204 protein-coding genes and 3 pseudogenes (1 of these 207 cut by a window edge) are annotated in these 227,754 nt (G+C 66.8%); 123 read left to right on the top strand and 84 right to left on the bottom strand.

The features are described from left to right. The 3 genes from N0B71_RS24760 to mrdA all read left to right on the top strand — a co-directional run. Positions 1–780: the 3' portion of an NAD(P)/FAD-dependent oxidoreductase gene (locus tag N0B71_RS24760; protein WP_259755546.1), read on the top strand. The gene continues 489 nt to the left of window position 1, outside the view; 780 of the gene's 1,269 nt are visible here — the last part of the coding sequence; the start codon falls outside the window, past its left edge; the stop codon is at positions 778–780. Between the two features lie 33 nt (positions 781–813). Next, positions 814–1,713, top strand: a complete 900-nt coding sequence (locus tag N0B71_RS24755) for a DMT family transporter (protein ID WP_259755545.1) — start codon at positions 814–816, stop codon at positions 1,711–1,713. 432 nt (positions 1,714–2,145) lie between these two features. Next, positions 2,146–4,038: a penicillin-binding protein 2 gene (mrdA, locus tag N0B71_RS24750; RefSeq protein WP_259755543.1), complete on the top strand. Its 1,893-nt coding sequence runs from the start codon at positions 2,146–2,148 to the stop codon at positions 4,036–4,038. Between the two features lie 47 nt (positions 4,039–4,085). Here mrdA and N0B71_RS24745 read toward each other — a convergent pair whose 3' ends face one another. The 4 genes from N0B71_RS24745 to N0B71_RS24730 are packed head-to-tail and all read right to left on the bottom strand — an operon-like array spanning position 4,086 to position 9,227. Next, entirely contained in the window at positions 4,086–4,307 is a 222-nt protein-coding gene (locus N0B71_RS24745) for a formate dehydrogenase subunit delta (protein ID WP_259755542.1), read from the bottom strand. Further along, positions 4,304–7,195: a formate dehydrogenase subunit alpha gene (gene fdhF / locus N0B71_RS24740; protein ID WP_259755541.1), complete on the bottom strand. Its 2,892-nt coding sequence runs from the start codon at positions 7,193–7,195 to the stop codon at positions 4,304–4,306. Before fdhF ends, N0B71_RS24745 begins: the two co-directional genes overlap by 4 nt. Continuing rightward, positions 7,192–8,751 carry a formate dehydrogenase beta subunit gene (locus N0B71_RS24735; protein WP_259755540.1) on the bottom strand — a complete coding sequence of 520 codons (1,560 nt, stop codon included), beginning with the start codon at positions 8,749–8,751 and terminating at the stop codon, positions 7,192–7,194. Before N0B71_RS24735 ends, fdhF begins: the two co-directional genes overlap by 4 nt. Next, positions 8,745–9,227: a formate dehydrogenase subunit gamma gene (locus N0B71_RS24730; protein ID WP_259755539.1), complete on the bottom strand. Its 483-nt coding sequence runs from the start codon at positions 9,225–9,227 to the stop codon at positions 8,745–8,747. The genes N0B71_RS24735 and N0B71_RS24730 overlap by 7 nt, the downstream gene beginning before the upstream one ends. 376 nt (positions 9,228–9,603) lie before the next feature. Between N0B71_RS24730 and N0B71_RS24725 the strand changes: the two genes are divergently transcribed. The 7 genes from N0B71_RS24725 (at position 9,604) to N0B71_RS24695 (ending at position 15,586) form a co-directional block, all read left to right on the top strand. After that, on the top strand, positions 9,604–9,960 hold the full coding sequence (locus tag N0B71_RS24725; RefSeq protein ID WP_259755538.1) for a c-type cytochrome: 357 nt from the start codon (positions 9,604–9,606) through the stop codon (positions 9,958–9,960). A gap of 14 nt (positions 9,961–9,974) precedes the next feature. Continuing rightward, positions 9,975–11,369: a D-arabinono-1,4-lactone oxidase gene (locus N0B71_RS24720; RefSeq protein WP_259755537.1), complete on the top strand. Its 1,395-nt coding sequence runs from the start codon at positions 9,975–9,977 to the stop codon at positions 11,367–11,369. 16 nt (positions 11,370–11,385) lie between these two features. Beyond that, on the top strand, positions 11,386–12,663 hold the full coding sequence (locus tag N0B71_RS24715) for a DSD1 family PLP-dependent enzyme (RefSeq protein WP_259755536.1): 1,278 nt from the start codon (positions 11,386–11,388) through the stop codon (positions 12,661–12,663). A 193-nt stretch (positions 12,664–12,856) separates the two neighbouring features. Beyond that, the gene (locus tag N0B71_RS24710) at positions 12,857–13,900 is read left to right on the top strand and encodes an AraC family transcriptional regulator (protein ID WP_259755535.1); all 1,044 of its coding nucleotides are present in this window, start codon (positions 12,857–12,859) and stop codon (positions 13,898–13,900) included. A 91-nt stretch (positions 13,901–13,991) separates the two neighbouring features. Beyond that, positions 13,992–14,444 (top strand): universal stress protein, encoded by a 453-nt coding sequence (locus tag N0B71_RS24705; RefSeq protein WP_259755533.1) that lies wholly within the window; start codon positions 13,992–13,994, stop codon positions 14,442–14,444. A 147-nt stretch (positions 14,445–14,591) separates the two neighbouring features. Continuing rightward, entirely contained in the window at positions 14,592–14,843 is a 252-nt protein-coding gene (locus N0B71_RS24700; protein ID WP_259755531.1) for a hypothetical protein, read from the top strand. A gap of 140 nt (positions 14,844–14,983) precedes the next feature. After that, complete coding sequence (locus tag N0B71_RS24695) at positions 14,984–15,586, top strand: hypothetical protein (RefSeq protein ID WP_259755529.1); 603 nt, start codon at positions 14,984–14,986, stop codon at positions 15,584–15,586. A gap of 272 nt (positions 15,587–15,858) precedes the next feature. Here the strand turns inward: N0B71_RS24695 and N0B71_RS24690 are convergent, their stop codons facing one another. Then, positions 15,859–18,654, bottom strand: coding sequence for an ATP-binding protein (locus N0B71_RS24690; RefSeq protein WP_259755527.1), 2,796 nt, complete (start codon positions 18,652–18,654; stop codon positions 15,859–15,861). Positions 18,655–19,089: 435 nt separating this feature from the next. On the opposite strand from N0B71_RS24690, the gene N0B71_RS24685 reads away from it, so the two are divergent. After that, entirely contained in the window at positions 19,090–19,500 is a 411-nt protein-coding gene (locus N0B71_RS24685) for a helix-turn-helix domain-containing protein (protein WP_259755526.1), read from the top strand. 180 nt (positions 19,501–19,680) lie between these two features. Continuing rightward, a complete protein-coding gene (ycaC, locus tag N0B71_RS24680; protein ID WP_024767455.1) occupies positions 19,681–20,310 on the top strand; it encodes an isochorismate family cysteine hydrolase YcaC in 630 nt (209 codons plus the stop codon). A gap of 181 nt (positions 20,311–20,491) precedes the next feature. Here the strand turns inward: ycaC and yghU are convergent, their stop codons facing one another. Continuing rightward, complete coding sequence (gene yghU, locus N0B71_RS24675) at positions 20,492–21,328, bottom strand: glutathione-dependent disulfide-bond oxidoreductase (protein ID WP_259755525.1); 837 nt, start codon at positions 21,326–21,328, stop codon at positions 20,492–20,494. A 251-nt stretch (positions 21,329–21,579) separates the two neighbouring features. Here yghU and N0B71_RS24670 point away from each other — a divergent pair, with 251 nt between their 5' ends. The 7 genes from N0B71_RS24670 to N0B71_RS24640 all read left to right on the top strand — a co-directional run bounded on the left by N0B71_RS24670 (position 21,580) and on the right by N0B71_RS24640 (position 30,575). Then, positions 21,580–23,112 carry a sugar ABC transporter ATP-binding protein gene (locus tag N0B71_RS24670; RefSeq protein WP_259755524.1) on the top strand — a complete coding sequence of 511 codons (1,533 nt, stop codon included), beginning with the start codon at positions 21,580–21,582 and terminating at the stop codon, positions 23,110–23,112. Positions 23,113–23,126: 14 nt separating this feature from the next. Further along, the gene (locus N0B71_RS24665; protein ID WP_259755523.1) at positions 23,127–24,149 is read left to right on the top strand and encodes an ABC transporter permease; all 1,023 of its coding nucleotides are present in this window, start codon (positions 23,127–23,129) and stop codon (positions 24,147–24,149) included. Between the two features lie 26 nt (positions 24,150–24,175). Then, positions 24,176–25,231, top strand: a complete 1,056-nt coding sequence (locus N0B71_RS24660; protein ID WP_259755522.1) for a substrate-binding domain-containing protein — start codon at positions 24,176–24,178, stop codon at positions 25,229–25,231. 10 nt (positions 25,232–25,241) lie between these two features. Continuing rightward, a complete protein-coding gene (locus tag N0B71_RS24655; RefSeq protein ID WP_259755521.1) occupies positions 25,242–25,934 on the top strand; it encodes a sulfite oxidase-like oxidoreductase in 693 nt (230 codons plus the stop codon). A 373-nt stretch (positions 25,935–26,307) separates the two neighbouring features. Then, the gene (locus N0B71_RS24650; protein ID WP_259755520.1) at positions 26,308–28,689 is read left to right on the top strand and encodes a TonB-dependent receptor plug domain-containing protein; all 2,382 of its coding nucleotides are present in this window, start codon (positions 26,308–26,310) and stop codon (positions 28,687–28,689) included. A 57-nt stretch (positions 28,690–28,746) separates the two neighbouring features. Continuing rightward, positions 28,747–30,123 (top strand): APC family permease, encoded by a 1,377-nt coding sequence (locus N0B71_RS24645; RefSeq protein WP_259755519.1) that lies wholly within the window; start codon positions 28,747–28,749, stop codon positions 30,121–30,123. Next, a complete protein-coding gene (locus N0B71_RS24640) occupies positions 30,123–30,575 on the top strand; it encodes a DUF3574 domain-containing protein (RefSeq protein WP_259755518.1) in 453 nt (150 codons plus the stop codon). The genes N0B71_RS24645 and N0B71_RS24640 overlap by 1 nt, the downstream gene beginning before the upstream one ends. Here N0B71_RS24640 and speE read toward each other — a convergent pair. Beyond that, positions 30,560–31,420, bottom strand: coding sequence for a polyamine aminopropyltransferase (gene speE / locus N0B71_RS24635; RefSeq protein ID WP_259755516.1), 861 nt, complete (start codon positions 31,418–31,420; stop codon positions 30,560–30,562). The two genes, N0B71_RS24640 and speE, sit on opposite strands and share 16 nt — an antisense overlap. Beyond that, positions 31,420–31,878, bottom strand: a complete 459-nt coding sequence (locus N0B71_RS24630; protein WP_259755515.1) for a DUF3574 domain-containing protein — start codon at positions 31,876–31,878, stop codon at positions 31,420–31,422. Before N0B71_RS24630 ends, speE begins: the two co-directional genes overlap by 1 nt. A gap of 436 nt (positions 31,879–32,314) precedes the next feature. Here N0B71_RS24630 and N0B71_RS24625 point away from each other — a divergent pair, with 436 nt between their 5' ends. Beyond that, a complete protein-coding gene (locus N0B71_RS24625) occupies positions 32,315–32,830 on the top strand; it encodes a hypothetical protein (RefSeq protein ID WP_259755514.1) in 516 nt (171 codons plus the stop codon). A gap of 80 nt (positions 32,831–32,910) precedes the next feature. Here N0B71_RS24625 and N0B71_RS24620 read toward each other — a convergent pair whose 3' ends face one another. From N0B71_RS24620 to N0B71_RS24585, 8 genes are all read right to left on the bottom strand, one after another. Next, positions 32,911–33,540, bottom strand: coding sequence for a helix-turn-helix domain-containing protein (locus tag N0B71_RS24620; protein ID WP_259755513.1), 630 nt, complete (start codon positions 33,538–33,540; stop codon positions 32,911–32,913). Positions 33,541–33,543: 3 nt separating this feature from the next. Beyond that, positions 33,544–33,705: a hypothetical protein gene (locus tag N0B71_RS24615; RefSeq protein WP_017519129.1), complete on the bottom strand. Its 162-nt coding sequence runs from the start codon at positions 33,703–33,705 to the stop codon at positions 33,544–33,546. Positions 33,706–33,819: 114 nt separating this feature from the next. Further along, a complete protein-coding gene (locus N0B71_RS24610) occupies positions 33,820–34,557 on the bottom strand; it encodes a UTRA domain-containing protein (RefSeq protein ID WP_259755512.1) in 738 nt (245 codons plus the stop codon). Between the two features lie 8 nt (positions 34,558–34,565). Further along, entirely contained in the window at positions 34,566–35,153 is a 588-nt protein-coding gene (gene pnuC / locus N0B71_RS24605) for a nicotinamide riboside transporter PnuC (RefSeq protein WP_243807697.1), read from the bottom strand. Between the two features lie 11 nt (positions 35,154–35,164). Next, positions 35,165–37,336 (bottom strand): TonB-dependent siderophore receptor, encoded by a 2,172-nt coding sequence (locus tag N0B71_RS24600; RefSeq protein ID WP_259755511.1) that lies wholly within the window; start codon positions 37,334–37,336, stop codon positions 35,165–35,167. A gap of 112 nt (positions 37,337–37,448) precedes the next feature. Beyond that, positions 37,449–38,324 carry a sulfurtransferase gene (locus tag N0B71_RS24595; RefSeq protein WP_259755510.1) on the bottom strand — a complete coding sequence of 292 codons (876 nt, stop codon included), beginning with the start codon at positions 38,322–38,324 and terminating at the stop codon, positions 37,449–37,451. A 1-nt stretch (position 38,325) separates the two neighbouring features. Beyond that, on the bottom strand, positions 38,326–39,471 hold the full coding sequence (locus N0B71_RS24590) for a phosphotransferase enzyme family protein (protein ID WP_259755509.1): 1,146 nt from the start codon (positions 39,469–39,471) through the stop codon (positions 38,326–38,328). Continuing rightward, complete coding sequence (locus N0B71_RS24585) at positions 39,468–40,388, bottom strand: ABC transporter substrate-binding protein (protein ID WP_259755508.1); 921 nt, start codon at positions 40,386–40,388, stop codon at positions 39,468–39,470. Before N0B71_RS24585 ends, N0B71_RS24590 begins: the two co-directional genes overlap by 4 nt. A gap of 235 nt (positions 40,389–40,623) precedes the next feature. Here N0B71_RS24585 and N0B71_RS24580 point away from each other — a divergent pair, with 235 nt between their 5' ends. Continuing rightward, positions 40,624–41,250, top strand: a complete 627-nt coding sequence (locus N0B71_RS24580) for a methylthioribulose 1-phosphate dehydratase (protein ID WP_259755507.1) — start codon at positions 40,624–40,626, stop codon at positions 41,248–41,250. Here N0B71_RS24580 and N0B71_RS24575 read toward each other — a convergent pair. Both N0B71_RS24575 and N0B71_RS24570 read right to left on the bottom strand, forming a co-directional pair. Further along, a complete protein-coding gene (locus tag N0B71_RS24575; RefSeq protein WP_259755506.1) occupies positions 41,247–42,716 on the bottom strand; it encodes a sensor domain-containing diguanylate cyclase in 1,470 nt (489 codons plus the stop codon). The genes N0B71_RS24580 and N0B71_RS24575 overlap by 4 nt on opposite strands. 455 nt (positions 42,717–43,171) lie before the next feature. Then, entirely contained in the window at positions 43,172–44,347 is a 1,176-nt protein-coding gene (locus N0B71_RS24570; protein WP_259755504.1) for a GGDEF domain-containing protein, read from the bottom strand. Positions 44,348–44,562: 215 nt separating this feature from the next. Between N0B71_RS24570 and N0B71_RS24565 the strand changes: the two genes are divergently transcribed. The 11 genes from N0B71_RS24565 (at position 44,563) to hemN (ending at position 59,070) form a co-directional block, all read left to right on the top strand. Continuing rightward, complete coding sequence (locus tag N0B71_RS24565; RefSeq protein WP_259755502.1) at positions 44,563–44,826, top strand: hypothetical protein; 264 nt, start codon at positions 44,563–44,565, stop codon at positions 44,824–44,826. Between the two features lie 230 nt (positions 44,827–45,056). Then, positions 45,057–47,465, top strand: coding sequence for a type VI secretion system Vgr family protein (locus N0B71_RS24560; protein WP_259755500.1), 2,409 nt, complete (start codon positions 45,057–45,059; stop codon positions 47,463–47,465). Beyond that, on the top strand, positions 47,462–48,277 hold the full coding sequence (locus N0B71_RS24555) for a DUF4123 domain-containing protein (RefSeq protein WP_259755498.1): 816 nt from the start codon (positions 47,462–47,464) through the stop codon (positions 48,275–48,277). Before N0B71_RS24560 ends, N0B71_RS24555 begins: the two co-directional genes overlap by 4 nt. Next, positions 48,261–48,794: a DUF3304 domain-containing protein gene (locus tag N0B71_RS24550; RefSeq protein WP_442964630.1), complete on the top strand. Its 534-nt coding sequence runs from the start codon at positions 48,261–48,263 to the stop codon at positions 48,792–48,794. The genes N0B71_RS24555 and N0B71_RS24550 overlap by 17 nt, the downstream gene beginning before the upstream one ends. Next, positions 48,782–51,358: a T6SS phospholipase effector Tle1-like catalytic domain-containing protein gene (locus N0B71_RS24545; RefSeq protein ID WP_259755495.1), complete on the top strand. Its 2,577-nt coding sequence runs from the start codon at positions 48,782–48,784 to the stop codon at positions 51,356–51,358. Before N0B71_RS24550 ends, N0B71_RS24545 begins: the two co-directional genes overlap by 13 nt. A gap of 31 nt (positions 51,359–51,389) precedes the next feature. Beyond that, positions 51,390–51,929, top strand: a complete 540-nt coding sequence (locus N0B71_RS24540; RefSeq protein ID WP_442964629.1) for a DUF3304 domain-containing protein — start codon at positions 51,390–51,392, stop codon at positions 51,927–51,929. Continuing rightward, entirely contained in the window at positions 51,926–52,180 is a 255-nt protein-coding gene (locus N0B71_RS24535; protein WP_259755494.1) for a PAAR domain-containing protein, read from the top strand. Before N0B71_RS24540 ends, N0B71_RS24535 begins: the two co-directional genes overlap by 4 nt. Continuing rightward, positions 52,177–53,310, top strand: a complete 1,134-nt coding sequence (locus N0B71_RS24530) for a hypothetical protein (protein ID WP_259755493.1) — start codon at positions 52,177–52,179, stop codon at positions 53,308–53,310. Before N0B71_RS24535 ends, N0B71_RS24530 begins: the two co-directional genes overlap by 4 nt. Continuing rightward, complete coding sequence (locus N0B71_RS24525) at positions 53,294–56,656, top strand: ImcF-related family protein (RefSeq protein ID WP_259755492.1); 3,363 nt, start codon at positions 53,294–53,296, stop codon at positions 56,654–56,656. The genes N0B71_RS24530 and N0B71_RS24525 overlap by 17 nt, the downstream gene beginning before the upstream one ends. 10 nt (positions 56,657–56,666) lie before the next feature. Next, positions 56,667–57,482 (top strand): zinc-ribbon domain-containing protein, encoded by an 816-nt coding sequence (locus N0B71_RS28330; RefSeq protein WP_442964628.1) that lies wholly within the window; start codon positions 56,667–56,669, stop codon positions 57,480–57,482. 202 nt (positions 57,483–57,684) lie between these two features. Next, positions 57,685–59,070, top strand: coding sequence for an oxygen-independent coproporphyrinogen III oxidase (gene hemN, locus N0B71_RS24520; RefSeq protein WP_259755490.1), 1,386 nt, complete (start codon positions 57,685–57,687; stop codon positions 59,068–59,070). Positions 59,071–59,230: 160 nt separating this feature from the next. Here the strand turns inward: hemN and N0B71_RS24515 are convergent, their stop codons facing one another. Continuing rightward, the gene (locus tag N0B71_RS24515) at positions 59,231–59,725 is read right to left on the bottom strand and encodes a winged helix-turn-helix transcriptional regulator (protein WP_259755489.1); all 495 of its coding nucleotides are present in this window, start codon (positions 59,723–59,725) and stop codon (positions 59,231–59,233) included. A gap of 111 nt (positions 59,726–59,836) precedes the next feature. Between N0B71_RS24515 and fabF the strand changes: the two genes are divergently transcribed. Further along, positions 59,837–61,108 (top strand): beta-ketoacyl-ACP synthase II, encoded by a 1,272-nt coding sequence (gene fabF, locus N0B71_RS24510; RefSeq protein ID WP_259755487.1) that lies wholly within the window; start codon positions 59,837–59,839, stop codon positions 61,106–61,108. Positions 61,109–61,172: 64 nt separating this feature from the next. On the opposite strand, the gene N0B71_RS24505 is transcribed toward fabF, so the two are convergent. From N0B71_RS24505 to N0B71_RS24495, 3 genes are all read right to left on the bottom strand, one after another. Continuing rightward, entirely contained in the window at positions 61,173–61,508 is a 336-nt protein-coding gene (locus N0B71_RS24505; RefSeq protein WP_259755485.1) for a hypothetical protein, read from the bottom strand. A gap of 5 nt (positions 61,509–61,513) precedes the next feature. Beyond that, entirely contained in the window at positions 61,514–62,113 is a 600-nt protein-coding gene (locus N0B71_RS24500) for an SDR family oxidoreductase (protein WP_259755484.1), read from the bottom strand. A gap of 80 nt (positions 62,114–62,193) precedes the next feature. Then, entirely contained in the window at positions 62,194–62,970 is a 777-nt protein-coding gene (locus N0B71_RS24495; RefSeq protein ID WP_259755482.1) for an AraC family transcriptional regulator, read from the bottom strand. 308 nt (positions 62,971–63,278) lie between these two features. Here N0B71_RS24495 and N0B71_RS24490 point away from each other — a divergent pair, with 308 nt between their 5' ends. Then, the gene (locus N0B71_RS24490) at positions 63,279–63,533 is read left to right on the top strand and encodes a hypothetical protein (protein ID WP_259755481.1); all 255 of its coding nucleotides are present in this window, start codon (positions 63,279–63,281) and stop codon (positions 63,531–63,533) included. 217 nt (positions 63,534–63,750) lie between these two features. Here the strand turns inward: N0B71_RS24490 and N0B71_RS24485 are convergent, their stop codons facing one another. The 6 genes and pseudogenes from N0B71_RS24485 to N0B71_RS24460 form a co-directional block, all read right to left on the bottom strand. Next, entirely contained in the window at positions 63,751–63,966 is a 216-nt protein-coding gene (locus N0B71_RS24485) for a hypothetical protein (protein WP_259755480.1), read from the bottom strand. A gap of 14 nt (positions 63,967–63,980) precedes the next feature. Continuing rightward, on the bottom strand, positions 63,981–66,017 hold the full coding sequence (locus tag N0B71_RS24480; protein WP_259755479.1) for a pyridoxamine 5'-phosphate oxidase family protein: 2,037 nt from the start codon (positions 66,015–66,017) through the stop codon (positions 63,981–63,983). Between the two features lie 55 nt (positions 66,018–66,072). Further along, the gene (locus N0B71_RS24475; RefSeq protein ID WP_259755478.1) at positions 66,073–66,696 is read right to left on the bottom strand and encodes a glutathione S-transferase family protein; all 624 of its coding nucleotides are present in this window, start codon (positions 66,694–66,696) and stop codon (positions 66,073–66,075) included. 295 nt (positions 66,697–66,991) lie between these two features. Continuing rightward, positions 66,992–67,111 (bottom strand): annotated as a pseudogene (locus tag N0B71_RS24470) (LysR family transcriptional regulator); the annotation flags it as partial. 166 nt (positions 67,112–67,277) lie between these two features. Then, complete coding sequence (locus tag N0B71_RS24465; protein WP_259755477.1) at positions 67,278–68,162, bottom strand: LysR family transcriptional regulator; 885 nt, start codon at positions 68,160–68,162, stop codon at positions 67,278–67,280. A 14-nt stretch (positions 68,163–68,176) separates the two neighbouring features. Next, positions 68,177–69,088 (bottom strand): LysR family transcriptional regulator, encoded by a 912-nt coding sequence (locus tag N0B71_RS24460; protein ID WP_259755476.1) that lies wholly within the window; start codon positions 69,086–69,088, stop codon positions 68,177–68,179. Positions 69,089–69,276: 188 nt separating this feature from the next. Here N0B71_RS24460 and N0B71_RS24455 point away from each other — a divergent pair, with 188 nt between their 5' ends. The 5 genes from N0B71_RS24455 (at position 69,277) to N0B71_RS24435 (ending at position 75,285) form a co-directional block, all read left to right on the top strand. Further along, entirely contained in the window at positions 69,277–70,164 is an 888-nt protein-coding gene (locus tag N0B71_RS24455) for a DMT family transporter (RefSeq protein WP_259755475.1), read from the top strand. Positions 70,165–70,518: 354 nt separating this feature from the next. Continuing rightward, positions 70,519–71,268: a creatininase family protein gene (locus N0B71_RS24450; protein WP_259755473.1), complete on the top strand. Its 750-nt coding sequence runs from the start codon at positions 70,519–70,521 to the stop codon at positions 71,266–71,268. Between the two features lie 175 nt (positions 71,269–71,443). Continuing rightward, positions 71,444–71,833: a hypothetical protein gene (locus N0B71_RS24445; protein WP_259755472.1), complete on the top strand. Its 390-nt coding sequence runs from the start codon at positions 71,444–71,446 to the stop codon at positions 71,831–71,833. A gap of 26 nt (positions 71,834–71,859) precedes the next feature. After that, positions 71,860–72,276, top strand: coding sequence for an organic hydroperoxide resistance protein (locus N0B71_RS24440; RefSeq protein ID WP_259755471.1), 417 nt, complete (start codon positions 71,860–71,862; stop codon positions 72,274–72,276). A 138-nt stretch (positions 72,277–72,414) separates the two neighbouring features. Next, positions 72,415–75,285 carry an ATP-binding protein gene (locus N0B71_RS24435; protein ID WP_259755470.1) on the top strand — a complete coding sequence of 957 codons (2,871 nt, stop codon included), beginning with the start codon at positions 72,415–72,417 and terminating at the stop codon, positions 75,283–75,285. Between the two features lie 7 nt (positions 75,286–75,292). On the opposite strand, the gene N0B71_RS24430 is transcribed toward N0B71_RS24435, so the two are convergent. The 3 genes from N0B71_RS24430 to N0B71_RS24420 all read right to left on the bottom strand — a co-directional run bounded on the left by N0B71_RS24430 (position 75,293) and on the right by N0B71_RS24420 (position 79,172). Then, entirely contained in the window at positions 75,293–75,922 is a 630-nt protein-coding gene (locus N0B71_RS24430) for a response regulator transcription factor (RefSeq protein ID WP_259755469.1), read from the bottom strand. An 89-nt stretch (positions 75,923–76,011) separates the two neighbouring features. Further along, complete coding sequence (locus tag N0B71_RS24425) at positions 76,012–76,383, bottom strand: response regulator transcription factor (protein ID WP_259755467.1); 372 nt, start codon at positions 76,381–76,383, stop codon at positions 76,012–76,014. Further along, positions 76,383–79,172, bottom strand: coding sequence for a PAS domain-containing protein (locus N0B71_RS24420; RefSeq protein WP_259755465.1), 2,790 nt, complete (start codon positions 79,170–79,172; stop codon positions 76,383–76,385). The genes N0B71_RS24425 and N0B71_RS24420 overlap by 1 nt, the downstream gene beginning before the upstream one ends. Before the next feature lie 275 nt (positions 79,173–79,447). On the opposite strand from N0B71_RS24420, the gene N0B71_RS24415 reads away from it, so the two are divergent. From N0B71_RS24415 to N0B71_RS24395, 5 genes are all read left to right on the top strand, one after another. Continuing rightward, on the top strand, positions 79,448–80,743 hold the full coding sequence (locus tag N0B71_RS24415; protein WP_259755464.1) for an epoxide hydrolase family protein: 1,296 nt from the start codon (positions 79,448–79,450) through the stop codon (positions 80,741–80,743). Between the two features lie 58 nt (positions 80,744–80,801). Beyond that, the gene (locus tag N0B71_RS24410) at positions 80,802–81,797 is read left to right on the top strand and encodes an alpha/beta fold hydrolase (RefSeq protein ID WP_259755463.1); all 996 of its coding nucleotides are present in this window, start codon (positions 80,802–80,804) and stop codon (positions 81,795–81,797) included. 14 nt (positions 81,798–81,811) lie between these two features. Then, entirely contained in the window at positions 81,812–82,312 is a 501-nt protein-coding gene (locus N0B71_RS24405; protein WP_259755462.1) for a cytochrome P460 family protein, read from the top strand. A gap of 31 nt (positions 82,313–82,343) precedes the next feature. After that, a complete protein-coding gene (locus N0B71_RS24400; RefSeq protein WP_259755461.1) occupies positions 82,344–83,183 on the top strand; it encodes an oxidoreductase in 840 nt (279 codons plus the stop codon). Positions 83,184–83,340: 157 nt separating this feature from the next. After that, positions 83,341–84,114, top strand: a complete 774-nt coding sequence (locus tag N0B71_RS24395) for an alpha/beta fold hydrolase (RefSeq protein ID WP_259755460.1) — start codon at positions 83,341–83,343, stop codon at positions 84,112–84,114. A gap of 40 nt (positions 84,115–84,154) precedes the next feature. Here the strand turns inward: N0B71_RS24395 and N0B71_RS24390 are convergent, their stop codons facing one another. Continuing rightward, complete coding sequence (locus tag N0B71_RS24390; protein ID WP_259755459.1) at positions 84,155–84,793, bottom strand: HAD family hydrolase; 639 nt, start codon at positions 84,791–84,793, stop codon at positions 84,155–84,157. A 249-nt stretch (positions 84,794–85,042) separates the two neighbouring features. Here N0B71_RS24390 and N0B71_RS24385 point away from each other — a divergent pair, with 249 nt between their 5' ends. Then, complete coding sequence (locus N0B71_RS24385) at positions 85,043–85,987, top strand: Dyp-type peroxidase (RefSeq protein WP_259755457.1); 945 nt, start codon at positions 85,043–85,045, stop codon at positions 85,985–85,987. 37 nt (positions 85,988–86,024) lie between these two features. Here the strand turns inward: N0B71_RS24385 and N0B71_RS24380 are convergent, their stop codons facing one another. Then, positions 86,025–87,065 carry a hypothetical protein gene (locus N0B71_RS24380; RefSeq protein ID WP_259755456.1) on the bottom strand — a complete coding sequence of 347 codons (1,041 nt, stop codon included), beginning with the start codon at positions 87,063–87,065 and terminating at the stop codon, positions 86,025–86,027. A 124-nt stretch (positions 87,066–87,189) separates the two neighbouring features. Between N0B71_RS24380 and N0B71_RS24375 the strand changes: the two genes are divergently transcribed. Next, on the top strand, positions 87,190–87,756 hold the full coding sequence (locus N0B71_RS24375; protein WP_259755455.1) for a hypothetical protein: 567 nt from the start codon (positions 87,190–87,192) through the stop codon (positions 87,754–87,756). 160 nt (positions 87,757–87,916) lie between these two features. Further along, positions 87,917–88,675 carry a class I SAM-dependent methyltransferase gene (locus N0B71_RS24370; RefSeq protein ID WP_259755454.1) on the top strand — a complete coding sequence of 253 codons (759 nt, stop codon included), beginning with the start codon at positions 87,917–87,919 and terminating at the stop codon, positions 88,673–88,675. Between the two features lie 41 nt (positions 88,676–88,716). On the opposite strand, the gene N0B71_RS24365 is transcribed toward N0B71_RS24370, so the two are convergent. Further along, positions 88,717–89,688, bottom strand: a complete 972-nt coding sequence (locus N0B71_RS24365) for a DMT family transporter (protein WP_259755453.1) — start codon at positions 89,686–89,688, stop codon at positions 88,717–88,719. 104 nt (positions 89,689–89,792) lie between these two features. Here N0B71_RS24365 and N0B71_RS24360 point away from each other — a divergent pair, with 104 nt between their 5' ends. Beyond that, on the top strand, positions 89,793–90,692 hold the full coding sequence (locus N0B71_RS24360; protein ID WP_259755452.1) for a LysR family transcriptional regulator: 900 nt from the start codon (positions 89,793–89,795) through the stop codon (positions 90,690–90,692). 51 nt (positions 90,693–90,743) lie between these two features. Here the strand turns inward: N0B71_RS24360 and N0B71_RS24355 are convergent, their stop codons facing one another. The 5 genes from N0B71_RS24355 to N0B71_RS24335 form a co-directional block, all read right to left on the bottom strand. Next, entirely contained in the window at positions 90,744–91,262 is a 519-nt protein-coding gene (locus tag N0B71_RS24355) for a hypothetical protein (protein ID WP_259755450.1), read from the bottom strand. A 124-nt stretch (positions 91,263–91,386) separates the two neighbouring features. Then, entirely contained in the window at positions 91,387–91,683 is a 297-nt protein-coding gene (locus N0B71_RS24350) for a hypothetical protein (RefSeq protein ID WP_259755449.1), read from the bottom strand. A gap of 32 nt (positions 91,684–91,715) precedes the next feature. Then, positions 91,716–92,111, bottom strand: coding sequence for a hypothetical protein (locus N0B71_RS24345; protein WP_259755447.1), 396 nt, complete (start codon positions 92,109–92,111; stop codon positions 91,716–91,718). Further along, a complete protein-coding gene (locus tag N0B71_RS24340) occupies positions 92,108–92,695 on the bottom strand; it encodes a hypothetical protein (protein WP_259755446.1) in 588 nt (195 codons plus the stop codon). The genes N0B71_RS24345 and N0B71_RS24340 overlap by 4 nt, the downstream gene beginning before the upstream one ends. Before the next feature lie 207 nt (positions 92,696–92,902). Beyond that, positions 92,903–93,748, bottom strand: coding sequence for a PhzF family phenazine biosynthesis protein (locus N0B71_RS24335; RefSeq protein ID WP_259755444.1), 846 nt, complete (start codon positions 93,746–93,748; stop codon positions 92,903–92,905). A gap of 310 nt (positions 93,749–94,058) precedes the next feature. Between N0B71_RS24335 and N0B71_RS24330 the strand changes: the two genes are divergently transcribed. Together N0B71_RS24330 and N0B71_RS24325 are read left to right on the top strand one after the other, a co-directional pair. Next, a complete protein-coding gene (locus N0B71_RS24330) occupies positions 94,059–94,355 on the top strand; it encodes a hypothetical protein (protein WP_259755442.1) in 297 nt (98 codons plus the stop codon). Positions 94,356–94,481: 126 nt separating this feature from the next. After that, entirely contained in the window at positions 94,482–94,607 is a 126-nt protein-coding gene (locus N0B71_RS24325; RefSeq protein ID WP_259755441.1) for a hypothetical protein, read from the top strand. A gap of 3 nt (positions 94,608–94,610) precedes the next feature. Here the strand turns inward: N0B71_RS24325 and N0B71_RS24320 are convergent, their stop codons facing one another. Then, positions 94,611–95,453 carry a LysR family transcriptional regulator gene (locus tag N0B71_RS24320; protein WP_259755440.1) on the bottom strand — a complete coding sequence of 281 codons (843 nt, stop codon included), beginning with the start codon at positions 95,451–95,453 and terminating at the stop codon, positions 94,611–94,613. Between the two features lie 114 nt (positions 95,454–95,567). Here N0B71_RS24320 and N0B71_RS24315 point away from each other — a divergent pair, with 114 nt between their 5' ends. Beyond that, entirely contained in the window at positions 95,568–96,059 is a 492-nt protein-coding gene (locus tag N0B71_RS24315) for a DinB family protein (protein ID WP_259755439.1), read from the top strand. A gap of 28 nt (positions 96,060–96,087) precedes the next feature. Here N0B71_RS24315 and N0B71_RS24310 read toward each other — a convergent pair whose 3' ends face one another. After that, positions 96,088–97,302 (bottom strand): MFS transporter, encoded by a 1,215-nt coding sequence (locus N0B71_RS24310; RefSeq protein ID WP_259755438.1) that lies wholly within the window; start codon positions 97,300–97,302, stop codon positions 96,088–96,090. A gap of 474 nt (positions 97,303–97,776) precedes the next feature. Here N0B71_RS24310 and N0B71_RS24305 point away from each other — a divergent pair, with 474 nt between their 5' ends. Both N0B71_RS24305 and N0B71_RS24300 read left to right on the top strand, forming a co-directional pair. Then, positions 97,777–98,181, top strand: coding sequence for a GFA family protein (locus tag N0B71_RS24305; protein ID WP_259755437.1), 405 nt, complete (start codon positions 97,777–97,779; stop codon positions 98,179–98,181). Positions 98,182–98,407: 226 nt separating this feature from the next. After that, on the top strand, positions 98,408–100,342 hold the full coding sequence (locus N0B71_RS24300) for a tyrosine-protein phosphatase (protein WP_259755435.1): 1,935 nt from the start codon (positions 98,408–98,410) through the stop codon (positions 100,340–100,342). 388 nt (positions 100,343–100,730) lie between these two features. Here N0B71_RS24300 and N0B71_RS24295 read toward each other — a convergent pair whose 3' ends face one another. The 13 genes from N0B71_RS24295 to N0B71_RS24235 form a co-directional block, all read right to left on the bottom strand. Beyond that, positions 100,731–101,720, bottom strand: a complete 990-nt coding sequence (locus N0B71_RS24295) for an AraC family transcriptional regulator (protein WP_259755434.1) — start codon at positions 101,718–101,720, stop codon at positions 100,731–100,733. A gap of 75 nt (positions 101,721–101,795) precedes the next feature. Continuing rightward, complete coding sequence (locus tag N0B71_RS24290; protein ID WP_259755433.1) at positions 101,796–102,110, bottom strand: AzlD domain-containing protein; 315 nt, start codon at positions 102,108–102,110, stop codon at positions 101,796–101,798. Continuing rightward, positions 102,107–102,805: an AzlC family ABC transporter permease gene (locus tag N0B71_RS24285; protein ID WP_259755432.1), complete on the bottom strand. Its 699-nt coding sequence runs from the start codon at positions 102,803–102,805 to the stop codon at positions 102,107–102,109. The genes N0B71_RS24290 and N0B71_RS24285 overlap by 4 nt, the downstream gene beginning before the upstream one ends. A gap of 72 nt (positions 102,806–102,877) precedes the next feature. Further along, on the bottom strand, positions 102,878–104,353 hold the full coding sequence (locus N0B71_RS24280) for an MFS transporter (protein ID WP_259755430.1): 1,476 nt from the start codon (positions 104,351–104,353) through the stop codon (positions 102,878–102,880). 88 nt (positions 104,354–104,441) lie between these two features. Then, positions 104,442–106,826 (bottom strand): hybrid sensor histidine kinase/response regulator, encoded by a 2,385-nt coding sequence (locus N0B71_RS24275; RefSeq protein WP_259755429.1) that lies wholly within the window; start codon positions 106,824–106,826, stop codon positions 104,442–104,444. A 10-nt stretch (positions 106,827–106,836) separates the two neighbouring features. Continuing rightward, the gene (locus N0B71_RS24270; RefSeq protein ID WP_259755428.1) at positions 106,837–107,298 is read right to left on the bottom strand and encodes a response regulator; all 462 of its coding nucleotides are present in this window, start codon (positions 107,296–107,298) and stop codon (positions 106,837–106,839) included. A 14-nt stretch (positions 107,299–107,312) separates the two neighbouring features. Beyond that, positions 107,313–109,565: an ATP-binding protein gene (locus N0B71_RS24265; protein ID WP_259755427.1), complete on the bottom strand. Its 2,253-nt coding sequence runs from the start codon at positions 109,563–109,565 to the stop codon at positions 107,313–107,315. Positions 109,566–109,742: 177 nt separating this feature from the next. Next, positions 109,743–110,759: a DNA topoisomerase IB gene (locus tag N0B71_RS24260; RefSeq protein ID WP_259755425.1), complete on the bottom strand. Its 1,017-nt coding sequence runs from the start codon at positions 110,757–110,759 to the stop codon at positions 109,743–109,745. A 295-nt stretch (positions 110,760–111,054) separates the two neighbouring features. Beyond that, the gene (locus N0B71_RS24255) at positions 111,055–113,370 is read right to left on the bottom strand and encodes an ATP-dependent DNA helicase (protein ID WP_259755424.1); all 2,316 of its coding nucleotides are present in this window, start codon (positions 113,368–113,370) and stop codon (positions 111,055–111,057) included. After that, positions 113,367–115,016, bottom strand: coding sequence for a VRR-NUC domain-containing protein (locus tag N0B71_RS24250; protein WP_259755423.1), 1,650 nt, complete (start codon positions 115,014–115,016; stop codon positions 113,367–113,369). The genes N0B71_RS24255 and N0B71_RS24250 overlap by 4 nt, the downstream gene beginning before the upstream one ends. A gap of 652 nt (positions 115,017–115,668) precedes the next feature. Next, positions 115,669–116,607: a class I SAM-dependent methyltransferase gene (locus N0B71_RS24245; protein WP_259755422.1), complete on the bottom strand. Its 939-nt coding sequence runs from the start codon at positions 116,605–116,607 to the stop codon at positions 115,669–115,671. A gap of 39 nt (positions 116,608–116,646) precedes the next feature. Then, on the bottom strand, positions 116,647–117,132 hold the full coding sequence (locus N0B71_RS24240; protein WP_259755421.1) for an AAA family ATPase: 486 nt from the start codon (positions 117,130–117,132) through the stop codon (positions 116,647–116,649). Further along, positions 117,129–117,533 (bottom strand): YybH family protein, encoded by a 405-nt coding sequence (locus tag N0B71_RS24235; protein ID WP_259755420.1) that lies wholly within the window; start codon positions 117,531–117,533, stop codon positions 117,129–117,131. Before N0B71_RS24235 ends, N0B71_RS24240 begins: the two co-directional genes overlap by 4 nt. 274 nt (positions 117,534–117,807) lie before the next feature. Between N0B71_RS24235 and N0B71_RS24230 the strand changes: the two genes are divergently transcribed. Next, positions 117,808–118,428: an eCIS core domain-containing protein gene (locus N0B71_RS24230; protein WP_259755419.1), complete on the top strand. Its 621-nt coding sequence runs from the start codon at positions 117,808–117,810 to the stop codon at positions 118,426–118,428. Here N0B71_RS24230 and N0B71_RS24225 read toward each other — a convergent pair. From N0B71_RS24225 to N0B71_RS24205, 5 genes are read right to left on the bottom strand one after another with little or no spacing between them, the layout of a single operon-like run. Beyond that, the gene (locus N0B71_RS24225; RefSeq protein WP_259755418.1) at positions 118,409–119,905 is read right to left on the bottom strand and encodes an efflux transporter outer membrane subunit; all 1,497 of its coding nucleotides are present in this window, start codon (positions 119,903–119,905) and stop codon (positions 118,409–118,411) included. The genes N0B71_RS24230 and N0B71_RS24225 overlap by 20 nt on opposite strands. Before the next feature lie 9 nt (positions 119,906–119,914). After that, positions 119,915–121,018 carry an ABC transporter permease gene (locus N0B71_RS24220; RefSeq protein WP_259755416.1) on the bottom strand — a complete coding sequence of 368 codons (1,104 nt, stop codon included), beginning with the start codon at positions 121,016–121,018 and terminating at the stop codon, positions 119,915–119,917. Between the two features lie 5 nt (positions 121,019–121,023). After that, positions 121,024–122,166 carry an ABC transporter permease gene (locus N0B71_RS24215; RefSeq protein WP_259755415.1) on the bottom strand — a complete coding sequence of 381 codons (1,143 nt, stop codon included), beginning with the start codon at positions 122,164–122,166 and terminating at the stop codon, positions 121,024–121,026. Next, positions 122,163–123,944, bottom strand: coding sequence for an ATP-binding cassette domain-containing protein (locus N0B71_RS24210; protein WP_259755414.1), 1,782 nt, complete (start codon positions 123,942–123,944; stop codon positions 122,163–122,165). The genes N0B71_RS24215 and N0B71_RS24210 overlap by 4 nt, the downstream gene beginning before the upstream one ends. Then, on the bottom strand, positions 123,944–124,945 hold the full coding sequence (locus N0B71_RS24205; RefSeq protein WP_259755413.1) for an HlyD family efflux transporter periplasmic adaptor subunit: 1,002 nt from the start codon (positions 124,943–124,945) through the stop codon (positions 123,944–123,946). Before N0B71_RS24205 ends, N0B71_RS24210 begins: the two co-directional genes overlap by 1 nt. A 653-nt stretch (positions 124,946–125,598) precedes the next feature. On the opposite strand from N0B71_RS24205, the gene N0B71_RS24200 reads away from it, so the two are divergent. From N0B71_RS24200 to N0B71_RS24155, 10 genes are all read left to right on the top strand, one after another. After that, complete coding sequence (locus N0B71_RS24200; RefSeq protein WP_259755411.1) at positions 125,599–125,967, top strand: DUF3302 domain-containing protein; 369 nt, start codon at positions 125,599–125,601, stop codon at positions 125,965–125,967. A gap of 3 nt (positions 125,968–125,970) precedes the next feature. After that, positions 125,971–126,930, top strand: a complete 960-nt coding sequence (locus N0B71_RS24195) for an HlyD family secretion protein (RefSeq protein WP_259755410.1) — start codon at positions 125,971–125,973, stop codon at positions 126,928–126,930. Between the two features lie 136 nt (positions 126,931–127,066). Next, entirely contained in the window at positions 127,067–127,738 is a 672-nt protein-coding gene (locus N0B71_RS24190) for a DUF3313 domain-containing protein (RefSeq protein ID WP_259755409.1), read from the top strand. Between the two features lie 772 nt (positions 127,739–128,510). Continuing rightward, positions 128,511–129,491 carry a quinone oxidoreductase family protein gene (locus N0B71_RS24185; RefSeq protein ID WP_259755408.1) on the top strand — a complete coding sequence of 327 codons (981 nt, stop codon included), beginning with the start codon at positions 128,511–128,513 and terminating at the stop codon, positions 129,489–129,491. A gap of 10 nt (positions 129,492–129,501) precedes the next feature. Continuing rightward, positions 129,502–130,350 (top strand): TauD/TfdA dioxygenase family protein, encoded by an 849-nt coding sequence (locus N0B71_RS24180; RefSeq protein WP_259755407.1) that lies wholly within the window; start codon positions 129,502–129,504, stop codon positions 130,348–130,350. A 44-nt stretch (positions 130,351–130,394) separates the two neighbouring features. Then, on the top strand, positions 130,395–131,447 hold the full coding sequence (locus N0B71_RS24175) for a 3-keto-5-aminohexanoate cleavage protein (protein WP_259755406.1): 1,053 nt from the start codon (positions 130,395–130,397) through the stop codon (positions 131,445–131,447). Positions 131,448–131,667: 220 nt separating this feature from the next. Beyond that, positions 131,668–132,957 carry an MFS transporter gene (locus N0B71_RS24170; RefSeq protein WP_259755405.1) on the top strand — a complete coding sequence of 430 codons (1,290 nt, stop codon included), beginning with the start codon at positions 131,668–131,670 and terminating at the stop codon, positions 132,955–132,957. Beyond that, a complete protein-coding gene (locus N0B71_RS24165; RefSeq protein WP_259755403.1) occupies positions 132,957–133,622 on the top strand; it encodes a DsbA family protein in 666 nt (221 codons plus the stop codon). The genes N0B71_RS24170 and N0B71_RS24165 overlap by 1 nt, the downstream gene beginning before the upstream one ends. Then, complete coding sequence (locus tag N0B71_RS24160; protein ID WP_259755402.1) at positions 133,619–133,945, top strand: Rieske (2Fe-2S) protein; 327 nt, start codon at positions 133,619–133,621, stop codon at positions 133,943–133,945. The genes N0B71_RS24165 and N0B71_RS24160 overlap by 4 nt, the downstream gene beginning before the upstream one ends. Beyond that, the gene (locus tag N0B71_RS24155) at positions 133,942–134,952 is read left to right on the top strand and encodes a YeiH family protein (protein WP_259755401.1); all 1,011 of its coding nucleotides are present in this window, start codon (positions 133,942–133,944) and stop codon (positions 134,950–134,952) included. Before N0B71_RS24160 ends, N0B71_RS24155 begins: the two co-directional genes overlap by 4 nt. A gap of 872 nt (positions 134,953–135,824) precedes the next feature. Here N0B71_RS24155 and N0B71_RS24150 read toward each other — a convergent pair. Continuing rightward, positions 135,825–136,829 carry an AraC family transcriptional regulator gene (locus tag N0B71_RS24150; protein WP_259759670.1) on the bottom strand — a complete coding sequence of 335 codons (1,005 nt, stop codon included), beginning with the start codon at positions 136,827–136,829 and terminating at the stop codon, positions 135,825–135,827. 342 nt (positions 136,830–137,171) lie between these two features. On the opposite strand from N0B71_RS24150, the gene N0B71_RS24145 reads away from it, so the two are divergent. The 5 genes from N0B71_RS24145 (at position 137,172) to N0B71_RS24125 (ending at position 144,785) form a co-directional block, all read left to right on the top strand. Continuing rightward, on the top strand, positions 137,172–137,738 hold the full coding sequence (locus N0B71_RS24145) for an RBBP9/YdeN family alpha/beta hydrolase (RefSeq protein ID WP_259755400.1): 567 nt from the start codon (positions 137,172–137,174) through the stop codon (positions 137,736–137,738). Between the two features lie 129 nt (positions 137,739–137,867). Further along, entirely contained in the window at positions 137,868–139,715 is a 1,848-nt protein-coding gene (locus tag N0B71_RS24140) for a DUF1302 domain-containing protein (RefSeq protein WP_259755399.1), read from the top strand. A gap of 41 nt (positions 139,716–139,756) precedes the next feature. Further along, positions 139,757–141,115: a DUF1329 domain-containing protein gene (locus tag N0B71_RS24135; RefSeq protein WP_259755398.1), complete on the top strand. Its 1,359-nt coding sequence runs from the start codon at positions 139,757–139,759 to the stop codon at positions 141,113–141,115. Positions 141,116–141,213: 98 nt separating this feature from the next. Next, entirely contained in the window at positions 141,214–142,290 is a 1,077-nt protein-coding gene (locus tag N0B71_RS24130) for a WD40/YVTN/BNR-like repeat-containing protein (RefSeq protein ID WP_259755396.1), read from the top strand. Positions 142,291–142,349: 59 nt separating this feature from the next. Next, a complete protein-coding gene (locus tag N0B71_RS24125; RefSeq protein WP_259755395.1) occupies positions 142,350–144,785 on the top strand; it encodes an efflux RND transporter permease subunit in 2,436 nt (811 codons plus the stop codon). An 892-nt stretch (positions 144,786–145,677) separates the two neighbouring features. Here N0B71_RS24125 and N0B71_RS24120 read toward each other — a convergent pair. Then, on the bottom strand, positions 145,678–146,571 hold the full coding sequence (locus N0B71_RS24120) for a LysR substrate-binding domain-containing protein (protein WP_259755393.1): 894 nt from the start codon (positions 146,569–146,571) through the stop codon (positions 145,678–145,680). A 131-nt stretch (positions 146,572–146,702) separates the two neighbouring features. Between N0B71_RS24120 and N0B71_RS24115 the strand changes: the two genes are divergently transcribed. The 6 genes from N0B71_RS24115 (at position 146,703) to N0B71_RS24090 (ending at position 153,122) form a co-directional block, all read left to right on the top strand. Beyond that, positions 146,703–147,782 (top strand): ABC transporter ATP-binding protein, encoded by a 1,080-nt coding sequence (locus N0B71_RS24115; protein WP_259755392.1) that lies wholly within the window; start codon positions 146,703–146,705, stop codon positions 147,780–147,782. A gap of 40 nt (positions 147,783–147,822) precedes the next feature. Then, positions 147,823–148,944: an ABC transporter substrate-binding protein gene (locus N0B71_RS24110; protein WP_259755391.1), complete on the top strand. Its 1,122-nt coding sequence runs from the start codon at positions 147,823–147,825 to the stop codon at positions 148,942–148,944. A 1-nt stretch (position 148,945) separates the two neighbouring features. Continuing rightward, a complete protein-coding gene (locus N0B71_RS24105) occupies positions 148,946–149,797 on the top strand; it encodes an ABC transporter permease (RefSeq protein WP_259755390.1) in 852 nt (283 codons plus the stop codon). After that, positions 149,794–150,636 (top strand): ABC transporter permease, encoded by an 843-nt coding sequence (locus N0B71_RS24100; RefSeq protein WP_259755388.1) that lies wholly within the window; start codon positions 149,794–149,796, stop codon positions 150,634–150,636. The genes N0B71_RS24105 and N0B71_RS24100 overlap by 4 nt, the downstream gene beginning before the upstream one ends. 75 nt (positions 150,637–150,711) lie before the next feature. Continuing rightward, positions 150,712–151,863, top strand: coding sequence for a M24 family metallopeptidase (locus tag N0B71_RS24095; RefSeq protein WP_259755386.1), 1,152 nt, complete (start codon positions 150,712–150,714; stop codon positions 151,861–151,863). A gap of 164 nt (positions 151,864–152,027) precedes the next feature. Beyond that, positions 152,028–153,122 (top strand): hypothetical protein, encoded by a 1,095-nt coding sequence (locus tag N0B71_RS24090; protein ID WP_259755385.1) that lies wholly within the window; start codon positions 152,028–152,030, stop codon positions 153,120–153,122. Between the two features lie 451 nt (positions 153,123–153,573). Here the strand turns inward: N0B71_RS24090 and N0B71_RS24085 are convergent, their stop codons facing one another. The 3 genes from N0B71_RS24085 to N0B71_RS24075 form a co-directional block, all read right to left on the bottom strand. Beyond that, a complete protein-coding gene (locus N0B71_RS24085) occupies positions 153,574–154,374 on the bottom strand; it encodes a lytic transglycosylase domain-containing protein (protein WP_259755384.1) in 801 nt (266 codons plus the stop codon). Between the two features lie 572 nt (positions 154,375–154,946). Beyond that, on the bottom strand, positions 154,947–155,306 hold the full coding sequence (locus N0B71_RS24080) for a cupin domain-containing protein (protein ID WP_259755383.1): 360 nt from the start codon (positions 155,304–155,306) through the stop codon (positions 154,947–154,949). Between the two features lie 11 nt (positions 155,307–155,317). Further along, entirely contained in the window at positions 155,318–156,703 is a 1,386-nt protein-coding gene (locus N0B71_RS24075; RefSeq protein ID WP_259755382.1) for an NAD(P)/FAD-dependent oxidoreductase, read from the bottom strand. Between the two features lie 240 nt (positions 156,704–156,943). On the opposite strand from N0B71_RS24075, the gene N0B71_RS24070 reads away from it, so the two are divergent. Further along, a complete protein-coding gene (locus N0B71_RS24070; protein WP_259759669.1) occupies positions 156,944–157,681 on the top strand; it encodes a nuclear transport factor 2 family protein in 738 nt (245 codons plus the stop codon). Positions 157,682–158,028: 347 nt separating this feature from the next. After that, positions 158,029–159,501, top strand: a complete 1,473-nt coding sequence (locus N0B71_RS24065) for an aldehyde dehydrogenase family protein (RefSeq protein WP_259755380.1) — start codon at positions 158,029–158,031, stop codon at positions 159,499–159,501. A gap of 364 nt (positions 159,502–159,865) precedes the next feature. Here N0B71_RS24065 and N0B71_RS24060 read toward each other — a convergent pair whose 3' ends face one another. After that, positions 159,866–160,780 carry a LysR family transcriptional regulator gene (locus N0B71_RS24060; protein ID WP_259755379.1) on the bottom strand — a complete coding sequence of 305 codons (915 nt, stop codon included), beginning with the start codon at positions 160,778–160,780 and terminating at the stop codon, positions 159,866–159,868. A gap of 119 nt (positions 160,781–160,899) precedes the next feature. Between N0B71_RS24060 and N0B71_RS24055 the strand changes: the two genes are divergently transcribed. From N0B71_RS24055 to N0B71_RS24045, 3 genes are all read left to right on the top strand, one after another. Then, complete coding sequence (locus tag N0B71_RS24055; protein ID WP_259755378.1) at positions 160,900–162,636, top strand: amidohydrolase; 1,737 nt, start codon at positions 160,900–160,902, stop codon at positions 162,634–162,636. 57 nt (positions 162,637–162,693) lie between these two features. After that, positions 162,694–163,773, top strand: coding sequence for a C45 family autoproteolytic acyltransferase/hydolase (locus N0B71_RS24050; RefSeq protein ID WP_259755377.1), 1,080 nt, complete (start codon positions 162,694–162,696; stop codon positions 163,771–163,773). A 321-nt stretch (positions 163,774–164,094) separates the two neighbouring features. Beyond that, on the top strand, positions 164,095–165,432 hold the full coding sequence (locus N0B71_RS24045) for an MFS transporter (RefSeq protein ID WP_259755376.1): 1,338 nt from the start codon (positions 164,095–164,097) through the stop codon (positions 165,430–165,432). Here the strand turns inward: N0B71_RS24045 and N0B71_RS24040 are convergent. Beyond that, entirely contained in the window at positions 165,425–166,309 is an 885-nt protein-coding gene (locus N0B71_RS24040) for a DMT family transporter (protein WP_259755375.1), read from the bottom strand. The genes N0B71_RS24045 and N0B71_RS24040 overlap by 8 nt on opposite strands. Before the next feature lie 255 nt (positions 166,310–166,564). Between N0B71_RS24040 and N0B71_RS24035 the strand changes: the two genes are divergently transcribed. The 3 genes from N0B71_RS24035 (at position 166,565) to N0B71_RS24025 (ending at position 169,926) form a co-directional block, all read left to right on the top strand. Further along, positions 166,565–167,227 carry a TetR/AcrR family transcriptional regulator gene (locus tag N0B71_RS24035; RefSeq protein WP_259755374.1) on the top strand — a complete coding sequence of 221 codons (663 nt, stop codon included), beginning with the start codon at positions 166,565–166,567 and terminating at the stop codon, positions 167,225–167,227. A 54-nt stretch (positions 167,228–167,281) separates the two neighbouring features. Further along, entirely contained in the window at positions 167,282–168,808 is a 1,527-nt protein-coding gene (locus N0B71_RS24030) for an MDR family MFS transporter (RefSeq protein ID WP_259755373.1), read from the top strand. Positions 168,809–168,999: 191 nt separating this feature from the next. Next, complete coding sequence (locus tag N0B71_RS24025) at positions 169,000–169,926, top strand: cation diffusion facilitator family transporter (RefSeq protein ID WP_259755372.1); 927 nt, start codon at positions 169,000–169,002, stop codon at positions 169,924–169,926. Here the strand turns inward: N0B71_RS24025 and N0B71_RS24020 are convergent. Beyond that, on the bottom strand, positions 169,923–170,840 hold the full coding sequence (locus N0B71_RS24020) for a LysR substrate-binding domain-containing protein (RefSeq protein WP_259755371.1): 918 nt from the start codon (positions 170,838–170,840) through the stop codon (positions 169,923–169,925). The genes N0B71_RS24025 and N0B71_RS24020 overlap by 4 nt on opposite strands. Positions 170,841–170,866: 26 nt before the next feature. On the opposite strand from N0B71_RS24020, the gene N0B71_RS24015 reads away from it, so the two are divergent. The 5 genes from N0B71_RS24015 to N0B71_RS23995 all read left to right on the top strand — a co-directional run bounded on the left by N0B71_RS24015 (position 170,867) and on the right by N0B71_RS23995 (position 174,902). Further along, positions 170,867–171,430: a putative quinol monooxygenase gene (locus N0B71_RS24015; protein WP_259755370.1), complete on the top strand. Its 564-nt coding sequence runs from the start codon at positions 170,867–170,869 to the stop codon at positions 171,428–171,430. A 32-nt stretch (positions 171,431–171,462) separates the two neighbouring features. Next, complete coding sequence (gene alaE / locus N0B71_RS24010) at positions 171,463–171,924, top strand: L-alanine exporter AlaE (protein ID WP_259755369.1); 462 nt, start codon at positions 171,463–171,465, stop codon at positions 171,922–171,924. A 54-nt stretch (positions 171,925–171,978) separates the two neighbouring features. Continuing rightward, positions 171,979–172,974 carry an NADPH:quinone reductase gene (locus tag N0B71_RS24005; RefSeq protein WP_259755368.1) on the top strand — a complete coding sequence of 332 codons (996 nt, stop codon included), beginning with the start codon at positions 171,979–171,981 and terminating at the stop codon, positions 172,972–172,974. Positions 172,975–173,243: 269 nt separating this feature from the next. Next, positions 173,244–174,224: a hypothetical protein gene (locus N0B71_RS24000; RefSeq protein ID WP_259755367.1), complete on the top strand. Its 981-nt coding sequence runs from the start codon at positions 173,244–173,246 to the stop codon at positions 174,222–174,224. Positions 174,225–174,296: 72 nt separating this feature from the next. Beyond that, positions 174,297–174,902, top strand: a complete 606-nt coding sequence (locus N0B71_RS23995) for a hypothetical protein (protein WP_259755365.1) — start codon at positions 174,297–174,299, stop codon at positions 174,900–174,902. A 38-nt stretch (positions 174,903–174,940) separates the two neighbouring features. On the opposite strand, the gene N0B71_RS23990 is transcribed toward N0B71_RS23995, so the two are convergent. Both N0B71_RS23990 and N0B71_RS23985 read right to left on the bottom strand, forming a co-directional pair. After that, the gene (locus tag N0B71_RS23990; protein WP_259755364.1) at positions 174,941–176,227 is read right to left on the bottom strand and encodes a glycosyltransferase; all 1,287 of its coding nucleotides are present in this window, start codon (positions 176,225–176,227) and stop codon (positions 174,941–174,943) included. 227 nt (positions 176,228–176,454) lie between these two features. Beyond that, on the bottom strand, positions 176,455–177,387 hold the full coding sequence (locus N0B71_RS23985) for a GntR family transcriptional regulator (protein WP_259755363.1): 933 nt from the start codon (positions 177,385–177,387) through the stop codon (positions 176,455–176,457). A gap of 202 nt (positions 177,388–177,589) precedes the next feature. Between N0B71_RS23985 and N0B71_RS23980 the strand changes: the two genes are divergently transcribed. The 9 genes from N0B71_RS23980 (at position 177,590) to N0B71_RS23940 (ending at position 186,241) form a co-directional block, all read left to right on the top strand. Continuing rightward, entirely contained in the window at positions 177,590–178,639 is a 1,050-nt protein-coding gene (locus N0B71_RS23980) for a polyamine ABC transporter substrate-binding protein (protein ID WP_259755362.1), read from the top strand. 172 nt (positions 178,640–178,811) lie between these two features. Then, positions 178,812–179,684 carry an ABC transporter permease gene (locus N0B71_RS23975; protein ID WP_259755361.1) on the top strand — a complete coding sequence of 291 codons (873 nt, stop codon included), beginning with the start codon at positions 178,812–178,814 and terminating at the stop codon, positions 179,682–179,684. Further along, positions 179,677–180,483: an ABC transporter permease gene (locus tag N0B71_RS23970; RefSeq protein WP_259755360.1), complete on the top strand. Its 807-nt coding sequence runs from the start codon at positions 179,677–179,679 to the stop codon at positions 180,481–180,483. The genes N0B71_RS23975 and N0B71_RS23970 overlap by 8 nt, the downstream gene beginning before the upstream one ends. Continuing rightward, positions 180,476–181,555, top strand: coding sequence for an ABC transporter ATP-binding protein (locus N0B71_RS23965; RefSeq protein WP_259755359.1), 1,080 nt, complete (start codon positions 180,476–180,478; stop codon positions 181,553–181,555). Before N0B71_RS23970 ends, N0B71_RS23965 begins: the two co-directional genes overlap by 8 nt. A gap of 33 nt (positions 181,556–181,588) precedes the next feature. Further along, positions 181,589–182,893, top strand: coding sequence for a glycosyltransferase (locus N0B71_RS23960; protein ID WP_259755357.1), 1,305 nt, complete (start codon positions 181,589–181,591; stop codon positions 182,891–182,893). Continuing rightward, on the top strand, positions 182,886–183,266 hold the full coding sequence (locus tag N0B71_RS23955; protein WP_259755356.1) for a cupin domain-containing protein: 381 nt from the start codon (positions 182,886–182,888) through the stop codon (positions 183,264–183,266). Before N0B71_RS23960 ends, N0B71_RS23955 begins: the two co-directional genes overlap by 8 nt. A 74-nt stretch (positions 183,267–183,340) precedes the next feature. Continuing rightward, complete coding sequence (locus N0B71_RS23950; protein ID WP_017519228.1) at positions 183,341–183,685, top strand: cupin domain-containing protein; 345 nt, start codon at positions 183,341–183,343, stop codon at positions 183,683–183,685. Positions 183,686–183,689: 4 nt separating this feature from the next. After that, the gene (locus N0B71_RS23945; protein WP_259755352.1) at positions 183,690–184,742 is read left to right on the top strand and encodes an aminoglycoside phosphotransferase family protein; all 1,053 of its coding nucleotides are present in this window, start codon (positions 183,690–183,692) and stop codon (positions 184,740–184,742) included. Continuing rightward, positions 184,739–186,241 (top strand): aldehyde dehydrogenase family protein, encoded by a 1,503-nt coding sequence (locus tag N0B71_RS23940; RefSeq protein ID WP_259755351.1) that lies wholly within the window; start codon positions 184,739–184,741, stop codon positions 186,239–186,241. Before N0B71_RS23945 ends, N0B71_RS23940 begins: the two co-directional genes overlap by 4 nt. A gap of 13 nt (positions 186,242–186,254) precedes the next feature. On the opposite strand, the gene N0B71_RS23935 is transcribed toward N0B71_RS23940, so the two are convergent. The 4 genes from N0B71_RS23935 to N0B71_RS23920 all read right to left on the bottom strand — a co-directional run bounded on the left by N0B71_RS23935 (position 186,255) and on the right by N0B71_RS23920 (position 189,595). Then, positions 186,255–186,644, bottom strand: coding sequence for a VOC family protein (locus tag N0B71_RS23935; protein WP_259755350.1), 390 nt, complete (start codon positions 186,642–186,644; stop codon positions 186,255–186,257). Positions 186,645–186,661: 17 nt separating this feature from the next. Beyond that, the gene (locus N0B71_RS23930) at positions 186,662–187,258 is read right to left on the bottom strand and encodes a GNAT family N-acetyltransferase (RefSeq protein WP_259755349.1); all 597 of its coding nucleotides are present in this window, start codon (positions 187,256–187,258) and stop codon (positions 186,662–186,664) included. A 111-nt stretch (positions 187,259–187,369) separates the two neighbouring features. Beyond that, positions 187,370–188,044 (bottom strand): polysaccharide lyase family 7 protein, encoded by a 675-nt coding sequence (locus N0B71_RS23925; protein ID WP_259755348.1) that lies wholly within the window; start codon positions 188,042–188,044, stop codon positions 187,370–187,372. Positions 188,045–188,272: 228 nt separating this feature from the next. Then, positions 188,273–189,595, bottom strand: a complete 1,323-nt coding sequence (locus N0B71_RS23920) for a CapA family protein (RefSeq protein ID WP_259755347.1) — start codon at positions 189,593–189,595, stop codon at positions 188,273–188,275. Positions 189,596–189,876: 281 nt separating this feature from the next. Between N0B71_RS23920 and N0B71_RS23915 the strand changes: the two genes are divergently transcribed. From N0B71_RS23915 to N0B71_RS23890, 6 genes are all read left to right on the top strand, one after another. Further along, positions 189,877–191,730, top strand: coding sequence for a DUF1302 domain-containing protein (locus tag N0B71_RS23915; RefSeq protein ID WP_259755346.1), 1,854 nt, complete (start codon positions 189,877–189,879; stop codon positions 191,728–191,730). Between the two features lie 32 nt (positions 191,731–191,762). Continuing rightward, positions 191,763–193,121, top strand: coding sequence for a DUF1329 domain-containing protein (locus tag N0B71_RS23910; protein WP_259755344.1), 1,359 nt, complete (start codon positions 191,763–191,765; stop codon positions 193,119–193,121). A gap of 934 nt (positions 193,122–194,055) precedes the next feature. Then, positions 194,056–194,961 (top strand): LysR family transcriptional regulator, encoded by a 906-nt coding sequence (locus N0B71_RS23905; RefSeq protein ID WP_259755343.1) that lies wholly within the window; start codon positions 194,056–194,058, stop codon positions 194,959–194,961. A 109-nt stretch (positions 194,962–195,070) separates the two neighbouring features. Continuing rightward, the gene (locus tag N0B71_RS23900) at positions 195,071–196,258 is read left to right on the top strand and encodes a M20 aminoacylase family protein (protein ID WP_259755341.1); all 1,188 of its coding nucleotides are present in this window, start codon (positions 195,071–195,073) and stop codon (positions 196,256–196,258) included. A gap of 2 nt (positions 196,259–196,260) precedes the next feature. Then, positions 196,261–197,535 (top strand): MFS transporter, encoded by a 1,275-nt coding sequence (locus N0B71_RS23895; RefSeq protein WP_259755340.1) that lies wholly within the window; start codon positions 196,261–196,263, stop codon positions 197,533–197,535. Between the two features lie 61 nt (positions 197,536–197,596). Beyond that, a complete protein-coding gene (locus tag N0B71_RS23890; RefSeq protein ID WP_259755339.1) occupies positions 197,597–198,706 on the top strand; it encodes a M14 family metallopeptidase in 1,110 nt (369 codons plus the stop codon). 34 nt (positions 198,707–198,740) lie between these two features. Here N0B71_RS23890 and N0B71_RS23885 read toward each other — a convergent pair whose 3' ends face one another. From N0B71_RS23885 to N0B71_RS23870, 4 genes are all read right to left on the bottom strand, one after another. Continuing rightward, entirely contained in the window at positions 198,741–198,920 is a 180-nt protein-coding gene (locus tag N0B71_RS23885) for a hypothetical protein (protein ID WP_259755338.1), read from the bottom strand. A 164-nt stretch (positions 198,921–199,084) separates the two neighbouring features. Continuing rightward, the gene (locus tag N0B71_RS23880) at positions 199,085–199,531 is read right to left on the bottom strand and encodes a hypothetical protein (protein ID WP_259755336.1); all 447 of its coding nucleotides are present in this window, start codon (positions 199,529–199,531) and stop codon (positions 199,085–199,087) included. Positions 199,532–199,872: 341 nt separating this feature from the next. Next, complete coding sequence (locus N0B71_RS23875; protein WP_259755335.1) at positions 199,873–201,234, bottom strand: OmpA family protein; 1,362 nt, start codon at positions 201,232–201,234, stop codon at positions 199,873–199,875. Positions 201,235–201,446: 212 nt separating this feature from the next. Next, positions 201,447–201,788: a hypothetical protein gene (locus N0B71_RS23870; protein ID WP_259755334.1), complete on the bottom strand. Its 342-nt coding sequence runs from the start codon at positions 201,786–201,788 to the stop codon at positions 201,447–201,449. Positions 201,789–201,929: 141 nt separating this feature from the next. Here N0B71_RS23870 and N0B71_RS23865 point away from each other — a divergent pair, with 141 nt between their 5' ends. After that, positions 201,930–202,703 carry an ABC transporter ATP-binding protein gene (locus tag N0B71_RS23865; RefSeq protein ID WP_259755332.1) on the top strand — a complete coding sequence of 258 codons (774 nt, stop codon included), beginning with the start codon at positions 201,930–201,932 and terminating at the stop codon, positions 202,701–202,703. 76 nt (positions 202,704–202,779) lie between these two features. Here N0B71_RS23865 and N0B71_RS23860 read toward each other — a convergent pair whose 3' ends face one another. Then, positions 202,780–203,976, bottom strand: a complete 1,197-nt coding sequence (locus N0B71_RS23860) for an MFS transporter (protein WP_259755331.1) — start codon at positions 203,974–203,976, stop codon at positions 202,780–202,782. A gap of 603 nt (positions 203,977–204,579) precedes the next feature. On the opposite strand from N0B71_RS23860, the gene tssB reads away from it, so the two are divergent. The 19 genes and pseudogenes from tssB to N0B71_RS23765 all read left to right on the top strand — a co-directional run bounded on the left by tssB (position 204,580) and on the right by N0B71_RS23765 (position 221,679). After that, positions 204,580–205,089 carry a type VI secretion system contractile sheath small subunit gene (gene tssB, locus N0B71_RS23855; RefSeq protein ID WP_259755330.1) on the top strand — a complete coding sequence of 170 codons (510 nt, stop codon included), beginning with the start codon at positions 204,580–204,582 and terminating at the stop codon, positions 205,087–205,089. An 11-nt stretch (positions 205,090–205,100) separates the two neighbouring features. Further along, positions 205,101–206,639 (top strand): type VI secretion system contractile sheath large subunit, encoded by a 1,539-nt coding sequence (gene tssC / locus N0B71_RS23850; protein ID WP_259755329.1) that lies wholly within the window; start codon positions 205,101–205,103, stop codon positions 206,637–206,639. A 21-nt stretch (positions 206,640–206,660) separates the two neighbouring features. Beyond that, positions 206,661–206,948: pseudogene (gene tssK / locus N0B71_RS23845) on the top strand (type VI secretion system baseplate subunit TssK); the annotation flags it as partial. A gap of 45 nt (positions 206,949–206,993) precedes the next feature. Further along, positions 206,994–208,052 carry a DUF2345 domain-containing protein gene (locus N0B71_RS23840; protein WP_259755328.1) on the top strand — a complete coding sequence of 353 codons (1,059 nt, stop codon included), beginning with the start codon at positions 206,994–206,996 and terminating at the stop codon, positions 208,050–208,052. 2 nt (positions 208,053–208,054) lie between these two features. Next, positions 208,055–208,828 carry a hypothetical protein gene (locus N0B71_RS23835; protein WP_259755327.1) on the top strand — a complete coding sequence of 258 codons (774 nt, stop codon included), beginning with the start codon at positions 208,055–208,057 and terminating at the stop codon, positions 208,826–208,828. Beyond that, positions 208,813–209,187, top strand: a complete 375-nt coding sequence (locus N0B71_RS23830) for a DUF7079 family protein (RefSeq protein ID WP_259755326.1) — start codon at positions 208,813–208,815, stop codon at positions 209,185–209,187. The genes N0B71_RS23835 and N0B71_RS23830 overlap by 16 nt, the downstream gene beginning before the upstream one ends. A 674-nt stretch (positions 209,188–209,861) precedes the next feature. After that, the gene (locus N0B71_RS23825; protein ID WP_259755325.1) at positions 209,862–212,018 is read left to right on the top strand and encodes a lipase family protein; all 2,157 of its coding nucleotides are present in this window, start codon (positions 209,862–209,864) and stop codon (positions 212,016–212,018) included. A 580-nt stretch (positions 212,019–212,598) separates the two neighbouring features. Then, complete coding sequence (locus tag N0B71_RS23820) at positions 212,599–212,895, top strand: hypothetical protein (RefSeq protein ID WP_259755324.1); 297 nt, start codon at positions 212,599–212,601, stop codon at positions 212,893–212,895. A gap of 113 nt (positions 212,896–213,008) precedes the next feature. Further along, positions 213,009–213,662 carry a hypothetical protein gene (locus N0B71_RS23815; RefSeq protein WP_259755322.1) on the top strand — a complete coding sequence of 218 codons (654 nt, stop codon included), beginning with the start codon at positions 213,009–213,011 and terminating at the stop codon, positions 213,660–213,662. Positions 213,663–213,843: 181 nt separating this feature from the next. Further along, the gene (locus tag N0B71_RS23810; protein WP_259755321.1) at positions 213,844–214,596 is read left to right on the top strand and encodes a hypothetical protein; all 753 of its coding nucleotides are present in this window, start codon (positions 213,844–213,846) and stop codon (positions 214,594–214,596) included. Continuing rightward, positions 214,589–215,239, top strand: a complete 651-nt coding sequence (locus tag N0B71_RS23805) for a hypothetical protein (RefSeq protein WP_259755319.1) — start codon at positions 214,589–214,591, stop codon at positions 215,237–215,239. The genes N0B71_RS23810 and N0B71_RS23805 overlap by 8 nt, the downstream gene beginning before the upstream one ends. A gap of 52 nt (positions 215,240–215,291) precedes the next feature. Next, positions 215,292–215,558 carry a PAAR domain-containing protein gene (locus tag N0B71_RS23800; RefSeq protein WP_259755318.1) on the top strand — a complete coding sequence of 89 codons (267 nt, stop codon included), beginning with the start codon at positions 215,292–215,294 and terminating at the stop codon, positions 215,556–215,558. 57 nt (positions 215,559–215,615) lie between these two features. Then, complete coding sequence (locus N0B71_RS23795; protein WP_259755316.1) at positions 215,616–216,299, top strand: hypothetical protein; 684 nt, start codon at positions 215,616–215,618, stop codon at positions 216,297–216,299. Beyond that, a pseudogene (locus N0B71_RS23790) lies at positions 216,293–216,544 on the top strand (type VI secretion system domain-containing protein); the annotation flags it as partial. The gene N0B71_RS23795 and the pseudogene N0B71_RS23790, both read left to right, overlap by 7 nt. Before the next feature lie 22 nt (positions 216,545–216,566). Continuing rightward, positions 216,567–218,330: a type VI secretion system baseplate subunit TssF gene (gene tssF / locus N0B71_RS23785; protein WP_259755315.1), complete on the top strand. Its 1,764-nt coding sequence runs from the start codon at positions 216,567–216,569 to the stop codon at positions 218,328–218,330. Continuing rightward, complete coding sequence (tssG, locus tag N0B71_RS23780; protein ID WP_259755313.1) at positions 218,294–219,391, top strand: type VI secretion system baseplate subunit TssG; 1,098 nt, start codon at positions 218,294–218,296, stop codon at positions 219,389–219,391. Before tssF ends, tssG begins: the two co-directional genes overlap by 37 nt. Next, positions 219,372–219,923: a type VI secretion system lipoprotein TssJ gene (tssJ, locus tag N0B71_RS23775; RefSeq protein WP_259755312.1), complete on the top strand. Its 552-nt coding sequence runs from the start codon at positions 219,372–219,374 to the stop codon at positions 219,921–219,923. Before tssG ends, tssJ begins: the two co-directional genes overlap by 20 nt. Further along, positions 219,920–220,357, top strand: a complete 438-nt coding sequence (gene tssE / locus N0B71_RS23770; RefSeq protein WP_259755310.1) for a type VI secretion system baseplate subunit TssE — start codon at positions 219,920–219,922, stop codon at positions 220,355–220,357. The genes tssJ and tssE overlap by 4 nt, the downstream gene beginning before the upstream one ends. A gap of 23 nt (positions 220,358–220,380) precedes the next feature. Further along, on the top strand, positions 220,381–221,679 hold the full coding sequence (locus tag N0B71_RS23765) for an OmpA family protein (protein WP_259755309.1): 1,299 nt from the start codon (positions 220,381–220,383) through the stop codon (positions 221,677–221,679). 69 nt (positions 221,680–221,748) lie between these two features. Here N0B71_RS23765 and N0B71_RS23760 read toward each other — a convergent pair whose 3' ends face one another. From N0B71_RS23760 to N0B71_RS23735, 6 genes are all read right to left on the bottom strand, one after another. Continuing rightward, positions 221,749–223,365: a gamma-glutamyltransferase family protein gene (locus N0B71_RS23760; protein ID WP_259755308.1), complete on the bottom strand. Its 1,617-nt coding sequence runs from the start codon at positions 223,363–223,365 to the stop codon at positions 221,749–221,751. A 17-nt stretch (positions 223,366–223,382) separates the two neighbouring features. Beyond that, positions 223,383–224,477: a polyamine ABC transporter substrate-binding protein gene (locus N0B71_RS23755; RefSeq protein WP_259755307.1), complete on the bottom strand. Its 1,095-nt coding sequence runs from the start codon at positions 224,475–224,477 to the stop codon at positions 223,383–223,385. Positions 224,478–224,492: 15 nt separating this feature from the next. Then, the gene (locus N0B71_RS23750) at positions 224,493–225,272 is read right to left on the bottom strand and encodes an amino acid ABC transporter ATP-binding protein (RefSeq protein WP_259755306.1); all 780 of its coding nucleotides are present in this window, start codon (positions 225,270–225,272) and stop codon (positions 224,493–224,495) included. A 1-nt stretch (position 225,273) separates the two neighbouring features. After that, a complete protein-coding gene (locus N0B71_RS23745) occupies positions 225,274–226,041 on the bottom strand; it encodes an amino acid ABC transporter permease (RefSeq protein WP_259755304.1) in 768 nt (255 codons plus the stop codon). An 11-nt stretch (positions 226,042–226,052) separates the two neighbouring features. Next, positions 226,053–226,859: an ABC transporter substrate-binding protein gene (locus tag N0B71_RS23740; protein ID WP_259755303.1), complete on the bottom strand. Its 807-nt coding sequence runs from the start codon at positions 226,857–226,859 to the stop codon at positions 226,053–226,055. A gap of 93 nt (positions 226,860–226,952) precedes the next feature. Continuing rightward, positions 226,953–227,618 (bottom strand): GntR family transcriptional regulator, encoded by a 666-nt coding sequence (locus N0B71_RS23735; RefSeq protein ID WP_259755302.1) that lies wholly within the window; start codon positions 227,616–227,618, stop codon positions 226,953–226,955. Between the last annotated feature and the right edge of the window lie 136 nt (positions 227,619–227,754).

The following is a 227,754-nucleotide window of genomic DNA, read 5'->3' as shown; positions in this document are numbered from 1 at the left end:
TGGCGTTTCGAGGTGCCGATCCGCTTCGTCGAAGGCGCCGAGCTGCGCGCGCTGGAACCGGCGCTCAACGCCCGCGCCAGCTGCGCCGTGGAGCTGCCCGGAGTCAGCCGCACGCTCGACCCCTATGCGCTGAGCCTGCGCCTGTTCGAGCGCTTCCTCGCCGTGGGCGGCGAGTTTCGCCGCAGCGAACTGCTGGGCCTGGAACCGGCCGGACAGGGCAGGGATGCGGTCAGCGCGCAACTGGCAAGCGGCGAGACGCTGGCCACCGACCGCGTGGCGCTGTGCACCGGCGCCTGGTCGCGCGCCCTCGTGGACCAGTTGGGCGATGCCGTGCCGCAGGACACCGAGCGCGGCTACCACGTGCTTTTCGGTCACGCCGGGCAGGTGCTCAACCGCCCGGTGTGCTGGGGCGCCGGCGGCTTCTACATGACGCCCATGGCGCAGGGCCTGCGCGTGGCCGGCACGGTGGAGTTCGCCGGGCTGGACGCATTGCCGAGCCCGGCGCGCTACCGCTACCTGACCCGTGGCGCACGGCGATTCCTGCGCCTGCAGCACGAGCCGGTCTCGCCGTGGATGGGCTTCCGCTCCTCGGTGCCCGACAGCATGCCGGTGCTCGGCCCGTCCCGGCGCCTGCCGCAGGTGTTCTACAACTTCGGCCACGGCCACGTGGGCCTGACCCTCGCGGCCATCACCGGCCGCCTGCTCGCCGAGCAGGCCAGCGGCACCGACACCTGCGTGCCGGTGACGCCGTTCCTCGCCCGCCGCTTCCGTGCGCGCTGAGCGCCCAACCACGACCGAAACAGGACCTCAAACATGCCCCAGCTGACTCTTGCCGCCCCTCGCAGCCATGCCATGCGCAGCGTCGGGCTGATGCTGCTGTCGATGTTCTGCTTCGCCGTGGTGGATGCGCTGGCCAAGGTGGTGGCGCTGAAGTACCCCGCCAACGAGGTGACCTTCTTCCGCATGGCCTTCGGCGTGCTGCCGGCGTTTCTCCTCTGCCTGCGCGGTCGCCCCCTGGCGCAGCGCTGGCGGCAGCTGGACGTGCGCGGCCAGAGCATCCGCGCGCTAACGCTGCTGGGTGCCTCGGCGCTGTTCTTCGCCGGGCTGCCCTACGTGGCGCTCAGCGAGGCGATCTCCATCGCCTATTCCGAGGCCCTGCTGGTGATCGTGCTGGCGCCGTTGTTGCTGGGCGAACGCCTGCTGCCGCGCAACGCGCTGGCGGCCGTGCTGGGGTTCGTCGGCGTGCTGATGGTGGTCAAGCCGGACAGTCCCGACGCCAGCCTGGTCGGCCCCACGCTGCTGCTGGCCAGCGCGTTCTTCGGCGCGCTGTCGATGATCCAGATTCGCCGCATCCGCGAGACCGACGATTCCACCACCACGGTGCTGTACTTCACCGTGGTCGGCACTCTGGTCACCGGTGCCACGCTGCCGTTCTCCTGGCAGACGCCGAGCCTGCCGGACCTCGGCTTCATGCTGGCCGTCGGGCTGCTCGCGACCCTCGGCCAGCTGCTGTTCACCATCGCCGTGCGCCGCGCCCATGCCGCCACGCTGGCGCCATACACCTACACCAGCATCATCTGGGCGAGCCTGTTCGGCTACGTGATCTGGGGCGAGGTGCTCGGCGTGCTGTCGCTGCTGGGCATCCTGCTGATCGTCGGCAGCGCCGTGGTGGTGGCGGTGCTGGAGCAGCCGGCAGAAGGGGCGGTGGTGTGATGGGTGAGGGCAAATCACCACGCGGGAGTTGTAGGAGTAGGTGTCTTTGTGCCGGTTCACTTCGTGCCAGCTTTTGCCCTCACCCTAACCCTCTCCCTGAGGGAGAGGGTTAGGGTGAGGGCAGGGCCGAGCGCTGGAGTATCACTGTAGGAGCGGACTTTGTCCGCGAGGCTTCCACCGTTCTGCGCACCCATCGAGGGCGGAATCGGCTCTGCAGCCAAGGCCCCGCCACGACTACCGGTCAGAATCCGGCCGGCGAGTCTGGTACCATGCCGCGCCGGTATGCCAGCTGACGCTGATCCGCCTGTCACCGGGCGACGCGCCGGCCTCTTTTTCCGTCTGCTGCAAACAGGCCGCATCGTCCGGAAAGCTCCCCTGCACGGCAGGGCAACACGCTTTCCGCAGGGGCGATGGGGACCTTCTGGAATCCCGATGCACGATCCGATCAAACTCAAGGACCACCAGCAGGAGTCGACGCTGGTCAACCGCCGCCTGATCGCCTGCGGCGCGCTGGTGGCCCTGATGAGCGTGACCCTGGTGGCGAGGATGTACTTCCTCCAGGTCACCGACTACGCGACCAACGCCACCGTCTCCGAGAACAACCGCATCCACGTGCTGCCGATCCCCCCGGAACGCGGGCTGATCTTCGACCGCAACGGCAAGGTGCTCGCCGAGAACCTGCCGAGCTTCAACCTCACCCTGACCCGCGAGCGCACCGGCAATTCCCAGGCGGTGCTCGACCAGGTCACGGAGATCCTCCACCTCAGTCCCGAGCAGCGCCTGCAGTGCGACAAGGCCCTGAAGAAGAGCCGCCATCCCTTCGAGCCGGTCACCCTGCTGCATGACCTGAGCGAAGAGCAGATCGCCCTCATCGAGGTCAACCGCTTCAAGCTGCCGGGGATCGACGTGGACGCCGAGTTCGTCCGCCACTACCCCTACGGCGAGCACTTCGCCCACTCGGTCGGTTTCGTCGGGCGGATCAACGAGCGCGAGGCCGCGCGCCTGGACAGCACCGAGTACCGCGGCACCGAGTACGTCGGCAAGACCGGCATCGAGCACTTCTACGAGCCGCAGCTGCACGGCCACGTGGGTTACGAGGAAGTCGAAACCAACGCCCAGGGCCGTGTCATGCGCGTGCTGAAGAAGGTACCGCCGGTGGCCGGCGAGAACATCGTGCTGGGCCTGGACGTGGACCTGCAGATCGCCGCCGAGAAGGCCCTGGGCGATCGCCGCGGCTCCGTGGTGGCGCTGGATCCGAACAGCGGCCAGGTGCTGGCGATGGTCAGCAACCCGAGCTTCGACCCGAACCTGTTCGTCAACGGCATCAGCTCGGCGCAGTACGCGCAGCTGCGCGACTCCATCGACCGGCCGCTGTTCAACCGGGCGCTGCGCGGGTTGTATTCGCCGGGCTCGACCATCAAGCCGGTGGTGGCCATCGCCGGGCTGGATACCGGCACCATCACGCCGTCCACGCGGGTCTTCGATCCGGGCTATTTCGAGCTGCCCAACTACGACCACAAGTACCGCAACTGGAACCACAGCGGCGACGGCTGGGTGGACCTGGACACGGCCATCAAGCGCTCCAACGACACCTACTTCTACGACGTCGCGCACAAGCTCGGCATCGACCGCATGCACGACTACCTGACGCGCTTCGGGCTGGGCAGCAAGGTCTCCATCGACATGGCCGAGGAAGCCCCCGGGCTGATGCCCTCGCGCGAATGGAAGCGCGCCACCCGGCGCCAGGCCTGGTTCCCCGGCGAGACGGTGATCCTCGGTATCGGCCAGGGCTACATGCAGGTGACGCCGCTGCAGCTCGCCGAAGCCACCTCGCTGATCGCCAGCAAGGGCGCCTGGCACCGCCCGCGCCTGGCGGAATCGGTGGGCGGCGCGGACGTCGTCGATAGCCACCCGATGCCCGACATCCGCCTGAGCAACCCCCGCGACTGGGACGCGGTGAACTACGGCATGCAACTGGTCATGCACGATCCGGGCGGCGGCGCGCGGGCCGCGGGGCAGGGCGCGCAGTACCGCATCGCCGGCAAGAGCGGCACCGCGCAGATCGTCGGCATCCGCCAGGGCGAGCGCTACGACCGCCTGAAGACCAAGGAGCGCCACCGCGACAACGCCCTGTTCGTCGGCTTCGCCCCGGCGGCCGAACCCTCCATCGTGGTTTCTGTGACCATCGAGAACGGCGAGGCCGGCGGCCGCGTCGCAGGCCCGGTGGTGCGCGAGATCATGGACGCGTGGCTGCTCGACGGGAACGGCAAGCTCAAGCCGCAGTACGCCGTGCCGGCCGACACGGCATCGGGCAAGCACGCCTGAGGCCGCCGCTCCCGGCCCGGCGTGCGGGCAGGGAGCGGTGTGGTCCGCTAGGGCTGGGCCACCGCCTCGGTGAGCGCCGCCCGCACCAGCACGTGCAACTCCCCGTCCGGATGTTCGTCGAGCCAGGCCTTCAGCTCGCGGCGCATGGCCGGGGTCCAGAAGTTATGCAGGTGCTGCTGCACGCCGTGGACCGCCAGGGCGTGGTCCGATTCGGTGGAGAAGTACTGGCCGATCTGGTTGGCCATCTTGATCAGGTTCTCGATGCTCATCGACGGACCTCGGCTTTCTCTTCGTGGCGGCGTTCCTTGAGCAGGCGCCGTTGTTCGTCGCTGAATGCCTGGTAGCGCTTCTGCCATTCCGACGGCTGGAACACGCGCACCACTTCCACCGCGGTGACCTTGTATTCCGGGCAGTTGGTGGCCCAGTCGGAATTGTCGGTGGTGATCACGTTGGCACCCGATTCGGGGAAGTGGAAGGTCGTGTAGACCACCCCCGGCGCCACGCGCTCGCTGACCTTGGCGCGCAGCACCGTCTGCCCGGCGCGGCTGCCGATGCCGACCCAGTCGCCCTCGCCGATGCCACGGCTTTCGGCGTCGCTGGGATGGATTTCCAGGCGGTCCTCTTCGTGCCAGGCGACGTTGTCGGTGCGCCGGGTCTGCGCGCCGACGTTGTACTGGCTGAGGATGCGCCCGGTGGTGAGCAGCAGCGGATAGCGCGCGTTGACCTTCTCCTCGGTGGGCACGTAGCCGGTGAGCATGAAGCGCCCCTTGCCGCGCACGAACTGCTCGATGTGCATGGTCGGCGTGCCGTCGGGCGCGGCATCGTTGCACGGCCATTGCAGGCTGCCGTGGCGGTCCAGCTCGGCGTAGCTGACGCGGGTGAAGCTCGGCGTGAGGCGGGCGATCTCGTCCATGATCTGCGACGGGTGGCTGTAGTTCATCGGGTAGCCCAGGGCGTTGGCCAGGGCCACGGTGGCCTCCCAGTCGGCCTTGCCGCCGAGGGGCTCCATCACCTTGCGCACGCGGGAGATGCGCCGCTCGGCGTTGGTGAAGGTGCCGTCCTTCTCGAGGAAGGAGCTGCCCGGCAGGAACACGTGGGCGAACTTGGCGGTTTCGTTGAGGAAGATGTCCTGCACCACCACGCACTCCATGGCGGACAGGGCGGCGGTGACGTGCTGGGTGTTGGGGTCGCTCTGGGCGATGTCCTCGCCCTGGCAGTACAGCGCCTTGAAGCTGCCGCCCAGCGCCGCTTCGAACATGTTGGGGATGCGCAGGCCGGGGTCGGGCTGCAGGGTCACGCCCCAGGCCTGTTCGAACTGGTGGCGCACGGTCTCGTTGGAGATGTGCCGGTAGCCGGGCAGTTCGTGGGGGAAGGAGCCCATGTCGCAGGAGCCCTGCACGTTGTTCTGCCCGCGCAGCGGGTTCACCCCGACACCTTCGCGGCCGACGTTGCCGGTGGCCATGGCGAGGTTGGCGATACCCATCACGGCGGTGCTGCCCTGGCTGTGTTCGGTGACACCCAGGCCGTAGTAGATCGCCGCGTTGCCGCCGGTAGCGTAGAGGCGCGCGGCGGCGCGGATCTCTTCGGCGGGCACGCCGCACACCGGGCCGAGCACTTCCGGGGCGTTCTCCGGCAGGCTGACGAAGTCGCGCCAGCGGGCGAAGTCGGCCGCTTCGCAGCGGGCGTCGACGAAGTCCTGCTTGACCAGGCCTTCGGTGACGATGACGTGGGCCAGCGCGTTGAGCATGGCGACGTTGGTGCCGGGGCGCAGTTGCAGGTGCAGCTCGGCGCGGGCGTGGGGCGAATCGACCAGGTCGATGCGCCGCGGGTCGATGACGATCAGCTGCGCGCCCTGGCGCAGGCGGCGCTTGAGCTGCGAGCCGAACACCGGGTGCGCGTCGGTGGGGTTGGCGCCGATCACCAGCACCACGTCGGACTGCATCACCGAGTCGAAGCTCTGGGTGCCGGCGGATTCGCCCAGGGTCTGCTTCAGGCCATAGCCGGTGGGCGAGTGGCAGACCCGCGCGCACGTATCGACGTTGTTGTTGCCGAACGCCGCGCGCACCAGTTTCTGCACCAGGTAGGTTTCCTCGTTGGTGCAGCGGCTGGAGGTGATGCCGCCGATGGAGTCGCGCCCGTACTGGAGCTGGATGCGGCGGAATTCGCTGGCGGCGTAGGAGACGGCCTCGTCCCAGCTGACCTCCTGCCAGGGGTCGCTGATGTGCTTGCGGATCATCGGCGTGGTGATGCGGTCCGGGTGGGTCGCATAACCCCAGGCGAAGCGGCCCTTGACGCAGGAGTGGCCGTGGTTGGCCTGGCCGTTCTTGTCCGGAACCATGCGCACCAGCTGGTTGCCCTTCATCTCCGCGCGGAAGGAGCAGCCCACGCCGCAGTAGGCGCAGGTGGTGATGACGGCGCGCTCCGGCTGGCCGATCTCGACCACGCTCTTTTCCATCAGCGTGGCGGTGGGGCAGGCCTGCACGCAGGCGCCGCAGGAGACGCATTCGGAGTCGAGGAAGTTGTCGCCGCCGGCCGCCGCCACGCGGGACTCGAAGCCGCGCCCGGCGATGGTCAGGGCGAAGGTGCCCTGGGTTTCCTCGCAGGCGCGCACGCAGCGGTTGCAGACGATGCACTTGCTCGGGTCGTAGTCGAAGTAGGGGTTGGAGACGTCCTTCGCATCGCTCAGGTGGTTGGCGCCGTCATAGCCGTAGCGCACCTCGCGCAGGCCGACCTGGCCGGCGACCGTCTGCAGCTCGCAATTGCCGTTGGCCGAGCAGGTCAGGCAGTCCAGCGGGTGGTCGGAGATGTACAGCTCCATGACGTTGCGGCGCAGGTCTGCCAGCTTCGAGGTCTGCGTGCGCACCACCATGCCTTCGCTGACCGGCGTGGTGCAGGAGGCCGGGTAGCCGCGCATGCCGTCGATTTCCACCAGGCACATGCGGCACGAACCGAAGGCCTCCAGGCTGTCGGTGGCGCAGAGTTTGGGAATGGTGGTGCCGAGCATCGCGGCGGCGCGCATCACCGAGGTACCGGCGGGCACGCTGATGGTACGGCCGTCGATGCTCAGGCTGACCTGCACGTCGCTGTCACGGGCGGGCGTGCCGAAGTCGATGTCGCTGCTGCCAGCGGACGTGGAGGGATCGAAATAGTTGATCACTGGTCGGCCTCCGAAGTCGCCAGACCGAAGTCGGCGGGGAAGTGCTTGAGGGCGCTGGCCACGGGGAAGGCGGTCATGCCGCCGAGGGCGCAGAGCGAGCCGTATTGCATCGTGTCGCAAAGGTCTGTCAGCAGCCGCGCCTGTTCTTCGCGGGCGCCGATATCGGTGGCGGCGATCAGCCGGTCCACCACCTCCACGCCGCGGGTCGAGCCGATGCGGCAGGGCGTGCACTTGCCACAGGATTCCTCGGCGCAGAACTGCAGGGCGAAACGCGCCATGCGCGCCATGTCCAGGCTGTCGTCGGCCACCACCACGCCGCCGTGGCCGAGCATGGCGCCGACGGCGGCGAAGGCTTCGTAGTCCAGCGGGGTGTCGAATTGCGACGGCGGCACCCAGGCGCCCAGCGGGCCGCCGACCTGTGCGGCCTTGAGGGGGCGGCCGCTGGCGGTGCCGCCGCCGTAGCTTTCCACCAGCTCGCGCAGGGTCAGGCCGAAGGCGCGTTCCACCAGCCCGCCATGGCGGACGTTGCCGGCCAGCTGGAAGGGCATGGTGCCCAGCGAGCGGCCCATGCCGAAGTCGCGATAGAACGGCGCACCCTTGGCCAGGATGACCGGCACCGACGCCAGGGTGAGTACGTTGTGCACCAGCGTCGGCTGGCCGAACAGGCCTTGCAGCGCCGGCAGTGGCGGCTTGGCGCGGACCACGCCGCGCTTGCCCTCCAGCGAATCCAGCAGGGCGGTTTCCTCGCCGCAGATGTAGGCACCCGCGCCGACCCGGACCTCCAGCTCGAAGGTGCGGCCGCTGCCGCAGAGGTCTTCACCGAGGTAGCCGGCGTCGCGGGCGATCTTCAGCGCCTGGTTGAGCACGGCAATGGCGTCGGGGTATTCCGAGCGCACATAGACGTAGCCCTGGGTGGCGCCGACGGCAAGGCCGGCGATGGCCATGCCTTCGATCAGCAGGAAGGGGTCGCCCTCCATCAGCATGCGGTCGGCGAAGGTGCCGGAATCGCCTTCGTCGGCATTGCACACCACGTATTTCTGCACCGCCCGGGCGTCGCGGACGGTGCGCCACTTGATGCCGGCGGGGAAGGCCGCGCCGCCGCGGCCGCGCAAGCCGGAGTCGAGCACCGCGGCAACGACCTCGGCGCCGTCCAGGCCGAGGGCGCGGGCGAGGCCGTCGAAGCCGCCATGGGCGCGGTAGTCGTCCAGCGACAGTGGCCGGGTGATGCCGGCGCGGGCGAACAGCAGGCGCTGCTGGGTCTTCAGGTAAGGGATGTCTTCCACCGGTCCCAGGGCCAGCGGATGGCTGGCGGGGTCGCCGGCAAGGGCGTCCAGCAGGGACGGCACCTCATCGACCGTCAGCGGGCCGAAGCCGAGCCGGCCGGTGTCGCTGTCCAGCTCCAGCAGCGGCTCCAGCCAATACAGGCCACGGGAACTGGTGCGGCGGATTTCCATGGGTAGCTGGCGGCGCTCGGCTTCCGCCACCAGGGCGTCGGTCACCTCGTCGGCGCCCACCGCGCAGGCGACCGAGTCGCAGGGGATGAACAGCTTCAGCATGCGGCGTCCTCCTGGCAAGCGTTCACCAGTTGGCGCAGGCGGTCGGCAGTGAGGCGGGCGTGCACGCGGCCGTCCAGTTCCAGCGCCGGCGAGCAGGCACAGGCGCCCAGGCAGTACACCGGGCGCAGGGTGATGCGGCCGTCGGCGCTGGTGCCGTGGTCGTCCAGGCCCAGTTGTTCGCGCAGTTGCGCGGCCAGGGCCTCGGCGCCACGGCTCTGGCACGACTCGGCGCGGCACAGGCGCAGCGTATGGCGGGCCGGGGGCGCGGTGCGGAAGTCGTGGTAGAAGCTGATCACCCCGCGCACCTCGGCGACGCTGAGGTTCAGGGCATGGGCGATGTCCGGCAGGGCGTCGTCGGGGATGTAGCCGACGCCGTCCTGGATGGCGTGCAGCACCGGCAGCAGGGCGCCGGGCGTGGCCTTGAGACGTTCCAGAATATCGTGGATCAGGGGCAGGTGAAGCGAATCATCAGGCATGCAGCGCACCTCGACATCGCGGGCGCCACCCTGGGCGGCGTCCCGGAATCCTTCGGCGGCGGCGTCCCGGCCACGTCACGGCTGGCGTGGCGGTTCGGAGCGCCATCGTTCTTATTGTTGCCGTCCGGCCAGGCATCTGCGCGCGCCTGGTCCTCGACAGGAGGAAAGATTGCCACCCCCACCGATTAGGGATAGCACTCGAACGACCCTTCGCGTCCTGAAACCGACAGAGGACCGCAACGGCCACCTTGGCCGCTCAAAGCCCCCTTGTTGGCCGGTAATGCCCTCAGGCGGGCGCGGCGTCCGACGTAATCTGCTGGTTACCCGTGACAACAAGACTCCGCGCCGTCGCCGCGCGGCAAGAAAAGGGGAGCCCATGCACAAACCCGCAATCGCGTTGTGGCTGCTGGCCCTGGCCGGCCTGCTCGGTGGCTGTGGCGAGGATGCCGCGCCGCCGCCGCGCAACGCCGCCGCCCTCGCGCCCAGCGACCCCGCCCTGGCGAAGATCTACGACAGCAGCTGCAAGCTGTGCCATGCCAACCCGGCCTCCGGCGCACCGCAGGCCGGCGACGTGAAGGCCTGGCAACCGCGCGTCGCCCAGGGCGCCGACAGCCTGCTGGACCACAGCATCAACGGCTTCAAGGGGATGCCGCCAATGGGGATGTGCATGCAGTGTTCGGAGGATGAATTCCTCGCGCTGATTGCCTTCATGTCCGGCCAGTCGATCCGGTAAGCGGGGTAACGTCGATGCCAATCCATCTCACCCGCCGCCAACTCCTGCACCGTGCCGCCGTGGCCGGTGCATTCACGGCCCTGTCGCGCACGGCGCTGGGGGCCGAGCTGACACGCACGCCCCGGCTGATTCCCTGGCGCAACTGGTCCGGCGGGCAAAGCTGCCTGCCGGCCGCGCGCCTGGCGCCGCAGAGCCTGGACGAACTGGTGCAGGTCATCCGCCGGGCCGAAGGCAAGGTGCGCCCGGTGGGCTCGGCGCACTCCTTCAGCGCGCTGGTGCCCACCGATGGCACGCTGGTTTCGCTGGCGTACTTCAACGGCCTGCTCGGCCATGACGCCGCCACGCTGCAGGCGGAATTCGCCGCCGGCACGCCGATGTCGCTGATGGGCGCCGCGCTGAAGGACATCGGCCAGGCGCTGCCGAACATGTCCGACATCGACTACCAGACCCTGGCCGGGGCGATCTCCACCTCGACCCATGGCACGGGCGTGGGCTTCGGCTCCTATTCCTCCCGCGTGGTCGGCCTGCAACTGGTGACCGCCAGCGGCGAGGTGCTGGACTGCGACGCCCAGCGCCATCCCGAGGTGTTCAACGCCGCGCGGGTATCGCTGGGCGCCTTCGGCGTCGCCACTCGCGTACGCCTGCAGAACCGCGCGGCGTTTCGCCTGCACGAGCGGCAGTGGGTCGCCCGCACCGAAGAGTTGCTGGAGGACGTGGAGAAGAACACCCGCGACAACCAGCACTGGGAAATGCAGGTCATGACCCACTCCGACTACGCGCTGTCCATCGCCCTGAACGAAACCCAGGACCCGGCCACGCCGCCGCTGGACCCGGCCGAGGAGGGCGGCAACCAGTTCGTCAGCATCATCGAGGGCCTGGACAAGTACGGCAGCGACTTCCCCGCCGCGCGGCGCTTTCTGCTCAACAGCCTGCGCCACGTCGCCAGCTTCGATGACCGGGTCGGGGACTCCTACGACATCTTCGCCAACGTGCGTAACGTGCGCTTCAACGAGATGGAATATTCGGTCCCGGCCGAACATGGCCCGGCCTGCCTGCGCGAGATTCTCGCGCTGATCAACGACAAGGACCTGCGCACCTGGTTCCCCATCGAGTACCGCTACGTGAAGGCCGACGACATCCCCCTGAGCATGTTCGAGGGCCGCGACAGCTGCTCGATCTCGATCCACCAGCACTACAGCATGGATCACCACAACTTCTTCGCCGCCGTCGAGCCGATCTTCTGGAAGTACGCCGGGCGCCCGCACTGGGGCAAGCTGCACACCCTCAACGCCCGCACCCTGCAACCGCTGTACCCGCGCTGGAGGGAGTTCACCGAGGTGCGCCGCGAACTGGACCCGCAGGGCAAGTTCCTCAACGCCCACCTGTCGTCGATCCTCGGCGTGGCCTGACAAGGAAGCACAGAGCATGAAACGACGCACGTTCATCGTTGGCGCGGCAGGCACGGGCGTGTTGCTCGCCGGTTTCGGCGCCTGGCTGCGCCCGGGCGACCATGGCGCCCCGTACGACGACTACTTCGCCCGGCTCAACCGCGAGCTGCGCGAGCACGGGCCGATGCGCCCGGTGATGCTGATCGACCTCGACCGCCTGGACCACAACGTCGACGTGGTGATGCAGTCGGTGGCCCGCACCGGCAAGCACCTGCGCGTGGTGGAGAAGTCCCTGCCGTCGCCGCAGTTGCTCGACTACATCGCCAGGCGTGCCGGCACCCGGCGGATGATGTCGTTCCACCAGCCGTTCCTCAACCACGATGCCGAGCGCTTCCCCGATGCCGATCTGCTGCTGGGCAAGCCGCTGCCGGTGGGCTCGGCGCAGCAGTTCTACGAGAACCTGCGCGGCCCGTTCGATCCGACCCGCCAACTGCAATGGCTGCTCGATACGCCCGAGCGCCTGCAGCAATACCTGGCGTTGGCCCAGGGGCGTAACACCCGGCTGCGGATCAATATCGAACTGGACGTCGGCCTGCACCGCGGCGGGGTGGCCGACCACGACACCCTGGACCGGATGCTCCGGATCATCGGCGCCAACCCGCAGCACCTGGAGTTCGCCGGCTTCATGGGCTACGACCCCTTCGTGGGCATGGGCGTGCCCGAGGTCCTGGCCTCCTCGGACGAGCTGTTCGCCAGGGTGATGACGCTCTACGACGGCTTCGTCGATTACGCCCGCGCCCGCCATGCGCCGCTGTGGAACCCGGGGCTGACGCTCAACACCGCTGGCAGCCCGAGCTACCGGATGCATGAGCGCGAGCGCACCAGCACCGAGGTGTCGGTGGGCTCGGCGCTGGTCAAGCCGACCCATTACGACCTGCCCTCGCTGGTGGAGCACCAGCCTGCAGCCTTCATCGCCACGCCGGTGATCAAGAGCACCGGCCCGGTGCGGATTCCGGCGCTGGACGACCGGTCGAAAATGCTTTCCTGGTGGGACCCGAACCTGCGCGAGACCTTCTTCGTCTACGGCGGCAACTGGATGGCCGAACCCGAATCGCCCCGGGGCCTGCAGTTCAACGGCCTGTACGGGCGCAGCTCGAACCAGGAGATGGTCAACGGCTCCAGCGCCGTGGGCCTGGCGGTGGACGACCAGGTGTTCCTGCGCCCCACCCAGTCCGAGTCGATCCTGCTGCAGTTCGGCGATCTGCTGGCGGTGCGCGGGGGCCGTATCGTCGAGCAGTGGCCGGTCTACAGCTGAGCGGCCCTGTGCCGGGGCACTGACGCGGGGGCCGTCGGCGGCCTGCGGGTCGCTCTGGCGCGGGGCCTGGCGTCGTGGTTGAAATATTCTGTTACGCCCGCTCTTGGCGGGCCTGCGAACGCGTTATGATGCGGCCATCGCGTGCCTGCCACATAACAACAACCGCGGGCGCCCCCGATCGAGAGCAGCCTACATGCCCAGCACAAGCATCGATGCGCCATTCGACCAGGCGCTGGTTTCGCCTTTTCTCCTGCAGACTCTCGCCGAGGTCGCCAGCGACCAGGGCGTAAGCGGCGAACGCCTGTGCCGTGGGCTGGGCTTCACCGTCGAGGAACTGCAGGACCCGGCGCAGCGCGTCTCGTACCGGCAGACGGTGGCGATGATCCAGCGTGCGCTGGCGGCGATTCCCGACCGCGGCCTGGGCCTGTGGGTCGGGCACCGCAACGTGCTCGGCACCCTCGGCCTGCTGGGGCACGTGCTCTCCCTGTGCCGGACCCTGCGCGACGCCTTCGAGGTCGGCCGGCGCTTCCAGCACACCACCGGCGGCATCGCCCTGTGCAGCCTGGTGGAGGGGCCGCAGGAAAGCTTCATCGAGGTCGAGTGCCGGCTGCCCTACGCGGACATCCAGGTGTTCGCCGTGGAGGAGTTCTTCGCCAGCCTGCTCGTCTACAACCGCAGCCTGATCGGCCCGCAGTTCCAGCCGCTGCGCTTCGAGTTCACCCATGCCGCGCCGGTCTACGAGGCCGAGTACCGGCGTCTGCTCGGGCCCGATCTGCGGTTCGGCTGCCTGCACAACCGCGTGGCCATCGCCAGCCACTGGCTGGACGTGCAACTGCCCAGCCACCACCCGGTCGCCTTGCGCCAGGCGCTCAACCTGCTGGAGATGGAAGCCGCCCAGGTGCAGCACAAGACCGACCTGCTGGATGCGGTGGAGCGCGCCATCGCCCGCGACCTGGCCCACGGCAGCCCGATCGACAAGGTCGCCGGCGAGCTGAACATGAGCAGCCGCACCCTGCGCCGTCGCCTGAGCGAGCACGGCATGACCTTCGACGCCTTGCAGGAACAGGTGCGCCGCGCCCGCGCCATGAGCCTGCTGAACAACCCGGAGATGCCCATCGAGCGCATCGCCGAGGCGCTGGGCTACAGCGACGTGCGCGGTTTCCGCCGGGCCTTCAAACGCTGGACCGGGCGAAGCCCGTCCGCCTGTCGCGAGGACGGCGCGGCCTTGGCCCAGTGAGCCGCGACGGCGCGCATCCATTGACGCGGCACAAGGGTGTTTCCCTGTTCGGCGGTTAAGGTCGTACTGCCCAATCAACGAGGAGCACATCATGTACGAGCACGTACTGGCCGCCGTGGACGGCAGCGACGTTTCCTTCCGCGCCCTGGCCGAAAGCGCGCGGCTGGTCCGCATGAGCGGCGGCGAACTGCACGTCATCACCATCGTCGACCGCCCGCTGGGGCACATGCCGTATTACGCCAAGTACTACGATGCCGAGGCGCTCTACGCCGCCGCCCTCAAGGCCGCCGACGAGATTCTGGACAAGGCGCGCAACGTGGTCGCCGAGTACGCCGTGCCCGCCACCTACCAGCGGGTCAGCCTGGAAACCACCGGGGAGGAAGTGGCCGACCGCATCGAGGCCGAGGCCGAGGCGGTCAAGGCCGACGCCATCGTCATGGGCACCCATAGCCGCCGCGGCGTTCACCGGCTGATGCTGGGCAGCGTGGCCGAAGGGGTTCTGCATTCCAGCAGGCGCCCGGTGCTGCTGGTGCGCGATCACTGACCTGCGCAGTCGGCTGCGTGGCGCCCTTGGCGCACAGCCGCAGCCGGCAGTGCCTTTCGTCGAACCACCCCGCGCGGCCGGCGGCAGGCCGGCGGGAAATCGGCTGTACTGGATAATCCCGATCCCTGCGTTGCAGGAGGTAATGCCATGCGCCGTTCCCTCTTCACTGCGATTCTGGCGGCGAGCTTCCTCGTCGCCTCGGCCGGTACCACCTGGGCGACGGAGCAGGGCAACCAGCGTCGCCAGGCGCGCGACGTGCGCCAGGAGACCCGCCAGGACGCCCGCCAGACCAAGCAGGACTGCCGCGCCGCCGACCAGCAGTACAACGCCCAGTGCCGCCAGGACAAACGCCAGACCAAGCAACAGGGGCGCGAGACCGCGCGCGACATCAAGTACTGATGCGCCAGGGCGCGACGCGCCGCACGGCGGATAGCCGGGCAACTGCTACGCTCGGAGCGACAGCGCTGCCGTGAGGTAACGGCTTTTCCTGCCGCCTGCCTGAACCCGTTTGCCAACACCCTGATGCAAGGAGTCGCCTGATGAGTGTGTCCCGTTGGATCTGCCTGTCCCTCGCCGCTGGCGTGCTGGTCGGCTGCCAAAGCCAGAAGAACGATGAGCTGAGCTACCAGTACGACAGCACCGAATCGGTCGCCAAGGGCGTGCCCGGCGGCGCGATGACCGAGACGGAGGAGATGCAGGCCAGCGTTACCGCCGTCGACCGCGACAAGCGCACCTTCACCCTCACGGATGACCACGGCAACAGCCGTACCCTCCAGGCCCCGCCGGAAATGCGCAACTTCGACCAACTCAAGGTCGGCGACAGGGTCCGCGCCATCGTCGCGCTGGAGCGCCTCGTCTACCTGCGCGAACCGGGCCAGACCGCCGGCAACGGCGCGGCCGGCCTGCTGGCTACTGCGCAGCCGGGCAACAAGCCGGGCATGCTCGCCGCCGATTCGGTGGAGATCACCGCCACGGTCAAATCCCTGGACACCGCCACGCGCACCGCGACCCTGCAGTTCGCCGACGGCAGCCAGCACACCGTCAAGGTCCGTCCGGACGTGGTGATGAAGCCCGAATACGTCGGCCGCCAATTGGTAATGCGGGTGACCTCGGCCGTGGCGGTCAACGTGCAGCCGCAGTAGCGCATCCGTCTGCGCCTGGGCCTGACCCGGCGCGCTGGCAACCTGGCGCGCTCGCCGGGTTTTTGAAGTTGTGCGGGAGTGGTTGCTGTTAGGCATGCCCTGGGATGCGCGGATAACGTCTGTCCCGGCGCAAGCGAAATGTAGGAGCGGGCCATGTCCGCGATCGCGCGCATGGCGCGCTCCTACAGGGAGAGGAGCGGGGCAGAGCGCTCGCCCCGCTACGATGTTTCCGCTCCGCTCTGTCACTCCGGTTCACGCGGCGCGCACCGACGTCAGCGGCCGCACGCCTCCAGGCAACGCCGTGCCCGCTGCTGGTCCGGCGAATCGAAGCCCTCGCTGAAGCGTCGATACACCGGCGCCAGCAACTGCCGCGCCGGGGCCAGCTTGCCTTGTGCGCTCCACAGCTGCGCCAGGCTGGTTGCCGCGCGCAGCTCCCAGGCCAGCGCGCCTTGTTCCTGCGCCAGCGCCAGCGCCCGGGTAAGCAGGGTTTCGGCGCCGAGCAGGGATTCGCGGTCGCCGCGCTCGGCCAGCGCCACGGCCTGGTTGCGCAGGATTTCCGCGGCGCACCAGCCAGCCGCGCCGGTTCGTGCGCGCATCAGCTGGGCCTGGTCCACGGGCAGCGCTCGGCCACCGAGGGTCTGCACGATGTCGCGCACCAGGCCGACGGCGGGGGCCGTGGCGCCGGCCGATTCGTCGAAGCCCATGGCCCAGGCATAGTGCCGCGCCCAGTCGGTGAACAGCGGCACGCGGTGACGCTCGGCGACGTCGATCATCTGCCCCACGCGCTGGCGCGCCTTGCCGAATTCGCCGTTGTAGAAGGCGATGACGCAGCCGGCGACCGCGAGGCTGTAGGCGATGGAGGCGCTGTGGTCCATCTCGCAGGCCAGTTCGAGGGCGTTGGCGGCCATGCGCTCGGCCTGCTCCGGCAACCCGCGCAGCCACAGCGTGCGCGCCTGGGCGGCGAGGGAGGCGACCTGCTGGTCGTACTGCACGCCCAGGCAGGGCGCGAAGCGGTTGGCCTGGCGCTGTTGGCGCAGGCGCTGCAGCACCTCGTCGCCGACGGCCTGGGCCTGCAACTGGTCGCCCGAGTAATGCAGCGCCAGTACCTTCAGGCGCAGGGCGCTGGTGTCCAACAGGTCGCCGTGGCCGCTGCTGAGCGCATCGAAATATCGGCTCTGCTCGGCCGCCTTCTGGTACTGGCCGGACCACAGCAGCACCGCCAGGCCTCCGGACAGCGCAGTGAGTTCGCCGTTGACGTCGCCGATTTGCTGCGCCAGGAAGCGGGCGTTCTGGAAGGCTTCGTCAGCCTGGCGGTTGCGCACATCGTGGTAGGTGGTGTTGCCCAGCGCCAGCTCCAGGCGCATGGCCAGTGGCAGCGACGAGGCGGACTCGGCGCTGAGCAGGCCGAGCGCGGCGCTCACATACGGGCCGTACTCGTGCAGCAGCGACAACTCCTGCCACAGCGGCGACGAGCAGGCGGCCAGGTGGATCGCCCGGGTGTGGCGAACCTCGGCGTCCAGGCCCCAGTCGAGGGCGGCGCGGACGTCCGCCAGCCAGGGCGCATGGTGCTGCAGCCAGCCCTGGGAGGCTGAGCGTTCCCACTCGTTCTGCGCAGCCTCCATGATGTTTTGGCAGAGTTGCAGATGGCGTTCGCGGGCGTCGTGCAGTTCACCGGCGGCCTCGAGCTTCTCCAGCGCGTAGAGGCGCGTCGGTTCGAGCAGGCGGTAGGTGACATCGTCGCCGCGGATCTCTGTCGTCAGCAACGATTTGGCGGCCAGGTGGTTCACCAGCACGAACGCTCCGGCGACGTCCGCCGGCTGCCCGAGCACGGCAGCGACGGAGTCGAGCGAGAAGCTGCCGCGGAACACGCTGAGTCGGCGCAGGCAGGATCGTTCCGCCGGGTGCAGCAGCGTGTAGCTCCAGTCGAGCATCGCGCGCAGGTGTTCATGGCGCTTGGGCGATGCCTCTGCCTGCAACGGCAGGTCCAGGTACCCACCCTGCAGCAGTGCATCGATGCTGCCGTCGGCCTGGCCCAGATGCCCGGCGGCCAGTTCCAGGGCCAGGGGGATGCCCTCCAGGCGGCGACAGATCTCGCCGACCCGCGGCAGGTCCTCGGGGCGGAACTCGAAATCGTCGTGGCTTTCGCGGGTGCGCTCGATGAGCAGCGCCACGGCGGGGTAGGCAAGGGCATCCTCGACGCTGCCCACCTGCGCCGGCGGGCAGCCCAGCGGCCGCAGCGGCAGGATGTGCTCGCCGGTGGCGCGCAGGCTTTCCCGGCTGGTGGCGATGATGTGGAGGTGCGGCGCGTGGCGCAGCAGGCACTCCACCAGGTGCGCGGCAGCCTCGATCAGGTGCTCGCAGTTGTCGATGACCAGCAGCATCTGCCGGTCAGCGACCTGGCGGCAGATGCGCTCCAGCGATTCGCCCGCCAGCCCCGGAATGCCCAAGGCGCCGGCGAGGGTGCTGTTCAATGGGCGCGGGTCCTGCAGTTGGGTGAGGTCGAGCAGGCGGATGCCGTGGGGGTAGCGGCCGATGGAACGCTCCGCGGCCTGCAGGGCGAGGCTGGTCTTGCCGATGCCGCCGCAGCCCACCAGGCTGATGCAGCGGCTGCGCGGCAACTCGGCCAGCAGCCGTTGCAGCTCCGCCTCGCGGCCGAGCAGGCGAGTGCGCCGGGGCGGCAGGTTGTGGTCCGCCGCCTGGCCGCCATCGGGCATCGGCGCCGACTGCGCTGAGCGGGTGATCGGCTCGACGAAGCTGTAGCCGCGCAACGCCACGGTGACGATGTAGCGCCGACCGTTCTGGCCGTCGCCCAAGGCCTTGCGCAGGGCGGTCATGTGGACGCGCAGGTTGCCCTCGTCGACGTCCTGTCCGGGCCAGGCGCGGGCCAACAACTCACGTTTGCTGACCACCTGGCCGGCGCGCTCCAGCAAGGCCAGCAGGATATCCAGCGCGCGCTGGCCAAGGCGCAGCGGGCGGCCGGCGTCATGGATCACGCGGGATGCGGGGTAGATCTGGTAGGGACCGAAGTGAAGCACGGTCTCGGCCGCCGCGATGGGCTCGGGAATCATCGTCAGGTTCGTTTTCGCACGCTGGGGGCAGGTTCCGCGCCGCCCGGGTGACAGCCCCGGTGGCATGTCCATCGACTCTCTGGTCGATTGGCTTGTCGTCATTGAACAGGAATCAGGGTAATCGACGGCACGGTGTTGGGCCACCCTGCGCCTGGCGGGGCTGCGTCGGTGGCGAGCTTAATAACGATTAACGCCCAAGGCCCTGCGGCATTGCCGACCGACGCCGCGCCTTCGCGCTGCAAGCCACGCCTGGCAAGGCGTGGCGGTTCTCCGCAAGGGGTTATCGCTTCGCCGCGTATGCCGGGGGACGTGCTGCTCGTGGTCGCCCGATCGGTGTTTTCCCCGCTGCCGGGTTAATGCGGTTTAACCAGCTTTAACTCGCCGGCACACCTGCACCCACGAAAAATGGCGGCAGACCGCAGGGGAGGGACGAGCATGCTGCACAGACTTATCGGCCAGATTCCAGGGGCGGCCCCCAAGCGCGACCTGGCTCCCTGGCAGAAGGAGCGCGCCCAGGGCCTGCTGCTCAAGCACCTGGATACGGGCATCTCGGTGAGCGAACTGGCCGCGGCCTGCGCGCTGTCGCGCAGCGACTTCACCCGAAAGTTCAAGGTCACCACCGGCCATTCGCCCCAGGCCTGGATGCGACTCCAGCGGGTGGAAAAGGCCAAGCAGCTGATGCGCGAGTCGACCTTCGCCCTGGCGGAGATCGGCCTGCAATGCGGCTTCTGCGACCAGGCGCATTTCTGCCGGATCTTCTACCGCATCGAGGGCATCACCCCCCTGGGCTGGCAGCGACGCTTCTTCGACGAGACAGGCGAATCCACCTGGCGACACGCCGGATAGTTCTTCCTGCCATACCGTGTTGTGATCGTTCTGAAAATGGAACGCTAGAGGCAATTTTTGCCGTCTGGTGGAGCAAGGGTGTCGAAATTAATCTTTGTTCCATGCAGTGACGCACTGCACGACGAGTCCAAACCTTCCGGCCCGGCCGGCACCCACTGAAAGCAAATCGAGGATTTCACCATGACCAACGCCACCTACAACCGCCTGGACAAAGACAACGCCGCCGTACTGCTGGTCGACCACCAGGCCGGCCTGCTCTCGCTGGTGCGCGACATCGATCCGGACAAGTTCAAGAACAACGTGCTGGCCCTGGGCGACCTGGCCAAGTTCTTCAACCTGCCGACCATCCTCACCACCAGCTTCGAAACCGGCCCCAACGGCCCGCTGGTGCCCGAGCTGAAAGCGCAGTTCCCGGACGCGCCGTACATTGCCCGCCCTGGCCAGATCAACGCCTGGGACAACGAAGACTTCGTCAAGGCAGTGAAGGCCACCGGCAAGAAGCAACTGATCATCGCTGGCGTGGTAACCGAGGTGTGCGTGGCGTTCCCGGCGCTGGCGGCTCTGGCCGAAGGGTTCGATGTGTTCGTGGTGGCGGATGCCTCTGGCACCTTCAACGAGATGACCCGCGACGCCGCCTGGCGCCGCATGGAAGCGGCCGGCGCGCAGCTGATGACCTGGTTCGGCGTGGCCTGTGAACTGCACCGCGACTGGCGCAACGACATCGAAGGCCTGGCCGCGCTGTGCTCCAACCACATCCCGGACTACCGCAACCTGATCACCAGCTACAACGCGCTGACCGCTGGCAAATAAGCGTCTGCCGAAATGAAAACCGGAGCCTCGAAAGGGGCTCCGGTTTTTTGCTTTTCGTAGGAGCGAGCTTGCTCGCGAACCCGTCGTGCAGCGCCTGGCCTATCGCGGACGGAGTCCGCTCCTACGCAGGCAGCGGGCCGCGCCCGCGATCCGTCGGCAGGGCCGACGTCGCGCGGGGCAATCAGCGGGTGAAATCCTCCGCGCTGTGCCGTTCCGGCAAGGCGTCGTCGCCCCAGGTACGGTTGACCCGGCGGCCACGCTGTACGGCCGGGCGAGCGCCGATTTCGTCGGTCCAGCGGCGGACATGGGTGTAGCTCTCCACGTCGAGGAACTCCGCCGCCTCATAGGCCTGGTTGTTCAGCAGTGCGCCGTACCAGGACCAGATCGCCATGTCGGCGATGCTGTATTCGTCGCCGGCGATGTAGCGGTTCTCGGCCAATTGCCGGTCGAGCACGTCGAGCTGGCGCTTGACCTCCATGGCGTAGCGGTTGATCGGGTACTCGTACTTCTCCGGCGCGTAGGCGTAGAAATGGCCGAAGCCGCCGCCCAGGAAGGGCGCGCTGCCCATCTGCCAGAACAGCCAGTTCAGCGTCTCGGTGCGCTTGGCCAGGTCCTTGGGCAGGAAGTGGCCGAACTTCTCCGCGATGTACACCAGGATCGAGCCGGATTCGAAGATGCGCAGCGCAGGCTCGACGCTGGTGTCCAGCAGGGCGGGGATCTTCGAGTTCGGATTGATCTCGACGAAGCCGCTGCCGAACTGGTCGCCGTCGCTGATCCTGATCGGCCAGGCGTCGTACTCGGCGGCGCTCACACCCAGCTCTAGCAGTTCCTCGAGCAGGATGGTGACCTTCACGCCGTTGGGCGTTGCCAGCGAATACAGTTGCAGCGGGTGCTTGCCGCGCGGCAGCTGCTTGTCGTGGGTCGGGCCGGCGATGGGGCGGTTGATGCTGGCGAAGGCGCCGCCGTTGCTCTTGTCCCATGTCCAGACGCGGGGTGGAGTGTAGGTATCGTTCGCCATCTCGTGTTCTCACCTAGTGGGTTGAATGCCATGGATGCTAACCGCCGGACCGGCGCCGCGTCAGCCGTTTTCCCAGCGGCTGTTGCTGGGCGGACAGTGGCCTGTGCCATGAGCGGACGGTTGTTAGCATATGCATAAACGATATTAAAAATAAGTTGATGCATGATTTGAGATTATAAAAGAATCGCCGCTCAGTCCAACGGCGAAGCTCTGATACGGCGCTTTCGCACCTGCCGCGTTTCGAGAGCCCCATGTCCGCCCAGTCCGCCGCCACCGCATTCTTCCGCCTCGAGGGCGTCGGCAAGTCCTTTGCCGAAAACCGCGTGCTGATTGATCTCGACCTGGAGATTCGTTCCGGCGAAGTCCTTGCCCTGCTCGGCGCCAACGGTGCGGGGAAGTCGACGCTGGTGAAGATCATCGCCGGCTCCCATGGCCACGATACCGGGCGTTTGTCCATCGATGGCGAGGAGGTCCGTTTCACCTCGCCCCAGGACGCCCGCCGCCATGGCATAGTCGCGGTGCACCAGCAGGTGGAGCAGGGCGTGGTGCCCGGGCTGAGCGTCGCGGAAAACCTCCTGCTGGACGAACTCTGCGGCGCCTCCGGTTCGCTGTTATTCCGTCCGCGAGAAGCGCTCGAGCGCGCTGCTGAAATCGCTGCCGGCCTGGAGCTGCAGTTGCCGCTGCAGGCTCCCATCGAAACCCTCGGTACCGCCGAACGGCAACTGGTGATCCTGTCCCGCGCGCTCGCACTGAATCCGCGCCTGCTGATTCTCGACGAACCCACCGCATCGTTGTCGACTGCCGAGGCGGAGCGTCTGTTCCATCTCGTTGACCGCCTGCGCGAGCGTGGCGTGGCGATCCTTTACATCTCCCATCGGCTGTCGGACCTGCAGCGCCTGGCGGACCGAGCGCTGGTGCTGCGCGATGGCCGCCTGGTGGGCGAGTTTTCCGCGCCGCTGGATCTTTCCGCCGCCGTGGAGTCCATGCTCGGCGCCGCGCTGGACGAGGTGCAGTTGCAGCCGCTGCAGCGCGGCGTGTGCGTGCTGTCCCTGCGCGACTGGCAGCTTGAAGAACACAGCGCCAGCTTCGACCTGGACCTGCACGCAGGCGAGGTGGTCGCGTTGACCGGCCTGCTTGGCGCCGGCAAGAGCGAGATCGCCGAGGTGCTGTTCGGCCTGCGCCGGCACCACGCCGGCTCGATCCGCCTCGATGGCCGCGACTGGCTGCCCCGCACGCCACGCGAAGCGATTGCCGCCGGCGTGTTCTTTGCCGCCGAGGACCGCGCGCGCAACTCGCGGGTGCCGGGCTTCTCGGTGCGCGCCAGCATGACGTTGCCGTTCCTGCGCCACTTCAGCCGCTTCGGCTTCATCGACCGCCGCCGCGAGCGAACCCAGGTTGCCGAGCAGATCGACGCGCTCGGCATCAAGGGGCCCGGCATCGAAGCCCCGCTGGAACTGCTTTCCGGCGGCAACCAGCAGAAGGTGATTCTCGCCCGCTGGCTGCTGGGGCAGGGCCGCGTGCTGATCCTCGACGAACCCTTCCAGGGCGTTGACGTGCGCGCCCGCCGCGACATCGGCCAGCGCATCCGTGCCAGTGCCGCCGGCCGCGCCACGCTGGTGATCTGCAGCGACCCGGACGAAGCCCTGGAAATCGCCGACCGCATCCTCGTCGTGCGCGATGGCGCGGTGGTTGCCGAACTGCCCCGGCACGACCTGCAACGCAGCGAGATCGTCGCCCATCTCACCCCGCCCCATCCCGCGCGCGAAGAAACTTCGCATGTCTGAAAAAGGAGCCGTGCGTGTCTAGAACTGCCGTGGGCAGCCCGGCGACCTCGCCCGTCGCCCGCTTGCTCGACTTCCTCATCCACTACGCGCTGCTGTTGCTGTTGGCCTTGCTGGTGCTGGTGTTCGCCCTGCTGGAGCCGGCCTTCCTGCGGGTCGGCAACCTGTTTCTGGTGCTGCAATCGGTGTCCATCGTCGCGCTGCTCGCCCTGGGCGTGACCCTGAGCATGGCCGTGGGCGGGCTGGACCTGTCCATCGGCGCGGTCGCCGCGCTGAGCCTGATGACCGCCAGCTACGTCATGGTGGTGCTGGACTGGGGGCCGCTGGCGGCGATCCTCATCAGCCTGGGCCTTGGCACCCTGGTCGGGTTGCTCAACGGCTGGCTGATCGTGCGCATGCGCGTGCCGGACATCCTCGCCACCCTGGGCAGCATGTTCCTGGTGGTCGGCGTGCAACTCATTCCCACCGGTGGCCGTTCCATCGCCGTCGGCATGACCCTGCCCAATGGCGACGAAGCGCCGGGGGCTTTCGCCGGCTGGTTCCTCGCCCTGGGCCGCGCCCAGCTGTGGGACCGCGTCCCGGTGCCCGTGGTCATCATGCTCGGCTGCGCGCTGCTGGTCTGGCTGTTCCTCGAGCGCACGCGGCCGGGGCGGCTGTTCTATGCCATCGGCGGCAACGAGCAGGCTGCGCGCCTGGCCGGTGCGGCGGTGGAGCGCTACAAGCTGCTGGCCTACGTGCTCTCGGCGCTGCTCGCTTCGTTGGGCGGGTTACTGCTGGCGGCGCGCCTGGGGCGCGGCGACGTGAGCTCCGGCAACGGTCTGGTGCTCGATGCCCTCGGCGCCGCGCTGATCGGCTTCGCGGTGCTCGGTGCGCAGAAGCCCAACGCCTTCGGCACCCTGGTCGGCGCGGTGCTGGTGGCGACCCTGCTCAACGGCCTGACCATGCTCAACGCGCCGTACTACGCCCAGGATTTCGTCAAGGGCGCGGTGCTGGTCTCTGCCCTGATGTTCACCTTCGGTCTGGCCCGGCGCGGGCGCTGATCACTACTTTTTCGGAGATTCAACGGATGACATTCACCCCCGCCAAATCCCTGCGCGCGCTGTTCGCCGCCGGCCTGTTGCTGTCCGGCGCCGCCAGCGCCGTAGCCGCCGGGCTGCCCGGCGCCCCCGCACCCTTCGACAAGGGCGGCGTGCAGATCGCCCTGGTCGGCTACCTGTTCTCCGGCGACTTCCCCGAGGCCTACCTGCGCGGCGTCGAGAAACAGGCCAACGCCCTGGATGTGAAGCTGCGCGTGTTCGACGCCCGGCAACAGGCGGCCACCCAGCGCGAGATGCTGGAGCAGGCCATCGACCTGGGCGTGGATGGCATCATCGTCCAGCTCGGCCTCGCCGAGACCCTCAAGGACTCCATCGACAAGGCGCTGGCCAAGGGTATCAAGGTGGTTACCTTCGACGTCGACGTGAACGACCCGCGCATCACCCGCGTCGAGCAGGATCACCGCGAGCTGGCGCGCCTGGCGCTCAAGCAGGTGCTGCAGGACAACGGCACCGCCTTCGAGGCCGGCTACGTGTACATCGACGGCTTCACGCCCATGGAGCGCCGCGATGAAATCTGGCGCCAGGTGAAGGCCGAGAACCCCGGCATCGTCGAGAAGGCGCGCTTCGGCACGCTCAATGCGCCGATCGCCAACTCGGTGGCCGACCAGGCCAGTGCCGTGCTGCGCGCCAACCCAGGCATCACCGTGTTCTTCGCGCCCTTCGACGAGTTCGCCAAGGGCGTGAAGATCGCCGTGGACGAAGCCGGGCGGGGCAAGCAGGTGAAGATCTACAGCGCCGATATTTCCACCGCCGACATCCAGATCATGAAGGAGGAGGGCAGCGCCTGGAGCGCCACCGCCGCGGTCAACCCGGAAGTGGCGGGCGCCATCAGCGTGCGCAGCCTGGCGCTGCGCATCGCCGGGGAGAATCCGGGCGAGCAGGTGCTGGTGCCGCCGACGTTGATTACCCGCCAGCAACTGCTGGACCTGGACGTGAAGAACGTCCGCGACCTGGCGCGCAAGGTGCCGGCCTTCGGCGAGGCGCAGAAGGTGGCGCAGGCACCGTGGATCCCGCTGGCCAACTGAGGACGCTGCAATGGCCGCGAACAGCACGCACGACAAAGCCCGGCGCCTGAAGAAGGCCCGCTCGCCGGCCGGCGACCCGCGTCATGGCGAGCGCCTGCCGCCGGGGCAGGTGCTGACCGAGCGCTTCCCGATCCTCCATGAAGGCGAGGTCCCGCAATACGACCGCGCGACGTGGCGCCTGCGCCTCTCCGGGCTGTTGTCGCAAGAGCCGGCGCAGGCGCTGGAGCTGAGCCTGGACGACCTGCTGGCGCTGCCGCAGCGCGAGCTGGTCTGCGATATCCATTGCGTCACGCGCTGGTCCAAGTTCGACACCGCCTGGCGCGGCGTGCACCTGGCCGACCTGTTCGCGCACTACGGCGTGGCGCCGGCCGGGCAGTTCGTCATGGCCTACGCCGACCACGACTACGAGACCAACCTGCCGCTGCCGGACCTGCTGCGCCCGGACAGCCTGCTCGCCACGCACTATGCCGGCGCGCCGCTGACCCCGGTGCATGGCTGGCCGTTGCGGCTGGTGGTGGCCGGGCGCTACTTCTGGAAGAGCGCGAAATGGCTGCGCGAGTTGCAGTTCAGCGACAGCGACCGCCCGGGATTCTGGGAGCGTAACGGCTTCCACAATGAGGCGGACCCGTTCCGCGAGGAGCGTTTTTCCGGCGAGGCGCTGGCTATCCCCGAGGACGAATGGACCCGCAAGGCGTTCGATTGAACGCCGCGCTGTTGCTGCAGAAACAGTAGCCACTGTTGCGCTGGAAACACTGGTAACCGGTTATAACCAAAGCATTTTTTATTCGTTTAAAAGCATTCTGCCACTAGCTAGGATGACGCCTTCCCCATCTGGTCAAGGATGACCGGCGATACCGAGACGCCGCGCCTTTTCGCTCATCACGAAGAGAGACCGGCCCCGACACCTGGAGCGCTTTCCCGAGCACTGTTTTCACCCGCCTGAGGGGAACAGTCGCTCGCGGTTTCCGGACTTCCGACACCAACCGCTCGAGCCCATCAGAAGAAACCATCAGCGGAGTTCCGGACTCGCCGCCAACGGCGAGTGGCGCTCTTTAAGCGAGACAGGAGTACGTCGCGTGTTATCCCGTTCCCTCATTGCCGTTGCGGTGGCCGCTGCCATCGCCCAGTCCGCCGCGCACGCCGACGACAGTTCGTCGGCCCCCGAAGCCACCACCAAGCTGGAGACCGTGCTGGTCACCGGCACCCGCGGCAACAACCGCACGCTGCTGGATTCGCCGGTGCCGGTGGACGTGCTCACCGCCGACGACCTCAAGTCCACCGGCGCCGTCGGCGGCGAACTGGGCCAGGCCCTGGCGACGCTGCTGCCGTCCTTCAACTTCCCGCGCCAGTCCAACTCCGGCGGCGCCGACCATGTGCGCGCCGCGCAGCTGCGCGGCATGAGCCCGGACCAGGTGCTGGTGCTGATCAACGGCAAGCGCCAGCACACCTCCGCGCTGGTCAACGACTCCTCGAAGATCGGCCGCGGCACCGCCCCGGTGGACTTCAACTCGATCCCCATCAGCGCCATCAAGCGCATCGAAGTGCTGCGCGACGGCGCCGGCGCGCAGTACGGCTCCGACGCCATCGCCGGGGTGATCAACATCATCCTCGACGACGCCCCGGAAGGCGGCGAAGTGACCACCAGCTACGGCGCCTACCACACCCACCAGGACGCCATCGACAAGACCACCACCGACGGGCAGAACTCCTATACTGCCGCCAAGGCCGGTACGCGCCTGGGCGAGGATGGCTTCATCCGCGGCGGCGCCGAGTTCATCAACCGCGAGCCGACCAACCGCGCCGGCTACGACGGCTTCGCCGATACCCCCGGGCAGCGCAACTACGTGATGGGCGATGGTCTGGCCCGCGACGTTAACGCCTGGTTCAACGGCGACCTCGCCCTGGGCGGCGGCAAGCTTTACTCCTTCGGCCTGTACAACGAGCGTCACACCACCGGCGCGGAGTTCTACCGCTACCCGGACGAGCACCCGGAGATCTACCCCAACGGCTACCTGCCGCAATCCCTGGGCGACAACACCGACCTCTCCGCCACCCTTGGCTACAAGGGCCTGATCGCCGACACCTGGGACTACGACGCCAGCGTCACCCACGGTCGCAACCGCTTCGAATCCTCCACCCGGCGCACCCTCAACCCGTCCCTGGGCGACGACACGCCGACCCGCTTCGACACCGGCGACTACGAGCTGCGCCAGAGCGTCGCCAACCTCGACCTCAGCCGCGAGCTGAGCCTGGCCGGGCGGCCCTTCGTCCTGGCCCTGGGGGGCGAATACCGCTACGAGAACTACATCACCACCGCCGGCGACCCGGCGTCGTACTACGGCGTCGGCGCGGATGGCGCCAGCGGCCTGCGGCCGAGCGAAGAGGTGGACATCGACCGCAACGTCTTCGGCACCTACGTGGACCTCTCGGGCGACCTCACCGACCAGTTCTTCGTCGATGCTGCCGCGCGCTGGGAGCGCTACGACGATGCCGGCAGCAAGCTCACCGGCAAGCTCAGCGGACGCTACCAGCTGACCCCGGTGCTGGCGTTGCGCGGCGCGGCGTCCACCAACTTCCGCGCGCCGTCGCTGGCCCAGGTGGGCTTCCAGAACACCACCAGCAACTTCGGCGACGGCGGCACGCTTACCGACATTCGCGTGCTCTCGGTGAACGACCCGATCGCCCGCGCGCTGGGCGCCGAGAAGCTCGACCCGGAAACCGCGAAGAACTTCAGCCTGGGCCTGACCGCGCAACTGAACGATCGCTTCGACCTGTCCTTCGACGTGTTCCGCATCGACGTCGACGACCGCATCACCCTGTCCCAGCGCATCGGCAGCGACGCCATGGAGCAGTTCATCCAGGACAACTTCGGCGTGGCCGGCGTGCATGACGTGAACTTCTTCACCAACGCCGCCGACACCCGCACCGACGGCGCCGAGCTGGTGCTCAACTACCACCAGCCCTTCGTCGGCGGGCAACTGGGCGTGACCACCGCGTACACCTACAACCACACCAAGGTGCGCAGCACCAAGGGCACTCCGCAGCAGCTCTCCGACCTGGGCATTGGCGAAGACGCGCTGGTGGGCGTGGAAGAGCGCAACACCCTAACCGACGCCGCGCCCAAGGATCGCTTCATCCTCACCACCACCTGGAGCGATGCGCAGTGGAACCTGCTCGGCCGCCTGACCCGGCAGGGCGAGACCACCCGCGTGTTCGACTTCGGCGATGGCTACCACCCGGAGCAGACCTACGGCGCGGTGTGGCAGCTGGATGCCGAGGTGGCCTACAAGTTCACCCCGCAGTTCAGCCTGGCGGTGGGCGGCAACAACCTCACCGACAACTATCCGGAACGCTCCAGCTCCGAGATCAACTACGGCGGCAACCTGCCGTACGACGTGCTCTCGCCGATCGGCTCCAACGGTGCCTACTACTACGCCCGCGCGAGCTATTCGTTCTGATCGCTGTCGTTGCAACCGGGCCGCACGGCGGCCCGGCTACCTTTGCGGAGCCGACTCATGGCTGACAACTTCGCCGCTGACAAGCCGGCCGGCCCGCGCCGGCACCTGGGCGCGGTCCACGCGCTGCTGCTGACGCTGGGCATGGTGATCACCAGTGACATCCTGAAAACCGCGCCCACCGTGGCGCTCAACGTCGGGCAGGAATACTTCTACGGGGTGTGGGTGCTTGGCGGCCTGCTGTCCATGGTCGGTGCGCTGTGCTACGTGGAGATGGCCTCGGCCTTCGCCCATCCCGGCGGCGACTACCACTTCCTCGAACGTGCCTATGGCCAGCGGGTGGGCTTCCTCTTTGCCTGGTCGCGCTTCGCCATCCTGCACACCGGCTGGATCGCCTTGATGGCCTTCCTCTTCGCCGACCATTTCAGCGCCCTGCTTGGCCTCGGCCAGCTCGGCAACGTGCTGCTGGCGGGCGCGCTGGTCGCCGCACTGGTGGCGCTCAACCTGATCGGCTGGCGGGTCAGCCTCGGCACCCAGGCCGGCCTGGTCGCCCTGGTGGCCACCGGTTTCCTCGGCATCGTCGGTGCCGGGCTGTGGCTGGAGTGGCGCGGCTTCGTGCCGCTCCCCGTGGCGCCGGTGGAGCCGGAGCAGGTGGGCGTCGCCGGTTTCTCCGCCGCGCTGATCTACGTGTTCCTCGCCTTCGGCGGCTGGAGCGATGCCGCGACCCTGTCGGCGGAGCTGCGTGACAACCGCCGGGGCATCTTCACCGCCATGCTCGGTGCGCTGACCGCCTTGCTACTGATCTACCTGGCGCTGAACTGGGCCTTCATCCGCGGCCTGGGCTTCGACGGCCTGGCCGCCAGCGGCGCGCCGGCGCTGGAGCTGCTGGGGTTGGCCTTTGGCGCACCGGGCATCGGCCTGATCATGGCGGTGGTGGTGGTGTCCGCCGTCGCCAGCATCAACTCCACGCTGATCGTCGGCAGTCGCACCACCTTTGCTGCCGCGCGCGACGTTCCCGCCCTCGGCGTGCTCGGCCGCTGGGACGTGCGCCACGGCGTGCCGCGCGCCGCGTTGCTGGCCGAAGGCGTGGTGGCGCTGCTGCTGATCGCGGTCGGCGGCTGGAGCGGCCACGGCTTCAACACCATGGTCGAATACATGACCCCGGTGTACTGGCTGTTCCTCAGCCTGAGCAGCATGGCGCTGATCGTCCTGCGCCGCCGCCACCCGGACGTGCCCCGGCCGATCCGCGTGCCGCTCTACCCATGGCTGCCGCTGGGCTTCCTCGCGGTGTGCCTGTACATGCTGTATTCCAGCGTCGCCTATGTGGGTTGGGGCGCGCTGCTGGGCGTGGCGGTGCTGGCGCTCGGCGCCGTGCTGCAGCTGATTCTGCGACCGCGGGCGGTGCCTGTCGAAGGCTGGACGGAGGAGGGCGCCTGATGCGCGCGAAAACGCTCTGGCGCAACGGCGCCGTGGCCGTGTTGCTGGCGGCCCTGGTCGCGCTGTGGCTGAACGAGGAGGCGGCCAGTGCCAGCGGTGAAGCCGGCAGCCGGCGCATGCTGCGTACCGAGTTGTACCTGGAGGCGGTGGAACTGTCGCAGTGGGAGGACTTCCTTGCCCGCGAGGTGACGCCGCGCTTCCCCGATGGCCTCAGCTGGCTCGACCTGCATGGCCAGTGGCGCGGGCCCAGCGGCGGGCCGGAGAAGCTGCCGTCGCGCCTGCTCATCCTCATCCACGCCGACAACCCCTACACCCGCCAGGCGCTGGCGCAGATCGGCGCGGACTTCAAGAAACGCTTCGGCACAGCAGTGCTGCAGGTCAGCAGCCCGGTTCGCGCCCGCGACCCGGACTGGACGCCGCAGCGCCTGGATAACCCTCAGCTGTCGCGCTGAAGCCCCGCCTCGATCAGGTCGAGCATGTAGCGCGGCAGGGCGAACGCGGCCTGGTGCACCTCGGGCGTGTAGTAACGGGTCACCAGGGCGCTTTTCGCGAAGCGCTGGCGCAGCGTATCCAGATCGGTGCGCCGCACTTTCTCGCTGTTGGAGGCCCAGCCGAAGGCCATGCTGCCACCGATGTAGGTCGGCACCGCGGCATGGAAGAAGCCCCAGTCGGCGAAGTTGTCCGCCAGCCGCCGCGCCGTGCCGCCCAGTTCCTCCGGCTGGAGGAAGGGCACGCCGTTCTGCGTGGCGAGGATACCGCCGGTGCCCAGGCGCTGTTGGCAATTGCGGTAGAAGGCGTCGCTGAACAGGCTGGCCGCCGGGCCGCCCGGGTCGGTGGAATCGCAGAGGATCAGGTCGAAGGTCTCGCGGCTCTGCGCCAGGTACTCCAGGCCATCGGCGTAGATCAGCGTGAGGCGTGGGTCGTCCAGCGCGCCGGCCGAGTGCAGCGGCAGCAGGTCGCGGCACAGCGCGACCACCTGCGGGTCGATCTCCACCGCGACGATCTCCTCGATGCCGGCATGGCGGACGATTTCCCGCAGGATGCCACCGTCGCCCACGCCGATCACCAGCACGCGGCGCACCGCGCCATGGGCGAGGATCGGCACATGGGCGAGCATCTCGTGGTAGACGAACTCGTCGGCCTCGGTGGTCTGCACCACGCCGTCCAGCGTCAGCACGCGGCCGAATCGGCGGTTGCGGAATACCTGTACTTCCTGCTGGCCGGTGTGGCCCTGGTAGATCGGCTCGTCGACGGTCAGCGCCTGCGCGTAACCGTCATGCAGCGACTCGCGGAACATCAGAACGAAACCTGCGCCGGTTGCGACAGCCGCAGCACGGAAAGGTCGCCGGTGATGCGCTTCCACGCCAGGCGGATCGCCTCGATGTCCTTGCCGCGCGCCGCGCTGTCTTCGTGCAGGATCACGATCACCTTGGTGCTCAGCCGCTCCGGCGTCGGTGCGCCGTGGTCGCGCCACTGGCCGTAGGCGTCGTAGGCGGTGAAGCCGTCCGGGAAACGCGGCGTCACTTCCTGATCGAGGAACTGCCGCCAGCGTTGCTCGCTGATCCTGTCCTTGCCGTTCTCCTGGCCCAGCGCGAAATACAGCTCGGTGCGCAGCCATTGCGCCTGCGCCGGCCGGGTGGGGTCGCCCTGGAGGGTCGAACTGCTGGGATCGGTGGTATGGACGGACGGAGCGGGCGGGGTGGCGCAGCCGAACAGCGCCAGGGCGAGGCTGGCGGCGAGCAGATGGCGGAGCATGGGACTTCCTTGCGGTGATGAGAGTTGAACCAGATCGCCACTATAGAAGGGGCTTTGTTATTTCCTTAAATATTAAAAACGCATTCTCATATGCCCGTTTCTATTCGGTGTGCGGTCGCATCCGGCCGCTCTAGGGCGTGGTTCCCGGGCGGAATGAAAGTTTTTGCGAACTGGTTAGATTCAATATTCACAACGGTTCTTTGCTAAGCATCGGATGAGATATCCATAGTGTCGTTAACGACTTTGGCGATGATCGTTTCGGCGCTGTAACGTCATTAAGGAAAGGATGGCGGACAGCGAACTCGTCATTGAGCGAAAGTTGCGAGGGGAGGCGCCAGAAGTCGCCGCTCCTCCGCCATCTTGTCCCGTCGCTGCGACTTCCTAGAATCGGCCCCATTCGCAGCACTTCATTCCAATCGATTCAGGGAGCCCCACCATGATGAACGCCATGCAGATGCCGATGAACACCAACGCCATGATGCCGATGATGGGCATGCCCATGATGATGGCGACCATGGAATGCGAGATGCTCGACGACGGCATGATGTGCAAGATGAAGCCGGCCATGGGCATGGAAATGGCCATGTTCCGCAACAGCGCCGAGATGATGGCGATGATGATGAACTGCGGCATGCCGATGATGATGCACTGCGGCAACATGATGATGATGGGCATGTCCCAGTCCGCCATGGCCATGATGCCGATGATGGGCATGATGAACCCGATGATGCAGATGCCGATGATGGGCATGAACATGGGTATGCCGACCATGAAGTGCATGATGGAATGCTCCATGCAGGGCGACATGATGATGTGCAAGATGATGCCGATGCAGGGCATGAACATGGAGATGTTCAAGAACTGCTGCATGCTGATGAACAAGATGATGGAGTGCGGCATGCCGATGATGATGAGCTGCAACGGCATGCCGATGATGTGCTGCACCTGCTGATCGCGGCGCGCTGAACACAAAAGGCCCGGTGGGTTACCCCACCGGGCCTTTTTCATGTCAGTTTTCTTGCGGCGTTCGACTCAGTCCAACCGCTCCGCGTACGTCGTCACCAGGTACGCCACCGCTTCGCTGTCCGCCGGGTTGCGGTAGCTGTGCGGCTGGTCGGCGTAGAACAGGATGGAGTCGCCGGTGCCGAGGAGGAAGCGTTCTTCGTTGACGCTGATTTCCAGCACGCCCTGGGCGACTACCAGGTTTTCCTGGGTGCCGGGCGCGTGGCCGGTGGACTGTTCGGTGGCCAGGCCCTTCAGGCGCAGTTCGTAGAATTCCACCTGGCGCGAGACGTCGAAGGGGAACAGCGCGCGGCTGACGAAGGCGCCATCGCCGCTGACCAGGCGTTTGCTGTCGCGGGCAGGCAGCACCGCCACGCCGTCGAAGGCGCGGTCGTCGAGGAAGGCGGCGACCGAGACCTTCAGGCCCTGGGCGATCTTGCAGAGCACCTTGATCGACGGCACGCTGCGGCCGGACTCGATCTGCGCGAGCATGGTGCGGCTCACGCCGCAGAGGCGGGCGAGGCCGTCGAGGGACAGGTTGCGCTTGGCGCGCAGGCGCAGCAGGTTGCTGGCCACGCGCTCGCCGATGGGGTCTTCGGGAGTGCCGGGAGTCGTGTCGAACTCCACGGCCGGCAGCTCCGTGGAAAGCGACAGGCCCATGGCTCAGGCCTCGCGGCGGCCGCTGTCGCGGCTCTGCTGGACGATCTGGAAGGCATCGTAGCCGGCGCGCTGGGCATACAGCATCCACATCAGCTCGGCCTGGCGGCGTGCCTGACGGCGCGTGCGGTGGCGGGCGAGGTCGATGATGTTGTCGGTGCGGTCCATGGCGGCTCCAGAAGGCTTGCAGACAAGCCGGTTGCGGTGAAGTTGGAGCTACCTTAGCTGCGATCCTGTTAGAACCAGAAATACTGAATTAGCATTTGGTAATTACTTATTCAGCTATAACGGCCGTGACGGGAAGTCCGCCTGCACGGCCACGGACACCGCGTCCGGCCGCCAGAATTCCTGGTCGAATTCCACCAGCAATCCATCCTCGGCGTAGTTGAGCCGTTCCAGCACGAGGTTGCTCGCGCCGGAGGCGAGTTGCAGCAGCTCGGCGTGGTCGTCGTTCACCGTGCCCAGGCGCAGGTTCAGCGTGCAGCGCGTCTGCACCTTGCCGAAGCGTTCGCGCAGCACGGTGGTCAGCGAGCGATCCAGGCGCGCATCGAGCAGGTCCGGGCACCAGCTGGCGAGCAGGGTGTTGATTTCCACCAGCACCGGGCGGCCGTCGATCAGGCGCCGGCGGTGCAGACGGAAGACCGGCTCGTCCGGGGACGGCAGGTTCATCCGCGCCGCGAGCCAGGCACCGGCCCGGCGGCGCTCGGCGCTCAGGCATTCGGTGAGCGGCTCGCGGCCCTGCAGGCGCACGTAGTCCATGAAGCTGACCAGACGCGTCGGGTCATAGTCGATACGCGGCGGGCTGAGGTACCAGCCGCGGCGGTTCTCGCGGTAGATCAGCCCCTCGGTTTCCAGCTGTTGCAGGGCCTGGCGCAGGGTGACGCGGGTGCAGTCGAAGCGCTCGGCGAGGTCGCGCTCGGGCGGCAGCTTCTGTCCGGCGAGGAAGCGCCTCTGGGCGATGTCCGCGGCCAGTTGGTCGCGGATGCGCGCGTAGTGCGGCGGGATGGCCTGGTAGAGCATGGCGACCCTCAGGAATGGCCGGCGGCGAGAGCCGGCGGTTCGTCATGCAGTTCGCGCTGCCAGGCCAGCAGGCCGTAGATCGCCAGTACCACGAAGCCGGCGTAGAGCCCGGCGGTGAGGTACAGCGCCTTGTAGAGGAACACCCCGGTGTAGACGACGTCGAGGATGATCCACAGCCACCAGCTGGCGACGTACTTGCGCGCGGCCCAGAAGCTCGCCACCAGGCTGAAGGCGGTCAGCGCCGCGTCCAGCCAGGGCAGGGCGGCGTCGGTATGGGTGTGCATCGCCCAGCCCAGGGCGAGTGCGCCGACGGCGCCGGCCAGGCAGCTGGAGAGGGCGGTGGCCAGCGGCAGGCGTTCGACGCGCACCTTGCCGTGGTCGCTGCCGCCCTGGCTCCATTGCCACCAGCCGTAGAACTGCAGCACGACGAAGACCAGTTGCAGGAGCATGTCGGAATACAGCTTCACGCTGAAGAAGATCCAGGCGTACAGCAGCACCGCCACCACGTTCACCGGCCAGCACCAGCGGATGCGCCGGGCGGTGAGCCAGACGCCGAGCACATTGACGATCACCGCGACGATTTCCAGAGCAGACATTCGCACTTACCTCAGAAGTTGACGCTCGCCGTCAGGCGAGCCGTGCGCGGCGCACCCTGGAACAGGTAGCCGTCGCCGAAATATTCACCGACATCGCGCCAGTAGCGCTTGTCGAACAGGTTGTCGACGCTCAGCCGCAGCGTGGTCGGGTAGTCCCCGAGCCGCGTGCTGAAGCGCGCGCCGGCGTCATACACGGTGTAGCCGCCGACCTCCACCGCGCCGTCGCGGTCGGCGTACTTGGCCCCGCTGTAGCGCACCGTGCCGAGCAGCGAGAGCCCCGGCACGTCGGCCAGTGCGTAGTCGGCCTGCAGGCTCGCGCGCAGGTGCGGAACGTTGATCGCCTGGTGGCCCTCGTAGTCGTCCGTGCCGCTGTTGACGACGCGCGAGCGGATGGCCGCGACGCTGCCGCTCAGTTGCAGCGCGGAGGTTACCCGGCCACTGGCGGACAACTCCAGCCCGCTGTTCTTCTGCTGGCCCTGCTGCACGTAGGTGAAGGTGCCGTCGCCGTTGGGGCGGGCGAACTGGTAGGCCTGGTGGATCTGGAACAGCGCCGCGCTCCAGTCGAAGCCGGCCAGCTCCTGCTTGATGCCGAACTCGACCTGGCGCGAGGAGGTGGGCGCCAGGGTATCGCCGGCGTTGCTGGCGAACCAGGGCGCCTCGCCGCCCAGGGACAGGCCCTTGCTGTAGCTGCCGTAGATCGAGATGTCCTCGCGCGGCTTGAAGATCAGCGCGCCGTTGGGCAGGAACTCCGAGCGGCGGGTATGGCGGGTGGTGTCGCCATCGCTGTCGAAGGTGCGTTCGTCCAGGCGCACCTGGCGGCCGCCGAGCACCAGCTGCCATTGCTCGTTCAGGCTGATGCGGTCGCTGGCGAACAGGCCGTACTGGCGGCTGTCGAGGTGGCGATAGCTGTGGCCGGGCTCGCCCTCGGCGGGCGCCACGGCGCCGATGCCGGTGTAGATGTTGCCGGTGCCGACCCACTCGTTGAGCTCCGGGCGGCTGTCCAGCACGCGGCGGAACGCCGAGGTGCCGACCGTCAGCTCGTGGCGCAGCCAGCCGGTGGCGAACTGGCCGTGCAGCGCGGCTTCCAGTTCGTCGTTGCGGCGGGTGTCATCGGGGCTGCGGAAGTCGTAGAGGTCGTAGTCGCCCTCGGGACTGAAGTAGTTCGGCACGGCCGAGTCGGCACAGCTGGCGGCGCCATAGCAGCCCCAGGGGAAGGCGCTGTAGTCGTCGATCACCACCTTGCTGCGCGAGGCGCTGAGGGTGCCGGTCCAGGCATCGTCGAAGCGGTACTCGAAGCGCGTGTTGAGGTTCAGCGATTCGATGCGCACCGGGTCGGCCCAGCTCTGGTAGCCGAGGCGGTCGTGCGGGTCGATGCCGTGGGGCAGTTCGCTGCCGCCGAGCAGCTGGTAGCCCGGCGCCGAGGGCTGGCGGCGGTTCTGGTATTCGGCGTCGAACTGCCAGAGCGCATTGGGCGAGAGGTTCCAGTCCAGGGCCAGGGAAGCGAAGTCGCGCTTGCCGTCAGTGTGGTCGATGTAGGAGCGCAGGTCCTCGTGGGCGAGGTTCACCCGCACGCCCACGGTCTGCTCGCCGTCCAGCCAGGCGCCGACGTCGGTGGCCAGGTAGCGGCCGCCCTCGTCGTCGGTGCCGAGGGTCACCGAGCGCACGTCCTGGGGGCGCTTGGTGACGTAGTTGATCACCCCGCCGGGTTCGGACACGCCGCTCTGCAGGCCGGACAGCCCCTTGAGCACCTCGACCTGTTCCTTGTTCTCCAGCGCCACGTTCTGCTCGCCGGTGATGGTGCGGCCGTTGATCTTGTAGCTGCTGGCGGCGTTGAGCGAATAACCGCGGATCTCGAAGTTCTCGTAGTAGCCCACCGGCGCATAGGCCTCGCCGGTGGAGGCGTCGTTCTTCAGCACGTCGCTGAGCAGGCGCGCCTGCTGGTCCTTGAGCAGCGCCTGGTTGAACACCGAGATGGCGGCGGGCGTGTCCAGCAGCGGCGCCTCGCCGAAGCCGCCGACCGAGGCGCGGTTGCTGGCGTAGCTCTGCGTGTCATGGCCGATCACCGTGACGGTGTCCAGGGTGGTGGCTTCCTCGGCCTGGCCGGGGCCGCTGGCCAGCAGCACGGCCAGGGTCAGCAGGCTGAGGGGAAATCGCGTGCGCGCGGGGCGCGGCAGGTACTGCATGGAACGCTCCTGAAAATCGCCGGGGCGTGCGCCGGGAATGCACGGGGCAAAGCCCCTCCCGCGCGAAACGGATGGCCGTGGATGTGAGACGTGATTGCCCGCGGGCGGGCTGTCAGGCCGGAGCTGCTCCGGTGGTCAATGGCAGGGCAGGCTCTGCGGCCCACTCCTGCAGCGAGCCGTCGTAGATCGCGACCCGCGTTTCCCCGGCCAGCGTCAGTGCCAGGGCAAGAGCGGCAGCGGAGATACCGCCGCCGCAGTACAGCAGCAAGGGCGGCTCGGCCTGACGCAGCCCGGCGAGGGCCTGGTCCAGGGCTGCACCGCGGCGGTAGCGGCCGTCGTCGTCGAACAGTGTGCGTGCCGGCAGGTTGCGGCTGCCGGGGATGTGCCCGCGGCGGGCATAACGGGTAATGGCGCTGCCATCGAAGAGGGCCGCGGACAGGGCGCAGACGAGCGTGCCGGCCGCGGCACCGGCCACGACGTTCTCGACGTGCCGGCGGTCGATCCAGAAGCCGTCGCGGTACTGTGCCGGGGTCGACAGTGCGCCGCGTCGCGCCGCGGGCAGGTCCGCGCGCTCCAGCGGGTGGCCCGCGGCGATCCAGGCGCGCAGCCCGCCGTCGAGCACCCTTGCGTCGAGGCCCAGGCTGCGCAGCATCCACCACAGGCGCGCGGCCCAGAAACCGTCGCTGCCGTCGTAGATCACGATCTGTGAGCCATCCTCGATCCCCAGCGCTTGCAGGGCATCCAGCGCCTGCTCCGCGTCCGGCAGGGCGAAGCTGAAGGTCGCCCCGCTAGCCGCCAGGTCGACCAGCAGGTCGGCATGGCGCGCACCGCGAATGTGCCCGGCGAGCCAACCGGCGTGGCCGCTGGTGACGCGGTAGTCGCCGTCGAACTCGGGCGCGGCCAGTTCGACGCTGGCGTCCAGCAGGCGCAGTCGCGGGTCGTCCAGCGTGGTGGCGAGTTCTTCGGGGCTGATCAGGATGTCGGTCATATCAAGCCACCTTCGCGGCCAACTGGCGCACATGATTCAGCAGACGCTGGCCTTCGCTGTCCAGGAACCAGCGCGTGTGGCCGATCAGGTAGTTGTCGTAGGCCAGCGAGGCGCTGTCGGCCTGGCCGAGGATGCCGTGGAAGTAGATGACCTCGGACAGGGCGAAATCCGCATGCACCAGCGGCAGCAGTGCGGCCAGTGCGAGCAGGTCGTCGCGGCCCAGCGGGCGCACGCTGGCGTAACCGGCCAGCAGCGCGTCCAGGGCATCGAGATCGGCCACGGCGCTGCGGCCCTGGTCCAGTTCCAGCCAGGGCACCAGGTTGCGTTCGATGGCGGTGGCCAGGTCGAACAGCGCGAAGCTGCGGTCGCTCAGGCCGAAGTCGAGCACCGCAGCCACCTGCGCCTGCGGGCCGTCTTCGCTCCACAGCAGGTTGGAGGCGTGCCAGTCGTTGTGGGTCCAGAGCGACGGCTGGCGCTGCAGGTAGGGCAGCAGCGTGCGTTGCAGCGGCAGGTGCAGCTCGGCCAGGGTCTGCTTCCATGGGCGCGCCTGCAGGTAGTCGGCGAGGGCGGGCGCCTGGGGGAAGGTCGCCTCGATGGCGGCCAGCGGGTCCGCCGCGCCGAACAGGTTCAGGTTGCTCAGCAGCACACCTGCGCTGCGCGAGGGGGCATCGAAGCCTTCGGCGGCGCGGTGCAGTGTGGCCAGCGCGGCGCCGGCGGCGAAGGCGTGGGCGTTGTGCTGGAACGGCGTCCAGGACAGCGCGTCGCGGTACAGGTCCAGCCCCTCGGCCTTCTCGTGTACCTCGTAGGTCCAGCCGTCGCGGGCGATGGCGCTGCGGCCGGCGCCATCGCGCAGCACGCGGGCCACCGGGGCGCCGCGGCGGGCCAGGTGATCGAGGAAGGCGTGTTCTTCCGCCAGCCAGGCCGCCGTGCGCACGCTGGGGTGGTGGCGCTTGACGAACAGCGGGCCGCTGTCGGTCGCCACCAGCGCGGCGGCGGAGAACGGGCGCGGGCTGTGCCAGAGCAGGCGTGCCTCGCCGCCCACCTGGGGGAAGCCCGCCAGCAGGGTGGCCACTTCCGCCTCGGTCAGGGCCGGCCAGTCGGGCTCCACCGGTTCCAGGCCCATGCCGTGGCTCAGGCGTTTCGTCATGCTGGGGTCTCCACTTGCCAGGCATTGCTGGTGGCGCCGCGCCAGATTTCCGGGTCGCGCAGCACACCATAGTCATGCAGCCACTGGGCGTAGGGCTGCAGCAGTTCCTCGCGCTGTTCGCCCCAGCGGCCTTCGTGCAGCCAGCTGGGCGCGATGCGCCGCAGGGATTTTGCCAGCATCTCGTGGGGGAAGTACGGAATGGTGCGTTCGTAGACGGGCAACGCGGCTTCCGGCTCCGCCGCGGCGGCGAGGAATCCCCGCGCGGTGACGGCGAGGAAGCGTCGGGCGACGTCCGCGTTGGCATCGAGCCAATCCTCGCGGGCGCCCAGCAGGTAGCTGTGATAGGGCGGTGCGCCGATCTCGTCCACCGGCAGGACCACGCGGCGTTCCTCGGCGATGGGGCTGGGCAGCAGCGCCTCCCAGGCCCAGTAGCCGCCGAAGCTGGCGTCGGCGAGGCCGGCGGCCAGGTCCTCGGGGCGCAGCTCGCGGAAGCCCGCATCGACCAGCTCGACCGCGTCGGGGTCGCCACCATCGCGGGACACCAGGTGGCGCACCATGGCCAGGCCACGCGGGGTGGGGTTGAGCGCCAGGCGTTTGCCCTGCAGATCACGGGGGCGGCGAATGCCGCTGTCGGTGAGGGTCTGGATCGACTCCAGGCCGCGATGGTTGATCGCCGCCACGCCGATCAGCGGCTGGCCCAGCTCGCGGCGCACCAGCAGGCGGTTGCTGGGGAATACGCCAAACGCAGCGGCGCCGCGTGCCAGGTGGTCCAGGGTGTCGCCGTGGTAGGGGTCGTGCACCACCAGTTCCACGTCCAGCCCCGCATCGCGGTACCAGCCGCGTTCACGGGCGAGGTAGAAACCGGCCGAATTGGGCCAGGGGTGGAAGTATTCGAGCATGACCCGCAAGGCAAACATGAAACCTTTCTCCGAAACGGCCAACGGCCGGCAACTGCGATGGAGCGTATTGAAGGGGAGAGTATTTGGTATATACCAATATGAATTTAACTGGTTTTTATAACTGGAAGGAATAGAAGGCCGGCTCCTCCCGAGGGTGAATGGGGAGCGGTTATGAGTCCATGCGATTTCGGTATTTAGCGCGCTGGATGGCGCTGGATAGAGTGGCGACCCCTTACTATCGCTTCGGTTTCCCATGACTGACACCCGTCAGCAACTCACCCGGCAGATCATCGAGGCCGGACGTTTCCTTTATGGCCGCGGCTGGTCGCCGGCTACCAGCAGCAACTACTCGGCGCGCCTGGCCGCCGACCGCGCGTTGCTCACCGTCTCCGGCAAGCACAAGGGCCAGCTCGGCGAGGACGACCTGCTGGAGACCGACCTGGCCGGCAACAGCCTGGAGCCGGGCAAGAAGCCGTCGGCGGAAACCCTGCTGCACACCCAGCTCTACGCCTGGCGTGGCGAGATCGGCGCGGTACTGCACACCCATTCGGTCAACGCCACCGTACTGTCGCGTCTGACGGTGGGCGACCGCCTGGAGCTGGAAGGCTACGAACTGCAGAAGGCCTTCGCCGGCGTCACCACCCACGAAGACCGCGTCACCGTGCCGATCTTCGACAACGACCAGGACATCGCCCGCCTGGCCGCCCAGGTGCAGCCCTGGCTGGATGCGCATCCGGATTGCCCCGGTTACCTGATCCGCGGCCACGGCCTGTACACCTGGGGCCCGCGCATGAGCGATGCGCTGCGCCAGGTGGAGGCGTTCGAATTTCTCTTCGCCTGCGAGCTTGCGCTGCTGAGCCTGGGCGGCCGGCGGGATTAGGAGGCTCCGACCGCGGCGCGGCGGAAGGCCACCACGCGGTTGCGCCCGCCGTTCTTGGCCTGGTACAGCGCACTGTCCGCCGATTGCAGCAGCTCGGCCCAGTCGCTCGGGCTGAACTGCGACGTGCTGGCCACGCCGATGCTCAGGGTCAGCACGCCCAGGGGCCCGTGTTCGTGCGGCACCCCCAGGGCCTGCAGGCCTGCGCGGATCTGCTCGGCCAGGGCCTGGGCGTCGGCTTCCCCGCTGTCGCCCAGCAGCACCACGAATTCCTCGCCGCCGAAGCGTGCCGCGCAATCGGCGGGGCGCCGCGAATGTTCAGCGATCACCCGGGCCACGGTTTTGAGCGCCGCGTCGCCGGCGGGGTGGCCGTAGTGGTCGTTGTAGGCCTTGAACTTGTCGATATCCATCAGCATCACCGCCAGCGGCGCGCCGCTGCGCTGGTAGCGCGCCCATTCGTGGCCGGCGCGCAGGTCGAAGGCGCGGCGGTTGTTCAGGCCGGTCAGCGGGTCGGTGCTGGCGGCCAGGCGCAGCTCGGCCTCCTGGCGATCGCGTTCGCGCATCTGGCGCAGGGCGATGAGCGCCAGGCCGAGCACCGCGGCGACCAGGGAGACCCCCAGCAGGCCGATCAGGCTGGCGCGCCAGTACCAGTCCTCGTAGATCTCGCGGGAGGGCAGGGCGACGCTGAATACCAGCGGGTAGCCTTCCACCGGACGGAAGTCGTGCCAGCGTTCCAGCCCGTCGTTGTTGGTATCGAAGAAGTTCTCCGCACCGTTGCCCAGGTAACGCTGGAAGGATTCGTTCAGGGTCGCGGTGGGTTCGCTCTCGGGCCAGTGGGCCAGCAGCGTACCGTCGCGCATGTGCAGGCTGACCGTGCCGCCCTCGCCCAGGTTGAGGCCGCTGAACAGTTCGCTGAAGTAGGCCAGTTCGAGGTTCGCGCCGACCACGCCGGCGAAACTCCCGTCCTCGCGTTCCAGGCGACGGCTCAGGGCGATGCTGTTGCGGGCATTGTTGGAGTAGGGGATGTACGGGTGGCTGAGATAGGGCGCGTCGCTGCGCGAGACCCGTAGCGCCTGGAAATACTCGCGGCCGGAGAGGTCGATGCGTGCGGGCACTTCCTTGCCGAAGCTGTAGGTCGCGACGCCGTCGGCATTGGTCAGGAACACCGAGCCCATGCCGCGGGTGGGCGCGGTGTAGGCCCTGAGCAGCAGGTTGCGGGTGTCCATCGACAGCCCGCGGATCTCCGGCTGGGCATGGACGTGGGCTATTGCCTGCAGGGTCATGTCGTAGAGATCGAGGTTGCGCTGGATGTCGCGCTGTACCAGCAGGGCGATGTTGTGGCCGTTGGCGCTGGCGACCTCGAAGGCGTCGTGACGCATTTCCAGAATGGCCCAGGCGGACAGCACGCCAATGGCGCCGGTCAGGCCCAGGCTGGCGAGGAGAACGGTAGTCGAACGGCGGATCGGCATGCCGGTATCCATACGAAGGCAGGTGGAGGCGGGCGCACATCGGTGCGCGCCTCAAGGCATATAGCATCTATCGGGCGGGTTGTCCGGCAGGAGCGGTTGTGCAGACGCGGAGGATGTCCGCGATAACCGTCGGTGCGATGCACACCGCGCGCCGACGGAGTCCGCTCCTGCACGAAAGGTCATGGCAGGCCTCCCCCAACCCCTTCGGAGCGGGGCGCGTAGCCAGGGTCAGGGAGAGGGACAATCGTCGGCAAGGAGTTTCAGGTAAACACCGTCGCTCCTGCGGCTTCCCCACACCGCCGGGCAAAAAAAATGCTGCCTGGAACAGGCAGCATTCATAGGTCACGCACCTTTGGTGACTGAGTCCAGCTTGCCGGCGCGAGATTAAGCTTTGATGAAGGCCCACGCCGAGGTCTGTTGCACCCGCCGGCCTTGACATCGCTCTCGGCCGGCTCTCAGCCCAGCCGGTCGCCATTGGCAACCGTGCGGTCCATCAATCGGATGCTGTCCCGGCCGCCGCGCTTGGACTCATAGAGCGTCGCATCGCCTTGCTCGATCAGCGCCGCGAGGCTGGCTGGCGGCTGGTCGAACAGGTCGGCGCCAATGCTCAGCGTCACCGCTTGCGGCGTGGCGAAGCTCTGCGCGGCCAGGGCATGGAATTGCTCGCGCAGCGTGCCGGCCAGCGCCATCACCTGTTCACTGGCGACGCCGCCCAGCAGGATGACGAACTCGTCACCGCCCAGGCGCGCCGCCACCGCCCGCTCCGGCAGCGCGGCCCGGATCATCTCGCTCAGCGCCACCAGCAGGCGGTCGCCGGCGGTGTGGCCGTGCAGGTCGTTGACCTGCTTGAAGTTGTCGATATCGATCAGCAGCAGGGCGCCGGGGCGCTCCGGGGAGACGTCCTCGAACACGCGTGGCGCGCGGACTTCCAGCGCGCGGCGGTTGTACAGGGCGGTCAGCGGGTCGCGGGCGGCAAGGCGGGCGATTCGCTTCTCGCGGCGGTAACGCTCGGTGCCGGTCATCGACAGGGCAATCAGCATGATCGCCATCGCGCCCTCGACCAGGGAGATCTGGATGATCTCGCCACGAAAGGCTGCCAGGTCGATCAGCGTACCGGGAATGATCGCTGTCGCGCCCTTGGCCAGGTAAAAGACGCCGTGCACCAGCATCACGTAGCGCAACTGCACGGCGCCTACGCTGAGGGACTTGCCGTGGGGGCGCAGCAGGAAGCTGGCGCGCAGGGAGAGCAGGGCGACCAGCCAGGAGTTGGCCAGCAGCATCAGCCTGGACCACAGCGGGCCGCCCTCGGGCAACGCCAGCAGTGCCATCCAGGTCAGCGGCAGCAGCAGCCAGCCGCGCGACAGCCGGGTGTCGGTGAACTTCGCCACGCCGTAGAGGAAGAACCAGTGGGCCAGCACCAGCAGGCCATTGGCGAACCAGACGCCTACTACCAGGTAGCCGCCCATGCGCAGCAGCGCGAGGGTCGAGCCAAGGGAAATGGTGGCGAAGCCGGCGCTCCAGAACAGCAGCGAGCGTTCGCGCACGCTGCGCCACTCGATGGCCAGGTACAGCGCTGCGGCCGCAGCAAGGGCGACCGAGATGGTCAACATGGTGGGTGGATCGAGGGCCATTTTTGAAACCGTACTGCACCAACGGCGAAAGCGCGATTGTAAGCGCCCTGGGCGGCTTTCCGGTATGCCAGGCAGCCGCTGCCGGTCGGGTAAGCCGTTGTCCCGGTGCGCCTGGGCGGCGCGTCTGCCGCTTTGGTCGGGTTGCGCGGGCCGCCAATGGCCACCAGACTGCCGGGCTCATGTGACTGTCGGAGGGGGCTGGGAGGCCCAAGACCATGGAAAAGCTGCCGCGCCGGCGCTGGAGTCCGCTCTGGTTGCTGATCGTCATCGCCAGTTACCTGATCGCCATCCTGTTCACCGTGGCCCTGGCCGGGCTCGGCTGGATCCTGTTCTCCGGCGGGCTGGACCTGACCGTGGTGAAGGAACGCCGCTACCTGCTGTTGGGGAGCGGCGGGCTGATGCTCGCCGTGGCGGCCTATATCCTGCTGATGTCGATTCCCACGAGCCTGCTCTCCACGGTGCGCCGCCAGCGGCCTTGAGCACGCTACAGGAGTGAACTTGCGCGCAATGAAAAGCGGCACGCCTTGTGTCGCGCCACATTAAATCCTAGGAAAAAACGCCCGACCTTTCCCTCAGGCATCCCGGAATCGGTTGATTCCCCCTCGATAACCAAACCTGCACGCTCGTCCAAATAAGCGTTTGCAGGCACTGGTTCGGTCTTCTGGCCCACCTCCTGCGCTCACCCATCGCACAAGGAGGTCGGGGCATCATGCAGTTCGAAACGCCGCTGTTTTTCGATCACAACCGACACAAAATCCAGATTCAGGACTTCGATGGTCTGCTGGACATCGTCTCATTCCACGGGGAAGAAGGCCTCAGCCAGCCGTACCGCTACACCATCGAGTTGACCTGTTCGCAGCACGACATTCCCGCCGACCGCTTACTGGGCAAGGAAGCCCGCTTCAGTCTTCACCCGCCTCCCACGCCGGTGCCCTACATCGGCATGCCGGTACCCGCCAGCGAACCGCTGCGCACCCTGTATGGCGTGATTACCGGCTACCGCCGCCTGGCGGCGTCCGCCGATGAAACCCGCTATGAGGTCACCTTGCAGCCTCGCCTGGCCCTGCTGGACAGGGGACGGCAATACCGGGTCTACCTGCAGAAATCCGTTCCCGAAATCGTCGAGAGCGTCTTTCGCAGCGAGCGGCATCATTGGGCTGGGCAGGATTTCTTCTTCCAGCTGACCCGCGAATACCCAACTAGGGAACAAACGCTCCAGATTGGCGAGTCGGACCTCGCCTTCGTCAACCGCCTGCTCGCCGAGGTCGGCATCTGGTATCGCTTCACAGCCAACGAGAAATTGCGCATCGACGTCGTCGAGCTGCACGACGACCAAAGGGCCTACGAACGCGGCGTCAGCCTGCCTTACCAACCCCAGTCCGGCACCAGCAGCGACGGCCACGATGCCGTCTGGCAATTGCAGTCCAGCCATGGCGTTGTCGAGCAAAACGTCCACTTCCTGTCCTACGACTATCGTGACGCCAATGCCTGGCTCCAGGGCGAAGTCGACCAGTCCCGTGGCGACCCGACCACCTATGGCGAGGCATACCATTACGGCGAAAACTATGGCGTGCTGGGAAATGCGTACGCGCAGGACGAAAACCTGCAAAGCGAGTCGGGCTTCTTCTACGGCCGCCTGCGCCATGAACGCTACCTCAACCAGCAGACCCGTCTCGGCGGCATCACCAGCAGCGCCGCCCTCGCACCCGGCCAAGTCCTCAAGGTCGACGGCGCGCCGCAGGCCTTCGCACCCGGCGCGGTCATCACCCGCGTGGTCACCCGCGCCGCGCGTGACAGCAGCTTCATCGCCAGCTTCGATGGCATACCCTATTCCGAAACCGTCTGCTTCCGCCCGCCACTTCTGCCCAAACCGATCATCGCCGGCACCATTCCCGCCCGCGTTACCAGCTCGCAACCCAACGACCTGTACAGCCACATCGACATGCAGGGCCGCTACAAGGTTCGCTTCCTCTTCGACCGCGAGGCGGCCAGTTGGGGTGACGGCCAGGAGAGCGCCTGGCTGCGCCTTGCCCGGCCCTATGGCGGAGACGCCCATGGTCTGCACCTGCCACTGATCCAGGGCACCGAAGTGGCCATCGCGTTCGAGCAAGGGGATATCGACAAGGCGTTCATCGCTTTTGCACTCCACGACAGCCGCCACACGGATGTCATTACCCTGCGCGAATACAAGCGCAACAGGTTGAGAACACCCGCCGACAACGAGCTGAGAATCGAGGATAACCGCGGGCGCGAGCACGTCCATTTGCGCAGCCCCCACAGCGGGCAAAGCCAGCTCAACCTGGGCCATCTGGTCACCGGCGAAATGCCGGCGCGACGCCGCGGCGCTGGCTTCGAACTGCGCACTGATGCCCACGGTGCTCTGCGCGCTGGCAAAGGCCTGCTCATCAGCACTGACGAGCAAACCAACGGGCTGGGCGAGCAGCTCGACATGCAGCCCGCCGAAAGCCTACTCAAAGGTGCCGTGCAGCAGATGCGCGAGCGCGCCGAGGTTGCCCAAGCGCACCACAACCTGAAACCCGATACCAAGAGCCTCGCCGCCTTCCGTGAGGCCGCCAGCCAGCTCAGCCAACCCGCCATGCTCCTCAGTGCCCCGCGCGGCATCGGCGTGCTCAGCCCGCAAAGCCTCCTGCTCGCCAGCAGCAAGGCCCTGTACCTGCAAAGCGCTGGCGAGGTGAACCTCGCCAGCAACGGGCGCATGGCCGCCCACAGCCAGCAGGCCATCTCCCTGCTGGCGCAGCAGGAAGGCATGCGACTGGTCTCCGGCAAGGGCCCGCTGGAGGTGGAATCCCACGCTGACACCCTCGCGCTCACCGCCCTGAAGGACATCACCCTGCAATCGGTAGAAGGGCACCTGCAGATCACCGCCAAAAAAGGCATCACCCTCGCCAGCGGCGGCGCCTACATCCACCTCTCGCCCGAGGGCGAAATCCAGATCCACGGCCCCACGCTGCTCAGCCTCAAGGGCCGCCACCGCTGGCAAGTGCCCACCCGGCAGAACTTCCCGCTGCCCGAGTTGCCCAGCTCCGTGTGCAAGGAGTGCTTGAAGCGCGCCCGTGAAATGCAGGAAGGCTTCGCCAACCGCGAGGCCAGCGCATGAGCCAGCCCAACATTGCCCAGTGGCTCACCCTGCTCGAAGCCGGCTGCGCCGACGTGCCCATCACCTGGCTTGACCTCATCGTGGACCAGGCCGGGGGGCGGCCGCTGCTGGCCAGCACCCGCAGCGTGGAGCCGGCCCTGGCCTGCCAGTCGCTGTTCAGCGGCCTGCCGGAGGAGGGTGCCGAAGACCTCGCCCCGCTGTTGGTTCGTATCGACCTCCAGCAGCCCATCCACCGCCAGTGGTTGCACGGCTTGCTGCAGGAGTGCGCCGGCAATGCGCAACTGCTCGTGCTGGCCTGCACCTGGCCCTTCGACGTGCTCGCCAGTTACCTCGGCCGCTGCCTGGAGGCCTGCAACGGCGGCCAGCTCGGCCTGCTGCGCTACTACGATCCGCGCGTGTTCCCGGTGCTCTTCAGCCAGGTGCTGCAGCCCGAGCAGCAACGCGAACTGCTGCGCCCAGCGGTGTTCTGGAGCTGGCTCGACCGCGACGGCCAGCCCCAGCACCTGCCCGGCCTGGGCGAGGAGGAAGAGGGCGCCGCCGACTTCCAGCGGCTCGAACTCAGCGATGCCCAGCGCGAAACCCTCGGCTGCGCCAGCGAAGCCGGCCGCTTGCTCGACACGCTGAAGGATGACCTGCCCGCCGGCGCCTTGGCCGAGCAGAGCTTCAATGCCTGCTACGCCGCGCTGCTCGCCGCCACCGAGGCGGGCGTGATTGTCGATAGCCAGCGCGAAGCCTTCGCCCGCGCAAAGCTGCCCTTTGCCACTCCCTTATTGCCTACCGCCAGTACGCAAGGAAATGGAAGCCATGCCTGAGCTGATTCCGCCTACCTCATTCGTCGCCGTGCTCGGCGGCCTGCTCGCCAGCCTGCTGGTGCCGCCCGCCCAGGCCACCAGCACCATCTATGGCATCAACCACACCCACTGGGCGATCAACCATTTCAGCGTCGATGGACGTTCGGCCATCGACATCATCGGCCCCTATCAGGGCGGGGGTGGCGGCTGCTGTTATGCGCCGCCCAAGCAATGGACACCGGGGATGACGGTGCGGGTGGATTGGGAGACGGGAGTAGGTAGTTCTGAAGGCTTCCCAGGCTTTGCTGATGAAGCTAAGTACGAAGCATGGGAGCGAAATATCGAGGCCCAAAAGCGTCAGCACAGCAAATTAGTCGCTGTTCCTGACTACACCGGCCAAAAAGTCTGCGGCATCAGCGTGCACTTCCTGCCCTGCGACCAGGTGCAGGTAACCACCTCCTGCTACCCCTACGGCACCCCGCAGTACCCGATCAAAACCCCGCTGCAATTGCCGGAGCCCAAGTCATGTCCGAAGTGAAGCCAGAGAAGGCGCCGCCGCCCGTCAAGCCGTTTTACTATCCGCCGCAGTTTCCGGTGGCTGGCTTCCTTCCCCGCAACCCGCGCCAGGTGCTGGATAACCTCGAGCGCCAGCGCAACTGGGAGCGCGACTACCACGACGCCCTGGCTGTGGCTGCCGGCAAGCCCGTGCCGCCCCCGTGCAGCAAGACCATGCATATCAGCCTGTTCTTCGATGGCACCGGCAACAACCTGAACAACGACCTGTACCTGTCGGCTATTCCGCACCCTACTAACATCGCCCGGCTGTTCCGCGCCAGCATCGGCGCCGGCTATGCCGGCGGTACCGCCCATGCCGCCAGCAAGGCCCAGGGCCTCACCGATGCCAGCGGCATAGGCCACGACCAGTACTGCAAGTACTACATGCCCGGTGTCGGCACGCCCTTCCCGGAAATCGGCGACCTGGACTACAGCACCCCGGGCCTGGCCCTGGCCCGCTATGGCGAGGAACGCATTAACTGGGGCCTGCTGATGATCATCGATGCCCTGCGCCGCATGGTCGGCCTGCCCAGCCTGGATGCGCCGGCAACCAGGGACCTTGTAAGGGGAATGACCACGAACTACCTCGCCTTGGGTTTCGGCGGCGAAGGCCAGCGCCGGCGTGTCTTCCAGGCCGAGCTGAACAAGCCCGAGCTGGCCAAGCCGCTGCTCGCCGCGCTGACCAGCACCGGCAACAGCGCCTCGCGGCTGCTGGGCATCAAGCTCTACGTCTATGGCTTCTCCCGCGGCGCGGCGGCGGCGCGGGCGTTTGTCTATTGGCTGTCCAAGCTGTTGCACCACCCCGGCAAGGACGAGGCCGGCAAGGAGCGGCCCGCCGAGCACTGCCTGATGCTCGGTGAGCAGAAGCTGCCGCTGAGCGTGGAATACCTCGGCCTGCTGGACACCGTGGCCTCGGTGGGCGTGGTGCACCTGGTGCCGATTGCCGAGGGCCATATGGGCTGGGCCAGCGGCAACCAGGAGTTGCCCAGCGAGGCCATGTACGGCGGCTGGATCAAGCGCTGCCTGCACATCGTCGCCGCCCACGAGCAGCGCCTGTGCTTCCCGCTGGATTCGATCCGCCGCACCAATGGTGAGTACCCGTCCTGTGCGGTGGAAGTGCTGCATCCGGGCGTGCACTCGGACCAGGGCGGGGGTTATCCGCCGCAAGATCAAGGGAAGGGATACAGCGAGGGAAATAGCAAAGGGGATAGCCTGCTATTGTCGCAGATCGCATTACACAGCATGTACGCTGATGCGTTTGCCCGAGGTGCTCCCTTGAAGGTGCCGAAGGATGTGTTGCCAGCTAAACTGCGCAGCGATCAATGGCGGGAGATGGAGCCTCAGGCAGTTCGAGAGTTTCGCGTGTCTCCGGAACTCATCGACCGCTTCAACGCCTGGCGCCAACTCACCCTTGGCCTGCACGCCGAGCCCCAGCCGCTACCGCCAGCGCTGGCCGATCACTATACGCCGACTGTCGCATCGACCAGCCTGGAGCGCGCCTTGCAGGACCAGATGGGCTGGATCACCGCCTGGCGCATCGACCGCTATGCCTTCATGTCCATGGAGGGCAAGCCGTTCTACGAAATGGCCACCGACACTGAAAGTGGCGAGCTGGAGAAACGGCAGGCCAAGGCTCGCCGCAAGGAGAAGCAGAAGGAGGTCGAGGCGCGCCGCCGCGAGCAACTGGATAACGAGAAGGACCCCGATCGCCCGAGCCAGCCGCTGGAACCCGGCCCCAAGGACTTCGACCCGGACATGGGCAAGACCCAGCTACGCGAAGGCGCCAAGGAGTTCGGCGAGGACTATCGAGGCACCCGCCGTACCCCCACCGGCACCTATGAAATGGTGGTCAATAGCGTGCCGTTAGAGATGTTCTACCTGATCAACAGCGACGACGAGCTGGCCGAATACCTGCGCATGAAGGAGCTGGGCCGCCAGCGCGTCAAGGAGCTGTTCCCGCCGCCGCCGGGGCGGGTCAACCACCAGAACGAAAAAGACCGTGGCCCGGTGGATGAAAGCCAGAACGAGCATCTGCTCACCGGCCAGGTGCGCGCGCTGTTCGACAACCAGGTGCACGACTCCCGCGCCTGGTTCCTCTACACCGCCCTGGACGGCCAGCGCGAACCGTGGAACGGCTACTTCCGCGAGCGCATGGTGTATTTCGGCGATGCGCAGAACAAGAAGCTCTCCCTGCTCAGCATCGCCGGCGGCATCGTCGGCGCCTCGGCGATCGTGGGTGGGGTGATCTACGTCGTCAGCCAGAAGAGCCTGAAGGACAAGCTGGACGCTCTGAGCCTGCTGAACAAGGTCGACCCGAAGTGGATGGCCGACAAGATCTCCATCCTCGACAAGGCCACCGGCCTGCCGGTGCCCATGCTGCCCGACGCCGCCGCCCTGCAGGCGCCCACCAGCCAGCTTGGCGCCCTGGCCAAGCAGCAGCGCACGGCCATTACCGCCATGCGCGTCGCCCAGGCGCAGCAGGCCATTGCCGCGCGTTGGCCGGCCTACGAGTCGACGCTGGGGGAGGTGCGCGATGCCCTGGTGTGAAGTGGCTACTTTTCCTGCAAGGAGTTCCCTGATGCGGATGCTCGTTCGGCGCCACCTTCGGCGCGCCGCCCTCGGCCTGCTGCTGACCCCGGCGGCCCAGGCCACCAGCACCATCTACGGGGTCAACCACACCCATTGGGCAATCAACCATTTCAGCGTGGATGGCCGCTCGGCGGTGGACATCATCGGCGCCTACCAGGGCGGGGGGGGGGCTTGTTGCTACGCACCGCCTAAGCAATGGACGCCGGGGTTGACGGTGCGGATTGATTGGGAAACCGGTGTCGCCGGTACGAAAGGATTTCCTGGTTTTGCAAATTGGGAAAAGTACCTTGCGTGGCAGGAAAAGATGGAAGCACAAACACGCCAACACAGCCAAGTGGTCCCTATTCCCGACTACACGGGGCAAAAAGTCTGCGGCCTCAGCGTGCACTTCCTCCCCTGCGACCAGGTACAGGTGACTACCTCCTGCTACCCCTACGGCACGCCGCAGTACCCGATCAAGCTGCCGCTGAAGCTGCCTGAGCCGAAGTCCTGTCCGGCCAGCGGCAGTGTGCAGGGGGCCAGGCGATGAAGCCGGTGATTCGCCAGGGCGACACCCTGCGTCCCCACGGCGGCCAGGTGCTGGAAGGGCACTACGATTGCCTGGGCCTGCCCATTGCCTGCCAGGGCGATGCGGTGCGCTGCAATCAGCACGGTATGACGCGCATCGCCGAAGGCAGCCAGGCCTGGGTCAACGACCGCCCTGTGGCGCTGGAGGGGCACCGCTGCGCCTGTGGCTGCGCGCTGTTGAGTTCCACGCCGGACTTCCTGGTAGACCCATGAGGCCCGAGCCGCAGTTCCGGCCCTTCCCGCTGGCCCGCGCGCCGCTCTATACGCGCTGGTGGATCGCGGGCGCGGTGCTGATGGCCCTGGTGGGCGGTGGCGGGGTGATGCTGCGGCCATTCATCGAGCCACGCCTGGCGGCGCTGCTCGGTGCCTGCCTGTTGCTGGTCTGGATGCTGCTGTTGCTAGCGCGCACGCTGTATTACCGGTTGAACCAGCACTTGGCCCAGGCATACCGCGAGGAGGTCGAGCGGCAGCAGCAGCGTTGGTGGACGTGGCATCGTCAGCCGGTGGCGCTGATCGAGGCCGTGCTGATCGGCCCCATGGGTAGCAGCTTCGCGCAATGGCGGCGGGTATTGGCCGGCAAGGAGGCGCCGCCCGTACCCAGTCAGGAGGGCGCAGGTGCAGCCTTGCGCCTGCTGCAGGTGTTCGGCGGCGAGGCCGCCGAGCGCGAACGGCAACTGGCGCAGTTGCTGGTGCAGGCCTGGCGCCAGCAACAGCCGGAGGAGGTGGTGATGCAGCCCCTGCGCTGTTACTGGCAAGGCTCGCCCAGCGCCTGGGAGGCCTTTGCCGGGCAACTGGCGCTGGACTTCCCCGACGTGCAGTTGCCGGCGCAGCCGGAACCCTGGCAGGGGCTGGCCAGCATCACGGCGATTATCGATTGCCTGCACGGCGCTGCCGAGGACGCCCGCGTGCTCTGCGCCGGTTGCCAGTCCACGGTGGCTACCGCGGGTGCCGCGCTGCCCGCGGGTGAGGCGGCGGTGCTGTGGTTGCTGGGCACATCGGGGGATGTGCGCTTTGCCCGCGGGGAATGGCTCAGCGCCGGGGCCGAAGAGCCGGCGGCGGTAGCGCGGCGGGCGCAACGGCAAAGCGGCCTGGAGGAGGCGCCGGAAGCCTGCGTGAGCTTTTCGCCGCCCGAGGAGCTGGCACTGGAGGGCCTTGAGTGGAACCTCCCACACCATCGGCAGGATGCGCACTTTGGTGAGCTGCAAGGCTTGCAGGCCATGGTGACGCAGACGCTGGCCGCCTGTTTCGCACGGCAACACGGGAAGCCCTGCGCCTGGCTGGCCAGGGACCCGCAGCATGACTTGGCGATGGGAATCGTGAGCGCTGATGAAACAACGAGCTGAAACCCCGAAAGCGTTTGCCTGGAGCACGCTTTTGTTGATGGCGGCACTGGTGGCGTTGCTGGTGCTCGGCGGCGCGGTAGCCTGGTGGTTGTGGAGCGGCGCGCGCCCGCTCGACCGCGCCGTACTGGAGGACTACCTGAAGTTGGCACTGGTGAGCTGGGTGGTGCTGTTCAGCGTGTTCGCGCTGGCGTGGCTACTGGTGCAAAAGGGTGTGCGCCGATTGGTGCAGGACGTTCCCGTGGTGCCGTCGGTTGCCCGATCGAACAAGCCGGACGCGCAACCGGCATGGGCGGAGGTGCGCCGGCATTTGCGGGACAACTACGGTTACTTCTGGCGCCGCCACGTGCGGGTGCTGCTGGTGGTGGGTGAGCCGGACGAGATCACCGCCACCGCTCCTGGCTTGGGGGAAGAACAGCGCTGGCTGGAGGGGCAGGGCACGCTGTTGCTGTGGGGCGGTAGCCTGCAAGGCGAGTGGCAATGCGACTGGCCGACGAACCTGCGCAAGCTTTGCGGACGGCAGCCACTGGATGGCGTGGTGTGGGCACTGACCGCAGAACAGCGCGACGAATGCCTTGGCCACGGGGTGGGCCGTCTGCGCACCCTGGCGCAAACGCTGCGCTGGCAGACGCCGCTGTACCTGTGGCAAGTGGCCCCGCTTGGCTGGCCGCAGGAAGCGCTCGGGCGCCAGGCGGTGGGCTGCTTGTTGGCGCGTGGGGCGTCGGCGGGGCAGATCGAGCAGTCTTTACGTGCACTGGTCACGCCGCTGCGCGAGCGTGGCCTGGAGCAGATGGCCGGGAACCGCGCGCAGGATTTCCTGCTGCGCCTGTCGCGAGACCTGCAAGCCCACGGCATTCATCAGTGGCGTGATGCGTTGGCTCTCTTGATGCCCAGCTTCGCCCGCGGTGTGCCCTTGCGCGGCCTGCTGTTCGCGGCCCCGCAGGAACCCGTCGCAGAGGCTCAGGGCAAGAACTGGTGGCCGCCGCCAGCGTGGGAGTCCATCCGCCACGATGAGCAGGGACGAGGTCGTACCCTGGGCTGGACCTGGCTGCGTGGCACCTATGCCGCCGTGCTTGGCCTGGCCGGCCTGTGCCTCCTCGCGTTGCTGCTGTCGTTCGCCAGCAACCGCGCGCAGATCGCCACGGTGCAAGCGACGCTGGCGATGGTGAGCCAGCCGGGCGACCGGGGTGCGCAACTCATCGCGCTGAACGAGCTGACCCGCGAGCTGGGACGGCTGGAGTACCAGCGGGTGCACGGTGTGCCGTGGTATCAGCGTGTGGGCCTGAGCCAGAACGACGCTTTGCTGGCATCACTCTGGCCACGCTATGCCCAGGCCAACAACGCTTTGCTGCGTGACCCGGCGGCAACCAGCCTGCGCGCGCAACTCGGCGAGCTGGTGGCTCTGCCACCGGAAAGCCCTGAACGTGCGGAGCGGGCCGGCAAGGCCTATGAGCAGCTCAAGGCCTACTTGATGATGGCCCGTCCGGAGAAGGTAGACGCCACCTTCCTGACCCGCGCGCTGGTGCAGAACGAGCCAGTGCCACTTGAGGTCTCCCCGGGGCTCTGGCAGGGATTGGCGCCGGGCTTGTGGGGCTTCTATGCGCACAATCTGGCGGCGCATCCGCAATGGCGCATCGACGTCAACATGGCGTTAGTCAACCAGACCCGGCAGCTGCTGCTGGGTCAACTGGGGCGGCGTAATGGCGAGACGGCCCTGTATAACCGGCTGATCGAAGAGGCGGACAATCACTACGCCGCGATGGGGCTCTCAGAGATGGTCGGTGAGACCGATCCGTCGGCGCTCTTCGACACCCCGCAGAGCGTGCCCGGCGTGTATACCCGCCAGGCCTGGGAGGGCCACGTGCGCGAGGCGATCAAAAGCATCGCCAAGACTCGCCGCGAGGAAATCGACTGGGTGCTCAGCGACCAGCAGACAAACGTGGCCAGCGAACTGACACCAGAGGTGCTGGAGGCTCGCCTGACCGCGCGCTATTTCCAGAACTTCGGTGATGCCTGGCTGCGCTTTCTCAACAGCATTCGCTGGCGCCGCGCGCAGAACCTGGCGGACGTGATCGATCAGTTGACCCTGATGGGCGACGTGCGTCAGTCGCCGCTGATCGCGCTGATGAATACGCTGGCCTATCAAGGGCAGACCGAGGTCAAGGGCGAAGCGCTGACCGATTCGCTGATCAAGACCGCGCAGGACCTGTTGCACCAGGAGGCGAAGCCCGCCATCGACCAGCGCAGCAACGAGCCGCGAGGACCACTCAGCGATACCTTCGAGCCCTTGCTGGCGCTGATGGGTAAAGTACCGGCCGCCAGTGGCGCCAACGGTGTCGACGCGCTGAGCCTGCAAACCTTCCTTACGCGCGTCAGCCGGGTGCGGCTGAAGTTGCAACAGATCACCAACGCCAGTGACCCGCAGGCGATGACGCAGGCATTGGCGCAGACGGTGTTCCAGGGCCGCAGCGACGAGGTGACCGGCACCCTGGACTACGGCGCGCTGATTGCTGCCAGCCTGGGATCAGCCTGGAGCGGTTTCGGCCAAAGCCTGTTCGTCGAGCCGTTGAACCGCGCCTGGGAATCCGTGCTGCAGCCTTCGGCGGCAAGTCTTAATCACCTCTGGCAGTTTGCAATCGTCGATAACTGGGATCGTGCCTTCGATGGCCGTTATCCATTCTCGGCCACCGACAGCGATGCGTCGCTGCCGATGCTCGGGCAGATGATCCGTGCCGACAGTGGGCGCATCGAGCAATTCCTCACCCGTGAGCTGGGCGGTGTGTTGCGCAAGCAAGGCAACCGCTGGCTGCCGGACAGCACTCACGCCCAGGGGTTGCGCTTCAACCCCGAGTTCCTGGCTGCGGTGAACCAGCTCAGCGAACTGGCGGACATTCTCTACACCGACGGTGGCATGGGTCTGTCGTTTGCCTTGCAGGCCAAACCGGTGCGCAAGGTGGTGCAGACCAACCTGGTGCTCGATGGTGTGACCCTTGAGTACTTCAACCAGATGGAGAGCTGGCACCAGTTCACCTGGCCGGGCGGCACCGATCACCCGGGTGCCTCGCTGAGCTGGACCAGCCTCAGGGGTGGGGCGTGGCTGTTTGGCGACTATTCCGGGGTGTGGGGGCTGTTCCGTCTCCTGGAGCAGGCCACGGTCACGCCGCTGGACGATAGCGATACGCGATTTGAGCTGGTGCTCACCACAAGGGATCACCTGCCGCTGACCTGGCACTTGCAAACCGAGCTGGGACGCGGCCCGCTGGCTGTGCTGCAGTTGCGTAACTTCAAGCTGCCGGCGGAGGTTTTCCTGATGGCCTCGACCGACCCGCCACCCTTGGCGACGGATTGATCAGGCACCAATGCTGGAGATTTCCATGCAGATGAGTAGCGCAATTCAGTACGCGTTGCAGCGGTTGCAGTTCACCTGCCTGGATGAGTGGGCGGGCAATAACCATTCACATCGCTTCCAGTGCGGCCAGGGGCATGTGTTCCGTTACACGCCCACCGGCCTGCTTAGCTGCCCAAGCTGCCCACGCTGCCGCGAGCTGGAGCGAGTTCTCCGGCTCAAGCACAAGGTGGAACAGAGCGGCAGCGAGTGGCTGGATGAACAGTGGGTCAGCAGCACGGCGCTACATCGCTTTCGCTGTCGGCAGGACCCCAGCCATGAATGGCAGCGCACTTATGCTGACGCCCTACGCAGCCCTGGCTGCAGTCGCTGCCATGTCAATACGGGGCGGTACCGGATGGCCCAGGATGGCTTGCAGCGACTGCAGGCCCATGCCCATTCCCGAGGAGGTGAGTGCTTGGCTACGGTTTACCTGGGGTCGCAGCATAAATACCCATTTCGTTGTGCCCAAGGACATACCTGGCAATCACTGGCCACGCAGGTGCTTAGAGGCAGCTGGTGCCCTAAGTGTCAAATCGAGAGCCTTCGGCTTGGGATCGAGAATGCCCGTCAGCTTGCGGAGCAGAACCACGGCCGGTTTCTTTCCGACGAGTACCGAAATAGCCGCACAATCTATGATTGGATATGCGCAAAAGGGCATAAATGGCGGGCAAGTTGCGGAAATGTCAAGCGGGGCAGTTGGTGCCCCGTTTGCGCGAACATGGCTCGCACCAAGCCCGGTTCTGCCGCCTGGATGCGGTACAGGACGCACCAGTCGCGCGACGAGTGAGGTGCCCGCCATGGGGCGCGGTTCAGCCCGTCATTGCGAGTCGCCAATGCGCCGTGTGTCGGCAACCGGTGTACGACCATGAAGATTTCTCCTGCGCAGGAGATCTTTGTTGATCCCGCTCAGGAGGGGCGTAGCGTGAGCGGAGTATCGTGCGGCGGCGACTCGCAGCGACAGACTGCCAGCGCCTCAGGAGCCCCGTGTCATGCCCGAATCGATGAGTTTCAACCGTGCGCTGGTGGAGAAGTACGACCGTCCCGGCCCGCGCTATACCTCCTATCCCACCGCGCCGCAGTTCCATGGCGCCTTCGCCGCCGACGATTACCGCGCGGCTGCCCAGCGCAGCAACCAGGGCGCGGCCAAGCCGCTCTCGGTGTACATCCATATCCCGTTCTGCAAGAGCCTCTGCTACTACTGCGCCTGCAACAAGATCATCACTCAGAAGACTCACCGCGCCGTGGAGTACCTGGACTACCTGAAACGCGAGATTGCTCTGCAGGCCGCGCTGTTCGATGGCTCGCGCATGCTCACCCAACTGCACCTGGGGGGCGGCACGCCGACCTACCTGACCAGCGAGCAACTGGGCAACGTGATGAACTGCCTGCGTGAGCATTTCAGCCTCGATGAAAGCGATGCCCACGAGTTCTCCATCGAAGTCGACCCGCGCACCATCAGCCGCGAACGCATCGCCGAGCTGCGCGCCCAGGGGTTCAACCGCCTGAGTTTCGGTGTGCAGGATTTCGACGAGCAGGTGCAGTCAGCGGTCAATCGCGTGCAGAGCGAGCAGCAGGTGTTCGACCTGGTGCAGGCCGCTCGTGACGCGCGGTTCAAGTCGGTCTCGGTCGACCTGATCTATGGCCTGCCGTTGCAGACCGTGGCGAGCTTCGACACCACCCTGGGCAAGATCATCGCCCTGCGCCCCGACCGCATCGCCGCCTACAGCTACGCCCACCTGCCCGAACGGGTGCGCGCGCAGCGGCTGATCCGCCGCGAGGACATGCCACCGCCGGAGCGCAAGCTGGAACTGCTGGAGCTGACCATCCAGCGCGTGACCGCCGCCGGCTACGTCTACATCGGCATGGACCACTTCGCCCTGCCGGGCGATGAACTCACCGTCGCCCGCAACAACGGCACCCTGCAGCGCAACTTCCAGGGTTACTCGACCCACGCCGACTGCGACCTGATCGCCCTGGGCGTGTCGTCCATCAGCAAGGTCGGCGATACCTACGGGCAGAACGTGAAGGAGCTGTCGCAGTACTACGCACGGCTCGACGAGGGCCTGCTGCCGGTGCACAAGGGCTACCGCCTGAGCGACGACGACCGCCTGCGCCGTGACGTGATCAGCGCCCTGATGTGCCACGGCCGGGTGGACTACGCCCCGCTGGAGCAGCGCCACGGGATTCGCTTTGCCGAGTACTTCGACGGCTCGCTGCGGCAGTTGCAGGAGCAGGTCGGCGACGGCCTGATCGAACTGCACGACGATGCGCTGGTGCTGCTGCCCCAGGGCCAGCTGATGATGCGCAGCGTGGCGATGGCCTTCGATGCCTACCTGGGCGGGGCGCAGCAGGAGCGGTTCTCGCGCACTATCTGAGGCTGTCTGCTCCGCTGGAACGGCCCGCCGCAGGGTGGGCTGTTCTGTTTTTCAGCCTTTGCTGAATGCACCCGCATGGTCCGCACTTGCAGAACCCGCGAAATCGACACGGACATCGCAGGCGCTGTAGCCAGCTCAGCCATTGGCTGCGGGGCGCCGGTCACTGCTGCCGGGTCTTGATCCCGGCGATCCTCTCGCGCATGTCCTCGCTGGCGCCGGGGCCCGCGGCCACCTCGCAATCCTCCCAGGGCACCACCGTTCCCGTTTCGATGTCGACCATCATCGGTTGAACGGTCCTGCCCGATGTTTTCTCGACGACCCGCACGCTGTCTTCGCGGCCGGCGAAGTGCTTATTGCCCCAGGCGATCAGGGCGAAGATGACGCCGATGAGGTCACGCCCACGTTGGGTGGGAACGTACTCGTGGCGCAACGGCTTGGTGCTGTAGGCGCGGCGTTCCAGCAACCCGGCGTCGACCAGGGCGTTGAGCCGGCGGGTCAGCATGTTGGGGGCGATGGCGAGGCTCTTGGAGAACTCGTCGAATCGGCGCAGGCCCTGCAGCGCATCGCGCATGATCAGCAGGCTCCACCATTCGCCCACGTGTTCCAGGCTCAGCGCCACGGGGCATTCGGCGTTCAACAGTGTCTTGCGCTGCATCGGGTTCGCTCGCTCCTGTCTGGGAAAAAATGAAGACGTCATGTTACTTTCATTATGATAGTAACGTCTTTCTTCCAGATCGTACCAAACCGAGAGAGGAGTGAGGTCTTCATGAGAAAGCGCATCGTCGTAACGGGTATGGGCGCGGTCACGCCGCTGGGATGCGGTGTGGATCGGGTCTGGGAGCGTTTGCTGGCCGGCCGATCGGGGATCCGGGAGCTGCCGGCAGAGTTGATTGGCGATTTGTCGGTGCGCATTGGCGGCCAGGTACCCGGTCTGGAAGAGGACCCGCACGGCGGTTTCGACCCGGATCGTGTGCTGCCGCAGAAGGAGCAGCGCAAGGTCGATCGCTTCATCCTGTTCGCCCTGGCGGCGGCGGAGGAGGCGCTGGAGCAAGCCGGCTGGCAACCGCAGTCGCCCCGGCAGCAGGAACGTACCGCCACGATCATCGCCTCGGGCATCGGCGGCTTCCCGGCTATCGCCGAAGCCGTGCGTACCACGGACAGCAAGGGCCCGCGCCGGCTCTCGCCCTTCACCATTCCTTCGTTCCTGTGCAACCTGGCTGCCGGTCAGGTATCCATCCGTCATCGTCTGAAAGGGCCGTTGGGCGCGCCGGTGACGGCCTGTGCAGCCGGCGTCCAGGCGATTGGCGATGCGGCGCGGATGATCCAGGCTGGCGAGGTCGATGTCGCGCTGTGCGGTGGAGCGGAAGCCGCCATCCACCGCGTCAGCCTCGCCGGGTTCGCCGCCGCGCGGACCCTGGCCAGCGAATTCAACGACCGCCCCGAAACCGCTTCCCGACCATTCGATGCCGCGCGGGAAGGCTTCGTCATGAGCGAGGGGGCCGGGTTGCTGGTCATCGAAGAACTCGAGCATGCCCTGGCGCGTGGGGCGACGCCGCTGGCAGAGCTGGTGGGCTATGGCACCAGTGCCGACGCCCATCACATCACCTCCGGGCCGGAGGACGGCGAGGGCGCGCAACGAGCCATGAGAGCGGCACTGCAACAGGCCGGCATCACACCGGAGCAGGTGGGGCACCTGAACGCTCACGCCACCTCCACTCCGGTGGGCGACAGGGCCGAGTTGGCGGCCATCCGGTCGGTGTTCGAGGGCGTGGCGTCGCCGGTCATCAGCGCCACCAAATCCTCTACGGGGCACCTGCTGGGGGCGGCGGGCGGGATCGAGGCGATCTTCACCGTGCTGGCATTGCGGGACCAGGTGGCGCCCGCGACGCTCAACCTGACCCAGGCGGACCCGTTGGCGGAAGGGCTCGACATCGCGGCCGGGGCACCGCGTGCGCTGGATACCGACTTTGCGCTCTCCAACGGTTTTGGCTTTGGCGGCGTCAACGCCAGCGTGCTGTTCCGGCGCTGGGCCGAATAAGCGGCAGCCCGGCGCGCGAGGCTTGCTTTCGGGCCCGGAGAACGCCGGGCCGTTCTGCGGCGCCTCAGCGGGGGCGCCTGCTCCGCTTCGCCGTGCCTCGGCTTTCGCGCATCAGCCGGCCCAGCCCATAGGCCACGCCGGCCCCGAGCAGTCCGCCGATCACGGTGGCGATGACTTGTGCCAGCAGGCCTAGGGCGCTTTCGAGGCTCATCGTCCGCAGGAAGGTGCCGAGCTCCGGCCACAACGCCAGCCATAGGCCGACGAATGCCAGCACCAGGTCGTACCAGCGCGCGCTGACCCCGGCCGGGCGATAGCTGCGCACGAAGAGGATGAAGGCGCTGAAGGCCAGCGCCAGGAGCAGGGTGCCCAGGCACTGGCTGAGCGCATCGGGGCCGGACATGGCGCTCACGCCTCGCTGCGACGCAGACGCAGGCACTGGCCGCTGTGCAGGCCCAGTTGCATCTCATCCAGCAGCGCCTCGGCATAGGAGAGGGCGAGTGCCGTGTCCTGCGTGGCGGCGTCACCGGCGCGGCTGAAGTCGTCGATGCGCAGGCCCTCGGGCAGTGGCGGTGCCTCTACCAGCGTCCAGTCCAGCCCGCTGACCTCCAGGCTGCGGGCGAGGCCGGCGCCGAGCTGTTCCTGGTCGGCGTCGCTGGGCTCCACCAGCCAGCCCCAGTGGCCTACCAGGAGCAGGCGAGGCACCTCCGCCCGCAGGCAACCATCAATCAACGCGCCACATTGCGGTGGCAGGTCGCGCGTCGGGCGCTCGGTGAGCATGGCGCACACCACGTCGAGCCCCGACACCGCTTCGCTGACCGTGATCGAGGATTCCAGGCTGCCCAGCTTGCAGCGCAGGCCGGGGCGGGCGCGCAGGCGGTTGAGGTCGTCCAGCAGCACGGTGACTTCATGCTGGCGCTGCAGGGCGCCGGCAATCAGCGCCTGGGCGAAGCTGTTCGAGGGGGCGAACAACCCCAGTTTGAGGGTGGGGGTTTCCAGGTTATGCATGGGGGCTCCTCGGGCGGATGCGACCTATGCATATCGAAGGAGCCGCGCGCCGAGGGTTCCGTCCGATTGCGCCAGCGGCGTCAGGCGCTGTCGGTGGTGGCCTGGTAGCTGCTCGGGGCCACGCCCAGGCTGCGGCGGAACATGCTGGAGAAGGCGCTCGGGCTGTCGTAGCCCAGTTCCAGCGCCACGCGCGTGACTGGTGCGCCGGCGGCGAGGCGGGTGACGGCGGCGAGCAGGCACGCCTGCTGGCGCCAGGCGCCGAAGGACAGGCCAGTCTGCTGGCGGAACAGCCGGCTGAAGGTGCGGGCGCTGCAGTGCAGTTCGGCGGCCCAGCGATCCGCCGTGACGCCGATGTTCGGCTGACGCAGGAACGCCCGGCACAGCTCGGCCAGCTTCGGCTGCGCCGGCAGCGGGGCGAACAGCGGCAGGCTCGGCGCCCGGCGCAGCTCGTGCAGCAACAGGCGGATCAGGTCGCCGTCGCGGCCGTTTTCGTCATGCAGCGCCGGTACCTCGACGCTGGCCAGCAGCAGGTGGTGCAGCAGCGGCGAGACGGTCAGCGCCTGGCAAAGGTGGGTATCGCGCACCGGCAGCTGTGGGTCGATGTACAGGCTGCGGGTGCTGACCCCGCGCATCAGCACGCGGTGCTGTTTGCCGGCGGGAATCCACACACCGCTGTAGGGCGGAATCACCCAGGCGCCGTCCTCGGTTTCCACTTCCATCAGCCCGCTCATGCCATAGAGGAACTGCGCGCGGCGGTGCGCGTGGGGCTTGAGCAGCGTACCCAGGGGGTAGTCGGTGCCGATGGCCAGCACGGCGCGGTCGACATCGTCGACGCTGGCGAGGGGGATGTTGAGCATGGTGGCGGTTCTGGCTGAGTCGCGACGATTATTCGGCAATCGGCTCGAAATGGCCAATCTTTGCCGCGCCAGGAGATTTCCCGCCGTCCCCGGCGGCCGGCGCTTCCACTTCATCGAGCTGGACGGCTACGAGCCGGCGGTGTGGTCGCGCAGCAGCAGCCGTCTGTCCGCTCGCCCGGCCGGCCGCCATGGTTGCCGGAACTGTCGCCCGCTCGCTCGGGTCAGGACAACAGTGGGGGTCGCGCCGTGCGCCCCATCCATGGTGTGCAGAGCAGAAACAGGCCATCCGCGGCCGGGGGGAAAATCGCATGCAGCAGTCAGTCGAGCCGGAGTTCATGGCGCCCAGTGAATACCTGACGTCCACGGGCATCGCCGTGTTGATGTCGCCGCGTTACATCGCGCCGGGCAAGGTGGGCGAAGTGTTGCTGTCGTTGGCGAAGGTGCCGGCCGGCGTCTCGCCGCTGGACGTGGTGATCGGCCCGTGGGAATCCCACGAGGAAGCCTTCCAGGCCTCCCACGATGCCGCCGAGCGCTGGGTCGAGCGTCTCGACGAAGGCGACTGAGCGCTTCCAGCTCCCCATTCCGGCACGTGAGAAATCGCCAGGACGCAGGCGGCGACCGGGGCCCTGGGTGGCAGTGGTGACGGCCTTCACCGCCGCTACCCGGAGCGCCTGCGACGGTGGGGTAATGCGGGATCGCGAACCGTGTTCCATCCGGATGTTCTGGGCGTGTCGAATGGGGTTCGCGAGCACGCTCGCTCCTACAGGCCGGCTTCTGGAGTTACGCGGCGCGCCTGAGCCAGCGCAGCAGTGCCGCGCCGATCTCCACGGTGCGCGAGCGCGACGGGCAACCCGGCGTCGACAGCAACTGCGGCAGCAGGAAGCCCACTTCCGCCTCGTTCGGCCCGCAGAAGGCCGGTGCCGCTGACTCGACGAATTCCTCGTCCCACTGCGGGAAGCGCTTGCTCCCGCTTTCGAATGCGTTCAGCGCATTCATCATTGATTCGCTCCCTAGAGGTCCAGCACCAGCGGTTGCACGCCGCCGTCGTCCTGCGCCGGGATGGCGCAGCAGATCAATGCGCTGCCGGCTTCGGGCAGTTCCGCCGGCGGGTTGGGGTAGTGCACCTGGCCGCTGACGATCTTCGTCCTGCAGGTGCCGCAGGAGCCGCCGCGGCAGCTGAAATCGGGCGCAAGGCCGCGGGCTTCGGCCAGTTCCAGCAGCGTGCCGCTTTCGGGCTTCCAGCGGGCTTCCTTGGCCGAGCCGGCGAAGTACACCGGCACCGGTTCGGTGGCGGGGGGCGGCTGCACCCAGGTCGGCGCGGAGCCGTCACCCCGGCGCTTGAGTGTCGAGGGGCCGAAGGTTTCGGCATGGATGCGCCCGTCGGCGACGTTCAGCCCGCGCAGGCCGTCATAGATCGCCTGGGTGAATTCACCGGGACCGCAGACGTAGAAGTCGTAGTCGTCCAGCGGCAGCCGCGTCCTGATCGCCTCGATGTCCAGGCGCCCCTGCTGTTCGAAGTCAACGCCGAGCACGGCGCTGTCCTCCGGGCGGCTGAGCGCGCGGTGGATTTGCAGGTGCGGCGCGCGCTGGCGCAGTTCGGCGATCTCCCGTTGGAACGGCAACTGGCCCAGCGTCCGGGCGGACTGGAACAGATGAACCCGCCGGGCCGGTCCCGCTGCCAGTTCGCGCAGCATCGAGAGCAGCGGCGTGATGCCCACCCCGGCGCCGATCAGTACCACCGGGCGTGCGCTGCCGCGCTTGAGGGTGAAGCTGCCCATGGGCGCGCGCACCTGCAGGTGGTCGCCCACCCGGACCTGCTCATGCAGGTGGCGCGACGCCGGGCCCTGGGCCTTGACGCTGATGCGCAGCTCGCCATCCGACGGCGCGCTGGACAGGCTGTAGGTGCGGATCAGCGGTTGCTCGCCAGTGGCCAGGCGTATGGGCAGGTGTTGCCCCGGTGCGAAGTCCACGGCAACGCCGGTTGGCGGTTGCAGGTAGAAGGACCGGATGTCCTCGCTCTCACGCTCCACACGCAGCACCTGCCAGTCCTGCCATTGCTGGCGCTGCTCGCGCTCGCGCAACGTGGCGTCGGCTTCGGCCCAGGTGCCGGTCATCAGGCTGGTGGGCGAGTATTCGCGGAAGCTCCAGCGCAGCGCCAGGGCGCTGCGGCGCAGGACGGCGTGCTGCACCTCCAGCGTCCACAGGCGCTCGGCGCCTTCGAAGGCGGTCAGCAGTGGGCTGTCGAAGAGAATCTCGGTGCGGCCATGGACCTGCAGCACGTCGCCGCTCTCGAAGTCGACGAACAACATCCCGGCCTGCGGATTGGCCTGCAGGTTGCCGAGGGTGTTGAAGTGCAGGTTGCCGGCGTAGTCGGGGATGGTCAGCCGATTGCCCTCGACCCGCACGAAACCTGGGCGGCCGCCGCGATGGGAAACGTCCACCGAGCGTTCGCCGTCCTCGTGCTGCACGTAGCTGGCGACGAAGAAGGTGTCGGCGTTGCCGATGATCGCCGCCAGTTCATCGTTCAGTGCCTTGAAGTCCTGGCGTGGGGCACGCTGGCTGTAGCGCTGCTCGTCGCGGCTCCACTCGCGCTTCTGGATGTACTGCGGGCAATTGCCGAAGGAGTGCTCGACAGCCACCGCCAGCCGGCCGCCATCCACTTCGCGGAGGATGCCGTTCATGCGGTTGCGCCGGCGGGTGTGCAGTTCGATGCCCAGCAGGCCGATGGGGTTGCCGGCTTGCAGGCCGCTGGCGGCCGGGTCCTGGCTGTCGGGCACGCTGTCCAGCAGCAGGCTTTTCGGGTCCGGCGAGGTGACGAAGCCTTCCGCGCCTTCGAGCAGGGTCGCCCAGGGCCGCCCCTGGTCATCCACGGCGCCGGCGATGATGAAGGGCAACTGGTGATAGAACTCGCGGTGCTGGTCGGGCATGTAGTCGCGGATGACCTTCTGGCCGTGGACTTCCATGCGCTCGGCGACGCCGACGCGCTCCTGGACGGCCTTCTCGCCGGCGTGCCAGGGGGAGGTGCGGTGTTTGGGCAACTGGAACATGGCGCTCACCTCGCGACGAGAGGGCTGCCGGGTCACCCCGGCAGCACGGGTTGCATCAGGCTTGCAGGCCGATGGTGGTGCGCTGCATCGGCACGAAGTGCGGCAGGGCTTCCACGCGGGCCAGCCAGGCGCGCAGGTTGGGGTAATCCTGCAGGGAAACATTGCCCTCCGGCGCATGGGAAATGTAGGAGTAGTTGGACACGTCGGCGATGGTCGCCTCCTGGCCGGCCAGGAAGGGGGTCTTCGCCAGTTCGCGTTCCATCACCTGGAACAGGGTGTGGGCGCGGGTGATGACTTCCTGCGGATTGAACGCCGCGCCGAACACGGTGATCAGCCGTGCGGCAGCGGGGCCGAAGGCGACCTGCCCGGCGGCCACCGAGAGCCAGCGTTGCACACGGGCGGCGCCGACCGGGTCCTCCGGCAGCCAGCGGCCGTTGCCGTACTTCTTCGCCAGGTACACCAGGATGGCGTTGGAGTCGGCAACGATGACGCCGTCGTCGTCGATCACCGGCACCTGGCCGAAGGGGTTCAGGGCGAGGAAGTCCGGATGTTTGTGGGCGCCCTTGGCGAGGTCGACGGAGATCAGTTCGGCGGGCAGCTGCAGCAGCGAGAGCATCAGCTCGACGCGGTGGGCGTGGCCGGACAGCGGGTGGCGGAAGAGTTTGATGGGGTGGGACATGACGGTGATTCCTTGTCGTGAGTGGGGAGGCAGCGCGAGAGGGCCGGGGTGGGTTGCTCGAGCTGATGGACGCATGCTGCGCCCGTTGGCCGGCGCGCAGAATCGCCAGGGCGGGCAATCCAGCGTTTCAGAATGCGGAAGAATGGGTTGGAGGCTGCCGGTGTGGGCCGCGAACCCTATGGGCGCCGGCTCTGCCAGCGGGTCGCGGGCGTGGCCCGCTCCTACAGGGGAATGGCGGGGTGGGGCCTGTAGGAGCTGGCCATGCCTGCGACGGCCCGGGCGGCGGGGTCCAGGTTTACCCACGCAACGCCGGGTGCGCCCGCAGGCGCGGCACGACAAAATCGAGGAAGCTGCGCACCCGCGCCGCCGCGCGACGGCCTTCGCGGTAGATCAGCTGCACGGGCGAAGTAGGAGCGAGCTTGCTCGCGAACTCATGGGCGCCGGCGTTACCGGTGGGGCGCGCGGATGGCGCCGGCTCTGCTGGCGGGTCGCGGGCGTGGCCCGCTCCTACAGGGGAATGGCGGGGTGGGGCCTGTAGGAGCTGGCCATGCCTGCGACGGCCCGAGCGGCGGGGTTCAGGTTTACCCGCGCAGCGCCGGGTGCGCCCGCAGGCGCGGCACGACAAAGTCGAGGAAGCTGCGCACCCGCGCCGCCGCGCGACGGCCTTCGCGGTAGATCAGCTGCACGGGCAAACCCGGCGCTGCATAGTCCTGCAACACCAGCTGCAGGCGCCCGCTGCTCAGTTCGCCATGGGCCTCGTGGCTCATGCAGCGGGTGAGCCCCAGCCCCAGGCTGGCGGCGCGGATCGCTCCGTGGGTGGTACTGCAGGTCAGGCGCGGCGCAAGGCGCACCGAGCGTGGCGCGCCCTGGTGGCGGAAGCGCCATTCGCTGACCGCGCCCTGGCTGCCGGCAACGATGATGCGGTGCGCCTTGAGGTCCTCCGGCGCCAGCGGCACGCCATGGCGTGCGAGGTAGCCGGGCGCTGCGCAGACCACCGGGCGCACGCTGCCCACCGGCAGGGCGAAGCCGGAGGAGTCGGGCAGCGCGCCGATCACCAGGGCGACATCGATGCCGTCCTCCAGCAGGCGCGGCAGGTCTTCCCGGTGGTGGCTGACCACGCGCACATCCGGAAAGGCGGCCAGGTAGTCCAGCGCGATGGGGGCGAAGATGCGGTCGCCCATCAGCAGCGGCAGCGTCAGGTTCAACTGCCCGGCGGGGTGCGCCTGCAGGCCGCCGAGCGAGCCTTCGACCTCCTCGATGCCGGCGAGAATCTGCCGGCAGCTGGCGGCGAAGGTCTCGCCGCTGGCGCTCAACGCCACCCCGCGTGGGCCGCGCTGCAGCAGCTCGCCGTGCAGGCGCGCCTCCAGCGCGGCGACCAGGCGCATCGCCGTTGCGGTGGACAGCCCAAGCAGCCGCGCACCCCCGGCCAGGCTACCGGCGCGGGCGACAGCGTCGAACGCTTGCATTTCCCGGTAGCGGCTCACCGGTTGGCGACCTGCAGGGCGGTATCGGCGCGCAGGCGTTCCGCGCAATGGGCGACGAAGCTGCGCACCTTGGCCGGCAGCCGGGCACCGTCCTGGTAGAGCAGGTGGATCGGCAGCGGCGCCGTGGAGAAATCAGCGAGGACGATCTCCAGCTCGCCCCGTGCCACCGCCTCGGCAGCCTGGTAGGACAGCACGCGGGTAAAGCCGCCGCCCAGGCGCGCGGCATGGAGCGCGGCGTTGTTCGAGCTGACCACGAAGCGCGACGGCGGGCGCAGCGTCAGCGGTCCTTCCGGGGTGATGAACTGCCAATGGGTCATCAGCACGCTGGTGGCGGCCATGACGATCGGCGCGTCGAGCAGCTCGTTGGGGTGCTGCGGGCGGCCGTGGCGGTCGAGGAAGTCAGGGGCGGCGCAGACCACCGGGCGGATTTCGCCGACCTTCAGCGCGGTCAGGCTGCCTTCGGGCAACTGGCCGATGCGCACGGCAACGTCGATGCCTTCGTCGAGCATGTTCACCACGCGGTCCACCAGCACCGCGTTGACCGTGACCTCGGTGTGGGCCTCCAGGTAGCTGGCGATCAGCGGGATGAGGTACAGCTCGCCGAACAGCACCGGGGCAGTCACCGTGAGGTTGCCGCGCGGGCGCAAGGCACTGCCCGAGGCCAGCTCCTCGGCGTCCTGCAGCTCCTGCAGGATGCGCCGGCAATCCTCCACGTAGCGCTGGCCGGCGTCGGTGAGCCGCACGCTGCGGGTGCTGCGCGCCAGCAACAGGGTGCCCAGGCGCTGCTCCAGCGCGGCGATGGCGCGGGTCACGCTGGGCGGCGACAGGCCCAGTTGCTTGGCGCCGGCGGCAAAGCTGCCGGCTTCGGCCACCGCCAGCAGCACCGTCATTTCCTGAAACCTGTCCATGGGTCACCGTTGTCGCCTTGAGCGGATCGCCAGACTGTAGAGGGAAGCCGCGCAGGAATGAAGTGCCGCGGCGTGCAGGCGACATCGGCGTGCTTGCCAGCGCCGTGCGGCTTGACCCCGCCCGGCCTCTGCGGCACAAGCGCAGCAGGCGCCCGCCGCGGGGCCGCCACCGCCAAGAGCCTTCCTCCATGACCCGCAAGTCCACGGCCGCCCCGCTGGCCGCTGCCCACAACCCACGGCTGGGCATCGCCCTGTGCCTGCTGTCGATGCTCATCTTCGCCTGCCAGGACGGCATCACCAAGGTGCTGGTCCGCCACCTGCCGGTAGCCGAGCTGGTGATGGTGCGCTACTGGGTATTCGTGCTCTTCGCGCTCATCGTCTGCCGCTCCCGCGGCGGCGTGCGGGCGGCCAGCCGCAGCGCCAGCCCGTGGCAACAGGTGGTCCGCGCCGTGCTGGGGGTGGGCGAGATCGCACTCTTCGGCCTGGCCCTGCGCTACCTCGGGCTGGCCGAAACCCACGCGCTCTACGCCGTCTTCCCGTTGATGACGCTGGGCCTGGCGCGTGCGTTCCTCGGCGAGCGAATGGCCGGGCGGCAGTGGCTGGCGGCCGCAGTGGGATTCGCTGGCACGTTGTTCATCCTGCGCCCCGGCCTGGGCGTGTTCCAGCCCGCGGCGCTGATCCCGCTGGCGGCGGCGCTGACTTTCGCCTTCTTCAACATCCTCTCGCGACGCATCGGCCAGACCGATTCCTTCGCCACCACCACGCTGTACATGGCCGTGGTCGGCGCCGTCGCAGCCACCGGCGCCGGGCTGCCCGCGTGGGTGATGCCCACGCCCCGCGAGGCCGTGCTGATGTCCATCGTCGCAGTCTCCGGAGTGATCGCCCAACTGCTGCTGATCCAGGCGCTGAAGTACGCCCAGGCCTCCACGCTGCAGCCGTTCAACTACTCGCTGCTGGCCTTCGCCACGTTGATTGGTGTCATCGTCTTCGGCGAGGCGCCGGGTCTCTGGAGCCTCACCGGCGCGTTGCTGATCCTGCTGGCGGGGTTGTATTCGATCAGGCCGAAGACGCTGTAAGCGCGGATGCCTGTACGTCATGCGGGGGGACGGAGCTATCGCGGACGGGGGCCGCTCCTACGCCCGCCGGGCAGCGTAGGAGCGAGCTCGTGAACGGCGACGGTGGGCAGGCATGGCCACGGAGCACGGTGCGCCTGTAGGAGCGGGCCATGCCCGCGAACGGCGGACACGGTCCGCCGTTGACCAAGGGCGCCGCAGTCCCGATAGACACCATGGTGCAATGTCCCTCAGCGCGCAGGCCGTGGTGTCATTCCCGCCACGGGCAACCCGGCCACCGCTCCGAGAGCCCCGCAGCCCGAGCGCGCGCCGCACGCTCATCCCCCAAGGCGAACCCGTCGAATCGCGAGGTCTCCCATGCTCCTTCCCCTGTGCACCTGGTCCGAAATCGAGCAGTTTCTTGGTCGCAGCCGGACCATCGTCATACCCATCGGCTCCAACGAGCAGCACGGTCCCATCGGCCTGTTGGGTACGGACTGGATGTGCCCTGAAATCATCGCCCACGAAGCGCAGAAATCGGCCGATATCCTCATCGCGCCGACGTTCAATATTGGCATGGCGCAACACCACCTGGGCTTCCCCGGCACCATTACGCTGCGCCCCTCGACCTTCATCGCCGCCATCTGCGACTGGGTGAATTCCCTGGCCGCCCATGGTTTCGAGAAGATCCTGTTCCTCAATGGCCATGGCGGCAACGTGGCGTCCATCGAGGCGGCGTTCTCCGAACTCTACGCCCAGGCCAGCTTCGCCCGGCGCCCGGCGGGGTTCGCCCTGAAGCTGTGCAACTGGTGGGACCTGGAAGGTGTCGGCGAGCTGGCCAACCGGCAGTTCCCCAAGGGCCACGGTATTCACGCCACGCCGTCGGAGATCGCCGTCACCCAGTGGGCCTACCCGCAGCACATCAAGTCGGCCGAATACTCGCCGGCGATCGCCAACTGGGGGCCGATTCGCGAGGCGGCGGATTTTCGCGCGCGCCATCCGGACGGCCGCATGGGCTCCGATCCCGGCCTCGCCACGCCGGAAAAGGGGCGCGAACTGGTGATGCTGGCCGCCCAGGGACTGGTGCAGGCGGTCGAGGCCTTCAGCGGTGAACTGTCGCCGTTCTGAGTGCTACCGCCGCAGCGTTGCCCTTCACGAAACCCGAGCCTCGCTCGGGTTTTTTGTGCGCTGCCGGTAGCCCCTGGGGGCCAGCTAACAAGAGCTAACAGCAGATAACTGGCCCGATTGCACGCTCCTTGCCACGCTGGCAGCCGGGAGTCATTGGCTAACCAGGGAGGCCTCCATGACCCAGCATGACGGCTGCATGAATCTGGCGGGGCGGCGCAGCAATGCGGAGTTCGGTGCGTTGCTCCTTGGCACCGGCGAGCCGGCGGGCATCGCCTCGCGACAGCTGTATATGGCGGTGCTGCCGCTGCTCGTCGCCTTCTTCGAGGGCCAGGTGCAGGCCGGACGCATCGGCCAACCGGCCATGGGCGATCTGGTTCGCGCCACCTTGCGCCAGGTTGAGCGGCAGCGCGCAGCCTTCGACCCGGCTGTTCCCTTCCGTGCCTGGCTGCTGGAGCTGGCCCGCCAGGAACTGGGCGCCTACCGCAGTGCGCTGCACGCCGAGGCTCCGCCTGCGAGTCCGGCGAATACGCCCGCGCGACGCAGGCGCACCGCCGCCGCGCACTGATTTCACGCTGTCAGGATGTGGTACCGATGCAGTCGATCGAGAAGGTTCTCTACACCGCCCGCGTGCGCACCCGAGGTGGCCGCGATGGCGAAGCACGCAGTAACGACGGTCGCTTGCAGCTTCGCCTGACGCCGCCCGGGGCGCCAGGGCAGGGCAGTAACCCCGAGCAGTTGTTCGCCGCGGGGTGGTCCGCCTGTTTCATCGGCGCGCTGCGCCACGCGGCCCATGCGCGCAAGCTGGATTTCCCTCCGGATGCAGCGGTGGACGCCGAGGTGGACCTGATGCATGGCGAGCACGGCTTCTTCCTGCGCGCGCATCTGGCCATCGAACTGCCTGGGCTGGAAGCGGAACTGGCGCAGTGCCTGGTGGACGCGGCGCGGCACAGCTGTCCCTATTCGAAAGCGCTGCGCGGCAACATTGCCGTTACCCTGAGCCTGCGATGAGCCCGGTCGCCGCCGATTTAGCGTGACAGCGCGCATAAAAGGCCGCGCGCAACGCTTGATCGCGCGCTCGAAACTCCTATCCTGCTAGGACTTGCGGGCCAGCCTCGCGCCCACTCCCACTTCCGGAAGAAACGCCCCGTGGAGTCTGCAGCGGACGATCTGTCCCCCTCGGCGATAGCGTCGATCGAATTCGGCCCGTTCCGGGTCATACCCGGCAAGCGCCTGCTCACCCGTGATGCCCAGCCGATGGACATCGGCGGACGCGCCTTCGACCTGCTCCTGGCCCTGCTGGAAAAGCCCGGCCGGGTGCTCTCCAAGCGCGAACTGCTCAAACGGGTGTGGCCCGACATGGTGGTGGAAGAGGGCAGCCTGCGCTTTCACATGAACGGGCTGCGCCGCGCCCTGGGCGATGGCGAGCATGGCGCGCGCTACATCGCCACCCAGGTCGGTGTTGGCTATGCCTTCGTCGCGCCGGTGAGCCGCGCGGACGATGCGGCGCCGGCGGTGTTGCCGGCGTTGCCCGTGGCCGATGGTGTCGGCAGCCTGCCGCCGCGAGTGAAGCTGATCGGCCGTGAGGCCGACGTGCAGATGATCCTGCAGCGCCTGCGCGAGCCGCGCCTGCTCACCATCGTCGGCACCGGCGGGGTGGGCAAGACCAGCCTGGTCGTCGAAGTCGGTCATCGTCTGCTTGCCGAGCGCCGGCATACCGTGCGCTTCATCGACCTGGCCCAGGTGGAGGACGAGCATCTGGTCGCCTCGGCGCTGGCCGCCGCGCTGGGGGTGCCCGTGCAGGCCGAAGACCCGCTGGCGGTGCTTCTGGCGTACCTCAAGGGCCAGGATCTGCTGCTGCTCGTCGACAACTGCGAACATGTGGTCGACGTGGTGTCCGCGCTGGCCGAGCGCATCCGCGACGTCGCTCCCGGCGTCGGCCTGCTCGCCACCAGCCGCGAACCGCTGCGAGCGCGGGACGAAGAGGCACACTGGCTTGGCCCGCTGGAGTTTCCCGAGCAGCCGCACGGCCTGCCCGTCGAGACAGTGCTGGCGTACCCTGCCGTGCGGCTGTTCGTCGAGCGCGCCGAGGCTGCCAACGCGGCGCTGCAATGGCAGGATGGCGACCCCGCCCTGATCGCCGACATGTGCCGGCGCCTGGGTGGCATGGCCTTGCCCATCGAGCTGGCGGCGGTGCGGGTGGCGCTCCACGGCGTGAAGGCCACCCATGCACTGCTGGGTGAGCGTTTTTCCCTGGGCTGGTCCGGCCGCCGCACGGCGCAGCCGCGCCACCAGACGCTGCGCGCCATGCTGGACTGGAGTTACGGGCTGCTCGCCGAGAACGAGCGTCTGGTGTTCGATCGCCTGTCGGTCTTTGTCGGGCCCTTCTCCCAGGAGGCGGCTGCGCAGGTCGTCGCGGATGGGCGTATCGATGGGTTGGAGGCTGCCGCCATCCTCGATGAACTGACGTCCAAGGGGTTGGTGGCCGTAGACCGCAGCGAGGCCGCGACGGCGTATCGCCTGCTGGAGATGACCCGCGCCTTCGCCCGTGAAAAGGCTGCTTGCCATGGCTTTGATGAGGCGCACGCCCTGGCCTTCCGTCACGCCGCCTATTACCTGTGGTTGCTGGAGCAACTGGGCAGCGTGCCGGAGGTGATCTACGAGGGCTGCGCACGGCTGGCCAACCAGCTGGGCAACGTGCGCAGCGCGCTGGAGTGGAGCTTCGGCCCCCAGGGCGACCCCGGTTTGGCGCTGCCGCTGGCGGCTGCCAGTGCGCCGTTGTTCCTGCATTATTCGCTGCAGGTGGAATGCCGCACCTGGTGCGCGCGGGCCACGCAGTTGCTGGAACTGGGCTATTTCGGCACCCCCACCGAAATGGAGCTGCAATCGGCCCTCGGGCTGGTGCTGATGTTCACCCGCGGCAACAGCGAGGCGGCCGGCAAGGCACTGCTGCGCGCCCTGGAAATCGCCGTGGCGCTCGCTGACCACTGGGCCGAATTGCGCGTGCTGGGGCGCCTGCAGATCTTCTACGAACGCATCGGTGACTTCGCCTCGTCGCTGGCCTGGGCGGAGCGCGCGGTGGTGGTCGGCGACACCCTGGGCGAACCGGAAGCGGTGGCGGTGGCCGCCTCGCTGGCAGGCATCTCCCATCACCTGCTGGGCGATCAGCAGCGGGCGCGCGAGGAGCTGGAAAAGTCCCTGCGCAACAGCTTGCCCTCGGAGCGCAGCCGCACATTGCACTATGGTTTCGACCACCACAACCGCACTGGCCTGGCCCTGGCCCGCACGCTCTGGCTGCTGGGCTGCGCGGACCAGTCGCGGCGCTGGGCGGACCAGGTGGAGGCCGAGGCGGCGGAACTCAACCATCCCGCGACCCATTGCATCGCCCTGGTGTGGACGCTGTGCATCCACATCTGGACGGGTGAGCTGGACAAGGCCGAACGCAGCCTGGCGACCTTCAGCCGCATTGCCGAGGCCAATGCCTTTGCGCCGTATCAGGCTGCCACCCCGGGGTTCCAGGCGGCCATCGCCATTCGCCGTGAGCAGCCTGGCGATGCGGTGCGCCAGTTGGAGGAGAGCCTCACGCGCCTGCACGGCATGCGCTACGAGTTGCTGACCACGTCCTTCGAGATTGCCCTCGCCGAGGGCCTCATCCTCGCTGGTGAACACCGCCGCGCGCTGGGTGTTGCGCGGCGCTGCATCGCCCATTGCCGAGGCAGTGGCGATGCCTATGCGTTGCCGGAGCTGATGCGCATCGAGGCGCAGATCATCGGCGCCTTGGGCGAGGAGGGCGATGAGGCGGTGGGGGAGCTGCTGCAGGCTTCGCTGGCGATGGCGCGCGAACAGGGCGCCAGGGCCTGGATGCTGCGTTCGAGCCTGGCCCTCGCGCGGCTGCGCACGAGACAGGGCGAGGACGTCGCGGCGCTGGCGTTGCTGGACGCCTGCCGGCTCGAGGAAGGCTTCGACACGCTGGACGTGCGTTTGCTGGAGGAACGGCGGCGCGCCCTGGGCGCCACCTGAGTCGCGCTCAGCGGCTCTCGGCGGGTGTGATCGCCAGCAGCGCGGCCATGTTCACCAGGTCCGGCAGGGTGCGCGCCTGCATCTTGCGCATGACCCGGCCGCGGTGCGCCTTTACGGTAATCTCGCTGATGCCCAGGTCGGCTGCGACCTGCTTGTTCAGGCGCCCGGCCACCACCATTTCCAGCACTTCCCGCTCGCGGCTGGTGAGCAGCGCATAGGCCTGGCGCACGGCCTCGAGCCGGCTTTGCTGGCCGAGCGCGGCGCGGCTTTGCTGCAGCGCGTCGGCAATGGCGTGCAACAGGGTGTCGCTGTCGAACGGCTTGGTGAGGAATTCCACCGCGCCGGCCTTCATTGCGCGCACGGTCAATGGCACGTCGCCGTAGCCGGTGATGAAGATGATCGGCATCGCCGGGCGCGCGCCGGCGACGCTGCGTTGCAGGTCGAGGCCGTTGAGGTCCGGCAGGTTGACGTCCAGCACCAGGCAGCTGGGCGCGGCGCCGGCCGGCTCGTCGAGGAAGGCTCTGGCAGCGTCGAACAGCACTGGCCGCCAGCCGGCCGAGCGGATCAGCAGTTCCAGTGATTCACGCACCGAGATGTCGTCGTCGACAACGTAGACGATGGGCGTCGGCTCTTGCATCGGCAGGCGTTCCGTTCGCTGGGCTGCGCCGGGATTGGCGGGAGAGTGATGCAACATGCCATGTCCTCCGAGTGGCGTCGACCGGGCTGTCAGCTGACCGGCAGGGCGGCGCTGAGTGCCTTGAGCAGTTCCGCTTCGCTGAACGGTTTGAGCAGGCAGTCCACCGCCCCCTGGGCGATCAGCCGCGGGCGGGTGCCCGCGTCGCTGTGGGCGGTGATGAAGATGATCGGCACGGCCATCGCGCGCCGTGTCAGTTCCTTTTGCAACTGCGGACCGCTCATGCCCGGCATCGACACGTCGAGGATCAGGCAGCGGGTGCGCTGCAGCGCGTCCGACGCGAGGAAGTCTTCGGCGCTGGAAAACGCGCAGACCTGGAAGCCGAACTCGCGTAGCAGGTCCGGCAGGGATTCGCGCACCGATTCGTCGTCATCGACCACCGACACGAGCAGGGGCGTGGCCATCAGCGGATCTCCGTCGGTTGGTCGGGGGTGGGCTGCGCATGGGGGAGCGCGAAGATGAAGGTGGCGCCCGGTCCGTCGTGGGTGGTGGCCCAGATGCGGCCGGCGTGGTGCTCGACGATGGAGCGGCTGACCCACAGACCGATGCCCATGCCCGACTGCTTGGTGCTGAAGAAGGCGTCGAACAGGCGGCCGGCGTCCGCTGGCGCGAAGCCCGCGCCGTTGTCGCGCACGGCGAGGAAGATGCTCGCGTCGGGATCGAGACCGCTGCTGATGCGCAACTGCCGGGGGCGGTCATGCACGTCACCCAGCGCATCGATGGCGTTGAGGATGAGGTTGAGGATCACCTGCTGCAGTTGCACGCGGTCACCGCTCACGGCGGGCAGGTCTGCCTGCAGCGTCGGCAGCACGGTCACGCCGTGGCGCTGCAGTTCGTTGTGCAGCATGGCGATCACTTCCCGCGCCGCTTCGTTGAGGTCGAGCGGTTCGCTGACCGCCTCGTGGCGGGCGAACAGGGCACGCAGGCGCTTGATCACGTCCGCCGCGCGGTTGCCGTCGCGGATGGTGCGCCGGGCGGTTTCCCGCGCGCCTTCCAGGTTGGGCGTGGGCGCACCGAGCATCCGCAGGCAGGTACTGGCGTTGGTGATGATACCGGCCAGCGGCTGGTTGACCTCGTGGGCGATGGACGCGGTCAGCGCGCCGAGACTGGCGACGCGGGCGACATGGGCGAGCTCGGCGCGGGTGCGGTGCAGGGTCTCCTCGGCGAGGCGGCGCTGGGTCACGTCCTGCGCGGTGGCGATGTACAGCAGCGCACCGTCGGTGTCGCGGGTGGCCTGGGCTACCAGGTGCACATGGCGTATGGCGCCGCCGGGAAGCACCAGCCGATGCTCGTGGGCGAAGTCGCAGCCGTCGCGGCACTGGCGCTGGAGCAGCGCTCGCACCGTGGCGCGGTCGTCCGGGTGGATACGCGAGAAGATCAGTTCGAAGCTTGGCGTCAGCCCCGGCTGCAGGTCGAGCAGCCGGTAGATCTCCTCCGACCAGGCGATCTCGTCGTTGTCCACGCGCCAGGAAAAGGTACCGGTGAGGCTGATGCGCTGGGCCTTGGCCAGGAACGCCTCGCTCTGGCGCAGGGCGGCCTCGCTGCGGGCGCGGTCGATGGCGATGCTGGCGAGATGGGTGAATTGCGCGATCAGCGCGCGCTGGCTTTCATCCGGCAGCTCCGGCCGGGCGAAGTAGACCGAGAGGATGCCGCTGACCTCGCCGGTGGTGGACACCACCGGGGTCGCCGCCAGCGCATGGACATCGCCGCCACGCACCTGCTGGCGCCAGGCGGGCCAGCGGGTTTCCGCGTTCAGGTTGGCAATCAGCACGCTGGCGTTTTCCACGGCCGCCTGAGCCTGGGGGCTGCTATGGGCATCCACCGGGAGGCCGTTGGCGCCGCCGTAGAAGGAGGCCGGCAGATGCGGCGCGGCACCAGGCTGCAGGCGCGTGGCGGCTTCCGCCACGTGCCCCTGGCGCGGAGCGACGAGGGTGATGGCGCAGCGGCAGTCTTCCAGGTTGCTCTCCACCAGGTCGCACAGGGCATCGAGCACCTGGGGCAGCGCACAGCCGCCGGCCATCAGCCCGAGCAGGCGCTTCTCGCCAGCCAGCAGCAGTTCGGCGCGCTTGCGCTCATGGATATCAGTGTTGCCGCCGTACCATTTCAGCACGCGCCCGGCCGCGTCGAGCTGCGGCACCGCGCGGATCAGGAACCAGCGGTAGCTGCCGTCGAAGCGCCGCAGGCGGGCCTCGAACTCGCCGGCGCTACCGGAGTCCAGCAGGCCCTGCCAGTAGGCACCCAGTGCCGGCGCGTCCTCGGGGTGCAGGGCGCTCATCCAGCCGACGCCGGCAGCGCTTTGCGCGCTCATGCCGGTGTAGTCGAACCAGCGCTGGTTCAGGAATTCCACGCTGCCATCCGGGGCGGTGCGCCAGACGAAGCCCGGCACGGCGTCGATCAGTGTGCGCAGGCGGTCTTCGGACGCCCGGACCTCGTCCAGTGCGCGGGCCAGCGACTCCCGTGCCTGGGCGATCAGCGCCTGGTCACGCTTCTGTTCGTCGATGTCCACCTTGAGCACGAACCAGCGCTGGATGCGTCCTGCGGCGTCGCGGTGGGGCAGGGCGCGTACATGGAACCAGCGGTAGATGCCGTCCGCGCCGCGCACCCGGTGCTGGACGTTGTACGGCTCGCCGCTGGCGACGGCGTGCTGCCACGCCTTCAGCGCCTGGGGCAGGTCGTCGGGGTGGAGCGTGCTGGAGCCGGTCCAGCCGCGCAGCTCCTCGAGGCTGGCGCCGAGGTAATCGCTGTTGTGGCGATTGACGCATTCCAGCTCGCCGTCGGGCGTCATCAGCGAGATCAGGCCGGGAATGCTGTCGATGATTTCCTGGGTGATGGCAGCCGGCGCGGCGGTTGGCAGGTCGTCGATATCGATGTTCTGGCCGCACCAGCCAACCAGGGCGCCATCGTCGTCGGTGAGTGCGCGGGCGCGCAGCAGGAAGCGCCGGTACACCCCGTCGTGCCGGCGCAGGCGCGCCTGCAGGTCGTGGGGCGTGCCGGACTGGCGGATGGCACTCCAGCCCTGCTGCACCGCGGGCAGGTCCGCAGGGTGCACCAGCGCCTGCCAGATGTCCTCTCCATGGGCATCCAGGTCCCGGCCGGCATAGCGGCGCCAGGCCTGGTTGACGCTCTCCAGGCGGCCGTCGGCGTGGGCGGTCCAGGCCATGTCGGGCAGCTTGTCGACGACTTCGTTGTGCATACCGGTCCTCTCCCGGCGCTAGCCGTGGGGCGAGCATGCGCCCAGGCGGCGGGGGTTGCCAATGATACCTAGGTGTCGGCTGCGGCACTGCACGCGTTCGCGCGCGAGCCCCGATACCAAGGTATCGACCGACACCATGGTGCAATCGCGGCACCCCGCCGGCTTTGTTGAGATCGCTGCAGGTCGCCGATCCGTCGGCCAGTGAACCAGGGAGATCGACCATGCCAGCCGCCTCATCATCGCCCCACCTCCGTCGTCGTTTCAGTCGTACGCTCATGGCCTCCGCCGTGGGGCTGTTCCTGCTCGGCGACGGCCAGCATCACCTGCTGCAACAGGCGTTCGCCGCGAGTGCCAGCAGCACCGCCAACGCCGATGACAGCGTGCGGCCGTTCCGCATCCAGGTGCCGCAGGAGCAGCTGGACGACCTGCGTCGGCGCATCGCCGCCACACGCTGGCCGGACCGCGAGACGGTCAACGACGCCTCGCAGGGCATCCAGCTGGAGAGGGTCCGTGCGCTGGTGGGTTACTGGGGCAAGGACTATGACTGGCGCCGTGCAGAAGCCAGGCTCAATGCGCTGCCGCAGTTCATCACCCGCATTGACGGCGTGGACATCCAGTTCATCCACGTACGCTCGAAAGAGCCGCACGCCATGCCGCTGATCCTCACCCATGGGTGGCCAGGCTCGCCGCTGGAGTTCCTCAAGACCATCGGCCCGCTGACCGACCCGGTCGCCTATGGCGGCCGTGCCGAAGACGCCTTCGACGTGGTGATCCCGGCGATTCCCGGCCACGGGTTCTCCGGCAAGCCCACCACTACCGGCTGGGGCCCGGACCGGGTGGCCCGCGCCTGGGATGTACTGATGAAGCGCCTGGGCTACAGCCACTACGTATCCCAGGGCGGCGACCATGGCTCGGTGATCTCCGATGCCCTCGGCCGCCTGGCGCCGCCCGGGTTGCTCGGCATCCACCTGAACATGCCGGCGACGGTGCCGCCGGAGCTGGTCGGGCCGATCAACAGTGGTGCTACGGCGCCTGCCGGGCTGGGCGCCGACGAGCGCCGCGCCTTCGACGCGCTGAGCACCTTCTTCGGCCGCAACGCCGCCTACGGCGCGATGATGGTGACCCGCCCGCAGACCATCGGCTATTCCCTGGCCGATTCACCGGCCGGCATGGCCGCCTGGATGTACGAGAAGTTCGCCGCCTGGACCGACAGCGGCGGCGAGCCCGAGCGCGTGCTGAGCCGCGACGAGATGCTCGACGACATCTCGCTCTACTGGCTGACCAATACCGGTGCGTCCTCCTCGCGCTTCTACTGGGAAAACAACAACAACAATTTCAGCGCCGCCGCGCAGAAGACCGCGCAGATCAAGGTGCCGGTGGCCATCACCGTCTTCCCCGGCGAGATCTACCGGGCGCCGAAAAGCTGGGCGCAGCGCGCCTATCCCTCGCTGGATTACTTCCACGCGGTGGACAAGGGCGGCCACTTCGCCGCCTGGGAACAGCCGCAGCTGTTCAGCGAGGAACTGCGCGAGGCGTTCCGCCCACTGCGATCGAGCCTGAACAACCACTAGAACCCGCCGCTTGCCGGCAACTACCGGGCAGGCCGCGCGTCTGCCATGGAGATTTGTGATGAACCTGTTCAAGTCCCCGCAACTCGGCGCCTCGGCGCTGGCCATCACCCTCGCGCCATTCACCTGTGGCGCCGTGGCGCAAGCGGCCACCGACCCGGTCTTCGGCGCGCTCAAGCACGTCGATGCCGGCCTGCTCAACGTCGCCTACGCCGAAGCCGGCCCGGCCGATGGCCCGGTGGTGATCCTGCTGCACGGCTGGCCGTACGACATCCACAGCTACGCCGAGGTGGCGCCGCAGTTGGCCGCCAAGGGCTACCACGTGCTGGTTCCCTACGCCCGTGGGTATGGCGAAACGCGTTTCCTCTCCGCGTCCACCCGGCGCAACGGTGAGCCCGCCGCACTGGCGGTGGACGTCATCGACTTCATGGATGCGTTGAAGATCAAGCGCGCGGTACTCGCCGGCTACGACTGGGGCGCACGCTCGGCGGACATCGTCGCGGCGCTCTGGCCCGAGCGGGTGAAGGCCCTGGTGTCCGTCAGCGGCTACCTGATCGGCAGCCAGGAGGCGGGCAAGGCGCCGCTGCCACCGGCCGCCGAGCTGCAGTGGTGGTATCAGTTCTACTTCGCCACCGAACGCGGCAAGGCTGGCTACGACCAGTATCGCCACGCGTTCGCCAAGCTCATCTGGCAACTGGCATCGCCGAAGTGGCAGTTCGACGACGCGACCTTCGAGCGTAGCGCCCAGGCGCTGGACAACCCCGACCAGGGGCCGATCGCCATCCACAACTACCGCTGGCGCCTGAACCTGGCCGACGGCGAGCCGCGCTATGCCGAGCTGGAGAAGAAGCTCGCGACCTTCCCGACCATCCAGGTGCCGACCATTACCCTCGAAGGCGATGCCAACGGCGCGCCGCACCCGCCGGCCGAGGCCTACGCCAAGCGTTTCGGCGGCAAGTACGAGTACCGCCTGGTCACTGGCGGCATTGGCCACAATCTGCCCCAGGAGGCGCCTGCCGCCTTCGTCAAGGCGGTGATCGACGCCGATCATCTGTGAGCCGGAGAGGCGCCATGACCATCGCAGCAACCGCATTGCGCCGCATCGCCCTGACCGGTTTCGCCCTGCTGGCGACGACAGGCGCCAGGGCCGACGGGGAGGCTTCGCCGATCTACGGCGTGCGCATGCCCGAGGGCTACCGCAACTGGCAATTGGTGGCGCCTGCCCAGGAGGCGGCGCCGCTGAACGAACTGCGCGCCGTGCTGGGCAACGACATCGCCATGAAGGCCTACCGCGCCGGCACCTTGCCGTTCCCCGACGGCAGCGTGCTGGCCAAGCTCGCCTGGAAGCACGTGCAGTCGCCGGAGTTCGAACCGGCGTCGATTCCCGGGGCCGCCACCACCGTGCAGTTCATGGTCAAGGACTCGAAGAAGTACGCGGCCACCGGCGGCTGGGGCTTCGCCCGCTTCATCGACGGCAAACCCGCCGACGAGGCGCAGCACCAGACCTGTTTCGCCTGCCACCAGGCGCGGGTGAAGGACCACGATCTGGTCTTCACCCGCTACGCACCCTGAGTTCCCTACCTTGAGAGCCGTGGAGGTTCCCATGAACCAACGATGGTTGATCACCGGTTGTTCCCGCGGCCTGGGGCGGGCGCTGGCCGAAGCCGTGTTGCAGGCCGGCCACCGCCTGCTGGCCACCGCTCGCGATCCGGATTCGCTGGCAGACCTCGCCCGGCTCTACCCGCAGACCCTGCGCGTGGCGCCCCTGGACGTCACCGACCCGGCCGCCGCGCAGGACGCCGTGGCACAGGTGCAGGAGGCGTTCGGCGGGCTCGACGTGCTGGTCAACAACGCCGGCTACGGCAACGTCAACTCGGTGGAAGACACGCCGCTGGAAGAGTTCCGCCGGCAGATCGAGACCAACCTGTTCGGCACCATCATCGTCACCAAGGCGGCCATCCCCCTGCTGCGTCGGCAGCGCAGCGGCCACATCATCCAGCTGTCCTCGGTGGGTGGGCGCATTGGTGCGCCAGGGCGCGCGCCCTATTCGGCAGCGAAGTGGGGTGTGGAAGGCTTCTCCGAAGTGCTGGCGCGAGAGATGGCGCAGGTTGGCGTGCGAGTGACCATCATCGAACCCGGAGGTCTGCGCACCGATTTTGCCGGCGCCTCGACGACGCTCTCCGAGGGGCGCTTCGAATACGACGCAGTGGTCGGCTCCGTGGCACGCCGCCAGCGGGCTTACGACGGCAAGCAGCCGGGCGATCCGCAGCGGGCCGCGCAGACGATTCTCGCGGTGGCCTGGATGGATCGTCCGCCGCTGCGCCTGGCCCTGGGCAGCGATGCGCTGTTGGCCATCGAGAACGCCGACAAGGCCCGGCTGGCGGAGCTGCGCCTGTGGCGCGAGCTGAGCCAGTCCAGCGATTTTCCCCGCACCTCACTGTAGGAGCGAGCTTGCTCGCGAACTCGCCTCGCGCCCGGGGCTCCGGTGACATGCGTTCGCGAGCGAGCTCGCTCCTACGAACAGCGTTGGCAAGCAGGGCTGGGCGCCCGCTCGGTTCCAGGAAAAGCACACCCGATTCCCCTCAACCAGGAGATCCACCATGAACAAGACCCTCACCGCCCTGGCACTGGCCAGCGGCCTGCTCGCCGGCAATGCCTTCGCGGCGCCGGTGAAACCGACGGTAGTACTGGTGCACGGAGCCTTCGCCGATGCCTCCAGCTGGAACGGCGTGACGCGTATCCTCGAGAAGGACGGCTACTCGGTGATCGCCGCGGCCAACCCGCTGCGCGGCGTGGCCAGCGACGGTGCCTATATCGGCAACATCGTCGGCAGCGTCAAGGGACCGGTGGTGCTGGTGGGCCACTCCTACGGCGGTAACGTGATCAGCGCGGCGGCCAGCGACCGGCCGAATGTCAAGGCGCTGGTCTACGTCGCCGCATTCGCTCCGCAACAGGGAGAGAGCGCCGCCGAGCTGGCCGGCAAGTTTCCCGGCAGCACCCTCGGCCCGACCCTGGCCGCGCCGGTGGCGCTGCCTGACGGCGGCAAGGACCTGTACATCCAGCAGGACAAGTTCCACGACCAGTTCGCCGCCGATGTACCCGCCGGCGAAGCCGCGCTGATGGCGGCGGCGCAGCGTCCGGTTACCGAGGCGGCCTTGAACGAAAAAGCCGGCGCAGCGGCCTGGACGGCGATTCCCTCGTGGTTCGTCTACGGCGACCAGGACCGCAACATCCCGCCGCAGGCGCTGGCTTTCATGGCGCATCGCGCCCAGGCGAAGGACGTCCAGGTGGTCAGCGGCGCGTCCCATGTCGTCATGGTCTCGCACCCCGAGGCGGTGGCGCGCTCCATCGAGAAGGCGGCTACCGGCTACTGAGAACGTTGAGTGAGCCGGAAGGGCGCTTCCGGCTTGCGCTTCAGGTTTTCTGCGGGGCAACCGGCAGGCCGATCGATTGCAGGTCGCGGCGCAATTGCCCGGCGTCGATGAACTGGACGGCGCGCATCCCCTGGGCCAGCGCCGCGTCGACGTTCTTCTGGACGTCATCGATGAACAGCGTGCGCGAAGGTATCAGGCTGTAGCGCTGGATCAGCAGCTGGAAAATTTCCGGCTCCGGTTTCATCAGCCCTTCGCGGCCGGAGACCAGCACCCCTTCGAACTGTTCAAGGAAGGGGAAGCGCTCCTCGGCGACATGGAAGGTTTCCGCCGACCAGTTCGTCAGTGCCAGCAGGCGCACGCCGTTGTGGTGCAACTCGTGCAGCACGTCCACGGTCGCTTCGATAGCGCCGCCAAGCATCTCCTCCCAGCGTTCGCGGTACGCACGGATGTTGGGTTCGTGGGCCGGATGCCGGGCGACGGCTTCGGCGATGGCATCGGCCCAGGGACGCCCGCGATCCTGGCGTTCGTTCCACGCGGCGTTGCAGACCTCCGTGAGGAAGGCCTCCATTGCCAGCTCGTCGTCGAAGATCTTTCGATAGAGGTGGCGCGGATTCCAATCGACCAGCACGCCGCCAAGATCGAAAACGACGGTGTCTATGCTGCTGCGTTCGTGTTGCACTGGCTGCTTCTCCCGCATCGAGGCCCTGGTGATGTTCGCTCGTCCCAGACCTTAACCAAGACAGCCTGGACGTCAACCTTCGTCTGCGCTGCGGCTGCTCCGGTTCCGCGGCACTGGAACCTGCCGGGGCACCTCACCAGGGCAAATCGACAGCCCGGGCCGTAACCTTGGCGCGCGGAGCTGTCACCGCCATCAGCCACCGGCTTTGCTACTATCATTCCCCAACTTCAACGGCAGCGAATGGACGACATGCTCAACGACTTCCCGGCACCCCAGGCAGTGGATAGCCCGATCACCCGCAGCGCGATCTTCCTGGTCGCCACCTTGACTCCCGGCAAGGACTGGAGCCCGGTCCGGGCGTTGTGCGAGGACGTCTCCGGGCTGGTGCGCTCGGTCGGCAAGCGCGTGCCAGGGGGTAACCTGTCGTGTGTGGTGGGCTTCGGCTCGGCGGCGTGGGATGCGCTGTTCGGCGCTCCGCGGCCAGCCGCCCTGCATGCCTTCCGCGCGATTGGCAGTGGCGAGCGGGTTGCCGTTTCCACGCCGGGCGACCTGCTGCTGCACATCCGCGCCGAGCAGATGGACCTCTGCTTCGAGCTGGCCACGCAACTGGTCGCGCGCCTGGGCGATGCGGTCACGGTGGTCGACGAGGTGCAGGGTTTCCGCTACTTCGACATGCGCAGCATCATCGGTTTCGTCGACGGCACGGAGAACCCGGAAGGGCGCGACATTCCGCACTTCACCCTGATCGGCGACGAGGACGTGGACTTCGCCGGCGGCAGCTACGTGCTGGTGCAGAAGTACCTGCATGACATGAACGGCTGGAACCAGCTGTCCACCGAGGCGCAGGAACGCATCATCGGCCGCACCAAGCTGGCGGACATCGAACTGGGCGACGAGGTGAAGCCCAGCTGCTCGCACAGCTCGCTGACCACCCTGGAGAAGGACGGCCAGGAAGTGAAGATCCTGCGCGACAACATGCCCTTCGGCCGCCCCGGCGCCGGCGAGTTCGGCACCTACTTCATCGGTTACGCGCGCTCGCCGGCGCCGGTGGAGGAGATGCTGGAGAACATGTTCGTCGGCCGCCCGGCCGGCAACTACGACCGCCTGCTGGACTACAGCAAGGCGGTGACCGGCAGCCTGTTCTTCGTGCCGTCTGCGGACTTGCTGGAGTCCCTGGCGGGCAAACGGCCCTGATGTCAGGTTCAGACGGCGGAGCGACCGCCTGTTTCGGTCAGTTCCGCCAGCAGCCGCGGTAGCGATCACAAACGGCGTAGCGACGGTCAAGATCGGCCAAACGCGCAAGGCTCTTGCTCACGCTTTCCTTCATCACCTGGCTTCTAACGTGGTAGTAGAACTCCAGCATCGAATTGTTGACCGCCAGTGCCCTGGACTCGTCCAGCGTCGCGCTATCGGGCAGTAGTCGGCGAAGCTCAGAAGTCTCGATGCGGCTCAGTCGCCCGTGGTACTCGTCCGTGTAGAGCTGGAACACGTGCTGCTTGAATTGCGCCGCTTCGTCTAGGGACAACGTGAGGTCCTGCCGATACTCGTCCCAGTAAGCATCCGGAAGACTGATGCCGACACGATCCTTGCGTTCCTCCACCATGCGATTGAGCGCTTTGGTACGTTCTTCCGGCGAAACGTCACTAGGGGTAGGGCGCATTTCGGGAATGATGCTTCCGGTGACGATCTGCTCGATGATTGTCGCTCGTTCGGGCGAGTTCGGTAGAGGTGCAGCCATCTGGGGAAATATCGGACTGCTGCCCGCGCATGCCGGTAATCCCTTGTTGTACAGCGGAAGCGGGGCGCGTATGGCTTTGCCGCCTTCCTGGCGCAGAAGGCTGAGCGTTGCCTGGCACCGGTTGCCGATGTAATCGAAGCTCACCTCATATTCGGAACCTGCCTGAGGAATGAAGTTGAAGTAAACGGAGCAGACGCTACCGGTGGAGACCGTGTTGGTCTGCATGAATACTTCGGTTGCAGGTTTGAGCCTGATTTCCAGATAGCCCTTGGCATTGGCAGGCGGTGCGACGCTCATCCCGACTCGGCGCTGGGTGTCGCGCGTGAATAGGTTGTTGAGCAGTCCGGTCATTTGACCGCCGCAGTGTTGGGCATCGAAGAGTGTCAAGGTGGAGTTTTCTATGCTGCTGATGAAGCGCAGCTTGGCGGCATCCGGTTCGGGCGCGTCCGGGTAGTTGCCGTTGAGGCTGCATCCACCGAGCAGGGCGAGAGTTGCCAGCAGGGAGGCAGGATGCAAAGAAAGAAAGTCGGGCATGAAAGGGAATCGTCCTTGATACAGGGAGGTCGCTGGGCGACGATGCTAATGAACGACACAGCCAGCGTCCAGAATGCATGCTTGTCGTAGAACAGTTGAACGTCTTCGATGGACCGAGGTAAGAATGCTTGATATGCACCGAATTCTTATGGGCTGCTTGATGGGATTGTTGGCCGGCTGCGCCCAGATGCCCGAAGATATGGCGCTGGACTCCAAGGTCAGCTCCGAACGGAACGCCGGCCTAGTGGTTGGCGCGCTGGTCAACCCTGATGGCGGCAACTTTGGAACCTGGCTGGAGTTTCGTGACGTCCGGACAGGTAAGCGCTATGGGTGGGCCGCCGAGGGGTATTTCTCGGCGTGGCTGCCTCCGGGTGACTATGAGGTTTCCAGCATTGGCTCACGCCGTGGTGTCATGGGGCCCTTCAGCAAGCCGCTGCAATTTACGGTCAAGCAGGGTGATATCAACTATCTGGGCGAGATCCTATATGGCTGCCCGCTCGATGCCCGGCCCGCGGCCTATTACGGAGTGATGAACTGCGGCTTCCTGGCTTTGGGGAACTGCACGGTGCCTTTGCCTACCCGGAGCTTCTGTGTCGTGGATCGGCAGGAGTCGGTAGTCAGAAGCTTCCTGTTGAAAAATCCCCGGTACGCTGGCATGCCCGCGCGCTCGGCTCTGATGTCCGCACACTGACGAAGATGCCGCCAGCGGTCTGGAAAGCGAGATCGGCCATCCCTTGCGCCGCATCCTTGAAGGCACAGCCACGGCGCTGCATGAGCAGGGCTTCGCGCAACGCCTGAGTCAGGCCAGGCAAGCCCGCAAGACCTCGATTTATCATTGGGAGCCGGAAGCCATGACCTACCCCACCCGCGACCTGCGCAACTGGTTCGACCAGGGCGGGGAGGCCTACGCGCGCTTTCGTCCCGAGTACCCGGCAGAGCTTGCCGCTTACCTCGCCTCGAGGGCGCCCGACCGCGCATTGGCAGTGGATGTTGGCTGCGGCAGCGGCCAACTGACCCGGCAACTGGGCGAGCACTTCGACGCGGTGGTCGGCGTCGACCCCAGCGCGGAGCAGATTGCCCATAGCGCGCCGCAGGCGAAGGTGAGCTACCTCCGCGCCCCGGCCGAAGACCTGCCGCTGCGCAGCCACAGCGCCAGCCTGGTCACCGCTGCCCAGGCCGCCCATTGGTTCGATCTGCCCAGGTTCTACGCGCAGGTGCGGCGCATCGCCGGGCCGAACGCCGTGCTGGCGCTGATCAGCTATGGCGTGTTGCGCCTGGAAGGTGCGCTGGGCGAGCGCTTCGAGCCGTTCTACTGGAAGGAAATCGGCCCCTACTGGCCGGCCGAGCGTGGCCTGGTGGACAGCGGCTACGCGACCCTCGACTTCCCCTTCGCCGAGTTTCCCGGGCCGGATATCGCCATCCGCCTGGAGTGGAATCTCGACGAATTCCTGGGCTACGTCTCCACCTGGTCGGCGGTCCGCAGCGCCCGCGAGGCCGGGCGCGAGGACCTGCTGCAGCGCTTCGCCGCCGACATCGCCGAGCGCTGGGGCGACCCCGTCGTGCGGCACCCGGTGAGCTGGCCGATCAATATGCGCATCGGGCGGGTGTGAACCGGTCGCTGCGGCAGGCCGATAGCCAATGACCGTCGCGCTCAGCTGGTGGCGCGGCCTTTCTCCGTTTGCGTTTCGACAGCCGCCGGAGCGGTCCTTTTCGCCCCCGACAGCCGCGACACGCCGAACAGCACCAGCGCCAGGCCGGCAATCTGGTAGACCGAGATCGCCTCGCCCAGCAGCGCCCAGGAGGCGAACACGGTGAGTACCGGCCCGAGGTTGCCGAACGCCGCGGCATGGGTGGCGCCCATGCGCTGGATGGCCAGCGCCATCCAGTAGATCGGCAGCACGGTGGAAATCAGCGCCATCAGCGCGCCGTGGAGCCAGACGGTGCCGGGCAGGCTCGCCAGTTGCTGCACGTTGCCGCTCACCGCGTAATGGATCAGCACCATCACCGAGGAGGCACCGCCGGCCAGCCCGGCCAGGCGCATCGAGCCGACGCGGCGCACCACCGCGCCGGTGCCCATGTAGTAGAGGGCATAGGTCACGGCGCTGGCGAAGACCCAGAGGGCGCCCAGCAGGATCTGCCCGTCGGCGCCTTCCACGCGGATGTCGTGCAGCAGGGCGATCCCCAGGCCGAGGTAGCACAACCCCATCGCCGCCAGGGTGCGGGAGTCGGGGCGCTCGCGGGCCACGGCCATCTGCAGGAGCAGCACGAGGGTCGGGTAGGTGAACAGGATCAGCCGCTCCAGCCCGGCGCTGATGTACTGCAGGCCGTAGAAGTCGAACAGGCTCGACAGGTAGTAGCCGAACAGCCCGAGCAGCAGGATGCGCCCGCCATCGGCCAGCGACAGGCGCGCCTGGCCGGGGCTGCGGCTAAGCCAGACCAGCCAGAGGAACAGTGGCAGCGCCAGGCCCATGCGGATGGCCAGCACGGTCACCGCGTCCACCGGGGCCGCGGCGTAGGAGAGCTTGACGAAGACCGCCTTGAGGCTGAAACCGGTGGCGGACAGCACGGCGAACAACACGCCGTTGCGCAGGCTGCGCTGGTAAAGGGCGTTCAGGCTATTCATGGGCAGGGAGCGCAGGGCAGGGGAAAGGCCTTATTCTAGGAAGAATGCCGCTCCGCTAGAATCGCAACTTGGCGAACGTGGCTTTCGTTTTTGGAGAACGCCAAATGCATTTCGATCTTGCCGACCTGCGCCTGATCGCCGCCATCGCCTGCACCGGCAGCCTGAGCAAGGCGGCTGCGTCGGTGCCGGTGGCCGTCTCGGCGGCGAGCAACCGGTTGCGCCTGTTCGAGGAGCGCTGTGGGCTTGCCCTGTTCGCCCGGCACAGCGACGGCATGACCTTGACTCCGACCGGCCGCCTGGTGCTAGAAGCCGGCCAGCGCGTGCTGAAGGAGGCGCAGCAACTCACCGACACCCTGCAGGAACTGCGCGGCGAGCAGCGCATCACCCTGCGCCTGGCGGCCTCCACCGTGGCCAACAGCACTTTTCTGCCCACCGCGCTCGGGCCCTTCCTGGCGGACTACCCGGAGGTGGACCTGCAACTGACCGAGCAGAACAGCAAGGATGTGCTGCGGGCGGTGCAGGACGGGGCGATCGACATCGGCGTCTACGACGGCAACCTGGCCACTGCGGGCCTGCTGTCGCTGCCGTTTCGCAACGACAAGCTGGTCCTGCTGGTGCCGCAGGATCACCCCCTGGCCAGCCAGCACTTGCCGAGCCTGCGCGACGCGCTGAGTTTCCCCTTCGTCTGCCTGCCCGCCGAGCGTGCCATGCAGCGCTTCGTCGAGGCGATGGCGGTGCGCAACTCGATGCCGCTCAAGGTACGGGTGCGCGCACCGAGCTTCGATGCCATCGCCCAGTTGGTGGCGCAGCGAGTGGGTGTGGCGATGCTCCCGGAGGCTGCCGCGACGCGCCTGGCGCAAGAGCTGCCGGCGACGGTGGTGGCGCTGGCGGACGCCTGGGCCACCCGTGAGCTGCGCATCTGTGTCGCCGATTGGGACTCGCTGTCGTCCCACGCGCGGCAACTGGTGACCTACCTGATGAACGAGGCCGCGGCGGCGCGCTAGCGAGCGCCGCCGCGTTGCCGCTGGCCGTGGCGCCCACGGCCAGCGGCCGCGTCAGTGCTGCTCCGCCAGGCGGGGCGTCGGTGCGTCATCGAGGGCCAGGTGGATCACTCCGGCGCGGCTGGGGAAGTTCGGCCCGTCGTCCTCGGTGTTTTCCATTACCGGGATGTCGATCAGGGTGCGCTTGCCGGACGGGTCGCTGACCAGCCTGGCGTCCAGCGTCTCGATCGAGCGCCAGCCACCGCCGCCGATCTGCAGGGCGTCGAGCAGGCTGTAATGCTCCTGGCCTTCCTCGTTGGGGGTAGAGGTGAAGACCGCGAGGTACTGGTTGTAGTTGTTGCCCATGTCGAAGCCTTCGATGGTGAACACGGCGAGCGTCAGTTCGCTGCCCTTGCCGGTCTTCAGGGTTTGCACGCGGGTGGCCTCGGGGTAGCCGGTGGCGAAGCTGTCCTTGTACAGCTCCACCAGGCGGCCGACCTGTTCTTCCAGGGCCTTGGGAACGGGCGCCGGCTCGGCGCCGTGGGCGAAGGTGCAGGCCAGCAGCAGGCTGGCGGTCAGGAGGCGCAGTGTCATGCGAAAACATCCATGGCGAAGTGGGCTGGGGTGGCAGAACGAACCGCCGCCGAGGACGTGGGATCGGCAGCGGCGCGGCCGGCCTCGGGAGGCCGGCCGCGCGGGATCGGGTGCGGGGAGTCGCTCAGCGTTGCGGGACCAGGTCGCCGACCGGCGAGCAGGAGTAGGTGTTGGAATAGTCGTAGTAGCGCTGCAGCGGTGCGCCGCTGTCGTAGGTGCTGCACTGGAAGACCGACGCGTCCTTCTGCAGGACCAGGTAATGGATCTGGCTGACCCGTCCTGGGGCCACGTACGCCGCCTTCACTTCGTAGCCGCTGCGCAGCAGGTCGGTCACCTTGGTTTCTTCGGCCGCAACCGCCGATGCCACTGTCATCAGCGTCAGCAGCGCGAGCGTGGCCTTGGCCTGTGTCGTTGTGGGCATGCTTCTTCTCCTCCTTGATCGGCCAGGTGGCGTCACGCTTCCGGCCGCAGCGGGATGCCGCCGCAGTTGCCGCGGGTCAGCAGGTAGTCCACCTGCCGGGCCCGGTTGATGGCGACACGGATTTCGCAGCTGGCCGAATGGACCACGTCGCCCCAGTACTCGGTGTGCACCAGCTGCCCGTTCTGCGGGCCGGTGTAGGTGCCGAGCGCCTCGCGGGAGGTGTAGGAGGTGTCGCGGCGGTAGATCAGCACGACCCAGTCGTTCTCCGGGGCCAGGGCGATGTCGCTGGGCGCGCCGAAATGGTCGATCGCATCGCCGGCCGGGCGACCCTTCCAGTAGCTGCGGGCCTGCGCCTCGGGCAGGGTGGGAATGGCGGAGCAGCCGCCGAGCAGGATGGCAATCATCCCCAGCGCGAAGAGTCCTTTCATTGCACGCCCTCCTTGGCGGGTGTGTTCCGTGCGGGCATCTGCTCGAAGCCCTTGTCGACCATCTGCAGGATCATGGCCTTGGCATGGTCGCGATTTCTCAGCTGGAACAGCCCCGGCGCGGCCGAGACCAGCTGCGCGGTGGGCATCTTGCCCAGCGGGTACATCTTCTGCTCCACGTGGGCGTCCGGCTTGCAGAGGAAGTCGCGGCTCTGGGCAAGCCAGGCCTCAGGCTTCTTCTGCCACTCCTTGGACACCTTCTTGGGGCGGATGTCGTTGTAGAACTTGTCGTAGTTCTGCGCGCCATTGAGGCGCACGCGGTTCTTCGCGCAGTCGACCTCCACGTCGTAGGCGGTAAAGGTCGGCTTGGCGCCTTCCTCGTAGAACTGATAGACGCCCAGCGAGCGCACGCCGTTCTTGCGGTCGTAGATGTTGGCAGGGTCGCCATCGACCACGAAGAGTTCGTTCTTGTAGAGGCTGCCCTGCTGGTGAATCAGCCAGAAATCGCCGGAAGGACCTTCCGCGTGGGCGGCGAGAGGGCTGCAAAGCAGCACGGCAGGCAGCCAGGGCCTGAGGGGCTTGAACATGACGGACATTCCTTTGCCGTAGGGATCGCCAGGGCGCAGCGCACCCTGGCGAAAGAAGCGTAGGAATCTAGTGGCGCCGGTTTGGCCGGTCAACCGGCGTGTAGGAATTCTGTGACAGACGGCAGTGAAGTTTCCGTCACGCGGAGCACTGCGAGACGACGGCTCCGGGCGGATCGAACGTCGGCTCGCGGCGTGCGTAAGGCTCCTTCAGCGCCCGGGAAAAACGGCCGTGCCCGACAGGCAATGCTGTACCTCGCCACCGACCCAGATCGCCTCGTCGGCGCGTTCGATGCGCAGTCGTCCGCGACGCTTCAGGACCGTGCCCTGGCTGACGGTATAGCGCTCGCCCAGGACGCCCGCGCCGATCAGCCACTGGGCCAGGCCTGCATTGAGGCTGCCGGTGACCGGGTCTTCGTTGCATTCCTCGCCCATGAAGGCCCGGACTTCCACGTCCGCTTCCGCCTGCGGGCCACCCCAGGGGGCGATGACGCCGACATTCAGCCCTTCCAGCGCCGCGTAGTCGGGGCGGATGGCCAGCACCTCCTCGCGACGTGCCAGCAACACTCCCGCCCAACCCGGACCGTTATCGACCCATTGGCTGGCGCGAACCTGCCCGCCAGCGAGGCCCAGCCCCTGCTCGACCCGGCGCAGCGTGGCCGCGTCCAGGGGCCCGCTGCGCAGGAGCGGTGGCGCGGAGAACGCCAGGCACGGGCCTTGCCGGCGCAGGCGAATCAGGCCTGCCGGGCATTCCTGGACGATCTCGCCCAGCTCGGGGTTGTCGTGGTGCGCCAGCCACACCTGGCAGCTGCCCAGGGTGGGGTGGCCGGCAAAGGGCAGCTCGCGCAGCGGCGTGAAGATACGCACGCGGTAATGCGCCTCGGGCGACGTGGGGCGCATCAGGAATGTGGTTTCGCTGAGCTGCGTCCAGCGGGCGAACGCCTGCATCTGCTCGGTGGTCAGTGCATCGGCATCCACCACCACCGCCAGCGCATTCCCTTCGTAGGGGCGCTCGGCGAAGACATCGACCTGTTCGAACGGCAAGGACAGCGGCATTGAATTTCCCTGGGAGACAGTGGCGGATTATCTGCAACCGGGACGAGCCTGGTCGCAGGGGGGGAATGATAAAGGACAGCAGCTCCCGGATGCGCTCGATGATGGCGCACGCGCCGTGGGCCGCTGTGTATTCCACTGTATCGACTGGCCGCTGTGACACTCGCGGAGATGGCGGCGGCCGTTTCCGACACGCTGCAGATACCCCAGGGACGCTTAATGGACCCCAACAGCTCATCGGCGCGGGCCGCACCCCGAAGCTCCCGGTGCCCGCTCCGATGAGCCGTCCCCCTGACCCCTGAGGATCGATGCCATGAAAAACCTGAAAACCGTCGTGACCGCCATTGCCTTCTCCCTGGCCGGTGTTGCCGTGCATGCCAGTGCCGCCGTCGAAGCCAGCTGCACCCCAGCCGCCGCCTGCTTCCAGCTGACGCCGCTGGCGGACCGGAACGCGGCGCCGCAGCTGGCTGAAGAGGGCTTCAGCCGCACGCCGCTGGGGATGCGGGTGAACTCGCAGGCGCCGGCACAACAGACCCTCGCCGCCGATGGCTCCGCCAGGACGCCGCTGGGCAAGCGTGTGGCCAGCTCGCAGGACGCGGGCGTGGTCTGACGACGGTTAATCGCACGGGCTGCCGAGGCGTTTCGCTTATCGCTGAAATAGCCGGCGTGCGCTGTTTGTCCTGCACGGCACTGTCGATACTGGCGGCTCCCTACCGCTGCTCAGGAAGTGCCGTTCATGGACCACGAACCGATCCAGGCCCGCGAGTTCGCCTTCGTCCACCTGGCCGCCGTCGCCCTGTGCGGCTCGCTGATCGTCGCGCTGGCGTTGTTCCTGGCGCGCGTCGGCGTGCTCCTGCACTGAGCTTCAGGCGGCGATGGCCTGCGCCAGCGTGCTGACCAGCGCGCGGGTCTGGGCGTCGCGGTGGGCGCAGTAGAGCACCACATCGCGGGGCGGCAGTTCCGGCAGGTCGAAGCGTTCGCGCACGTCCACGCAACCGGCCGGCGCCATGCGCTCGACCATGGCGCCGATGCCGATACCCGCCGACACCGCCGCGCCGATGGCGAGGATCCCCGAACCGACGAAGGCTTCGCTCCACAGGCGCTGGTGCGCCTCCAGCGCGCTGCTGACCATGCTGCGCATGCCGCAGGGCGCCGGCTGGATCGCCAGGGGCAGGGGAGCGCCGTCCTCTAGCTGGAACGTGTCGGCGGCCATCCAGCCGAAGCGTTCGCTGCCGATCACCTCGCCGTCCTGGCGGCGGTTGTCGTGGCGCAGGATCAGCGTGATATCCAGCGCACCTTCCTCGTAGCTTTCCAGCATCTTCCGCGAGGTGCCCAGGCTGAAGGCGACGAGCACCTCCGGATCGGCCTGGGCCAAACGCCTCAGCCAATGGCTGAGGTCCGCGCTGAGGATGTGGTGGCTCACGCCGATGCGCAGGGACCGGCGGGGCGTGTCGAAGCAGCGCAGCGTTTCGTCGTAGCTCGCCAGCAGGCGGCGGGCGCTGGGCAGGAATACCGCGCCGTGGGCCGACAGCGTGACGCGGCGCGGCGTGCGTTCCAGCAGCGGGCGGCCGAGGGATTCCTCCAGACGCTTGATCTTCAGGCTGATGGCGGCCTGGGTGGTGCCGGTGATGTCGGCGGCACGGGTGAAACTCTTCAGGTCGGCGACCAGCAGGAAGGCGCGGATGGCGTCGATGTCGGGCGTTTTCATGGCAGCGGTTCGTCCGTGGGGCTCGGGCCAGTCTGGCAGGTGGAGCGGCGCAACCCAAGCCCCGGATAGGCTACAGTGTGGCCTCCGCCTTCAGGCCGCTGACAAGGAGTTGCGATGCTGAGCCAGGCCTTTGCCTACAAATGCTGGTCGGACCGCCGCGCGCTGGATGCCATCGCGCAGATCGACCGTGTGCGCTTCCCCGGGGAGTTCGCCTTCGCGCTCCAGCAGCTCAATCACCTGGTCATCGTCGAGGATCTGTTTCGTGCGCGATTGAGCGGCGAGGCGGACCCGCACCCCGCCACCAATACCGACGCGGTACCCGGCCTTGATGAGCTGCGCGAGCGCCTGCTGACCTCCGGCCAGTGGTACGTCGAACAGCTCGCGGCGCTGGCGCCGGCGCAGGCCAAGGAGATCATCCGCTTTCGCTTCACCGATGGCCGCAGCGGCAGCCTGACCCGCGAGGAAATGTTCTTCCATATCCTCAACCACGCCACCTACCACCGCGGCTCCATCGCCCGCGCGCTGGACCAGGCCGGAGTGGCCCACCCGGCGGACACCTACACGGTGTTCGTGCACGCCACCCAGCCGGCGCGCCGCGAAGGCTGATGACGCGGCGCCCCGGCGACGGGAAGGCTTACGCCTTCTTCCGGGTGGACGGCAGCAGGATGGTCAGGCAGCCCAGCAGCGGCAGGTAGGAGCACAGCGTGTAGACGTACTCAATGCCGTGGATGTCCGCCAGGTGGCCGAGGAAGGCCGCGCCGATGCCGCCGAAGCCGAACATCAGGCCGAAGAACACGCCGGCGATCATGCCGACGTTGCCCGGCACCAGCTCCTGGGCGTAGACCACGATAGCGGAGAAGGCCGAGGCGAGGATGAAGCCGATCACCAGGCTGAGGATGCTGGTCCAGAACAGGTCGACGTAGGGCAGCGCCAGGGTGAAGGGCGCGACGCCGAGGATGGAGAACCAGATCACCGCCTTGCGGCCGATGCGATCGCCCACCGGACCGCCGAAGAAGGTGCCGGCCGCCACCGCGCCGAGGAAGCCGAACAGGTACAGCTGCGAGCTGGCCACCGAGAGGTCGAACTTCTCGATCAGGTAGAAGGTGTAGTAGCTGGTGAAGCTGGCCATGTAGAAGTATTTGGAGAACACCAGCAGCGCCAGCACCACGAGGGAGGCGGTCACCCGGCCCTTGGACAGCCCGTGGGTGGCCACTCCGCCCGCCTTGAGCTTGAACAGGTTGAGGTGGCTGCGGTACCAGCGGCTCAGGCCCCAGAGCACGCCGACGAGGAACACCGCGAACAGCCCGAAGTAGGCCACGTGGCCCTGCCCGTAGGGAATGATGATGGCCGCCGCCAGCAGTGGGCCGAAGGCGCTGCCGGCATTGCCGCCGACCTGGAAGGTGGACTGCGCCAGCCCGTAGCGCCCACCGGAGGCCAGGCGTGCGATGCGCGAGGTTTCCGGGTGGAAGGTCGAGGAGCCGATGCCCACCAGCGCCGAGGCCAGCAGGATGGCGTGGAAGCTGCCGACGAAGGCCAGCATGAGAATGCCGATCAGCGTGCAGACGCTGCCCAGCGGCGCCAGCCAGGGCTTGGGATGACGGTCGGTGTGATAGCCGACCCAGGGCTGCAGCAGCGAGGCGGTCAGCTGGAACGTCAGGGTGATCAGGCCGACCTGGGTGAAACTCAGGCCATAGTTGGCCTTGAGCACCGGGTAGATGGACGGCAGCACGGCCTGGATCAGGTCGTTGGTCAGGTGGGCAAGGGCGCACGCGCCGATCACGCGCATGACCAGCGGGCTGGCCTGGCTGGCCACCGTCGGCGTGGCCAGGGGGGAAGCGGTGGTAGACATGGGACTCCGGGCAGCAAGGTAAGGCGCGCGGGCAGGGCGCGCCGGGTTTCTCGTGTTGGGTTGCCTATGCTAGGCGGGGGGATGGCGGCTGTCTCACGCGATCCGGACGAGGAATATCGCGAAACGGCCAAATCGGGCGTCGCTGGCGGGTGCCGTGCGTCGGTTCGCAGGAGGGGCCGCACGATCGGCAAGGTCAAAGGCGTATCCGTTGGGGATGGGTAATCTGGCCCACCACCCTCTCCCCAGCCCTGGCTACGCGCCCCGCTCCGAAGGGAGAGGGAGCCGTTCGGCGTGAGGCACGATCTCGGAGCAGGCCGGCGAGCGCGGTGAGGTGAGATCGCCCCGGAATGTCCTGCTTTATTTCGGTGCCGGCTGATGACACGGCGTCACCTGCGCCGATCCAGTCCCCTCTCCCTTCAGGGAGAGGGTTAGGGAGAGGGAGTCCCAGCGCCATACACACGAGGAGGCACGAACATGGACAACACCGATAAGGTCACCGGCGGCTGCCTCTGCGGCAGCCTGCGCGTTGAAGCCACCGGCCGGCCCAACCGGGTCGGCATCTGCCATTGCCTGGACTGCCGCAAGCACCACGGCGCGCTGTTCCACTCGTCGGCGATCTTCCCCGCCAGCGCCGTGCGCATCGAGGGCGAATTCCAGGACTACCAGGGCCGCTGCTTCTGCCCGCGCTGCGGCTCGTCGGTGTTCGGCCGCAGCGGCGAGGAAATCGAAGTGAGCCTCGGCGCGCTGGACGCCGTGGACCAGTTCCAGCCCACCTACGAGCTGTGGATCTGCCGGCGCGAAGCCTGGTTGCCGGCGTTCCCGATGCGCCACCGCTACGAGCACGACCGCGAGTCCAGCGGCCCGCACGACGACTCGTGAACCGTAGGGCGCATAAGCCGGTACGGCTTATCCGCCGCCCTGGCGGATAACGCCTCTGGCGCTGTGCGCCCGACGAGATTGGCCGTCGCAACGGCCCGCCGCACGGACAGAAAACGCAGCCCACAGACAGATCGCGCGCCCATTTGCACAGCGGGCGCGGCTGTCACATTCGGGTCCCGAACGCCCCCGATAGTAGCCCCGCCAACACGCTCAAAGAGGCTACATCGTGTTTCATCGTGCTCTGTTTTCCGCATCCCTGGGGCTGTCCCTGCTCAGCCTGTCCATCGCCTGCGCCAACGCGGCCGAGACCTACGCCCTGGACACGCCGCGCCTGGCCGGCATCGACAACTTCCGCGACATCGCCGGCACCACCACCGCCTATACCACGTCCAACGACGGCGTGATGCGTTCCGGCGTGTTCTACCGCTCCAACGCGCTGACGCCCAAGGGCACCGACCTGGCCGTGCTCAACAGCCTGGGCATCAGCGACGTGTTCGACCTGCGCACTCCCAGCGAAATCGCCGGCACCCCGGACACCCTGCCGGCCGGGGCGACCTATCGCAACATCGACATCATCGGCAGCACCACCTCCGGCGCCAACATCACCAACCTGTCCTTCAGCAGCGCCGCCGAAGCCGTGGCCATGATGGAGGAGACCAACCGCGCCTTCGTCAATGACGCCGGCATCCGCGGCCAGTTCACCACGCTGTTCAACGAGCTGGCCGCCGCCGACGGCGCCGCACTGTTCCACTGCACCGCCGGCAAGGACCGCACCGGCTGGACCGCCGCGGTGCTGCTGAGCATCGCCGGGGTGGACAGCCAGACCATCATGGACAACTACCTGGCCACCAACGACTACACCGCCGCACGGGTCAAGGCGACCCTGGCGATGCTGCCGGCGAGCATGGCGGCCATCTACGAACCGCTGCTGGGCGTGCAGGCCAGCTTCCTGCAGGCGGGCCTGGATGAAGTCACCGCCCAGTACGGCAGCATGGACAACTACCTGAAGCAGGGCCTGGGCCTTTCCCAGGAAACCATCTACGTGCTGCGCGGCAAGATGGTCTACTACAGCACCCTGCCGGGCACCGCCGGGATGTCCGGCAACGCCGCCGCTGGCGCGCAACTGCTCACCCAACTGCAGAACAGCAACCTCTCCGGCGCCTACACCGCCTACAACTACTACCTGCAATCGGCCATCGACGCCGGCACCCTGGGCGGCGTCGAATCCACGGTCGGCGGCCAGGTGCATGCCGACGCGGCCAGCTACCTGCTGCGCCAGGACGCGCTGATCGACCGCGCCGCCGCACCCTACGCCAGCGGCGTCGACCTCAAGAGCGGGCAAACCCGCCTGTGGACCACGGCGCTCGCCGGCTACCAGGGCAATTCGGCCAGCTCCGACGCCCAGAGCAGCAACGAGCACACCCAGGGCCTGCTGGTCGGCGTGACCCAGCGCTTCTCCGAGCAGCTCAGCGGCAATGCCGGCTTCGGCTACAGCAAGGGCAGCGTGGGCGGCGCCGGCGGTGACGTGGACACCGACCTGACCTTCGTCCGGGGCGGGGCGCGCTTGGCGCTCGATAGCCTCGAGCAGGGGCTGTTCGTCGACGCGGACCTCAGCTACGGCTGGCTCGACTACGACAGCAAGCGCGACCTCGGCGGCGGCCTGGGCAAGGCCAAGGGCGACACCAACGGCAAGCTCAGCGGCGCCAGCGTCGCGCTGGGCTATCGCACGGCGGTGTCCACCGTCACCCTGGAGCCGAGCATCGGCCTGCGCTACAGCCACCTGGACCTGGACGGCTTCCAGGAGAAGGGCAGCGAACTGGCGCTGGAGGTCGACGACATCAGCGAGAACCGCCGCAGCGCCTACGCCAACCTCAAGGCCTCGTTCGCCCCGGTGGCGCTGGGTAGCGGCTGGCAGATGGTGCCGGGGCTAGAAGTGGGCTATGACCATGCGCTGGGCGATTACCAAGTCGACAGCCAGGGCCACCTGCTGGGGCTGGATGTGTCGCAGCGTGCCGCCTTCGACAACCGCGACCAGTTCAACGGCGCGTTCAGCCTGACCGCCAGCCAGGGCGACTTCAGCGTCGGCGCCGAAGTCGGCGCGCTGGGCGGCAGCGGCAGCCACGGCGCGAGCGGCAGCCTGAAGGCCAGTTACCAGTTCTGATCGGCACCGCGCTGTAGAGAGCGGCCCGCCGCAGAATTCGCGGCGGGCTGTTTTTTCACGCCTGAACATATCCGGGCCCGCCCAGCCCCTTTCCCAGAGGGAGAGGGGCTGCAATTCTGTAGGAGCGGGCCATGCCCGCGACATCCTGCGCGGCGGAATGGGAGTTACCGGCAAAATTTGTAGCGCTCATTCGGAGGAGCGCCCACCGGGCGCGATCGCGGGCATGGCCCGCTCCTACAGGTTGGCGCCGTCATTCCCGGCCAGGTAGGAGCGAACTCTGTCCGCGATTGATCCGCATCGCGCCGGACAACATCTCGGACAGAGCTGCTCCCACGCTGCCGGTTGCCTGCAGGAGCGAGCTTGCTCGCGAACCAGACCAGTCGCGCCGCTAGAGGGGCACGGAGAAACGGCGGCGCAACTCCGCCGGACTCATTCCGTAGGCGTTCTGGAAGTACTGGCAGAAGCGCCCGACATTGCTGAAGCCCAGCGCCAGGGAAATCTCGCTGACCGACCGCGCATCGTCCCGCTGCAACGCCTCATAGGCGCGCTGCAGGCGAACGTCGCGCTGGTAGCCGACGATGGAGCGGCCAACGAAGCGGCGAAAGCCATCCTGCAACGCGCGCAGGCTGACGTTGGTCAGCTCCGCCAGGGCGCTGCCGCTGACCGGCGCGTCGGGATGCTGCTGGATGTACTCCATGGCCAGCCTGACGTGGCGTGGCGCGATCTGCGGGGCAGGGCGCCGCAGCGCTTCGCTGTAGTTGTGCGGCCAGCTGTCCAGCACCGAATCCACCAGCATCTCCTGCAGTCGCTCCGGCATCAGCGCGCTGGAGCGGATCAGCACCTCGAACTCGTTGCCGGTGGCCATCGCGACGATCGCCTTGATGCCCTGGAAGGCCTCGCTGCCCAGGTCCACCCGTGGCTGGAAGCGCACCTTGTGGGTGATCGGCCGGCCCAGCAGCATCGCCAGGCGCCGGGCGAACAATGCGCGGCGCACCGACAGGCCATGATGCGCGTGGCCATCGATGAAGCCCACCGAGCGTACCTGGGCCTTCTCCATGGCCAGGCCGACGCCGGGCATGCCGACCCGGTCGCTGGACTGGTTGAAGACCACGCGCCCGGCGCTGGGGAAGATGAAAGTGATCTCGTCGTCCAGGTCCGGCATCTCGGTCAGCAGGTCGCCGCGAAAGCTCAGGCGGCGAAAGCTCACGCCCTCGTAGCGGCCGTACACGCCGCCGATGGCGACCGGCCGCTCCGGGCGTGGCATCCCCGAATAAAGGTTGCCGAACATCCGCGTGTACAGCTCGCCGAAATCGTCGGCGCTCATGTTCTCCGAGCGGATCAGGAACTGCTTGCGCGAGGTGCTCGTGTCGACCGTCATCGTCCTTCTTCTGGCTGCGCGAGGGATGGACGAGCACCTTAGCCGGCAAGGATGACAACGGCGTGTCGGCGGCCGCTACAGCCACCAGCGCAGCAGGTAGAACGCGCCCATGCTGAGGATCACGCTGAGCAGCACGTTGCGCGTCCACAGCACCAGGGCGACGGCGACCGCGGCGCCGAGCAGGTAGGGGTTGTCCACGCGCAGGTTCAACTGGTGCTCCGGGAGGAACACGATGGGCCCGCAGATGGCCGTGAGCATCCCCGGCACGGCGAAGCCGAGGAACTGCCGCACGTTGCTGCTCAGGCGGATCGGCAGGCGCGGTTCGAGGAACACGTAGCGGTTGAAGAACACGATCAGGCCCATGCCGACGATCACTGCCCAGGCCATCATGCGCGCACCCCCGAGAATTTCTGGCAGAGGAAGCCGGCGAACATGCCCGCCAGCCCCGACAGCACCAATGCCGAGCCGACCTGCCAGTAGCTCAGCAGCACCGAGCAGAACAGCGAGACGGCGACGCAGACCACGGTGGGAAGGTTCTTCACCACCGGCACGATCAGCGCGACGAAGGTGGCGGCGATGGAGAAGTCCAGCCCCAGGTGTTCGAGGTCCGGAATGCTCGAGCCCACCAGCACGCCGACGAGGGTGAAGAGGTTCCAGGCGATGTAGAACGTCAGGCCCACGCCCAGGGCATACCAGCGGTTGAAGGTCTGGCGGTCATGGCCGCTGATGAGGGCGAACAGTTCGTCGGTGAGCAGAAAGCCCAGGCCGGCGCGCCAGCGCCCCGGCAGGCCGGAAATCAGCGGGCGCATGGTCATCCCGTAGAGCAGGTGCTGCGAGGTCAGCAGCAGGGTGGTGACCATGATCGAGAAGAACCCGGCGCCGCCCTTGAGCATGCCGATGGCCACCAGCTGCGCGGCGCCGGCGAAGACGATGGCGGACAGGCCCTGGCCATGCAGCGGCGAGAGCCCGGCGTCGATGGCCAGGGAACCGGCGAGCAGGCCCCAGGGCAGCACGGCGAGGGAGAGCGGCATGATGTCGATGGCGCCCTTGAGGAAGGCGCGGGAAGCAAGCTGATCGTGGGACATGAAGGCTTCTTGCAGGCAGATAAGTGCCGCCAGCGTGGCAGAAAAGCGCAGCGCCTGGCTTGAACAATCTTGCTATTGAACGTGATTGGCTCTCACCTGGGACAGCGGCGCGGCCACCGACTCCAGCGAACGCCGCTCCGCCGCCACGCCCCAGATCGCCTGCACCACGCCGGCGACGAGCATCAGCGTGGCGCCGAGCAGATAGCCGAGGAACAGGTTCCAGCGGCTGGCGGTCTCGATCAACTGGCCGAACAGCAATGGCCCGGCGGTGCCGCCCAGGCCGGTGCCGAGGGCATAGAAAATGGCGATGGCCAGGGCGCGGATTTCCAGGGGGAAGGTCTCGGCCACGGTCAGGTAGGCGGAACTGGCCGCTGCCGAGGCGAAGAAGAAAATCACCATCCAGGCGAGCGTCTGCCCGGTGGCATCGAGCACGCCGCGTTCGAACAGCCCGGCGCTGACCAGCAGCAGAACGCCGGAGGCGAGGTAGGTCGCGCTGATCATCAGGCGTCGGCCGAGGCGGTCGAAGAGCGGGCCGAGCAGCAGCGGGCCGCAGAAGTTGCCCAGGGCGAACGGCAGCAGGTACCAGCCGACGCGGTCGGCGGGGATGCCATGGAAATCGGTCAGCACCAGGGCGTAGGTGAAGAAGATCGCGTTGTAGAAGAACGCCTGCGCGGTGAGCAGCGTCAGGCCCACCAGCGAACGCTGGCGGTGGCTGACCAGCAGCGTGGCGAACACCTCGCGCAGGGGTGTGTGATGGCGGCTGCGCAGGAGCAGCACCGCGTCCGGACCGACCGGCTCAATGCGGTGGCCCTGCTGGCGCAGGCGTTGCTCGATGCCCTCGACGATTTCCCGTGCCGCTTCCGGCTGGCCGTGGATCAGCAGCCAGCGCGGGCTTTCCGGTAGCCACAGGCGCATCGCCAGGATCACCAGGCCCAGCGCCGCGCCGATGCCGAAGCACAGCCGCCAGCCCAGCTCGGGGCCGAGCAGCGTCGGGTCCAGCAGGATCACCGACCCCACCGCGCCCAGGGCGGTGCCGACCCAGAAGGTGCCGTTGATCGCCAGGTCGACCCAGCCGCGAAAGCGTGCCGGGGTGAATTCCTGGATGGTCGAGTTGATCGCCGAGTACTCGCCGCCGATGCCCGCGCCGGTGAGGAAGCGGAACACCAGGAAGCTCGCCAGGTTCCACGACAGCGCCGTCGCCGCTGTGGCGCCGATGTATACGGCCAGGGTGATGAAGAAGAGCCGGCGGCGGCCCAGGCGGTCGGCGAGCCAGCCGAACAGCAGGGCGCCGAGCACCGCGCCGGCGATGTACGCGCCGCCGGCCAGGCCGATGTCGGCGCTGTTCAGGTGCAGCACCGGGCTCTGCCTGAGCGCACCGGCCACGGCGCCGGCCAGGGTCACTTCCAGGCCGTCGAGCAGCCAGGTGATGCCCAGGGCGATCACCAGCAGGGTATGGAAGCGCCCCCAGGGCAGGCGGTCCAGGCGCGCCGGCAGGTCGGTGCGCTGGATGTCGCCGGGGAGCTGGCTGTGCGGTCGTGCGAGGGTCATCGGACCGTCCCGGTTGCGAGCATGGCAGGACGGTAGAACGGTGCGGGCGCGGGCAAGTTCAGCCGCGCCGAGCAATGACACGCCCGCGTCAGTCGCTGCCGAGCAACTCGCCCAGCGAGCGCGCCAGTTCCTCGTGCCGCACCGGTTTCTGGATCACCACGCTGCCGGGCAGCTCCAGGCCCTGCAGCTCGGCATAGCCGGTGAGGAACACCACGGGCAGGTACGGGAAGCGTTCGCGGGCGATCCGCGCCATCTGTGCGCCGTTCAGCTCGGGCATGGCGAAGTCGGTGAGCAGCAGGTCGACATCGCTGTCGAGCATCTCCAGCGCCTGCTGGCCGCTGCTGGCCTGGCGCACGCGGTAGCCGTAGAGGCGCAGGGCATCGCCGAGCAGTTCGCGCACCAGGTCGTCGTCGTCCACCAGCAGGATGTGGCGGTCCCGGCCGCTGTCGGCCAGTGCCGCCAGCGGTTCCTGCGGGTTGTCCTCGTGGTTGGGCGAGCGCTCCACCGCCGGCAGGTAGACGTTGACCTGGGTGCCGCGCCCGGGCTCGCTGTCGATGTGCACGCCGCCGCCGGACTGCTTGGCGAAGCCGAACACCTGGGCCAGCCCCAGGCCGGAGCCCTTGCCGATGTCCTTGGTGGTGAAGAAGGGCTCGAAGACCTTGCTCAGCACATCCTCGTCCATGCCGCAGCCGGTGTCGCGGATCGACAGCACCACGTAGTCGCCGGGCTCGGGGTGTTCCGGGCGGCTGGGCGGGTGGCTGATGTGCGTGTTGTGGGTGGACAGCACCAGCTGGCCGCCGCCGGGCATGGCGTCGCGGGCGTTGATCGCCAGGTTGAGGATGATCATCTCGGTCTGGGTCGGGTCGGTCAGCGCCTGCCACAGGCCGCCGTCCAGCTCCAGGCGCACCGAGATGTTGCCGCCCAGGGAGCGGCGCAGCAGCTCCTCGAGGCCGGCGAGGGTGTCGTTGAGGTTCAGCGGCACCGGCTCCAGGCGCTGGCGGCGGGAGAAAGCGAGCATCTGCGCGGTGAGCTTGGCCCCGCGCTCGCCCGCCTCGCGGATGTGTTGCAAGCGCTTGCCGGCCTTGTCGTAGTCGCCCTTGGCCAGGTCGCGCTCGAGGAAGGTGGCGCCGCTGAGGATCACCGTCAGCAGGTTGTTGAAGTCGTGGGCGACGCCAGCGGTGAGCTGGCCGACCGCTTCCAGGCGTTGCATCTGCTGCAGCGCGGCCTCGATGCGCTCGCGCTCGGCGATCTGCTCGCGCAGCCGCGCGTTGGCCTCGGCCAGGTCCAGCGCCGCTTCGCGCTCGCTAGTGATGTCGCGGGCGACCACGTAGAGCAGCGTGTCCTCGGGCACCACCACCCAGGACAACCAGCGCTCACGCCCGTTGGCGTGGCGGATGCGGCCATCGAAACGCGCGCTGGTGCCGCCGTGGGCGAAGGTTGCCAGCTCGGTGAGGAAGGATTCCTGGTCCTGCTCGGGCAGCAGTTGCAGCAGCGACATGCGCGAGAGCATCTGGCGCTGGAAGCCCAGGGTGTTCTCCCAGGCCGGGTTGAGGGCGACCGGGGTGAGGTCGCTGTTGAGCACCGCCAGCAGGTCCTGGGAGAGGTCCCAGGAGCGGTCGCGCTCGCGGGTGCGGCGCTCGACCCGTTCGCCGAGCATCTCGTTGAGCTGCTCCAGTGCCTGGGTCGCCTTGCGCTGCTGGTGGATGTCCTGCAGCACCCCGGAGAAGCGCACGCAGCGCCCATCGACGAACTGCGCCTGGCCGTTGCTCAACAGCCAGCGCGGTTCCAGGCCGCCGGGCTGGCGGGTGCGGAATTCCACGCGGTAACGGCCGTCGCCCTGAGCGTCCATGGCGCGCAGGACGCTATGGCGCACCCGCTCCACGTCCTCCGGATGAATACCGGCGTAGAAGATGTCCATGCTCATGTCGGTATCCGCCGGCAGGCCGAACAGCGTCTTGCAGCGGTCATCCCACAGGAGCACGCCGTCTTCCGGGCGCAATTCCCAGGTGCCCATGCCGGCGGCGTCGATGGCGATGCGCGCCCGCGCCTCGACGTCCGCCAGGGCTTCCTCGGCGCGGCGCCGGCGCTGGCGTTCCTGCACTTCGGTGAGGGCACGGCGCACCGCCTTGGGCAGCAGCGAGAGGTTCTTCTTCAGCACGTAGTCGGTGGCGCCGAGGCGGATCATCTCCACCGCGTGCTCCTCGCCATAGATGCCGGAGAGGAAGATGAACGGCACGTCCGGCGCCATGCGCTGGGCGATAGCGAGTACGTGGGTGCCGGAGGATCCGGGCAACACGCAGTCGCAGAGAATCAGGTCGAAGCTGCCCTCGTGCAGGGCGTGCTCGACACCAACGTGGTCGAAGACATGCCGCGCATCCACCTTCATGCCGCTGCGCTCCAGGCGCAGCAGGGTCAGCTCGGCATCCATGGCGCTGTCTTCGACGATCAGCAGTTTCAGCGGGACTTCGGCCATCACCGCTCCGTCACGGGTTGCGTCTACGGTTCAGACGCAACGAACCGGGCGGAGGTTCATTGAGAACGGCCCAGAACACCCCGAGGTCGGAAATCGCCGTGACGAACTCCTTGAATTCCACGGGCTTGACCACGTAGGCGTTGACGCCCAGCTCATAGGCGCGCAGCAGGTCCGGCTCCTCCCGCGAGGAGGTCAGCATCACCGTGGGAATGCTGCGCAGCTCGGGGGTGTCGCGCACCACCTTGAGCACTTCCAGGCCATCGACCTTGGGCAGCTTGAGGTCGAGCAGCAGCACGGCGGGGTTGCCGTCGTCGCGCCCGGCGTGGGCGCCCCGGCGCAGCAGATAGTCCAGGGCGTCGGCGCCGTCGCGCATGACGATGACTTCGTTGGCCAGCTGGCTGCGCTCCAGGGCGACCAGGGTCAGTTCCAGGTCCCTGGGGTTGTCTTCGACCAGCAGGATGGGCTTGAGCATGTTGGGAGGGTCCCTCAGTGTTTGCGCGGGTGGCGCGGCAGGGCGAAGTGAAAGGTGGCGCCGTGGTCGATGCGGCCCTCGGCCCAGACCCGGCCGTCGTGGCGTTCGATGATGCGCCGCACGCTGGCCAGGCCAATGCCGGTGCCCTCGAATTCCTCCATGCGGTGCAGGCGCTGGAACACCCCGAAGAGCTTGCCGGCGTAGGCCATGTCGAAGCCCACGCCATTGTCGCGGATGAAGATTTCCGTCTCGCTGGCGGTCTGCCGGGCGCCGATCTCGATGCGTGCCGGGTCGCGGCCACGGGTGTACTTGATGGCGTTGGCAATCAGGTTGCGCAGCGCCAGGTTGATGAAGGCCGGGTCGCCGAGCAGCTTGGGCAGCGTGGCGACGGTCCAGACGATGTCGCGCCCGGCGTAGTCCGGCTGCAGCTCCACGCGGATGGTTTCCACCAGCGCGTTGAGGTCCACTTCGGAGAGGCGCAGGGCCGAGCGGCCCATCTGCGAGAAGCTCAGCAGGTTGTCGACCAGCGTGCCGGCGAAGCTCGCTGCGTCCTCGATGTGCTGGAGGAAGCGGCGGCCGCGCTCGGACAGCGTCTGGCTCTCGATCTCGGTCAGCAGTTCGGCGTAGCCGGCAATGTGCCGCAAGGGCGCGCGCAGGTCGTGGGACACGCTGTAGGAGAAGGCTTCCAGCTCCTTGTTCGAGCGGCGCAGCTCACCGGCCAACTGGGCCAGTTCCTCGGCCTTGCGCAGGACGATGCCCAGCACCGAGGTGCGCAGTTCCACCACGGCATCGACGATCAGCGGTTGCCAGGGCGCGCAATAGCCGCGCACTTCCTCGCGCCAGCGCTCGAAGCTGTGGCGCGGGTGCAGCTTGCCCTGTACGTCGAGCTCCTTCTCCGGGCGGCCGGCCCAGTCCACGGTGCGCGCCTGCTCGGGGCGGAACCACACGATGTAGTGCGAGTGGATCTGCGAGATGGCCACGGCCAGCACGCCGGCGGCGTGCTCGGCCAGTTCCGGCAGCTCGGCGATGTCGCGCTGCAGGTTGTCGCTATGGAACACCACCTCGTCGCCGCGCCGGGCCAGCCAGTGCACCAGGGCATTGACCTGGGCGGCGGGCGGGGTGGCGCCGACCAGGTCGCAGCGCTCGGCGGAGATGATCGCCGCCCCGCTGGCCTGGGCGAAGTCAAGGAGCACGTCGGGCAGCTCCAGCAGGCCATCGCTGATGCTGTCGTGGTCGGCCATGGCCGACAGCATCTGCACGATGCGCTGGCGCAGTTCGAGCAACTGGCGGGTGCTGGCGTGGGACTCGCGGGATTCGATCTGCAACGACAGCACGCTGCTCAGCAGCTCGCAGGCGGTGCGGGTCTGGAAGCCGACCGGGCGCGGCTCGCGGTGGTGGCAGGAAATCAGCCCCCAGAGGCGGCCGTCCACCACGATGGACAGCGACATGGACGCCAGGGTGCCCATGTTGCGCATGTACTGCAGGTGCACCGGGGAGACGCTGCGCAGGGCGGCGAAGCTCATGTCCAGCGGCCGCCCGGTGCGCGGGTTGTCCGCCGGGACCAGCGGGGACGGCTGGTAGTTGGCGTCCTCGATGACACGGATGCGGTTGGTGCGGTACAGCTCGCGAGCCTGGCGCGGAATGTCCGAAGCGGGAAAGCACAGGCCCAGGTACTGCGGATAGCCGGGGTCGGCTTCCTCGGCGATGACCAGGCCATTGCCGTCGGCGTCGAAGCGGTAGGCCTTGACCCGGCCGAAGCCGGTGATGCGCTTGATCTCGCGCACGGAGCGCTGCAGCAGCTCCTCGATGCTGCCGACGGTGTGCAGGCTGCTGACGAAGGCGCGCACCAGCGGATAGAAGTCGACATGCGGGTCGCCGGGGGCACGCTTGCGGCGTGGCTCGAATTCGGCGATCAGCACCTGGTCGTAGCGGTGCACCTGCAGCGTGGTGCGCTCGCCCGCCGACGGGCCCAGGCGCAGGCGTACGTCGCCGATATGGAAGGGGAAGATTTCCCCCTCCGGCAGTTGCTCCAGGTGCGCGCGCAGGTCGAAGTCATCGCCGATCAGCGCGCCAAGGTCGCGGCCGAGCAGCTCGCCGGCGGGCATTCCGAGCCAGCGCTGGGCGTTCTCGCTGGCCTGGAGGATGCGCAGGTCGGCTTCGTCCAGCACCAGCAGGAATCCCTGGGGCTGGATGCTCCCAGGCACTTGGATCGGCTCCTGGGCACAACGCTCGATGGCCTGGTCGAGGGCGGTGTCGGCGACGGGCAAGTCGGGCACTCCGTTTGGGACCGGCGAGTCACGCCGGCCGATGAGAATGGGCAGTTTCTGACGACCTTGTATGAAAGCACGTCAGTGTGGCTGTCTCGAACCTTTTTCGCACTGGTGGCTGAGGGCCATTCTTCCTCTCATGACGCTCTGGACCGCCATTCCTGCGCCCGGTTCCCTTCAGTGCGCGGCGAGAAAGGCCAGCAGGGTGGCTTCCTCGGCGCTCAGGTGCTTGCGCTTGCGGGCCTTGGGCAGGTTGACCAGCTCGCCGGCGAGAAAGGCTTCGATGACCCGCGGGTGCACGTAGCACTTGCGGCAGATCGCCGGGGTGTTGCCCAGCTCGCTCGCCACCTGGGCGATGATCTCCTTGAGCTGGCGGCTGGCGCTTTTCTCGTCCTGCCAGGGCGCCCGGCGGCAATACTCCAGCGCCAGGGTGCTGCCGGCCCAGGTGCGGTAGTCCTTGGCGGTGAAGCCTTCGCCGGCGTGCTCGCGCAGGTAGGCGTTGATGTCGCGCGAGTCGATCATGTGCCGCTGGCGTTCCTCGTCCAGGTACTGGAACAACTGCTGGCCGGGCAGCTCCAGGCAGCGCCGGAGGATGCGCGCCAGGCGCGGGTGTTCGATGTCCACGCTGTGTTTGACGCCGCTCTTGCCGCGAAAGGCGAAGCGGATGCGCGCGCCCTGCACCTCGACGTGGCGGCTGTCCAGGGTGGTCAGGCCGAACGAGCGGTTCTGCTTGCGGTAGCGCTGGTTGCCGATGCGGATCAGGGTGCGGTCGAGCAGTTCGACCACCGTCGCCATGACCTTTTCCGCGCCCAGGCCGGGCAGGGCCAGGTGCTGTTCTATCTGTGCGCGCAAGGCGGGCAGGTTGGCGCCGAAGCGCAGCAGGCGCTCGTATTTGACGCTGTCGCGCACCTCGGTCCAGCGCGGGTGGTAGCGGTACTGCTTGCGCCCGCGCACGTCGCGCCCGGTGGCTTGCAGATGGCCGAGCGGGTCGAGGCAGATCCACACGTCCTGGTAAGCCGGCGGGATGGCCAGGCGGTTGATCCGCTCGATTTCCGCTTCCACGCGGATCCGCTCGCCGCCGGGATCGAAGTAGGCGAAGCGCCCGCGCAGGCGGCGCCGGCTGATGCCCGGCAGGCTGTCGTCGACGTAGTGCAGGTCGGGGGGAAGCTCCAGCAGCTCCGGCGGTGTGCTCATGGCGACTCCTCGAGGACTCTTCCGTCAATGGATCGCGCAAGGGCGCTGCGAGTGCCGTTTTTTTCATCCTGCAGGAGCGGGCCATGCCCGCGATCCGCCGGCGAGGGCGGCGTTTCGGGCAGGTTCGCGAGCAAGCTCGCTCCTACAATGTGGCGGGGGCCTCGGTATTTCCGGGGTGATCGGAATACGCCGCGGTGGCTGTCGCAGGCGTGGCCCGCTCCTACAGGCAGGTTGTAGGAGCGAGCTTGCTCGCGAACCGCACGGCACGAGGTCCATCCCGCCACGGGGGGCGGGGCTACAGCAGCAGATACCCCTGCGGCGCCTTGAATCGCGGCGGGTCGGCGATGAACTTCAGCCGCTCCGGCTTCCACCATCCCGGTAGCAACTTCCGCACCCCCGGCTGGTTGAAGCGGTCGTCGAGCAGGTAGATCACCCCCGAGTCCGTCGGAGTGCGGATCACCCGGCCGGCCGCCTGGACGACCTTCTGCAGCCCGGGGAACAGGTAGGTGTAGTCGTAGCCGTCGCCGAACATTCCCTGCATGCGCTGCTTGATCTCCTCGTTGACCTCGTTCACCTGCGGCAGGCCCAGGGTGGCGATGAAGGCGCCGATCAGGCGCTCGCCCGGCAGGTCGATGCCCTCGCCGAAAGCGCCGCCGAGCACGGCGAAGCCAATGCCGCGCGAGGAGGGGGTGAAGCGGTCGAGGAAGGCCTGGCGCTCGATCTCGTTCATGCTGCGCGATTGCACCCAGCAGGGAATGTCCGGGTGCTCGGCGGTGAAGCGCTCCAGCGCCTGCTGCAGGTAGGCGTAGCTGCTGAAGAAGGCCAGGTAGTTGCCGGGACGTGCACGGAACTGCCGGGCCATCAGCGTGCTGATCGGCGTGAGGCTGGCCTCGCGATGCTGGTAGCGGGTCGACAGGTTGCTCAGTGCGTGGACTTCCAGCTGTTCGGCGCGGAACGGCGACTCCACTTCACGCCAGCCGGTGTCTTCGGGCAGGCCGAGCAGGTCGGCGTAGTAGTGCGCCGGGGTCAGCGTGGCGGAGAACAGCGTGGTGCTGTGGGCCACCTTGAAGCGTTCGGCGAGGAAGGGCGCCGGCACCACGTTGCGCAGGCACAGGGTCGAGAGCACGCGGCGCGCGCTGACGTCGTGGCGGGTGATGTCGAACAGCGAGTGCGGCCCGTAGGCCTCGGCCAGCCGGCAGAACAGCATGGCGTCGAGGTAGAAGCGCAGCAGCTCGGCCTCGTTGCCGGTGGGCTGGTCGGTCAGGTGGTCGGTGATGGCGCTGACGGCCTTCTGCAGCGCGGCGATGAACAGGTCGGGGATGGTCGGGTAGATCTGGTAGTCGACGTCCTGGTCCTGGTGCAGCTGGTTCCAGTGCCGGCCGACGCGCTCCAGCGCGCTTTTCAGCTTGGCCGGGGCGACCTTGCGCAGGGCGTTGAACTCACCCTGGTCCAGCTCGGCGCTGTACATGCCGCGGCCGCGCTCGATGAGGTTGTGCGCCTCGTCCACCAGCAGGGTGACCTTCCAGTCGTTGAGCACCGTGAGGCCGTAGAGCAGGGCGGTCATGTCGAAGTAGTAGTTGTAGTCGCCCACCACCACGTCGGCCCAGCGGCACAGTTCCTGGCTCAGGTAGTAGGGGCAGACCTGGTGCTCCAGCGCCACGTTGCGCACCGCTTCCTGGGTCAGCCAGCGCTGCTGGAGCGCAGCCTCGCGGGCGGCGGGGAGGCGGTCGTAGAAACCCTTGGCCAGCGGGCAGGATTCGCCGTGGCAGGCTTTGTCCGGATGTTCGCAGGCCTTGTCGCGGGCGACGTGCTCCAGCACCCGCAGCGGCTGGGCGGCCTCCTGCTGGCGCAGGGTCGCCAGGGCGTCCAGGGCCAGGCGCCGGCCGGGGGTCTTGGCGGTGAGGAAGAACAGCCGGTCCAGTTGCTGGCCGGGGAAGGCCTTGAGCTGCGGGAACAGCGTGCCCAGGGTCTTGCCGATGCCGGTGGTGGCCTGCGCCATCAGCGTCTGGCCGTCGCGGGCGGCGCGGTAGACGGACTCGGCAAGCATGCGCTGGCCCTGGCGGAAGTCGGCATAGGGAAAGCGCAGCGCCTCAAGGCCCAGGTCGCGCTCGACGCGGTGGGCGCTTTCCTGCTCCGCCCACTGCACGAAGCGCTGGCATTGCAGCTCGAAGAAGGCGCGCAGCTCGTCCGCGGCGAAGCGCTCGCGGAATGCGGTTTCCTTCTGGGTGATGACGTTGAAGTAGACGACGGCCAGGTCGATGGCGTCGATCTCCAGGGTCTGGCACAGCAGCCAGCCGTACACCTTCACCTGCGCCCAGTGCAGCAGCCGGTGGTTCTGCGGGATGCGCGCGACGTCGCCGCGGTGGGTCTTGATCTCTTCCAGCAGGTTTTCGTTCGGGTCGTAGCCGTCGGCGCGGCCGCTGACCACCAGCCCCGGGTACTCGCCGCGCAGTGGCAGTTCGGCGATGTAGCCCAGGCCGCGGCGGGCGACCACCGTGGCGTGCCCGGCCATGCCTTCCTGGGCGGTGGGGGCGGGGGTGAAGCGCAGGTCGAGGTCACCTTCCTTGGCGGTGAATTCGCACAGCGCGCGCACGGCAATGGCGTAGCTCACGCGCTTTCCGCCACGTCGTCCGCCCAGCGCACGTAGCAGACTTCCACCGGCATGCTGTGCTCGGCGCAGAAGGCCAGCCAGCGCTTCTGGTTGTCCTGCAGGCGGTCGCCGGGGCCCTTCACCTCGATCATCCGGTAGCGCGCCTCACCGGGCCAGAACTGGATCAGGTCGGGCATGCCGGCGCGGTTGGCCTTCGGGTCGGCCAGCAGGCGTTCGAACCACAGCTTCAGGTGCGCCGCGGGCAGGCAGTGCAGGGCTTGTTCCAGCAGGTTTTCGTCCAGCAGCTCCCAGTGCACGAACGGCGAGATGATGCCGAACTTGGCGGCATGGGTGGCCCGCATCGCCGCCCGGTACGCGTCGCTGTCCAGCAGCGCCAGGCGTGCGGCGAAGGCCTGCGCGCGGCGGCTGACGAAGTCGCTGCGGTTGAGGTCGCTGGGGCCGGCCTGGAAGGGGTGGAAAAAGGCACCGGGCAGCGGCGTGAAGATCACCTCCCAGCAGAGCAGCCCGAACAGGCTGCACACCAGTGCGTTCTCCACGTAGTGCACCGGTGCTTCGTCCTCGTGCAGCACGGCCTGCACGGCGAACTCGACGTTGACGTCCGGGCGCGGCAGCTCCAGGTCGATGCGCAGCGGTGGCGTCGGTTTGCTCGGCTTCTGCTTCGACAGACCCAACTGGCGAACCAGCCGGGTCAGCGCGCGCTCGACCAACTGCAGCTCGCTGTCGCTTTCCGGCGCGGCCAATGCGCTCCGTGCCAGCGCGTGGGCTTCCTCGATGCGTTGCAGGCGTTCCAGCACGCGGATCTGCCGCTGTCGGGAACCGCCGGCCGCGGTGCGCCGGTACAGCGCCAGGGCGGCGTCCAGCTGGCCTTCGCGTTCCAGCTGGTAGGCCATGCGGTACAGCAGGCGGCCGTGGCGCTCCTGCAGGTAGGGATTGTCGCTGCGGAAGTCGCCCAGCTCGGCCAGCAGCTCGTCGATGGGTTCCCCGCTGTCGAAGCGCACGGCGGCGTTCCACAGGTGGATATAGGCCTCCAGGTCGTCGCGGCGGCGAAAGGCGCGGGAGTCGGCGGTGAACGGGACGCTCTCGTAACGGAAGATGCCGAGGTCGGCGAGGACGAATTCGGACCAGTCCTGCTGCAGGTTGCCGAAGAACAGCAGGCGCAGGCGGTCGCACAGCGGCGTGGCCACCAGGGTGTAGAGCGGGTCGAGGCCCGGATACCAGCCGGCGAACGGCTGTACCTGGTCGTGGTAGGCGTGCAGGTGCTCGTAGAGCTCGGCCTTCTTCAGCGCGCCGCGCGGCAGGTCATCGCGAAAGCGCGCGAGCAGTTCGTCCTTGAGCAGTAGCGGCAGTAGTTCTTCCAGCGTGAGCGGGCAAGCGTCGTCCAGCCAGCCCAGTGCCAGCAGCGGCGCGGCGGCGCTGGGAATGTCGCCGATCTCCGCGTAGCTCAGCTTGCCAGCGCGAAAATGCGGCCCCTTGCGCATCACCAGCCGCACCAGCAACGCCCGCGAGGCCAGCGGCAGCGCGCGGAAATCGGCGATGAAGCGGGCTTCCTCGGCGTCGAGCAGGTCGGCGTAGCGTTCGTCGATCCAGTCGAGGGCGCGGTGGAAGTTGGTCAGGTAGTAGAGGCTGGGGTCGAGCGGCGCAAGCATCGGCGGGCACTGGTTTTACATACAGTGCCAAGGATGGCGCGATGGGGGCTTGGCCGCAAGGGTTAGCGCGGCCTTTCATCGGGATATGTCTTACGCCCCACACCGATACTCCCTGTAGGAGTGCCCCATGGGCGCAATCGCGGGCATGGCCCGCTCCTACCCTGAGCTCCTGCGCATGGATCGGCCCTCACCCTGGCCCTGGCTGCGCGCCCCGCTCAGAGGGAGAGGGGGCCGTCCGGAGCAGGATTAAGCCATGGCGTCAGCCAGCACGATCAGCCCCCTCTCCCCTGGGAGAGGGTTGGGGTGAGGGGATGCTCAGGCACCCATATTTCCAGTCCGTAGGGCGAATAACCGTTCATGGTTATCCGCCGTTCTTGCGTCATGGCGCTGGTGAAGCGGAGGCTCTGCTCCTCGTAGGAGCGAGCTTGCTCGCGAACGCATTGCACCGGTTGGCCCGGCGTGAAGGGGGGTTCGCGAGCAAGCTCGCTCCTACAAAAGGGGCCGTGCCCAGGGCGTTATCCGCCCTACGACGCTTTTGTAGGATGGGTGGAGCTTGCGATACCCATGGGGCTAGGTGCGCAGGATCGATGGGTATCGCTTCGCTCCACGCCATCCTACGGACGCTCTTCACGGCCCACGCTGTCTCGCCGGATCAATCCATCCGAAACACCAGCGCCTTCAGCCCGCTGTCTTCCTCGATATCGGCGAACTCCGGCGGGTTTTCCAGGCGCTCGACGAAGCGCAGTTGCGGCGCTTCGGCGGCCATGCCCTGGAGGAGGAAGTCCACGCCCACGGCCGGATCGTTCACGCAGGCCAGCACGGTGCCGGCGCCGTCCAGCAGTTCCGGCAGGCGGCGCAGCACGCGGGCGTAGTCCTTGTCGAGGACGAAGCTGCCTTTCTGGAAGCTCGGCGGGTCGATGATGATCAGGTCGTACGGGCCGGATTTCTTCACCTTGCCCCAGGACTTGAACAGGTCGTGGTCGAGGAAGCTCACCTTCGACAGGTCGTGGCCGTTCAGGCGGTGGTTGTCGCGCCCGCGGCTGAGCGCGGCGCGGGCCATGTCGAGGTTGACCACCTTCTGTGCTCCGCCGGCCATCGCCGCTACGGAGAAGCCACAGGTGTAGGCGAACAGGTTGAGCACGCGCAGCCCCGCGGCGTTGGCCTGCACCCACTGGCGGCCGTAGCGCATGTCGAGGAACAGGCCGTTGTTCTGCTTGCGGCCCAGGTCCAGCTGGTAACGCAGGCCGTGCTCGCTGATCTGCCAGCCGTCGAAGGCCTCGCCGGCGAGCACTTCCATGGTGCTTTCCAAGGTGTAGCGGTGCTGCAGCATCAGGCTGCGGGCGCCGCTGGCGCGCCAGGTATCGCCCTGCGCCAGTTCCAGCAGCATGGCCCGCAGAGCGGCCAGCTCATCGGCCTCCGGCTCGCGGAACAGCGACACCAGCAGCACGCCTTCCAGCCAGTCGGCGGTGACCTGCTCCAGCCCCGGCCAGCGCCGGCCACGGCCATGGAACAGGCGGCGGGTTTCCGCGGGGGCGGGGTTGAGGGCGCTGAGCAGTTGCTCGCGCAGGGTGGCGATGGCGTCGGTGTTCATCTATCGGGTCTTTCCATTGGGGGCGGCGATTCTACGCGCTCAGGCGCCATGGCGCTGCACCTGCAGCTTTTCCTCCGGGCGCGGGGCGACGAAATAGCGGTTGAGCGCCTCGTAGCCGGCCGGGTCCAGCGGCGCCGACAGCGGGGCGAGGGCGTGGCGGGCGAGCAGGCGGCTGCGGCAGGTGGCCGGGTCGACGTCGAGGAAATGCAGGCAATGCGCGGCGCCGGCCTGTTGCGCCAGGTCGATCAGCCAGCGACGGTCGGCCAAGGTGTTGGCCGGGATGTCCAGCACCACGCTGGTGCCGGCGCGCAGCAGGCCGACCACGTGCGGGCCCATGACCTTGCGCACGCGGCGGGCGTAGAGCTGGTAGTCATCGGGGTTGCTGATGCCCCAGGGGAACAACTCGGCCAGCCAGTGTTCCTCGGCCAGCATCACGGTGCCCGGCGCCTCGGCCAGTTCGCGGGCCAGGCAGGACTTGCCCGACGCTGCCTTGCCGCACAGCAGGTGCAGAGTGCCGGTACTCATGGGGTCGCCTCCAGCAGGTCGGTGCCGTAGGAGTTGTCCACGGCGCAGCGCCAGGCGCCATCGGCGTCGCGGCGGAATACGTAGGTGGCGCGGCGGCTGAGCTTGCCGTGGCTGGTGTCGAGCAGCGTCTGCGCGACCACCAGGGCGGTGTCGCCGGTCTCGAGGATTTCCAGGCGCCCCTGGCGCACCCGCAGGTTGTGCCCGAAGTGCCCGGCGATGGCGACGAAGGCCTGGCGGATCTGCGCCTTGCCGCGCGCCAGCAGGCCGGGCTTGACCACCAGCACGGCGTCGTCGGCATAGAACCCGATCAGCGCGTCGAAGTCCTCGCGGCCGATGGCCTCGTCGGCGGCCTGGATGAGCGCGTGCACGGGATGCGATACGGGTGGGTTTGCCGGGTCCATCGGTGTCTCCTCGATCGGGAGCCTCGGACGGCGGGCATTAAAAAACCCGCCGGGAGGCGGGTTTGGTTGTTCGCTGGAATGCGCTAACCCACCATCGGAGCGATGGTGGTAATAATCTGCTGGAAGGTGCGGTTGGCGGCATTCATGGGGTCAGAAACTAGCAGAAGTCTCATCCGTCGCGCCAGCACTCTTTTTTTGCTGGCGGCATGGCATGATCGCGCCGCGCCATTGTCTGAGCACCAGGTCTTTCTCCACGTTGTAGCGGAGTCTTTGCATGCCGTCCCCCTTTGCCACCCGTCTCCTGCGCGCCCTGGCGCTGCTCGCCGGGCTGGCCGCGTCCGTCGATGCCCTGGCCGCGACCTGCCCGCCAGGCCAGCGCCAGGTCTGCCTCGACACCTGCACCTGCCTGCCGGACCTGGGGGCGGTGCTCGGCCCGGTGCTGTCGGATACCCGCAAGATGGCCGCCCAGGCGCTGGGCGTGTGGCTGCAGCAGTCCCGCGAGCAGGCGGAGCAGGGCGGCACCGAGCCGATCCCGCTGGAAATCCGCGCGCAGCTGCAGCCCTATTTCTCCGACGAGGTGCTGATGGCCGCGCGCTATTCCACCGGGGCGCTGGACGAGCTGAACGCCGCCCAGGCGATCATGCAGAACCCCGACACCGAGGCGGTCACCCTGGTGGATGTGATCGTCTTCCGCAGCGAGGACGACGCGCAGAAGGACGTCGCCCTCTGGGCCCACGAGCTGTGGCACGTCAAGCAGTACCAGGAGTGGGGCGTGCAGGGCTTCGCCACGCGGTACTCCGAGGACTACGACGCCGTGGAGGCGCCCGCCTACGAGATGCAGCGGCGGGTCGCCAAGGACCTGCGCGACGGCAAGCTCAGCGCGCGGAAGAACTGACCTCGGCCCCGGACGCCGGCGTGCCGCCGCCCAGGGCCTTGCACAGGGCGATCAGCGTCAGGCGCAGCTGGGTATCGCTGTCCACCAGGTCGCGGCGCGACTGCAGGTAGGCGCGCTGGGCGTCCAGCTCCACCAGAAAGTCGGTCATGCCGCCGGCATAGCGCGCCTTGGCCATGCCGTAGGCAACGTCGCTGCTGTGCAGCTTTTCCTGCAGTCGCTGGTTGCGCTGGCGTTCGGCGCCGTAGTGGCTCAGCGCGTCGTCCACTTCCTGCCAGGCCTTGAGCACGGTCTGCTGGTAGGCAACCGCCGCTTCCTGCTGTTCCAGCTGGCGCAGGTTGATCTGCGAGCGCCGCCGGCCGTTGTCGAAGATCGGCAATGACAGGCTCGGGCCGACGCTCCAGGTGCGGCTGCCCCAGTCGCTGAACTTGCCGTCGTCGGCGGATTCATAGCCGAACTTCGCGCCCAGGCGGATCGACGGGTAGAGGTCGGCCACGGCCACGCCGACATTGGCGGTGGCGGCGTGCAGCTGGGCCTCGGCGGCGCGGATGTCCGGGCGGCGGCGGGCCACCTCCGAGGGCAGGCCGAGGCTCAGGTCCGGGGTCTGCGCCGCGGGTTGCGCCACGGGCTTCAGCTCCTCGCGCAGGCTGCCGGGTTCGGCGCCGATCAGCACGCCGATCTGGTTGATCGCCGCGCTTTCGCTGGCACGCAGTTGCGGCAGGCTGGCGCGCAGCTCGGCCAGTTGGCCGCGTTGGCGCTCGACGTCGAAGTCGTCCACCAGCCCGCCATCGGCGCGTACCTGGATCAGTTGCAGGGATTCTTCGGTAGCGCTGATGTCCTGGTTGGCCACGGCGATCTGCTGCTGCACGCCGCGCAGTTCGAAGTAAGCGCGGGCCAGCTCCGCCGAGACGCCCAGGCGGGTTTCCTCGAGCATGGCCTGCTGCGCGGCGACGCTGGCATCGGCGGCCTCCACCGAGCGGCGGATGCGGCCCCACAGGTCCGGCTCCCAGGAAGCATCGAAACCGGCCTGGTAGAGGGTGAAGGGCTGGGCCAGCACCTGGCTGATCTGGTCGCTGTCGGCGCCGGGGGCGATGCGCTGGATCATCAGTGCGTTGGCGCCGTTCTCGCTCATGCGCTGGCGCGTCACGCCGGCGGAGGCGTTGACGTCCACTCCGCGCTGGGCCGCCACCATCTGCCGCTGCGTGCGGCTCTGGGCGAAGCGCAGCACGGCCGTGCGCAGGTCGGGGCTGGCCTTGTCGGCGCGGCGTTGCAGGTTGTTCAGCACCGGGTCGTCGAACAGGGTCCACCAGTCTTCGCCGAGGCGCACATCGCCCTGGGCCGGGTGCAATTGCGTATCGCCCGAATGCGCCGCCTGCCAGCTGGCCGGCGCCTGGGGTTGCGGCGCTTCGTAGTCGGGGCCGACGGCGCAGCCTGCGAGCAGGGTCACGCAGCAGGCGAGGGGAGTGAGGGAATGCTTCATGGGGTTCTCTCACGCAAGCCGGTGGCGGAACAGCCACGCGGCGAGGGGCAGGGTGATGGCGGCCAGCACCAGCATGGGGATCAGGTTGAAGCCCACCTCGGCCAGGGTGGCGCCTTCAAGGTAGACGCGCTGGATCAGGTCGATGCCGAAGCGCAGCGGGTTGGCGTAGGTGACCGTCTGCAGGAACTCGGGCATGTTGCGCACCGGCGTGGCGAGGCCGGAGAGCAGCGTCAGCGGCATGATCAGCACGAAGGTGTAGAGCATCGCCTGCTGCATGTTCAGCGACACGGCGCTGATCGACATGCCCAGCCCGACGCAGGCCATGGTGAACACCGCCAGTCCGCCGTAGAGGTTGAGCAGCGACCCGGCCATAGGTATTCGGAACCAGAACAGCGCCATCAACAGCACCAGCGTGGCTTGCAGCATGCCGATCAGCAGGGGCGGGATGGCCTTGCCGAGCATGATTTCCAGGGGCGTGTAGGGCGTCACCAGGAGCTGGTCGAAGGTGCCCTGTTCGCGCTCGCGGGCCACCGAGAGCGCGGTGAGCATCAGCGTCTGCATCATGCTCAGGGTGGCGATCAGCGCGGGGATCAGCGGCCAGCGGGTTTCCAGGTTGAGGTTGTACCAGGCGCGGCTGACCACGCTGATGGGCGCCGCGGCCAGGCCCTGCTCCTGGTTGAACTGCTGCACCACCACCGCCAGCCCGGCGGCGGCGGAGCCGGCGGTGTTGGAGTTGCGGCCGTCGAGGATGACCTGGATCGGCGCCGGGTCGCCCTGGGCCAGGCGCGTCTGGAAGTCCGACGGGATATGGATCACCAGCAGCGCCTTCTGCTCGTCGATCACCGTCTGGATTTCCTCCACGCGGGTCAGCGTCGCCACCCGATGGAAGATGCCGCTGCCGTCCAGGCGCGAGGCGAGGCGCGTGGAGGATTCGCTGTGGCTGAGGTCGAGGATGGCGTAGGGCGCGTCGTTAAGGTCGAAGGTCACCGCGTAGCCGAACAGCACGCTCTGCATCAGCACCGGCGCCACCAGTACGATGCGGTTGGCCGGGTCCTTGAGGATCACCAGCAGTTCCTTGCGCCAGAGGTTGAGGATGCGCCAGAGAAATTCCATGCAATTCAGTCCAGCCGCTTGCGCGTCACCATCCTCGCCAGGCCCAATAGGGCGACGGCGTAGGCGGCGAGGATGGCGCAGTTCTTGAGGATCATTGGCCAGAAGTCGCCGGCCAGGAACAGGGATTTCACCAGCTCCATGAAGTAGGTCGCCGGCAGCAGGTTGCCGATGATGCGAATGGCCGTGGGCACGTTGCGCAGGTCGAAGATGAAGCCCGACAGCATCATCGCCGGCAGGAAGCTGGCGAGCAGGGCGATCTGGCTGGCGAGGAACTGGTTCTTGGTCACCGCCGAGATCAGCAGGCCGATGCCCAGTGCCACCAGCATGTAGAGCATGGAGGCGATCACCAGCACGACGAAGGAACCGTACAGCGGCACGTCGAACAGGAAGCGCGCGGCGAGCAGGCACAGGGCGAGGCCGATCATGCCGATGCCGAAGCAGGGGATGATCTTCGCCAGGAGGATTTCCACCGGCCGCACCGGCGTGACGAACAGCGCCTCCAGCGTGCCGCGTTCCCATTCGCGGGCCATCACCAGGGCGGTGAGGAAGGCGCCGACCAGGGTCATGATCAGCACGATCAACCCCGGCACCAGGTACCAGGTACTGGTGTTGGCGGCGTTGAACCACATGCGCTGGACGATGGTGACCGCGCCGCGCTGGTCCATGGATTGCGCGCTGAGGCCGCCGCCGCGGTCGGCCTGCTTCTCGGCGTAGCTGGCCAGGGCGCTGCTGACGTAGGTGGAGACGCTGGCCGCGCGGGTGGCGTCCGAACCCTGCACCAGCACCTGGATCTGCGCGTTGCCCTCGTTCAGGCGGCGGCCGAAGTCGGCGGGGAACTGCACCAGAGCGTCCACCTCGCGGGCCTTCATCAGCGCCTCGCCCTCGGCGAAGGAGCGCACGAGGTGCGGTTCCAGGTACTCGCTGCGGCTGATCGTGGCGGCTACGTCGCGGGCCACGGGGGACGGGTCGTCGAGGACGACGGCGACGATGGCGCGCTTCACGTCCAGCGACAGGCCGTAGCCGAAGATCAGGATCAGCGCGATGGGCAGGCCGATGCCGATCAGCAGGTTGCTGCGGTCGCGCACCAGCTGCCGCACTTCCTTGCGGGTCAGCGAGGCGAGGCGTCGCCAGAAGCCGCCGGCGCTCATGCGGCACCTGTCTTGGCGTGCTGGTGGCTGCTATCGAGGCGGTTGCTTTCGACGATCTGGATGAACGCCTGCTCCATGTTCAGCGTGCTGCCCTTGCCGCCGGCCTGCTCGCGGACTTCCTGCGGGGTGCCCATGGCCAGCAGCTTGCCGGCGTCCTGGATGACGATGCGGTCGCAGTATTCGGCTTCTTCCATGAAGTGGGTGGTGATGATGATGGTGGTGCCCGACGCCGCCAGCGCCGTGATGCGCTGCCAGAAGCCGCGGCGGGCCAGCGGGTCGGCGCCGCTGGTGGGTTCGTCGAGGAAGAGGATTTCCGGCTCGTGGAGCAGGCCGACCGCCATCGCCAGGCGTTGCTTGAAGCCACCGGGCAATTGGCCGCTGGGCGCGTCCTCCTGGCCGGCGAGGTCGAATTGCCGCGACACCGCGTCCATCCGCTGGCTCAGGCGTTTTCCGCCCAGGCCGTAGGCGCCGCCGAAGAAGCGCAGGTTCTCGGCCACCGAGAGGTTGCCGTAGAGGGAGAACTTCTGCGACACGTAGCCGACCTTGCGCCGCGCCTGGGCCCGCGCGTGGCGCAGGTTGACCCCGGCCACCTGCAACGTGCCGCTGGTGGCCGGCAGCAGCCCGCAGAGCATGCGGAAGGTCGTGGTCTTGCCGGCGCCGTTGGGCCCGAGCAGGCCGAAGATTTCCCCGCGGCGCACGCTGAAACTGGTGCTGGCCACGGCCGTGAAGTCGCCGAACCTGCGCACCAGGTCCTTCACTTCGATCACCGCTTCGTCGCTGTTCTCGTGGCGGTGCGTGCCGGCCTTGAGGGATTCCATGTCCACCGCTTCGGCGTCGCTGCGCTCGCGCAGCAGGAACATGAAGCCGTCTTCCAGGCGCGCGTCTACCGGGCGGACCGGGGCGCCGTCGAGCAGCTTGTCCAGCACCGCCTGGTCCGCATCCGGCTGGCGGATGAAGCGCACCTCGCCGGACTGCGGCACCGCGTCGACGACGTTGTGGTGGTCCTCCAGCAAGCGCGCCTGCAGGGTGCGGGCGGGCTCGCCGGCGGGCGGCGTGGCGATGAAACAGAGGTGGTCGGCGTGCGCGCGGATCGACGCCGGGTCGCCTTGGGCCATCAGCTGGCCCTGGTGCAGCAGGAAGACTTCGGCGCAGCGCTCGGCCTCGTCCATGTAGGAGGTGGACACCAGCACGCTGAGCTGCTCCTGCGCGATCAGTTGCTGGATGATCTCCCACAGCTCGCGGCGCGACAGCGGGTCGACGCCCACCGTGGGCTCGTCGAGTAGCAGCAGGTCCGGCGAGCGCACCAGGGTGCAGGCCAGGCCGAGCTTCTGCTTCATGCCGCCGGAGAGCTTGCCCGCGGGGCGCTCGGTGAAGCGCGCCAGGTCGGTCATCTCCAGCAGGCGCTGGTAGCGCTCCCGGCGCTGCGTGGGTGGCACGCCATGGAGATCGGCATAGAGGTCGAGGTTCTCCTGCACGCTGAGGTCCTCGTAGAGGCCAAAGCGTTGCGGCATGTAGCTGATGCGGTCCTGCACCTGCTGCGGATGGGCGTGGACGTCCACGTCCAGCACCGTGAGCGTGCCGGCATCGGCTTGCAGCAGCCCTGCCACTAGGCGCAGGAAGGTGGTCTTACCGGCGCCGTCCGGGCCGACCAGCGCGGTGAGCTGGCCGCGGGGGATGTCCAGGCGGATGTCCTTGAGGGCCTGTACCGTCTTGCCCGACTCTTTCACCAGGAAGTGCTTGGCCAGGCCTTCCGCGCGGATTACCGGAGCCTCGGCCATCAGCGCGCCTCGTCGGCGAAGCGCACCGTGGCCGGCATGCCCAGGCGCAGGCGGTTGTCCGGGTCGGCCACCCGCACGCGCACCTCGTAGACGAGGCTGGTGCGCAACTCCTCGGTCTGAACCGACTTGGGCGTGAACTCGGCCACCGAGGAAATGAAGCCGACCTGGCCGTCGATGGCCTGGTCCGAGTGGCTGTCGGTGAACACCTGGGCCTTCATGCCGGGCTTGATGCGGCCCAGGTTGGTTTCGCTGACGTAGGCGCGGATCCATTTCGGGTCGGTCAGCGCCAGGGAGTACACCGGGCGCTGTGGCGAGGCCATGTCGCCGGGCTCCAGCAGGCGCGAACGCACGGTGGCGTTCTGCGGCGCCTTGAGGTCGGCCTCGTCGAGGTTGTGCTGCAGCAGCGCCAGGTCGGCGCGGGCAGCGGCGAGCTGGGCCTCGGCCTGGGCGATGTCTTCCGCACGCGGGCCGATCTGCGCCAGGCGCAGGGATTTCTGCCGGTCTTCCAGCTCGGCCTGGGCGACCTTCTGTTGCGAGGTGGCGCTGTCGATGTCCTGCTGGCTGACGGCGCGGCCCCCGGGGCTGTTGGCGCGGATGTTCTGCAGCCGGCGCAGCTGGGTCGTGGCCAGGTCGAGCTGGGCGCGGGCGGCCTTGTCCTGCGCCTTGGCGCGATCGATGTCCTCGGGGCGCGAGCCGTTCTTCAGGCGCAGCAGGTTCTGCTCCTGAGCGGCGATCTGCGCGCGGGCCTTGTCGACCTGCAGGCGCAGGGCGCGGGTATCGAGGCTGGCCAGCACATCGCCGGCTTTCACCACGTCACCTTCCTCGACATTCATCGTCGCGATGCGCTCGCTGCCGGTGAAGGCCAGCGACACCTGGCGGATGTCCACGTTGCCGTAGAGCACCAGGCGTTTGTCGCCACTCTCGCGGGACTGCAGGTACCACCACAGCCCGCCCCCCAGCAGCAGCGCGACGAGCGCCACCAGCACCAGCTTCTTCGGCATTGCCCCATCCCTGTTCCATGACAGCCCGGTGAAGGATAGACAGTGATTCGCCGCCAGACCTTGATGCAGGCCGCTACCCCGCGTCGCAGAGCCTGCCCTTTGTCGGCTGCCGCGCCGCTGCGCACGCCGCCTGTTAGCGTGGAGAGACATTCTCCAGCGCGACGGCGGCGTGGCGACCCTTGCCGCCTTCGCCATCGTCGGCGTGCTGGCGCTGGTGGTGGCGCGGGTGATCCTGGCGCGGGCCGGCTAGCGGAGGGCGGAGTGGGTGCGGTTCGCGAGCAAGCTCGCTCCTACAGGTCAGGCGTGCGGCTCTTCGTAGGAGCGAGCTTGCTCGCGAACCCGCCCAGCTCCATTCACGCCGGTTGACACCGGCTAGGCGTGGTCATGGCCGCTTTCCGGCTTCCGGCTGCAGGTTTTCCCAGGGGCGACTCCCTCCGGCCCTGCCACCGAAAGCGAAAATTCCCCGGCAGAGCCTGCACATACCGGAGCTAGAGCCTCCCACGCATCTGTCGGAACGACCGCCCGAATTCCCCGCGTGATCGGGCTGCATCCCCCGTCATACGGACGTTTCGACGATCGTGCAGATTGCCATGGATCAACCATACTCAGGCAACTCGCTCCGGCGTTGTGCTCGGGGGATCTAGGAGGGCGGGATGCTTGACTATTTTGCGCTGGGGGTACTGATCTTCGTCGGATTGGTATTGTTCTACGGGATCATCGTGCTGCACGACATTCCCTACGAGATCGCGGTACACCGTAATCATCCCCACCAGGACGCGATCCACGCGGCCGGCTGGGTGAGCCTGTTCACGCTGCATGCGCTGTGGCCGTTCCTGTGGATCTGGGCCATGTTGTACCGCGAGGACCGGGGCTGGGGCTTCCACCACGGCAAGACGCCGGCGCAGGAGGCCGAGTACCTGGAGCAGCAACTGGCCGAGCTCCGCCAGCGCCTGGACGTGCTGGAGGGCCGCACCGGCGCGCCCGCCGCACCGGCAACCACTCAACCGGGCGGGGAGGGCTGAGCCATGGACCTGTTGCTGATCCTCACCTATGCCGCCATCTGCATCGCCATCTTCAAGATCTTCCGCATCCCGCTGAACAAGTGGACCGTGCCCACCGCCGTGCTCGGCGGGGTGATCATCATCGGCGCGCTGATCTTCACCATGAACTACAACCACCCGTACTCCGAGGTGGCGCGTACTTACTTCGTCACCACGCCGGTGATCCCGGTGGTCACCGGGCAGGTGGTGGAAGTGCCGGTGAAGGGCAACGAGATGATCGAGAAGGGCGCGGTGCTGTTCCGCATCGATCCCAAACCCTTCCAGCTGAAGCTGGACTCGATCAAGGCGCAGCTGGTGTCGGCGCGCGCCGACCAGGCCCGCGCCCGCGAGCTGGCCGTGCGCAACGTCGGCAACAAGCGCGACGTCGACCTGACCACCGCCCGCGTGGACGACCTCACGGCGCAGCAGGGCCTGGCCCAGTTCGAGCTGGACAACACCGTGGTGCGTGCGCCGTCGCGCGGCTTCGTCACCCACGTGTCGTTGCGCCCGGGCATGATGGCGACCCGGCTGCCGCTGCGCCCGTCGATGGTCTTCGTGCCGGAAGAGGGGCCGTACTTCACCGCGTGGATGCGCCAGAACAGCCAGTTGCGCCTGAGCGTAGGCGACGAGGCCGAGGTGGCGTTCGATGGCATCCCTGGCGAGGTCTTCGCCGGCAAGGTCAAGCAGGTCATCGCGGTGATCGGCGAGGGCCAGGTGCAGCCGTCGGGCACGCTGATCAGCTACAGCGGCTCGCCACCGCCGGGGCGGGTGCCGGTGATCATCGAGATCACCGACCCGAAATTCGCCCCCTACGCCTCGCTGATGCCCGGTGGCGCCTATGGCCAGGCGGCGCTCTACAGCGAGCATTTCCACCATGTGGCGATCATGCGCAAGATCCTCCTGCGCATGGCGGCCTGGATGAACTACATCTTCCCGTTCCACTGATGGCGAGCATTGCGGCGCCCCCACCGGGGCGCCAGCGTGCGGGCGCTCGCCGGCACGCGAAACGACACGGGGGAGGGGGTAGCGCAGTCTCCTGCCGTACAACCTGGCGACATCGATATCTCAACCGGAGAACCCTATGAAGTCCTATGTCGCGTTGTTGTCCCTGCTGCTGTTGCCATTGCTGCAAGGCTGCGCGGAAAAGCAGGTCCAGCCGGAGGAATACTCCGGCTTCCTGTATGACTACTCCCGTCTCACCGAGCAGGAAAACGCCTCGGGCAACAAGGTGCTGGCCTGGGTCGATCCCACGCTGAACCTGATGAACTACCGCAGCATCCTCATCGAGCGTTCGCAGTTCTACCCCGCGCCCAAGGCCACCGAGCAGCTCTCGCAGGCGACCATGACGCAGATCACCGACTACTACGACAAGGCGCTGCGCCGCGAGCTGGGCCAGGTGCTGCAGGTGGTCGACAAGCCCGGCCCGGGCACCCTGGTGCTGCGCCCGGCGATCACCGCGGTGAGCAGCCACACCCAGTCGCTCAAGCCCTATGAGGTGATCCCGATCGCCCTGATCGCCGCCGGCGTCAGCACCGCCACCGGCATCCGCGACCAGGACACCCAGATCGGCACCGAAGCCGCGATTCTCGACGGCCCCTCCAGCCGCGTGGTCGCCCAGGTGGTGCGCAAGGGCACCGGGCACGCGCTGGAAAACGACACCCAGGCCATGACCGCCGGCGACTTCAAGGGCGTGCTCGACGGCTGGGCCCGTGATATGCGCCTGACCTACAGCAAATTGCGCGAGCTGAAGTAGGCCACCTGTGAAGGGGAAGGGCTGCCAATTGGCGGCCCTTTTACTTTTGCACCTACGACCACTGCCCGCCGGTTTTGAGCGAGCTTTTTACCTTGGTACTGGCTGTGCTGCAGAAGCAACTGCCTTTCTTTGAGAGTTCGTGCCGGTGATTTCCCTCTCCCTAACCCTCTCCCTGAAGGGAGAGGGGACCGTACGGTGCAGGTTGAAACCAGGACGTCAGCCGGCACGAACAGCTCCCTCTCCCTTCGGAGCGGGGCGCGTAGCCAGGGCGGGGGAGAGGGGAGCCCCAGCACAGTAGTTCCAGGTAGGAGCGGACCTTGTCCGCGAAGTCTGGGCGGCGGCTGCGGAGCGTCAGGCGAAACCAACGAATAGTCCCGCAGGCCGGACGCCGGCCCTGCCGGCGGATCGCGGGCATGGCCCGCTCCTACAGGGAAACACCGTTGCATGAGGGTCATCGCAGGCTGCTGACAACGTAGGAGCGGACCTTGTCCGCGAAGTCCTCCGCGGCGGCCCGCAAGGCGACCGGGGAAAGCCGGTGGCGTGCGCTGGCGGGACAGAGACGCCGGCCCTGCCGGCGGATCGCGGGCATGGCCCGCTTCTGCGGTGGAACTCTGCGTCCAGCCCGCGCCGTACCGGCCCTGTCATGAAATGAAAAGCCCCTGTCGCACGATGTGAAGCTTCCCGACCGGCCCCTGCCTATTGTCCGCTCAAAGGCGCTTGCCCGCTCCAAACGAAAGCGCCCACGACAACAAGACAACTGGAGATTCCGGCCATGGCTAAAGCCGTTCGTTTCTATGAAACAGGGGGACCCGACGTCCTGCGTTACGAGGACGTGGAGGTCGGCGAGCCCGGCCCGGGGCAAGTGCGCATTCGCCATGTGGCGGTGGGCCTGAACTATGCCGACACCTACTTCCGCAATGGCACCTACGCCGTCCCGCTGCCCAGCGGCATGGGCGTGGAAGCCGCCGGCGTGGTGGTGGCGGTGGGCGAGGGCGTGACCAACGTGGTGCCCGGCGACCGCGTGACCTACACCGGCTTCATCAACACCCTCGGCGCCTACAGCACCGAGCGCCTGGTGCCGGCGGCGCCGCTGATCCGCCTGCCGGAGAACATCGCCTTCGAAACCGCCGCCGCCATGACCATGCGCGGCCTGACCTCGGCCTACCTGCTGCGCCGCATCCACGACTTCAAGCCGGGCCAGAGCATCCTGCTGCATGCCGCTGCCGGCGGTGTCGGGCTGATCGTCTCGCAGTGGGCCAAGCTTCTCGGCCTGCGTGTGATCGGCACCGTCTCCAGCGACGCCAAGGCCGAGATCGCCTTCGCCCACGGCTGCGAGCACGTCATCAACTACAGCCGGGAAGGCGTTGCCGAGCGGGTGCGCGAGCTGACCGACGGCCGGGGCGTGGACGTGGTCTTCGACAGCGTCGGCAAGGACACCTTCATGACTTCCCTGGAGTCGCTCAAGCGCCGTGGCCTGATGGTCTGCGTCGGCACCGCGTCCGGCCCGATCCCGCCGTTCGACCCGGTGCTGCTGGCGATGAAGGGCTCGATCTTCCTCACTCGCCCGGCCCTGGCCGACTACATCGCCGACCCGGCGGAGAAGGCGGCGCTGCTGGACGAGCTGTTCACCCACGTGGGCAACGGCGACATCCGCATCGAGATCAACCAGCACTACGCGCTGGCGGACGCCGTGCAAGCCCACCGCGACCTCGAGTCGCGCAAGACCACCGGCTCGTCGATCTTCGTCATCTGAGGGCGCCGCCATGCACGTAGAACGTCTGACCTGCAGCATCGGCGCCGAAATCTCCGGGGTGAACCTGGGCGACGCCTCCCGCGACGAAGGACTGTTCGCCGAACTGCGCGAGCTGTTGCTCAAGCACAAGGTGCTGTTCCTGCGTGACCAGGACATCAGCCGCGCCGAGCACGTGGCCTTCGCCCGTCGCTTCGGCGAGCTGGAAGACCACCCGGTGGCCGGCAGCGACCCGGAGCATCCGGGCCTGGTGCGCATCTACAAGACCCCGGACCTGCCCAACGACCGCTACGAGAACGCCTGGCACACCGACGCCACCTGGCGCGAGGCGCCGCCCATGGGCTGCGTCCTGCGCTGCGTGGAATGCCCGCCGGTGGGCGGCGACACCATGTGGGCGAACATGGCCCTGGCCTACGAGATGCTCCCGCCGGAGATCAAGGAGCGCATCGCCAAGCTGCGCGCGCGCCACAGCATCGAGGCCAGCTTCGGCGCGGCCATGCCCATCGACAAGCGCCTGGCGCTCAAGGCGCTGTACCCCGACGCCGAGCACCCGGTGGTGCGTACCCATCCGGAAACCGGCGAGAAGGTGCTGTTCGTCAACGCCTTCACCACCCACTTCACCAACTACCACACCCCGCAGAACGTGCGCTTCGGCCAGGACGCCAACCCCGGCGCGGCCGACCTGCTGCGCTACCTGGTGAGCCAGGTGTACATCCCCGAATTCCAGGTGCGCTGGCGCTGGAAGAAGAACGACGTGGCGATCTGGGACAACCGCTGTACCCAGCACTACGCGGTGATGGACTACCCGCCCTGCGTGCGCCGCATGGAGCGCGCCGGAATCATCGGCGACAAGCCTTTCTGACCCTCTGCACCCAGAGCCCGACAAGAACAATTACGGAGACCGACATGCAATTCTTCGACGATTCGCTGCACCCCGAGAACCAGGACAAGGTGGTCATCACCACCGCTCCCTACGGCCCGGAATGGATGCCCGAGGACTTCCCCGAGGACATCCCGGTGACCATGGACGAGCAGGTCCAGAAGGCCGTCGACTGCTACGAAGCCGGCGCCACCGTGCTCCACCTGCACGTGCGCGAGCTGGACGGCAAGGGTTCCAAGCGCCTGTCCAAGTTCAACGAGCTGATCGCCGGCGTGCGCGAGGCCGTGCCGGACATGATCATCCAGGTCGGCGGCTCGATTTCCTTCGCCCCCGAAAGCGACGGCGAAGCCGCCAAGTGGCTGTCCGACGACACCCGCCACATGCTCGCCGAGCTGACGCCCAAGCCCGACCAGGTGACCGTGGCGATCAACACCACGCAGATGAACATCATGGAGTTGCTCTACCCGGAGTACCTCAAGGGCACCTCCCTGGAAAACCCGCTGTACCAGGCGGCCTACAGCGAGATGACCGTGCCGGCCGGCCCGGCCTGGGTCGAGGAGCACTTGAAGCGCCTGCAGGCCGCCGGCATCCAGCCGCATTTCCAGCTGACCGGCATGCACGCCCTGGAGACCCTCGAGCGCCTGGTGCGCAAGGGCGTCTACAAGGGCCCGCTGAACCTGACCTGGATCGGCATCGGCGGCGGCTTCGACGGCCCCAACCCGTTCAACTTCATGAACTTCGTGCACCGCGCACCGGACGGCGCCACCGTCACCGCCGAGTCGCTGCTCAAGAACGTCCTGCCGTTCAACATGATGGCGATGGCCATGGGGCTGCACCCGCGTTGCGGCATCGAGGACACCATCATCGGCCAGCACGGCCAGCGCATGACCTCGGTGGAGCAGATCCAGCAGTGCGTCCGCGTCGCCCACGAGCTGGGCCGCGAGGTCGCCAACGGCAAGGAAGCGCGCGCCATCTACAAGATCGGCGTGCAGTACGACAGCGTCGAGCAAACCCTGCGCATGAACGGCATGGCGCCCAACCGCCAGCCGGGCCAGAAGTCCGTCCCGCTTCGCGCGTGACAGATTGGCTGTAGCCAGAGACGGCTGATAACGGCCCTCTCCCCAGCCCTGGCTGCGCGCCCCGCTCCGAAGGGAGAGGGAGCTGTCCGTGCCGGCCGACGCGAAGGTTTCCTCCTGCGCCGAACGGTCCCCTCTCCCTTCAGGGAAAGGGTTAGGGAGAGGGGCTGATCCACAACCCAAAACAACAAGAATCCACCCACTCACCCGGAGAGCTAGCACCATGGCCATCCACTCCGTCGCCCTGGGCGACATCCCTGCCACCGTGCCCAGCGTGCCGCGCCGCTACGCCTGGGTGGTGTTCGCCCTGACCTTCGGCCTGTTGATCTCCGATTACATGTCGCGCCAGGTGCTCAATGCCGTCTTCCCGCTGCTCAAGGTCGAATGGGCCCTGAGCGATGCGCAGCTCGGTCTGCTCAGCGGCATCGTCGCGGTGATGGTCGGCCTGCTGACGTTCCCGCTGTCACTGCTCGCCGACCGCTGGGGGCGCGTGCGCAGCCTGGCGCTGATGGCCATGCTCTGGAGCCTCGCCACCCTCGGCTGCGCCGTGGCGCAGACCTTCCCGCAGATGTTCGCCGCGCGCTTCTTCGTCGGCGTCGGCGAGGCCGCCTACGGCAGCGTCGGCATCGCCGTGGTCATCTCGGTCTTCCCGGCGCACCTGCGCGCCACCCTGACCGGCGCCTTCATGGCCGGCGGGATGTTCGGCTCGGTGCTGGGCATGGGCCTGGGCGGCGTGCTCGCCGCGCACCTGGGCTGGCGTTGGGCCTTCGCCGGCATGGCGCTGTTCGGCCTGCTGCTGGCGCTGCTCTACCCGCTGGTGGTGAGCGAGAAGCGCATTGCCCCGGTGGCCGCCGCCGAGGCGCCGCGCCAGGCCGGCGGCCGCTCGCTGCGCAGCCTGTTCGGTAGCCGCTCGGTGATCGCCGCGTACCTGGGCAGCGGCCTGCAGCTGTTCGTCGCCGCCGCGGTGATGGTATGGATCCCCAGCTACCTGAACCGCTACTACCACCTGGACACCGGCAAGGCCGGGATGATCTCCGCGGTCATCGTGCTGGTCGGCGGCAGCGGCATGGTGCTCTGCGGCATCCTCTGCGACCGCCTGGGGCGCAGCGACCCGCCGCGCAAGATCATCCTCGCCATCGGTTTCTGCCTGGCCAGCTGCCTGCTGCTGTCGGTGGCCTTCCACCTGCCGCCGGGCACCGCGCAACTGAGCCTGATCGCCCTGGGCATGCTGGTCGCCGCCGGCACCTCCGGGCCGTCCGGCGCCATGGTCGCCAACCTCACCGCGCCGGCCGTGCACGGCACCGCCTTCGCCACCCTGACCCTGGCCAACAACCTGCTGGGCCTGGCGCCCGGCCCGCTGCTCACCGGCGTGCTGGCCGACCACCTCGGCCTGGACCGCGCCTTCCAACTGGTCCCGCTGCTGAGCATTCTCGCCGCGCTGGTCTTCCTCTACGCCCGGCGTCACTACCACCGCGATATCCGCTGCCTGCGCGGCGAAGAGGAGGGCGCGTGATGCCGACTCTCAACCTCGACATGACCTTCGACTTCATCTGCCCCTGGTGCCTGATCGGCAAGCGCAACCTCGACGTCGCGTTGCGCCTGCTGGCTCGCCAGCGCCCCGAGCTGCACGTGCGGGTGAACTGGCTCGGCCTGCAACTGCTGCCGCAGATTTCCCTGGACGGCGAGCCCTTCGCCGAGTTCTACCAGCGCCGCCTGGGCGGCAAGCGCGCCGTGCGGGCGCGCATGGGTGAGGTGCGCCGCGCGGCCGAGGCCGCCAAGGTCGACCTGGACCTCGAACGCATCCTCACCATGCCCAACACCACCTACGCGCACCGGGTGTTCCAGCGGGCGGTGCACGTGGGCAGCGACAACCAGAAGGAACAGCTGCTGGAGATGATCTTCCGCGCGCACTTCCAGCTGGGCGAGGACATCGGCAACCGCGACACCCTGCGTCGCCTGCTGCGCGCCTGCGATTTCAACGCCGCCGATTTCGACGACGCCCTGGCCGATGGCGCCCGGCAGTTCATCGGCCGCCGCGTGGCGCTGGCCGATTCCAGCGTGCCGATGTTCCTCCTCGAAGGCCGCGCCTTCGCCCTCGGCGGGCAGAGCCCGGAGCAGCTCCTGGCGGCCCTTTATCGAGCGATGGATCGCCAGCACCCGGAGGCGATCCCGGCATGAGCTGCTCGATCCGTATTCCCGCCGAACGCCTGCCGGCGCGCGGTGGGCGCAGTCTGATCCATCACGACAAAGGCATCATCCTGCTGTTCGATGTCGACGGCGAACTGCACGCCATCGACGACCGTTGCCCCCACGCCGGCGCCTCGCTGTTCAGTGGGCGCCTGGACGGCCGCTGGCTGCAGTGCCCGGCCCACGGTTTGCGTTTCGACCTCGCCACGGGTTGCCCCGCCGGTATCAAGGGCTTCGGCCTGAAGCGCTACGAGATCGAGTGGCGCGCCGATGCCTGCTACGTGGTGGCGGCGCGGCAGGAGGTGCCGGCATGACCACGCTGACCCTCACCGCCCTTGGCTCGCGCAGCCGAACCCTGCTGCCCGGCCTGCTGGTCAGCGCCATGGTGGCTGCCGCCGCGACCTTTCTCTCCGAGCACTACGGCGCGCCGGTGATGCTGTTCGCGCTGCTGCTTGGGCTGGCGATGAACTTCCTCTCCGCCGACAGCGTGTGCAAGGCCGGCATCGAATTCACCGCCCGCGAAATCCTGCGCCTGGGCGTGGCGCTGCTGGGCATCCGCATCACCTTCGGGCAGATCGCCGAGCTGGGCTGGCAGCCGGTGATCATGGTGGTGGTGCTGGTGACGGTGACCATCCTGGTGTCCATCGCCGCGGCCCGCGCCATGGGCTTCAACTTCCTCTTCGGGCTGCTCACCGGTGGCGCCACCGCCATCTGCGGCGCCTCGGCGGCGCTGGCGCTGGCAGCGGCCCTGCCGGCCCACACGCAGAAGGAAAAGGCCACGCTGTTCACCGTGCTCGGGGTGTCGGCGCTGTCGACCCTGGCGATGATCCTCTACCCGATGATCGTCAAGGCGCTGGGCCTGCCGCCGTTGCAGGCGGGCATCTTCCTTGGCGGCACCATCCACGACGTGGCCCAGGTGGTGGGAGCCGGCTACAGCATTTCCAAGGAAGTCGGCGACAGCGCCACGGTGGTCAAGCTGATGCGCGTGGCGATGCTGCTGCCGGTGATCCTCTGCGCGGCGATGATCACCCGCGCCCGCGGCGTGGAGCCGGGCGACAAGCGTCCGCCACTGCTGCCGTGGTTCGCCGTGGGCTTCGTGCTGCTGGCGGCGGTGAACAGCACCGGTTACCTGCCGCCGGCGGTACAGCTGGCGGGCGGCAAGCTCTCGCAGTGGTGCCTGGTGATCGCCATCGCGGCGCTGGGCATGAAGACCCAGCTGCGCGCGCTGGCGACGGTGGGGATCAAGCCGATCCTGCTGATGCTGGGGGAGACGGCGTTCCTGGCGGTGCTGGTGCTGGGGATGTTGCGCTTCGCCGGTTGATTCGGGCGTGGCCGGTGACGATCGCGAACGCCGTACGCTCCTGCGCGCGGATCGGCGTTTCGGTTTACACCGGAATTACGGTGGAGCACGAACGTAGGATGGCGTGGAGCGTAGCGATACCCATCGATGTCCGTGCGCTCTACGTACCGGCGCCGACCTGTAGGAGCGGGCCATGCCCGCGATCCGCCGGCAGGGCCGGCGCTTGCTCTGGCTGCGACTTTTCAGGCGTGCTGCTTCAGCTTGATTGTCTCCGCGTCGCTTCTGCGTGCGCCTGGACGCTGTGTTTCGCCCCCTCGGGCGAGTCACTTTGCCAAACGACGCAAAGTAACCAAAGGTCTTGCCCCATCATCCGGCCCCGGCTTCGCCGGGGTTCCCTCGCTCCATCGCAGTTCCAGGGGCACGCCGCGACGGGCCATCCCTGGCCCATCGCGGCTCTCGCGGCATCCATGCCGCTCAACCCCTGGAACTCCGATTCCTCTCGGCCTCCTGGACGGGGCATCCGGCGCGTGCGGATGTTTCTCTGGAAACCTTCAAGAGCCAAAGCCAAAGCCAAAGTGGCACGCGCGCTCTTGTAGGAGCGGAGCTTCTCCGCGATTCGCCGCTGGCGATGGGCGCCGGTGTATTCGGTCTGCGTCAGATTCCGCCGCGACGGACTTCGCGGACAAGGTCCGCTCCTACGCTATCCCGGGCGCTGGCACCAACCTGTAGGAGCGGGCCATGCCCGCGATCCGCCGGCAGGGCCGGCGTTTCGGGTGGGTTCGCGAGCAATAACGATGGCGTCCCCCTCGCTCCTGCGAAGAGCACACCGAAGTTCACCTTGTAGGAGCGAGCTTGCTCGCGAACCGCACGGCACCGTTCCTCTCAGGAGGCACTCACTCCGTCTCCCTCCCCAGATGCTCCTTGCGCCACGCCGCCGGCGACATGCCGTATTGCACGGCGAACCAGCGGGTGAAGGAGCTGGGCATCGAATACCCCAGCAGGTCGGCGATGCGTCCCAGGGAATAGCGGGGGTTTTCCATGTAGCGCAGTACCAGTTCGCGCCGGACCTCGTTGATCAGGTCGGAGAAGGTCACGCCGTTGTCCTCCAGCCGCCGTTGCAGCGTGCGCACGTTCAGCCCCAGCGACTGGGCGATCTGCTCGATGGTCGCGCGCCCCATGGGCAGCAGCAGGTAGATGGACTTGCGCACCTCGTTCAGCGTGCTGCCGTCGGTGGCGCCGGGCAGGGAGTCGACGAAGCTGCGCGCGTGCCGGGCCATGGCCGGGTCGGCCATGGGGTTGGCGGCGTCGAGGTCGGCGGCGGGGATGACGATGCCGTTGAACTCGCTGCCGAATTCGATCTTGCAACCGAACAACCGGCGATGCACCTGCAGGTCCGCCGGGGCGTCGTGGCTGAAGTTCACGCTGACCGGCCGCCAGTGCGGGCCGAGGAGGGCGGCGCAGAGCCGGTAGAGGGTCCCCAGGGCCAGCTCCAGGCCCTGGCGCATGGGCATCGGCGGCACCGTGAGGAGTTCTTCGCGCAGGATCGCCAGCTTGCCTTCCTGGTCCACGTACAGCGCCAGGGATTCGTTGAGCAGGTGGCGGTAGCGGATGATGGTGTCCATCGCCTCGCGCAGGGTCGCCTGGTGCGACAGCAGCAGGCTGATCACGCCGAAATCGGCGAGCTGGCGCGATTCGGCCATGCGCAGGCCGAAGGTTTCGCAACCGCTGATGCGCGCCGATTCCTCCAGCAGGGTCACCGCGGTGGAAACGGGGATGCGCTGCTCCGGGTGCTCGAGCATGGATTGGGAAAGGCCCACCGCGCTCAGTTGCTGCTGCGGGTTGAGGCCCAGGTGTCGGGCCACTTCCAGGTAGTTGGTGAGGGCCGCAATGCGAACCATGGGGGTCATGCGGGAATCGCCTTCTTGTTCTTGTGGGGCTCCGCGCCGGCAGGGTCCGGGGACGCCTGGCGAGGGGAGTGCACGCTGCTGGGTCGATGACCTCTGATTCTAGCGACAGCTGTAACCAATCGTGTACGAAAGTTCTCACTTCGGCCAGTGCCTGCGCCGCTCTGGAATGCGCCGTGCGTTCCGCTACGCCCGAACGCCATGGGCACGGCGGGACAGCAGGCTGGCCGGGGCCTGTCACCAAATGCGAAGTACCTGACGCTCAATGCAAAGCACTGCCACCGGTGCGGCTCTACTGTCTGTCCAACAAGTTCGAAATCACCCAAAGGTGAACCGGTGAGCCACAACAATTCCTCCACCACCGTCCTCCTGGTCCCCGGCCTGCGCGACCACGTCGCCGAGCACTGGCAGACGCTGCTCCAGCAGCGCCTGCCCAATGTCCGCTGCGTACCGCCGCTGACCGAGAACAAGCTGGACCTGGACGCCCGCGTCGAGGCCATCCAGCGCGAGCTGCAGAGCATCGACGGCGAGGTGATCCTGGTCGCCCACAGCGCCGGTGTGCTGATGGTCGCCCACTGGGCGGCGCGCTACAGCCGGCCGATCAAGGGTGCGCTGCTGGCCACTCCGCCGGACCTGGACGGCGACTGGCCGGCCCATTACCCCAAGCCCGAGGTGCTGGCCGAGATGGGCTGGGCGCCGCTGCCGCTGGAGCCGCTGCCATTCCCGGCGCTGGTGGCCTGCAGCGACAACGACCCGCTGGCGACGCCCGAAGCCGTGCAGCGCATGGCCCGCCACTGGCGAGCCAGCGTGGTGGAGCTGGGCCGCGTCGGCCATCTCAACCCGGCCTCCGGATACGGCGACTGGCCCCAGGCCGACGAGCTGATCCAGCTGCTGGATACCTGATCCAACCGAGCAACCTCCGGCTCCGGCGTTCGCGCCGGGGCAGGCCCCCGTGCGCTCCGGCGCAGGGGGGAGGGGCCGCGGGACGGGCCCGGAAAGCGTCCCGACCACAACAAGAAACGGAGCACGAGAATGCATCATCAGAGCAACCCGCACCGCCCCCTGCAACGCTGCCTGCTGGCGAGCGCAGTCCTCGCCGCCATGGCCGGCCAGCCGCTGCAGGCCTTCGAGCTGGACACCGGCAACCCGGACCTGTCGATCCGCTTCGACAACACCGTCAAGCTCAGCTATGGACAGCGCGTCGAGTCGCGCAACAGCAAGATCGCCGGCACCGCCAACACCAACGACGGCGACCGCAACTTCTCCTCCGGCAGCCCGGTGACCCAGCGCTTCGACCTGCTCAGCGAGCTGGACTTCGTCTACCGCGACAGCATGGGCTTCCGCCTGTCCGCCGCCGGCTGGTACGACCATGCCTACGATGATGTCGGCTCGGCCAATCCGTTCCCCGGCCAGAAAGGCAATGCCGGCCACCTGGTCAGCCGCAACGGCACGGTCATCGCCCCGCGCGGCGCGCAGCCGGCCACCCACGGCCTGAGCAACTTCGCCGACCGCTACTACAACGGCCCGTCCGGCGAGCTGCTCGATGCCTTCGTCTTCGCCAGCCACCAGGTCGGCGACGACATGCAGCTCAGCGGCAAGCTCGGCCGCCACACCATCTACTGGGGCGAGACCCTGTTCAGCGCCGCCAACGGCATCAACTACGGCCAGTCGGCCCTGGACCTGGGCAAGCTGTACAACGTGCCCGGCACCGAGGCGAAGGAGCTGTTCATGCCGCGCAACCAGCTATCCGCCTCGCTGACGGTGAACCCCGAGCTGACCCTGGCCGCGCAGTACTTCCTCGAGTTCGAGAATTCGCGTTTCCCCGAAGGCGGCACCTACATGGGCCCCTACGACATGCTCAACGACGGCGGCAACGTCTTCTGGCTGCCGCTGCCGGCGCAGAACGCCTTCTACGGCGCGCCGCGCGGCCACGACCGCGAGCCGGACAACACCGGCGACTTCGGCCTGATGGCCAAGTGGAGCCCGGAATGGCTCGACGGCACCCTGGGCTTCTACTACCGCAAGACCTCCGACACCCTGCCGGCAGTGCTGGTGAATGCGCCGAACCTGCACAAGCCGGGCCTCGCCGGCCTGCAGGGGATGAACTACGTCACCGCCTACGCCGACGACATCGACATCTACGGCATCAGCCTGTCCAAGGAAGTCGGCGGCGTCAGCGTCGGCATGGACCTGAACTACCGCGAGAACATGCCGCTGGCAAGCAACTTCACCACGGTCAACCCGACGCTCTATGCCGCGGCCAAGCGCGGCGCGATCAACGGCGCCAACCTGATCGGCGAGATGCCCAGCGACGGCGACACCGGCCTTGCCCGCGGCAAGACCTTCCACGTCGTGCTCAACGGCCTGGTGACCTTCGGCGCCACCCCGCTGTGGGACGCCTCGTCGCTGGCGGTGGAAGGCACCCTGACGCACCTGGTGGACGTCACCGAAGGCCAGCAGACCTTCAAGGGCGACTCCAGTTACCACGGCGTCGACAAGGTCACCACCAACGCCTACGCCATGTCCGCCAACTTCACCCCGACCTGGTACCAGGCCTTCCCCGGCGTCGACCTGTCCATGCCCATGTCCTACAACGTCGGCCTGCACGGCAACTCGGCGGTGCAGCTGGGCGGCAACGAAGACGCGGGCAGCTACTCGGTCGGCGTGGCCGCGGACTTCCACCAGAAATACCGCCTGGACCTGAAATACGTCGACGCCTTCGGCCCCTTCGATACCTGCGAGAGCGGCCGCGACAACAACACCCCCGGCGCCAACGGCCAGTACCAGTGCATCCCCGGCCAGATCACCTCGCAGGCGGGCCTTGCGCCCCTGCTGAAGGACCGCGGCATGGTCACCGCATCCCTGAAGGCCACTTTCTGATTTCACCCCAGGCTTCGCCCACGAAGCAGGAGAAACACAGCATGAACTTCAAACCCACCCTGATCGCCACTGCCCTCGGCCTGTCCCTCTGCGGCCTGGCCCAGGCTGCCGTTTCCCCGCAGGATGCCGCCCAGCTCGGCAGCACCCTGACCCTGGTCGGCGCCGAGAAAGCCGCCAGCAGCGATGGCTCGATTCCCGCCTACGCCGGCGGCCTGACCACCGCCCCGGCCAGCTTCAAGGCCGGCGACAGCATGCGCCCGGACCCGTTCGCCAGCGACAAGCCGGTGCTGGTGATCGACGGCAAGAACGTCGAGCAGTACAAGAACGAGCTGTCGGCCACCACCGTCGAGCTGGCCAAGCGTTATCCGACCTTCCGCGTCGACGTCTACCCGACCCACCGCAGCGCCGCGCTGCCGGACACCGTGCTGGAGAACAGCAGGAAGAACGCCGTCACCGCGCAATCCCTGGAGGGCGGCACCGCCATCGACAACGCGCTGCCGGGCGTGCCGTTCCCGATTCCGAAGACCGGCGCCGAGGCCATGTGGAACTTCCTGCTGCGCTACCAGGGGGTGAACATCAAGGCCAAGTACGACTCCTGGAACGTCGATGCCTCGGGCAGCGCCAACCTCGCCACCACCGGCCAGGCCTTCATCAACTACCCGGTGTACGAGGACCTCACCCAGCCGGTGAAAGGCTCCGAGGTCTACTACCAGATGAAGCTGTACTACAGCGGCCCGGCCCGCCGCGCCGGCGAGGCGATGATGCTCAAGGACGCCGCCAACCCGCTGCAGCAGCCGCGCCGCGCCTGGCAGTACCTGCCCGGCCAGCGCCGCGTGAAGCTGGCGCCGAACCTCGCCTACGACACCCCCAACCCCGGCATGGCCGGCGCCGGCACCTACGATGACGTGTTCGTCTTCAACGGCGCGCTGGACCGCTACGACTGGAAGCTGGTGGGCAAGCAGGAAATGATCGTGCCCTACAACACCTACCGCCTGACCTACGCCAGCGACATCAAGCCGGTGGTCACGCCCAACCACCTGGCGCCCGACTACGTGCGCTGGGAAAAACACCGCGTGTGGGTCGTCGAAGGCACCCTGAAGTCCGGCGCGCGGCACATCTACGCCAAGCGCCGCTTCTACCTCGACGAAGACAGCTGGGTGGCCCTGGCCTCTGACCAGTACGACGCTCGTGGCCAGCTCTATCGCGGCTCCTTCGCCTTCCTCAGCCAGAGCTACGACAAGCGCATCCCGGACGCCACGCCGTTCATGATCTACGACCTGACCGCCGGCTCCTACAACATCAACGGCGTCGTCGGCCCGTACGGCGGCATCAGCTACATCGACCCCCTGGCCAAGACCCAGTGGTCCCCCGAGGCGCTGGCCGGCAGCGGCATTCGCTGACCCAGGGCGCGGCGGCCCCCGCATGCAGCGCGGGCCGCCGCGGTTCCTGCGGCGAAAGCGGCAGGAAACGATGCGAAGAGAGTTGTGAGGAAAGCTTCATGCAGATCCCCTTCAAGCGCCTGCTGATCCTGGGCGCCTTGCTGCTGGCGGGCGGCGCCCAGGCCGGTGAGAAGGCCGAGACCTTCGTCGACGTACTCGACCAGCCGGCGCCCCACAGCGCCAACCCCTCCCGCGCGCCGCTGCTGGCCGTCACCCGCGCCGACAAGCGCCTGGTGAGCGTCGGCCCGCGCGGCCACATTCTCTATTCCGACGATGGCGGCACCAGCTGGCGCCAGGCCGAGGTGCCGGTCAGCTCCGACCTCACCGCCGTGCGCTTCCCCACGCCGCAGGACGGCTGGGCGGTCGGCCACGACGGCGTGGTGCTGCACAGCGCCGACGGCGGCCAGCACTGGGAGCGCCAGCTCGACGGCCGGCAGGTCGGCCAGGTGATGCTCGACTACTACGCCGCCCACCCGCAGCCGGACAACGCCACCTGGCTGGACCAGGCGCGCCGGTACCAGGAGGAGGGCGCCGACAAGCCGTTCCTCGACCTGTGGTTCCGCGATGCCAACGAAGGCTTCGTGATCGGCGCGTTCAACCTGATCCTGCACACCCGCGACGGCGGCCGTACCTGGGAGCCGTGGAACCATCGCATCGACAACCCGCAGGCACTGCACCTGACCGCCATGGCGGCCAGCGGCGACGACCTATTCATCGTTGGCGAGCAGGGCCTGTTGCTGCGCCTGGACCGGCAACAGGAAGACCCGCAGCAGCGCTTCGTCGCCCTGCAGTCGCCCTATGCCGGCAGCTTCTTCGGCGTGATCGCGCAACCCGGCCTGATCTTCGCCTACGGCCTGCGCGGCCATGCGATCCGCAGCCTCGACAACGGCGCGAGCTGGAGCGCGGTGGACACCGGCCTGCCGGTCAGCCTGACCGCCGCCAGCCTCGACGCCAACGGTCGGCTGTACCTGTTCAGCCAGGCCGGCCAGGGCCTGGTCAGCGACGACCGTGGCGCCAGCTTCAAGCCCCTGGAGCTGGCCGAGCGCCTGCCCGTCAGCGGCGCGGTGGCCGGCCCCGGCCGCCTGTTGCTGGTGGGTGCCCGCGGCGTGCGCGAGAACGCCATGCCGGTGCGCTGAGCGCAGCGGCGCGCCACCGGTTCAAGACTCATAAGAACAAGAGATAGAGAGACAGCCTCATGGTCGACCTGAAGCAAGGCGAGATGCCTGTAGTCCGCGAACTGCGGGACTTTGACACCCACAGCGGGAACCTGCTGGAGCGCCTGGTGTTCAACCACCGCGCGCTGTTCATCGCCCTGATCGCGCTGGTCACCGTGGTGCTGGGCTACATGGCCGTGACGCGCCTGGAGATGCGCCCGGCGTTCGAGAAGATGATCCCCCACGGCGACCCGTACATCCGCAACTACCTGGACAACCGCGCCGCCCTGCGCGGCCTGGGCAACTCGGTGCGGGTGGTGGTGGAAAATCCCACGGGCGACATCTTCGACCCGGCCTACCTCGCCAACCTGCGGCAGATCAGCGACCAGCTGTTCCTCAGCCACGGCGTCGACCGCGCCTGGATGAAGTCGCTGTGGTTGCCGGCGGTGCGCTGGACCGAGGTCACCGAGGAAGGCTTCCAGGGCGGCCCGGTGATGCCCGACGGCTACGACGGCAAGCCCGAATCCATCGGGCAACTGCGCCAGAACATCGCCCGCGCCGGCATCGTCGGCAGCCTGGTGGGCAACGACTTCCGCTCCAGCATGCTGGTGGTGCCGCTGCTGGACCGCGACTCGGCCACCGGCAAGGGCATCGACTACCGCGAATTCTCCCGCGCCCTCGACGACCTGCGGCTGAAGTACGAATACCTGGGCGACGAGCGCGCCTTCGCCGCCGGCGAGGAGGGCAAGGGCCCGGTGCGCCTGCACGTGATCGGCTTCGCCAAGCTGGTGGGCGACCTGATCGACGGCCTGGTGCGGGTGATGTTCTTCTTCGGCCTGGCGGTGGTCACCGCCTTCGTCATCATCCTCTTCTATACCCGCTGCCTGCGCAGCAGCCTGCTGGTGATCGGTTGCTCGCTGCTGGCCGTGGTCTGGCAACTCGGCCTGGTGGCCTGGCTGGGCTACGCGCTGGACCCATACTCGATCCTGGTGCCGTTCCTGATCTTCGCCATCGGCGTGTCCCACGCCACCCAGAAGATGAACGGCATCATGCAGGACATCGGCCGCGGCACCCACAAGCAGGTCGCCGCGCGCAACACCTTCCGCCGCCTGTTCCTGGCCGGCGTCACCGCGCTGCTGTCCGATGCCGTGGGCTTTGCCGTGCTGATGCTGATCGACATCCCGGTCATCCAGGACCTGGCCATCGCCGCCAGTATCGGCGTGGCGGTGCTGATCTTCACCTCGCTGCTGATGATGCCGGTGGCGCTGTCCTACGTCGGCGTCAGCCCGAAGGCCGCCGCCCGCGCCCTGCGCGAGGACCGCCAGGCGGACCAGCATGTCGGCCTGGGCAAGCTGTGGGACCTGCTGGACCGCTTCACCCAGCGCCGCTGGGCCGGCGTCACCCTGATCATCGCCGCGCTGCTGGGCGCCGGCGGCCTGCTGGTCAGCCAGCACCTGCAGATCGGCGACCTCGACGCCGGCGCCCCGGAGCTGCGCGCGGACTCGCGCTACAACCGCGACAACGCCTACATCACCAGCCACTACGCGCTCTCCAGCGACCTCTTCGCGGTGATGGTGAAGACCGCGCCGGAAGGCTGCCTGAACTACCGCACGCTGATCCTCGCCGACCGCCTGGGCTGGGCACTGCAACAGCATGAGGGCGTGCAGGCGACCACCTCGCTGGTCAACGCCGTGCGGCAGATCACTGCCGGCACCTACGAGGGCAACCCCAAGTTCGCCAGCCTGCAGCGCAACCAGGACGTGCTCAACTACGCCGCCCAGCAGGCCTCGGTGAACACCCCGGAGCTGTTCAACACCGAATGCTCGCTGATGCCGGTGATCGCCTTCCTCAAGGACCACAAGGCGCAGACCCTGGATGAAGTGGCCGGCATCGCCGAGACCTTCGCCCGCGCCAACAGCACGCCGGAGCGCCAGTTCCTGCTGGCCGCCGGCAGCGCCGGGATCGAAGCGGCGACCAACCGCGTGGTGCGCGAGGCCAACCACCGCATGCTGTTCTACGTCTACGCCGCGGTGGGCATCTTCTGCCTGATCACCTTCCGCAGCTGGCGCGCGACCCTGGTGGCGCTGCTGCCGCTGGTGCTCACCTCGATCCTCTGCGAAGCGCTGATGGTGATGATGGGCATCGGCGTGAAGGTCGCCACGCTGCCGGTGATCGCGCTGGGCGTGGGCATCGGGGTGGACTACGCGTTGTACCTGCTCAGCGTGCAGCTGCAACTGCAGCGTGCCGGGTTGCCGTTGTCGGTCGCCTACCAGCAGGCCGTGGCCTTTACCGGCAAGGTGGTCGCGCTGGTCGGCGTGACCCTGGCGGCGGGCGTCATCACCTGGGCCTGGTCGCCGATCAAGTTCCAGGCGGACATGGGCATCCTGCTGACCTTCATGTTCCTCTGGAACATGCTGGGGGCGCTGATCCTGATTCCGGCGCTGTCGCATTTCCTGCTGGGCGGGAAGAAGCTCTGAGCGCGAATGCCGTGCCCCTGTAGGAGCGGGCCACGCCCGCGAACCGCCGGCGGGGCCGGCGGCTGTTCTGGCACCGATGTTGCCGGCCTGCTGCGTCAGGTGGGGCAATTGAGCGCCGATGACCGCAACGGCGGATAACGCTGACGCGTTATGCGCCCTACGGACTGCGGTGTGCGGTTCGCGAGCAAGCTCGCTCCTACAGGGTGTCGCGATCCGGCTCTTTGTAGGAGCGAGCTTGCTCGCGAACCGCATGATGCACATGTTGCCGTGTAGGAGCGGGCCACGCCCGCGATCCGCCGGCAGGGCCGGCGCATACCACCTGGCCGCTTCGACGGGAGTGTTCCAGCAACGCTTCGGCGTGCGCGTGGGCTTCGTGTTTCGCCCCCTCGGGCGAGTCACTTCGGAAAGACCCAAAGTAACCAAAGGTCTTGCCCGGGACATCCGGTTTTTCGCTTAGGCGAAAAATACCCTCGTTGAAGCGAAGTTTCAGGGGCACGCTGCAAAGGGCCATCCCTGGCCCATCGCAGCTCTCGCGACATCCCTGTCGCTCAACCCCTGAAACTTCGCTTCCACTCGGCCTCCTGAACGGGGCATTCGGAGCGCGCGGATGTTTCTCTGGAAGCCCTCTGAGAGTGAAGGGCGAAAAATAGTTGGGGGAGCGAACTCGCGAATCTCGCCGATGTTCCGTTGTAGGAGCGGGCCATGCCCGCGATCCGCCGGCAGGGCCGGCGTTTCGTACCGGTCGGTACCTGACGGTAAACACCGCATCAACCTGCAGGAGCGCCCCGTGGGCGCGATCGCGGGCATGGCCCGCTCCTACAGGGAAATATCGTGCCCGATAGGAGCGGACTCCGTCCGCGATCGCGTCCAGAGCGCAGAGGACTCCCCGGCATCAATCAAACGCCGGAATCGCCTCCAGCTCATGCAGCAGCCAATCCGCGAACTCCCGCGCCAACGCCTGGTTGCCGTGGGGCGGGATGATCAGGAAGTAGGGGTGGGGCGCCGGGAAGTCGATGTCGAACAGGCGCACCAGCCGCCCCTGGTGCAGCTCTTCGCCGGCCAGGATGTGGTCGCTGATGGTCACGCCGCCGCCGGCCAGGGCGGCGCGGATGGTCAGGTAGGCGTCGGGCAGGAAGACGTTCTGCCGCGCCTGCAAGCCGGGCACGCCGGCGGCGAGGAAGTAGCGGTTCCAGTCGAAGCCGTCGTCTTCGTGCAGCAGGACCTGGCGCGCCAGATCGCGGGGTTTGCGCAGGTGTTCCTGGGTGTTGAGCAGGCGCGGGCTGCACACCGGGAAGTAGCGGATGTCGCCCAGCGCGGCGAAGCGCTGGCCTTCGATGTGCGTCTCGCCGAAGGAGATCACCATGTCCACCTCGCCCAGGTCGCTGGTCATCGGCAGCAGGTGCAGGGCGACTTCCTGGTAGTTGCGCAGGAATTTTTCCAGCAGCGATGACACCCGCGCCAGCAGCGCCGGGGCGCAGGCGATGCGCAGCTCGCCGGCCGGCTCCTCGGTGGGCAGGGCGCGGCGGATGTCGCGCAGCTGGTCGAAGGCGCTGCTGATCTGCTGGCTCAGCTGGCGCCCGGCCGGAGTCAGCTTGACGCCCTTGCCCTGGCGCTCCATCAGTGCCACGCCCAGCTCCTCTTCCAGCTTCTTCACCTGGTGGCTGACCGCCCCGTGGGTGACGTGCAGCTCCAGCGCGGCGCGGCTGATGCTGCCCTGCCGCACCAGTGCCTCGAAAGCGCGCAGGGCGATGAGAGACGGCAGGCGAAACGCACTGTTCTGACGCATGAGGGGCCTTTTTTCGTGAATTTGACTAACGATTCAGGTGGAAATCTATTGAATTGTCGTTAGTTAAATTTGCACAGAAGATGACTCCACGCCAACACCGATCAACAAGAAAAAACGGCTGGAGATCCGCCATGCAGCATTTCGTCGACTTGCTCGGCCTGGGCAAGCGCTACGGCAACCTGCAGGTCCTGAGCGACCTCAGCCTGAGCATCCGCCAGGGCGAATTCCTCACGCTGCTGGGGCCGTCCGGCTCGGGCAAGAGCACCACGCTGATGATGCTCGCCGGCTTCGTCGAGCCCAGCGAAGGGCGCATCGAGCAGGATGGCCGCGACATCACCCGCCTGTCGCCGGACCAGCGCGAGTTCGGCGTGGTGTTCCAGGGCTACGCGCTGTTCCCGCACATGAGCGTGGCGCAGAACGTTGCCTACCCGCTGCGCATCCGCAAGGTGCCGGGCGCGGAGATCGAGCGCCGGGTCGCCGAAGTGCTGGAGCGCGTCGGCCTCGCCGGCATGGGCGAGCGCGGCATCGGCCAGCTGTCCGGCGGCCAGCAGCAGCGCGTGGCGCTGGCCCGGGCGCTGGTGTTCAAGCCGAAACTGCTGTTGCTCGACGAGCCGCTGTCCGCCCTCGACCGCCGCCTGCGCCAGGAGATGCAGGGCGAGCTGGCACGCATGCACAAGGACTTCGGCACCACTTTCGTCTTCGTCACCCACGACCAGGAAGAAGCCCTCGCGCTGTCGGATCGCATCGCCGTGTTCAACAAGGGCCGCCTGGAACAGGTCGGCACCCCGCGCGAGGTCTACGAGCGCCCGGCCAGCCGCTTCGTCGCCAACTTCCTCGGCGACACCAACCTGCTGGAGGTCGGCGTGGTCGGTCGCGAGGCCGAAGCCACGCTCTGCGATTTCCGTGGCCAGCATCTGCGCGTGGCCAATACGGCCAATGCCGGCCAGGGCGGCAAGAGCTGGCTGGCGGTGCGCCCGGAGCACATCGACCTGCGCCCGCTGCAGGACGCCGGCCGCGACAACGGCCTCTGCGCCACTGCGGGTCCTGCGACCTACCAGGGCGCCCACGTCAATCTCGAACTGAGCCTGGAGCAGGGCGACCGCCTCGACCTGCGCCTGCCGGTGTCGCACCCGCTGCTGGGCAGCCTGCGCAGCGGTCAGCGCTATTGGTGCAGCTGGTCGCCGCAGCACTGCCACCTGTTGTCCGCCTGACACACGCATAACGAAAACAAACGATCGGGGAGCAATCACAATGAAAGAACGCCAGGGCTTCATCGAAGACGCCATCGAGATCGCCGCCGAGAAAGGCGAGCGCGCCGGCATCAGCCGCCGCGATTTCAACCGCAGCCTGCTGCTGCTCGCCGCCGCCAGTGCGCTGCCGTTCGGCACCGCTGGGCGCGCCTTCGCCGCCAGCGGCAACCTGGTGCTGGCCAACTGGGGCGGCGATGCGGTGCCGGCCTTCGAGAAGAGCTTCGGCGGCTTCGACCAGGCGTCCGGCCTGGCGCTGAAGGTGGACGGCAGCGGCCCCACCGAGGGCGCGCTGAAGACCCAGGTGAGCAGCGGCGCGGTGCGCTGGGACGTGTGCGATGGCGAGATGTATTCGTCCTACCGGCTGGGCAGGGAGCAGTTCCTCACGCCCATCGACTACGGTATCGTCGACAAGTCGCTGATCGGCTACGGCGACGTGCATGACTTCGGCCTCGCCAACTACACCTACAGCTATGTGATCGGCTACGACCACGAACGCTTCGGCAAGAACCCGCCCAGGTCCTGGGCCGACTTCTGGGACGTGAAGAAGTACCCGGGCAAGCGCACCCTCTACAAGTGGATGAGCGCCAACCTCGAATGCGCGCTGCTGGCCGACGGCGTGCCGCCCGAGCAGCTCTACCCGCTGGACGTGGACCGCGCCCTGCGCAAGATCGAGCAGTTGCTGCCGCACATCGCCACCCACTGGTCCACCGGCGCCGAATCGCAGCAGCTGATCCGCGACGGCGAGGTGAGCCTGGCGCAGATGTGGCACACCCGCGCCGAGCTGGTGAAGAACGACACCGCCGGCAAGATCGACTGGAGCTTCGACGGCGGCATCGTCTCGCCGTCCGTGTGGATGGTGCCCAGGAACAACCCGGCCGGCGCGAAGGCAGCCATGGACTTCATCGCCTATGCCCTTCGTCCTGAAGTCCAGGCCAGGCTCATGGAGGTCTACAACATGGGCCCGGTGAACCTCAAGGCGAACGACCTGCTCAGCGCCCAGCTGCAGGCGATCAACCCCACCGCGCCGGACAACCTGAAGAAGCAGGTGTCGCTGAACAACAAGTGGCACGCCGAACACTACGGTGAAACCCTGGAGCGCTATCTCGCGCTGATCGGTGGCTGAGATGCGACGTTTCGCACCGGGCGTGCTGCCGGTCTACGGCCTGCTGATCCTGCCCCTGCCTGTGCTCGTGGTGGTCGGCTACCTGCTGCCGACCCTCGGCGTGCTCGGCTGGAGCTTCAGCCTGCCGCAGTGGGGCATGCAGAACTACGCGGCGATTGCCGACAACGCCAACCTGCAGGCGGTGATCTGGCGCACCCTGCGCATCTGCCTGCTGACCACCGCGATCAGCGTCGCCATCGCCTACCTGATCGCCTACCGCTGGCGCTTCGCAACGCCGCGCGGCCGGCAGCTGATCGAGCTGTTCGTGCTGCTGCCGTTCTGGCTGTCGATGCTGATCCGCGCCTTCGCCTGGCTGGTGCTGCTGCGCAACGGTGGGCTGGTCAGCCAGGGGCTGATGGCCACCGGCTGGTTCGACGCGCCGCCGCCGCTGGTGCGCAACGAGCTGGGCGCGCTGATCGGCATGGTGCACTTCATGGTGCCCTATGCGGTGCTGCCGCTGCTGTCGTCGCTGAAACAGGTGGACGACAGCCTGCTGCGCGCCTCCAGCAGCCTGGGCGCGAGCCACTGGCAGACGCTCAGGGACATCTTCATCCCGCTGACCCTGCCCGGCGTGGTCGCCGCCTCGGCCATCGTCTTCGTGTTCAGCCTCGGCTGTTTCGTCACCCCCGCGCTGCTGGGTGGCGGCAAGGCCGCGATGCTCGCCGAGTACATCTACGTGCAGATGTTCCAGCTTTCCAACTGGGGCCTGGGCGCGGCGCTGAGCATCGTACTGATGCTGCTGGTGGTGGGTTGCGCGCTGCTGTTCGGACAACTCATCGGCTACCGCCGCCTGCTCGGGAGGACTGAGCTGTGACTCCGCAGGGAACCTGTCTCTCCGCCATGCCCAAGGGCGTGAAAAAGCCGCCACTGCCGCGCCCGCCGCTGGGGCACTGGTTGTCCTGGACCGCGCTGGGGCTGTCCGCGCTGTTCCTGCTGCTGCCGATCCTGGTGATCGTGCCGCTGTCGTTCGGCAACCAGCGCTACCTGGCCTTCCCGGACGGCGGCTGGTCGCTGCGCCACTACGCGACGCTGTTCGACGGCGCCTGGCTGCTGTCGATCCTGCAGAGCCTGGGGCTGGCGCTGGTGGTCGGCGCGCTGTCCACCGCGCTGGCCTTCCTCTTCGCCACCGGCATCTGGCTGCAGCGGCGCTTTCGCACCGTGCTGACGCTGATCGTGCTGCTGCCGATGATCGTCCCGCAGGTGGTCTCGGCCATGTCGATCTATTACCTCGACGCGCGCCTGGGCATGCTCGACCACCTGCTGGGCGTCGGCTTCGGCCACCTGCTGATGGCGCTGCCGTACGCGGTGATCGCCCTGCTGGTGGCCTACGCGCGGCTCGACCTGAGCCTGTACAAGGCCTCGCGCTCCCTCGGCGCCGGGCTCTGGCCGACCCTCTGGCACGTGCTGCTGCCCAACGTGCGCGGCGGCATTCTCGGCGGCTTCTTCATGGGCTTCGTGATGAGCTGGGAGGAGGTGGTGGTGACCCTGTTCACCAGCGGCCTGAACGTGGTGACGCTGCCCAAGCGCATCTGGGACGGCCTGCGCTACAACCTCGACCCGGCGATTGCCGCCGTGTCCACCCTGATGATCGTCCTCACCCTGGCGGTGATGCTGCTGCGCATGTACCTCGAACGGCATCGACCGCCTTCCTGATCCACCTCCGGCGGCCCGATGGCCGCCACCTGAACTGCCTGTCGCTTGCACCTTGTCCCTGAGGAGGGAATCCCCATGCTTACCGCTTTCCCCGCGCGCACCTACCGTCAACGCGTCGACGCCGTCAAACGGCGCATGGCCGATCGTGGCCTGGACGCCCTGGTGGTCAACTACCCGGACAACATCAACTACCTGACCGGCTTCGACAGCCTGGGCTTCCTCTGGTACCAGGCGCTGATCATCTCGCCGAAGCTGGCCGAGCCGGTGTTCCTCACCCGCACCAGCGAGGAGCCCTGCACCTGGGAGCTGTCGTGCATCAACGAGGCGATCTTCTATGACATCGCCCGGCAGGACCCGCTGAAGATCGTCGCCGACGTGCTCGCCCAGGCAGGGCTGAGCCAGGCGCGCATCGGCCTGGAAATGACCGCCTCGACCTTCTCCCCGGCGCAGTACAACGCACTGCTGGGCTATATGCCCGAAGCGCGTTTCGAAGACGCCGGCCCGCTGGTCGCGGAGAACCGCCTGATCAAGACCGCCGAGGAAATCGAATACCAGCGCAGCGCCGCGCGCATGGCCGACCAGGGCATGCTGGCCGCCTTCGAGGCGCTGCGTCCGGGCATCTCCGAAGTGGAAGTGGCCGGCATCGTCGCCAATGCCCTGGGCCGCGCCGGCAGCGAGTACTCGGCGATCAGCCCGATGTGCGCCACCGGCCGCCGCAGCACCATGACCCACGCCATGCCGCACCGCCAGACCATCAGCCATGGCGACGTGGTGATCCTCGAACACGCCGGCGTGTGCAACCGCTACCACGCCATCCTCATGCGCACCGCGGTGATCGGCAAGCCCAGCCCGCGGGTGAAGGAGGTGGCGAGCCTGCTCACCGAGGCCTTCAACGCCGCCATCGAGATCGCCACGCCGGGCACCCCGGTGGGCGAGGCCAACCGCGTGTGCAACCAGATCCTCGACCGCATCGACCTCTCGCGTACGCGCGTGCACCGCATTGGCTACAGCCTGGGGCTGGCCTACCCGCCGACCTGGCTGGAAGCGATGATGGTGGACGAGGCCGACGACCACGTGTTCCAGCCGAACATGTCGTTCTCCATCGAGCCCAACCTGTCCTTGTACAGCGAAGGCTTCGGCATCAAGCTCGGCGACACCGTGCTGTGCGGCGAGCAGGGCTCGGCGAGCCTGTCGGAGATTCCGCCGGAGCTGACGATCATCGACTGATACGGGCTCGCCTTCAGCCGTATGACGTCGTCGGGTGGCCTTGCCGTGCTAAGCACTGTCTTAGGCCGCCCGCCGAGTTCTGCAAACCCGTATGAACCTGTTTGAAGCGTTCCTGCGTTTGCGGGCGCAGTGATGGAATCCGAGGGTTTCCGATGAGCCACACGATGGATGTTTTCTGGCACGACGACGTGCTGCGCCACGACACCGCCGCCGGCGTCTTCGAGGCGCCGCCCAGCGACCTGCTGGCCGAGCAACTGCTGCACCCGGAGAGCAATCCGCGGCTGCTGAACATGCGCGCCATCCTCCAGCGCGGGCCGGTCGCCGGCTCGCTGCGCTGGCAGGAAGGCCGCCATGCCAGTGAAGAAGAGCTGCTGCGCTTTCACGATGCCGACTACCTGCGCGGCATCTTCGCGGCGGACGCCCAGGGCAAGCGCTTCAGCAGCACGACGCTGATGTCCGCCGGCAGCCTCGCCGGCTTACTGGCCGCCGCTGGCACCAGCCTGGCGGCGCTGGACAGCGTGCTGGCAAGCGGCAACCCGGCCATGGCCCTGGTGCGCCCGCCGGGCCACCACGCCGCGCCGGCGATGGCCGACGGCTACTGCTTCTTCAACAATGTCGGGATCGCCGCGCGGGCGGCGCAGGCGGCGGGGCTGGAGCGCGTGGCCATCGTCGACTGGGACGTGCACCACGGCAACGGGACGCAGGAAGGTTTCTACGACGACCCGTCGGTGTTCACGGTATCCCTGCACATGGACCACGGCGCCTGGGGGCCGAGCCACCCGCAGACCGGCGCGGCGGACGAGCGCGGCCGGGGCGCGGGGCTGGGCAGCAACCTCAACCTGCCGCTGCCCATGGGTTCGGGCGACCAGCTCTACGAGTGGGTCTTCAGCCGCTTCGTCGAGCCCGCGCTGCGGGCCTTCAAACCGGACCTGCTGATCATCGCCAACGGCCTGGACGCCTCGCAGTTCGACCCCAACGGCCGCCAACTGGTGACCATGCAGGGCTTCAACCGCCTGGCCCGCCGCGCGCGCGCGCTGGCCGACGAACTGTGCCAGGGGCGGTTGCTGGTGGTGCAGGAGGGCGGCTACAACCCGGCCTACAGCGCCTACTGCCTGCATGCCGCGACGGAAGGTTTCCTCGGCCAGCCGTCCACGCTGCCCGACCCCCTGGCCTACATGCCGGAACCGGCGGCGCGGGTGGAAGCCGACCTGGCGGCGCTGGATACGCGGCTGGCAGTGGCGGGGTGGAAATTCGGCTGAGCCTGCGGCGCGCAGGGGTGGGCTTGGCGTAGGAGCGGACTGCGTCCGCGATCGGTTCGCCGCCGCTCCGGTGGATATCGGAGCCTGGGCCGCCCATCGCGGGTCAGCGCGGCCCGGCGGATAACCTGTTCCAGGTTATGCGCCCTACGTCGCTTCACATGCGGTTCGCGAGCAAGCTCGCTCCTACAGCCTGGTCAAACGCCGGCGCGCTCTTGGGTAGGAGCGAGCTTGCTCGCGAACCCTCACCGAACCACCCCGTCAGGTTGTAGGGCGCATAACGCGCCAGCGTTATCCGCCGTGGATGGCCCGGCGGGCAACCTGTCCCAGGTTATGCGCCCTACGTCGCGTCACATGCGGTTCGCGAGCAAGCTCGCTCCTACAGCCCGGTCAAACGCCGGCGCGCTCTTTGGTAGGAGCGAGCTTGCTCGCGAATCCTCACCGAACCACCCCGTCAGCGATGGTTGCGATAACGCTCGGTCAGCGACTGCACGCGGGCGACATAGGTTTGCGTCTCGCTGTAGGGCGGGATGCCGTTGTACTTGTCGACGGTCATTTCGCCGGCGTTGTAGCTGGCCAGCGCCAGCCTCTGGTTGCCGTTGAAGCGCTTGAGCAGCCAAGCCAGGTAGCGCACGCCGCCACGGATGTTCTGCCGCGCGTCGAACGGATCGCTCACGTTGAAGCGTTCGGCGGTGTCGGGCATCAGCTGCATCAACCCCTGGGCGCCGGCGATGGAGACGGCGTTGGGTTGAAATGCCGATTCGGCATGGATTACCGCCCGCACCAGCGCCTGGTCGACACCATAGCGCGTCGAGGCCGACTCGATTTCCCGCCGGTAGGAGCGGGTGTCCAGGCGCAGGGCCGCGACGTTGAAATCCTTCGGCGCCATGCACAGGTAGCAGCCCTTGATGTAGTACACGTCGAGCACGTCGACCCGCGCGGTGATGCCGACCGGGCGGCGGCTCACATACTGGCGCACGCCGTTATGGACGAAGGTGTACACGCGGATGCGCTCTGCGCCCGACGCGGTGCCGCGCGGCGATGGCGCCGCGGCTTTTGCCTTGACGCCCTGGCCGGCCTTGCCGTGCTGCTGGGTGCAGCGCGCGCCGGTGACCGCCTGGCTGCCGTGGCTGACCGTGCCGTCGCGGGCGTGGCAGATGAACTGGGCGTTGGCGAAGAGCGGAGCGGCCAGCAAGGCCAGGCCGACGCATCCGGGTAGGCACCTGCGGGCCCATCGCCAAGCTCTGGAACTCATCGCACCGCTCCGCGCCGATCAGGCTGGGCACGCCTGAACCGGGCTGGGGAAAAGGCCAATAGGGGCGGGCATTGCAGGGACAACCCGGCGGCCCGCCGTTTCGTTCCGCTAGTTATAGCCGTTTCATTTCACCGTGGCGCGTGCGCAGACGTACGGCTGGTGGGCGTTCCGGTTGGCTCGCTTCGCGCGGGGCCAATCGGTGCGTAGGAGCGGACTCCGTCCGCGATCGAATCGCCGCCGCGCCGAGTTGCCCGGAACTGGGCGGAGCCAATCGCGGACACAGTCCGCTCCTGCAAGAAATTGTGCACGAGGACGCCGCTCCCTAACCCTGGCTGCGCTCCCTGCCCCGAAGGGGGGAGGGACCGTATGGGGCAGGTTTAAACCAGGACGTCAGCCGGCACGGGCGGCTCCCTCTCCCTTCAGGGAGAGGGCGGGGGAGAGGGCCGGCCCCGGTACGATATTTCAGGTAGGGCCCTGTCCGCGATCTAATCGACGCCGCGCCAAGTGGTCCGGAGCCGGGCGAAGCCAATCGCGGACGGAGTCCGCTCCTACGTAGCCTGCGAGCCCGTCGCTCAGCCCAGAATGAAGTACACCTTGCGCACCGGCGTGAGGTTCTCCCAGGTGCCCTTGAACCCCGCCGCGACCACGAAGGAATCCCCCGGCCCGAAGGTCTTCGCCACGCCGTCCGCGTCGGTCAGGCGCACCGTGCCTTCGAGGATATGGCACAGCTCGTCGTAGTCGCATTCGCAGCGTTCCAGGTGCACGCCGGCCTCCCAGATGCCGGCGATGGCGTTCTTTTCCGGCGCACTGAAGTGCCGCCAGCTGCGGCTGCGGTACGGCACATCGACGATGACCGGGTCGTTGATCTCGCGCTCCTGCGGGGCGAGGTCCGGGTTGGCGAAGTCGATGACGTGGCGGGGCAGGGTGGACATGGGGTTCTCCATCAGGAATCGAAACCGACGCCGAAGGCATCGAGGGTCTTGAGTAGCAGGTCGCGGCGGCCGGTGCGGTCTTCTTTGGCCAGCGAACGCTGCGCCAGGCGCACGCCGAGGTAGCGCAGCGGCTCGGGCGGGAAGGGGAAGGGCTTCTGCGAGGTCATGCGCAGCCGGGTGCGTTCGGTGCTTTCGCCGCCCAGCTGGTCGAGCATGTTGAGCGCGGCGAAACGGCTCGCCGCCACGCCCTGGCCGGTGAAGCCCAGCGCGTAGGCGACGCGGTTGTCGAGTACGCAGCCGGTGAACAGCGTGGTGCGCGCGGAGGTGTCGATGATGCCGCCCCAGGCGTGGCTGAATTCGACCGGGCCGAGCTGCGGGAAGGCCTCGCGGAACTGCCCGGCCAGGCGCTGGAAGCTTTCCGGGCGCTGGGTCAGGGCTTCGTCGCGGCGGCTGCCGAAGTGATAGATGGCGTCGAAGCCGGCCCACAGGATGCGGTTGTCGGCGGTCTTGCGCAGGTAGTGGAACTGGTTGCCGGCGTCGGCGATGCCGTAGCGGTCGACCCAGCCGATGGCGCGCAGCTGATCGTCGGTGAGCGGCTGGGTGACCAGCGAGTAGTCGTACACCGGGATCACGCTGGAATTCAGGTGACCCAGCAGCGGCGGCGCGATGTTGGTGGCCAGGGCGATCTGCCCGGCTTCCAGCTCGCCACGGTCACAGCGCAGCAGCAAGCGGTCGCCACGCTGGTGCAGCTCGTGCACGGGGGTGTTCTCGAACAGCTGGATGCCGTGCTCCAGGCAGACCCGGCGCAGCTCGGCGGCCATCTTCGCCGGGTTGAGCAGCGCGTAGTTGGGCTCGAACACGCCGGCCTTGTAGAGGGGCGAGTCGAGTCTCTGCGCCAGTTCCGCGCCTTCGAGCCACTCGCAGTCGATGCCGAAGCGCTGGTAGTTGCGCTGCATGCCGCGCAGGCCATCGACCTGCCAGGGTTGTGCGGCAACGCTGAGCTTGCCGCGGCGCTCGAACTCCACGTTCATGCCAAAGCGGTTCAGGTCCGCCTCGAATTCGTCGAGGTTCTGACGGCCCAGGCGTACCAGGGTTTCAGCTTCTTCCGGCCAGCGGCGCAAGGCGTTGCCTACGCCGTGGGAAATGCTCGGCGCGCAGAAGCCGCCATTGCGCCCGCTGGCTTCGCCGCCGCAACGCCGCGCCTCGACCACCGCAATGCTCGCGCCGGGCCAGCGCAGGCGGGCGTGCAGGGCGGTCCACAGACCGGTGAAGCCGCCGCCGACCACCACCAGGTCGAAGCGGCGATCCGCTTCCAGCGCTGGCGCGGCGGGAGCGGGATCGAAGGTATCGAGCCAGAAGGGTCGGGGAATGGCGTGCGCAAGAAGGGCGGATGTCATCGGAAAACTCCGGCAGAATGTCGGAAGAAAAAGCGGTCTTCGGGCCGTATCCGAGTTTTGTAATCGCTCCGGGGGGCTCAGGCATACGGCTTCCCGCTCTTTGCGGGCACGCCCGGAGCAGGACGAGCCGGCCCAGACCGGCAGGGGAACAGCATGAGCGAAGAACAGGGCTGGAGTGCCACGCTGGAAGGCACGCCTTACCAGCCCGACCCGGCGAGCGCCAGCACCCACGCGGTGGTGATGCGCTATCACCAGGCCTGGCGTCGGCACGACATCGAGGCGCTGATGGCGCTGTTCGATCCGCAGGTGGAGTACACCGATTTCTTCCAGGGACGTCGGATTGCGCCGAGCGAGTTGCGCGATTACTTGCAGACCAGCATGCCGGCGGCCGGCGATGAATCGCAGGTCTACACCGACCGCCTGCGCGTGGACGGCGACACCGCTTTCCTGCAGTACCAGGTGACCTTGCGCGGCACCCAGGGCCTGGTGTCGTTCCGCGCCACCGAGGCCTACACCGTGCGTGACGGCAGGATCATCCGGGTGAACGAGCACGCCGCACTGGTCGGCCAGCCGGAGAAAACCGCCAGCGAGCCGCAACCGCGCATGGCCGATAGCCGCCTGGGGTTGTCGGCGCGGCAGCTGAGCCTGCTCGGCGGGGATATCCAGCAGTACTTCCAGCAGACCCGGCCATTCCTCAACCCCGACCTGGACATGCCCCAGGTCGCGGCGGCCACCGGCTACACGCGCAACCAGATCTCCTACTTCCTCAACCAGGTGCTGGGCCTGAGTTTCTACCAGTACCTGAACCAGCTGCGCCTGCGCCACCTGCTCGCCCAACTGGACGGCGCCACCAGCGTCACGCGCATCGATGAACTGGCGCGCGCGGCCGGGTTCCGCTCGCTGTCGACCTTCTACCGCTGCTTCCGCGAGGAGACGGGGTTGTCGCCCAAGGCGTACCTGGAGCAACAGCGCGCGTGACGTACCGGTAGGAGCGAGCTTGCTCGCGAACGGATGTTCCCCTTGGCTCCGCAGCTGGGCTCGCTCCTACATGAGGCATCTGCGCTCGGATCGGCCCTCTCCCAGGGGGAGAGGGGACCGTTCGGTGCAGGGGGAGTCTTCGCTATCAGCCGGCACGATTTGCCCCCTCTCCCCTTGGGAGAGGGCTGGGGTGAGGGGCAGCACAACGCCGAACTTTCCAGAGAGGCCAATCGCTCCCGCTAGGAGTTCCGCGCGTGCCCGCATGCAGGGCGCCCGCGTTATCAACCTGACGCGCATTTCCCTATGCTCGGCCGACAATCATTCCAACCCGCTCAGGAGACCTCCCCATGCGCGACCAGCTCTATATCGACGGCCAGTGGCAGGCACCCGCACAAGGCGGCCGCTTCGAGGTGTACGAACCCTCCAGCGAAGCCGTGCTGACCGAAGTCGCCGCCGCCACCGGCGAGGATGTGGATCGCGCCGTGCAGGCCGCACGTCGGGCTTTCGACGAGGGCGAGTGGGGCCGCAGCACGGGCAGGGAACGCGCCGGCTACCTGCGCGCCATCGCCGACAACCTGCGTGGCCGCCGCGAAGACCTGGCCCGCCTGGAGGTGCAGGACAACGGCAAACCGCTGCCCGAGGCGCAGTGGGACATCGACGACGCCATCGGCTGCTTCGACTACTACGCCGCGCTGGCCGAAGGACTGAACGGCGAGGGTGAAGTGGTCGCGTTGCCCGACGAGCGTTTCGCCTGCCGGGTGCTGCGCGAGCCGGTCGGCGTGGTCGGGCAGATCATCCCGTGGAACTACCCGCTGCTGATGGCTTCGTGGAAGGTCGCGCCGGCACTCGCCGCCGGCTGCACCGCGGTGCTCAAGCCCTCCGAGCTGACCCCGCTGACCTCCCTGGAACTGGCCGCCGCGGCCGATGCCGTGGGCCTGCCCAAGGGCGTGCTCAACGTGGTCACCGGGCTGGGCCGCGATGCCGGCTCGCCGCTGTCGGCGCACCCGGGCGTGGACAAGCTGGCCTTCACCGGCAGCGTGCCCACCGGGCGCGCGATCATGCAGGCGGCGGCCCAGGACATCAAGAACGTCAGCCTGGAGCTGGGCGGCAAGTCGGCGTTCATAGTCTTCGATGACGCCGATATCGAAGCAGCGGTGGAGTGGATCCTCTTTGGCATCTTCTGGAACCAGGGGCAGGTATGCAGCGCGACCTCGCGCCTGCTGGTGCAGGAGGGGCTGCATGACCGGCTGATCGAGCGCCTGGTGGAAGAGGCCCGCCGTATCACCATCGGCAATGGCCTGGAGCCGGGCGTGCTGCTCGGCCCGCTGGTCAGCGCCGGGCAACACGCCAAGGTGCTGCAGGCCATCGAGGCCGGCGTGCGCGACGGCGCGAAGCTGGTCACTGGCGGCAAGCGTCCGGCCCATCGCGAGAAGGGCTGGTTCGTCGAGCCCACGGTGTTCGTCGACGCCCCGCTGGACAGCGCCGTGTGGCGCGAGGAGATCTTCGGCCCGGTGCTCGCCGTGCGCCGCTTCAAGGACGAAGCCGAGGCGCTGCGCCTGGCCAACGACAGCCAGTTCGGCCTGGCGGCGGCCGTGATGTCCGCCGACCCGGCGCGCTGCCAGCGGGTGAGCCGGGGGCTGCGCGCAGGCATCGTGTGGGTCAACTGCTCGCAGCCGACCTTCACCCAGGCGCCCTGGGGCGGCTACAAGCAGAGCGGCATCGGCCGCGAGCTGGGCGTGTGGGGGCTGAACAACTACCTGGAGACCAAGCAGGTCACCGAGTACCTCAGCGACCAGGCGTGGGGGTGGTACCTCAAGTAAGGCTGTGGTGAGGCGGCGGATTGCCTGTTGCGGGTTATCCGCCCTGCCTACCGCGCTGGGCGGGTTCGCGAGCAAGCTCGCTCCTACAGCCCAGCCCAGGCTTCGGGCCGCTCTTCGTAGGAGCGAGCTTGCTCGCGAACAGCCCAACGCCGGCGTCAACCTGTAGGAGCGGGCCATGCCCGCGACCACGCGCATGCGTGCTCCTGCAGGTCATCACCCGCCACGTAGGAGCGGACTCCGTCCGCGATCGCTTGCCGGCGGCTGCGAACCTGCCGGTCATGCCTCGCGAACAATGTCCGCTCCTATGCTCGGCGGCAGATTCGTGTGCGTTGGCGCACCCGCGGGCCAACGCCTTCGTCCTGGCTCAGACCAACCCCTTCCCCTGCAGGTGCTCGCGCAGGTACTCGATGAACACCCGCACCTTGCGCGTGCTGCGCCGGTGCGGCAGGTAGAGCACGTGGACCCAGGGCCCGAAGGCGCTCTGGTCGCGCCAGCAGTCGGGTAGCTGCTCCACCAGCTCGCCGCTTTCCAGGTAGGGCAGCGCGCTCCACTGCGGGAGGAACTGCAGGCCCTGGCCATCCAGCAGGCACGCCAGCAGGAAGTCATAGTTGTCGCTGGCAATGCGCGGCACCGGCTGGCGGATGCGGAGGCGTTCGCCGTCCTTCTGCACCCACCAGAAGTTCCGGTTCAGCAGCGGGTGGCGGAAGATCAGCCAGTCGTGCTGCTCGTAGTTCTCCAGCGTCACCTCCATCCCCTTTTCGGCGAGATAGCGAGGGCTGGCGCAGAGCATCAGGCGGTTCTCGATCAGCGGCTGGGCGATCACGTCGGGCAGGTCGATGGGGCCGTCGCGCAGGGCAAGGTCGTAGCCGCCTTCCACCAGGTCGGCGAATTCGTCCGCCAGGTCCACCTCCAGGCGCACCTGCGGATGCTCGCGCAGGAAGCGGCAGCACACCGCGTTGAAGAAGGCCGGGGCGAAGGAGGGCGGCGCGGCAATGCGCAGGCTGCCGCGCAACTCGGTCTGCAACTGCTCGACTTCCTCGCTGGCGCGTTGCAGCTGCATCAAGGCCGAGCGCGCGCCTTCCAGGTAGATGTGCCCGGCTTCGGTCAGCGCCATGCGCCGTGTGGTGCGTTCGAACAGGCGTTGGCCCAGTTCGGCCTCCAGTTGCGCCACGCCCTTGGTTATCGCCGAGGGGGTCTTGCCCAACTGTTCGGCCGCGCGGCTGAAGCCGCCGTGGTCGGCGGTGGCGACGAACATGGTGAGGGCGGTCATCTTGTCCATGGATTGTTTCCTGGTATTGCTTCCTGACAGGAACAGAAGTTGTGCGGGAAGTCGGTGTTAAAGCCGCCGGGGCTTTTGCTTAACCTTCGTCACAGATCAACAATAACGAAGGCTCTGCGATGAAACTACTGATTCCGGCGCTGGTGTCGGCGGCGTGCGCTTTTTCCTCGTTGGAAACGATGGCCGCCGCCGACCTCATCCTGCATGGCGGCAAGGTCTACACCGCCGAACCCGGCCAGGCGCTGCAACAGGCGGTGGCGGTGGAGAACGGCCGTATCCTCGCCGTTGGCAGCGACGCGCAGATCCTCAAGCTCCGCCAGCCGGCCACCCAGGTCATCGACCTGCACGGCCAGGTGCTGATGCCCGGTTTCATCGATGCCCACACCCACCTGGTCAAGGGTGGCCTGCAGATGCTCCAGGCCAACCTCGACAACCAGGACCTGCCGCTAGACGCGTTCGAGAGCAAGCTGCGCCAGTGGCGCGATGACGGCCGCGCGCGGCGCGGCCAGTTCCTCTCGGTGGGTGGTGTGCCCACGGCGTACTGGGACCATATCGGCGAGTTGCAGCAGCGCTTCAACCAGGGCGAATGGGCCAGGCAGCCGATCCTCCTGGCCGGCGGTGACTACCACACCGGCTGGGCCAACCAGGCGCTGCTCGACCTCGCCGGCATCGACGCGGCCAAGGTCAAGGCGCTCAAGGGCGAGGAGCAGGCGACCATCGGCCATGATGCCGACGGCAGGCCCAACGGCTTCCTGGTCGATGCCGGCCTCTATCCGGTACAGGCGCTGCTGCCGCTGGCGAGCGACGACGAACTGCTCGAGGCGCTGAAGGGCGCGCAGCGCTACTACCATGAGCTGGGCATCACCGCCTGGATGGAGCCCCTGGCGAACGAGAACCCCGGTGGCGACATCCACAACGAATCCGTCGGCGTGCTGCCGGCCTACAAGAGGCTGGCGGAAGAGGGCGGGCTGACTGCCCACGTCGCCGCCCTGCTGATGGCCGATTCCAAGGCGACCCCGGCCGACCTCGACGAGCTGGACAAGGTGCGTCAGCAGTTCTCTGGCGTCACGAACCTGACCCTGCCGGGCATCAAGGTCTTCGCCGACGGCGTGGCCGAGGTGCCGGCGCAGAGCGCGGCGATGCTCGAGCCCTACCGCAACTCGAAGAAGTACGGCGAACTGCTGATCGACCCCCGGCATTTCGGCGAACTGGTCAGCGCCGCCGACGCCCGTGGCTGGCTGGTGCACATCCATGCCATCGGCGACCGCGCGGTGCGCGAGTCGCTCAACGGCATCGAGCAGGCGCGCAAGGATCGCCACAGCGGCATCCCGCATTCGATCACCCACCTGCAGATGGTCAACCCCGCCGACTTCCCGCGCTTCAAGGCGCTCGACGTGATCGCCGCCATGCAGCTGTACTGGGCCGCCGCCGACGAGAACAGTGTCGACCTGGTCAAGCCCTACGTCAGCGCCATGGCCTTCCTGCACATGTACCCGGCGCGCTCGCTGCTCAAGCACGGCGCGACGATTTCCGGCGCCAGCGACTGGCCGATCACCACGCCCGATCCGTGGAAGGCCATCTACCAGGCGATCCAGCGCGTCGGCCCGAAAGGCGTGCTCAACGCCGCCGAAGACATCGACCGGCAGACCATGTTCCAGGCCTACACCCTCAACGCCGCGCGCACTATCCGCCTGGAGGATCGCATCGGTTCGCTGAAGCCGGGCAAGCAGGCCGACCTGATCCTGCTCGACCGCGACGTGTTCACGGTCGAGCCCGACGCGCTGCGCGACACCCGTGTGCTCAAGACCTGGTTCGCCGGTCGCGAAGTCTATAGTCGTTCGAATGCCAATCGCTGATTCACCGGGAGCGCCGTATCGCTCCCGACAAGTCCAAGTCGTAACAGGAGCCTTGCCGTGATTCTTCACACCTTCACCACCGACATCCGCGACCCGCTGCAGCGTGGCCGGCAGATCGGCGAAACCTTTGCCGCGCAGATCCGCCAGACCGTGGCGCTGTACCTGGACTTCTTCCCACGCGTCGGCGTGGAGCTGGACAGGGCCTGCAGCATCGGCGAAGCCAGCCTCGCGGCGCTGGCTGACTGGTGCCCGGCGCTGGCGAAGGAAGTCGAGGGGCTGGCTCTGGGCGTCGGTCTGCCGCTGTGGCAACTGGCGGCGCTGAATGCGCGGACCGAAATTCTCGCGGTGATGCCGGAGCAACCGGTGGAAGGCGAATGTTCCACCTCCGTCTACGCCCCCGCGGGTGCCGCTGCACCGCGCAGCCTGCAGACCTGGGACTGGCACGACAGCCTGGTCCCGCACGGGCTGCTGCTGGGCTTCACCGGCAGCACCGGCCTCACCGCCAAGCTGTTCACCGAGTTCGGCATGCTCGGCAAGATCGGCGTGAACAGCGCAGGCCTGGGCGTGCACTTCAACATCCTGCACCACGCCAGCGACGACGGCAGCGCCGGCGTGCCAGTGCATGCCATCGCCCGCCGCGTGCTGGAGGAGGCCACGAGTGTCACCGAGGCCATCGACATGGCGCGCTCGGCGCGGGTCAGCGCCTCCACCGTGCTCAGCGTATTCACCCGCGAGGACGTGCGCGCCCGCGCCGCCAGCATCGAGATGAGCCGGGCGCACACCGCCGTGGTGGTGCCGCGCGAGGATGGCTGGCTGCTGCACACCAACCACTTCCTCGACGGCGAGCTGAGCTGGGGTGAGCGCACGGCGGATGTGTCCACCACCTACGCGCGCCTGGATCACCTCAAGGCCGCCACCGCCGGCATGACCGGCAAGGCCCTGCGCGAACGCGCCGACGCGTTCTGCGGTGCCGATGGCGACCAGGCGGTGGTGTGCTTCCACCCGGACATGTCCGAGCCGGATACCGAGCGCTGGGAGACTCTGCTCAGCATCGGCCTGGATACCGCGGGCTGCGCGCTGGAGTACGTGGCCGGCACGCCGAAGAAGCTGGCGGATGAGGGGTTCCTGCGGTTCTAGAGCGAGACTGGGGAGAGCCACGACCAGTCAGCGCGGAGAGCCCCTCACCCTAACCTTTTCCCATAGGGAGAGGGGACTGATCGGCGCAGGTTGAAGCTACGCTATCAGCCGGCACGGACGGCTCCCTCTCCCCCCGGGAGAGGGCTGGGGTGAGGGCATAGCCCGAGCGCCCACTTTCCGGTACGCCCGCTCAGGCCGCCGGCGGATAACCCGTTCCGGCTTATGTGCCCCACGTATCACCACCTACAAACCAACGTCCCGTGACGACCCAATGGCCGCCGCGCGGGTTCCGTGTTGCCACAAAAACAAGAGTGAACCACCATGATCGACCACACGCCCGCAGCCCCCGGCTCGCGCTCGGCCTTTCGCACCTTCTGCGTCTCCGGCATGGGCACCGCGCTGGAGTTCTACGATTTCGTCATCTACGGCTACGCCGCCGCGCTGATCTTCCCGCAGCTGTTCTTCCCCGGCATGGATCGCCTGACCGCCGTGCTGGTCGCGTTCGCCGCGTTCGGCGCCGGCTTCTTCGCCCGACCGCTGGGCGGCGTGGTGTTCGGCCACCTGGGTGACCGCTACGGCCGGCAGAAGGCGCTGGTCGCCACCCTCGTGCTGATGGGCGCGAGCACCCTGCTGATCGGCTTTCTGCCCACCCACGCCAGCATCGGCGCGGCGGCGCCGGTCCTGCTGGTGCTGCTGCGCCTGGTGCAGGGTTTCGCCGCGGGCGGCGAGTGGGGCGGGGCGGCGCTGTTCGGCATCGAGGTTGCGCCCACGGGCCGCCGCGGCCTGTGGGGCAGCTTCACGAGCATGGGCATCGGCATCGGCGGCATCTTCGGGTCGGCGGTGTTCGTCATCGTTAGCGTCGCCTTCGACGACGACCTCTCCGGCATCGCCTGGCGCATTCCGTTCTGGCTCGGTGGCCTGCTGGTGCTGATCGGCCTCTACGCGCGCCTGCAGAACACGGCGTCGCAGCCCAAGACCGCGCCGCATACCGAGGCGCGCCTGCCGCTGATGCAAGCCTTCCGCCGCCGCCCGCGCGAGCTGCTGCTGTGCATCGGCATCGCCTTCGGCTATGTCACCATCGCTTATATCGGCAGCACCTTCTTCCTCGCCTACGCAACCGACATCGGCTACAGCAGCAGCCACGCCCTGCTGTTCGACTTCTCGCTGTCGGTGGCCATCGTCGCTTCCGCGCCGTTCTTCGGGCATCTGTCGGACCGTTTCGGCCGCCGCGCGGTGATGATCTTCGGCGCGGCGATCATGGCCCTGGGGCTGTTCGCCTTCTTCCCGCTGATCGGCCTGCACAGCCTGCCGCTGGCGCTGCTGGCGTATGTCGCCGTGGGCTTCTTCATGGGCGCGACCCAGGGGCCGATCCCGGCCTTCCTCGCCGAGCAGTTCCCGCGGGAAATGCGCTACTCCGGGATTTCCTTCAGCTACCAGATCGGCGCGGCGCTGGGCGGCGGCACGGCGTCGAGCATCGCCACTGCCATCCTCATCGCCACCGGACGCAACCCGTTCGGCGTGGCGCTCTACGGCGCGGCGGCACTCTTGTTGGTGGCGGTGTGTTCCTGGTTGCTGCGGGAAACCTCGCGCCTGCCCATGGACGTGATCGACCGCGATGACGCTGCGCCAGACGCGGTATCGGTGCAGGCGATCAACTGACCGCGCGCGCTCGGGTGCCCGGTACGAGGCCGAGCACCAGGGCGCAGCCGACCAGGATGATCAGCGCGCCCACGCCCTGCATCAGCGACAGGCTCTCGCCCAGCACCAGCGCGCCCACCAGCACGGCGACCACGGTGACGACGAATTCCACGCTGATGGTCTTCGTCGCGCCGATGCGTGCGACCAGATGGAAATACACCACGTAGTTCACCGCGCTGAGCACGCAGCCGCACAGCAGCAGGAAGAAGAAGTCGAGGGGTTGCGGCGTGCCCGGCACCGGCACCCAGACCAGCAGCGGCAGGGTCAGCAGCCCGCCGATGAGAAAGGCGCCGCAGGTCACTTCCCAGGGGCCGGCCGTGCGCAGTTTGAGGCTCGCGTAGTTGCTGCCGAAGGCTGCACACACCGCGCCGAACACCGACGCAGCGCAACCGAGGAGGAACTCGTGGGTAACCGGCACCGCCGGGAAGCCCACCAGCAGCACCATCCCAAAGAAGCCCAGGAGCAGGCCGCCCAGGCCGCTCCAGGTGATGCGCTCCAGGCCCCAGAGACGGCCGATGAGCATGGAGAACAGCGGAATGCCGGCGACGAAGATCGCCGCCATGGCCGTGCCGATGCGCGGGGTGGCGTAGGTCATGCCGATCAACTGGCCGGCCACGGTGGTGGCGCCGACCACGCACAGCGGCTTCCACAGTCCGTCGAAGTTCAGTCGGCGGCCGGACAGTTTCGCCACCGCGAACAACGTGAAGCTGGCGATCAGCGCGCGAAAGCTGACCGCGCCGACCCAGCCGAAGCCGGCGATGGCCTTGAGCAGCACGAGGAAGGACAGCCCCCAGCCGATCGCGAGGAACAGGTAGGCGGCAAGGTCGCGCGGTTGCATACGACTCCGGGCACAAGGCAGAAGCGGGCCGCCGAAATGCGGCGACGAAGACCGCTATCTTGCCGGGGCGCGATGACGCTTGGGAAGGCACGGCAGGGACCTTTTTCGGCTGGCCAGCGGCAGGCCCAGCGGCTGGCGATTGTTTGACGCCGTACGCAACCTCGGTGCGGTTCGTCGCTATTGCTAAATTTAAATTGAATTTAAATTTAGCTTTCGCCACGCTGTCGACACTGAATCGTCCCACAGGAAAACGTCATGTCCTCTCGCGAATCCCGAAAAGACGGTGAAGCGACCCGCATTCGCATCCTGGAAGCCGCTGGCGAGCTGTTTTCGGCGCTGGGTTTCGCCGAAACCAGCAACAAGGCGGTGGCCGCCAAGGCGGAAGTCGACCTGGCGTCGATCAACTATCACTTCGGCAGCCGCAATGGCCTCTACCAGGCGGTACTGGAGGAGGCGCGCCGGCGCTTCCTCGACATCGCCGATCTGCAACGCATCATTCAGAGCGCGCAGCCTGCGCCGGACAAGTTGCTGGCCTTGACCGAGCTGGTCGTACGCAAGGCCTCGCGCGGGCGGGAGAGCTGGCACCTGCGCGTGCTGGCAGCCGAGGCCCTGGCGCCCAGCAGCCACGGCCAGGAAGTGCTGCACCCGCAGAAGGCACTTAAGTTGACGCTGCTCAAGCAACTGTTCAGCGAGATCACCACGATACCGTCGGATGACCCGGCGCTGGTGCCTTGCATTCTCAGCGTGACCGCGCCCTGGGCGATGCTGCTGATCGGGCCGAGGGGAGGGCAAGGCGCCCTGCGCGACATCCTCCAGATGCCCGGCGACGTGGTCACCGCGCAACTCTACAGCTTCACGCTGGCCGGCCTGCAGGAAGTGGGGCGGCAATACCGCGAACGCAGCGCGGCGGGCCAGTGAGGCCGCATTCACCGGACTCTGCACCCCATATCGCCTAATTCCTCAGGTCCCCTCATGCAAACGGTTTCCGAACCTACCCTGAATACAAACGCGGCCACCGGTATCGACAGCCGCTCCGCCCGACCCTCGATTCCACTGCTGCTGGCTGCGCTGCTACTGGTGATGTTCCTGGCCGCGCTGGACCAGACCATCGTCTCCACCGCGCTGCCGACCATCGTCGGCGAGCTGGGCGGCCTGCACCTGCTGTCGTGGGTGGTGACCGCCTACCTGCTGGCCTCCACCGTGGTGGTCCCGCTGTATGGCAAGTTCGGTGACCTCTACGGTCGCAAGCTGGTGCTGCAGACCGCCATCGTGCTGTTCCTGCTGGGTTCGGCGCTGTGCGGGCTGGCGCAGAACATGACCCAGCTGATCCTGCTGCGCGCCCTCCAGGGGTTGGGCGGAGGAGGCCTGATGGTGGTCGCGATGGCGGCCATCGGCGACGTCATCCCGCCGGCCGAGCGCGGTCGCTACCAGGGGCTGTTCGGTGGCGTGTTCGGCCTGGCCACTGTGGTCGGCCCGCTGGTGGGCGGCTTCCTCGTCGAGCAGTTGTCCTGGCGCTGGATCTTCTACATCAATCTGCCGCTGGGGATCGTCGCGCTGCTGGTGATCGGCAACGCCTTCCGTCCTCACGTCGCGCGGGTGAAGCACGTCATCGACTATTTCGGCGCCTTCTTCCTGACCCTGGCGCTGGCCTCGCTGGTGCTGATCACCAGCCTGGGCGGCAGCACCCTGGAATGGACCTCGATCGACATCCTGGTCCTGGCCCTGTTTGCCGTTGTCGGGGTGGTCGGCTTCGTCCACGAACAACGTATCGCCGCGGAGCCGATCATGCCGCTGCACCTGTTCCGCCATCGAACCTTCGTGCTCGCGGGGCTGATCGGTTTTACCGTGGGCGTTTCGCTGTTCGGCTCGGTGACCTTCCTGCCGCTCTACCTGCAGGTGGTGAAGGACGCCACGCCGACCAGCGCGGGCCTGCAGATGCTACCGCTGATGGGGTCGATGCTGCTGGTCTCGGCCATCACCGGCCGGCTGATCAGCCGCTGGGGGCGCTACCGGGTGTTCCCCATCCTTGGCACCTTGCTGCAGGTCATCGCCCTGGCGCTGCTGAGCCGTCTCGACCTGCAGTCGTCAATGCTGCAGATGAACCTTTACATGGCGTTGCTCGGCGCCGGGCTGGGCATGGTGATGCAGGTGCTGATTCTGGCGGTGCAGAACGGTGTCGAGTTTCGCCACATGGGGGTAGCCACCTCCGGGGCGACACTGTTCCGCTCCATCGGCGGCTCCATCGGCGTTTCGGCGTTCGGCGCGTTGTTCACCCATGAGCTGATGAGCCGCCTCGTCAGCAGCTTCCCGGCCAATGCCGGCTCACCGGCCAATCTGTCCCCGGCCGACGTGCATGCCTTGCCGATGGCGCTGCAGCAGACCTACCTGGCCGCCTTCTCCGGGTCGATGCACTGGGTATTCCTGGTGGCGTGCCTGGTCAGCGCCGTGGCGTTCGCGCTCTCCTGGCTGCTACAGGAGGTGCCGCTGCGCGCGGCCTGAGCCGCCGGGGACGCCGCCCGCCAAGGCCCACCTCCAGCCGCCTTGCGAGCGTGCACGGTGACATTGCCGGCGCGCCAATGGCCTTGGTCCGCGCGCTCGCTTATAGTCGCGCCCCCCAGCGAAGCCGCCAGCGCCATTCAGGCCTGTCCTCGGCAACGCCACCACTCACGGCGCGAGGAGCACGCCAGATCATGAAAACAGAACAAGGCATCCTGCGGCTCTCCATCATCGTGACCGTGCTGCTGGCCGGTTTCGGGATCATCGTCGGCCTGTTGTCGGGATCCTTCTCCATCGTCTTCGACGGCGTCTACTCGCTGGCCGACGCCAGCATGAGCGGCCTGGCGCTGATGGTGGCCACCCTGATCCGTCGCCACACCACCGAAGGCGACGCCAGCCGGCGCCTGGCCGAGCGCTTCAACATGGGCTTCTGGCACCTGGAGCCGATGGTGCTGGCGCTCAACGGCACGCTGCTGTGCGGGGTCACGCTGTACGCGCTGATCAACGCCGTCGGCCGCCTGCTCAGCGGCGGCCACGCGCTGGAATTCGGCTTCGCCATCCTCTACGCCGCCGTCGCCACGCTGGTCTGCTTCGCCCTGGCGGCGGTGCAGTTCCGCGCCAACAAGCGCATCGGCTCGGACTTCGTCGCCCTCGACGCGAAGTCCTGGGTGATGTCCGGCAGCATCTCCCTGGCCTTGCTCATCGCCTTCCTGGTCGGCGACGTGGCCACCGTGAGCGGCTACGCGCACATCGGCCCGTATGTCGACCCGGCGGTGCTGGCGCTGATCTGCCTGGCGATCCTGCCGATTCCGTTCCTGACCATTCGCCAGGCGTTCAAGGACATCCTGCTGGTCACTCCGCCGGAGCTCAAGGAACATGTCGACGAGGTGGCCACGGCCACCGTCGCCCAGCATGGCTTCCTGGCCTACCAGGCCTATGTCGCCAAGGTCGGGCGGGCGCAGCAGATCGAGCTGTACTTCATCGTCCCGCCGACCTGGCCGGCGCAGACCCTGGCCGAGTGGGACAGGCTGCGCGACGAGATCGGCGAGGCCATCGGCGGCGAAGGTCCCAACCGCTGGCTGACCATCGCCTTCACCACCGATCCGCTCTGGACCCGCTAGTCCGCCGGTCGGGACGCCGCGGCAGGCCCGTCGCTGCCCGCCGCGCGCGGCGGATGCGCGGACTTCGCGAACTCCTGGCGCAACCACGACATCACGCGCTGCGCCGGGCGTGACCGCTGGCCACCCCGCTCGATCAGATGGAACGCGCGTCCGGAACTGACGCGATAGCGGGTCAGCCCGACCAGGCGGCCTTGTTCGATCAAGGGCGTCACCAGCGGCTCGATGCCAATGGCGATCCCGTCTCCGCACAGGGTGCGCTCGTAAAGCAGCACCGAGTCGACCGGGCGGATGCGGATCTCGCCTTGGTCCAGCGGGTGCGCCTCCAGCCATTCCTGCCAGAACTCCGGGCGGTGGTTCGGTCCCAGCAGCCGGTGGCGCAGCAGATCGGCAGCGTCCGAGATGCCGCTGAGGTGATCGGGGCTCCAGACCGGGTAGAGGTGAATCGGCAGCGTCGGCACCGTCGCCTCGGCGGTGCTGGTCGATAGCCGGATGACCGCGTCCAGGTTCCGCGCATCGAGATCCTCCAGCACGGCAGAGGTCTGAACGTCGACTTCGATATCGGGGTTTTCGCGTTCGAATCGGTTCAGCCGGGGAAGCAGCCAGCGTGTCGCGAAGGTAGGCACCGTCGACAGCCGGACGACATGGTCGTGCTCCCCCCTGGCCTCCCGGCTGGCTTGCCGGAGCTCGGTCAGCACCGGGGCCACGCGGGCCAGGAAGGCCTCGCCGGCCGGCGTCACCACCACGCCGCGGGAGACGCGATCGAACAGGCGCACCTCCAGGTCCGACTCCAACTGGGCAATGCGCCGGCTCAGTGCCGGAACCGACATGGCGATCTCATCGCCCGCGGCCGCCAGGCTGCCGAGGCGGGCAACGGCCAGGGCCGCTTCGAGAGACCTGAGCGAGGGTAATCGCATGCGGGAAACCTCCAGGGATCGTCACAATGCCTTTCGATTTCCGAAAGGCACTTGTCGAGATCGCAATTGTTCCGGATGGAAGAACCACCAAGACTCCGGGTGATCGGCAACGGATCAACCCACTCCCTCTGGAGGATAAGCCAATGTCAGCCCCGGAATCTCCCCGCTCTTCCGCCGACAGTCTCGTCACGCCACCTGGCTCCTCGCCGGGGGACGTGCGTGCCACCGATGGCCGGGCCCATCGCGGAGTCGAATTGCGTGGGGAGAATGGTGTCGAAGGTCCGAAGGCCTTCTACATCCACATCGAGGCGCGTCCGGGAAAGGAACGCGCGGTCATGCAGATGCTGCGTGACATCTACGGATGCGTGCTGGACGAGCCCGCGACAGGGCCATGGTTTGCCGTGCGCTATTGCGAAACGACCTTCGGCATCTTCGAGGCATTTCCCAGTATCGCGGGCCGCGATGCCCATGTGGCCGGCGGCGGTGGCGATATCTTCCGCGACAGCGCGCGGATGAACGACATCCTTGCGTATCCGGCCCAGGTCCACCGAGTCGATGTGCTGCTGATCAAGGCGCTGTTCGCCACCTAGTGGTTTCGCTCACACCGCAAAGGAGAGGGGATTTGCCTCAACGCTCGCCCTGGCACCAGCGTCGGATCGCATTCCTGGCCGACACCACCGCGCTGATCCTGTTCTTCACCACGACCGGGATCATCAATGAGCGATTCATCGCCGGCATGGCGTGGGACCAGGTGCTCCAGGCTCGACTGCTGGGAGCGCTGCTGATGGTGCCGGTGGCAAGGCCCTACGGCCTGTGGCGGGACTGGCTGATGCAGCGAGCCACCCGGGGACGGCTGTCCCGGCTGCTGTGGGACAGCCTGGCGCTGGTGAGTTTCCAGGTGCCGCTTTATGCGGCGATCATCGCCAGCAGCGGAGCCTCGGGTAGCGGCCTGCTGCGCGGGACGCTCGGCGCCGCCGCGATGATGCTCCTGCTGGGGCGGCCTTACGGCGCATTTCTCAACGGGGTTCGCAGGCTCTTCGGATTGCCCGCCGGCGGCGCGAAACCCATGTCGCTGAACAGCTGAACCGACGCGCTCGCTTGCAGCGGGCAGCGCTGGTCGAACGGGGAAGAAAGCACGATGAAGGCCGCCTATTACCACACACAGGGCCGCGCGCGGGACGTATTGACGGTGGGCGAGGTCGCGGAACCCGTGCCCGCTGCCGGCGAGGTGCGGGTACGCATCTTTGTATCGGGATTGAACCCGAGCGACATCAAGGCACGGACGGGCTTCTCGGCCACGATGGCCTACCCGCGCATCATTCCCCATCAGGACGGCGCGGGGGTGATCGATTGCGTCGGCAAGGGCGTGTCGGCGCAGCGCATCGGGCAGCGGGTCTGGGTCTACGAGGCGCAGCAGGGTGGTCCCAACGGCACGGCCGCCGAATCGGTGGTGGTGCCGGCGCACAAGGCGGTCGAGCTGCCGGCGGACGCGGGGATGGCGGTGGGAGCGTGCCTGGGCATCGCCGCGCTGACGGCGCACCGTTGCCTGCTGGCCGACGGCAGTATCCGCGGGAAGCGGGTGCTGGTGCATGGCGGTGCCGGCGCTGTCGGCAGCGCAGCGATACTGCTCGCCAAGTGGGCGGGAGCCTGGGTGGCCACGACCGTTTCCACTGCGCAGCAGGCGGCCGTGGCGCGCGCTGCCGGCGCGGACCTGGTCATCGATCGTCATCGGCAGCGCACCGCGGACGTGCTGATGGCCGCCACCGGCGCCCAGGGCGTCGAGCGGATCGTGGACGTGGACCTGTCGGCGAACCTCGCCACCAACCTTGCCTGCTCGGCGCGGGACGCCGTGGTGAGCGCCTATGCTCTGCGGCAGGCGACAGATACCGTATCGGTGCCGATGCTCGAAGCGATGAAAAAGGGCATCGTGCTTCGCTTCGTGTACATCTACAGCGTCCCGCAGGCGGACAAGCTCCTGGCGATTCGCGATATCACCCAATGCCTGAGCGCGGGCGCCTACGCGCCGGAAATCGGCCGGATATTCAGCCTGGATCGGATCGTCGACGCCCACGAGGCGATGGAGTCATCCTCCGTGATCGGGAAGATCCTCATCGAGGTCAGGGGCGAAGGCTAGCCGGCAACGCCGCCCAACGGGCCTCACGCTGCCGGCCCATGGACGAGCGGCCCTTCCCGTCGTGATAGAGGCACGATGCTCATTCCCGCTACGCCCGAAGGAAATCCGGCCTTTGCCATGCCATGAAGAAAGTGCCGTCGCCGATACTGCGCTCCCCGACGGGGGCTGCTGACGATAGCTATCAGCGGCATCGCAGAGATCAGGGAACTACCGTGAGTCGACCATCATCCGACGGCGCTCCTGGCTTTCGAGCAGTGTGGGGCGGCCGCATGCGAGCGGCGCTGGGCACCGCCGCCACCTGGGGTTTTGTCTGCTGGCTGGCTGCGCTCCCGTGGACGCTTGGCGGATTTGAATTTGGCTTTCCTCCATTCCTGCTCGCCTTGGTGGCGGGCGGGCTCTGCGCCTTTTCCTTCACCAATTGGGTACTGTCGTTTAGCTCCCGGCGCATCGCTTGGACGCTGCGCATGGGTATGCTGCTGGCGATCATCGTGATGCTCGTCAACCTCACCGCAGTGTTGAAACTGATCAAGCCGCTACCGGATTGGGCTTCCCGCCAGCTGTTCTTCCTGATGATCGCCTTCGGCCCGTTTAGCGCCTGGGTGCTGAAGATGGAGCTGTACCTCTTCATCGACTGGCTCGGTGCCCACGCGGGTGCATGGCTGCGTCGTCTCAGGCTATTGCCAAAAGAGCAGCCTGACCCCGTCGCCCCTCGCTGGGCGATCAACAAGGCTCGGCCGGCGGTGTTAGAAGTTCACGCGTTGCGATGGAGCATGCGCGCCCTGACCGCGAGCATCGTCGCCGTCACTCTTTTGGGGAGCGGGATGAGCCTGGTGATCCTGATCTCTCTGGATCTGCATGGGCGGCGTGTGCCGCTAGCTCTGGCCGTTATCGTCTGCGCGGTGATTGGTTTGGCGTTGGCCTACTTATTCCTCACGCACCTGCGGTCACGCCGGCGGCGCTGGAAGATCATGATCGATGCCGCGGGGATCAGTGTGGCGTGTACCCACCAGAGCTGGGTGTTTCCGTGGGGGGAGTTGACGCGGGTCGAACTGCGGCAAAACACGGACTATGCCCGCCTGGTCGTGGCCAGCGCCTCGCAGCGGATCAGCTTATTGACGGGAATTGTCACCAGGCAGCCGTGCCACCTGCCGCCTTTCCCGAAAGAGGTTCAGCGCCGCTTGCGCTCCTCCGGGCTTGTCGAGTTGCCCGTCAAGGCGGCGGATCTGGCAATCTGGCAGCGTTCGTCTTGACACTCGGCGGCAGGTGCGAGCGAGGGGGCGAACAATGCGCGAATTGCAGGGACTCAACAGCGTGGCTGAACGATGAACAACTATCCCGTACGTCCGCCTGCCCGCCGGTGGAAAAACATCCTGGGCTGTGTTCTGGGAGGTTTTCTCGGCGTGGGGGGCATCTTTGGCGCCAGCATCGGCGCGCTGTTATTGATCGAGCAGGTCTGGCCTGAAGCGTCCCAGAGATTTGATACGGTGTTTCGTGCCACCGTGCTGGCGGTGCTCCTGGTACTGGTGCACCCGTGGTTGTCGTTGCGCCTGCTCCGAGGTCACCCGTTACTGGGCGAGCACGCTATCGTTGAGCGGCCCCAGCGCACCTTGCGTGGCACGGCCATCCTCTGGTTCGTGCTGCCGCATATCGTTTCCGCCGGCGTGTTGTTCTGGTCGTTCATGTCTATCGAGTGGTGGCTGACACGATGGCAGCTCCCCAAGCCAGGCCTATTCATCCTGCTGTGTGGCGCCGCAACCTTCGTCCCGGTGCTCGGCTGCTGGGTGCTTGCCGATAAGTTGCTCGACCGCTGCCGCGCCGAGCTGCACCTGGTGCAATTGCGCAGGGACATCATCGGCAGTTGGGGCATGGCTAGCGCAATGATCGCAGGGATCGCAGCCATGTTCTCGCTGCTGATGCGCCAACTGTAGGGAGAAGAGTGCTTGCCTATCGCTTTCTTCCAAGCACGTCAGTCCGCACAAATCCCCAGAATCGCCCGCGCCGCCGCCTCGGTGCCGCGCGAGGTCTGCATCTGTTCGCGCACGGTGGCCAGGCGTTGCTGCATGGCCTGGTCCGCGAGCAGCTCGGCGAGGGCGGCGGGCAGCGCCGCCAGCGGGTTTTCGAAGCGCGGCAGGTAGCGCGCCACGCCCACTTCCTCGGCGCGCCGGGCATTGTCGTGGCCGTCCCAGCAGTAGGGGATGATCACCGAGGGCAGGCCGAAATACAGCGCCTCGCAGAAGCTGTTGTTGCCGCCGTGGTGGATGAACAGCTGGCACTCGCGCAGCACCGCCGGCTGCGGGTACCAGCTGTCGAGGTAGACGTTGTCCGGCACCGTGTCGTAGTGCTCGCGGTAGGCGCCGACGTTGATCAGGAAGCGGTAGGGCAATTGCGCCACGGCGTCGATCAGCCGGCGCATCATCGCCACGTCGGCGGCGCCCAGGCTGCCGAAACTCACGTAGATCAGCGGGGCGTCGTCATGCCGGGGAAACTGCGGGGGAATGTACGGCGCCTCGCTGCGCACGCAGCCATCCAGGTACAGGTAGCGCTCGGCGGGCAGCGGTTTTTCGCGCTCGTAGCGTACCGGCGTCGGCGACAGCAGCAGGTTGAGCCAGGGCGAATCCTCGAGGAACTGGCCGGCGGGCAGGGGTGGGTGGCCGCACTCGGCGAGGAAGCGGGCGAAGCGCTCATGGGCGGGACGGGTCGCTCGCAGGTAGTGTTCGCGATAGGTGGCGCAGGCCTGTGCATCGCGGCTGCTGGCGCCGGACAGATAGGGCGGCACGGCGGCGTCGGGCAGTTCGGTTTCCGCGCAGGAAACCATGCGCACCCAGGGGCAGCCGGCCGCGGCGATGGCCGGGAAGCTGACCACGTTGTCCAGCACGATGGCGTCGGGCTTGAGCCGGGCGAGCAGCTGCTGCAGCGGTTTTTCCGATTCGATGGCGGTGTCGATGATGGCTTCCCAGGCCGGCGCGACGTAGCTGTCGATCTGCGCCAGGGGCGGCTGGTCGAAGTACGGCACGTTGCGCTCGATGAAGCGCTCCCAGTAGTGCTGGTGGTCGGCGGCGGAGAGCGGCGAGTCCAGCTGCAGCGGGTACTCGGCGAAGCCGTACTCGGCGAAGATGCCCTGGAAGTGCGCATGGCAGATGAACACCGGGCGGGCGCCCAGCTCGCGCAGGGCCTGGGCGATACCGATGCAGTTCAGCGCGGCGCCGAAGCTGGCCTCGGGGAAGAAGGCGATGGTTCTTGTTCTTTGCGTCATGGGCACATCCGGGTGTTGCTCAGAGCCTGTTTACGATCTGCTGCGCGTCGGCATAACGGCGTTAAAAACAGGCTCGGATTGCTCATTTACAGCTCGTAAACTCCGCATCCTCGCCTGTTTTTGCCTTGTTCTGCTCTGGCTCGCGAGATCGTAAACAGGCTCACGGGCGCTGCGGGAAACTGATACTGCATTTTTTCGCTAAAAAAAACACCCTGAGAGAAAAATAATCAGCGACGCCCTACGGCGAACGACTGGGGAATGCCGCGGTTGGCCGTCTGCGGGCGCTGCGCGAAGGACAGCCGCAAGTGCAGGCGCATCAGGTCGGCGGCCACTTCCAGCTGGCCGCGCTCGACCTGCTCGATGATCCGCAGATGCTCGCGCAGGGCCTCCTGCAGGCGGTGCACGCTGACCATCGGCAACAGGTTGGGCAGGCGGCGCAGGCGCTGGTGCTGCAGCAGGGCATCGCCGACGAAGCGGTTGCCGCAGCCCTGGGCGATCAGTTCGTGGAAGCCGATGTCCAACTCGCGGAACTGCGCCACGTCGAAGCGCTCGATGGGCGCGCCGAGCAGCTCCTGCATGGCGCCGCGCAGCAGGGCGAGGCGCGCAAGATCGGGCTCGAAGCCAGGGGCGAGCAGCGCCTCGGGCTCGAGGATCAGGCGGTAGCGCAGGCTGTCTTCCAGCGCCGCCAGGTTGTTCAGCAGCGGGCGGAACGACCAGCTCTGCCCGGCGCCGCGCTCCAGCACCTGGTCTTCGCTGAGCTGCGCCAGCACCTTCTGCGCGGCGGCGCGGCCGATGTCGTAGCGGCGCATCAGTTCGCTGGCGCTGAGGCTGTTGCCCAGCCGGCCGGCCATGCGGTCGCGCAACACCGAGGTGGCCAGCGCCTGTTCCTCGGCCTGGGGCAGGGCGGGGCCGAGCACCTGGGCGGACGGGTCGGCGGCCAGGCGATAGCCCTTGCCCGGCTCGTGGGCCACCAGGTGCTGTTCCAGCAGCAGGTCCAGGCCCGCGCGGATCAGCGTGCGCGACACGCCGAAGGTGCGCGCCAGTTGCTGCTCGGACAGACCGTCGCCATCGCTCAATCCCGTGTCCTGGGCGTGCTCGATGATCCGCCGGGCCAGTTCCAGGTGGTTGGTGCGCGGTCTTTTTTCGGTGTCCTTGCTCAAGCGGTTTCTCTCCAGCAGGCCCGTGGTAGAGGGGCGACCCGTTATGCCACAGCGGGGGTGGTCCAACAAGAATGTGAGAAATGGTTGTAGGAAATTGTTGACTTCGCCAGCGGTTCGGTTTTTATTTTTGAAAAAAGACATGTAGTACGCTTTTCGTTCCGCTGCCGTCGACACAACAACAACCAATCGTCAGGTACGCAAGATGAAGCTGAAGACCATGCTCTACGCAGGGGCCACCCTTGCGCTCACGCTGTCCGCCACCACGGCCAGCGCCAAGGATCTGGTGATCTCCATCTGGGACGGCTACATGGCCCCGGACAACCTGGAGAAGTTCCAGAAAGCCACTGGCCTTGAAGCCGACAAATCCCTCCACGCCACCAACGAAGAGATCATGGGCAAGCTCATGGCTTCCGGCGGCGAAGGCTATGACGTGGTGTTCGTGTCCTCGCCCTTTGCCGAGATCCTGCACAAGCAGGGCCTGCTCGCCGAGATCGATCCGGCCAAGGTGCCGAACCTGAAGAATCTCTACCCCGAAGCGCAGAAGCTCGAGTACGACGTCGGCAATCACTTCTCCGTGCCCTACACCTGGGGCACCACCGGCATCTGCTACCGCTCGGACAAGGTCAGCCCGGCGCCGTCCAGCTGGAGCGACCTGCTCAAACCCTCCGATGCCCTCAAGGGCAAGACCACCATGCTGGCCACCGACCGCTGGCTGCTGGGGGCGGGCTTTCTCGCCAACGGCTGGTCGGTCAACGACGGCAACCCGGACCAGATCAACGCCGTGCGCGATCAGCTGATCGCCACCAAGAAGCGCCTGCTGTCCTTCGACGACACCACCTTCTACTCCAAGCTGGCCTCGGGCGAGGCGCTGATGGCCCACGCCTGGGATGGCTGGTGCAACTACGGCACCCAGGCCAACGAGGCGATCAAGTTCGTCGTGCCCAAGGAGGGTTCCGACCTCTGGGTGGACACCATGGTCGTGCTCAAGAGCTCGAAGAACCCCGACGCCGCCTACCGCTTCATCAACTACATGCTGGAGCCGGCGAACCACGCCTGGGTCGCCGAGAACATCCTCTACAAGGTGCCCAACCAGGCGGCGATGGCGACCTTGAAGCCTGACCTGCTGGCCAAGTACCCGAACCTCACCACCACGCCGGCCGAGCTGGTCAAGCAGCAGCAGTTGCGGGATGTCGGCGGGTCCACGCAGAAGGCCTACACCCGCGCCGTGACCGAAATCATGGCTGCGCAGTAGGGCCGGCTGCGCGTCGGCGATGCTGCGTTGAGAACAAGCGCGGGCTTGCTTATTTACATCCGCGCCCACGCTTGTTCTCGCCTTGCCTCGCTCTAGCTCGCTCGCCCCACAAGTTCACTGCATTCAATAACCCTGAAGCACCCCACCTGGCGTGGGGTTGGGGGAACTACGCATGACCGCTTTGTCCGCCGACCGGAAACTCTCGGCCTGGCTGCTCGCGCCCGGCCTTGGCTGGCTGGCCCTGTTCCTGCTGCTGCCGTGCCTCTTGGTGCTGGTCTACAGCTTCCTCGAACGCGGTGCCTATGGCGGCATCGACTACGTGTTCACCTGGGAAAACTACCGCCGCGCGGTGGACCCGCTGTACCTCGACATCCTCCTGCGCTCGGCGAAGATCGCCGGCCTGGCCACGCTGTTCGCGGTGCTCATCGGCTACCCGGCGGCCTACGCCATCACCCGCAGCACGCCGCGTCGTCAGGCGGTGTTCCTGTTCCTGGTGATGCTGCCGTTCTGGAGCAACTACCTGATCCGCACCTACGCCTGGATCGTGCTGCTCAACCGCGAGGGCCTGCTCAACCGGCTGTTCCATCTGCTGGGCTACGGCGGCGAGCCGATCAGCCTGCTGTACACCGACGCCACCGTGGTGCTGGGGCTGGTCTACAACTACATCCCCTTCGTCATCCTCGCCATCTACAGCTCGCTGTCGCGCATCGACAACGAACTCTGGGAAGCCTCGCGGGACCTCGGCGCCTCGGGCTGGACCACCTTCCGCCGGGTGATCCTGCCGCTGTCGGTGCCGGGCGTGGCCGCCGGAGCGGTGTTCGTCTTCGTGCTGTCCATCGGCAACTTCATCACCGCCGACCTCTTGGGCGGCAAGCAGGTGCAGATGGTCGGCAACCTGATCTACGCGCAGTTCCTCACCGCGCGCGACTGGCCGTTCGGCGCTGCGCTGAGCTTCTTCCTGATCGGCATCATGATGCTGTTGCTGTTCATCCAGGCCATGGTCTCGCGCCGGGCCCAGGGCGCGGAGGGTGAACGCCATGCGTAACGCCTCCGGCATCGCCCTCGGCGCACACCTGTGGCTGGTGTACGCGTTCCTCTACGTGCCGATCCTGGTGCTGATCCTGCTGTCGTTCAACGCCAGCGGCCTGCCCACCGCCTGGGGCGGCGCGTCGCTGAAGTGGTACGCCAAGCTGCTGGCCAACGCCTCGATCCAGCATGCTGCGCTGAACACCCTGATCGTTGCGCTCACTTCCACTGTCATCGCCTGCGTGCTGGGCACGCTGCTCGCCCTCGGGGTGGAGATGCGCGCCCGCAACAATCCCGGCAGGAAGGGGGCGAACCTCGCCGACACCCTGCTGATGGCGCCGATGATCATCCCCGACATCGTGCTGGCCATCGCGCTGCTGAGCTTCTTCAACCTGCTGAAGATGAGCCTGGGGCTGCACTCGATCATCCTCAGCCACGTGGTGTTCAACATCGCCTTCGTCTGCGCGGTGGTGCGCACGCGGCTCAAGCACTTCGACTACTCCATCCTCGAAGCCTCCACCGACCTGGGCGCCGGCTGGTTCACCACCGCGCGCCGCGTGCTGCTGCCGGCGATCTTCCCCGGCGTGATGGCAGGCGGGCTGCTGGCGTTCACCCTGTCGGTGGACGAATTCATCATCGCCTTCTTCAACTCAGGTTCCGGGAGCGCCTCCACCACCTTGCCGATGCAGATCTACTCGATGATCCGCTTCGGCGTGACGCCGGAAATCAACGCCCTCGCCACCCTGGTGATGCTGGTCAGCTTCACCGCGCTGTTCGCTTCCCAACGTCTGAACAAGGTGCCCAAAGCCCATGACTAAGTCATCCGACCTGCTCGTGCTGGAGCAGGTGAGCAAATCCTATGGCGAGGGCCTGACCGCGGTGGACCAGGTGTCGCTGAGCATCCGCGAGAACGAATTCTTCGCGCTGCTCGGCCCCTCGGGCTGCGGCAAGACCACCCTGATGCGCATGATCGCCGGCTTCGAGACGCCGACCTCTGGCGCCATCTACCTCAATGGCCAGGATATTTCGCCGCTGCCGCCGAACAGGCGCCCGCTGAACCTGATGTTCCAGTCCTATGCGCTGTTCCCCAACATGACCGTGCGCGGCAACATCGCCTACGGCCTGGAGATGGAAAAGCTGCCGGCCGCGGAAATCCGCCAGCGCGTCGATGCGGTGCTGGACACCGCGCAGCTCGGCGCGCTGGCCAACCGCCGGCCGGACCAGCTCTCCGGCGGTCAGCGCCAGCGCGTTGCCCTGGCCCGCGCCCTGGTCAAGCGCCCGCGTGTGCTGCTGCTGGACGAACCCCTTGGCGCGCTGGACAAGAAGCTGCGCGAGAAGATGCAGCTGGAGCTCAAGCGCCTGCAGCACGAGAGCGGCATCACTTTCATCATGGTCACCCACGACCAGGAAGAAGCGCTGGTCATGTCCGACCGCATGGCCGTGCTGCGTGACGGCAAGGTCTGCCAATGCGGCAGCCCCAGCGAACTCTACGAAAACCCGGGCAGCCGCTTCGTCGCCGACTTCATCGGCGTCAGCAACCTGATCGAGGGCCGCCGCGTGGGCACCAACCGCCTGCAGGCCGGCGGCCAGGTGCTGAGCATCGAGACCACCGCCGAGTCGAGCCCCGAGAGCGTGACCCTGGCGCTGCGCCCGGAGCGTCTGCGGGTGCTCACCGACGCCACGCCCGCCACCGACAACCAGATCCACGGCGAGGTGGCCGAGGTGGCCTACCACGGCCTGGACACCAACCTGCACGTGAACACAGCGCTGTCCAGCAAGCCGCTGATCGTCCGCGTGCCGTCCTCGGACTACGACTTCCTGCGACTCGCCGCCGGCATGCCGGTGCGTCTGGGCTGGGATGCGCGGCATGGCCGCGTGCTGACTCACTGATCGCCTTAAGAACAAGACTGACTGGAGAGCACCATGAGTAGTGAACGCAAGGTCATCGCATTCTTCCCCGAGGCCGCCTACGGCCCGGCCCTCAATTCGGTGGGCATTGCCCAGGCCTGCGAGGCGCTGGGGCACAAGGCGGTGTTCCTCACCGACCCGGGCATGACCGGCGTGTATGCCGCCTACGGCTTCGAGGAGCACTACGTGAACATGTCCGAGCCGATGCCGGCCGAGGAGATGGCGCGCTACTGGACCGACTTCATCAACGGCCATATCCCCAACTTCCGCAAGGCGCCCATCGACCAGCTCGACAACTACGTGAAGGAGTGCTGGGAGGCCATCGTCTCCACCGCCAAGTGGGCGCAGAAGGAGCTGCCGGCGATCCTCGACCGCATCAAGCCAGACCTGATCTGCGTGGACAACGTGATCCTCTTCCCGGCCATCAAGCACTACGGCAAGCCCTGGGTGCGGATCATCTCCTGCTCGGAGAACGAGGTGCACGACCCGGACATCCCGCCGTACCTGTCGGGCATGAGCGTGGACGACAAGGAAGGCCACGCGCGCTTCCAGAAGCGCTTCGAGGAAGTGATCGCGCCGATCCATGCCGACTTCAACGACTTCCTCGCGCAGTGCGGCGAGCGGCCGTACCCGCTGGGCACCTTCTTCGAGGAGTCGCCCTACATGAACCTGCTGCTCTACCCGGACCCGGTGAAGTTCCAGCGCCGCCACCCGCTGCCGGCGCGGCAGTTCCACTACCTGCAGGGTTGCGTGCGCACCGACAAGCCGTATGAGATTCCGCAGTTCAAGGCGCACAACGACAAGCCGCTGCTGTACGTCAGCTTCGGCAGCCTGGGCTCGGGCGACGTCGAGCTGCTCAAGCGCCTGGTCAACACCATCGGCAAGTTGCCGTACCGCGCGCTGTTCAACGTCGGCGAGCACGTGGAGAAATACACCGACCTGCCGGACAACGTGATCGTCTCCAACTGGTACCCGCAGCCCTCGGTGATCGCCCAGGTCGACGCGGTGATCCACCACGGCGGCAACAACAGCTTCACCGAGTGCCTGTTCTTCGGTAAGCCGGCCATCGTCATGCCCTATGTGTGGGACGGCCACGACAACGCCATGCGCGCCCAGGAGAGCGGCCATGGCCTGCGCATGGACCGCTACGACTGGAGCGAGGAGGACCTCGCGCGCAACATCGCCCAACTGCTGGGCGATGAGCTGATGCGCGAGCGGCTGGCGCGCACCAGCGACTACATGCGCTCGCGCAAAGGGCCGGAAGATGCCGCGCGCATCCTCGACCGGCTGGCCCAGGGCAAGGCGGTGAACCATGCCTGAGTTCAAGGCCGCTTTCTTTAATGGAGAGAGCACTGCGCCGCACATCCGCGGCGCCCGCGACTACGACGACCTGGTGGACTGGGGCGTGCAGTCCGACGCGCTGGAGGGTGTCTCGCACTCCAGCGGCCGGCTGCTGTTCAAGGGCCCGAACCACAGCCCGGAAACCGGCTTGTGGGTCTGCACACCGGGCCGCTGGCGGCTGTCGATTCCGCGCGACGAGCTGTGCCACTTCGTATCCGGCCGCGCCACCTACCGCTCCGACGCGGGCGAGGTGATCGAGGTCGAGCCCGACACCCTGGTGCTGTTCCCCGCCGGCTGGACCGGCGAATGCACGGTGCACAGCACGATACGCAATCTCTACATGCTGGCCTGATTCCCACCCGATCCCATCGGCGGATAACCGCGAGTGGTTATCCGCCCCATGCTTCGCCTCATCAGGAGTGAACGATGAAGACCCCCGTTATCCACCGCCCGCTGCAGGTCACCGAACTCAAGGACTGGGGCGTGATCCCGACCATGCTCGAGGGCGAGTCCCACGTCAGCGGCGTGGTCCTGCACAAGGGGCCCGAGGGCCAGTCCGAATGCGGCATCTGGCACTGCACGCCGGGCAAGTGGTTCTGCCACGTCACCAGCGACGAGTTCTGCCACTTCCTCGAAGGCCGCTGCACCTACGTGCACGAGTCCGGCGAGGTGATCGAGATCGAGCCGGACACGGCGGCCTTCTTCCCCAAGGACTGGAAGGGCGTGTGCACCGTGCACGAGACCATCAAGAAGGTCTACATGATCCGGTGATGCCATGAACCTGCCCTGCGACACCACCCGTGCCGCCGCCCGCGAGACCTTCCTCGCCGGCAACGGCCTGGCCGGCGCGGCCATTACCGCGCTGCCGGCGGACGCCTCGATGCGGCGCTACTTCCGTCTCGACGGCAAGGGACTGCTGCTGATGGATTCGCCGCCCGGCGCCGAGCCGTTGGCACCCTACCTGCGGGTGGCGCAGCTGCTGCGCGACTGCGGGCTTTCCGCCCCGGGCGTGCTGGCCGCCGACCGCGAACTGGGCCTGGCGTTGGTCGAGGACTTCGGCGATGCGACCTACACCCGGCTGCTCGCCGCCGGCCATGACGAGGCGGCGCTGTACCGCCTCGCCGTGGACGCCCTGGTGCGCCTGCACCGCGCCGGGCCCCAGGCCGCCGAGGGCGTGCCGGCCTACGACGGGCAGAAACTGGCGGACGAAGCGGCGCTGTTCATCGACTGGTACGCGCCGCTGCTGGTGGGCGAGAAGGCCGCGGCGCTGCTGCGCGAGCGCTATCTGGCGGAGTTCGCTGCGCTCTGGCGCGACGTCGCCCTGCGCCGCGAGGTGCTGGTACTGCGCGACTACCACGTGGACAACCTGATGCTGCTGGAGGGCAGGGCGGGCGTGGCCGCGTGCGGGTTGCTGGACTTCCAGGATGCGCTGTTCGGCTCGCCGGCCTACGACCTCATGTCCCTGCTCGAAGACGCGCGCCGCGACATTCCCGAAACCCTGCGCGTGACCCTGCTCACCCGTTACCTCGGCCAGCGTGCGGAGGTGGACGGCCGGCGCTTCATGGCCGACTACCAGGTGCTCGCCGCGCAGCGCCACGCCAAGGTGCTGGGCATCTTCGTGCGCCTGGCCAAACGCGATGGCAAGCACGGCTACCTCAAGCACCTGCCGCGCGTGCTGCGGCTATTCCAGCGCGCGCTCGACAGCGAACACCTGCGCCCATTGGCGGCGCTGCTCGACACCCACCTGCCGAACTGGCGCCAGGGGCTTGAGAGCGACGTGGTCGCCCAGCGCCTGGCTTCTTCCCAATCCCTGCGGAGCATTCCATGACCGACTTCCACGTTGATCGGCCCCTGCGTTTCATCGGCCCGGATTACCAGGGCGTGGCGACGCAGCGCCTGCGCGACATCGTCAACCCCGCCGACCTCACCCCGGTCGGGCGCATTGCCCTGTGCGACGCCGAGGACGTGGACGCTGCCATCGACGCAGCCAACGCGGCGCAGCGCCAGTGGAAGCGCATCGATGCGAAAACCCGCGCGGCGATCCTCCACCAACTGGCCAACGCCATCGAAACCGACCAGGCCACCCAGCGCGAAGTGGCGCGGCTGATGACCCTGGAAATGGGCAAGCCGTTCCCCGAGGCCATGGGCGAGCTGGCCAACTGCGCGCCGATCTTCCGTTACTACGCCGAGATGGCTCGCGACGAGGCCGGCAAGGTCGCCGGCACCACGCAGCTCGGCTCGTTCCAGCATGTGCGCTACGAGCCCTACGGCGTCAGCGTGCACATCATGCCGTTCAACTTCCCCATCCTGCTGATGTGCTGGACCCTGGCCGCCTCGCTGGCGGCGGGCAACGCCTGCATCGTCAAGCCGGCGGAAAGCACCACGCTGTGCACGCTGAAGTTCATGCAGCACTTCAAGGTGCTGCCGGCGGGGATGGTCAGCTGCGTACCCGGCGACGCCAGCACGGCGCAGCGCCTGGTGCAGTCCGAGCGCACCCACGCCGTGGCCTTCACCGGCAGCGTCGCCGCCGGCAAGGCAGTGGCGGTGGCCTGTGCCGAGCGGATGAAGCCGGCGGTGATCGAGGCCGGCGGCAGTGACCCGATGATCATCTCCCGCCACGCGCCACTGGAAATCGCAGCGGCCGGCGCGGTGACCGCAGCCTTCCACCTGAGCGGGCAGATCTGCACCTCGGCGGAGCGCTTCTATGTGGTCGATGAGGTGCACGACGAATTCGTCGCGTGCTTCGCCGAACGCACCCGCGCGCTGCGTATCGGCCATGGGCTGGAGCGTTCCGAGATCGGCCCGATGGTCAGCGAGGCGGCCCGCGCGAAGGTGATCCGCCTGGTGGACGACGCCCTCGCCAAGGGCGCCACGCTGGTCTGCGGCGGACGCATCCCGCCGCAGTTCGCGGTGGGCTGGTACTACGAGCCGACCATTCTCACCGACGTCACCCCAGCCATGGCGATCTTCCACGAGGAATGCTTCGGCCCGGTGGCGGCGATCTGCAAGGTGAAGGACTTCGACGAAGCCGTGCGCCTGGCCAACGATTCGCCCTTCGGCCTGGGCGCCTCGCTGTTCTCCACTGATCTCGCTGAAGCCATGGAAGCGGCGGATCGTCTGGAGGCGGGGATGGTCTGGGTGAACAACCCGCTGATCGACAACGATGCGCTGCCGTTCGGCGGCTGGAAGATGTCCGGCATGGGCCGCGAGCTGGGCCGCCAGGGGCTGGATGCGTTCCGCCGCTCGAAGATGGTGATCATCGACCACCAGCCGCAGATCCACTCCTGGTGGTACCCGTACAGCGACGAGGTGTTCTACCAGGGCTGAGCGGCGCGGCGCCTCACTCCGGCTCGTGGCAGACGCAGCAGAGCTTGTTGCCGTCGGGGTCGCGCAGGTAGGCGCCGTAGTAGTGCGCGTGGTACTCCGGGCGCAACCCCGGGGCGCCCGCGCACGTGCCGCCGTTGGCCAGGGCTGCGGCGTAGGCTCGGTCCACCATCGCGCGGGAGCTGGCTGCCAGCGCGAGCATCTGCCCGTTACCGGGGGCCGATTTGCCTTCGAATGGCGCACCGACGATGAACAGCGGGCGCGGCGCGTCCGCCGGCATCCAGGCGGCCCAGGGGCGTTCGCGCTCGATGAACTTCAGCGGATAGCCCAGCACCTGCATGAGCGGCTGATAGAACGCCAGCGCGCGCTCGAAATCCGTGGTGCCGAGAAAGACGTGGGACAGCATGCCGATGCTCCTTCTGTTCAGGTCTGCTGTGGGGCAAGCCGCTGCAACAGCCGCGCCTTCACCTCGGGCCATTCGCTGTCGATGATGCTGAAGCGCACCGAGTTGCGCTTGCGGCCGTCGGGCATGATGCGTTCGTGACGGACGATGCCTTCCTGCACCGCGCCCAGGCGCAGGATGGCGGCGCGGGATTTCTCGTTCAGCTCGTCGGTGGTGAACTGCACGCGCACGCAGTCCAGTGCCTCGAAGGCGTAGGTGAGCAGCAGGAGCTTGGCCTCGGTGTTGATCGGCGTGCGCTGCGCCGACAGGGCAAGCCAGGTGTGGCCGATCTCCAGCTTGCGGTTGGTGCGGTCGACCTTCCAGAAGCGGGTGCTGCCGACGATCTTCCCCGTGCGCCGGTCGAGGATGGCGAAGGGCAGGACGCTGCCTTCCTCCTGGCCCCTTTCGGCCTTGGCGATGTAGCCATCGACGGTATCCGGGCCGGGCACCACGGTGACCTTCAGGTTCCACAGCTCGCCGTCGGCGGCGGCATCGAGGAGGGCCTGAGCGTGCTCGGCGCGCAGGGGCAGGAGTTCGACGTGCTGGCCGGTGAGGTGGGGGCAGGTGAGGGCGGGCATGCTCTTGGGCTCTGGTGGAGTGCGATCACAGACTACCGGATGCCGTCGTATTTCTGTAGGAGCGGGCCACGCCCGCGAACGGCGCCACGCGGCGCCGCGTGCCTGTGGCACTCACGCATGCCTGATCTGCAGATCCTTGATCACGCACACCGAGGCATCGGTCGCGAGCGTCGTCGCGCTGAAGTCGATCTGGTTGTAGACCCCGCCGTGGAAGTCGAACACGCGCGCCGCCCAGCTGGCGTCGAGCGTCATGGGCGCCACGTTCGAGGTGCGGCCATTGCAGCTGGCCTGTACCGTCAGCGTCAGGCTGGACGTGGCGCGGATCAGGATGTCGAAATCCGTGCCCAGCGGCACGTTGTCCAGCACGGTGCTGTTCACCGGCGTCTCCTGGTTGAAGCTCTGGCGAAAGCCCATGGTCAGCTTGCCCTTCTGCCAGAACACCTTGAGCAACGGGCTGTCATCGTCCTTCACGTGCATCTGCGCGATCACCACCTTCTGCGCGGAGTTCACCTGGGTGACGGCCATCAGCTGGCGGTTGACGTGCTCGGTGGCGCTGCTCAGCGCCCAGTAGATGGGCTCCTTCCACTCGCAGCGGGTGCGGTGCACGCTCTTGCTCGCCGCGCCCTGGGTCGGCGCGGTCAGCCGCAGGCTGCCGTCGGGCAAGCGCGTCACCAGCTCGGGGTATTGAGCCAGGGCCTGCGGGCCGGGCAGCTCGATGGCGAGGGTGTCGGTGGGCGTCTTGCCGACGGGCAGGGCGATGTTCAGGTTGTCGATGTTCACGGTCATACCAGGCACTCCTGCTGCGGTGGGGGTGCTGGTTTTGACCGGGCAGGGTTTCGCCGCCATCGAAATTTCGGCTGAGCGGTCATGGTGGCCGCACTGGCAGGACCTTTCGCTGTAGGAGCGAGGGGACGCCCAGTCCTTGCTCGCGAACCGCATGGCAGCATCGGTGCCGGCAGAAGCGGTTCGCGAGCAAGCTCGCTCCTACAAGGGGCGGCAGCGCTTGGCGCCTGATCAGAGGCGGACGCGCGCCACCGGGCCGTCCATGGACAGTTGCGTCCCGTAGGGCTCGGAGAGTGCGGCGAAGCGCTGCAGGATCGCCTCGGCCTGTTCGCCTTCGGCCAGGCGCGGTCGGCCACGGCGGTGCACCGCTTCGCCCAGGCCCAGGCTCACCGGGTGCAGTTCGATGCCGGTGAGGCGGCGGCCATCGAACTGGCAGACCGGCACCAGGCTTTCCCAGAAGCGCGCATCGGAGGGGAAGCTGCGGGTGTCGTTCTGGGTGCGCTGCAGGAATACCTTCGACGGCGTCTGGTTACGGTCCACGCGGAACTGTTCGTAGCTGTCCGCCGGCAGGCGTTCCACCAGTTCGTTCTGGCCGATGAAGTTGCCCAGGCTGTAGAAGATCGGCTTGCCGTTGTAGATCTCCAGGCCGCGCAGCAGGTGCGGGCCGTGGCCGACGACGATATCGACGCCGGCGTCGATCATGCGCCGCGCCACCGGCTGGATGAATTCGGCGGCCACTTCCAGGTTCCATTCCCCGGTCGCGTCGTGGCCCAGTTCGTGGGCGTGGATGCTCAGCACCACCACGTCGGACATCAGCCGCGCTTCCTCGACCCAGCGCAGGATGTCGTCCATGTCCTTCTTGCGCGGCAGGGTGCGCAGGCGTGCGCTTTCGCCCTGGCGGAACAGCAGCGGGGTGAAGGGGCCGAACACCGCCAGCGACGGATCGGGAATCGGGTGGGCGAAGCCCAGGTCCACGGCGCCCTGGTAGAGGCGGTCCAGGCCCAGGCTGGCGATGATGCCGCGCATGGCCTCCATCTGCGCGCCGTCGAGCTGGTGCACGGTGTCGTAGCGCAGCGGGTTGAGGCCGGGGCGGCCGGGCATGTCGCGGGTCTGCTCGCTGGCTTCCTGGCCCTTGCCGAAGGTGGAGGTGCAGGCCAGCAGCGAGACGGTGCCGGCGGGCCTGGTGCAGTACACCGGGCGGCGTGCCTCCTCAAGGTTGCGGCCGGTGCCGGCGAACAGCAGCTCGCGCTTGTGCAGCTGGGCATGGGCGGCGTGCAGGCCGGCGATGCCGTAGTCCAGGCTGTGGTTGTTGGCGGTGGAGAACAGGTCGAAGCCGCCGTCCACCAGCTCGTCGAGCACCCAGGATGGCGCGCCGAAGTGCGAGCCGCCGCTTTCCAGCACGGCATCGCCCTGGAAGTCGTTGGGCAGTACTTCCAGGTTGGTGAAGCTGACGTCCGCGCCGCGCAGCAGGTCGAACAGCGGGCGCAGGGTTTCGTCGTCGCGGCTGTTCAGGCGGCGCTGCAGGATGCTGTCGCCGGTCAACGCAATCTTCATGGTCCACCTCGGGGTCGGGAATCGCTGATGGCGGCGGACTTTAGGCCAATGCGCGGCCCGGGTCGGCTGAATCCTGGGTATCGCGATAGCCGTCGGTTATCGCCCGCAACGCCCCGCCAGCGGCACGATCCCGGCGTTTTCATTCTGGCTATGGGCATCACTTTTTTTCAGAAGTCAGCCTTGCGACAGCGCTCTTACCATGCGACCGCCTCCCGGCCAACGAGCCGCGGAGCAGGGGTGGCACGGCGTGCCGTGCCCGCACGATCCAGGCGGAGAGCAGCATGAAAAGAACAATAACCGGCGCCGCAGGCTTCAGGCCGCACGCGCTGGCGCTGGCGACCAGCGTGGCCCTTGGCGGGGCATCTTCGGCTCACGCAGTGAGCTTCAACGTGGGGGAAATCGAGGGGCGCTTCGACTCGACGCTGTCCATCGGTGCGAGCTGGGCGATGGACAACCCGGACAAGAAATTCATCGGCACCCGCAACGGCGGCACGGCGTCCAGCCAGACCTCCGACGACGGCCGGCTGAACTTCAAGAAGGGCGAGACCTTCTCCAAGATCTTCAAGGGCCTGCACGACCTGGAGCTGAAGTACGGCGACAGCGGCCTGTTCGTGCGTGGCAAGTACTGGTACGACTTCGAACTCAAGGACGAACACCGTCCGCTCTACGACATCGATGACAGCGGCCGCGATACCGCCGCCCAGTCCTCCGGCGCCGAGCTGCTCGACGCGTTCATCTACCACAACTACGAACTGCGCGATTTGCCGGGTACCGTGCGCCTGGGGCGCCAGGTGGTGAGCTGGGGCGAGAGCACCTTCATCCAGAATGGCATCAACTCGATCAACCCGGCGGACGTCGCCGCGCTGCGCCGCCCCGGTTCCGAGGTGAAGGAGGCGCTGATCCCGGTGAGCATGCTGTATTTCAACCAGGGGCTCACCGACACCCTGTCCATGGAGGCCTTCTACCAGCTGGAGTGGGAGAAGACCGTGCCGGACAACTGCGGCACCTTCTTCGGCAGCGACGTGGCGGCCAAGGGCTGCGACATCAACATGGCGGTGAACGGCAGCGACTTCGACCGCGACATCGACGGCACCGGCATCAAGGGTGGCTACGGCTACGTGCCGCGCGGCAAGGACCACGACGCCCGCGACGGCGGTCAGTTCGGCGTGGCGCTGCGCTGGATGGTCAACGACACCGAGTTCTCCGCCTACGCGATGAACTACCACAGCCGCACGCCGACCAGTAACTGGGTAGTGGGCAAGGGCGCGCTGGCCGACCCGGTGGGCGGGCTGATCGGGCAGGGCGGGGTGAGCACCGCGCGCTGGTACCTGGATTACCCCGAAGACATCCGCCTCTACGGCCTGGGCTTCAACACCACCTGGGGCAGCACGGCGGTGCAGGGCGAGATCAGCTACCGGCCGAACATGCCGCTGGGCATCAACTCCAGCGACGTCTCCGGCGCCGCCACCCTTGGCTCGGCGGCGACCAACCCGCTGGTCAACGGCGGCCTGCCGATCTTCTCCAGCGGCTGGGCCGACTCGGCCTACGGCTCGCTGATCCAGGGTTACGAGCGCAAGCCGTTCACCCAGGCGCAGATGACCTTCACCAACACCTTCGACCAGATCGAGCTGATCGGCGCCGAGCGCCTGACCCTGGTGGGCGAGATCGGCTTCAGCCACATCGCCGACCTGGGCTCCACCGACGGCTCCGACCTGCGCTTCGGCCGCAGCAGCGTGTACGGCAACGGGGAACTGGCCAGCGCCGGCACCTCGGCATTGCTGGGGCTGTCGGGCAACGCGATCTGCCAGAAGGTGGTCAACCCCGCCAACCCCGGGCAGTGCGACGACAAGGGCTTCTACACCCAGAACTCCTGGGGTTACCGCGTGCGCGCGGGCCTGGAATACAACGACCTGATCGGCGGCGTTTCGCTGCGGCCGAACCTGGCGTTCGCCCACGACGTGCAGGGTTACGGCCCGACGTTCAACGAGGGCGACAAGTCTGTCAGCGTCGGCCTCGATGCCGAATACCTGACCCGCTACACCGCCAGCATCAGTTACACCGACTACTTCGGCGGCGATTACAACGTCAACACCGACCGCGACTTCCTCGCCGTCAGCCTGGGCGTCAGCTTCTGATGCCCGCCAGCCCCAGTCCTGGAGATAAACGCATGAACAACACGCAATGGTTGCAGGCCGGCTGCCTGACGCTGGGCCTGCTCGCCGGGCAGGTCATGGCCGCGGTCGGTGCCGACCAGGCCGCGCGCCTGGGCAATGAACTCACCCCCATTGGCGCTGAGAAAGCGGGCAACGCCGACGGCAGCATCCCGGCCTGGACCGGCGGCCTGGCACCCAACGCCGGCAAGGCCGACGCCGGTGGCTTCCTGGCCGATCCCTATGCCGCGGAAAAGCCGCTGTTCACCATCACCGCGCAGAACGCCCAGCAGTACCAGGACAAGCTCACCCCGGGGCAACTGGCGATGTTCCAGCGCTTCCCCGACACGTACCGCATCCCGGTCTACCCCAGCCATCGCAGCGCCAGCTACCCGCAGGCGGTGATCGACGCGGCGAAGAAGAACGCCACCGCCACCTCGTTGGCCGAAGGCGGCAACGGCCTGACCCACTTCAGCATGACCGTGCCGTTCCCGATCCCGCAGAACGGCCTGGAAGTGATCTGGAACCACGTCACCCGCTACCGTGGCAACGCCATGCTGCGCACCACCGCGCAGATGAACCCGCAGAGCAATGGCGCCTACACCATCAGCTACATGAAGGAGCAGTTCGCCTTCCCGTTCGGGCTCAAGGACTACGACCCGGCGAAGATGGACAACATCCTCTACTACTTCCGCCAGGAAATCCTCTCGCCGCCCCGTCGTGCCGGCAGCGTAATGCTGGTGCTGGAGACCATCGACCAGGTCAAGGAGCCGCGCATGGCGTGGATGTACAACGCCGGTCAGCGCCGCGTGCGCCGCGCCCCGCAGGTGGGCTACGACAGCCCCGGCGCGGAAGGCATGCGTACCTACGACGACTTCGACATGTTCAACGGCGCGCCGGATCGCTACGACTGGAAGCTGGTGGGCAAGAAGGAGCTGTACATCCCCTACAACAGCTTCGCCCTCGACTCGCCGACGCTGAAGTACGACGACATCGTCAAGCCCGGCCACCTGAACCCGGACCACACCCGCTACGAACTGCACCGCGTGTGGCACGTGGTGGCGACCCTGAAGCCGGGCCAGCGGCACATCTACAGCAAGCGTGACCTGTACATCGACGAGGACAGCTGGCAGATCGCCGAGGCCGATGCCTACGACGGCCGCGGCAGCCTCTGGCGCGTGGCCGAGGGCCATGCGCGGCCGTTCTACGACCAGCAGTTCACCTGGCTGACGGCGGAAACCCACTATGACGTGCTGTCCGGCCGCTACACGGTGTCCGGCCTGCGCAACGAGGAGAAGAGCAGCTACGACTTCGCCGTGCAGTCCAGCAGCAACGACTTCACCCCCAACGCCTTGCGCGCTACGGGCATCCGCTGAGGCGGGCTCCAGCGGCGCTCACCGGCGCTCCGATGTGTTTATCAGCGGCCTTCGGGCCGCTTTTTTTCGAGTCGCACATTCACTGTAGGAGCGGGCCATGCCCGCGATCCGCCGGCAGAGCCGGCGCCGTCTTCTGCTCGGATGTAAATCCTGTATCACTGCTTCGACATGGGTGTTTCTGCGCCGCTTTGGCGTACGCGCGGACTCCCTGTTCGCCCCCTCGGGCGACCCACTTTGGCAAACGACCCAAAGTGGGCAAAGGTCTCGCCCCGGACATCCGGTTTTTCGCTCAGGCGAAAAATGCCCTTGTTCCATCGCAGTTCCAGGGGCACGCCGCGGTGTGCCATCCCTGGCCCATCGCGGCTCTCGCGGCATCCATGCCGCTCAACCCCAGGAACTCCGATTCCCACTCGGCCTCCTGAACGGGGCATTCGGCGTGTTTGGACGTTTCTCTGGAAGCCCACAGAGCTAGAGCCAAAGCCAAAGCTGAGGAAGTGGTTGTTGTAGGAGCGAGCTTGCTCGCGAACCGCCCAACACTGAACTTCCCTTGTAGCAGCGGACTTTGTCCGCCATCGCGTGCATGGCACGCTCCTACAGGTGGGGCGCGGTAGCGGGCCATGCCCGCGACCGCGCGTATGGCGCGCCCATGCAGGTCAGCGCCGAAGCTAAGGGTTTTGTAGGAGCGGACCCTGTCCGCGAATCCTCCCACCCGCACAGCCGTCACAGGAAAACCATCGCCTTGGGATGGCGTGGAGCGAAGCGATACCCATGCTGGCAAAGCGCGAAACTCCCAGGGCGCGCGCCGCCTGAATCATCCGGCAAAAAACACCCCCGCGACCCACCAGTCCTCCCGCGTTTACCAACCGTTACCCACGCCGGCCTCGATTTTGCTTTATGTTCCACCCTGTCACCGAACCCGAGCCGACGCCCCTCCATGAAGTTGCATCAACTACGCGCCATCGTCGCCATCTGTGAGAGCGGCAGTATCCAGGAAGCTTCGCGCCTGCTGCATATTTCCCAGCCGGCCCTGTCCAAGAGCATCAAGGAGCTGGAAGCCGAGCTGGGCGTGCCGTTGCTGGTGCGTTCCAACCGCGGGATCACCGCCACCGAATACGGCGAGCGCCTGGTGCGCCGGGCCCGGCTGGTGGTGGAGGAGGTGCGCCGCGCGCGGGATGAGATCGAGACGCTCAAGGGCGCGATGGACGGTCGCGTGGCCATCGGCGTGTCACCGGTGACGCCCAGTCAGCAATTCGCCAGTTGCCTGCTGCGTTACCGCAGGCGCTACCCCAAGGTACAACTGCAGATCAACGAACTGCGGCCCGCCAAGCTGCTCGAAGGATTGCGCGAAGGGCAGCTGGACCTGGTGCTCACCTCGCAGCCGTCCTCGCGCAACGTCGACGGTTTCCACTGGCAGGAACTCTACGCCCAGCCCACCACGCTGGCCGTGCGCAAGGGGCATCCGCTGCGCCACGCGCGTTCGCTGCACGAGCTGCTGGACGAGGAATGGCTGGTGCCCGATTCGCTGGACGTTTCCCTGGCCGGGCAGATGTTCGAGCAGTACCAGGTGCGCCATCCCGAGCGCGTCATCGAATGCGCCTCGGTGGTGCTCTACGCGGAGCTGGCGGCCAACACCGATGCGGTGAGCTTCTGGTCGCGGCGGGTGTTCGACCTGCCCATCGTCTCCGGCACCCTGGACGCGCTGGACATCGCCGAAACCGTGCCGGGCACCGACATCTCGCTGGTCTGCCGCCCGCCGGAACTGATGACCCGCGAGGCGCAGACGCTGGTCGACGAGTTGGTCTACGCCTTCAAGGGCCCGCACCTGCGCAAGGCTGACTGAAGGCAGGCGTCGATAACCAGCCTGGATAAGCATGCGCGAAGGTCATTATTCAGCACTTCGCGCGTGGGGCATCCTGCCGGCCACATCAGAACAATGAGCAGGATGCGGCATGAGTCAGCACCCCACCCTTGAACGTCTTTTCGCTTCCCAGGAAACCTTCGCCCAGGTTCGCCGGGACCTCCACCAACACCCGGAACTGGGGTTCGAGGAGGCGCGCACGGCCTCCATCGTTGCCGGATACCTGCGCGAATGGGGCTATGACGTCCACGAAGGTGTGGGCGGCACCGGCGTGGTCGGTGTGCTGCGCCAGGGCAACAGCGCGCGCAGCATCGGCATCCGCGCCGACATGGACGCGCTGCCCATCGACGAGGCCAGCGGCGTGCCCTACGCCAGCCAGCACGCCGGCTGCATGCACGCCTGTGGGCACGATGGGCATACCGCCATCCTGCTTTGCGCCGCGCGTGACCTGGCCGAGCGACGCGCCTTCGACGGCACCCTCAACCTGATCTTCCAGCCCGCCGAGGAAACCCTGGGCGGTGCCGTGGCGATGATGGACGACGGCCTGTTCGAGCGCTTCCCCTGCGATGCGGTGTACGCGCTGCACAATGCGCCGGGCCTGCCGGTGGGCTGCTTCCTGACCCGCGAAGGTGCGCTGACGGCATCGTCCGATCGCGTGTCAATCCGCCTGACCGGCGTCGGCGGCCACGGCGCCATGCCGCACCTGACCAGGGACCCGATCGTCGCCGCCGCCGAACTGGTGCTGGCGCTGCAAAGCATCGTCGCGCGCAACGTGCCGTCCACCGAGGTGGCCGTCGTGACCGTGGGCATGCTCAAGGCGGGGGAGGCGGCCAATGTGATTCCCGACCATGCCGACCTGCGCCTGAGCGTGCGCGCCACCCGGCCGGAGGTGCGCGAGCTGCTCAAGCGGCGCATCGGCGAGATCACCCGTGGTATCGCCGCCGTGCATGGCATGGAGCTGCAGTTCGATTACGAGGAACTGGTGCCGGTGCTGGTCAACACGCCGGAGGAAACCCGTCTCGCACGCCAGGTGCTGACCGAGCTGGTCGGCCCGCAGCGGCTGCTCTCCGAGATTCCCTCGGGCTTCCTCGGCAGCGAGGATTTCGCCTGGATGCTGGAACGCCGCCCCGGCTGCTACATCGCCCTGGGCAACGGCAACAGTGGCCCCAGCGGCTGCATGGTCCACAACCCCGGCTACGACTTCAACGACGCCGCCATTCCCTTCGGCGCGGCGCTCTGGGTGCGGCTGGTGGAAACCTTCCTGGGCATGGGAGCCTGAGCATGACTCGACGCAACGGGGTACTCGTGCTGCTGATGCTGGTCATGGTCATCAGCGTGCTCGACAAGACCATCTTCGCCTTCGCCGGCGCGCAGATCATCGACGAGCTGAAGCTGTCGCCGACCGAGTTCGGCTTCATCGGCAGTGCGTTCTTCTTTCTCTACTCCATCTCCGGCGTACTGGTGGGCTTCCTCGCCAACCGCTTCCCGACGCGCTGGATTCTCGCGGGCATGTCGCTGGTGTGGATGGCCTCGCAACTGCTGGTGGCGCTGTCCAGCGGCTTTGCCGCGCTGGTAGCGGGCCGTCTGCTGCTGGGCGCCGGCACCGGGCCGGGCACGGCGGTGACACAGCATGCCTGCTTCAAGTGGTTCGGCCCGAAGGAGCGCGTGCTGCCGTCGGCGCTGATCCAGGTGTCGATCATGCTCGGCGCGGTCCTTGGCGCACTCAGCCTGCCGCTGGCGATCCAGCACTTCGGCTGGCGAACCGCGTACTTCCTGCTGGCCCTGCTGGGGCTGATCTGGCTGGTGATCTGGCTCCTCTTCGGCCGTGAAGGACAGCAGACCGAGGAGGAGGGGCCCGGCGCGTCGCTGCGCCTGCCCTACAGCCGCTTGCTGCTCAACCGCAGTTTCGTCTGGATCACCCTCATGGGCTTCCTCAGCTATCTGCCCACCGCGCTGGTGTACAGCTGGGTGCCGGTCTACCTGCAGAAAGGCCAGGGCATGACGCCCATGCAGTCGGGCTATACGGTGATGGTGGTGACGGTCGGGGTGATCCTCGCCAACCTGCTGCTCTCCACGCTCTCGCAGCGGGCGATGCAGCGCGGTGCCTCGGTGCAGCGCGCCATGGTGCTGCCGCCGATGCTCTTCGCGGCGGTCGCTGGCCTGGCCTTCTGCGCACTGACCGTGCTGCACGGCGATCGCCTGGCGATCCTGGTGCTCTACGCCCTGGGCGCGATCCTGGTGAATGTCCTGCCAACCTTCTGCAACACTCTGGTCGCCTACATCGCCCCCAGCGCACAGCGCGGTTCGATGCTGGCGATCCACATCGGCGGCATGACCAGCGCCGGCATGCTCGCGCCGTGGATCGTCGGCCAACTGGTGGAGTGGCGCGGTGGCGATATCGCCCATGGCTTCGAGACTGCCCTCGGCCTGTTCGGCGTGCTCACCGTTGTCTGCGCCGTCCTCGGCTGCCGGATCATCGCCCCCGAGCGTACCCGCCAATCGCTGCAGGGCGAGCACAGCGAAGCGCCGCTGCCCGGCGCCGTCGGCCACGCCTGAGCGTCCCTCGAAGGGCCCGTACGCCGGGCCCGGTTTTTTGTCCCAATCATCCGGAGTGGTGATGAACCCGTCTGCCTGCTTTTCCCAGAGCTACGCCGAGGCGCGTGGCAAGTTTCTCGCCGCCTGCCTGTCGGCCAATCTGGTCGTCGAATCCCACCGTCATCCACTGCCCGGCCGCGACGGCGAACCGCTCGCGCTGGATGTAGCGCGCAGCGGCCCGCTCGATGCGCGCAACCTGCTGATCATCAGCAGCGGATGCCACGGTGTAGAGGGCTTCTGCGGCTCGGCGGTGCAGGTCGCGCTGCTGCACGATCCGGATTGGCTGGAGCAGTGCGCCAAGGCCGATTGCGCGGTGCTCTACCTGCATGCGGCCAACCCCTACGGCTTCTCCTGGTGGCGGCGCTGGACCCACGAGAACGTCGACCTCAACCGAAATTTCATCGACTTCTCCCAGCCGCGCCAACGCAACCAGGCCTACGCGACGCTCGACCCGATCCTGGTTCCGCGGCGCTGGCCGTCTTTCGCCAGCCACCTGCAACTGCTGCGCTACGCCGTGCGCCATGGCCGCAAGCAACTGCAGGCGGCGATTTCCAGCGGCCAGGACAGCCATCCCAACGGTCTGTTCTACATCGGCGCCAAACCAACCTGGAGTAACCAGACGGTGCGCCAGGTGCTGCGCCAGCACGCCCGCGACTGCTCCCGGCTGGGCTGGATCGACGTGCACACCGGCCTGGGACCCAAGGGCCACGGAGAGCGCATCTACGTCGGCGCCAATGACCCGCAGACCCTCGCGCGCACGCGCCGCTGGTGGGGCGCGCAGGTGACGTCCGCCCACGAAGGCGGGTCGGTATCGGTGCAGTTGCAGGGGCAGATGATCCTCGCCGCCGCGAGCGAATGCCCGCAGGCTGAGCTGACGGCCATCGCACTGGAATACGGCACGTTGCCGGGACTCAAGGTGCTCAAGGCACTGCGCGCGGACCAGTGGCTGGCGAACAATCCCGGTGTGCCGGCGGACAAGGCCCTGCGCATCCATCGGCAGCTGCGCGATGCCTTTTACGTGGACGAGGACGGCTGGAAGTGCCAGGTGCTCGCGCAGGCCGGCGACGCCGCGCGCCAGGCCCTCGTCGGGTTGGGCGAGGCGCAGGCAGCGTCGGTGCGGGTGTCCCGCTGAGCGAGCGCCGGGGGCCGCGACTGCCTGGGGCCGCTCAGCGGCCGGGCAACATCGGTGTCAGGTGCAGGATGTTGAGCAGATGCGGAACGCGCAGCGGGTAGCAGGCCTGCAGGCGCACGCGCGCCTCGGAAAGGGACATCTGGCGGGAAAACGAGCGCAGCACGGTCTTGCCCAGGCAATGACCGTCCTGAAAATGCACGAGGAATTCATTCATGGCGAAGCGACAACGAGGAAACACGCACGAGGTGGCGCACAGGGCGCGAATAATAGCGACTTCGACGCGTTCATCGTTGCCATAAATCATCCTTTGCAGGAACTGTCCGACGGAACGCTCGTTCCGCAACCGGCCGAACCGACGGCCGGCGGCGTCGGAGAAACCTAGAGTCCAGAAGCATGCTCGTAAGAGTAGTCCAGGCGCAGGACGTTGTAGTCCAGGCGCATGCCGAAGGCGTGCATGAAGAAGGCCTCCAGCTGCAACTCCAGCGAGCGAGACGTGAGCGACGTCAGGCGCGCGCCCTGGCGGCGCGTGCGGCGGTTCACCGCGGTGAACTCTTCGTGGACGATACCCTGGGCTGCCGGGTCGGCGATCAGGCGATAACAACTGTCGGGGAGGTCGTCGCGCTGGGTGGCGCTGAGGCTGAGTTCGGGATGGCCGTCGGCGTTGGTGATCAGCTCGACGCTGCAGCGCAGACCTCGGTCGCGGGCGAAGCGCGAGGCCTCTTCGAAGGCCGGCAGGGCCTTCTGCAGGACCTGGATTTCGAAGGCGAGGAGGAATTGCTCGTCGAATTCGACGTCCTGGGTATTCCGGGGTGCCTGGTTCAACATCGCCGGCATCTCCTGTGTCGATGAAACGAGAAAACTTTCGAAAGCGACCGTCGGGATCGCCTAAGTTTCGTCATCGCGGCATTGCAGGCACAACGCTCACACAGTCAGCCGGCAACGCCATTTGCCTGAACGAAACGCCATCTCACAAGAAGCATGACAAGACTGTCAACGTGCATTCGTGCATAAGCACTGCACGTGGCAATAGCCAAGCGTGCGATCGAGGAAAGGCGCCAGCGGCGGGGCGCGGCCGCTGGCGAGGGAGAAGGGTGTAACGCTGGCTTTACAGGCTTCCGCCGCCAGCATCCGATTCGGATGGGCGGCGGGGCCAGCAGAAAGCCGGGTCATTCACCCTGAACGATGAACTCGATACGGCGGTTCTTCGCCCGGCCTTCTTCGGTCGCGTTATCGGCGATGGGCTTGGTGGCGCCATAGCCCTTGGCGATCAGGGTGGCGGGGGCGACGCCGAGTTCCACCAGCTTGGCCACGACCGCGTCGGCGCGCTTCTGGCTCATGTCCAGGTTGCCCTGGTCAGTGCCGACGCTGTCGCTGTGACCGCCGACTTCGATGCGGGTGTCCTGCGGGGCGGATTTGATCGCCTCGGCCGCGCGCGCCAGGATCTCCTGGCTGTCCGCGGTGATGGCGTTGGAGTTGGTATCGAAGTACACATTCATCAGGTTCAGCGCCTGCACCAGATCATGGGCGCTGAAGCCGGATTGCAGGCCTGCCAGGGCTGCGGTGGCGCGTTCCCACAGGCCGCTCATGGAGTAGCCGCTGAACAGCGAGCGCAGCTTCTGGCTGATGTCGAAGCGCTGGTCTTCGGGGAGGGCGGAAGTATCGACGGACAGCTTGTCGCCGTCGAAGCCGATCTTCAGCCCGCTGGCGGCCAGCTGCGGCAGGGCCGCGATCAGCTTGTCCATCCAGCCGGCCGGCAGGGTGTGCGCATCGACGCTGATGTCGCCGCTCAGGTTGTCGGCACCGAACTGGGCCTTCAGGGCGTCCCACAGGCGCTGTTTTTCCTCATCGCTGGCGAGCTTGCCGTTGACGGTGATCTTGCCGTCCTGGTTGGCCAGTTGCAGCTGCGCAGGGTGCTGCTCCTCAGGGGCCTGCTCGACCGGTTCCTGGACCACGGTTTCCTGGACTTCCGCCACCGGCGCCGGAGCGACAGGCGCGGGCGCCGGGGTGGTGGCCGGTACGGCGGCGGTGCTCTTGTCCGGGCGGGCGTTGCTGATGGCCACTACCAGCAGTGCCAGCAGGGCGGCGAGCAGCAGCCAGAACAGCCAGCCCAGGCCATGACGCCTCTCGGCGTGCACGGGTTGCTGGTGCAGCAGCGCGCTCAGGTGTGCCGGCAGGGCAGTGGGGTTGCGATCCTGGGCGGTCAGCAGGCTGACCAGCTTGGGCAGCGCCTCGGCGCCGGCCAGGTTGACCGCGCCGGTGGTGACGCCCAGCAGCTTGGCGAGGCGGCTGCTTTCCTCGGCGCCGAAGCCGGCGGCGAACTGGTCGGGATGCAGCGCGTGGTCGGCCGGCGGGTGGTCCATCCAGGAGCGCAGCAGCGTGCCGAGTCCGGCGTCATCGAAGCGCTTGATCAGGCCTTGGAAGCCTCCGCTTCTGCTGCTGACGAGCGACTCGGCAAGCAGCCCGACGAAGCGCCGTGCCTGGGTGCCCATGCCCCGCAGGGCGGCTTGGTGAATGATGGTGTCTAGCATCAGAAACTCCGCTGGAATTGAATGCTGGCCCGACGCTCGATGCGTGTTCGGGGCAGAACTGCCCCCGTCGCGTTGCGCGCGGGGGCACACATTCTCGGAGTTGCTGCGGATGGGGTTCAGTCAGCCTTTTCCCAAATGATCCCCGCCATCGCCCGTATCAGGGGGTGATACCGCCAGGCGTCAACATTGCCGCCACGGCGTGTCTGGCCCGGTCATGGAGCGGGGGCGGAGGTCATTGCCCAGGTGATGAAGCCGGCGTTGGCTGCCGTGAAGAGCAGCGCAACCAGGAACACGCAGTCGGCGATTCGCACGACCGCTTGGCTGCGCCGCGTGCGGTGCGCGCGCAGGCTCCAGTAAGCGCAGAAGGCCGACACCACGTAGAGCAGCATGTTCAGCGCCACCAGATCGTCGATGATCAGGTCCTGCCGCTGCAGGGTGATGATCAGCCGGATGATGCCGATCACCGTGAGGCACACACCGACCATGGTGGCGGAGACGGTGAAGATATGGACGCAGATGTCGTCGTCCAGTGTGCGGGTTTCCGGTTCCTTCATGGGGCGTACCCCGGCAGTTTCGAGAAGGGTGGCAGGCTAGTCGCCACAGGTTATGACGCGCTTAACGACACGGAGGATGCCACGAGGGGGCGACGCGTGTTAGAAGACATCTCCCTCCGCTCGTCCATGACTGATTCCCCCATGATCGACTTCAACAATATCACCGCCTACCAGCAGCAGACCCGCGTGCTGGATGGCTTCTCCCTGCACATCGGCGAAGGCGAGAAGGTCGCCATCCTCGGCCCCAATGGCGCTGGCAAGAGCACGCTGCTCAAGCTGATCAGCCGCGAGCTCTACCCGGTGGATAGGCCGGACAGCTCGCTGAACCTGTTCGGCCTGCAGAACGTCACCCTGTGGGATCTGCGCAGCCGTATCGGTTTCGTCTCCCAGGACCTGCAGGAGGACTACACGCCCTTCACCCAGGCACTGGACGTGGTGATTTCCGGCTTCTTCGGCGCCATCGGCAGCCATGGTCACCTGCAAGCGACGCCGCAGCAGATCGACAAGGCGCGCGAAATGCTCGCTGCCGTGGAGATGGACGACTATGCCGAGCGCATGTTCCAGCGCCTGTCCACCGGCCAGAAGCGCCGCCTGTTGCTGGCCCGAGCGCTGATCCACGAGCCGCGTGCGCTGATCCTCGACGAGCCGGCCAACGGCCTGGACATGGGCGCCAGCCTGCAGATGCTGACCTTGCTGCGGCGCTTCTGCGGCCCGGAGCACGCAATGATCATCACCACCCACCACCTGGACGAGATCATCCCGGAGATCGAGCGCGTCGTGCTGATCGCCAACGGCAAGGTGGTGGCCGATGGAGCCAAGGCCGAGATCCTCACCAGCGAGCACCTGTCGGCATTGTACCAGGCCCCGCTGAAGGTGACCGAGCAGGATGGTTGGTATCGCTGCTGGCACGCCTGAGCGCTGGCGCCATCTGTAGGAGCGGGCCACGCCCGCGAACAGCGCCGGCAGGGCCGGCGTCCGCTAAATCAGACGGTCATGCTCCAGCGCGTTGGCGTGGCAGCACGGTCCACGCCACGCCCAACAGCAGCAGCGCAGCGACCAGTACGTAGGGCGCGCGGCTGTCCACCTGGTGCAGCAGCGTACCCAGCAGTGGCCCGCTGATCATGCCCAGGCCATGCACCGCCACCAGGCTGCCGGCAGCGGCGCCTTGCTCATCGGCCTCCACCGCATTGGCGTTGAGCGCCGAGACAGCAGGAAACACCCAGCCCATCCCCGCCGCCGCGACGAAGCAGCAGACGTAGAGCATCCACGGGGCCACGGCGAAGCAAACCGAGGCAAAGCCCAGCGCCGAGACGCAGCCGCCAACGCCGATCAGGCGCAGCGGGGCCCAGTTGAGCCTGCGCACCAGCATTTGCGCGCCGATCAGCGCCGCGCCCACCGAGGTGAGAGCGATACCGGCAACCCGGGCGGCCTCGGTTGGCGGCAACTGCAGACGGTCAAGGGCGAAGAAGCCAACGGTCATCTGTGCCACGGTCACGCAGACCATGGCGATGAAACCGAGCGTCAGCGAACGGCGCAGGCGGGCGTCGCTGATCGCCAGCGCAGGGCCCTTGCGCTCACGGAGGCGCTCATACCGCGGCAGCCATTGCCACAGCACGCCCAGTGCCAGCAGCGGCAGTAGGCACGTGAGCAGCAGCGGCAGCGCCAACCCGAGCATGGCCAGCAAGCCGGCGACGCTGGGGCCGATCACCATGCCCATGGCGCTCGCCGCTCCCAGGCCCGCCATGGCCGAGGCGCGCCGGTCCGCGGCCACATGGTCCGCCACCAGCGCTGCCGAGCAGACCGGCACGGCAGCATAGAAACCTCCCGCCAGCCCGCGTAGCGCAACCATCCCGACGAAGGCCGGCCACGGAGACATCGAGGTGTTCAGCGCCAACGCCATGAAGGCGCAGAGCAGGGCATAGGTCAGTGCAAAGCCGGCCAGGCCGCTGAGCAGCACGCCGCGTCGGCCCAGCCGGTCACTGGCCACGCCCCAGACCCGCGCCATGAGCATCCAGGCGATGCCCCCGACCGTTACCGTCATCCCCGCCTGCCAGGGCGCCAGACCCAGGGTACGCGCCACCGGGCCGATCAGCGCGACGAAGGACATTACCGCCACCGTGCAGACGAACGTCTCGAACATCAGCGGGCGCAGGTTGAGGGTGGGGGCCTGGGGAGGCATGGCGGTCATAGCGGCGGACTCCTTTGCGGCCGGCTCATCCCCATTAAGACGAGCGGCGGCGACGGAACATCAAAAGAAAATCGCAAGGCACCTTGATCTCGGTAGAAGGACGCTGCAATGCAAGAGGGCCTGTCGACGGCTGGCGCCGCCTGGAGTGAGCCTTGGTGCGAAGACACGAACCCGGGAGTCCACCGCCTTTCCCATCCTTGTCGTCGCAGAGCGTCTGAGGAAACGGATGAAAACCCGTGTATCGGAATGTTCCGTCGGAATTTTTCCTTATCGAGAAACGAGAAAATTACTTGTTTTGGCCGACTAATTAATTGGCTATGTAGGAAAGTTCCTGAATTTAATCTGGGTCTGTTGGCGGGCTTGTCTTGGCTTCAGTTCATGGCAGTCTTCGCGAGTTGTCGAAGTGAACCGAATCGCAGGCATGGAAGGGTTACAAAGATTTGGGTATTCCTGAACATTCTGACGAAGTGGCTCGGGTGACAACTGGGTAGTCCAGTCGCCGGAGTGGCTTCGATATCAGATTCGTCGCGTGCAACGCTCGTTACAGAGTTGCTGCCGTGATGCGTGCTTGCATTAACAAAGGAATTGTAAGGCAGGGTAATCATGGCGTCTGATAGTTTCCAGAATGAAGTTCCGAAAGCTCGCGTTAATATTAAGCTCGATTTGCACACCGGCGGTGCCCAGAAGAAAGTCGAACTTCCGCTGAAGCTCATGGTGTTGGGTGATTACAGTAACGGTCGGGAAAGTCGCCCGCTATCCGAACGTAGCAAAATCGATATCAACAAGAACAACTTCAATAGTGTTCTGGCTGAATTCCAGCCCAGCCTGAAAGTCGCCGTGCCCAATACCCTGGCCAATGATGGCTCCGACGCCAGCGTCGAACTGACGTTCCGCGACATGAAGGACTTCGAGCCCGAACAAGTCGCCCGTCAGCTGCCGGAACTTCGTGCCCTGCTGGCCATGCGCAATCTGCTGCGCGATCTCAAATCGAACCTGCTGGACAACGTCACTTTCCGTCGCGAACTCGAACGCATCCTCAAGGATGACGCCCTGAGCAGCGAACTGCGCGCCGAACTCGCCGCGCTGGCTCCGCAAGACGATGCGAAACAGTAAGGAGAGATGACATGTCCGTAGAAACCAGCACCGTATCCGCCACCGGCAACACCGTACACACTCGCGAGGCGCAGGGCGTCTATGCCGCGCTGTTCGACAAGATCAACCTGAACCCGGTGTCATCGTTGACCGACATCGAGGCCTACCAGAACACCGACGTGCTCTCGGACGTCTCTGCTGACGAGCGTGTCACGGCAGCGGTCAGCGTCTTCCTGGATCTGCTCAAGCGCTCCTCGCAGAAAGTCGAGCGCCTCGACAAGACGCTGCTGGACGAGCACATCGCTCAACTGGACGCACAGATCAGCCGCCAGTTGGACGCGATCATGCATCACCCCGACTTCCAGCGGGTCGAATCCACCTGGCGCGGCGTGAAATCGCTGATCGATCAGACCGACTTCCGCCAGAACGTGCGCATCGAGTTGCTGGATGTCAGCAAGGACCATCTGGTGCAGGACTTCGAGGACGCACCGGAAATCGCCCAGAGTGGCCTCTACGTCCATACCTACACCCAGGAATACGACACGCCCGGTGGTGAGCCCATCGCGGCAGCGATCTCCAACTACGAGTTCGATCGCGGCCCGCGGGATATCGCATTGCTGCGCAGCATCTCCAAGGTGGCAGCCGCTGCCCACATGCCCTTCATAGGCTCGGTGGGGCCGGCCTTCTTCGGCAAGGAAACGATGGAGGAAGTGGCGGCAATCAAGGACATCGGCAACTACTTTGACCGTGCCGAGTACCTGAAGTGGAAATCCTTCCGTGATTCCGACGACGCGCGCTACATCGGCCTGACCATGCCGCGCGTGCTGGGACGCCTGCCATACGGCCCGGATACCGTGCCGGTGCGCAGCTTCAACTACATCGAAAACGTGAAAGGCCCGGACCACGACAAGTACCTGTGGACCAACGCGACCTTCTCCTTCGCCGCCAACATGGTGAAGAGCTTTATCAACAACGGTTGGTGCGTGCAGATCCGTGGCCCACAGGCGGGCGGGGCGGTCACCGACCTGCCGATCCACCTGTACGACCTGGGCACGGGTAATCAGGTGAAGATCCCTTCGGAAGTGATGATCCCCGAAACCCGCGAATTCGAATTCGCCAACCTCGGCTTCATTCCGCTCTCGTACTACAAGAATCGCGATTACGCGTGCTTCTTCTCCGCCAACAGCGCACAGAAGCCGGCGCTGTACGAGACGGCCGATGCCACCGCAAACAGCCGCATCAACGCGCGTCTGCCGTACATCTTCCTGCTTTCGCGCATCGCCCATTACCTGAAGCTGATCCAGCGGGAAAACATCGGCACCACCAAGGACCGTCGCGTCCTGGAGCTGGAGCTGAACAACTGGATCCGTGGGCTGGTCACCGAGATGACCGACCCCAGTGACGACCTGCAGGCCTCGCACCCGTTGCGCGACGCCAAGGTCACCGTGGAAGACATCGAGGACAACCCTGGTTTCTTCCGGGTCAAGCTCTACGCCGTGCCGCATTTCCAGGTGGAAGGCATGGACGTGAACCTGTCGCTGGTTTCGCAGATGCCGAAGGCGAAAGCCTAAGCATTCACACGGAAGTCATCCATGAAGATCGACCGCCCCTTATGGGGGGCGGGGGCCTTGCTGTCCCCGCAACAATTCCAGCAGCAGGCGCGCTGGGAGGCCTGGACCAACGAATGCGTGGCACGCATGTCGGCGGTCCACCCCTGGGGCGTTCAGAGCGCTTCCTTCGATGCGGATGCCTTGCGGCTGGGCAAGCTCAAGGCAACCCGTCTGCGCGTGCGCCTGCCGGATGGCACGCTGATCGACAGCGACGTCACCGATCGTTTGCCGGCGGCGTTCGATCTGGCGAGGTTAGGCGAGGACGATGCCTCATGCTGCGTGGCCTGAAAGCGCGTTATCCGTAGTGGCAAGGGTGTGTTCATCAGTGCTGACGTGCAGAACAAGGCTCAGGGCCTGGTTCTGGAGATGGATGCTGCAATCGAGCAGTTGGACAGTGCCCTGTCGCTAGCTCGTTCGATGCGTGCAGCCGCATTGGGAGCCCAGGTGAAGCCTGGTGATCTCGACAGCCAGATCCGGTTGAACAAGGCCCTCAATTCCCTGGCCAAACCTGGCGTACTGGTGCACGCCCCTGAGGGCGTAGGCATCCTCAGCCCCGAAACGATCTGCATTTCTTCCGGTGGCGAAAGTGTGGGAGTCATGGCAGGTCGAAACCTGGATCTTAGTTCCGGACGAGATCTCACTGCGGTGGCCGAGGACTCTGTCAGCGTCCTGGCACAGTCATCAGGTATGCAGCTCAAAGCGGCCCACGGCAAGGTTGAACTGCATGCCCAAGATGGTGACCTGCATGCTCTTGCTAGCAATGAGGTCAAGGTCGAAAGCACTGGGGGGCGAGTAGAGATCACAGCGCCTGAGGAAATAGTGCTGCACTGTGCTGGTGCCTATATCTGCATCAAGGGCGGAAATATTGAGCTTGGCGCCCCAGGCAACATTTATCTGAAAGCTGCCAATGTGCAGAAGCTCGGCAGTACAAACCTGAATATCCCGCCAACGCCTTTGCCGGGCGGTTATAGCGCACGTTATGTGTTGAAGGATGACGCTCAAGCGCCAATGACATTCACCAGCTATCGGGTGACTACAGCCGCAGGCGAGATGTTTAACGGCGTCACGGACAGGGAAGGCAAGACCATGCCTCTACATACCCTAACGCCGGACAATCTGAATATAGATTTTCCTGAATCAGAAAGATGGATTGGATTCTCCGCACCCGAAGGCATGAACTATCTGGGCATCAAGTGCACCGCGACTATGGATGACGGGGAAGAGCTTATCGGTGAGTTCCTCACTGAAAACCAAGCTTTCTTCTACTCGTTCTCCGGTAAAGCCTGTGTGGATTTGAAATTTGAGGATTTGGATTCGTTTGTAGAGTTGCCGAGTGGGGCTGAAAGGCTTCTTAAGATGTTGGCGGAGAACTAAAAATGGATTCTTTCTATCGGTACTATTTGGCTCAAGATATTCATCCTGTAGATGATTCTGTTCTTGATAAGGCTGTAGAGTCTCTGGAAGGTACGGCGGTAAAATTTTCACTTGATGCAATTAGCGATGCTGCGCAGCGGGAAAACTACAACAAGAATATTCGTAGAGTGGTTGAGGATATTAAGGCAGAGGTCAAGGCTGGAAGGGTCTCCGTAAAAGAGGCTGCTGAATTTTGCTACGAGATGCGTAACAAAATCATGGCGGAAACAAGAGCCAGGACCTCTGCCCAAGGGCTAGCCATTGCTGAAAGAAGAAAGCGAGTTCCTCCGTCGCTTGACGAGCTTCTCGATAAATACTCTATGGAGAAGTACAAAAAGAAGTTCGCGCAATTAAGTGTCAAGCAGAAAAGTACGATTCATTATACGATTGTAGAATCCTCTGCTCGCGCTGACGCTTTGGTTAATACAACGAACAAAGTCCTCAGGGTTGCTGGCAAGGTGACGATCGTCGTGACGATAATTTATGCAGGGTACGAAATTGCCAATGCGGATAACAAAACAAAGGAGACGATCAAACAGGCAGGAACAATTGGGGGGGGATTCGCTGGGACACTTATTGCAAGCGCATTGGTTTCGACAGTGTGTGGTCCTGGCGCCCCTGTTTGCACTATTGCTTTGATGCTGGCAGGTGGTGCTATAGGCGGCTTGGCAGCATCTTCAACTTTAGATTATTTCGATGAAGAGTTGGAGGAGTTTACAAAATGGCAGATCAGTTGAATCGATCTGCGCTTTGGGTCGCATTGTCCGACTTGTTCGCAGATAGTGAAACCAACTACCGATATATAGCTGAGATAGCAAAAAACTACACATTGGCCGAGGTGGAGTTTGAATTGTTTGAACGAGTGGCGCCGGTATGCATCGGAAACATGTTCTCTCCTGTGCCACCCATCTGGGGTGGGTTTAGTGAGAAGGAGCTTGTTAAGGATATTGAGGAGTATATTCTTAAGCGCTCAGCTCAAGGGGTAATAAGCCGAGGCGGATCAGTTTTGTTCGGTTTTTTCATTCGAGCATACTGCGCAAAAATGTGGGCAAAATTAATAAAAGAAATAGGCGATCAGACTTCGGGGTGCGCGTAGTGAGAGGCGCAAGGTGCCTGCTGACCCGAGCCATCTTAGGTTGGCGGGGTTTTTAAGTAGCATTCAAAGGCGTCTCTCTTTCTTGTTTGCAGGGGATTGCAACGAACATGACTATTGCTGCTCTTTTCGCACCATTTTTTATATTGGCCATGTCGTTTTTGCTGCTTGCCTATATGGCTGCAAAAGATATTGGCAAGATTTACTCGACCTTTCGCAATAGCAGGATTGTCTACTCATACTTAGATGGCTGGACTGGGAGTTCAATCCCAAGTCGTTGCACGCCGCTTCTTATCGTGATTGGGGCTGTGGTGTGTTCGCGAATTCATATTGCCCGAGGGGATATGTTGCCGGAGGAGTTAGATAATCTTCCGAGGAGTATTCGTGTTCGAATAAATTGGGTGGCAGGCCTAATTATTCTTAGTTGCATATGGATTTTGGCGTTATTGGTTTGGGGAAAATATTTCAAGTAAATCCTCTATTGGCATTCCTTCGTCTATAGATAAAGTGGGATGGAAACTATATTTTTGCGTTTTGGTGCCCAGCGAACGGTAGGATTTCACATGGAGGATGTAAGAATAAATGAATATAGAAGTCAACAAGAGAAATGTTCTGATCATTCAGATGTGACTGGCAGCAGTCGCGACTTTTATTCCTTTCTTCATGGATGAATCATTATGTCCGATAGAAACCACCGTACCGACACGCTTTGCCCACTAAAAGACGTTCAAGCGGGCAAACAGATTAAGCACTGGCTTGAATTCCAGCTAATAGACGAGCGTGGGGAGCCATTGTCTGATCTGCCCTACCGGGCCATCAACGATGCTGTTCGCTGCGGGGAGATTGCCGAGTTCAAAGGGAGCAGTGACGCTCAGGGGATCATTCGACTGGAAGGCTTGAAGACTATCCCCGTTACCTTCTGGCTAGACGCAGACCCTCTGGCAGAGCTGCTGAAAACGCGCCGATTGCGGGCAGAGCGGTCCGAAACATCAGTGGAGAAGGTCCACGAATATACCTACGAGCCATCACCACCAGGCTTTTCACCGCGAGAGAAAGAGGCGCGGGCGGCAGGTAATCTGTATCACTACCTGCGCATCGGGCAACTGAGCGACCGTCTGCCGAAGCTCGATCCACCGTTGGCCGACCCGGAAAAATTACCTGGCTTCCACTTTCCAGACCCGACGTTCGGCGGTTTTACCGTCCCCGCCGATCAGCTGGATCGCCGCCACGTGTTGGAAGTCTGTCCCTTCCGCGCCTGGCAACTGGTGCTGCACCACCAGCCCGAATACAGCATCGTCAATGGCTACAACCTGGGGGTGATGGCTAGCTTGACCTACTCGACCGTCGTGCACGACAAGCTCGAGAAGGGGATGGAGGTAGACCCGGAGGTGGAGTTCGGTTCGGTGGAGGAGTTTTTCTTCCGCCAATGTCTGGACCTGTCGCGTACGCCAATGATGCTTGACTCCACGGGGCAACAGTTACCTGCTGTGGTAAAGGATGTCCCCTTCGATGAGCGCTACACAACAGCTGTAATGTTGGACACACTCGATGCCAAGCCATCGCCTGATGATCCAGATACCCCCTACTTCATCATCGAAAATACCCAACTATTTTACTTCAGTAATAAGTCGCAGGTGGTGGTGGCCTGGCGAGGCACCCATGAGCCCATCGACTGGCTGACAGACTTTCAATACCGCCCAAGACTACCTGATGGTACCGATTGTGACGTAAAGCGAGCGGCGAGTCAGTGCACTTTCCTGACTTCAGCGGGTAGTGTGCATGATGGATTTCTGCAGGCATTTGAGATTGCAAAGAAACTTTTCCCCGATGATTTTGATTTTATTAAAGATGAGGCGCGAGATAAAAATCTATTTATCTGTGGGCATAGTTTGGGTGGTGCTCTTGCATTAATTAATTCTGCCGAGATGAAATATCAGGAGCCTCTGCTGTATACCTACGGGATGCCCCGCGTGTTCACCCAAAAAGCGGTGGAAAGCCTAAATACATTCACTCACTTCCGACATGTAAATGACTGCGATATGGTCACCAGCGTGCCTCCCGAAGCCGAGCTGGATAATTTCTTTTACAAATCATTCGGCCCTCTAGGGCCGATACTGGGCTACGCCTGGTCAGTGCCTGAACTGCTGGCCAGCAAGCTCATCGGATTCGGCGACCCCTATTGGCATCACGGCAAGATCGTCATGCATTACCAGGCCGACCAGCACATTCTGGACCAGGCGCCAGGCTCCGATTATCCCGCTTACAGAAGCAAGGATGGGCTTGGCGCTCCGCACTACAGCAAGATTCGTAGGCGTTTGCCCGAGAGGGCGTTTCTTTATCTGGTGCCCAGCCTGGATGCTGCCGAGAGCCGCTATGCCGGCGAAGAGCAGAAGACGCTGATGAAGGCGCTATCGAAGGAGAGCATGCAGCGCTATTTCCCACCGCATACCAATCCTGATCGCGGCGCCCCCAGCGCGGAGGATCATAGGATGGTCATTTCATATATGCCCTTCCTCCACAATCAACTCTTGGAGTTGGCCGATCCTGCCCGGCCATTGGAGAGAAAGTCGCAACGTGATCGCTTCGAACAGCAGATGGCCCACAAGGATATTCCTGAAGCGGAAAAGCTGCGTAACGAGCACTTCCTGGTCTTGCAGAAACTGATGTCCATGACGTTGCCGATGACTCGGGAAATGGACGGTGGCCCCGAAGCGCTCGAACGCTTCTGCCGTGAGCAGGAGGCGGGGTTGCCAGTCGAGATCATGCGGGCAAAGCCTTATGGCCAAGTGCAGAAATCGGCTGAAATCGGCAAACAAGTGGAGCTGATACCATGAGCAAAGGTTTGGACCAAGCACGCTTCCGTCTTTGCGGAGCGAACTTTCATTCAAATATTCCTCGCTTTCGACAAACTAGCGTCGCCCTGAGCCGCCACTTTGTCATGCCAACAGCTGTAAGCACGATGCTGCTCTTGTTTAGCTTAGGGGGCTGTGCACAGACCCAAAGCACTGACTTTTCACCACCGCCTGGCGGAGAGTCCGTCAGCGTGACAGTGAAAGTCCCCAAGGATCTTGCCGCCAATACAATGCGTGTGATGTATCGCTCGGCGAAGTGCCCCATCTCTCGCTCCGACGGAGCCGGTAATCGTTATGAGATAGACGGTGCCCATGCCATCGAGATTGAGCCTCAACGCCAGGGGGAAAGTGATCTCTACGGAGCTCAGCTAGCCCGAAATGGAGGCGGTTCCTGCCAGTGGAAACTGAGCAACGTAACCTTTGGTGTGCATTACCTGAATACTGCACGCTTTGGCCAAAATACGCGGGCAGGAAGGGGGGGGGGGTAATAGTGATTTTTGACCGTAACCAACCTCAGCGAAGGTCTCTTCTGAAAAGACCTACTGAAGTCAAAGGCGACCTAATGATCAAGAGAGATTATTATCCCTGGGTCGACGAAGAGTTTCTTGGTCAATACGAAAAACAAGTTCGCTTGGTTGGTGATGATGACTTCTTCCTTACATTTAAAGCACTTAGTGCGAGAAAAGTGTCATTTGAGCCTGTTCTGCATGCTAATTATGTGGTGGAGTCCGCAGGGCCAAAGGTTAAACAGGAAGGTAACCATACTCGCTTTATCTATCCAGACGGTAGCGTGGTAGAAGATGGCAGCAGCAAGCCAAATTTCAATACGCTACAGGCTATTCGTCAGGGGAATAGATGAGATACCGGCCGCTGCAGTTGTCGACCGCCCTTTTGCTATTGGTTAGTTTGGTGGGCTGTGCGCAAGCTATCAGCACTGACTTTTCACCACCGCCTGGCGGGGAGTCCGTCAGCGTGACAGTGAAAGTCCCCAAGGATCTCGCCGCCAACACGATGCGTGTAATGTATCGCTCGGCGAAGTGCCCCATCTCTCGCTCCGACGGAGACGGTAATCGTTACGAAATAAAGGGGGCTCATGCCATCGAGATCGAGCCTCAGCGCCTGGGGAAAAGTGATCTCTACGAGGCCCGTTTGGTTCGAGATGGTGGTGGTACTTGTCAGTGGAAGCTAAGTAATGTGACCTTTGGGGTTCACTACGAAAATTCCGCGCAGTTTGGAGAGGGAGTTAAGTATGGCTGGGGCGGAGAGGTTATCATTGCTTTTGATAAAAATCTTCCACAGCAAAAAAATATGTATGGTTTGAAAGAGGTCGACGGAGATTTATCGATTAGGCCGGATTATTATCCATGGATGATTGAAACATTCATTGGTGGCCACGAGAAGACTATTGTCCTTCTGGGGCGGCAGGACTTTCTTTCATATCGAGCGCTCACTGCTGAAAAGGTATTCTTTGAGCCGCTTCTTCATTCAGAAATGGTTGTTCGAACCATTGGTGTTAAAAATATTGGCAAAGGCGAGAAGGCGGAGAATATATATCCCGACGGCACTAGAGAATTTTCAAGCTCTGATCCAAATATAGAAAGGCTTAGTGAGATGGTTGCAAAGTGAGAGGCGGGGCATGGAAAACATGATCTCTCTCCTTTCTGCCTCTCGTTGGCAGACTCCACTACTCCAGGGGTATTGGCCTCGAAGAAGTTCAGCCGTGGGACAGTGTTATGCCATTCACTCCGTGTGGCTGCGCCATGCCGATCTTCGAGAAGCCTGGGGGCATCCGAAGGGGGCGCAATCAATGAAGTTTACTTTCTTGAGGCTCCTGCTTCTGATGGCTTCACTGCTCGCACTGGGGGCATGTAGTTCGCGCTACGACCTAACGCCGCCGCCAAGCGGGCCACAGGTGACTGTGACGATCAAAGTGCCCGAAGGCGCCTCAGTGAAGGCCATTGAGGCGGAGTACCTGTCCGATCGCTGCTTCCCTCCGCAGTATGGTCCGTTCAACCGCTATGCGACGCAGGAACTCAAAATCAAGCCAAAGCGCCAGGGTGACAGCGACCGCTACCAGGCACAACTGGATTTGGATGGTGGCAGCGCCTGCCACTGGCGGCTCGCCACCGTGACGGTGGGGGTCCAATACTGGCGGGCGGGCAAGCTCGACCTTGCTGGCACCGTGCGCGAGGACGTGACGGCCATCTTCAATGTCGATCGGCAGGGCGAACGCATCGACGAGCTGCCCGAAGCCCTACGAACCCGCAAGGAGCTTTTGCTGAACGCCCATTACTACCCCTATGTGAATACGGTGGGATCAGGCAATGCCGTGATCATGTTTGTGGCCAGCGGTTCGGACTATGCCCGAGGACCGGCGGCCGAACGCCTGGTATTCGAGCCCCGAGTGGAGCGCAAGCTAGTTGCGCGCATGAGCCGGGATTCGGCGGGCAACATCGTCATTCTCTACCCCGACGGCAGTCGCTTACCGGCTGGAACCTGGCACCCCGATGTGAAGAAGCTCGACGCCATGCGTTTGGGCGAAGTGAGCAGCCATGAATAGGAAGTTTTGTTTTAGTAACTCATTAATTCGTTGGGTGTTTCTGAGTTTGATTTTCTTCTACTTACAGGGTTGTGCTGGTAATTATTCAAAGGTTTCTTTAGGCGAGATTTCGGGCAATGTTGCGCGGGATTCTTTTGCTCAAATTGTCCTGGAAGACAGCGACATGGCTTATATGGCCGAGTTTATGGAGGAAATTAAGAAGATTCCTGGAGTAAAGGAGCCGAAAATTACCTTCTTCGAAGGTAGGCGCTGTGTAAGTTTTTGGGTTCCCATACGCTTTGGGGGAGATGGTAAAGATACAGCGACTCTATCGTTGCTTCGTGGGGAGACACGTCGCGGCAAGGGGCTCGGAATAGTGATTAATACTAAGTGGGGTAAGAGTTTCCCTCGCTACTCCAGAAGCCTGATTCTTCTTGAGTTGAATAACGATACCGGTAGAGAGTTTGTCAGTGGCGGTCTCGATTCGTATGGGGCCGACTTCAATGGTCGATCTTCGATGTTCTATAAGACACACATTGCCCCCGGGGAATCAGTGAAAACCATTTTGGTGGTGGACTTCAACCCGGAAAGAGCAGAGGGCATTGCGTACGACGAACTGAGCTATTTCGAGGCCTTTCTTCTAGAAGTAGAGCCGAAGAGATGATGTGGCTCGCTTGGTGGTGCTCTTGGATGCTTTTTAAAGGAAGGAACTCTTAATGTCTCGAGGATTTGTATTGCTGGGTGACAGGACCACTCACGGTGGTCAAGTCATTTCTGCGACTTCCACCCATGAGGTGCATGGCAAGCTCGTGGCGCTGGTGGGTGATTTGGTTAGTTGCCCGATTCCCGGCCACGGTGTGAACGCCATCGTCGAAGGTTGCACCGACTGGTCCGAGAATGGCCGCGCGCTGGTGGTGGATGGGTGCCGCAGTGCCTGCGGCTGCCAGGTAATTTCCAGCGCTCCCGACTGCTCGGTGTTCTAAGCGATGGCTTGGAATCGTCGTGCACCTGAAGTCGCCGTGGCTCCTGAGCCATTGTCGATGATTCGCTGGTTGGGGGCTGCTCTGCTGGCGGTGGTCATTGGCATCGGGTTGTTCGTGCTGGCGGTGTCGGGGCGTCTACCTGAACTGGCTGGGGTCAATGTCTGGATGCTGGCGGCTTCGCCGTTACTGTTATGGCTCCTGGTGTTCGCGGTACGCAGCTACACCTATGGCGGGGCGCTCAGCCATTTCCAGTTTCTGGAGGAGCAGGCGCAAGAAGCGGAAGTCGCCTGGAGCCATTGGGCAAAGCGGCACTTTGCGGTGCAGGCGAGTTGCGTGGTGCTGCCGGAGCAGGTATCCGCAGCCGTTATCGCTCAAGGATCCCCCGGTGAGCCGCGTCGTCCCGGCGAGGTTTGCCGCATTACCGAGCTACCCGTGAAAGGCAATGAGCGTGTGCAGGCAGCGCTGCAGAAACTGTTTGCAGGCGTAGGACCTGCCCTGATGGCGCTGCCTGCTGATCGAGACTTGCGGGTGACTGTGCTGCATGACCTTGAGGCTGAAGAGCTTGTAAAGCTCCGCGCAGCGTGGCGCAAAGGCTGGCTCAATGCTGTGCCCTCGCGCTCGCAAGTCTCAGCGAACTTTGTCAGTGAACGCTCGCTGAACTGGCTGGAAGACGGCCTGAAGACCCCCGGCGCGGCGATTGAGCTGGTCCTGGTGTTGCAGGTCAACGGCGCAAGCGCTTAGCCGAGCAGCACGGCAAGGCGGAGCTGGCGGTGCATCTGCTGGCGGAGCTGGATAACCAGGCCGAGGCCTTGAGCGACTGGGAGCCCGAGCTGTGCTTCGAGGTCAAGGCGCGCCTGCTCAAGCTGCTGCGGCAGAAGGCCCAGCGCAGCGATGCCGACAAGCCCACCTTGGCGCGGCGCATGGAAAGCCTGCTGGCCGCACTGGTCGCCATCGATCCCGTACGCGCTGCCGTGCTGTGCGGCTGACCCTTATTCCCAGGACTGCGACATGGACAATCTGACCCTGCGCTATTTCGACGCCGAAATGCGCTATCTGCGCGAGGCGGGCAAGGAGTTCGCCGAAGCCTTTCCCGACCGCGCGGCACAACTCAACCTGGACAAGGCCGGCGCCCGCGATCCCTATGTGGAGCGCCTGTTCGAAGGCTTCGCCTTCCTCATGGGGCGCCTGCGCGAGAAACTCGACGACGACCTGCCGGAGCTGACCGAAGGGCTGGTCAGCCTGCTCTGGCCGCACTACTTGCGCACTATCCCCTCGCTGTCGGTGATCGAACTGATACCGGACATTCGCGAGATGAAGCGCTGCGAAACCATTCCCAAGGGCTTCGAGGTCCTGTCGCAGCCGGTGGGCCCTAAGCGCACACGGTGCTGCTATACCACCACCCAGGACGTGGTGCTGAATCCAATGATCATCGAGTCGGTGCGGGAGGCCAGCGAGCCGGATGGCCGCTCGGTCCTTCGCCTGCGCTTTGCCTGTAGCCCCTTGGCGGACTGGTCGTTGATCGACCTCCGCCGTGTGCCTCTGTATCTGAATGCCGATGCTCCGCTGGCCTGTGCGCTACACCGCGCCCTGACGCTCAATGCCCAGGCGCTCTACGTGCGGGTGCCGGGCCACACCGACCGCGTGAAGCTGGATGGCCATTTCTCGCCAAAGGGCTTTGGCGATGACGACCGACTGTGGCCCAAGGGCGACAGTGCCTTCAGCGGCTACCAGTTGCTGTTGGAGTACTTCACCTTCCGCGAGAAGTTCATGTTCGTCACGCTCCAAGGGCTGGAGCAGATGTCGATTCCGCCGGAGCTGTCGGGCTTCGAGTTGGACGTAGTGCTGAGTGAGCAATGGCCCCATGAATTCAGGGTGACGGCCGAGCACGTGCGTCTGCATGCCGTGCCGGTGATCAACCTGTTCCCGCTGGAGGCAGACCCACTGAGGTTGTCGCCGCTGCAAACCGACTACCTGCTGCGGCCGATGCGCTTGCAGGATGGTCATACCGAGATCTATTCGGTGGACAAGGTCTCATCTTCCAAACATTCCACCAACCGTGACTACGTGCCCTTCACCAGCTTCCGCCACAAGGGCGGCATGCTCCGTGATGACGCGCCGGAGCGCTATTTCCATACACGGATGAAGCGCGGTGCCAATGGCATGCACGACACTTGGCTGATACTGGGTGGTGAAGGATTCGATGCCGATCGCCTGAGCGAGACCGGAAGCCTGTCCCTGCTCCTTACCGGCACCAATGGCCAATTGCCGCGCAAGGCGTTGCAAAGCACCTTGCTGGACTCGCCAGTGAAGTCGCCCTTGGTGGGCCTTAAAGTGCGCAACCTTTGCGCCCCGACCTTGCCGTGCTATCCGCCCAACCGCGACCGCTTCCACTGGCGGGTGCTCAGCCACCTGGGCTCGAACTTCCTGCCGATGCTCGACAACGCCGAGGTCCTGCGCGGCACCCTGGCGCTGTACGACTGGACCCACGGCGAGCTGAATCGTCGGCGTCTGGAGGCCATCGCCGACGTGCGCCATCACCTGATCCAGCGCTTCGAGAAAGGCTTCCTGCTGCGCGGCGTAGACATCGAGGTGACGCTGGATGCCAACGGCTTCTCGGGTGAAGGCGATATCCATCTGTTCGGCGAAATGCTCAACCGCTTCTTCGCGCTATACGCCGATATTCATCTGTTCAACCAGCTCACGCTGGTCCTGCAACCTTCGGGCAAGTGTCTGCGATGGAAAGAGAACCACAGTCAGCGTATTCCCGGCTGAAGGCCAGCGGGCTGCTGGAGGCGCTCGGCGAGCGACTGCCCCAGGCCAGCCTGTATCGCTTCTGCCAGTTGCTGGAGGCAGCGCTGCCGGGCAACCCGCCGCTGGGCAGTACGTCGAATCCGGCGGACGATGCCGTGCGCTTTCGCCCGCACCCGGGCATGGGGTTCCCGGCCAGCGAGCTGAAAGCTTTCGAGGTGGATGAGGAAAATCCGCTGCGGCCGGTCACGGTGCGGACGCGGCTGCTCGGGTTGTATGGCGTCGACTCGCCCATGCCCACCGCCTACCTGGACGACATCGCCCAGCGGCGCGAGGGGCATGAGGCGCTGGAGGCCTTCCTCGACATCTTCAACCACCGCATCTTCACCCAGTTCTACCGGATCTGGCGCAAGTACTCCTATCCCGCGTCGTTCGAAGCGGGCGGGGCAGACGACACCTCGCAATGCCTGCTCGGGCTGATCGGCCTGGGCATTCCCGGCACCGCCGAGCACATCGCCACCCCGGTATCGCGCTTTCTCGCGCTGCTGGGCGTGATGCGTCTGCCGACGCGCAATGCCGAAGGCGTCGTGGCGTTGGTGAAGCTGCTCGCGCCCCGTACCGAGGCGCAGGTCACACCCCATTGGCCGCGCAAGGTGCCATTGGCCAACCGCGCCAGCCTCGCGTGCAATCAACCTGTACGTCTGGGCCAGGGCACGCCGCTGGGCGCCAGTGGTGCGGACGCCAATAGCCAGTTGCTGCTGGTGCTCTCCACCGACGACCTGGAGGAGGCCCGTGGCTGGTTGCCCGGTGGCCAATTGCACAGCGACCTGCTGGTGCTGCTGCGGGTTTACCTGGGGTGGCGCTGCACCGCGCGGCTGCAACTCTCGCTGCCGCTGGAGTGCCTGCCGGCGCCCAGCCTGGGAAGCCCGTCGGTGTTGCTGGGCATGACGGCGGTGCCGGGGCTGGACGAGCGCATGCGGCAAACGGCGGGGCATACCTGCGTCACGGTGAATCTGGGGCGCTATCAGGGACTGAGCGAAAACTCGATGAGCAGGGAGACACACGATGTCGCTTACCGTTTCTAGATCGTTGCTGGCCGCTGTGCTGCTGGCAGCGTCGTTGGCGGGCTGTGGCTTGACGCAGCGCACCATGGACGCCGGCAAATCGGTCGGCAACGCCATCTTCTATAAGCAGGTCAAGGAGTTGCACCTGGACTTCAGCGGTCGCTCCGCACTGAACACCAACACGCACGATATGAACGGGCTGTCGGTGTCGACGCTGGTGCGCGTTTACCAGCTGCGTGACCGCAAAGCGCTGGACCAGGCCAGTTATCAGGACCTGCTGGACGGCGGCGATAACCTGCTGTCGGCCGACCTGCTCGATCAGCAGCGCGTGGTGGTGAAGCCGGAGGAAGGCGCACAACTGAACATGCCGATGTCCGCCGATGCGCAATATGTTGCCGTGGTCGCGCTGTTCCGCTCGCCCGATGAGCAGGACAACAGCTGGCGCCTGGTGCTGACCCGCGAAGATCTGGATCCGGACAAGGCACGTCAGATCGAGTTGGGCGACAACGCCCTGACCCTGGTGCCCGCGCCGAAGAAGGACTCCTGGTGGTGAGTGAGCAGAACCCGTCGCTCTACGAGCTGCTGTTGCAGAACTTCAGCGGAGAGTTCGACCTGCACCAGGTCCGTGAGGAGGACCAGCCGGTGCTTTCCGTGCTGGACAACCTGCAGCGCATCCTCAACTGCCGTGCCGGCACCCTCAGCCATCTCCCCGATTACGGGTTGCCGGACATGAGCCAGATTCTCCACGGCATGCCGGGCAGCGCCCACGGCCTCATGGCGACCCTGCACGACAGGCTGCTCAAGTACGAGCCGCGCCTGGCGTCGGTGCAGGTCATGCTGCTGCCGCAGACGCTTCCCGGGCACCTGGAGTACAGCCTCGACGTAGAGCTTCAGGACGGGACCCGCGCCACCTTCGGTACGACACTCGAGCCCCAGGGCAAGGTGCTCATGCGCCACCTGAAACAGCGCGACTATCTGGCGCGCTGACGGCAAGGGAGCTTGAGCAAGGAATGACGGTGTTCGAGGAAAAGATGCGCCTGGGCGGCGACCCCAGGGCTTACGAGCAGTCTGCGGCGCTGGGTGCGGAGCTGGCGAAATTGAGCCACCCGGCACAGCCGGACATGGATTGGCCGCGGGTGGAGCGCCTGTGCCTGGCGCTGTTTTGCGAGCACGGCATGGAGCTGCAATCGGTCACGGCCTTCACGCTGGCGCGAGCGCACCTGCTGGGCTTGCAGGGGTTGGAAGAAGGTTTGAGCCTGATCCGCCGGCTGCTTGAGCAGAGTTGGGAGCAGCTTTGGCCGCCTGCAACCCCGGTGCGTCTGGAAATGCTCTCGTGGTTGTACGCGCAGGTGCGCACCTGGCTGCGCGGGCAGCAATTGTCGGATGCCGACGTGCCGGTTCTGCATGCGCTGGATAGCCAGCTCAGAGCGGTGGCGGACGTTCTGCATCGCCGTGACCTGACGGCAATGCCGGCGCTGGAAGCGCTGACCACCCAGTTCAAGGGACTGAGCAGACGGCTTGCGCCGGAGGCAGGAATCCCTGCGGCCGAAACCACGCCTGCTGTAGAACGGCTGCCGGACCCCGCGAAGGCGACTGCCGACCAGCCGGACGCGGCCGTCGAGAACACGCCGCCTGTGCCTTTGGACGAGCGCAACGCCGCGCGGGCAATCCCCGTGCCTGTGGAAAAAGCACGCGCGGTGCGTGTGCCGCCCCGTGCGACCACGGCGGTGGCGGTATCGAGGTCGGCTGGCGATACAACCACGGCAGTCCAGTCTCCTCAACGCAAACGCCGGTTGCTCTGGCCTTGGCTGCTGCTGTTGATGGGCCTGGCATTGCTGACAGGGCTGTTCGCCTGGGCCCACAGCCAAGGGTGGCGGGTGATACCGGCGGCTGGACCGCTCTCAGTAAACGAACCGGCCGTGCCGGCTGGGGAGCCTTCAAAGCCGATTCGCCTGGATGGCCAACTGCTGTTCCCGCCGGGCAAGGCTGTTCTGCGGCCCGAGTCGGACAAAGTGCTGATCAACAGCCTGATCGACATCAAGGCGCAGCCGGGCTGGCTGATTGTGATCACCGGGCACAGCGATTCGACCGGGGATACCCGGCGTAACCTGGCGCTTTCCCATGATCGCGCGGTTGCCGTGCGCGACTGGATGCAGCGCATGGGCGACATTCCGGACGATTGCTTCGAGGTGCGCGGCGCTGGGGACAGCGAGCCGGTGGCCAGTGATGCGACGGAAGAGGGACGCAATGCCAATCGGCGAGTCGAAATCACCCTCACCCCGGAAGGCGGCGCCTGCACGGCGCCCTGAGCGAGGCCCGCGCCGACGTCTCCGCCTCACCGACCGCCGCGTGGCTGTCGGTGAGGCGCAACAACGTCCTCAGCACACCGCAATATGCGAATCCGCGCGTGGTTCGGTGCCGCCGCAGAGTACGCCGGTCTGCGGGTCGCGGACGATGATCTGGCCGCGGCCGTAGTCGGTCAGGTCGCAGGCGATCTCCACCTCGTGGCCGCGTCGGGCCAGGCCGAAAGCCAGGTCGCGGTTGGCGTGCTGTTCGATGCCGACCTTCATGCCGCCCAGCCACTGCCAGCGCGGGGCGTCCAGCGCGGCCTGGGGGTTGAGGCCGAAGTCCACCAGGTTCATCACCATCTGCAGGTGGCCCTGGGGCTGCATGTAGCCACCCATGACGCCGAACGGGCCGACGGCCACGCCATCCTTGCTGAGGAAGCCGGGGATGATGGTGTGGAAGGTCTTCTTGCCTGGCGCCAGGGCGTTGGAGTGCGCCGGGTCGAGGCTGAATTCCGAGCCACGGTTCTGCAGGCCGATGCCGCTGTCAGGCAGCACCACGCCGGAGCCGAAGCCGTGGTAGGCGCTCTGGATGAACGAGACCATGTTGCCTTCGCCATCGGCGGTGGCGATGTATACGGTGCCGCTGGCGTGTGGGTCGCCATGCTTGGGCTCGGCGGCGCGTTCGCCGATTTCGGCGCGGCGCCGTGCGGCGTAGTCGTCGGAAAGCAGCGCGGCGGTGCTGACGCGCATGTGCTCCGAATCGGTGATGTAGTGCAGGCCGTCGGCGTAGGCCTTCTTCATCGCTTCGAGCTGGCGGTGCCAGGTGAGCTGGCTGTCGCGCTGGTCGAAGTCGTAGCCCTGGAGGATGTTCAGGGTCATCAGGGCGATCAGGCCCTGGCCGGCCGGTGGGATTTCCCACACGTCGTAGCCGCGGTAGTTGGTCTTGATCGGTTCGACCCACTTGGGCTGGTAGCCGGCCAGGTCGGTGGCGCTCAGCTCGCCCCCGGTGGCGGCGGAGTGGGCGGCCAGGCGCTGGGCGATGGCGCCTCGGTAGAAGCTTTCGCACTGCGTTTCGGCCAGCTCGGCGAGGGTTTTCGCCTGGGACGGGTTGCGGAACAGTTGGCCGGCCCGCGGCGCTTCGCCGTCGATGGTGAAGGTGTCGAACCAGGCTTCCAGCGCCGGCACGGCGGCGCGGCTTTGCTGGTATTCGCGGCGGGCGGTTTCCCACTGGTGGGCGACCACCGGGGACACCGGGAAGCCGTCGCGTGCCAGGGCGATGGCGGGCTGCATCAGGTCGGCGAACGGCAGCTTGCCGAAGCGGGCGGACAGTTCCGCCCAGGCCGAGGGGATGCCCGGCACGGTGACCGGCAGCCAGCCATGCACGGGCATCTTGTCGAAGCCGGCGGCCTTGACCTTGTCGATGGAGAGGGAGGCGGGCGCGTGGCCGCTGGCGTCCAGGCCGTGCAGCTGGTCCTTGACCCAGACCAGGGCGAAGGCGTCGCCGCCGATGGCGCAGCCGGTGGGTTCGACCACGGTCAACGCGGCGGCGGTGGCAATGGCGGCGTCGATGGCGTTGCCGCCGGCGCGCAGCATGGCGATGCCGGCCTCGGCAGCCAGCGGCTGCGAGGCGGCGACCATGCCGTTGCGGGCGAACACGCTCTGGCGCTGGGAGGCGTAGGGATATTCGTGGGCAGAGAAGCTCAGCATGGAAAACTCTCTTCGGTTCAGCGGTCAGTCTTGATTCGGGTCCATTCGCGGGTGATCACGCGCTGGATTTTCGGCGGCAGGTCGGCGGAGACGTAGAGCTTCTCGATCACCGCGTCGCTGGGATAGATGCCGGGGTTGTCGCGCACCTTCGGGTCGAGCAGCGGCGTGGCGTCGGGGTTGGGGTTGGCGTAGCCGACGTAGTCGCTGACCGGGGCGATCACCTCCGGGCGCAGCAGGTAGTTCACCAGCGCGTGGGCGCCCCTGGGGTTCTTCGCGTCGCGCGGGATGGCGAGCATGTCGAACCACAGGTTGGCGCCTTCCTTGGGGATCACATAGCGCACGTCGATCTTCTTGCCGGCTTCCTGGGCGCGGGTCTGCGCCTGCATCACGTCGCCCGAGTAGCCGACCGCCACGCAGATGTCGCCGTTGGCGAGGTCGGTGGTGTACTTGGAGGAGTTGAAGTAGGTGATCGATGGACGCAGCGTCTGCAGCAAGGCGGAGGCCTTGGCGTAGTCCTCGGGGTTCGTGCTGTTCGGGTCCAGGCCCAGGTAATGCAGGGCCTGCGGAATGATCTTCACCGGTGCGTCGAGGAAGGCGACGCCGCAACCGTGCAGCTTGGCCAGGTTTTCCGGCTTGAAGATCAGGTCCCAGGAGTCCAGCGGTGCGTTGTCGCCCAGGGCGGCCTTGACCTTGTCGAGGTTGTAGCCGATGCCCACGGTGCCCCACATGTAGGGCACGGCGTACTGGTTGCCCGGGTCGGCGGCCTCCAGGCGCTTCATCAGGCGCGGGTCGAGGTGCTTCCAGTTGCCGAGTTGGGCGCGGTCGAGCTTCTGGTAGACGCCGGCGTTGATCTGCTTGGTGAGGAACTGGCTGGAGGGCACCACCAGGTCGTAGCCCGAGTGGCCGGAGAGCAGCTTGGCCTCGAGCATCTCGTTGGTGTCGAAGACGTCGTACTGGACCTTGATGCCGCTGTCCTTTTCGAAATTCTTCAGGGTGTCCGGGCCCATGTAGTCGGACCAGTTGTAGAAGCGCACCAGCTTGTCGTCGGCCTGGGCTGCGGTGGCGCAGGCGAGGAGGGTGAGAGTGCTGGCGAGCAGAGCGCGTTTACGCATGACTTGTCCTTATCGTTAGAGAACGCGGCTTAGGAATTCCCGCGTACGCGGGTGGTGCGGATTGCCGAAGACCTGCGCCGGCGGGCCTTCTTCGATGAGCTCACCCTGGTGCAGCACCACCACGCGGTCGGCCACTTCGCGGGCGAAGCCCATTTCGTGGGTGACCACGACCATGGTCATGCCTTCGTCGGCCAGCTCCTTCATCACCTGCAGCACCTCGCCGACGGTTTCCGGGTCCAGCGCGCTGGTGGGTTCGTCGAAGAGCATGGCCTGGGGCTTCATCGCCAGGGCGCGGGCGATGGCCACGCGCTGCTGCTGGCCGCCGGAGAGCTGGCCAGGGTAGTGCTCGGCCTTGTCCGACAGGCGCACCCGCGCCAGCAGGCGGCGGGCCTGGTCCAGCGCCTCGCCCCGGGGCACGCCGAGCACCTGGGTCGGTGCTTCGATGATGTTCTCCAGCACGGTCATGTGCGGGAACAGGTTGAAGCGCTGGAACACCATGCCGATGTCGCGGCGGCGGCGGGCGATGTTGCTTTCCGAGTCACGCACCAGCTTACCGTCCGGGCGTTCGCGATAACCCATCAGCTCGCCGTTGACGCGGATGCTGCCGCCCTGGATGTCTTCCAGGTGGTTCATGCAGCGGATGAAGGTGGTCTTGCCCGAGCCCGAGGCGCCGATCAACACCACCACTTCGCCACGGTGCACGTCCAGGGACACGCCCTTGAGGATTTCCAGCTCGCCGAAGGCCTTGTGCACGTCGCTGGCCTGGATCACCACGTCTTTCATGTCCGGGATCATCTCAACGCCCCCTCAGCAGTTTCATCGCCTGCCGGCCGAACATCCGGTTCGGTGCCGCGGCCTGCCCGTCGGATTTGCCGAAGCGTGCTTCCAGCCAGCGCTGGAAGAAGCCCCACAGGGTGGTCAGGGCGAGGAAGTAGATCGCCACGACCAGGTACAGCTCGAACACGCGGAAGGTCGCCGAGGTGACCATCTGCGTGCTCAGCAGCAGTTCCTGCACGCCGATCACGCTGACCAGCGTGGTGTTCTTCAGCATCACGTTGAACTCGTTGCCCAGTGGCGGAACGATGACGCGGAAGGCCTGGGGCAGCACGATGCGGCGCATCAGCCTGGGGAAGGTCATGCCCAGGGATTTGCCGGCCTCGTACTGGCCCTTGTCCACCGCGCCGATGCCGGCGCGGATGATCTCGGCCATGTACGCGCCTTCGTTGAGGCCCAGGGCGATGATCGCCGCCTGGATGTTGCCGGGCAGGATGAACAGCCCCAGGTCCAGGTCCACGAAGCGGAAGATGCCGCCGGCGGCCAGCGCGGTGTAGAGGAAGACGATCTGCACCAGCAGCGGCGTGCCGCGCATCAGCCACACATAGAAGCGCACCGGGTATTGCAGCAGCGGGTTGCTCGACAGGCGCATCAGCGCCGCCAGCAACCCGAGCACGCAGCCCAGCAGCATGGCGCTGACGGCGATCACGCAGGTCAGCCAGAGGCCGTAGAGGTAGATGTCGCTCGGCCGCAGCAGGTACTGCCAGAACACGTCCCAACTGAAGTTCATGGCTCGTTACCTCAGTCCAGTTTGTCGCCTTCGATGTGCCATTTGGCGAGCAGTGCGTGGTAGCTGCCGTCGGCCTGCATGTCCTTGATGATCTGCGTCACGGCCTCGCTCAGCTGCTTGTCTTCCTTGCGGATGCCCAGGCCGGTGAGGATGCGCGCGAAGGCGGGCACACCGATCTCGAACAGGTCCGGCGCCATGCTCTGGTAGTAGCCGGCCGTTTCCACGGTGGTGCCGTAGGCGTCGGCCTGGCGGATGCGCAGGGCCTGGAAGGCGTCGGTGTCGGTGTTGTAGACGATCACCTTCATTGGCGGCTTGCCGGCCTTGGCCAGCTTCTCGTTGTGGGCGTCTAGCAGGGTGCGGATGGTCGAGCCGTTGAGCACCGCGACCTTCTTCCCGGACAGGTCGTCCAGGGTACGGATGCCCTCGGGGTTGCCCTTGCCGACCACCACGGCCTGGCTGGAGTACATGTAGTTGACCATGTCGATCACTTCGCGCCGCTCGGGCTTGTCGAACAACTGGTCCACCAGCATGTCGCACTGGCCGGCGAGCAGCGCCGGGATCAGCCCGGAGAAGGGCGTGATGCGCCAGTCGATCTTCTTGTCGCCCAGGCGCTTGGCGATGGCCTCGCCCAGGTCGATGGTGACCCCGGTAAGCTTCTGGTTCGCGTCATAGAAACCCATGGGTGGGGAGTCCATGCCGCCGCAGAAGGTCATCTTGCTGGCGTTCTGCAAGCGGTCGGGAATCTTCACCTCGGCGTGCGCCAGCGGGGCGGCCAGGCAAAGGGCGAGAAGGCACTGCGGGATCCTGCGTTCGAACATGTTGAGCTCCGGGGTGGGGTTGCCAGGGCAGTTCAGGGACACAGAAGTACGGGTCTGGGCGCCCGTTGCTTCGACTCGTGGGTGGATGGTGCCTCAGGTGGTCTGGGCTTCCAGGAAACGCGCCAGGGAGGGGATGGTCCCCTCGATGTGCTCGCAGAGCACCCGCTCGGCTTCGCGGGCATTCTTCGAGCGCAGGGCGTCGAGGATCACGGCGTGTTCCTCGCGGGCGCTCATGGGCTTGTCGACGTGCTGCAGCCACAGGCGCATGTGCGGTTCGATCACCGAGTACAGCGCGGTGATCTGGCGCAGCAGGCGCGGGCGGCCGGCGAGGCTGCAGAGGTATTCGTGGAAGGCGCGGTGGCGGCTGACCCACTCGGCGCTGTCGTCGCGGTAGTCGTCCATCTCGTCGAGCATGCGCTCCAGGCGGGACAGGTCGCGGTCGGTCAGTTGCGGCACGGCGATGCGGATGGCCAGGCCTTCGAGGGCGCTGCGCATCTCGAAGACTTCGCGCATCTCCTCGATGTTCAGCCCGCTGACGATGGCGCCGCGGTTGGGCCGCAGGGTCACCAGGCCCTCGGCGTCCAGGCGCTTGAAGGCGCCCCGCACGGGCATCCGGCTCATGCCGATCTCGCTGGCGATGTCCTCGGCTACCAGGCGGTCGCCGGTCCGGTAACGCCCAGTGCAGATAGCCTGGAGGAGATAGTCGTAGGCCTCGTCTTCGGCGCTCATCGGCGGGCGGGCAGCAGGTACCAGGCGCATGGGGTGTTTCCTCGTGGATTTTTGGATCCAATTATCCATGCATGCAAATAAGCAGATGCTGTGCCAAGCCTGACGAACTGGCGGCGATTGACCGAAATAGAGCGCGGGATGTGGGAAAACGGCCTAGGACTGAGCG

The organism is Pseudomonas sp. GCEP-101, from assembly GCF_025133575.1.
GTDB classification, from domain to species: domain Bacteria; phylum Pseudomonadota; class Gammaproteobacteria; order Pseudomonadales; family Pseudomonadaceae; genus Pseudomonas; species Pseudomonas nitroreducens_B.
This window is presented reverse-complemented; position numbering and strand designations above follow the sequence as displayed.

Coding starts and splice junctions, on each gene's coding strand:
- N0B71_RS24505 (WP_259755485.1), bottom strand. CDS start 61,508: ATGTCCGGCCCCGATGCGCTCAGCCAGTGCCTGGGCACCCTGCTCCTG.
- N0B71_RS23875 (WP_259755335.1), bottom strand. CDS start 201,234: ATGCTAGACACCATCATTCACCAAGCCGCCCTGCGGGGCATGGGCACC.
- N0B71_RS24370 (WP_259755454.1), top strand. CDS start 87,917: ATGACCTACCCCACCCGCGACCTGCGCAACTGGTTCGACCAGGGCGGG.
- N0B71_RS24090 (WP_259755385.1), top strand. CDS start 152,028: ATGGATGTTTTCTGGCACGACGACGTGCTGCGCCACGACACCGCCGCC.
- N0B71_RS24495 (WP_259755482.1), bottom strand. CDS start 62,970: ATGCTCAACATCCCCCTCGCCAGCGTCGACGATGTCGACCGCGCCGTG.
- N0B71_RS23795 (WP_259755316.1), top strand. CDS start 215,616: ATGATTCGCTGGTTGGGGGCTGCTCTGCTGGCGGTGGTCATTGGCATC.
- N0B71_RS24720 (WP_259755537.1), top strand. CDS start 9,975: ATGCCAATCCATCTCACCCGCCGCCAACTCCTGCACCGTGCCGCCGTG.
- N0B71_RS24275 (WP_259755429.1), bottom strand. CDS start 106,826: ATGGCCGAAGTCCCGCTGAAACTGCTGATCGTCGAAGACAGCGCCATG.
- N0B71_RS24360 (WP_259755452.1), top strand. CDS start 89,793: ATGCATTTCGATCTTGCCGACCTGCGCCTGATCGCCGCCATCGCCTGC.
- N0B71_RS24080 (WP_259755383.1), bottom strand. CDS start 155,306: ATGTCCACCCTGCCCCGCCACGTCATCGACTTCGCCAACCCGGACCTC.
- N0B71_RS24560 (WP_259755500.1), top strand. CDS start 45,057: ATGCAGTTCGAAACGCCGCTGTTTTTCGATCACAACCGACACAAAATC.
- N0B71_RS24015 (WP_259755370.1), top strand. CDS start 170,867: ATGCCTTTCGATTTCCGAAAGGCACTTGTCGAGATCGCAATTGTTCCG.
- N0B71_RS24410 (WP_259755463.1), top strand. CDS start 80,802: ATGAACCTGTTCAAGTCCCCGCAACTCGGCGCCTCGGCGCTGGCCATC.
- N0B71_RS23860 (WP_259755331.1), bottom strand. CDS start 203,976: ATGACCGCCATGCCTCCCCAGGCCCCCACCCTCAACCTGCGCCCGCTG.
- pnuC (WP_243807697.1), bottom strand. CDS start 35,153: ATGTCTGCTCTGGAAATCGTCGCGGTGATCGTCAATGTGCTCGGCGTC.
- N0B71_RS24085 (WP_259755384.1), bottom strand. CDS start 154,374: ATGAGTTCCAGAGCTTGGCGATGGGCCCGCAGGTGCCTACCCGGATGC.
- tssC (WP_259755329.1), top strand. CDS start 205,101: ATGTCCGTAGAAACCAGCACCGTATCCGCCACCGGCAACACCGTACAC.
- N0B71_RS24485 (WP_259755480.1), bottom strand. CDS start 63,966: ATGAATGCGCTGAACGCATTCGAAAGCGGGAGCAAGCGCTTCCCGCAG.
- tssF (WP_259755315.1), top strand. CDS start 216,567: ATGGACAATCTGACCCTGCGCTATTTCGACGCCGAAATGCGCTATCTG.
- N0B71_RS24195 (WP_259755410.1), top strand. CDS start 125,971: ATGGACCTGTTGCTGATCCTCACCTATGCCGCCATCTGCATCGCCATC.
- N0B71_RS24225 (WP_259755418.1), bottom strand. CDS start 119,905: ATGAAGCATTCCCTCACTCCCCTCGCCTGCTGCGTGACCCTGCTCGCA.
- N0B71_RS24570 (WP_259755504.1), bottom strand. CDS start 44,347: ATGGCCCTCGATCCACCCACCATGTTGACCATCTCGGTCGCCCTTGCT.
- N0B71_RS24725 (WP_259755538.1), top strand. CDS start 9,604: ATGCACAAACCCGCAATCGCGTTGTGGCTGCTGGCCCTGGCCGGCCTG.
- N0B71_RS24005 (WP_259755368.1), top strand. CDS start 171,979: ATGAAGGCCGCCTATTACCACACACAGGGCCGCGCGCGGGACGTATTG.
- N0B71_RS24455 (WP_259755475.1), top strand. CDS start 69,277: ATGACCCGCAAGTCCACGGCCGCCCCGCTGGCCGCTGCCCACAACCCA.
- N0B71_RS23880 (WP_259755336.1), bottom strand. CDS start 199,531: ATGTTGAACCAGGCACCCCGGAATACCCAGGACGTCGAATTCGACGAG.
- N0B71_RS24565 (WP_259755502.1), top strand. CDS start 44,563: ATGGAAAAGCTGCCGCGCCGGCGCTGGAGTCCGCTCTGGTTGCTGATC.
- N0B71_RS24490 (WP_259755481.1), top strand. CDS start 63,279: ATGCAGCAGTCAGTCGAGCCGGAGTTCATGGCGCCCAGTGAATACCTG.
- N0B71_RS23735 (WP_259755302.1), bottom strand. CDS start 227,618: ATGCGCCTGGTACCTGCTGCCCGCCCGCCGATGAGCGCCGAAGACGAG.
- N0B71_RS23900 (WP_259755341.1), top strand. CDS start 195,071: ATGAGTCAGCACCCCACCCTTGAACGTCTTTTCGCTTCCCAGGAAACC.
- N0B71_RS23935 (WP_259755350.1), bottom strand. CDS start 186,644: ATGCTGTCCCACGTCTTTCTCGGCACCACGGATTTCGAGCGCGCGCTG.
- mrdA (WP_259755543.1), top strand. CDS start 2,146: ATGCACGATCCGATCAAACTCAAGGACCACCAGCAGGAGTCGACGCTG.
- N0B71_RS23755 (WP_259755307.1), bottom strand. CDS start 224,477: ATGCGTAAACGCGCTCTGCTCGCCAGCACTCTCACCCTCCTCGCCTGC.
- N0B71_RS24530 (WP_259755493.1), top strand. CDS start 52,177: ATGAGGCCCGAGCCGCAGTTCCGGCCCTTCCCGCTGGCCCGCGCGCCG.
- N0B71_RS24305 (WP_259755437.1), top strand. CDS start 97,777: ATGGACAACACCGATAAGGTCACCGGCGGCTGCCTCTGCGGCAGCCTG.
- N0B71_RS23885 (WP_259755338.1), bottom strand. CDS start 198,920: ATGAATGAATTCCTCGTGCATTTTCAGGACGGTCATTGCCTGGGCAAG.
- N0B71_RS23965 (WP_259755359.1), top strand. CDS start 180,476: ATGACTAAGTCATCCGACCTGCTCGTGCTGGAGCAGGTGAGCAAATCC.
- N0B71_RS24325 (WP_259755441.1), top strand. CDS start 94,482: ATGGACCACGAACCGATCCAGGCCCGCGAGTTCGCCTTCGTCCACCTG.
- N0B71_RS24445 (WP_259755472.1), top strand. CDS start 71,444: ATGACCCAGCATGACGGCTGCATGAATCTGGCGGGGCGGCGCAGCAAT.
- N0B71_RS24155 (WP_259755401.1), top strand. CDS start 133,942: ATGACCACGCTGACCCTCACCGCCCTTGGCTCGCGCAGCCGAACCCTG.
- N0B71_RS24040 (WP_259755375.1), bottom strand. CDS start 166,309: ATGCAACCGCGCGACCTTGCCGCCTACCTGTTCCTCGCGATCGGCTGG.
- N0B71_RS24180 (WP_259755407.1), top strand. CDS start 129,502: ATGCACGTAGAACGTCTGACCTGCAGCATCGGCGCCGAAATCTCCGGG.
- N0B71_RS24330 (WP_259755442.1), top strand. CDS start 94,059: ATGAAAAACCTGAAAACCGTCGTGACCGCCATTGCCTTCTCCCTGGCC.
- N0B71_RS23750 (WP_259755306.1), bottom strand. CDS start 225,272: ATGATCCCGGACATGAAAGACGTGGTGATCCAGGCCAGCGACGTGCAC.
- N0B71_RS24625 (WP_259755514.1), top strand. CDS start 32,315: ATGATGAACGCCATGCAGATGCCGATGAACACCAACGCCATGATGCCG.
- N0B71_RS24690 (WP_259755527.1), bottom strand. CDS start 18,654: ATGATTCCCGAGCCCATCGCGGCGGCCGAGACCGTGCTTCACTTCGGT.
- N0B71_RS24120 (WP_259755393.1), bottom strand. CDS start 146,571: ATGCGTCAGAACAGTGCGTTTCGCCTGCCGTCTCTCATCGCCCTGCGC.
- N0B71_RS24215 (WP_259755415.1), bottom strand. CDS start 122,166: ATGAGCGCCGGCGGCTTCTGGCGACGCCTCGCCTCGCTGACCCGCAAG.
- N0B71_RS24200 (WP_259755411.1), top strand. CDS start 125,599: ATGCTTGACTATTTTGCGCTGGGGGTACTGATCTTCGTCGGATTGGTA.
- N0B71_RS24735 (WP_259755540.1), bottom strand. CDS start 8,751: ATGCTGAAGCTGTTCATCCCCTGCGACTCGGTCGCCTGCGCGGTGGGC.
- N0B71_RS24670 (WP_259755524.1), top strand. CDS start 21,580: ATGTCCGCCCAGTCCGCCGCCACCGCATTCTTCCGCCTCGAGGGCGTC.
- N0B71_RS24535 (WP_259755494.1), top strand. CDS start 51,926: ATGAAGCCGGTGATTCGCCAGGGCGACACCCTGCGTCCCCACGGCGGC.
- tssJ (WP_259755312.1), top strand. CDS start 219,372: ATGTCGCTTACCGTTTCTAGATCGTTGCTGGCCGCTGTGCTGCTGGCA.
- N0B71_RS23890 (WP_259755339.1), top strand. CDS start 197,597: ATGAACCCGTCTGCCTGCTTTTCCCAGAGCTACGCCGAGGCGCGTGGC.
- N0B71_RS24745 (WP_259755542.1), bottom strand. CDS start 4,307: ATGAGCATCGAGAACCTGATCAAGATGGCCAACCAGATCGGCCAGTAC.
- N0B71_RS24385 (WP_259755457.1), top strand. CDS start 85,043: ATGCTCAACGACTTCCCGGCACCCCAGGCAGTGGATAGCCCGATCACC.
- N0B71_RS23765 (WP_259755309.1), top strand. CDS start 220,381: ATGACGGTGTTCGAGGAAAAGATGCGCCTGGGCGGCGACCCCAGGGCT.
- N0B71_RS24320 (WP_259755440.1), bottom strand. CDS start 95,453: ATGAAAACGCCCGACATCGACGCCATCCGCGCCTTCCTGCTGGTCGCC.
- N0B71_RS23955 (WP_259755356.1), top strand. CDS start 182,886: ATGCCTGAGTTCAAGGCCGCTTTCTTTAATGGAGAGAGCACTGCGCCG.
- N0B71_RS24575 (WP_259755506.1), bottom strand. CDS start 42,716: ATGCCGATCCGCCGTTCGACTACCGTTCTCCTCGCCAGCCTGGGCCTG.
- N0B71_RS23995 (WP_259755365.1), top strand. CDS start 174,297: ATGAACAACTATCCCGTACGTCCGCCTGCCCGCCGGTGGAAAAACATC.
- N0B71_RS24110 (WP_259755391.1), top strand. CDS start 147,823: ATGAAAGAACGCCAGGGCTTCATCGAAGACGCCATCGAGATCGCCGCC.
- N0B71_RS24340 (WP_259755446.1), bottom strand. CDS start 92,695: ATGTTCAAGCCCCTCAGGCCCTGGCTGCCTGCCGTGCTGCTTTGCAGC.
- N0B71_RS23905 (WP_259755343.1), top strand. CDS start 194,056: ATGAAGTTGCATCAACTACGCGCCATCGTCGCCATCTGTGAGAGCGGC.
- N0B71_RS24460 (WP_259755476.1), bottom strand. CDS start 69,088: ATGGACAGGTTTCAGGAAATGACGGTGCTGCTGGCGGTGGCCGAAGCC.
- N0B71_RS24525 (WP_259755492.1), top strand. CDS start 53,294: ATGAAACAACGAGCTGAAACCCCGAAAGCGTTTGCCTGGAGCACGCTT.
- N0B71_RS24440 (WP_259755471.1), top strand. CDS start 71,860: ATGCAGTCGATCGAGAAGGTTCTCTACACCGCCCGCGTGCGCACCCGA.
- N0B71_RS23945 (WP_259755352.1), top strand. CDS start 183,690: ATGAACCTGCCCTGCGACACCACCCGTGCCGCCGCCCGCGAGACCTTC.
- N0B71_RS24350 (WP_259755449.1), bottom strand. CDS start 91,683: ATGCCCACAACGACACAGGCCAAGGCCACGCTCGCGCTGCTGACGCTG.
- N0B71_RS24430 (WP_259755469.1), bottom strand. CDS start 75,922: ATGCAAGAGCCGACGCCCATCGTCTACGTTGTCGACGACGACATCTCG.
- N0B71_RS28330 (WP_442964628.1), top strand. CDS start 56,667: ATGCTGGAGATTTCCATGCAGATGAGTAGCGCAATTCAGTACGCGTTG.
- N0B71_RS23960 (WP_259755357.1), top strand. CDS start 181,589: ATGAGTAGTGAACGCAAGGTCATCGCATTCTTCCCCGAGGCCGCCTAC.
- N0B71_RS23925 (WP_259755348.1), bottom strand. CDS start 188,044: ATGACCGTGAACATCGACAACCTGAACATCGCCCTGCCCGTCGGCAAG.
- N0B71_RS24395 (WP_259755460.1), top strand. CDS start 83,341: ATGAACAAGACCCTCACCGCCCTGGCACTGGCCAGCGGCCTGCTCGCC.
- N0B71_RS24030 (WP_259755373.1), top strand. CDS start 167,282: ATGCAAACGGTTTCCGAACCTACCCTGAATACAAACGCGGCCACCGGT.
- N0B71_RS24270 (WP_259755428.1), bottom strand. CDS start 107,298: ATGCTCAAGCCCATCCTGCTGGTCGAAGACAACCCCAGGGACCTGGAA.
- N0B71_RS24660 (WP_259755522.1), top strand. CDS start 24,176: ATGACATTCACCCCCGCCAAATCCCTGCGCGCGCTGTTCGCCGCCGGC.
- N0B71_RS24335 (WP_259755444.1), bottom strand. CDS start 93,748: ATGCCGCTGTCCTTGCCGTTCGAACAGGTCGATGTCTTCGCCGAGCGC.
- N0B71_RS24555 (WP_259755498.1), top strand. CDS start 47,462: ATGAGCCAGCCCAACATTGCCCAGTGGCTCACCCTGCTCGAAGCCGGC.
- N0B71_RS23910 (WP_259755344.1), top strand. CDS start 191,763: ATGAACAACACGCAATGGTTGCAGGCCGGCTGCCTGACGCTGGGCCTG.
- ycaC (WP_024767455.1), top strand. CDS start 19,681: ATGACCAACGCCACCTACAACCGCCTGGACAAAGACAACGCCGCCGTA.
- N0B71_RS24515 (WP_259755489.1), bottom strand. CDS start 59,725: ATGCAGCGCAAGACACTGTTGAACGCCGAATGCCCCGTGGCGCTGAGC.
- N0B71_RS24640 (WP_259755518.1), top strand. CDS start 30,123: ATGCGCGCGAAAACGCTCTGGCGCAACGGCGCCGTGGCCGTGTTGCTG.
- N0B71_RS24450 (WP_259755473.1), top strand. CDS start 70,519: ATGCTCCTTCCCCTGTGCACCTGGTCCGAAATCGAGCAGTTTCTTGGT.
- N0B71_RS23950 (WP_017519228.1), top strand. CDS start 183,341: ATGAAGACCCCCGTTATCCACCGCCCGCTGCAGGTCACCGAACTCAAG.
- N0B71_RS23895 (WP_259755340.1), top strand. CDS start 196,261: ATGACTCGACGCAACGGGGTACTCGTGCTGCTGATGCTGGTCATGGTC.
- N0B71_RS24230 (WP_259755419.1), top strand. CDS start 117,808: ATGCCGTCCCCCTTTGCCACCCGTCTCCTGCGCGCCCTGGCGCTGCTC.
- N0B71_RS24475 (WP_259755478.1), bottom strand. CDS start 66,696: ATGTCCCACCCCATCAAACTCTTCCGCCACCCGCTGTCCGGCCACGCC.
- N0B71_RS24315 (WP_259755439.1), top strand. CDS start 95,568: ATGCTGAGCCAGGCCTTTGCCTACAAATGCTGGTCGGACCGCCGCGCG.
- N0B71_RS24140 (WP_259755399.1), top strand. CDS start 137,868: ATGCATCATCAGAGCAACCCGCACCGCCCCCTGCAACGCTGCCTGCTG.
- N0B71_RS24695 (WP_259755529.1), top strand. CDS start 14,984: ATGAGTGTGTCCCGTTGGATCTGCCTGTCCCTCGCCGCTGGCGTGCTG.
- N0B71_RS24405 (WP_259755462.1), top strand. CDS start 81,812: ATGACCATCGCAGCAACCGCATTGCGCCGCATCGCCCTGACCGGTTTC.
- N0B71_RS23990 (WP_259755364.1), bottom strand. CDS start 176,227: ATGACGCAAAGAACAAGAACCATCGCCTTCTTCCCCGAGGCCAGCTTC.
- N0B71_RS24620 (WP_259755513.1), bottom strand. CDS start 33,540: ATGGGCCTGTCGCTTTCCACGGAGCTGCCGGCCGTGGAGTTCGACACG.
- N0B71_RS24055 (WP_259755378.1), top strand. CDS start 160,900: ATGAAACTACTGATTCCGGCGCTGGTGTCGGCGGCGTGCGCTTTTTCC.
- N0B71_RS24710 (WP_259755535.1), top strand. CDS start 12,857: ATGCCCAGCACAAGCATCGATGCGCCATTCGACCAGGCGCTGGTTTCG.
- N0B71_RS23975 (WP_259755361.1), top strand. CDS start 178,812: ATGACCGCTTTGTCCGCCGACCGGAAACTCTCGGCCTGGCTGCTCGCG.
- N0B71_RS24595 (WP_259755510.1), bottom strand. CDS start 38,324: ATGACCGACATCCTGATCAGCCCCGAAGAACTCGCCACCACGCTGGAC.
- N0B71_RS24590 (WP_259755509.1), bottom strand. CDS start 39,471: ATGACGAAACGCCTGAGCCACGGCATGGGCCTGGAACCGGTGGAGCCC.
- N0B71_RS24060 (WP_259755379.1), bottom strand. CDS start 160,780: ATGGACAAGATGACCGCCCTCACCATGTTCGTCGCCACCGCCGACCAC.
- N0B71_RS24550 (WP_442964630.1), top strand. CDS start 48,261: ATGGAAGCCATGCCTGAGCTGATTCCGCCTACCTCATTCGTCGCCGTG.
- N0B71_RS24755 (WP_259755545.1), top strand. CDS start 814: ATGCCCCAGCTGACTCTTGCCGCCCCTCGCAGCCATGCCATGCGCAGC.
- N0B71_RS24025 (WP_259755372.1), top strand. CDS start 169,000: ATGAAAACAGAACAAGGCATCCTGCGGCTCTCCATCATCGTGACCGTG.
- N0B71_RS24070 (WP_259759669.1), top strand. CDS start 156,944: ATGCGCTATCACCAGGCCTGGCGTCGGCACGACATCGAGGCGCTGATG.
- N0B71_RS23830 (WP_259755326.1), top strand. CDS start 208,813: ATGGCAGATCAGTTGAATCGATCTGCGCTTTGGGTCGCATTGTCCGAC.
- N0B71_RS24185 (WP_259755408.1), top strand. CDS start 128,511: ATGGCTAAAGCCGTTCGTTTCTATGAAACAGGGGGACCCGACGTCCTG.
- N0B71_RS24500 (WP_259755484.1), bottom strand. CDS start 62,113: ATGCATAACCTGGAAACCCCCACCCTCAAACTGGGGTTGTTCGCCCCC.
- N0B71_RS23740 (WP_259755303.1), bottom strand. CDS start 226,859: ATGTTCGAACGCAGGATCCCGCAGTGCCTTCTCGCCCTTTGCCTGGCC.
- N0B71_RS24150 (WP_259759670.1), bottom strand. CDS start 136,829: ATGGTTCGCATTGCGGCCCTCACCAACTACCTGGAAGTGGCCCGACAC.
- N0B71_RS24285 (WP_259755432.1), bottom strand. CDS start 102,805: ATGTCCCACGATCAGCTTGCTTCCCGCGCCTTCCTCAAGGGCGCCATC.
- N0B71_RS24355 (WP_259755450.1), bottom strand. CDS start 91,262: ATGACACTGCGCCTCCTGACCGCCAGCCTGCTGCTGGCCTGCACCTTC.
- N0B71_RS23915 (WP_259755346.1), top strand. CDS start 189,877: ATGAAAAGAACAATAACCGGCGCCGCAGGCTTCAGGCCGCACGCGCTG.
- N0B71_RS24545 (WP_259755495.1), top strand. CDS start 48,782: ATGTCCGAAGTGAAGCCAGAGAAGGCGCCGCCGCCCGTCAAGCCGTTT.
- N0B71_RS24095 (WP_259755386.1), top strand. CDS start 150,712: ATGCTTACCGCTTTCCCCGCGCGCACCTACCGTCAACGCGTCGACGCC.
- N0B71_RS24380 (WP_259755456.1), bottom strand. CDS start 87,065: ATGCCCGACTTTCTTTCTTTGCATCCTGCCTCCCTGCTGGCAACTCTC.
- N0B71_RS23940 (WP_259755351.1), top strand. CDS start 184,739: ATGACCGACTTCCACGTTGATCGGCCCCTGCGTTTCATCGGCCCGGAT.
- N0B71_RS23865 (WP_259755332.1), top strand. CDS start 201,930: ATGATCGACTTCAACAATATCACCGCCTACCAGCAGCAGACCCGCGTG.
- N0B71_RS24600 (WP_259755511.1), bottom strand. CDS start 37,336: ATGCAGTACCTGCCGCGCCCCGCGCGCACGCGATTTCCCCTCAGCCTG.
- N0B71_RS24630 (WP_259755515.1), bottom strand. CDS start 31,878: ATGCTCCGCCATCTGCTCGCCGCCAGCCTCGCCCTGGCGCTGTTCGGC.
- N0B71_RS24705 (WP_259755533.1), top strand. CDS start 13,992: ATGTACGAGCACGTACTGGCCGCCGTGGACGGCAGCGACGTTTCCTTC.
- N0B71_RS24655 (WP_259755521.1), top strand. CDS start 25,242: ATGGCCGCGAACAGCACGCACGACAAAGCCCGGCGCCTGAAGAAGGCC.
- N0B71_RS24730 (WP_259755539.1), bottom strand. CDS start 9,227: ATGCCTGATGATTCGCTTCACCTGCCCCTGATCCACGATATTCTGGAA.
- N0B71_RS23970 (WP_259755360.1), top strand. CDS start 179,677: ATGCGTAACGCCTCCGGCATCGCCCTCGGCGCACACCTGTGGCTGGTG.
- N0B71_RS23835 (WP_259755327.1), top strand. CDS start 208,055: ATGGATTCTTTCTATCGGTACTATTTGGCTCAAGATATTCATCCTGTA.
- N0B71_RS24365 (WP_259755453.1), bottom strand. CDS start 89,688: ATGAATAGCCTGAACGCCCTTTACCAGCGCAGCCTGCGCAACGGCGTG.
- N0B71_RS23760 (WP_259755308.1), bottom strand. CDS start 223,365: ATGCTGAGCTTCTCTGCCCACGAATATCCCTACGCCTCCCAGCGCCAG.
- N0B71_RS24420 (WP_259755465.1), bottom strand. CDS start 79,172: ATGCACAACGAAGTCGTCGACAAGCTGCCCGACATGGCCTGGACCGCC.
- N0B71_RS24245 (WP_259755422.1), bottom strand. CDS start 116,607: ATGAACACCGACGCCATCGCCACCCTGCGCGAGCAACTGCTCAGCGCC.
- N0B71_RS24020 (WP_259755371.1), bottom strand. CDS start 170,840: ATGCGATTACCCTCGCTCAGGTCTCTCGAAGCGGCCCTGGCCGTTGCC.
- N0B71_RS24135 (WP_259755398.1), top strand. CDS start 139,757: ATGAACTTCAAACCCACCCTGATCGCCACTGCCCTCGGCCTGTCCCTC.
- N0B71_RS24465 (WP_259755477.1), bottom strand. CDS start 68,162: ATGCAAGCGTTCGACGCTGTCGCCCGCGCCGGTAGCCTGGCCGGGGGT.
- N0B71_RS23870 (WP_259755334.1), bottom strand. CDS start 201,788: ATGAAGGAACCGGAAACCCGCACACTGGACGACGACATCTGCGTCCAT.
- N0B71_RS23825 (WP_259755325.1), top strand. CDS start 209,862: ATGTCCGATAGAAACCACCGTACCGACACGCTTTGCCCACTAAAAGAC.
- N0B71_RS24685 (WP_259755526.1), top strand. CDS start 19,090: ATGCTGCACAGACTTATCGGCCAGATTCCAGGGGCGGCCCCCAAGCGC.
- N0B71_RS24115 (WP_259755392.1), top strand. CDS start 146,703: ATGCAGCATTTCGTCGACTTGCTCGGCCTGGGCAAGCGCTACGGCAAC.
- N0B71_RS23805 (WP_259755319.1), top strand. CDS start 214,589: ATGAATAGGAAGTTTTGTTTTAGTAACTCATTAATTCGTTGGGTGTTT.
- N0B71_RS24700 (WP_259755531.1), top strand. CDS start 14,592: ATGCGCCGTTCCCTCTTCACTGCGATTCTGGCGGCGAGCTTCCTCGTC.
- tssG (WP_259755313.1), top strand. CDS start 218,294: ATGGAAAGAGAACCACAGTCAGCGTATTCCCGGCTGAAGGCCAGCGGG.
- speE (WP_259755516.1), bottom strand. CDS start 31,420: ATGTTCCGCGAGTCGCTGCATGACGGTTACGCGCAGGCGCTGACCGTC.
- N0B71_RS24175 (WP_259755406.1), top strand. CDS start 130,395: ATGCAATTCTTCGACGATTCGCTGCACCCCGAGAACCAGGACAAGGTG.
- N0B71_RS24165 (WP_259755403.1), top strand. CDS start 132,957: ATGCCGACTCTCAACCTCGACATGACCTTCGACTTCATCTGCCCCTGG.
- N0B71_RS24540 (WP_442964629.1), top strand. CDS start 51,390: ATGCGGATGCTCGTTCGGCGCCACCTTCGGCGCGCCGCCCTCGGCCTG.
- N0B71_RS24375 (WP_259755455.1), top strand. CDS start 87,190: ATGCTTGATATGCACCGAATTCTTATGGGCTGCTTGATGGGATTGTTG.
- N0B71_RS24400 (WP_259755461.1), top strand. CDS start 82,344: ATGAACCAACGATGGTTGATCACCGGTTGTTCCCGCGGCCTGGGGCGG.
- N0B71_RS23930 (WP_259755349.1), bottom strand. CDS start 187,258: ATGCCCGCCCTCACCTGCCCCCACCTCACCGGCCAGCACGTCGAACTC.
- N0B71_RS24280 (WP_259755430.1), bottom strand. CDS start 104,353: ATGACCCTCGCACGACCGCACAGCCAGCTCCCCGGCGACATCCAGCGC.
- N0B71_RS24480 (WP_259755479.1), bottom strand. CDS start 66,017: ATGTTCCAGTTGCCCAAACACCGCACCTCCCCCTGGCACGCCGGCGAG.
- N0B71_RS24105 (WP_259755390.1), top strand. CDS start 148,946: ATGCGACGTTTCGCACCGGGCGTGCTGCCGGTCTACGGCCTGCTGATC.
- N0B71_RS23980 (WP_259755362.1), top strand. CDS start 177,590: ATGAAGCTGAAGACCATGCTCTACGCAGGGGCCACCCTTGCGCTCACG.
- N0B71_RS24210 (WP_259755414.1), bottom strand. CDS start 123,944: ATGGCCGAGGCTCCGGTAATCCGCGCGGAAGGCCTGGCCAAGCACTTC.
- N0B71_RS24290 (WP_259755433.1), bottom strand. CDS start 102,110: ATGATGGCCTGGGCAGTGATCGTCGGCATGGGCCTGATCGTGTTCTTC.
- N0B71_RS24240 (WP_259755421.1), bottom strand. CDS start 117,132: ATGAGTACCGGCACTCTGCACCTGCTGTGCGGCAAGGCAGCGTCGGGC.
- N0B71_RS24130 (WP_259755396.1), top strand. CDS start 141,214: ATGCAGATCCCCTTCAAGCGCCTGCTGATCCTGGGCGCCTTGCTGCTG.
- tssB (WP_259755330.1), top strand. CDS start 204,580: ATGGCGTCTGATAGTTTCCAGAATGAAGTTCCGAAAGCTCGCGTTAAT.
- N0B71_RS23820 (WP_259755324.1), top strand. CDS start 212,599: ATGATCAAGAGAGATTATTATCCCTGGGTCGACGAAGAGTTTCTTGGT.
- N0B71_RS24645 (WP_259755519.1), top strand. CDS start 28,747: ATGGCTGACAACTTCGCCGCTGACAAGCCGGCCGGCCCGCGCCGGCAC.
- N0B71_RS24035 (WP_259755374.1), top strand. CDS start 166,565: ATGTCCTCTCGCGAATCCCGAAAAGACGGTGAAGCGACCCGCATTCGC.
- N0B71_RS23920 (WP_259755347.1), bottom strand. CDS start 189,595: ATGAAGATTGCGTTGACCGGCGACAGCATCCTGCAGCGCCGCCTGAAC.
- N0B71_RS24220 (WP_259755416.1), bottom strand. CDS start 121,018: ATGGAATTTCTCTGGCGCATCCTCAACCTCTGGCGCAAGGAACTGCTG.
- N0B71_RS24345 (WP_259755447.1), bottom strand. CDS start 92,111: ATGAAAGGACTCTTCGCGCTGGGGATGATTGCCATCCTGCTCGGCGGC.
- N0B71_RS24205 (WP_259755413.1), bottom strand. CDS start 124,945: ATGCCGAAGAAGCTGGTGCTGGTGGCGCTCGTCGCGCTGCTGCTGGGG.
- N0B71_RS24170 (WP_259755405.1), top strand. CDS start 131,668: ATGGCCATCCACTCCGTCGCCCTGGGCGACATCCCTGCCACCGTGCCC.
- N0B71_RS24125 (WP_259755395.1), top strand. CDS start 142,350: ATGGTCGACCTGAAGCAAGGCGAGATGCCTGTAGTCCGCGAACTGCGG.
- N0B71_RS24615 (WP_017519129.1), bottom strand. CDS start 33,705: ATGGACCGCACCGACAACATCATCGACCTCGCCCGCCACCGCACGCGC.
- N0B71_RS24715 (WP_259755536.1), top strand. CDS start 11,386: ATGAAACGACGCACGTTCATCGTTGGCGCGGCAGGCACGGGCGTGTTG.
- fabF (WP_259755487.1), top strand. CDS start 59,837: ATGAGAAAGCGCATCGTCGTAACGGGTATGGGCGCGGTCACGCCGCTG.
- N0B71_RS24415 (WP_259755464.1), top strand. CDS start 79,448: ATGGCCTCCGCCGTGGGGCTGTTCCTGCTCGGCGACGGCCAGCATCAC.
- hemN (WP_259755490.1), top strand. CDS start 57,685: ATGCCCGAATCGATGAGTTTCAACCGTGCGCTGGTGGAGAAGTACGAC.
- N0B71_RS24250 (WP_259755423.1), bottom strand. CDS start 115,016: ATGCTTGCGCCGCTCGACCCCAGCCTCTACTACCTGACCAACTTCCAC.
- N0B71_RS23810 (WP_259755321.1), top strand. CDS start 213,844: ATGAAGTTTACTTTCTTGAGGCTCCTGCTTCTGATGGCTTCACTGCTC.
- N0B71_RS24295 (WP_259755434.1), bottom strand. CDS start 101,720: ATGACGGTCGACACGAGCACCTCGCGCAAGCAGTTCCTGATCCGCTCG.
- N0B71_RS24580 (WP_259755507.1), top strand. CDS start 40,624: ATGACTGACACCCGTCAGCAACTCACCCGGCAGATCATCGAGGCCGGA.
- N0B71_RS24075 (WP_259755382.1), bottom strand. CDS start 156,703: ATGACATCCGCCCTTCTTGCGCACGCCATTCCCCGACCCTTCTGGCTC.
- N0B71_RS24425 (WP_259755467.1), bottom strand. CDS start 76,383: ATGGCCACGCCCCTGCTCGTGTCGGTGGTCGATGACGACGAATCGGTG.
- N0B71_RS24160 (WP_259755402.1), top strand. CDS start 133,619: ATGAGCTGCTCGATCCGTATTCCCGCCGAACGCCTGCCGGCGCGCGGT.
- yghU (WP_259755525.1), bottom strand. CDS start 21,328: ATGGCGAACGATACCTACACTCCACCCCGCGTCTGGACATGGGACAAG.
- N0B71_RS24235 (WP_259755420.1), bottom strand. CDS start 117,533: ATGGACCCGGCAAACCCACCCGTATCGCATCCCGTGCACGCGCTCATC.
- N0B71_RS24585 (WP_259755508.1), bottom strand. CDS start 40,388: ATGTTTGCCTTGCGGGTCATGCTCGAATACTTCCACCCCTGGCCCAAT.
- N0B71_RS24000 (WP_259755367.1), top strand. CDS start 173,244: ATGCGAGCGGCGCTGGGCACCGCCGCCACCTGGGGTTTTGTCTGCTGG.
- N0B71_RS24610 (WP_259755512.1), bottom strand. CDS start 34,557: ATGCTCTACCAGGCCATCCCGCCGCACTACGCGCGCATCCGCGACCAA.
- N0B71_RS24260 (WP_259755425.1), bottom strand. CDS start 110,759: ATGAGCACACCGCCGGAGCTGCTGGAGCTTCCCCCCGACCTGCACTAC.
- N0B71_RS23800 (WP_259755318.1), top strand. CDS start 215,292: ATGTCTCGAGGATTTGTATTGCTGGGTGACAGGACCACTCACGGTGGT.
- N0B71_RS24045 (WP_259755376.1), top strand. CDS start 164,095: ATGATCGACCACACGCCCGCAGCCCCCGGCTCGCGCTCGGCCTTTCGC.
- N0B71_RS24310 (WP_259755438.1), bottom strand. CDS start 97,302: ATGTCTACCACCGCTTCCCCCCTGGCCACGCCGACGGTGGCCAGCCAG.
- N0B71_RS24065 (WP_259755380.1), top strand. CDS start 158,029: ATGCGCGACCAGCTCTATATCGACGGCCAGTGGCAGGCACCCGCACAA.
- N0B71_RS24190 (WP_259755409.1), top strand. CDS start 127,067: ATGAAGTCCTATGTCGCGTTGTTGTCCCTGCTGCTGTTGCCATTGCTG.
- N0B71_RS23745 (WP_259755304.1), bottom strand. CDS start 226,041: ATGAACTTCAGTTGGGACGTGTTCTGGCAGTACCTGCTGCGGCCGAGC.